This is a genomic window from Buttiauxella agrestis (assembly GCF_900446255.1).
Taxonomy (GTDB): Bacteria; Pseudomonadota; Gammaproteobacteria; order Enterobacterales; family Enterobacteriaceae; genus Buttiauxella; species Buttiauxella agrestis.
The window spans coordinates 2,067,487-2,295,983 of sequence record NZ_UIGI01000001.1; the positions used below are offsets into that span (position 1 = coordinate 2,067,487).

Annotated in this window: 224 protein-coding genes, 2 tRNA genes, 4 pseudogenes and 1 riboswitch (2 of these 231 only partly in view); of the genes and pseudogenes, 98 read left to right on the top strand and 132 right to left on the bottom strand. The window is 50.3% G+C overall.

Annotation, left to right across the window (positions count from 1 at the left end; translation table 11 throughout):
- The 5 genes from DY231_RS09980 to DY231_RS10000 form a co-directional block, all read right to left on the bottom strand.
- Positions 1–650 carry the 5' portion of a phage tail tape measure protein gene (locus DY231_RS09980; RefSeq protein ID WP_115628220.1) on the bottom strand. It extends 1,801 nt beyond the left edge of the window, so only the first 650 of its 2,451 coding nucleotides appear in the window; the start codon lies at positions 648–650; its stop codon lies off the left edge, out of view.
- Positions 640–762, bottom strand: a complete 123-nt coding sequence (locus DY231_RS09985) for a GpE family phage tail protein (RefSeq protein ID WP_115628221.1) — start codon at positions 760–762, stop codon at positions 640–642. The genes DY231_RS09980 and DY231_RS09985 overlap by 11 nt, the downstream gene beginning before the upstream one ends.
- 32 nt (positions 763–794) lie before the next feature.
- On the bottom strand, positions 795–1,100 hold the full coding sequence (locus tag DY231_RS09990; RefSeq protein WP_115628222.1) for a phage tail assembly protein: 306 nt from the start codon (positions 1,098–1,100) through the stop codon (positions 795–797).
- A gap of 62 nt (positions 1,101–1,162) precedes the next feature.
- The gene (locus tag DY231_RS09995) at positions 1,163–1,684 is read right to left on the bottom strand and encodes a phage major tail tube protein (protein WP_115628223.1); all 522 of its coding nucleotides are present in this window, start codon (positions 1,682–1,684) and stop codon (positions 1,163–1,165) included.
- 12 nt (positions 1,685–1,696) lie between these two features.
- Positions 1,697–2,884 (bottom strand): phage tail sheath protein, encoded by a 1,188-nt coding sequence (locus DY231_RS10000; protein ID WP_115628224.1) that lies wholly within the window; start codon positions 2,882–2,884, stop codon positions 1,697–1,699.
- A gap of 257 nt (positions 2,885–3,141) precedes the next feature.
- On the opposite strand from DY231_RS10000, the gene DY231_RS10005 reads away from it, so the two are divergent.
- Positions 3,142–4,365: an FRG domain-containing protein gene (locus tag DY231_RS10005; protein WP_115628225.1), complete on the top strand. Its 1,224-nt coding sequence runs from the start codon at positions 3,142–3,144 to the stop codon at positions 4,363–4,365.
- A 132-nt stretch (positions 4,366–4,497) separates the two neighbouring features.
- On the opposite strand, the gene DY231_RS10010 is transcribed toward DY231_RS10005, so the two are convergent.
- The 18 genes and pseudogenes from DY231_RS10010 to DY231_RS10090 all read right to left on the bottom strand — a co-directional run bounded on the left by DY231_RS10010 (position 4,498) and on the right by DY231_RS10090 (position 15,924).
- Positions 4,498–5,067 (bottom strand): tail fiber assembly protein, encoded by a 570-nt coding sequence (locus tag DY231_RS10010; protein ID WP_115628226.1) that lies wholly within the window; start codon positions 5,065–5,067, stop codon positions 4,498–4,500.
- Positions 5,067–7,004, bottom strand: a complete 1,938-nt coding sequence (locus DY231_RS10015) for a phage tail protein (RefSeq protein WP_115628227.1) — start codon at positions 7,002–7,004, stop codon at positions 5,067–5,069. The genes DY231_RS10010 and DY231_RS10015 overlap by 1 nt, the downstream gene beginning before the upstream one ends.
- 11 nt (positions 7,005–7,015) lie before the next feature.
- The gene (locus tag DY231_RS10020) at positions 7,016–7,546 is read right to left on the bottom strand and encodes a phage tail protein I (protein WP_115628228.1); all 531 of its coding nucleotides are present in this window, start codon (positions 7,544–7,546) and stop codon (positions 7,016–7,018) included.
- On the bottom strand, positions 7,539–8,447 hold the full coding sequence (locus DY231_RS10025; protein ID WP_115628229.1) for a baseplate assembly protein: 909 nt from the start codon (positions 8,445–8,447) through the stop codon (positions 7,539–7,541). The genes DY231_RS10020 and DY231_RS10025 overlap by 8 nt, the downstream gene beginning before the upstream one ends.
- A gap of 4 nt (positions 8,448–8,451) precedes the next feature.
- Positions 8,452–8,802, bottom strand: coding sequence for a GPW/gp25 family protein (locus tag DY231_RS10030; RefSeq protein WP_034496726.1), 351 nt, complete (start codon positions 8,800–8,802; stop codon positions 8,452–8,454).
- A complete protein-coding gene (locus DY231_RS10035) occupies positions 8,799–9,440 on the bottom strand; it encodes a phage baseplate assembly protein V (protein WP_115628230.1) in 642 nt (213 codons plus the stop codon). The genes DY231_RS10030 and DY231_RS10035 overlap by 4 nt, the downstream gene beginning before the upstream one ends.
- A gap of 74 nt (positions 9,441–9,514) precedes the next feature.
- The gene (locus DY231_RS10040) at positions 9,515–10,258 is read right to left on the bottom strand and encodes a hypothetical protein (protein ID WP_256682657.1); all 744 of its coding nucleotides are present in this window, start codon (positions 10,256–10,258) and stop codon (positions 9,515–9,517) included.
- A 10-nt stretch (positions 10,259–10,268) separates the two neighbouring features.
- The gene (locus tag DY231_RS10045) at positions 10,269–10,730 is read right to left on the bottom strand and encodes a phage virion morphogenesis protein (protein WP_115628232.1); all 462 of its coding nucleotides are present in this window, start codon (positions 10,728–10,730) and stop codon (positions 10,269–10,271) included.
- A complete protein-coding gene (locus DY231_RS10050; RefSeq protein WP_115628233.1) occupies positions 10,723–11,190 on the bottom strand; it encodes a phage tail protein in 468 nt (155 codons plus the stop codon). The genes DY231_RS10045 and DY231_RS10050 overlap by 8 nt, the downstream gene beginning before the upstream one ends.
- Positions 11,153–11,398: an Rz1-like lysis system protein LysC gene (gene lysC, locus DY231_RS25320; RefSeq protein ID WP_256682658.1), complete on the bottom strand. Its 246-nt coding sequence runs from the start codon at positions 11,396–11,398 to the stop codon at positions 11,153–11,155. Before lysC ends, DY231_RS10050 begins: the two co-directional genes overlap by 38 nt.
- Positions 11,286–11,711: an Rz-like lysis system protein LysB gene (gene lysB / locus DY231_RS10055; RefSeq protein WP_115628234.1), complete on the bottom strand. Its 426-nt coding sequence runs from the start codon at positions 11,709–11,711 to the stop codon at positions 11,286–11,288. Before lysB ends, lysC begins: the two co-directional genes overlap by 113 nt.
- Positions 11,708–12,216, bottom strand: a pseudogene (locus tag DY231_RS10060) (lysozyme). The gene lysB and the pseudogene DY231_RS10060 overlap by 4 nt, the downstream one beginning before the upstream one ends.
- Positions 12,200–12,421 (bottom strand): primosomal protein, encoded by a 222-nt coding sequence (locus tag DY231_RS10065; RefSeq protein ID WP_115628235.1) that lies wholly within the window; start codon positions 12,419–12,421, stop codon positions 12,200–12,202. The pseudogene DY231_RS10060 and the gene DY231_RS10065 overlap by 17 nt, the downstream one beginning before the upstream one ends.
- A complete protein-coding gene (locus tag DY231_RS10070; RefSeq protein WP_115628236.1) occupies positions 12,412–12,615 on the bottom strand; it encodes a tail protein X in 204 nt (67 codons plus the stop codon). The genes DY231_RS10065 and DY231_RS10070 overlap by 10 nt, the downstream gene beginning before the upstream one ends.
- On the bottom strand, positions 12,615–13,112 hold the full coding sequence (locus DY231_RS10075) for a head completion/stabilization protein (RefSeq protein WP_115628237.1): 498 nt from the start codon (positions 13,110–13,112) through the stop codon (positions 12,615–12,617). Before DY231_RS10075 ends, DY231_RS10070 begins: the two co-directional genes overlap by 1 nt.
- Before the next feature lie 91 nt (positions 13,113–13,203).
- On the bottom strand, positions 13,204–13,956 hold the full coding sequence (locus DY231_RS10080; protein ID WP_115628238.1) for a phage terminase small subunit: 753 nt from the start codon (positions 13,954–13,956) through the stop codon (positions 13,204–13,206).
- Positions 13,957–13,959: 3 nt separating this feature from the next.
- Positions 13,960–15,033, bottom strand: coding sequence for a phage major capsid protein, P2 family (locus DY231_RS10085; RefSeq protein WP_115628239.1), 1,074 nt, complete (start codon positions 15,031–15,033; stop codon positions 13,960–13,962).
- 36 nt (positions 15,034–15,069) lie between these two features.
- The gene (locus tag DY231_RS10090; protein WP_115628240.1) at positions 15,070–15,924 is read right to left on the bottom strand and encodes a GPO family capsid scaffolding protein; all 855 of its coding nucleotides are present in this window, start codon (positions 15,922–15,924) and stop codon (positions 15,070–15,072) included.
- A gap of 163 nt (positions 15,925–16,087) precedes the next feature.
- Here DY231_RS10090 and DY231_RS10095 point away from each other — a divergent pair, with 163 nt between their 5' ends.
- Positions 16,088–17,860 carry a terminase ATPase subunit family protein gene (locus tag DY231_RS10095; protein WP_115628241.1) on the top strand — a complete coding sequence of 591 codons (1,773 nt, stop codon included), beginning with the start codon at positions 16,088–16,090 and terminating at the stop codon, positions 17,858–17,860.
- Positions 17,860–18,894, top strand: coding sequence for a phage portal protein (locus DY231_RS10100; protein WP_115628242.1), 1,035 nt, complete (start codon positions 17,860–17,862; stop codon positions 18,892–18,894). The genes DY231_RS10095 and DY231_RS10100 overlap by 1 nt, the downstream gene beginning before the upstream one ends.
- A gap of 155 nt (positions 18,895–19,049) precedes the next feature.
- Here the strand turns inward: DY231_RS10100 and DY231_RS10105 are convergent, their stop codons facing one another.
- The 9 genes from DY231_RS10105 to DY231_RS10145 form a co-directional block, all read right to left on the bottom strand.
- Complete coding sequence (locus tag DY231_RS10105; protein WP_218568337.1) at positions 19,050–19,790, bottom strand: toll/interleukin-1 receptor domain-containing protein; 741 nt, start codon at positions 19,788–19,790, stop codon at positions 19,050–19,052.
- A gap of 496 nt (positions 19,791–20,286) precedes the next feature.
- Positions 20,287–20,472 (bottom strand): hypothetical protein, encoded by a 186-nt coding sequence (locus DY231_RS10110; RefSeq protein WP_115628244.1) that lies wholly within the window; start codon positions 20,470–20,472, stop codon positions 20,287–20,289.
- Between the two features lie 114 nt (positions 20,473–20,586).
- Positions 20,587–22,941: a replication endonuclease gene (locus tag DY231_RS10115; protein WP_115628245.1), complete on the bottom strand. Its 2,355-nt coding sequence runs from the start codon at positions 22,939–22,941 to the stop codon at positions 20,587–20,589.
- On the bottom strand, positions 22,938–23,165 hold the full coding sequence (locus DY231_RS10120) for a TraR/DksA family transcriptional regulator (RefSeq protein ID WP_115628246.1): 228 nt from the start codon (positions 23,163–23,165) through the stop codon (positions 22,938–22,940). The genes DY231_RS10115 and DY231_RS10120 overlap by 4 nt, the downstream gene beginning before the upstream one ends.
- Complete coding sequence (locus DY231_RS10125) at positions 23,165–23,395, bottom strand: DUF2732 family protein (protein ID WP_115628247.1); 231 nt, start codon at positions 23,393–23,395, stop codon at positions 23,165–23,167. Before DY231_RS10125 ends, DY231_RS10120 begins: the two co-directional genes overlap by 1 nt.
- Before the next feature lie 70 nt (positions 23,396–23,465).
- Positions 23,466–23,849 carry a hypothetical protein gene (locus tag DY231_RS10130; protein WP_115628248.1) on the bottom strand — a complete coding sequence of 128 codons (384 nt, stop codon included), beginning with the start codon at positions 23,847–23,849 and terminating at the stop codon, positions 23,466–23,468.
- Positions 23,846–24,034 carry a phage filamentation protein Fil family protein gene (locus DY231_RS10135; protein WP_115628249.1) on the bottom strand — a complete coding sequence of 63 codons (189 nt, stop codon included), beginning with the start codon at positions 24,032–24,034 and terminating at the stop codon, positions 23,846–23,848. Before DY231_RS10135 ends, DY231_RS10130 begins: the two co-directional genes overlap by 4 nt.
- Before the next feature lie 10 nt (positions 24,035–24,044).
- Positions 24,045–24,554 carry a phage regulatory CII family protein gene (locus DY231_RS10140; RefSeq protein WP_115628250.1) on the bottom strand — a complete coding sequence of 170 codons (510 nt, stop codon included), beginning with the start codon at positions 24,552–24,554 and terminating at the stop codon, positions 24,045–24,047.
- Between the two features lie 32 nt (positions 24,555–24,586).
- Positions 24,587–24,988, bottom strand: coding sequence for a hypothetical protein (locus DY231_RS10145; protein WP_115628251.1), 402 nt, complete (start codon positions 24,986–24,988; stop codon positions 24,587–24,589).
- A 113-nt stretch (positions 24,989–25,101) separates the two neighbouring features.
- Between DY231_RS10145 and DY231_RS10150 the strand changes: the two genes are divergently transcribed.
- From DY231_RS10150 to DY231_RS10160, 3 genes are read left to right on the top strand one after another with little or no spacing between them, the layout of a single operon-like run.
- Positions 25,102–25,944, top strand: a complete 843-nt coding sequence (locus tag DY231_RS10150) for a phage repressor protein CI (protein ID WP_115628252.1) — start codon at positions 25,102–25,104, stop codon at positions 25,942–25,944.
- A 15-nt stretch (positions 25,945–25,959) separates the two neighbouring features.
- Positions 25,960–26,544 (top strand): hypothetical protein, encoded by a 585-nt coding sequence (locus tag DY231_RS10155; protein WP_115628253.1) that lies wholly within the window; start codon positions 25,960–25,962, stop codon positions 26,542–26,544.
- 50 nt (positions 26,545–26,594) lie between these two features.
- Positions 26,595–27,368 carry a hypothetical protein gene (locus DY231_RS10160; protein ID WP_115628254.1) on the top strand — a complete coding sequence of 258 codons (774 nt, stop codon included), beginning with the start codon at positions 26,595–26,597 and terminating at the stop codon, positions 27,366–27,368.
- A 397-nt stretch (positions 27,369–27,765) separates the two neighbouring features.
- Here the strand turns inward: DY231_RS10160 and DY231_RS10165 are convergent, their stop codons facing one another.
- Positions 27,766–28,686: a transporter substrate-binding domain-containing protein gene (locus tag DY231_RS10165; protein ID WP_115628255.1), complete on the bottom strand. Its 921-nt coding sequence runs from the start codon at positions 28,684–28,686 to the stop codon at positions 27,766–27,768.
- A gap of 312 nt (positions 28,687–28,998) precedes the next feature.
- Here DY231_RS10165 and DY231_RS10170 point away from each other — a divergent pair, with 312 nt between their 5' ends.
- The 4 genes from DY231_RS10170 (at position 28,999) to DY231_RS10180 (ending at position 32,069) form a co-directional block, all read left to right on the top strand.
- The gene (locus tag DY231_RS10170; protein WP_115628256.1) at positions 28,999–30,489 is read left to right on the top strand and encodes a SulP family inorganic anion transporter; all 1,491 of its coding nucleotides are present in this window, start codon (positions 28,999–29,001) and stop codon (positions 30,487–30,489) included.
- 118 nt (positions 30,490–30,607) lie between these two features.
- Positions 30,608–30,736, top strand: coding sequence for a hypothetical protein (locus tag DY231_RS25395; RefSeq protein WP_256682659.1), 129 nt, complete (start codon positions 30,608–30,610; stop codon positions 30,734–30,736).
- Between the two features lie 105 nt (positions 30,737–30,841).
- Positions 30,842–31,369 (top strand): GNAT family N-acetyltransferase, encoded by a 528-nt coding sequence (locus DY231_RS10175; protein ID WP_115628257.1) that lies wholly within the window; start codon positions 30,842–30,844, stop codon positions 31,367–31,369.
- 55 nt (positions 31,370–31,424) lie between these two features.
- The gene (locus DY231_RS10180) at positions 31,425–32,069 is read left to right on the top strand and encodes a metallophosphoesterase (RefSeq protein WP_115628258.1); all 645 of its coding nucleotides are present in this window, start codon (positions 31,425–31,427) and stop codon (positions 32,067–32,069) included.
- A 35-nt stretch (positions 32,070–32,104) separates the two neighbouring features.
- Here the strand turns inward: DY231_RS10180 and DY231_RS10185 are convergent, their stop codons facing one another.
- The 5 genes from DY231_RS10185 to yebS all read right to left on the bottom strand — a co-directional run bounded on the left by DY231_RS10185 (position 32,105) and on the right by yebS (position 38,117).
- The gene (locus DY231_RS10185; RefSeq protein ID WP_115628259.1) at positions 32,105–32,293 is read right to left on the bottom strand and encodes a YdfD/YebW family protein; all 189 of its coding nucleotides are present in this window, start codon (positions 32,291–32,293) and stop codon (positions 32,105–32,107) included.
- 106 nt (positions 32,294–32,399) lie between these two features.
- Entirely contained in the window at positions 32,400–32,639 is a 240-nt protein-coding gene (locus DY231_RS10190; protein ID WP_034495973.1) for a YebV family protein, read from the bottom strand.
- 113 nt (positions 32,640–32,752) lie between these two features.
- Positions 32,753–34,195, bottom strand: a complete 1,443-nt coding sequence (gene rsmF / locus DY231_RS10195; protein WP_115628260.1) for a 16S rRNA (cytosine(1407)-C(5))-methyltransferase RsmF — start codon at positions 34,193–34,195, stop codon at positions 32,753–32,755.
- A gap of 72 nt (positions 34,196–34,267) precedes the next feature.
- Positions 34,268–36,904 carry a PqiB family protein gene (locus tag DY231_RS10200; RefSeq protein WP_115628261.1) on the bottom strand — a complete coding sequence of 879 codons (2,637 nt, stop codon included), beginning with the start codon at positions 36,902–36,904 and terminating at the stop codon, positions 34,268–34,270.
- Positions 36,873–38,117 (bottom strand): membrane integrity lipid transport subunit YebS, encoded by a 1,245-nt coding sequence (gene yebS, locus DY231_RS10205; RefSeq protein WP_115628262.1) that lies wholly within the window; start codon positions 38,115–38,117, stop codon positions 36,873–36,875. The genes DY231_RS10200 and yebS overlap by 32 nt, the downstream gene beginning before the upstream one ends.
- Positions 38,118–38,287: 170 nt before the next feature.
- Here yebS and msrC point away from each other — a divergent pair, with 170 nt between their 5' ends.
- From msrC to htpX, 4 genes are all read left to right on the top strand, one after another.
- Positions 38,288–38,776: a free L-methionine (R)-S-oxide reductase MsrC gene (gene msrC / locus DY231_RS10210; protein ID WP_115628263.1), complete on the top strand. Its 489-nt coding sequence runs from the start codon at positions 38,288–38,290 to the stop codon at positions 38,774–38,776.
- A gap of 104 nt (positions 38,777–38,880) precedes the next feature.
- Entirely contained in the window at positions 38,881–39,561 is a 681-nt protein-coding gene (gene proQ, locus DY231_RS10215) for an RNA chaperone ProQ (protein ID WP_034495962.1), read from the top strand.
- Between the two features lie 20 nt (positions 39,562–39,581).
- On the top strand, positions 39,582–41,630 hold the full coding sequence (gene prc / locus DY231_RS10220) for a carboxy terminal-processing peptidase (protein WP_115628264.1): 2,049 nt from the start codon (positions 39,582–39,584) through the stop codon (positions 41,628–41,630).
- Between the two features lie 192 nt (positions 41,631–41,822).
- Positions 41,823–42,704, top strand: a complete 882-nt coding sequence (gene htpX, locus DY231_RS10225) for a protease HtpX (protein ID WP_034496301.1) — start codon at positions 41,823–41,825, stop codon at positions 42,702–42,704.
- 46 nt (positions 42,705–42,750) lie between these two features.
- Here the strand turns inward: htpX and DY231_RS10230 are convergent, their stop codons facing one another.
- Positions 42,751–44,127 carry an MFS transporter gene (locus DY231_RS10230; protein ID WP_115628265.1) on the bottom strand — a complete coding sequence of 459 codons (1,377 nt, stop codon included), beginning with the start codon at positions 44,125–44,127 and terminating at the stop codon, positions 42,751–42,753.
- A 177-nt stretch (positions 44,128–44,304) separates the two neighbouring features.
- On the opposite strand from DY231_RS10230, the gene kdgR reads away from it, so the two are divergent.
- Positions 44,305–45,096: a DNA-binding transcriptional regulator KdgR gene (gene kdgR / locus DY231_RS10235; protein WP_034495954.1), complete on the top strand. Its 792-nt coding sequence runs from the start codon at positions 44,305–44,307 to the stop codon at positions 45,094–45,096.
- Positions 45,097–45,144: 48 nt separating this feature from the next.
- On the opposite strand, the gene DY231_RS10240 is transcribed toward kdgR, so the two are convergent.
- Positions 45,145–45,387, bottom strand: a complete 243-nt coding sequence (locus DY231_RS10240; protein WP_115628266.1) for a YobH family protein — start codon at positions 45,385–45,387, stop codon at positions 45,145–45,147.
- A 159-nt stretch (positions 45,388–45,546) separates the two neighbouring features.
- On the opposite strand from DY231_RS10240, the gene mgrB reads away from it, so the two are divergent.
- The 6 genes from mgrB to rlmA all read left to right on the top strand — a co-directional run bounded on the left by mgrB (position 45,547) and on the right by rlmA (position 50,028).
- Positions 45,547–45,690, top strand: coding sequence for a PhoP/PhoQ regulatory lipoprotein MgrB (mgrB, locus tag DY231_RS10245; protein WP_115628267.1), 144 nt, complete (start codon positions 45,547–45,549; stop codon positions 45,688–45,690).
- Positions 45,691–45,763: 73 nt separating this feature from the next.
- Entirely contained in the window at positions 45,764–46,051 is a 288-nt protein-coding gene (locus tag DY231_RS10250) for a YebO family protein (protein WP_115628268.1), read from the top strand.
- A 743-nt stretch (positions 46,052–46,794) separates the two neighbouring features.
- Positions 46,795–46,938 carry a DUF2627 domain-containing protein gene (locus tag DY231_RS10260; protein WP_072011169.1) on the top strand — a complete coding sequence of 48 codons (144 nt, stop codon included), beginning with the start codon at positions 46,795–46,797 and terminating at the stop codon, positions 46,936–46,938.
- A 13-nt stretch (positions 46,939–46,951) separates the two neighbouring features.
- On the top strand, positions 46,952–47,161 hold the full coding sequence (cspE, locus tag DY231_RS10265) for a transcription antiterminator/RNA stability regulator CspE (RefSeq protein ID WP_001062678.1): 210 nt from the start codon (positions 46,952–46,954) through the stop codon (positions 47,159–47,161).
- A 233-nt stretch (positions 47,162–47,394) separates the two neighbouring features.
- Entirely contained in the window at positions 47,395–49,140 is a 1,746-nt protein-coding gene (ftsI, locus tag DY231_RS10270) for a peptidoglycan DD-transpeptidase FtsI2/PBP3(PARA) (RefSeq protein WP_115628269.1), read from the top strand.
- A 63-nt stretch (positions 49,141–49,203) separates the two neighbouring features.
- Positions 49,204–50,028, top strand: coding sequence for a 23S rRNA (guanine(745)-N(1))-methyltransferase (gene rlmA, locus DY231_RS10275; RefSeq protein ID WP_115628270.1), 825 nt, complete (start codon positions 49,204–49,206; stop codon positions 50,026–50,028).
- Here the strand turns inward: rlmA and mntP are convergent.
- The 5 genes from mntP to manX form a co-directional block, all read right to left on the bottom strand.
- Positions 50,007–50,579, bottom strand: a complete 573-nt coding sequence (gene mntP, locus DY231_RS10280; RefSeq protein ID WP_115628271.1) for a manganese efflux pump MntP — start codon at positions 50,577–50,579, stop codon at positions 50,007–50,009. The two genes, rlmA and mntP, sit on opposite strands and share 22 nt — an antisense overlap.
- A 2-nt stretch (positions 50,580–50,581) precedes the next feature.
- A riboswitch (yybP-ykoY riboswitch) is annotated at positions 50,582–50,789 on the bottom strand.
- Between the two features lie 198 nt (positions 50,790–50,987).
- The gene (locus DY231_RS10285; RefSeq protein ID WP_115628272.1) at positions 50,988–51,446 is read right to left on the bottom strand and encodes a DUF986 family protein; all 459 of its coding nucleotides are present in this window, start codon (positions 51,444–51,446) and stop codon (positions 50,988–50,990) included.
- Positions 51,447–51,504: 58 nt separating this feature from the next.
- Positions 51,505–52,359, bottom strand: a complete 855-nt coding sequence (locus DY231_RS10290) for a PTS mannose transporter subunit IID (RefSeq protein ID WP_034495941.1) — start codon at positions 52,357–52,359, stop codon at positions 51,505–51,507.
- 12 nt (positions 52,360–52,371) lie between these two features.
- Positions 52,372–53,172 (bottom strand): PTS mannose/fructose/sorbose transporter subunit IIC, encoded by an 801-nt coding sequence (locus tag DY231_RS10295; protein ID WP_115628273.1) that lies wholly within the window; start codon positions 53,170–53,172, stop codon positions 52,372–52,374.
- Between the two features lie 74 nt (positions 53,173–53,246).
- Entirely contained in the window at positions 53,247–54,215 is a 969-nt protein-coding gene (manX, locus tag DY231_RS10300) for a PTS mannose transporter subunit IIAB (RefSeq protein ID WP_115628274.1), read from the bottom strand.
- A 476-nt stretch (positions 54,216–54,691) separates the two neighbouring features.
- Between manX and yoaE the strand changes: the two genes are divergently transcribed.
- On the top strand, positions 54,692–56,257 hold the full coding sequence (yoaE, locus tag DY231_RS10305; RefSeq protein WP_115628275.1) for a CNNM family cation transport protein YoaE: 1,566 nt from the start codon (positions 54,692–54,694) through the stop codon (positions 56,255–56,257).
- A 1-nt stretch (position 56,258) separates the two neighbouring features.
- On the opposite strand, the gene pdeD is transcribed toward yoaE, so the two are convergent.
- The 3 genes from pdeD to DY231_RS10320 form a co-directional block, all read right to left on the bottom strand.
- Complete coding sequence (gene pdeD / locus DY231_RS10310; RefSeq protein WP_115628276.1) at positions 56,259–57,857, bottom strand: cyclic di-3',5'-guanosine monophosphate phosphodiesterase PdeD; 1,599 nt, start codon at positions 57,855–57,857, stop codon at positions 56,259–56,261.
- A gap of 140 nt (positions 57,858–57,997) precedes the next feature.
- Positions 57,998–59,176: an amidohydrolase gene (locus tag DY231_RS10315; protein ID WP_115628277.1), complete on the bottom strand. Its 1,179-nt coding sequence runs from the start codon at positions 59,174–59,176 to the stop codon at positions 57,998–58,000.
- Between the two features lie 10 nt (positions 59,177–59,186).
- Positions 59,187–60,377 (bottom strand): MFS transporter, encoded by a 1,191-nt coding sequence (locus DY231_RS10320; protein ID WP_115628278.1) that lies wholly within the window; start codon positions 60,375–60,377, stop codon positions 59,187–59,189.
- Between the two features lie 149 nt (positions 60,378–60,526).
- Between DY231_RS10320 and DY231_RS10325 the strand changes: the two genes are divergently transcribed.
- Positions 60,527–61,435, top strand: coding sequence for a LysR substrate-binding domain-containing protein (locus DY231_RS10325; RefSeq protein WP_115628279.1), 909 nt, complete (start codon positions 60,527–60,529; stop codon positions 61,433–61,435).
- A 56-nt stretch (positions 61,436–61,491) separates the two neighbouring features.
- On the opposite strand, the gene sdaA is transcribed toward DY231_RS10325, so the two are convergent.
- The 3 genes from sdaA to pabB form a co-directional block, all read right to left on the bottom strand.
- Entirely contained in the window at positions 61,492–62,856 is a 1,365-nt protein-coding gene (gene sdaA / locus DY231_RS10330; RefSeq protein ID WP_115628280.1) for an L-serine ammonia-lyase, read from the bottom strand.
- A 275-nt stretch (positions 62,857–63,131) separates the two neighbouring features.
- Positions 63,132–63,710: a CoA pyrophosphatase gene (locus tag DY231_RS10335; protein ID WP_115628281.1), complete on the bottom strand. Its 579-nt coding sequence runs from the start codon at positions 63,708–63,710 to the stop codon at positions 63,132–63,134.
- Positions 63,711–63,714: 4 nt separating this feature from the next.
- Entirely contained in the window at positions 63,715–65,076 is a 1,362-nt protein-coding gene (pabB, locus tag DY231_RS10340; protein ID WP_115628282.1) for an aminodeoxychorismate synthase component 1, read from the bottom strand.
- Between the two features lie 109 nt (positions 65,077–65,185).
- Between pabB and DY231_RS10345 the strand changes: the two are divergent.
- Positions 65,186–65,359 (top strand): annotated as a pseudogene (locus DY231_RS10345) (YoaH family protein); the annotation flags it as partial.
- Between the two features lie 119 nt (positions 65,360–65,478).
- Here the strand turns inward: DY231_RS10345 and DY231_RS10350 are convergent.
- A complete protein-coding gene (locus tag DY231_RS10350; protein ID WP_115628284.1) occupies positions 65,479–65,823 on the bottom strand; it encodes a RidA family protein in 345 nt (114 codons plus the stop codon).
- 128 nt (positions 65,824–65,951) lie between these two features.
- On the opposite strand from DY231_RS10350, the gene yoaA reads away from it, so the two are divergent.
- The 5 genes from yoaA to rnd all read left to right on the top strand — a co-directional run bounded on the left by yoaA (position 65,952) and on the right by rnd (position 72,356).
- Positions 65,952–67,862, top strand: a complete 1,911-nt coding sequence (yoaA, locus tag DY231_RS10355) for a DNA repair helicase YoaA (RefSeq protein ID WP_115628285.1) — start codon at positions 65,952–65,954, stop codon at positions 67,860–67,862.
- A 70-nt stretch (positions 67,863–67,932) separates the two neighbouring features.
- Positions 67,933–68,628 (top strand): tRNA (adenosine(37)-N6)-threonylcarbamoyltransferase complex dimerization subunit type 1 TsaB, encoded by a 696-nt coding sequence (tsaB, locus tag DY231_RS10360; RefSeq protein ID WP_115628286.1) that lies wholly within the window; start codon positions 67,933–67,935, stop codon positions 68,626–68,628.
- Between the two features lie 80 nt (positions 68,629–68,708).
- Positions 68,709–69,275, top strand: a complete 567-nt coding sequence (locus tag DY231_RS10365; protein WP_115631818.1) for a Slp family lipoprotein — start codon at positions 68,709–68,711, stop codon at positions 69,273–69,275.
- 203 nt (positions 69,276–69,478) lie between these two features.
- Positions 69,479–71,164 (top strand): long-chain-fatty-acid--CoA ligase FadD, encoded by a 1,686-nt coding sequence (gene fadD, locus DY231_RS10370; RefSeq protein WP_147295639.1) that lies wholly within the window; start codon positions 69,479–69,481, stop codon positions 71,162–71,164.
- Positions 71,165–71,234: 70 nt separating this feature from the next.
- A complete protein-coding gene (rnd, locus tag DY231_RS10375) occupies positions 71,235–72,356 on the top strand; it encodes a ribonuclease D (RefSeq protein WP_172588675.1) in 1,122 nt (373 codons plus the stop codon).
- Positions 72,357–72,518: 162 nt separating this feature from the next.
- On the opposite strand, the gene minE is transcribed toward rnd, so the two are convergent.
- The 3 genes from minE to minC are packed head-to-tail and all read right to left on the bottom strand — an operon-like array spanning position 72,519 to position 74,345.
- Positions 72,519–72,797, bottom strand: coding sequence for a cell division topological specificity factor MinE (gene minE / locus DY231_RS10380; RefSeq protein ID WP_034455225.1), 279 nt, complete (start codon positions 72,795–72,797; stop codon positions 72,519–72,521).
- 3 nt (positions 72,798–72,800) lie between these two features.
- On the bottom strand, positions 72,801–73,613 hold the full coding sequence (minD, locus tag DY231_RS10385; RefSeq protein WP_034495914.1) for a septum site-determining protein MinD: 813 nt from the start codon (positions 73,611–73,613) through the stop codon (positions 72,801–72,803).
- 24 nt (positions 73,614–73,637) lie between these two features.
- Positions 73,638–74,345: a septum site-determining protein MinC gene (minC, locus tag DY231_RS10390; protein ID WP_115628289.1), complete on the bottom strand. Its 708-nt coding sequence runs from the start codon at positions 74,343–74,345 to the stop codon at positions 73,638–73,640.
- Positions 74,346–74,471: 126 nt separating this feature from the next.
- Here minC and DY231_RS10395 point away from each other — a divergent pair, with 126 nt between their 5' ends.
- The 7 genes from DY231_RS10395 to DY231_RS10420 all read left to right on the top strand — a co-directional run bounded on the left by DY231_RS10395 (position 74,472) and on the right by DY231_RS10420 (position 79,616).
- Positions 74,472–74,747 carry a YcgL domain-containing protein gene (locus DY231_RS10395; RefSeq protein ID WP_115628290.1) on the top strand — a complete coding sequence of 92 codons (276 nt, stop codon included), beginning with the start codon at positions 74,472–74,474 and terminating at the stop codon, positions 74,745–74,747.
- A gap of 74 nt (positions 74,748–74,821) precedes the next feature.
- The gene (locus tag DY231_RS10400) at positions 74,822–75,889 is read left to right on the top strand and encodes a lytic murein transglycosylase (RefSeq protein ID WP_370511294.1); all 1,068 of its coding nucleotides are present in this window, start codon (positions 74,822–74,824) and stop codon (positions 75,887–75,889) included.
- A gap of 78 nt (positions 75,890–75,967) precedes the next feature.
- Positions 75,968–76,627, top strand: coding sequence for a fumarylacetoacetate hydrolase family protein (locus tag DY231_RS10405; protein WP_034495908.1), 660 nt, complete (start codon positions 75,968–75,970; stop codon positions 76,625–76,627).
- Positions 76,628–76,717: 90 nt separating this feature from the next.
- On the top strand, positions 76,718–77,164 hold the full coding sequence (ycgN, locus tag DY231_RS10410) for a cysteine cluster protein YcgN (RefSeq protein ID WP_034495906.1): 447 nt from the start codon (positions 76,718–76,720) through the stop codon (positions 77,162–77,164).
- A gap of 485 nt (positions 77,165–77,649) precedes the next feature.
- Positions 77,650–78,987 carry a sensor domain-containing diguanylate cyclase gene (locus DY231_RS10415; RefSeq protein ID WP_172588676.1) on the top strand — a complete coding sequence of 446 codons (1,338 nt, stop codon included), beginning with the start codon at positions 77,650–77,652 and terminating at the stop codon, positions 78,985–78,987.
- Between the two features lie 144 nt (positions 78,988–79,131).
- Entirely contained in the window at positions 79,132–79,308 is a 177-nt protein-coding gene (gene ymcF / locus DY231_RS25400) for a cold shock small protein YmcF (RefSeq protein WP_370511351.1), read from the top strand.
- A gap of 71 nt (positions 79,309–79,379) precedes the next feature.
- The gene (locus DY231_RS10420) at positions 79,380–79,616 is read left to right on the top strand and encodes a putative hemolysin (RefSeq protein WP_115628293.1); all 237 of its coding nucleotides are present in this window, start codon (positions 79,380–79,382) and stop codon (positions 79,614–79,616) included.
- Positions 79,617–79,664: 48 nt separating this feature from the next.
- Here the strand turns inward: DY231_RS10420 and dsbB are convergent, their stop codons facing one another.
- Positions 79,665–80,195, bottom strand: coding sequence for a disulfide bond formation protein DsbB (gene dsbB, locus DY231_RS10425; protein WP_115628294.1), 531 nt, complete (start codon positions 80,193–80,195; stop codon positions 79,665–79,667).
- A 143-nt stretch (positions 80,196–80,338) separates the two neighbouring features.
- Positions 80,339–81,904, bottom strand: coding sequence for a Na(+)/H(+) antiporter NhaB (gene nhaB, locus DY231_RS10430; RefSeq protein ID WP_115631819.1), 1,566 nt, complete (start codon positions 81,902–81,904; stop codon positions 80,339–80,341).
- A gap of 298 nt (positions 81,905–82,202) precedes the next feature.
- Between nhaB and fadR the strand changes: the two genes are divergently transcribed.
- Positions 82,203–82,922, top strand: a complete 720-nt coding sequence (fadR, locus tag DY231_RS10435) for a fatty acid metabolism transcriptional regulator FadR (protein ID WP_034495902.1) — start codon at positions 82,203–82,205, stop codon at positions 82,920–82,922.
- Positions 82,923–82,986: 64 nt separating this feature from the next.
- On the opposite strand, the gene DY231_RS10440 is transcribed toward fadR, so the two are convergent.
- Positions 82,987–84,522, bottom strand: coding sequence for a SpoVR family protein (locus DY231_RS10440; protein ID WP_115628295.1), 1,536 nt, complete (start codon positions 84,520–84,522; stop codon positions 82,987–82,989).
- A 326-nt stretch (positions 84,523–84,848) separates the two neighbouring features.
- Here DY231_RS10440 and DY231_RS10445 point away from each other — a divergent pair, with 326 nt between their 5' ends.
- Genes DY231_RS10445 through DY231_RS25685 form a run of 3 tightly spaced genes read left to right on the top strand, consistent with a single transcriptional unit; the run spans position 84,849 to position 87,433 of the window.
- Positions 84,849–86,147 carry a D-amino acid dehydrogenase gene (locus tag DY231_RS10445; RefSeq protein ID WP_115628296.1) on the top strand — a complete coding sequence of 433 codons (1,299 nt, stop codon included), beginning with the start codon at positions 84,849–84,851 and terminating at the stop codon, positions 86,145–86,147.
- Positions 86,148–86,168: 21 nt separating this feature from the next.
- On the top strand, positions 86,169–87,242 hold the full coding sequence (gene dadX, locus DY231_RS10450) for a catabolic alanine racemase DadX (RefSeq protein ID WP_115628297.1): 1,074 nt from the start codon (positions 86,169–86,171) through the stop codon (positions 87,240–87,242).
- A 47-nt stretch (positions 87,243–87,289) separates the two neighbouring features.
- Positions 87,290–87,433 (top strand): hypothetical protein, encoded by a 144-nt coding sequence (locus tag DY231_RS25685; RefSeq protein ID WP_440898613.1) that lies wholly within the window; start codon positions 87,290–87,292, stop codon positions 87,431–87,433.
- On the opposite strand, the pseudogene DY231_RS10455 reads toward DY231_RS25685, so the two are convergent.
- Positions 87,374–89,038, bottom strand: a pseudogene (locus tag DY231_RS10455) (potassium/proton antiporter); the annotation flags it as partial. The gene DY231_RS25685 and the pseudogene DY231_RS10455 overlap by 60 nt on opposite strands.
- Positions 89,039–89,129: 91 nt before the next feature.
- Positions 89,130–90,050 (bottom strand): muramoyltetrapeptide carboxypeptidase, encoded by a 921-nt coding sequence (ldcA, locus tag DY231_RS10460; RefSeq protein WP_115628299.1) that lies wholly within the window; start codon positions 90,048–90,050, stop codon positions 89,130–89,132.
- A gap of 97 nt (positions 90,051–90,147) precedes the next feature.
- Between ldcA and emtA the strand changes: the two genes are divergently transcribed.
- A complete protein-coding gene (emtA, locus tag DY231_RS10465; protein ID WP_115628300.1) occupies positions 90,148–90,756 on the top strand; it encodes a membrane-bound lytic murein transglycosylase EmtA in 609 nt (202 codons plus the stop codon).
- On the opposite strand, the gene ycgR is transcribed toward emtA, so the two are convergent.
- A complete protein-coding gene (gene ycgR, locus DY231_RS10470; protein WP_115631820.1) occupies positions 90,757–91,488 on the bottom strand; it encodes a flagellar brake protein YcgR in 732 nt (243 codons plus the stop codon).
- 231 nt (positions 91,489–91,719) lie between these two features.
- Between ycgR and DY231_RS10475 the strand changes: the two genes are divergently transcribed.
- Complete coding sequence (locus DY231_RS10475; protein WP_034495894.1) at positions 91,720–91,971, top strand: GlsB/YeaQ/YmgE family stress response membrane protein; 252 nt, start codon at positions 91,720–91,722, stop codon at positions 91,969–91,971.
- A 174-nt stretch (positions 91,972–92,145) separates the two neighbouring features.
- Here DY231_RS10475 and ygjK read toward each other — a convergent pair whose 3' ends face one another.
- Both ygjK and ygjJ read right to left on the bottom strand, forming a co-directional pair.
- Positions 92,146–94,518 carry an alpha-glucosidase gene (gene ygjK, locus DY231_RS10480; protein ID WP_115628301.1) on the bottom strand — a complete coding sequence of 791 codons (2,373 nt, stop codon included), beginning with the start codon at positions 94,516–94,518 and terminating at the stop codon, positions 92,146–92,148.
- Between the two features lie 9 nt (positions 94,519–94,527).
- A complete protein-coding gene (ygjJ, locus tag DY231_RS10485; protein WP_115628302.1) occupies positions 94,528–95,595 on the bottom strand; it encodes a protein YgjJ in 1,068 nt (355 codons plus the stop codon).
- 333 nt (positions 95,596–95,928) lie between these two features.
- Between ygjJ and ebgR the strand changes: the two genes are divergently transcribed.
- From ebgR to DY231_RS10505, 4 genes are all read left to right on the top strand, one after another.
- The gene (gene ebgR, locus DY231_RS10490) at positions 95,929–96,915 is read left to right on the top strand and encodes a transcriptional regulator EbgR (RefSeq protein ID WP_115628303.1); all 987 of its coding nucleotides are present in this window, start codon (positions 95,929–95,931) and stop codon (positions 96,913–96,915) included.
- A gap of 150 nt (positions 96,916–97,065) precedes the next feature.
- Positions 97,066–100,095 (top strand): beta-galactosidase subunit alpha, encoded by a 3,030-nt coding sequence (ebgA, locus tag DY231_RS10495; protein WP_115628304.1) that lies wholly within the window; start codon positions 97,066–97,068, stop codon positions 100,093–100,095.
- Positions 100,096–100,108: 13 nt separating this feature from the next.
- Positions 100,109–100,561: a beta-galactosidase subunit beta gene (locus tag DY231_RS10500; protein WP_115628305.1), complete on the top strand. Its 453-nt coding sequence runs from the start codon at positions 100,109–100,111 to the stop codon at positions 100,559–100,561.
- A gap of 98 nt (positions 100,562–100,659) precedes the next feature.
- Positions 100,660–102,150 carry an amino acid permease gene (locus tag DY231_RS10505; protein WP_115628306.1) on the top strand — a complete coding sequence of 497 codons (1,491 nt, stop codon included), beginning with the start codon at positions 100,660–100,662 and terminating at the stop codon, positions 102,148–102,150.
- A gap of 99 nt (positions 102,151–102,249) precedes the next feature.
- Here the strand turns inward: DY231_RS10505 and DY231_RS10510 are convergent, their stop codons facing one another.
- The 5 genes from DY231_RS10510 to DY231_RS10530 form a co-directional block, all read right to left on the bottom strand.
- On the bottom strand, positions 102,250–104,427 hold the full coding sequence (locus DY231_RS10510; protein ID WP_115628307.1) for a TonB-dependent siderophore receptor: 2,178 nt from the start codon (positions 104,425–104,427) through the stop codon (positions 102,250–102,252).
- Positions 104,428–104,767: 340 nt separating this feature from the next.
- Positions 104,768–106,480: an alpha,alpha-trehalase gene (locus tag DY231_RS10515; protein WP_115628308.1), complete on the bottom strand. Its 1,713-nt coding sequence runs from the start codon at positions 106,478–106,480 to the stop codon at positions 104,768–104,770.
- 141 nt (positions 106,481–106,621) lie between these two features.
- Positions 106,622–108,010, bottom strand: coding sequence for a serine/threonine protein kinase (locus DY231_RS10520; protein WP_115628309.1), 1,389 nt, complete (start codon positions 108,008–108,010; stop codon positions 106,622–106,624).
- Positions 108,011–108,050: 40 nt separating this feature from the next.
- A complete protein-coding gene (locus tag DY231_RS10525) occupies positions 108,051–109,001 on the bottom strand; it encodes a hypothetical protein (protein WP_115628310.1) in 951 nt (316 codons plus the stop codon).
- Positions 109,002–109,059: 58 nt separating this feature from the next.
- Positions 109,060–109,554, bottom strand: a complete 495-nt coding sequence (locus DY231_RS10530) for an SH3 domain-containing protein (protein WP_115628311.1) — start codon at positions 109,552–109,554, stop codon at positions 109,060–109,062.
- A 287-nt stretch (positions 109,555–109,841) separates the two neighbouring features.
- Here DY231_RS10530 and DY231_RS10535 point away from each other — a divergent pair, with 287 nt between their 5' ends.
- Together DY231_RS10535 and DY231_RS10540 are read left to right on the top strand one after the other, a co-directional pair.
- Positions 109,842–111,713 (top strand): putative nucleotidyltransferase substrate binding domain-containing protein, encoded by a 1,872-nt coding sequence (locus tag DY231_RS10535; protein ID WP_115628312.1) that lies wholly within the window; start codon positions 109,842–109,844, stop codon positions 111,711–111,713.
- Positions 111,714–111,724: 11 nt separating this feature from the next.
- Positions 111,725–112,441, top strand: coding sequence for an exonuclease domain-containing protein (locus DY231_RS10540; RefSeq protein ID WP_172588677.1), 717 nt, complete (start codon positions 111,725–111,727; stop codon positions 112,439–112,441).
- Here the strand turns inward: DY231_RS10540 and DY231_RS10545 are convergent.
- Entirely contained in the window at positions 112,438–113,355 is a 918-nt protein-coding gene (locus tag DY231_RS10545; RefSeq protein ID WP_115628314.1) for a dihydrodipicolinate synthase family protein, read from the bottom strand. The genes DY231_RS10540 and DY231_RS10545 overlap by 4 nt on opposite strands.
- A 284-nt stretch (positions 113,356–113,639) precedes the next feature.
- Here DY231_RS10545 and DY231_RS10550 point away from each other — a divergent pair, with 284 nt between their 5' ends.
- Positions 113,640–114,959: an MFS transporter gene (locus DY231_RS10550; RefSeq protein WP_115628315.1), complete on the top strand. Its 1,320-nt coding sequence runs from the start codon at positions 113,640–113,642 to the stop codon at positions 114,957–114,959.
- Between the two features lie 153 nt (positions 114,960–115,112).
- On the opposite strand, the gene zinT is transcribed toward DY231_RS10550, so the two are convergent.
- Complete coding sequence (gene zinT / locus DY231_RS10555; RefSeq protein ID WP_115628316.1) at positions 115,113–115,760, bottom strand: metal-binding protein ZinT; 648 nt, start codon at positions 115,758–115,760, stop codon at positions 115,113–115,115.
- A gap of 101 nt (positions 115,761–115,861) precedes the next feature.
- Positions 115,862–117,334, bottom strand: coding sequence for a MocR-like pyridoxine biosynthesis transcription factor PdxR (pdxR, locus tag DY231_RS10560; protein ID WP_115628317.1), 1,473 nt, complete (start codon positions 117,332–117,334; stop codon positions 115,862–115,864).
- Positions 117,335–117,444: 110 nt separating this feature from the next.
- On the opposite strand from pdxR, the gene puuE reads away from it, so the two are divergent.
- The 3 genes from puuE (at position 117,445) to DY231_RS10575 (ending at position 121,872) form a co-directional block, all read left to right on the top strand.
- Positions 117,445–118,710 carry a 4-aminobutyrate transaminase gene (gene puuE, locus DY231_RS10565; RefSeq protein ID WP_115628318.1) on the top strand — a complete coding sequence of 422 codons (1,266 nt, stop codon included), beginning with the start codon at positions 117,445–117,447 and terminating at the stop codon, positions 118,708–118,710.
- Between the two features lie 11 nt (positions 118,711–118,721).
- A complete protein-coding gene (locus DY231_RS10570) occupies positions 118,722–120,170 on the top strand; it encodes an NAD-dependent succinate-semialdehyde dehydrogenase (RefSeq protein ID WP_115631821.1) in 1,449 nt (482 codons plus the stop codon).
- Between the two features lie 223 nt (positions 120,171–120,393).
- Positions 120,394–121,872, top strand: coding sequence for an APC family permease (locus DY231_RS10575; protein ID WP_115628319.1), 1,479 nt, complete (start codon positions 120,394–120,396; stop codon positions 121,870–121,872).
- A 28-nt stretch (positions 121,873–121,900) separates the two neighbouring features.
- On the opposite strand, the gene DY231_RS10580 is transcribed toward DY231_RS10575, so the two are convergent.
- Together DY231_RS10580 and DY231_RS10590 are read right to left on the bottom strand one after the other, a co-directional pair.
- Entirely contained in the window at positions 121,901–122,593 is a 693-nt protein-coding gene (locus DY231_RS10580; RefSeq protein WP_115628320.1) for a cache domain-containing protein, read from the bottom strand.
- Positions 122,594–122,735: 142 nt separating this feature from the next.
- On the bottom strand, positions 122,736–123,461 hold the full coding sequence (locus DY231_RS10590; RefSeq protein ID WP_115628322.1) for a FadR/GntR family transcriptional regulator: 726 nt from the start codon (positions 123,459–123,461) through the stop codon (positions 122,736–122,738).
- Between the two features lie 243 nt (positions 123,462–123,704).
- Here DY231_RS10590 and DY231_RS10595 point away from each other — a divergent pair, with 243 nt between their 5' ends.
- From DY231_RS10595 to DY231_RS10610, 4 genes are read left to right on the top strand one after another with little or no spacing between them, the layout of a single operon-like run.
- Complete coding sequence (locus DY231_RS10595) at positions 123,705–125,132, top strand: gamma-aminobutyraldehyde dehydrogenase (RefSeq protein WP_115628323.1); 1,428 nt, start codon at positions 123,705–123,707, stop codon at positions 125,130–125,132.
- Positions 125,133–125,144: 12 nt separating this feature from the next.
- Positions 125,145–125,621 (top strand): ester cyclase, encoded by a 477-nt coding sequence (locus DY231_RS10600; RefSeq protein WP_115628324.1) that lies wholly within the window; start codon positions 125,145–125,147, stop codon positions 125,619–125,621.
- Positions 125,622–125,629: 8 nt separating this feature from the next.
- A complete protein-coding gene (locus DY231_RS10605) occupies positions 125,630–127,522 on the top strand; it encodes an NAD(P)/FAD-dependent oxidoreductase (protein ID WP_115628325.1) in 1,893 nt (630 codons plus the stop codon).
- Between the two features lie 6 nt (positions 127,523–127,528).
- Entirely contained in the window at positions 127,529–128,707 is a 1,179-nt protein-coding gene (locus DY231_RS10610; RefSeq protein ID WP_115628326.1) for a cytochrome c, read from the top strand.
- Positions 128,708–128,852: 145 nt separating this feature from the next.
- On the opposite strand, the gene DY231_RS10615 is transcribed toward DY231_RS10610, so the two are convergent.
- The 8 genes from DY231_RS10615 to DY231_RS10650 form a co-directional block, all read right to left on the bottom strand.
- Complete coding sequence (locus tag DY231_RS10615) at positions 128,853–129,554, bottom strand: fimbria/pilus periplasmic chaperone (RefSeq protein ID WP_115628327.1); 702 nt, start codon at positions 129,552–129,554, stop codon at positions 128,853–128,855.
- Positions 129,547–130,068 (bottom strand): fimbrial protein, encoded by a 522-nt coding sequence (locus DY231_RS10620; protein WP_115628328.1) that lies wholly within the window; start codon positions 130,066–130,068, stop codon positions 129,547–129,549. Before DY231_RS10620 ends, DY231_RS10615 begins: the two co-directional genes overlap by 8 nt.
- 9 nt (positions 130,069–130,077) lie before the next feature.
- Positions 130,078–130,614, bottom strand: a complete 537-nt coding sequence (locus tag DY231_RS10625) for a fimbrial protein (RefSeq protein ID WP_115628329.1) — start codon at positions 130,612–130,614, stop codon at positions 130,078–130,080.
- 9 nt (positions 130,615–130,623) lie between these two features.
- The gene (locus tag DY231_RS10630) at positions 130,624–131,655 is read right to left on the bottom strand and encodes a fimbrial protein (RefSeq protein WP_115628330.1); all 1,032 of its coding nucleotides are present in this window, start codon (positions 131,653–131,655) and stop codon (positions 130,624–130,626) included.
- On the bottom strand, positions 131,652–134,237 hold the full coding sequence (locus DY231_RS10635; RefSeq protein ID WP_115628331.1) for a fimbrial biogenesis usher protein: 2,586 nt from the start codon (positions 134,235–134,237) through the stop codon (positions 131,652–131,654). The genes DY231_RS10630 and DY231_RS10635 overlap by 4 nt, the downstream gene beginning before the upstream one ends.
- 49 nt (positions 134,238–134,286) lie before the next feature.
- A complete protein-coding gene (locus DY231_RS10640; RefSeq protein WP_115628332.1) occupies positions 134,287–134,991 on the bottom strand; it encodes a fimbrial biogenesis chaperone in 705 nt (234 codons plus the stop codon).
- Between the two features lie 44 nt (positions 134,992–135,035).
- On the bottom strand, positions 135,036–135,572 hold the full coding sequence (locus tag DY231_RS10645; protein WP_115628333.1) for a fimbrial protein: 537 nt from the start codon (positions 135,570–135,572) through the stop codon (positions 135,036–135,038).
- Between the two features lie 449 nt (positions 135,573–136,021).
- Positions 136,022–136,915, bottom strand: coding sequence for a LysR family transcriptional regulator (locus DY231_RS10650; protein WP_172588678.1), 894 nt, complete (start codon positions 136,913–136,915; stop codon positions 136,022–136,024).
- A 454-nt stretch (positions 136,916–137,369) separates the two neighbouring features.
- Here DY231_RS10650 and DY231_RS10655 point away from each other — a divergent pair, with 454 nt between their 5' ends.
- Both DY231_RS10655 and DY231_RS10660 read left to right on the top strand, forming a co-directional pair.
- Positions 137,370–138,287, top strand: coding sequence for a LysR family transcriptional regulator (locus DY231_RS10655; RefSeq protein ID WP_115628335.1), 918 nt, complete (start codon positions 137,370–137,372; stop codon positions 138,285–138,287).
- 20 nt (positions 138,288–138,307) lie between these two features.
- Entirely contained in the window at positions 138,308–139,168 is an 861-nt protein-coding gene (locus tag DY231_RS10660; RefSeq protein ID WP_115628336.1) for a LysR family transcriptional regulator, read from the top strand.
- Between the two features lie 107 nt (positions 139,169–139,275).
- On the opposite strand, the gene DY231_RS10665 is transcribed toward DY231_RS10660, so the two are convergent.
- From DY231_RS10665 to paoA, 4 genes are all read right to left on the bottom strand, one after another.
- Positions 139,276–139,524 carry a DUF883 family protein gene (locus tag DY231_RS10665; protein WP_034495843.1) on the bottom strand — a complete coding sequence of 83 codons (249 nt, stop codon included), beginning with the start codon at positions 139,522–139,524 and terminating at the stop codon, positions 139,276–139,278.
- A 93-nt stretch (positions 139,525–139,617) separates the two neighbouring features.
- Positions 139,618–141,816 carry an aldehyde oxidoreductase molybdenum-binding subunit PaoC gene (gene paoC, locus DY231_RS10670; protein WP_115628337.1) on the bottom strand — a complete coding sequence of 733 codons (2,199 nt, stop codon included), beginning with the start codon at positions 141,814–141,816 and terminating at the stop codon, positions 139,618–139,620.
- A 4-nt stretch (positions 141,817–141,820) separates the two neighbouring features.
- The gene (locus tag DY231_RS10675; protein ID WP_115628338.1) at positions 141,821–142,771 is read right to left on the bottom strand and encodes an FAD binding domain-containing protein; all 951 of its coding nucleotides are present in this window, start codon (positions 142,769–142,771) and stop codon (positions 141,821–141,823) included.
- Positions 142,768–143,295 carry an aldehyde dehydrogenase iron-sulfur subunit PaoA gene (paoA, locus tag DY231_RS10680; protein ID WP_115628339.1) on the bottom strand — a complete coding sequence of 176 codons (528 nt, stop codon included), beginning with the start codon at positions 143,293–143,295 and terminating at the stop codon, positions 142,768–142,770. The genes DY231_RS10675 and paoA overlap by 4 nt, the downstream gene beginning before the upstream one ends.
- 217 nt (positions 143,296–143,512) lie before the next feature.
- Here paoA and DY231_RS10685 point away from each other — a divergent pair, with 217 nt between their 5' ends.
- The 3 genes from DY231_RS10685 to DY231_RS10695 all read left to right on the top strand — a co-directional run bounded on the left by DY231_RS10685 (position 143,513) and on the right by DY231_RS10695 (position 147,880).
- Positions 143,513–144,586: a YncE family protein gene (locus tag DY231_RS10685; RefSeq protein ID WP_115628340.1), complete on the top strand. Its 1,074-nt coding sequence runs from the start codon at positions 143,513–143,515 to the stop codon at positions 144,584–144,586.
- A 57-nt stretch (positions 144,587–144,643) separates the two neighbouring features.
- Positions 144,644–146,845: a TonB-dependent receptor gene (locus DY231_RS10690; RefSeq protein ID WP_115628341.1), complete on the top strand. Its 2,202-nt coding sequence runs from the start codon at positions 144,644–144,646 to the stop codon at positions 146,843–146,845.
- Between the two features lie 126 nt (positions 146,846–146,971).
- Positions 146,972–147,880: an SDR family oxidoreductase gene (locus tag DY231_RS10695; protein ID WP_115628342.1), complete on the top strand. Its 909-nt coding sequence runs from the start codon at positions 146,972–146,974 to the stop codon at positions 147,878–147,880.
- 69 nt (positions 147,881–147,949) lie between these two features.
- Here the strand turns inward: DY231_RS10695 and DY231_RS10700 are convergent, their stop codons facing one another.
- A complete protein-coding gene (locus DY231_RS10700) occupies positions 147,950–148,858 on the bottom strand; it encodes a DMT family transporter (RefSeq protein WP_115628343.1) in 909 nt (302 codons plus the stop codon).
- A gap of 71 nt (positions 148,859–148,929) precedes the next feature.
- The gene (locus DY231_RS10705) at positions 148,930–150,549 is read right to left on the bottom strand and encodes a phosphoethanolamine transferase (protein ID WP_115628344.1); all 1,620 of its coding nucleotides are present in this window, start codon (positions 150,547–150,549) and stop codon (positions 148,930–148,932) included.
- Positions 150,550–150,994: 445 nt separating this feature from the next.
- Here DY231_RS10705 and arnB point away from each other — a divergent pair, with 445 nt between their 5' ends.
- Genes arnB through arnF form a run of 7 tightly spaced genes read left to right on the top strand, consistent with a single transcriptional unit; the run spans position 150,995 to position 158,358 of the window.
- A complete protein-coding gene (gene arnB / locus DY231_RS10710; protein WP_115628345.1) occupies positions 150,995–152,134 on the top strand; it encodes a UDP-4-amino-4-deoxy-L-arabinose aminotransferase in 1,140 nt (379 codons plus the stop codon).
- A 1-nt stretch (position 152,135) separates the two neighbouring features.
- Complete coding sequence (arnC, locus tag DY231_RS10715; protein ID WP_115628346.1) at positions 152,136–153,119, top strand: undecaprenyl-phosphate 4-deoxy-4-formamido-L-arabinose transferase; 984 nt, start codon at positions 152,136–152,138, stop codon at positions 153,117–153,119.
- Positions 153,116–155,098: a bifunctional UDP-4-amino-4-deoxy-L-arabinose formyltransferase/UDP-glucuronic acid oxidase ArnA gene (gene arnA / locus DY231_RS10720; protein ID WP_115628347.1), complete on the top strand. Its 1,983-nt coding sequence runs from the start codon at positions 153,116–153,118 to the stop codon at positions 155,096–155,098. The genes arnC and arnA overlap by 4 nt, the downstream gene beginning before the upstream one ends.
- Positions 155,095–155,997: a 4-deoxy-4-formamido-L-arabinose-phosphoundecaprenol deformylase gene (gene arnD, locus DY231_RS10725; RefSeq protein ID WP_115628348.1), complete on the top strand. Its 903-nt coding sequence runs from the start codon at positions 155,095–155,097 to the stop codon at positions 155,995–155,997. The genes arnA and arnD overlap by 4 nt, the downstream gene beginning before the upstream one ends.
- Positions 155,997–157,658, top strand: a complete 1,662-nt coding sequence (gene arnT, locus DY231_RS10730; protein ID WP_115628349.1) for a lipid IV(A) 4-amino-4-deoxy-L-arabinosyltransferase — start codon at positions 155,997–155,999, stop codon at positions 157,656–157,658. Before arnD ends, arnT begins: the two co-directional genes overlap by 1 nt.
- On the top strand, positions 157,655–157,978 hold the full coding sequence (gene arnE / locus DY231_RS10735) for a 4-amino-4-deoxy-L-arabinose-phosphoundecaprenol flippase subunit ArnE (protein ID WP_115628350.1): 324 nt from the start codon (positions 157,655–157,657) through the stop codon (positions 157,976–157,978). Before arnT ends, arnE begins: the two co-directional genes overlap by 4 nt.
- Positions 157,978–158,358 (top strand): 4-amino-4-deoxy-L-arabinose-phosphoundecaprenol flippase subunit ArnF, encoded by a 381-nt coding sequence (arnF, locus tag DY231_RS10740; protein WP_172588679.1) that lies wholly within the window; start codon positions 157,978–157,980, stop codon positions 158,356–158,358. Before arnE ends, arnF begins: the two co-directional genes overlap by 1 nt.
- Before the next feature lie 123 nt (positions 158,359–158,481).
- Here arnF and DY231_RS10745 read toward each other — a convergent pair whose 3' ends face one another.
- From DY231_RS10745 to ycgZ, 8 genes and pseudogenes are all read right to left on the bottom strand, one after another.
- A complete protein-coding gene (locus tag DY231_RS10745) occupies positions 158,482–160,035 on the bottom strand; it encodes a peptide MFS transporter (RefSeq protein WP_115628352.1) in 1,554 nt (517 codons plus the stop codon).
- Between the two features lie 300 nt (positions 160,036–160,335).
- Positions 160,336–160,689 (bottom strand): annotated as a pseudogene (gene arsC / locus DY231_RS10750) (arsenate reductase (glutaredoxin)); the annotation flags it as partial.
- Positions 160,690–161,002: 313 nt separating this feature from the next.
- Positions 161,003–161,137: a hypothetical protein gene (locus DY231_RS25405; RefSeq protein ID WP_256682660.1), complete on the bottom strand. Its 135-nt coding sequence runs from the start codon at positions 161,135–161,137 to the stop codon at positions 161,003–161,005.
- A 448-nt stretch (positions 161,138–161,585) separates the two neighbouring features.
- Complete coding sequence (locus DY231_RS10755; protein ID WP_115628354.1) at positions 161,586–162,092, bottom strand: YciE/YciF ferroxidase family protein; 507 nt, start codon at positions 162,090–162,092, stop codon at positions 161,586–161,588.
- An 85-nt stretch (positions 162,093–162,177) separates the two neighbouring features.
- The gene (locus DY231_RS10760) at positions 162,178–163,173 is read right to left on the bottom strand and encodes a hypothetical protein (RefSeq protein WP_115628355.1); all 996 of its coding nucleotides are present in this window, start codon (positions 163,171–163,173) and stop codon (positions 162,178–162,180) included.
- Between the two features lie 310 nt (positions 163,174–163,483).
- Positions 163,484–163,762: a biofilm development regulator YmgB/AriR family protein gene (locus tag DY231_RS10765; RefSeq protein WP_034495815.1), complete on the bottom strand. Its 279-nt coding sequence runs from the start codon at positions 163,760–163,762 to the stop codon at positions 163,484–163,486.
- A gap of 39 nt (positions 163,763–163,801) precedes the next feature.
- Complete coding sequence (locus DY231_RS10770) at positions 163,802–164,125, bottom strand: hypothetical protein (protein ID WP_115628356.1); 324 nt, start codon at positions 164,123–164,125, stop codon at positions 163,802–163,804.
- A 171-nt stretch (positions 164,126–164,296) separates the two neighbouring features.
- Positions 164,297–164,536, bottom strand: coding sequence for a regulatory protein YcgZ (gene ycgZ / locus DY231_RS10775; RefSeq protein WP_115628357.1), 240 nt, complete (start codon positions 164,534–164,536; stop codon positions 164,297–164,299).
- Positions 164,537–164,882: 346 nt separating this feature from the next.
- Between ycgZ and DY231_RS10780 the strand changes: the two genes are divergently transcribed.
- The 4 genes from DY231_RS10780 to DY231_RS10795 all read left to right on the top strand — a co-directional run bounded on the left by DY231_RS10780 (position 164,883) and on the right by DY231_RS10795 (position 169,297).
- Positions 164,883–166,118, top strand: coding sequence for a diguanylate phosphodiesterase (locus DY231_RS10780; RefSeq protein ID WP_115628358.1), 1,236 nt, complete (start codon positions 164,883–164,885; stop codon positions 166,116–166,118).
- A gap of 92 nt (positions 166,119–166,210) precedes the next feature.
- Positions 166,211–166,948, top strand: a complete 738-nt coding sequence (locus DY231_RS10785; protein ID WP_115628359.1) for a MerR family transcriptional regulator — start codon at positions 166,211–166,213, stop codon at positions 166,946–166,948.
- Positions 166,949–167,253: 305 nt separating this feature from the next.
- Positions 167,254–168,165 (top strand): LysR family transcriptional regulator, encoded by a 912-nt coding sequence (locus DY231_RS10790; RefSeq protein ID WP_115628360.1) that lies wholly within the window; start codon positions 167,254–167,256, stop codon positions 168,163–168,165.
- 37 nt (positions 168,166–168,202) lie between these two features.
- Positions 168,203–169,297 (top strand): FUSC family protein, encoded by a 1,095-nt coding sequence (locus DY231_RS10795; protein WP_115628361.1) that lies wholly within the window; start codon positions 168,203–168,205, stop codon positions 169,295–169,297.
- Positions 169,298–169,311: 14 nt separating this feature from the next.
- On the opposite strand, the gene DY231_RS10800 is transcribed toward DY231_RS10795, so the two are convergent.
- Entirely contained in the window at positions 169,312–170,418 is a 1,107-nt protein-coding gene (locus DY231_RS10800; protein WP_115628362.1) for an alkene reductase, read from the bottom strand.
- Between the two features lie 102 nt (positions 170,419–170,520).
- Here DY231_RS10800 and DY231_RS10805 point away from each other — a divergent pair, with 102 nt between their 5' ends.
- Both DY231_RS10805 and DY231_RS10810 read left to right on the top strand, forming a co-directional pair.
- The gene (locus DY231_RS10805) at positions 170,521–171,432 is read left to right on the top strand and encodes a LysR family transcriptional regulator (protein ID WP_115628363.1); all 912 of its coding nucleotides are present in this window, start codon (positions 170,521–170,523) and stop codon (positions 171,430–171,432) included.
- A gap of 102 nt (positions 171,433–171,534) precedes the next feature.
- Positions 171,535–173,499, top strand: coding sequence for a PhoX family protein (locus tag DY231_RS10810; protein WP_115628364.1), 1,965 nt, complete (start codon positions 171,535–171,537; stop codon positions 173,497–173,499).
- Positions 173,500–173,767: 268 nt separating this feature from the next.
- On the opposite strand, the gene DY231_RS10815 is transcribed toward DY231_RS10810, so the two are convergent.
- Both DY231_RS10815 and DY231_RS10820 read right to left on the bottom strand, forming a co-directional pair.
- A complete protein-coding gene (locus tag DY231_RS10815; RefSeq protein WP_115628365.1) occupies positions 173,768–174,409 on the bottom strand; it encodes a helix-turn-helix domain-containing protein in 642 nt (213 codons plus the stop codon).
- Positions 174,410–174,518: 109 nt separating this feature from the next.
- On the bottom strand, positions 174,519–175,184 hold the full coding sequence (locus DY231_RS10820; RefSeq protein WP_115628366.1) for a helix-turn-helix domain-containing protein: 666 nt from the start codon (positions 175,182–175,184) through the stop codon (positions 174,519–174,521).
- 532 nt (positions 175,185–175,716) lie between these two features.
- On the opposite strand from DY231_RS10820, the gene DY231_RS10825 reads away from it, so the two are divergent.
- The 6 genes from DY231_RS10825 (at position 175,717) to DY231_RS10850 (ending at position 182,011) form a co-directional block, all read left to right on the top strand.
- Positions 175,717–176,247 carry a fimbrial protein gene (locus DY231_RS10825; RefSeq protein ID WP_115628367.1) on the top strand — a complete coding sequence of 177 codons (531 nt, stop codon included), beginning with the start codon at positions 175,717–175,719 and terminating at the stop codon, positions 176,245–176,247.
- A 57-nt stretch (positions 176,248–176,304) separates the two neighbouring features.
- Positions 176,305–176,982: a fimbrial biogenesis chaperone gene (locus DY231_RS10830; RefSeq protein ID WP_115628368.1), complete on the top strand. Its 678-nt coding sequence runs from the start codon at positions 176,305–176,307 to the stop codon at positions 176,980–176,982.
- 37 nt (positions 176,983–177,019) lie between these two features.
- Positions 177,020–179,542: a fimbria/pilus outer membrane usher protein gene (locus DY231_RS10835; protein ID WP_115628369.1), complete on the top strand. Its 2,523-nt coding sequence runs from the start codon at positions 177,020–177,022 to the stop codon at positions 179,540–179,542.
- Positions 179,543–179,680: 138 nt separating this feature from the next.
- Entirely contained in the window at positions 179,681–180,634 is a 954-nt protein-coding gene (locus tag DY231_RS10840) for a fimbrial protein (RefSeq protein WP_147295640.1), read from the top strand.
- Positions 180,635–180,652: 18 nt separating this feature from the next.
- Positions 180,653–181,156, top strand: coding sequence for a fimbrial protein (locus tag DY231_RS10845; RefSeq protein WP_115628370.1), 504 nt, complete (start codon positions 180,653–180,655; stop codon positions 181,154–181,156).
- Positions 181,157–181,360: 204 nt separating this feature from the next.
- Positions 181,361–182,011, top strand: coding sequence for a LuxR C-terminal-related transcriptional regulator (locus DY231_RS10850; RefSeq protein WP_172588680.1), 651 nt, complete (start codon positions 181,361–181,363; stop codon positions 182,009–182,011).
- 68 nt (positions 182,012–182,079) lie between these two features.
- On the opposite strand, the gene DY231_RS10855 is transcribed toward DY231_RS10850, so the two are convergent.
- From DY231_RS10855 to mdtK, 4 genes are all read right to left on the bottom strand, one after another.
- Entirely contained in the window at positions 182,080–182,706 is a 627-nt protein-coding gene (locus DY231_RS10855) for a helix-turn-helix domain-containing protein (RefSeq protein WP_115628372.1), read from the bottom strand.
- A 535-nt stretch (positions 182,707–183,241) separates the two neighbouring features.
- A tRNA-Val gene (locus DY231_RS10860) sits at positions 183,242–183,318 on the bottom strand.
- A 41-nt stretch (positions 183,319–183,359) separates the two neighbouring features.
- Positions 183,360–183,436, bottom strand: a tRNA-Val gene (locus DY231_RS10865).
- Between the two features lie 153 nt (positions 183,437–183,589).
- Positions 183,590–184,963 carry an MdtK family multidrug efflux MATE transporter gene (gene mdtK / locus DY231_RS10870; protein ID WP_115628373.1) on the bottom strand — a complete coding sequence of 458 codons (1,374 nt, stop codon included), beginning with the start codon at positions 184,961–184,963 and terminating at the stop codon, positions 183,590–183,592.
- Between the two features lie 227 nt (positions 184,964–185,190).
- Between mdtK and DY231_RS10875 the strand changes: the two genes are divergently transcribed.
- Complete coding sequence (locus DY231_RS10875; RefSeq protein WP_034495801.1) at positions 185,191–185,832, top strand: riboflavin synthase; 642 nt, start codon at positions 185,191–185,193, stop codon at positions 185,830–185,832.
- Positions 185,833–185,919: 87 nt separating this feature from the next.
- Here the strand turns inward: DY231_RS10875 and DY231_RS10880 are convergent, their stop codons facing one another.
- The 5 genes from DY231_RS10880 to punC form a co-directional block, all read right to left on the bottom strand.
- A complete protein-coding gene (locus DY231_RS10880; RefSeq protein ID WP_115628374.1) occupies positions 185,920–186,843 on the bottom strand; it encodes a LacI family DNA-binding transcriptional regulator in 924 nt (307 codons plus the stop codon).
- Positions 186,844–186,899: 56 nt separating this feature from the next.
- On the bottom strand, positions 186,900–188,291 hold the full coding sequence (gmuD, locus tag DY231_RS10885; RefSeq protein ID WP_115628375.1) for a glycoside hydrolase family 1 protein: 1,392 nt from the start codon (positions 188,289–188,291) through the stop codon (positions 186,900–186,902).
- A gap of 55 nt (positions 188,292–188,346) precedes the next feature.
- Complete coding sequence (locus DY231_RS10890) at positions 188,347–189,666, bottom strand: PTS sugar transporter subunit IIC (RefSeq protein ID WP_034495798.1); 1,320 nt, start codon at positions 189,664–189,666, stop codon at positions 188,347–188,349.
- 207 nt (positions 189,667–189,873) lie between these two features.
- On the bottom strand, positions 189,874–191,022 hold the full coding sequence (gene cfa, locus DY231_RS10895) for a cyclopropane fatty acyl phospholipid synthase (protein ID WP_115628376.1): 1,149 nt from the start codon (positions 191,020–191,022) through the stop codon (positions 189,874–189,876).
- A gap of 286 nt (positions 191,023–191,308) precedes the next feature.
- Positions 191,309–192,502 (bottom strand): purine nucleoside transporter PunC, encoded by a 1,194-nt coding sequence (gene punC / locus DY231_RS10900; protein WP_115628377.1) that lies wholly within the window; start codon positions 192,500–192,502, stop codon positions 191,309–191,311.
- A 115-nt stretch (positions 192,503–192,617) separates the two neighbouring features.
- Here punC and punR point away from each other — a divergent pair, with 115 nt between their 5' ends.
- Positions 192,618–193,529, top strand: coding sequence for a DNA-binding transcriptional activator PunR (gene punR / locus DY231_RS10905; protein ID WP_115628378.1), 912 nt, complete (start codon positions 192,618–192,620; stop codon positions 193,527–193,529).
- Positions 193,530–193,621: 92 nt separating this feature from the next.
- Here the strand turns inward: punR and purR are convergent, their stop codons facing one another.
- The gene (purR, locus tag DY231_RS10910) at positions 193,622–194,647 is read right to left on the bottom strand and encodes an HTH-type transcriptional repressor PurR (RefSeq protein ID WP_115628379.1); all 1,026 of its coding nucleotides are present in this window, start codon (positions 194,645–194,647) and stop codon (positions 193,622–193,624) included.
- Between the two features lie 296 nt (positions 194,648–194,943).
- Between purR and cydH the strand changes: the two genes are divergently transcribed.
- Complete coding sequence (cydH, locus tag DY231_RS10915) at positions 194,944–195,033, top strand: cytochrome bd-I oxidase subunit CydH (protein ID WP_115628380.1); 90 nt, start codon at positions 194,944–194,946, stop codon at positions 195,031–195,033.
- Positions 195,034–195,072: 39 nt separating this feature from the next.
- Here cydH and sodB read toward each other — a convergent pair whose 3' ends face one another.
- Together sodB and DY231_RS10925 are read right to left on the bottom strand one after the other, a co-directional pair.
- A complete protein-coding gene (sodB, locus tag DY231_RS10920) occupies positions 195,073–195,654 on the bottom strand; it encodes a superoxide dismutase [Fe] (protein WP_034495792.1) in 582 nt (193 codons plus the stop codon).
- A gap of 176 nt (positions 195,655–195,830) precedes the next feature.
- A complete protein-coding gene (locus DY231_RS10925; RefSeq protein ID WP_115628381.1) occupies positions 195,831–196,682 on the bottom strand; it encodes a C40 family peptidase in 852 nt (283 codons plus the stop codon).
- A 362-nt stretch (positions 196,683–197,044) separates the two neighbouring features.
- On the opposite strand from DY231_RS10925, the gene DY231_RS10930 reads away from it, so the two are divergent.
- The gene (locus DY231_RS10930) at positions 197,045–197,389 is read left to right on the top strand and encodes a Grx4 family monothiol glutaredoxin (protein WP_115628382.1); all 345 of its coding nucleotides are present in this window, start codon (positions 197,045–197,047) and stop codon (positions 197,387–197,389) included.
- 62 nt (positions 197,390–197,451) lie between these two features.
- Here the strand turns inward: DY231_RS10930 and rnt are convergent, their stop codons facing one another.
- The 5 genes from rnt to DY231_RS10955 form a co-directional block, all read right to left on the bottom strand.
- Positions 197,452–198,105 carry a ribonuclease T gene (gene rnt, locus DY231_RS10935; protein WP_034495788.1) on the bottom strand — a complete coding sequence of 218 codons (654 nt, stop codon included), beginning with the start codon at positions 198,103–198,105 and terminating at the stop codon, positions 197,452–197,454.
- Positions 198,106–198,200: 95 nt separating this feature from the next.
- Positions 198,201–198,608 (bottom strand): lactoylglutathione lyase, encoded by a 408-nt coding sequence (gene gloA, locus DY231_RS10940; RefSeq protein ID WP_115628383.1) that lies wholly within the window; start codon positions 198,606–198,608, stop codon positions 198,201–198,203.
- A gap of 87 nt (positions 198,609–198,695) precedes the next feature.
- A complete protein-coding gene (locus DY231_RS10945) occupies positions 198,696–199,793 on the bottom strand; it encodes an alkene reductase (RefSeq protein ID WP_115628384.1) in 1,098 nt (365 codons plus the stop codon).
- A 73-nt stretch (positions 199,794–199,866) separates the two neighbouring features.
- A complete protein-coding gene (locus DY231_RS10950) occupies positions 199,867–200,466 on the bottom strand; it encodes a TetR/AcrR family transcriptional regulator (RefSeq protein WP_115628385.1) in 600 nt (199 codons plus the stop codon).
- 41 nt (positions 200,467–200,507) lie between these two features.
- Positions 200,508–201,080, bottom strand: a complete 573-nt coding sequence (locus DY231_RS10955) for a phosphoethanolamine transferase domain-containing protein (RefSeq protein WP_115631823.1) — start codon at positions 201,078–201,080, stop codon at positions 200,508–200,510.
- Between the two features lie 136 nt (positions 201,081–201,216).
- On the opposite strand from DY231_RS10955, the gene DY231_RS10960 reads away from it, so the two are divergent.
- The 3 genes from DY231_RS10960 to sodC all read left to right on the top strand — a co-directional run bounded on the left by DY231_RS10960 (position 201,217) and on the right by sodC (position 203,014).
- Entirely contained in the window at positions 201,217–201,456 is a 240-nt protein-coding gene (locus DY231_RS10960) for a DUF1289 domain-containing protein (protein WP_034495784.1), read from the top strand.
- A 57-nt stretch (positions 201,457–201,513) separates the two neighbouring features.
- Positions 201,514–202,410 carry an aldo/keto reductase gene (locus tag DY231_RS10965; protein WP_115628386.1) on the top strand — a complete coding sequence of 299 codons (897 nt, stop codon included), beginning with the start codon at positions 201,514–201,516 and terminating at the stop codon, positions 202,408–202,410.
- Between the two features lie 82 nt (positions 202,411–202,492).
- Complete coding sequence (gene sodC, locus DY231_RS10970; RefSeq protein WP_115628387.1) at positions 202,493–203,014, top strand: superoxide dismutase [Cu-Zn] SodC; 522 nt, start codon at positions 202,493–202,495, stop codon at positions 203,012–203,014.
- Between the two features lie 2 nt (positions 203,015–203,016).
- Here the strand turns inward: sodC and DY231_RS10975 are convergent, their stop codons facing one another.
- Genes DY231_RS10975 through DY231_RS10985 form a run of 3 tightly spaced genes read right to left on the bottom strand, consistent with a single transcriptional unit; the run spans position 203,017 to position 206,144 of the window.
- Positions 203,017–205,038: an FUSC family protein gene (locus DY231_RS10975; RefSeq protein ID WP_115628388.1), complete on the bottom strand. Its 2,022-nt coding sequence runs from the start codon at positions 205,036–205,038 to the stop codon at positions 203,017–203,019.
- Positions 205,039–205,046: 8 nt separating this feature from the next.
- Positions 205,047–205,904: an efflux RND transporter periplasmic adaptor subunit gene (locus DY231_RS10980; RefSeq protein WP_115628389.1), complete on the bottom strand. Its 858-nt coding sequence runs from the start codon at positions 205,902–205,904 to the stop codon at positions 205,047–205,049.
- Between the two features lie 3 nt (positions 205,905–205,907).
- Positions 205,908–206,144, bottom strand: coding sequence for a DUF1656 domain-containing protein (locus tag DY231_RS10985; protein ID WP_034495778.1), 237 nt, complete (start codon positions 206,142–206,144; stop codon positions 205,908–205,910).
- Between the two features lie 181 nt (positions 206,145–206,325).
- Here DY231_RS10985 and slyA point away from each other — a divergent pair, with 181 nt between their 5' ends.
- On the top strand, positions 206,326–206,760 hold the full coding sequence (gene slyA / locus DY231_RS10990; RefSeq protein ID WP_115631824.1) for a transcriptional regulator SlyA: 435 nt from the start codon (positions 206,326–206,328) through the stop codon (positions 206,758–206,760).
- Positions 206,761–206,816: 56 nt separating this feature from the next.
- On the opposite strand, the gene slyB is transcribed toward slyA, so the two are convergent.
- Positions 206,817–207,284, bottom strand: coding sequence for an outer membrane lipoprotein SlyB (gene slyB, locus DY231_RS10995; protein WP_115628390.1), 468 nt, complete (start codon positions 207,282–207,284; stop codon positions 206,817–206,819).
- Between the two features lie 264 nt (positions 207,285–207,548).
- Between slyB and anmK the strand changes: the two genes are divergently transcribed.
- The 5 genes from anmK (at position 207,549) to pdxY (ending at position 212,175) form a co-directional block, all read left to right on the top strand.
- Positions 207,549–208,670 carry an anhydro-N-acetylmuramic acid kinase gene (anmK, locus tag DY231_RS11000; protein WP_115628391.1) on the top strand — a complete coding sequence of 374 codons (1,122 nt, stop codon included), beginning with the start codon at positions 207,549–207,551 and terminating at the stop codon, positions 208,668–208,670.
- A gap of 111 nt (positions 208,671–208,781) precedes the next feature.
- Complete coding sequence (mliC, locus tag DY231_RS11005; RefSeq protein WP_115628392.1) at positions 208,782–209,105, top strand: C-type lysozyme inhibitor; 324 nt, start codon at positions 208,782–208,784, stop codon at positions 209,103–209,105.
- Positions 209,106–209,162: 57 nt separating this feature from the next.
- A complete protein-coding gene (gene pdxH, locus DY231_RS11010; RefSeq protein ID WP_115628393.1) occupies positions 209,163–209,819 on the top strand; it encodes a pyridoxamine 5'-phosphate oxidase in 657 nt (218 codons plus the stop codon).
- Positions 209,820–209,961: 142 nt separating this feature from the next.
- Positions 209,962–211,236 carry a tyrosine--tRNA ligase gene (gene tyrS, locus DY231_RS11015; protein WP_115628394.1) on the top strand — a complete coding sequence of 425 codons (1,275 nt, stop codon included), beginning with the start codon at positions 209,962–209,964 and terminating at the stop codon, positions 211,234–211,236.
- Between the two features lie 78 nt (positions 211,237–211,314).
- The gene (pdxY, locus tag DY231_RS11020) at positions 211,315–212,175 is read left to right on the top strand and encodes a pyridoxal kinase PdxY (protein ID WP_034495768.1); all 861 of its coding nucleotides are present in this window, start codon (positions 211,315–211,317) and stop codon (positions 212,173–212,175) included.
- Between the two features lie 44 nt (positions 212,176–212,219).
- Here the strand turns inward: pdxY and gstA are convergent, their stop codons facing one another.
- The 11 genes from gstA to ydgT all read right to left on the bottom strand — a co-directional run bounded on the left by gstA (position 212,220) and on the right by ydgT (position 222,024).
- A complete protein-coding gene (gene gstA, locus DY231_RS11025; protein ID WP_034495767.1) occupies positions 212,220–212,822 on the bottom strand; it encodes a glutathione transferase GstA in 603 nt (200 codons plus the stop codon).
- 109 nt (positions 212,823–212,931) lie between these two features.
- Positions 212,932–214,437, bottom strand: coding sequence for a dipeptide/tripeptide permease DtpA (dtpA, locus tag DY231_RS11030; protein ID WP_115628395.1), 1,506 nt, complete (start codon positions 214,435–214,437; stop codon positions 212,932–212,934).
- A gap of 616 nt (positions 214,438–215,053) precedes the next feature.
- Positions 215,054–215,689 carry an endonuclease III gene (gene nth, locus DY231_RS11035; RefSeq protein ID WP_115628396.1) on the bottom strand — a complete coding sequence of 212 codons (636 nt, stop codon included), beginning with the start codon at positions 215,687–215,689 and terminating at the stop codon, positions 215,054–215,056.
- Positions 215,689–216,375 (bottom strand): electron transport complex subunit E, encoded by a 687-nt coding sequence (locus DY231_RS11040; protein WP_115628397.1) that lies wholly within the window; start codon positions 216,373–216,375, stop codon positions 215,689–215,691. The genes nth and DY231_RS11040 overlap by 1 nt, the downstream gene beginning before the upstream one ends.
- Entirely contained in the window at positions 216,372–216,998 is a 627-nt protein-coding gene (rsxG, locus tag DY231_RS11045) for an electron transport complex subunit RsxG (RefSeq protein ID WP_115628398.1), read from the bottom strand. Before rsxG ends, DY231_RS11040 begins: the two co-directional genes overlap by 4 nt.
- A gap of 9 nt (positions 216,999–217,007) precedes the next feature.
- Positions 217,008–218,057, bottom strand: a complete 1,050-nt coding sequence (gene rsxD / locus DY231_RS11050) for an electron transport complex subunit RsxD (protein ID WP_115628399.1) — start codon at positions 218,055–218,057, stop codon at positions 217,008–217,010.
- On the bottom strand, positions 218,058–220,019 hold the full coding sequence (gene rsxC / locus DY231_RS11055; RefSeq protein WP_115628400.1) for an electron transport complex subunit RsxC: 1,962 nt from the start codon (positions 220,017–220,019) through the stop codon (positions 218,058–218,060).
- Positions 220,012–220,590 (bottom strand): electron transport complex subunit RsxB, encoded by a 579-nt coding sequence (gene rsxB / locus DY231_RS11060; RefSeq protein WP_115628401.1) that lies wholly within the window; start codon positions 220,588–220,590, stop codon positions 220,012–220,014. The genes rsxC and rsxB overlap by 8 nt, the downstream gene beginning before the upstream one ends.
- A complete protein-coding gene (rsxA, locus tag DY231_RS11065; RefSeq protein WP_034455395.1) occupies positions 220,590–221,171 on the bottom strand; it encodes an electron transport complex subunit RsxA in 582 nt (193 codons plus the stop codon). Before rsxA ends, rsxB begins: the two co-directional genes overlap by 1 nt.
- Before the next feature lie 90 nt (positions 221,172–221,261).
- Positions 221,262–221,714, bottom strand: a complete 453-nt coding sequence (locus DY231_RS11070; RefSeq protein ID WP_115628402.1) for a DUF2569 domain-containing protein — start codon at positions 221,712–221,714, stop codon at positions 221,262–221,264.
- Positions 221,715–221,808: 94 nt separating this feature from the next.
- Entirely contained in the window at positions 221,809–222,024 is a 216-nt protein-coding gene (ydgT, locus tag DY231_RS11075; RefSeq protein ID WP_115628403.1) for a transcription modulator YdgT, read from the bottom strand.
- Between the two features lie 279 nt (positions 222,025–222,303).
- Here ydgT and DY231_RS11080 point away from each other — a divergent pair, with 279 nt between their 5' ends.
- Positions 222,304–223,344: an oxidoreductase gene (locus DY231_RS11080; RefSeq protein ID WP_115628404.1), complete on the top strand. Its 1,041-nt coding sequence runs from the start codon at positions 222,304–222,306 to the stop codon at positions 223,342–223,344.
- Positions 223,345–223,394: 50 nt separating this feature from the next.
- Here the strand turns inward: DY231_RS11080 and speG are convergent, their stop codons facing one another.
- Both speG and DY231_RS11090 read right to left on the bottom strand, forming a co-directional pair.
- The gene (speG, locus tag DY231_RS11085; protein WP_115628405.1) at positions 223,395–223,952 is read right to left on the bottom strand and encodes a spermidine N1-acetyltransferase; all 558 of its coding nucleotides are present in this window, start codon (positions 223,950–223,952) and stop codon (positions 223,395–223,397) included.
- Positions 223,953–224,014: 62 nt separating this feature from the next.
- The gene (locus DY231_RS11090; protein WP_115628406.1) at positions 224,015–224,362 is read right to left on the bottom strand and encodes a DUF1283 family protein; all 348 of its coding nucleotides are present in this window, start codon (positions 224,360–224,362) and stop codon (positions 224,015–224,017) included.
- A 103-nt stretch (positions 224,363–224,465) separates the two neighbouring features.
- Here DY231_RS11090 and DY231_RS11095 point away from each other — a divergent pair, with 103 nt between their 5' ends.
- The 4 genes from DY231_RS11095 to DY231_RS11110 form a co-directional block, all read left to right on the top strand.
- A complete protein-coding gene (locus DY231_RS11095; protein ID WP_115631825.1) occupies positions 224,466–224,792 on the top strand; it encodes a YnfA family protein in 327 nt (108 codons plus the stop codon).
- Positions 224,793–224,980: 188 nt separating this feature from the next.
- Positions 224,981–226,195, top strand: a complete 1,215-nt coding sequence (gene rspA / locus DY231_RS11100) for a starvation-sensing protein RspA (RefSeq protein ID WP_115628407.1) — start codon at positions 224,981–224,983, stop codon at positions 226,193–226,195.
- 11 nt (positions 226,196–226,206) lie between these two features.
- Complete coding sequence (locus DY231_RS11105; RefSeq protein ID WP_115628408.1) at positions 226,207–227,220, top strand: Zn-dependent oxidoreductase; 1,014 nt, start codon at positions 226,207–226,209, stop codon at positions 227,218–227,220.
- A 48-nt stretch (positions 227,221–227,268) separates the two neighbouring features.
- Positions 227,269–228,497, top strand: partial view of an MFS transporter gene (locus DY231_RS11110; protein WP_115628409.1) — the 5' portion only. It continues 67 nt past the right edge of the window; 1,229 of the gene's 1,296 nt are visible here — the first part of the coding sequence; it begins with the start codon at positions 227,269–227,271; its stop codon lies off the right edge, out of view.

Here is a 228,497-nt window from a genome sequence, read left to right on the forward strand (position 1 = left end):
TGCGCGAAGTCATAGCCGGGTTTGAGGATACCGACGCCCGCCGCCACGCCCGCCGTTGCCATGCCGACACCGGCGGCACCCACCGCGCCAGCCGTTCCGGCCAGCTCCTTACCCGCCTGATAACGGTTTTTGACCGCGTTGAGTTTGGCCTGTTTCGCGCTGACCTGCTCGAGCGCCAGCTTCTGCCGGTTAAGCTGGTTGGTGGTTTCGCTGATGCGTCCCTTTAAACGCAGCTCGTCAGCAGTAAGGTTGCGGGTGTTAATCCCGGCCAGGCCGAGTTCACGCTGCTGGCGCTTAACCGACTCGGTCAGGCTGTTAAATTTCGTCTGCAACCCATCTGCGGCCGATTTTGCCGCGGCCAGCGCTTTTGACTGCTCGCGCGTCGGGCGCTCGGTGTTATGAAACTGCATCGCCAGCGCTTCGGCATCATTCTTCGCTTTATTCAGTGACTGACCCGTGACCGCAAGCTGCGCGCTGGTTTTGCGAAAACCCTCAATACGCGATGCCTGGCCGTTTAACTCTTTGAGGGATTTCTGCGTGTTGCGGATATCCCCCGACAGCGTTTTGCTCGCCGTCTGGATGTGTTTAAACGGGCGCGTCGCCTGGTCAACGGCTTTTAACAGCACTTCGATTCTGACGTTATTGCTCATGAGAATTTCCGCTCCGTTTCAGCGCCATCTCGCGCCAGCTGATGAGGTCGCTCAGGCTCAGGGCGTAGAGTTCTGACGGCGGCCAGTGGAAAATCACCGCGATATCCGCCATCAGGTCGTCAACCGATAAACCTGGCGGGAAACTTAGACCGCCGAAGCCGGAGCCAAAAAACCGATCACCTTCGCAGCCAGCGTCATCATGTCCGGCAGCTCCATGGCGACGACATCCGACTCGGTCAGGCCCGGATAGGTCATGCGCGGCAGCACTTTAATCAGCGCGTTCACATCCGAGCTGGCAACATCAGCCAGGCTCACCCCGCGCAGGGTACCCGCCGTCGGCTTAATCAGCGTGATGGTTTCAATCACCATTTCGCCGCGTTTAATCGGCTTCACCAGGGTCACAATGTTCGGGTTATCAGAGGTGTTTTTGTATTTTTTTGCGTTGCTCATGAGGTTTTTCTCCGGGAATTAATCAAGGGTTAACCGGCCAGCCAGCCTGACCGGGAAGTGCATTAAGACAGGCCGATATTGCGGCGGCGCTGCTCAAGACGATCGACGCCGTTCACCTTCTCAATCATGTTGATGGTGTCGATTTCAATCAGCTCTTTGCCGTTCATCGTCAGCTTGTAGTAGGTGCAAACGGTGGTGATTTTGGTCTCGGTGTCTTCACCCTGTTTGCTGTCGCCGCCGTCAAATTCTTTATGACGGCCACGCACCACCACCTCGACAGCGGTTTCATCTTCCGTGTCGTCGCGCTGGTAGGAGCCTGCAAAACGCAGCGGCACACTGGAGGCACCCGGCAGCGCGTACTGCGCCCAGAGTGCCTCGTCCGGGAAGCCGCCGAGCGTCCATTCAAGGGTGAGCGCATCATCGTCGAGACCAAAATCCACATGCGCGGCACCGTTCATCCCGGCACCGCGCCACGCTTCCAGTTTGCGGGTGAGTTTGGGCAGCGTGACGGAGGACGCCACACCCATGTAACTGAGGCCGTCGTTAAACAGGTTTAATGACTTGAGCTTGCGGGGCATTGCCATGTTTCTGGCTCCTTATCCGTTAACCGAGGCAATCAGGTTCACCAGATATTTATCGGTGATGCGCTGACGCAGGGTGAGGTTTTCCAGTGGCGGCACCGGCGTGTAGTCGTAATCGAGATAGAGCTTCCCGGCTTTCAGCGATTCTTTATCGTTGGCGGTTTCATCAAACCAGCAGTCCGCATCCACGATATAACCGGCGGTTTTCAGCTCGCGGAATTTGGCCTTGATACCGTCAACAATGTCGCGGATAAGCACCGGGGTAATCGGCTTATCCACCGCCCACATATGCCCCTCGGCCATGGTGTCGGCAATCACCTGCGCGGTGCGGGTGTAGTTTTCAAACAGGAATAACGGATCATCAGAACAGGTGCGGTTACCCCAGAAACGGAAACCATCCTTGCGAATAAGCGTCGTGACACCTGCCTCATTGAGCAGGTCAGCATCGGTGCCGGGTGCCTGTAAATCCCAGAACACGGATGCGCTGATGCCGGTGACACCCTGCACGCCGACGTTGGACAAAGTTTTATGCCAGCCGACGGTCTGGTCGATATACGCACGCAGGCCGAGGGCGCGCGCCGTGGCATACGCCGGAGCACTGGCATTTTCCACCGCATCCCAGGCAATAAAGTCCGGCCAGATAACCATCAGCTCACGCTGGCTGAAATTGTCGCGGTACTTGATGGCATCGGAAATCGTTTTACAGCCCCACGCGCTCACATAACCAAAGGCACGCAGGCTGACACACACCGAGGCGAGTGCGACCGCCACTTCCTGCGAATCCAGCCCCGGCACGCCGAGAATGCGTGGTTTCACACCCGTCACCGCTTCGGCGGTGAGCAGCGCTTTAATGCCGGTGTATTTACCGGTCGCATCGGTGCCGCCGATGATGTTGGAGACCGTCAGCGCGTGCGCCACTTCCTCATCGTCGTCGACACCTTCGGCCACGCGCACCACAACGGTGACGGGTTTGCACTGGTCGGCAATGGCCTGCAAGGAGGCGGCCAGGGTGCCACTCTTTCCGGCCTTGCCGATGGCGGCCTGCACGTTAGTAATTAAAACGGGTTCATTCAGGGGAAAGGTCGCCGCATCGGCATCGCTGGCGGTACACACCATGCCGATAATTGCGGTGGAGACCGTGGAAATAACACGCGTGCCGTCGTTGATTTCAACAACCTGCACGCCGTGGTGGTAATCACTCATCCGGTTAACTCCGTGGGTTATGGGTGAGTGTATTGTCTATGGTGGTAAAGGATTCCACTATTTAATAAAGTTGGCTGTGGCTTGATACAACATGCACTAAATTTGAATCTAATCGCATAGCCAATATTTTAACGCCTTACCTTTGACAAAAATTTAGACCTCCCCCCCTTTTTCTAGTAGGCTACCTTACCTAAACTATTGACATAACTTACTGGTATTTTAATATATAATAATACATTCAATTGGATAAGAAGATCATGGCAGAAGTAGGTTACGGCATCACCCTTACCGGGAAATATTACTTCGAGGTTAAGTTTACAGATCGCAGGTTGCTTAGAAGTTTTCAACACGAATCATTGGAGTCCTTACTTAAGGTGCTACCTGTACTTTATGATATTGCCAGTGACACGAACAATATCAAAAAACATAAAGCGCGAGGGAAGGAACGGCTGTGTATTTATAACTCAAAGAATAAAATTGTTGCTTTTACCACAACCATTCCAAATGACAAAATACACAATGAATTCATGGCTGATATAAATTCATTTTTCAAAAATGGATCTAAAGACGCACCAAAAAAATTAAATTGTTTTATTGATGACTCTAAGAAAGTCGTACAGATTAATAGCGTCACAGAATTTCTAAGTGAAATAGAAAAAATAAATCTTAAAAGTGGTAATATTTTCTACTTTAGAGGTCACTCTAGCTATTTATATGAAATGCAACCTAGCATATACAGAAAGCGAGAGTTGATAAACAATGAAGATGTAATACATAAGGAGCTTTTAATTAGATGCCCTACCGATTTCGAAAAGTTATCAACCACTTTTGAAATATTGGTCAAGATGCAACACTACTCATTACCTACTCGACTTTTAGATTTAACCAGCAATCCTCTTATTGCACTATATTTTGCATGTGAAAATTTTGTAACTGACAAGAATGTTGGTGAGGTGAAAATCCTTTCAATTCCTAAAAATGAAATAAAATATTACGATAGTGATACCGTAACCGTATTATCCAATCTCTCAAAGCAATCAAAAGAATTCAGTAAGGAATGCATCAAAAATAAAAACCTACCTGCATTCACCAGGCTTATGGATGATATAAAAAAAGAAAAATCGTACTTTGAAGATAAAATGTCACTTGACTCCATCGATTGCGTTGTTTGTGTAAAGCCAAAGCTTAATAATGCAAGAATAATAAAACAGGATGGCGCATTTCTGTTATTTGGCATGTCTAACGATAAGCATACCCCTTCAAAAATACCGACAAAATATTTGCCTTCGGGAACTGAGAAGCGAGTTTTCATAGCGAACGAATTCAAAGGAAAAATAATTGAACAACTTGAAAAGATAGGCATTTCGGCTGCTACTATTTATCCTGAAATAGATAAGGTTTCTAACTACATTAGTATTAAGTACGGCAAGCCTGAAGAAATTGAAGAGGAGAGAGGAATGCTCGCAAACCAGGAGCCATAAACCAAGTAAATATTTAAGATATATTTTATGGAATGGTTGCTTAATATGATTATTGGTTATCATTTTAAGCAACTAGGACGTCTATCACTATCCGAAATAATAGCCCAATTAGAATGGGCTATTCCGTATGTATCAGATCGCAACGGCTGCCTCCGGCCAGACGATATCCGGTGCCATTTCCGGATCGACCCGGCTCAGTAACACCCGGTATTTTTTCAAGGCCATCAGCGAGGCGGTTTCTTCTTCGGTCGCCATTTCAAAATCCACCGCATCCTGCAAGGTGGCAATCACATCCCCGGCCTGTTTCATCTGGCCGTTTTTCCTGCCCTGCGCGGCGTGTTCGGCCTGTGCATCCACCACCCACTGACTGCCGTCCCATTTCTGCCAGGCCGTATCCGGCGCAACAGGGGTGGTTTCCGGTGGATACGCACCCGGCTCGGTGATGTACTGCTGCCTGCCGGTGGTGGTGCTGTAAACGACTTCGCCCCGGTGATCTTCGGTGAGTTGCCAGCTTTGTGTGTCACTGTCGAAGACCGGGATGAAACCTGCCGCCGCTTCCGGCGGTTTTACCGTCGTGCAGTGGGCGGGCAATCCGGTAAAGGCCGGGATCAGTGCATCCCCCTGACCAATAAATTCACGGGTATCGGCACGCAGGTTATAGACGGTTATCGTTCTGTTTTTACTGGTCATAATGAATGTCATCAGGCAAGTCTCACAATGTAATTAATCGCGGTATTCTTGACGGTATTCTCGGCATTTCCCGTCGCATTCACGGTGATGGCGTGTCCGTGCGCCCCCATCACGACCGTGTGGTTGTGCGCACCAATCGCCACCCAGTGATCGTGCGCGCCAATGCCGACCGAGTGCGCATGATTGCCGCTGCCGTCAATACGATCCCCGGCGGCCCACGAAATATTGGAGGCGTGCATCCCAAGCCCGGTGCCGGGGGTGTCCCGGTAGGCTGAGGTGCTGCAATAACGGAAGTTATGCGCATGCCATCCCCCTTCGGTGGTGGATTTGGTGCCATAGTCAAAACTGGTGGCCTGCTTAGAGCCGTAGTCAAACTGACTCACCGCTTTGGTGCCTAAATCGGTCTCAGCAGCACTGGCTGTGTGGGCGTGTGACTTAATGCCGTCTTCTTCGTAAGACAGGACGCCGCGACCTTCGGGCTTTCCTTTGAGGGTCATGCCGCGCAAATCAGGCAGCACGCCTGACGGGTAAACCTGCGCAAGCTGCGGATACGCCGCTTTATCAAAACCCTGACCGTGCAGGAAGGCATAACCCGCCGGGGGCGTATCCGACGGCCACGGAATGGGTGCGCCGACCGGGAAAGTCATGTCGGGTTTATTGGTGGTGTTGTAATCGCGCCGCCAGCCTGGCGAATAGTCATCACCGTGGTGAATATAGGTAAACTGCGCGCTGGCGACCCCTCCACCGGTGGTGGTGGTCGGTGTGGTGATACGCAGCGTCAGCGACCCCTTTGACCCCATGACTTCGACGACCGCCCCGGCAAGACAGATATGGCCGCAGCCGGTGTCCGTGATGATTTTATTCCCGGCGTAACTCCATGAGCCTTTGACCATCCAGTAAGGGTGAGCAAATGCGCCTTTGTCCTCCAGCCACGCAAGAAACTCTGCGGTAGTCCACGGATTGCTGTCACCGCCAATATTCATGCTGCCCGCACTTCGCGCGGCACCAATGTTTTTGACAAATAAATCCCGGTCAGGAATGTCCCCGCCGTTCTGGTCTTTTTGCAGACGCGACTGCGCATTATCATTCGCCGCTTTGACGGCTTTCGGGGTGGCCGCCAGCACCTCACTGACGCTGTCCGTTGCACTGCTTAACTGCACAATCCCTTTGCGCCCGGTGGTTGCCTCCTGCGCGGTGTATTTTCCGTTAGCCAGGTCATACGCGGCTTTCACCGCTTTCGGGGTGGCAGCCAGCACCTCACTGGTGCTGTCGGTCGCGCTGTTTAACTGCACAATCCCTTTGCGCCCGGTGGTCGCATCCTGCGCGGTGTATTTGGCGTTAGCCAGGTCATACGCGACTTTCACTGCTTTCGGCGTGGCGGAAAGCACCTCGCTGTCGCTGTCAGTGGCGCTGCTCAGTTGCGTCAGACCTTTGGCGGTCAGTGTCGCATCCGGGTGTCTGCGCGAACGTTCATGCTCCGCGAGTTTATCGTCGACATAATCCTGGGTTGCCATCACCGTAGTGGTGTCGATAACCAGCTCCACGGACTCCAGCGCACTGACAATAATCACCATCCGCAGCGTCTGCGCACGTCCCGAGCCTTCGGCCAGCTCCGGTTTGTAGCTCTCGGCCATATTCGCCACGGCAACCAGCGTACCGTCGGTGTCATACAGTCCCATTTCGCGCAGCCAGAATCCGCCCACCTCCGGCGGGATAACCAGCTCGGCCACCACATAATTTTTATTCTTCGCATCAACACTGATTTTATTGAGTGCGGCACGCCATTTCTCAGCAATAAGTTTTGTCTGGCCGACATCCGGCACCGGCAGTGTGCCGCCACCGTCACCGACGGCCATGTGCGTGAGAGTGATTTTTGTGCCGCTGGCAGTGGCGGCGGCCAGTTTTGCCGCCCCGGCGGTGGTAATGAGTGTTTTATATTTCACGGTCATGATGGCCTCTTTTATCCGGGGTAAACGGTGATAATGTCGCCGTCATAGCTGACGCCGCCGGTGTACAGATTGCCGGGGATATCCTGAATAATGTTCAGGCCGGTCAGGTGACGACTCGCCGCTTTTGCATCGGCAATCAGGCGCTCCATCTCGTAATACATCTCCTCTGTGATGCCGCTTTCCAGCACGCCAATGTCGAGGCGAAAGGTGCCGGGTGCATCATTGGTCTGCCACCATTCGGTGACGTTTATCAGGTAGCCGAGCGGCTCCACCACGCGCCGGATGGCACCAATTGTCCCTTTATGCTTGTGCAGGTATTTGGCGGCCTTAATCACGCCGCGCTTGATGTCCACCGGCCACGTTTCATCCCAGCGGTCGACGGAAAGCGCCCAGGCCAGATACGGCAGCAGCGGCGCAGGACAGGTCTCCGGGTTCCAGAGCTGACGCAGTGGCACCGGTACACGGGTGAGTTCCGCGCAGGCTTTCGCGGCCGCCAGCTCAAGCGGTGATGAACCCACCGGCAACAGGCGGACGCTATTCATCGGAGCCACCGATAACGAGGCGATAATCGGTGCAGTACGAGGCCTGCGTGTCATCAAGCACGATATCGGCCAGCGGTTTTGCCAGTTCGACGCGCTGCACGCCTTCCACATGCAGGGCGGCATAAATGGCAGACTTGCGAATATCGCGCCCGAGGCGGTGCTGCGCACTGATGTAAGCCTTGAGTTTCGCTTCGGCAGCCTGCCTGACCGGCTCCATTTCCGGGCCGGGATAAAGGTAAAGCGTGGCGTCGATTTCATAGTCGACAATGACCGCTGACTGCACCGTCACTCGGTCAGCCACCGGGCGCACGTTCTCATCATTCAGGGCAAGACTGACGATATTCACCAGTTCGCTACTGGCAGTGCCGTTGCCCTCACGCGACAACACGGAAATGGTGACGCAGGCGGGTGACGGGCTGATTACCGACACATCCGCGACACGCCCGTCGGCACTGCGGCCATGAAACTGATACGCGCCGACCGGACCGGCGACACTCAGCCCTTCAAAGGACTGCTGAATGCGCAGACGGAAATCACTGTCGGATTCCATCACGGCCAGCACCGGCGGGATAGCGGTGTCATCGGCAGGCGTAATGACCAGGCGGGTGACGTTATTATTTGCGCCAAGCACATCGAGGTCATTTTCCCTGGAAAATGCCAGCATCACCGCCAGCGCCGACTCGTTGATGCGCTGGCGCAGCAGCAGCTCACGATAGGCGTTTTCCTCCAGTAGTTTCACAATCGGCTCGGACTCCAGCGACAGCGTGCGGGCGATCGCTTCCTGCTCCTCTTCGGGATAGAGGGAAATCAGCGTCGCTTTGCGCTCGGCGAGTAAGGTTTCATAGTCCAGCACCTCGACCACATCCGGGGCGGGTAACTGGCTCAGGTCAATGGTTGCCATAGTGTCAGCTCAGGGGGATGGTTAAGGAAAATGACGCGCCACCGGTGCCGGTGCGCACGCCGGTGATGTCGACAAATAATGTGCCTGCGGTGGTGCTCTCAAAGGTGATGGCCGTCAGCCGGATGCGTGGCTCCCATTTCAGGATTGCCATGTAGCAGGCGGACATAATTTGCAGGCGCAGTGCCGGGTTATCGGGCTGGTCAATCAGTGCCGACAGCAGCGAACCGTAATCGCGGCGCATCACGCGTGAGCCAATGGGGGTGATAAGAATGTCGCGCACGCTCTGACTGATATGTCCGGAATCGGACACACTCAGACCAGTGGCACGATTCATGCCGAGATAACGCACCGTCATTGCGTCCCCTCCGTCCGGCTTCCGCCACGCTCGACGCCACCGTGCTTATGGTCATCAACCTGCACACCGTTGGATTTAAAGGTGCCGCCGCTGTGCTCGATATTGCCGCTCATCCTGCCGCCTTGCTTAACTTCCAGCGTGCCGGTGGTGAGCTTACTGGTGCAGACCACTTCCGGCGTATCGAGGGTAATTTTCTGGCTGGCCTTAACCGTCACCACCGGCACAGTGACGACAACAGATTCAGACGCCGTGACCGAGGCGGTTTTAATGCCTGATACGGTGAGTGCGCCGGTTTCCGGTTCGTACTCCATCACGGCACCATCAGGGAAAGAAATATGCAGCGCGTCAGCAGAGGCTGATGGCGCGGGGTGGTCATCGGAATAGATGCCCGGCAGGACAAAAGCGGTGTCCAGCTCGCCGCCCACCGCCAGCACTAATATCTGCTCGCCGACAGACGGTGCCCACCATGTACGCGAGCGACCGGCGCGGGGCGTTAGCCAGTGAAGCCAGTCGGTCGTAATCCCGCCGGTTTCAACACGACATAACGCCCGCGCGGTATCGACATCGGTCACGATGCCGGTGCGGATAAGATTGCGCATCTGGCGCGCAACTTCCTGGAGTGATGAGAGAGTATTCATAGGGGAAAGGATGCCGCCCGGAGCACCAGGCAGCAATGCATAAGCGTATTGTCAGAAGTGACACAACATGGAGGTCAGTCGTTATATACTTTTTTGATTATTTCCATACATTCAGCGTGCGCTAAATTATGGTCATCAAACTCTTTATTAAAAAAGAAGAAAAATGCTTTTTTCACTTGCGGTATTTCGATAAAAATAAATTCATCAACTTTATGAAAAAAGTGAAAGCTTTCATTGCTTGTTTCAAATATCAAAAGAGAGTTTGATTTCTTAGCCTTCCTTTTCTTTATTAGCTCTCTCCTGCTTTTTCTGATGGTATTAAAAACTTTATGTGGAGTAGTGTCTATCTCACCCCAGAACATGGCGACAGGGATATCAGAAAGGAAAGGTATATATTCCTTCCCCTTATAACGAAGAAATTTCGACCTAAGATCCATTAGTTGCAATTTAAACCCAAGATATTGCAACCACCAAATAATGCAATCGACTTCAAATTGATTGAGGTCTCCGCCATTTTTTTCTAATAATATTCTTTTGAGATTATCCTCAAAAGCACCAAGCAATTCTGAATTACAAACCCTACAAGCTGGAATTGTGGTTTTGATGTAACTAGAAGATTGATTGTTTTTGGTGTTAACGAGGGATTTATTTTGGTTAGCTTCGAAAGCCCATTGAGGTATGACATGCTCTCGAGTAATTTCATTTTCACTTCCACACAGCACACAGATATCCGTCCCGTGTTCTGAAATAACCTTATTCATTACTAATCTTTGCGAAGCCTTTATTTTAGCTCTCAGCAAACTAAATTTCTCATCCATTGTTAGGCCATTAATTCTTAAAAGATTCCGACAGCGTAATTAATAACTCCTTTTCAATCAGCTGTATAGATGTTTTGTCGATGCCCAATAATGGTCTAGCCTCGTACTGCACACTCTCACTGTAGCGGTTAGGCTTATCTTTTAACCCTTCCTGATGCACCCGCGCCATACGCTGCACCCGCCCGGTAAACTCCACCACAGCAGCCTCATTGGTGCCTTTCGCTTTCATATACCGGTTGGTGCGCAGCTTCGTGAACATCTGACGTTTCACCCGACCTTTTTTGCCTTTCACTGGCTGGCGTTTCCGGGCGGCATACGGTGTGCCGTCCGGTGCCTGCTGGCGCTTGATGCGTTGCTGCTGCGAGGTTCTGAGTTGTTTCGCAATCTCTGCCGTCATTCTGCGGCGCGCAGCCGGTGACAGGCTGGCAATCAGCCCGGCGAGTTTATCCTCGAAAGGCTTGAACTCATTCATACCACTGACTCACCAGCTCGCCATGCGCATAAAGCTCCATTGGCCGCGTGACGTTCTCCGGCAATGGTGGCTCGGCTGCATGTTTCACGTGCAGCGCTTCACCTTCCTGCCTGACCAGCGTGCGCTCAGTCAGCATCAGGCTGATACTGACATCAACGCTTTCGTCATCGTTGATATCGGCGATATACGTGAAGCCTCTTTTCTTACCCTCGTCAGTGGTCATGATGTCGGGCTGGTTTTCCCGCAGCCAGGCATTGACCGGCACGATGAGATAATCCAGATCGCCGTGATAATCCGTGACCACGATGTTGAGCGTGTACTGATTTTCAAACGACAACGAGGTCGCAAGGGTTGCAGCAATTTTCCCGCTGTCGATAAAAATGCGCAGCATGTCCGGGTTATTACGCAGCACCGGCGCTGCATCACAAAGGGCTTTGCGTAAATTGGCGGGCTTGAGCATCGAGTTCGTCCTGGCAATGTTTTGTGGTTTCAGTCTGGGCTGCACAACTCACCAGTGCCGCCTCAAGCTGGCGAATGTCCGCGCTTAAATCGCCGTTAGTGCGCGGGCGGCTTGCCGGTATCTGGCACAGCGCCACTTTCGGACAGCCACTGTAAATAATCGGCGGTGGTGGTGAAGGCGGGGCGGGTGTGCAGCCGGATAATGTCATCAGGCAAATCAGACTCATACCACTCACGCAGCGCTTTATTTTCATTGAGTAACCTCGTCACGGTGTTGCCACGGTTCGCCGCCAGGGTATTCGCGGTGGCGAGTTTATTGCGTAAATCAACCTGAGCCTGCTCGTTACGCTGCCGGAGTCTGGCGGCAACATCGAGCTGATTGCGCAGCATGGTTATCTGGGTTTTCTGCTCTCCGGCAACACGGTTGGCCTTTTCAAACGAGCGGGTGAGCGTGCTGTTTTCGCGCTTCATCCACACCAGACCGGCGACGGCCAGTAACAGCAAAATCATCAGCGTTTTCATTGCACCCCCTTCAGGCAGTAAGCACGCTCACGTGCGCGGCGGTTTTCCAACCCGGTATTTCTGACGCCATTCACAAACACCCAGCGCGGCAACTGATCACAAACCTGCCACCACTGATGACGCTTGATGTAACTCACCATCGTTGAGCGACAGGCCGCCCCGGTGCCGACGTTAAACGCAAAACTGACCACCGCGTCATACACCGGCTGCGGCATATCGACCGGCACGCAGACAGCAAGGCGGCGCTCAACATTCAGCACGTCGCTGACCAGGTTCTGCGCGGCCTGCTGCTCGGTGATATTGCCTTTCGGGGTGACGCCTGCGGTGTGACCGATGCCCGATGTCCAGACACCGGCGCTGCACTGGTACGGTTTCAGGCGGCACCCTTCGAGGTCAGCAATCAGCGCCAGCCCGTGGGTGAGGTTTTCAGTAAGCGGAAATCCGGCACCAGGACGGCGAGCGCCAGCACCACGGCCACGCTGCAACGTTTAACGATTGATGCCACGTATCACCCCCTCATCCAGCCCCATTGCGCGCAGATAGCGGAAGGTCTGACGGCGATACCAGAAATTCACCAGCGCGGTGAAAATCGCACAGCCTCCGCCGACATACAGCGCCATTTTTTCCGGCGTCTGCGTCCCGAAATACGCCAGCGCCACCGACAGCCAGTAGGTGACAAACGTCGTGATTTTTTCCATTGTCAGTCCCATAAGTTCAGCGTCTCCGCAACAGGGGAAGAATCGATATCCGGCAGCTCAACAGCGGTGCCGTGGGGCATTTCTTCGCCCATATCGGCGAGACCGGGATTTGCCAGCAGCACCGCTTCGACCACGCCCCCGGTGCGCCCGTAATGGCGCGCACAGAGTGCATCCAGCGTGTCGCCCTGGAGGGCAATCACCCTCATCAGATTTGCCCGATGATGCAGCGTGATTTCCCCTGCAACCGGGACACCGCCCAGCGCATATCGCGCCACAGCTCATCAATGGTGGTTTCCACGTCGTCGGCTTTTTTGTCGCCTCTGGCGCTCGCATCCACGCCGCGATAACGCTCGTAAAGGGTTGCGGTGGTCATCGCCACCACAGCGCGCAGGTAGTAAAAACAGCGCACGCTTTCGCCGTCGAGTATTTCGGCAGGTACATCGGCCAGGCACTCAAAACCGAGTGCCATCTGCGCGCTGCGGTACTCGAATAACTCGGCGTTGGTCTCGGCGATACCGTCCTTAATCGCCACCCGCAACCGCTCCGGGGTGACGGTGTGCTCAAGGCGCATCAGCTCCCGGACGCGCACCGGGTCGACTGCCGGGAAAAAGAAGGTGTTGCTGATAACCGGCTCGCGCACCGGCGGCGGGGGAATAACCACACCCGGCGAAACATCGGGCTTGCTGATAATCACTGTCGTCATGACAACCTCAAAATAGGTGGACGGTGGACGCCGGTATCGATGAAGGACGAACCTGTCTCAACCGGCGTGCCGTCCGGCGCGGGGCGCATTCTTAACCGGTGGTTTTATCCACTTTGCGGGGGCGACCGCGTTTGCCTGGTGTGGTCGCAGGTTTACGCGCTCTGGGTTTTGTCTTTAGCTTTTTAACCGGTGCGGGTTTCGGCTTAAGCGCACTTTCGAGACGCTCAATGTCCTTTTTCACCCCCGCCTGTGCATCGAGCTGCATCGCACGCTTGAGGTGCTCCAGCGCATCCGCCAGCAGCCCGGCGTCACGCAGTACCAGCCCGGTAATTTTGTGCAGGCGTCCGCGCACTTTGTCGGGCATATCGGCGGCACTGGTCAGCGTCTGGGTTGCCAGCAGCAGCGTAATATCAACCGGCTCACCGGCGGCGTGAGCACGCATGGCCGCCAGTGCCACATCCTCTGCCAGCACATACGGCGTGGTGCGCTTGTGCAGGGCGGGCATGGTGAGACCGTACTGCATCGCGTAGCGGGCAATTTCCAGCGCACCGGCAATGTCACCGGCATCGAGCTTCCACAGCATGACGGTCATCACGATGTCATCCTGCGCGCCTTTGCCCTCACTCAGCACCCCGGCAACCCACGGCGCATAGGACGGCAACAGCGCGCGCTTTTTGTCCGCCTTGCGCTCAATGGAATGAATGGTTTTTAACGTGCGTTGGTCGGCAGCCAGTTTGACCAGCATCTGCTCGTAAGCACTTGCATGGCGCAGCGGGTTATCGTCCCGCTGCGCGGTCACAATGGCCGAGACCCGCATCATGTGACGTGCGGCGGGACTCGTCATGGCTTACGCCTCCTGCGCCGGTTCATCTTTCGGCGGCTCAGGGAACTCACCGAGCGTGATGTTTTCCACCAGGCAACCGGCGGCGTAGTCTTCAATCACGTAATCAATGTTCATTGATTCGTAGTTTTCGATGCGGTCGAGCTTGCCGTTCTCATCAATGATGCGGCGGTGACTGTCGTCCATGTAGTAAATGGACAGGTTTTCCAGCGTGGTGACCATCAGGCCATTGGCCGGGAAGTACGGTACGCGCACCGCGGGCAGATTACCGATGCGTTTCTGGCTGACAATCACATCCGCCGCCATCGCTTCGGTGTTGGCCTGGTCCTGGTTCACAATCGGGAAATATTTGTCCGCCAGCAGCTGACGACCGCAGATGACAACTAAATCCGGATCTTCCTGATACCACGGCGCAATCAGGTTGTTGGTCGCATCCATCACCAGCGCGTCGAGGTTGGCAAAATCGCCGTGTTTACCCACGCGGATCACATCAGAAATAATGCTGCCATCATCGGCGGTGACTTTATCCATCACGCGCGCTTTCGCTTCGTTGCGGTACTTCTGCAACCAGCCGACGGCTACATCCTGCAACAGTGGATTTTTGCTGCGGTCAGAGGTGGCCGCACGCTTGATACCGTTGAAACCGGCCATCATTAAATCGAGCGACTGACGCTTGATAATGGCGTTGCGAATACGGAGCTGAAAGTCCTGGAAACGCGCCCATAAATCCAGCGTGCGGAAACGAATATGGAAATCGAAGTTAATCTGGTCACATTCGTATTTGTTGGACTCCAGCGCGGTGAAATCTTCGGTTTTGCGTTCGTCACCGCTGGCGGTATCGGCGGTGCTGGCAATCGAGCCGGAGACACCGACACCGATTTTTTCACCCTTCATTTCCGCGACCGGCACCATGTTGATGCGGGTCAGAAAGTCGGATGACTCCTGCATGGTGTTCATCAGGGTCTGTGTGACGGACGGGTCGACGCTGAATTTTTTGGTCATATCACCGGCGTCGACGTTGTTGAGCTTCGCCACCTGGGTGAGATAGGCATTAAATTTAAATCGGGTCTGTGGCTTCATTGTTATTCCTGAATGAGTGTTGGTTTTGTTCCGGGCTTAGCAGTTGGTCAGCATCGAGTCGCCATTGCCGCCGCTCGACGGTTCACGGCGGCGCTGCGCAAAGCTTTCGGTTTTATCGAGGGAGGTTTCCAGCGCTGACAGCTTTTGCTGGCTTTCTTCAAGCTGAGTGATGAGTTCGCCCTTGAGGGTGCTGAAGGATTGCTCCATCGCATTCAGGCGCTGCTCGGTGGCGTCGTGGTTGGCCTGCACCTGCTCGGTGACCACCGTTACCGCCTCATGCACGTCGTTAAAACGTGCATCGTCATCCGCCTGTTTACGACTGAAAATACCTTTCACGGTGTCGGTCAGTTTGGTCAGCAGGGTGTCGGGCTGGTCTTCAAATTCCAGTTCGGCCAGGGTGGCGACAGAGAACAAATCTTCCGGGCGTTCTTTGCGGCCAGAAAGCGGATTGGTTTTCGCTCGGGAGCAAAATTCCAGATATTCCGTGCCGAGGCTTGCCGGGTCGTCAGTGACCGCGAGGCCAATCAGATAGCACTTGCCGGAGTTGGAGAAATTCGGGCGAATTTCCATGGAGGTATAGACCTTCTGGCCTTTACCGACCATTTCGACCAGGTTCGCCAGCGGAGTGATGCGGGCGAACAGCGCGAGCTTGCCGTTCAGCGCTGAATCATCATCAATGGTTTCAGCTTTCAGCTCGGTGACATCGCCGTATCGGCAGAAAGGACTGTCGGGTAACACACTGGTGATGTGTTCGAGGTTGATGCGTGCGCCGTAAACACGTGGGTCGAATGAATCGGCCATTTCCTGAATGTCGGTGCCGCTGATGACGCGACCGTCACAGGTGTCACCTTCGACGCCGATGCGGAACCATTTAGAAACTTTTTTTGCCATGGTCAGGAGTCCTGAGTGTGGGTGATTGGGTCAGGCTTAGTTTCCAGACTCCACACCCGGCCTGCCATTCATCCCGGATGGCTTACCCCTGACACAACAGCACCTTAGCGCGCATCCATCCTCGCTTCAGTAGCCTTGCATCATCGAATAACGCGAGGCAATCATGACCATCACCACAGACACCTCCCTGACACTTGACCCACGTCGACAGGCGTCACTGCTTTACTGGCAGGGATTTTCCGTGCCGCAGATTGCTGAAATGCTCGGCCAGAAACGCCCGACGGTGCAGAGCTGGAAACAGCGCGACGGATGGGACGGCATTGCGCCGATCACCCGCGTGGAAAACAGTCTTGAAGCGCGCCTGATTCAGCTCATCACCAAGACCAAAAAAGACGGTGGCGACTTCAAGGAAATCGACCTGTTAGGCCGACAGATTGAGCGGCTGGCGAGGGTGAATCGCTATAGCCAGACCGGCAGTGAAGCGGATTTAAATCCCAACGTGGCGAACCGCAATAAAGGCGAGCGTAAGAAGCCGAAAAAGAACTATTTCAGCGATGAAGCTATCGAAAAACTGGAGGAGATTTTCTTTGCCGAATCCTTTGAATATCAGCTCGGCTGGCACCAGGCGGGACTGCAACACCGTATCCGCAATATCCTCAAATCCCGCCAGATTGGCGCGACGTTTTATTTCTCGCGTGAGTCGCTGTTACGTGCGCTGAAAACCGGCCATAACCAGATTTTCCTCTCGGCCAGTAAAACGCAGGCGTATGTGTTCCGTGAGTACATCATCCAGTTTGCGCGCCTGGTCGATGTTGACCTGACCGGCGACCCGATTGTCATTGGCAATAACGGCGCAAAACTGATTTTCCTTGGCACCAACTCCAACACCGCGCAGAGCCATAACGGCGACCTGCTGGTTGATGAGATTTTCTGGATACCCAACTTCCAGAAGCTGCGCAAAGTCGCCAGCGGCATGGCCTCGCAACAGCACCTGCGTTCTACCTATTTCTCGACACCGTCCACGCTGGCGCATGGTGCGTACCCGTTCTGGTCAGGCGAGCTGTTTAACAAAGGTCGGTCGGATAAAAGCGAGTGTGTGGATCTGGATATCAGTCACGCGGCGTTAAAAAACGGCGTGGCCTGCGCCGACGGTCAGTGGCGGCAGATTGTCACCATTGAGGATGCGCTCGCCGGGGGTTGTGACCTGTTTAATCTCGACACCCTGAAACGCGAAAACAGCGCCGATGATTTCCGCAATTTATTTATGTGTGAGTTTGTCGATGACAAAGCCTCGGTGTTTCCGTTCGAGGAGCTGCAACGCTGCATGGTCGACAGCATGGAAGCCTGGGCGGATGACTGGCAGCCGTTCGCGACGCGCCCGTTTGGTTATCGCCCGGTGTGGATTGGTTACGACCCGTCACACACCGGCGACAGTGCCGGTTGTGTGGTGCTGGCACCGCCAGTGGTGGCCGGAGGTAAATTCCGCATTCTGGAGCGCCACCAGTGGAAGGGGATGGACTTTGCCACACAGGCTGAATCCATCAAAAAGCTCACCGAAAAATACCACGTCGAGTACATCGGTATCGATGCGACCGGCATCGGGCAGGGTGTTTACCAGCTCGTCAGAGCGTTCTACCCGGCAGTGCGGGAAATCCGCTACAGCCCCGAGGTGAAAACCGCGATGGTGCTCAAAGCCAAAGACACCATTGGCCGGGGATGCCTGGAATACGACGTGAGTTACACCGACATCACCGCCTCGTTTATGGCAATCCGCAAAACCATGACCGGGAGCGGTCGCAGTGCCACCTATGAAGCCAGCCGCAGTGAAGAAGCCAGCCACGCTGATGTCGCATGGGCGACCATGCACGCGCTGTTAAATGAGCCATTAACCGCCGGAAGCGGTCAGGCATCCACCTCAATTCTGGAGTTCAACTGATGGCGAAGAAACGCAAACATCACGCAGCAAAAAACACAATCACAACACCGGCTGCGGCACCGCAAAAAATGGAAGCCTTCACCTTTGGCGAACCGTCGCCGGTGCTCGACCGTCGTGACATTCTCGATTACACCGAGTGCGTCGGTAACGGCAAATGGTTTGAGCCGCCGGTGAGTTTTACGGGACTCGCCAAAACACTGCGTGCCGCCGTTCACCACAGCTCGCCGATTTATGTGAAGCGCAATATTCTTGCCTCAACATTCATTCCGCACCCGCTCTTATCGCAGCAGGATTTCAGCCGTTTTGCGCTGGATTTTCTGGTGTTCGGTAATGCCTTTTTAGAAAAGCGCATGAGCGTCACCGGCAAGCTGTTAAGGCTGGAAACTTCACCGGCCAAATACACCCGCAAAGGCACCGCCGAGGACGCGTACTGGTTCGTACAGTCGTTTGTCACCCCGCATGAGTTTGCGCCAGGTTCGGTGTTCCATTTACTGGAGCCAGACATTAATCAGGAGCTGTACGGTCTGCCGGAATATCTCAGCGCGCTTAACTCGGCCTGGCTGAATGAATCGGCCACGCTGTTTCGCCGTAAGTATTACCAGAACGGCGCGCATGCCGGTTACATCATGTATGTGACTGATGCCGCGCAGAGCAGCACCGACGTGGAGGCGCTACGCGAGGCGATGCGCAGTTCAAAGGGATTAGGGAATTTTAAGAACCTGTTTTTCTATGCCCCAAACGGCAAACCGGACGGGATTAAAATCGTGCCGCTCAGTGAAGTGGCGACTAAGGACGATTTCTTTAACATCAAGAAAGCCAGTGCAGAGGATTTAATGAGCGCGCACCGTGTACCACCGCAAATGATGGGGGTCATCCCCAACAATACCGGCGGGTTTGGTGACGTGGTGAAAGCCGCACAGGTGTTTGTGCGTAATGAGCTGACGCCTTTACAGGAGCGAATTAAAGAGGTGAATGAGTGGATTGGTGCAGAGGTGATCCGCTTTAAACCTTACGAACTGGCACCCGCCGAATAACTCTGATATCAGCCGCTCATGTAGCGGCTTTTTTGCGCCCGCGATTCACTTCCCCTGATTCAACAACATGCCGCCCACAGATGATACTTCCCTCTAAACTCAGCGGCATGTCTTAAAACATCAGTACAATACAATAAGGTGATCAATAATATATCTTATTTAATAATATTGTGTTGAATCGCATAGTGTTTGCCTGTCGTTGTAAGCCACACATCCTTCTCAGTATCTTGAGTAATTAAACCTAATGACTTCGCTTCTTCGATATATATATCGAACATAATTCTGGACATAGGCGCATGTTTAACCAGTTCACCATAATAGACATAATCTCTGGTTTGGCGCTCAAAAAGCGCGGTAACTATCTTCATGACTACTAGAACACCATCCCCCGTGCGGTTGGGAGGGGTTTGAGAAATAGGAGTAAAGGGATTATTTGCAACTAATGGTTTTTCATAAAGAGGAGCATTGTGCAAGGCTCTTATCAGTTCATCAAAAGAAAATTCATATTGATCTGGGCGCGAGAAATCTAAAAAAAGTTTCGAGCGGAGGAAGTTTGGAACATCCTGACTCCCGCTTTGACGAATTAATGGGATTACCTTATTTGAGTCGATCGTCTTTAGCATATCAGCTGTAACAATCATTTTTTCGTATCCTACTCCGCCAGCACCTGAGTTCGCTTTTTCAACGTACTTGTCCGTGCAAACCATGAGTACACGGTCTGCGGTGCTTAATCCTTGCTCCATAAAGTGAGGAAGATCATCTCCTGGCTTCAAATCCCATTGGTCAAGAAGGGCATCAACACCGTTGTTACGAAGGCGAGTAGCAAACTCAAGAACCCATTTTTTATGTTCTTGAGAATCATGTGAGTATGAAATGAAGGCTTTTGGAATAGACATTACTTCCCCTGTAAGAAGTTTTAACAACATTTTTAACTAACTGATTCAATAGGACACACCATTATTCAGAGCATCTGCATTCAGCTATGTTGGTTTGATAAGTTAATAACTAAGTAATAGTAAAGCTCCGATGTTTATTGGTGCAACTTAAACTCTTGGAAGTTTGCGACATTCAATTAGCGCTTAAAAGCACGAAGCGGGCATTCAGCACTTCCTTCCAATAAAGGGGAGAACATCAGACGAAGTTTGAAGCAGTACAAATAATAAAATGGAAAGCGGCTCAGCGCGCAATGCTATCCCCGCCACGCCTGCCCGCTTCATGGGTCGGTTTTAATGCAGGTGCAACAGATACAACAAAGCCCGCCAGAACTGGCAGGCTTCGTTATAAACGATCCATTTACGATCATGCGATTCCATGCACTATATGCATGCACGCGTTTTAGCGCGTGAAATGGGGTTTTCTGCAAAAATGGATGTAAGATTTTCTGCAGAAAAATCACTTCGCTTCGTAGTAAACATCATCACTTTCCTGATTCTCATTTTCACTGTTTGCCAGGTCTGCAATCAGCGAAAGCGCCAGCTTTAAATCTGATGGTTTGCAATTCGCAATCAGTGATACCTCAGCGATAAATTGCACACATGCCCACTTATGTTGGGCGCGGCTGGTCTCTTCCATCAGCATGAGTTCCTCTCGATAAATTCACTGTATGAATATACAGTATCATGTGCGGTTAACATTTGTGAAGGAAATTATCATCCCGTGACTGGAATTATAGTCATGAAAACAATAGATAATTTATTCTTGCCTGAAAGTTGCGCAAATTCGCTGCCTCGTTTTATCGTTTCCGAAAAGGCGCTCCCACGCAGCACGGTCAGCCTTCTTGAGCATCTCCGCATACTGGCCGAATGGGTCATTAACAACCTTGTTTGTATCAACGTTGTGCATTCTTTCCATACCTTTCCAAAGCTTTTTAACTCTCGATGCCGTGGTGTCTGGTTTCGTAGCGATTAAATCGCCATTAGCTGTGCCTCTATACCAATTGCCATCGATAGACATTTTACTGCCAGCGATAAGATGCAGAGCTGTACCACGGTTTATGGTTTCACCAGTTTGTTCCTTAGCGTTCTCAATGAGCAAGTTCACCGCCTTATCGTTAGAAATATCGGGGTAGGGTGATGAATGCAGCCGTTTTGGCTTCTTCACTGTTATTCGTTCCGCTAATTTTCGTCTGGCCGACCGGCTCAGAGGTTTACTTAGGTCAATCTCTGACGGGGAAGGGGGCGCTGCGAAAGTCTCCCCCGTACAGTTATTGACAGAACTCCGAGAGGGCGAAGGATCGCCCTGAAGGTCAACGTCCAAATCAAGGGCAAGTTTCGGGACAATCTTCCACTGAATGAGTCGGGTTAAAATCGGTGTATCACTGCCGACGGTGGTATCAAAAACACCTTTAATACGCGTGCTTTCCTCGCCGTACTCGTTGAGAGTTTCGGATGATTCATACCAGGTACGCACCTGCAATTCGTCACGGCGCACAAACGGGCCGCCCTGCGCGTTGACGTAATCAGCCCATTGACCAGCATCAGCAGCATCATGTACAGCGGCAAACTCAACACTGAGCGCGTGAGCGGTTTCGGTATCAGCCATTTTTCGCAGCTCACGATAAACCGTCACAGGAGCACCGCCGACAAACTGAAACTGACGGATACGCCAACGAGCCGCCCAGGCAGCAACCGCCGGAGCCATTTCTTTTAGTAGCTCACCGTTTTCGTTATCGCGTTCATCATCAAGGGCAAAACCATCAATGTTTTTACTGATGTATTTCGCCACATAGCCGGTGGCGCTGCCTTTTTCCGGGGCGATAGCTTCGGCATGAAAGCGAGCCTTACGGGCTTTATCACTCACCAGCTCGGCAGCATCTTCCTGATGCGCATATTTCAGCATGACGGCGCGCACGCGAGAGACATCCTCGGGACGCATGAATATCAGCATGTGCCAGTGTGGTGTGCCGTCGTGATGAGGTTCTGCAACCCGGATACCAAAAATGCGCAATTCAGCGCGGTGAAGTTTGGCGCGAATACGCGACCAGACTGAGGTTAAATAGCTTTGCGTATCTGAGGGGCTGGCACCGTTCCACTTGCTGTTGCGGTAGCCTGCTTTGGTTGTGGCATGGTATTTCGACGGCGCGGTCAGGGTGTAAAATTCGCCCACATAACCCAGCTCGTTTGAGATCTTTTCAAACCCGCTGATGCGCGTCATTAATTCCCCGCGACGGATGGCAGGATTAGCCACACTGCCATCGTATTTATCAATCAGACTGATGCGGTTTCCTTCCTCGTCCTCGAGATCCATTCCTTTGAGAAACTCACGGGTACGGCGTCTTTGTTCACGCCATTCAGCAACGCATGATTTGCTGGCGTAGGGAGTGTGTTTTTTACTGACATTTCCCAGGGCGATTTGCAGATGTTCACGCCATTCAGAAGCGACACGGCGTAAACGCCCACGCCACCATTTTTCATTGACCATGCGCAACACCGCAGGGCCAATATCATCAAGGGAAACTAATTTAGTGGTGACGCGTTCCCACAATGGCGGCTGACACCTGAAATGACGGGCAATCTGTGCCGCACGCATATAAATCGCATACAGCACTTTTAACCTGCCGACATCGCCCTCGATAGTCCCGATCTCACCGTTAATGTAATTCGCAATATCAGCGGCCAGCAGTTCAATGTCGGCTTTGGACATATCCTGCAGGCGGTTATATCGGGCGGTCAGGTTCACCAGTTTTGAGGCAAGAAAACGGATGTCCGGCGCATCAAAACGACCGCCAAATAATTGCTGTGAAAGGTGGCTGTCGATGCCGGAGATTTGATAAATACCGGCGACCAGCTCAAGCCGTGGCAATGCTCGCCTGACAAACGTCACGAGGTGAGCATTGGCTCGTTGAGCACCGAAGTTACGCTCTAAATAATCGACCCGACGATTAATATCGTAGCGCACACATTCTGGCTGTTTAGCCAGTGCATCACGCGCACGCAGCAACGCCGCAATTTCTCGATCACGGCGATGCTGTTCTTTGTAGGTCAGATAGGGGCTGGCAATCGCCTGCCGTGCTGCGTTCCACGGCCAGGCGAAGTTAATGCGGTTCATATCGCATTCTTGTAGTGCTGGTTTTTCAGCTCGGCGATTTCCTGACAGGTAATGCAGTGCGTGACACCGGGTACCACAGCGCGACGTGCTTCGGGAATAGCAGCGTCACATTCTTCGCAAAAGAACGCACTGGCGGCACGCTGAGGCTGAGGGCGAGCGTGTTTAATATTGCGTGCCAGTTCTTCATCTACACGCTGCTGTACTAAATCCATTGAGTCGGCCATTAGTGCAGCTCCATTGCTTGATGGCGATATGTCTCGCTTTCCTGAAAAAGTAAATCCAGCACTTCATTTATCTCAAGCTTATTGGCTCTAATGTGGTTCGCTAAATTCAGAAGTCGAGAGGCCATTACCTCTGCTCTGGCGCGTCGCTCCTCACTTTTTGCTTCTGCGAGTAGCTGTTTAAGCTTGGATACTTCATTATTCCTTGCATTACTGCTTTCGGTATTACGCATATATCGCTCTCCTAAATTGGGGCAAAAGAATGCCTGGCGGGTTTACGCCTGATTTTCTGGAATGGATTAATTACTCAGCTAAATAGCAATCGTGTTTTGAAAATCTTGTCGGGAGTAAACTTCCCCAACGGGTAATTTCATTCATTGAACGGATAATCAGTAAACGTCGCTCCTGGTCGAAAAATTCAAAGGGCTTACCGATTTCATCAGGTTTAAATGATGATGGTTCCAGACGGTTAGCCAGTGTCAGGACAACGAATTTAAAGTTATTGTCGAGCTTATTAAAATTGCGCAGCGCAGTGTTGTTGGTCGCTTTTAATTGCTGGCGGAAACGCGCGAGACATTCGTCACCGGTCATTTTTAACGGGGCATCAATCCGAGCATGTATCAGATACACATTGTTAAACGCCGTTTGTGGTGCCTTTATGGATTCAGCCAGAGCAGCACTTTTCATTTAGTCCTCCAGCGCTTAATCAGCCTGGTAACGAGTGATGGCTTGCGAGTACGCAGCCCATTTAACAATGCAGACTGGTCGCGGCTCGGGTGCCAGCGATGTTTGTTCTCACCCATAATCCAGCCGTGTCCATAACTCATGGAAGGGCTTTGGCGTTTCAGTAATGAAGCGAATGACGGTTGCATATGCATCACCTCAAATCAGACCGAATGAAGCGCTTAAACCACTGACAGTATCAACCACGCTATTCATGGCAGGATTGGTCTGTAAGCGTGCGTGCATCGTCATTGCAGCAAGAGACAAATAGCGAATACCCGAATTGACACTCTCAACCATCGAATGCTTGCGGCACGCTGTAAGCTTTTCATCAGATACTGCACCTGCCGCAATCAGGCCTACTTCGGCAGTTGCTTTAAGAGCGTATAACTGGAGTTTGTCATCGGCTAATTCGTTAACCGGCACGCATGGCAGGCAATGCAATTGAGCCAGAAATCCATCAACTAACGATGGATCTTCAGTGACGTCAGTGATAGCCATCAGCTCAGGAATATTCAACTGATGCGGCTGCTCTGGATTTAACTTGTTGCGTAGCACCTGAGGGCGCATACCGAGTTTTTCCGCTAGTTCAGCCAGGTTGTGCTTTGTAGCGAAATTGCGACAGGCATCTTCATAGTGGGGCTGTTTAGAAACTTGATAATCAAACATGGTTGCTCATCCTTAAACTTGCATAATCAAGTTTATCGTTTGATGTAGCGACAATTGACTGCATGCTGGCGATTCTTTTCACGCCATGCGGCAACGTTAATCAATGCGTTACCATGTTTTTCCATCACATCTTTACGTGATTTACCGGTCTCTTTGCAGGTGATTGTGCGAGTGACCTTTGTGGTGGGAGTTGGGGCAAGAAGTACAACGCCATTTGCAATCCACTTTTCAAGCAGAGAACTACTGATGCCATTGGCAGCGCAAAAGTTTTCTTTGGACATGGTAGGGGAATTAGCTAGTGCTGCGGCTTTTTCCAGAGCCTGATCAAGAGCAGTATTGATGGCAGGAACTAACTGGGCTGCGATGCTTGCAATGAAGTCAGGGGAGGCCAGCATCTGAGATGTGAGCTGAGAGTTTGCATTTTCAGTATGCATAACGCAGTATCTCCGTATTAATGGTTGTGTTCTATGGTGTTACATGTGGTGTGTATTCACTTTAGATCCCTTTTTTGTTTGTGTAAACATAAAAAAGAGATTTGATAAAACTTATGCGAATTGAAAATGCGATCGCACCTGAGGTTCTTGAAAGGATTTTGTCTGCATATGGTTTTAAAATGCAGAAGGAGCTTGCAGAAAAACTAGGTATTGCAAGTAGCAATGTAGGCAGCTGGATACAAAGAGGGCACGTTCCGGGAAATGTAATTGTCCAATGCGCTTTGGATACAGGCGCAGATGTGAATTGGATTGTGACCGGTGAGCTTGCAAAAGCAAGTTTAAGTCCGAGGGTTCAGGTAGGGCAAGGCAAAGCCTTATATGAAGAGATCATGTCAAATGGTGGTAAACCAGTATTGCGTCGCATAATGGATGCATATGGATTTACCATGCAAAAGCAACTTTGTGATTTACTTGAAATATCCTCGGGTACTGTAAGCACATGGGTAAGACGTGATTATTTCCCTGGTGATGTTGTTGTGGCTTGTGCTCTAGATACTGGAGTGTCACTGCAATGGTTAGCCACCGGGAAAGGTACGCAATACATTGAGAGTGCCGCTATACCTTGTGGCTCGTTAATTCCACGCAAGAACCTGGCAGCAGGTGTTCTGCATGATGCAGGGCAATGGAATATAGATTTAGGTTTTATATCTCACTCCATAGATGAGCCACTATTCTTATATAGCAGTGCTTCTACGTGGATAGTTGATTTAGGTGTGGTGGAAATTAGTAATGGTCGCTGGTTACTGGGAATTGATAATAAATATGATGTCTATGATGTCACACTTTTGCCTGGTAGGAAAATTACAGTTTCAAATAAAACCTCAAACTTTACCTGTGGTGCTGAAGAAGTAACAACTACCGGTAAAGTGGTTCTAACTATGGAATATAATTTTTAGAAAAAGGAGAATTTAATGATATATACGTTTGCTCTTATTGGATTGATCAGTACTGTATGGGCTATACGCAGTATTTATTTGAAAGGAAATTGCAGCTATATTAATTTAGCAAAATCGTTATTCGCTATAATATATTTTACTGCTGCGGTTGTAATGGTGAAGGTTGACCCGCTTGTAACTATTGTTATGCTGTTGTTGGGATCTGCCATTGTTAGTCGTTCTAACCAAATCTATAAGTCTCAAAACAGTGCAGGTAAAGATCTCTCCAATGAGCATAAATCTATATTAGTAGACATTGGTGCACCAAAAAGAATGACTTCTTTTAGCTCCTTACCTTCTAAAAATTTCACTTTGGGTATGGATGCAGGCGGTTTAAAAAATATTGCATTCAATTACGTCAATGCTAATGGTGAAAGTAGTTTTAGGGATGTCGATGTGAAGAAGTGTGATGGTAATTATATTGAAGGTTACTGTCATCTATCTCATAAATTTAAAACTTTCCGGATTGATCGTGTTGAGGGAGATGTCATCCTGCGTGATACTGGTGAAATGATGAATGCCTACGATTGGGCCGATGAGTTAACATCACACAAGTTATAATGTGATTACTAGTGTAACCATTAAAGTTCAACTTTTAAAAGCGCATAACAATGTTAAACCAACACGTTTTAGAGTACTGCTCATCAATTTATGATTTCCTAAAAGGATTGCCTCTTTCACTCTTTGCTGCAACCTTTGCAATCTATTTTGCTTATATGAAAATTTCTAATAAAGTAGCATTTTCATATTCGGTAAGCTTTAGGGAAAGTGGCGATAAACTGACGGATTTTATATTAAAAAATCAGAGAGATAAAACATATAGTATTAAAAAAATACTTTGTAAGTTAAATGATGGTAACTTAATTATATTAAAAGATTTCCAGCCTCCGCTGTTACTTAAGCCCTTTGAAACAGCATTGGTAGAATTTGATGATGTAAGCATGTGGCTAGATAAGGAGGGTGTGAAATACCATCCCGACTATTCAGAGTTGTTTGAGATTACACTCCTTCTACATAGTGGAGGAAGTGTGAAATGCATTAATAAATATCACTCAGATTATAAAGAAGCTACAATATCACCATACGTCTCAAGATTTGATGGATTAATCTTAACGCAAAATATGAAATTTGTTATGAAAGTGGTAACTGATAACAAAACTAAAGATTTAATAATTTATTCACATGGTTGGATTGAAGGTGATGCTTATTTTGGTGGTTATAATTGTTTGAATAAAGAGGATGTTTCTTTATATAGAATAGTTGAAATTATATCAGAAAAAAAATTTAATTTAAGCTGGGATTACTATGTTGTATTTGAGATAAATGATTTCCGCGTAAAAAAAGTTTACGATAGCAGATGCCAGGTCGAACTTAGTAATACCTAAATTAGAGTGCAGTTGTTGATAAATAGTTGTGAGCTACTGGTTGTAAATGCCATCTGCTGGTTGTAGTCACTTTGTCGCCATCCATTCATGTAACTGACTGATAAAAAAGACCAAAATTAGTATTCGGTCTTTTTTTATCTGTCATTTAAAACAACACCTTAGCGGTGCTTGCCCAAGAAAGGCCAGAAATCCACTTTCAGTCTCCGGGGTTTTTCGTAACAGACCCATAACAACATAAACTGCTTTTCCCGCGAATCCAAACACTTTTCGGTCATTTTTTTGGGTGATAACCGGAGATTTTCAGATGAAAACCTTCTCGATATTTTCCAAATATCTAATTTTCTAGCTAATATCATTCATTAACATATGGAGCTGGCCTGGAAAGTTTACTACGGCATCAGCGTTGCTGTTGAGCTGAGTTATCCTGTGTACTCAGTAAGCGATTTTCTTGCTCGAGGAGTTTTTCAGACATGGGTTGCTGGACACTTCCGCCAGAAGGCGAGACTGGAGACATAAACCACTTGTTATATAATTTATCGAATCGCCCGGAGGTAAACATCGCTTTTATATCTTCATTAATAATATCTTTCATATTATATGCATCTTTTGCGACAACCAGTCCGTAGGATAATGTTTCACCAAAACCTTCGGGACTCATTTGATACTTTTCTCTGTCAGGAATATCAACCAGTTTTCCACGAATGATAATATCATCAGTAACAAATGCCGTAATATGGTCATCGGCAAGTAAACTAAATCCTTCGTTAAAGTCTCTGACTAATTTAACGGAAATAGAGTAATTAAATTGTTGATTCATTTTCGCCAGCACGATGGCTGATGTCCCACCACTAATGACGCCCACAGTATGTCCGGCCAGCATCTCTTTATTACTGATATTATCTGCTTTCTTAGTCAGGTAATTCATTTTGGTATAAAGCCAGGGAGTAGAAAAAGCCACTAATTTGTCACGTTGCCCGGTGTTAGCTGCAACGGCACAAAGGATTTCCGCCCGGTTGTTCGCTATAACCTGAAAACGGGCGGCAGTAGTGACTTTCACCCATGTGACATTAATATTCGTTTTGTAACGGTGCTTGAGATTTTCGACTACATCCAGGCAGATATCTATCGCCATGCCAGCGGGTTTTCCATTTGACAGCCATGAAATAGGTTTGGTGTTATCAACCCATGCGAGCCTGATATTATGAGTGTTAAGTATTTTATCCAGCACTGAGTCGGCAATAGCATTTTCACTAAATAGCACCATGCCTGCCAACAGAAAAGCACCAATCGATTTACAATAAGTCAAATGACTAAACAAAAGAAAACCCCCATTAATTAAAATGGCTAAAAATGAATAATTTTATAGAGAATTAGAAATGGTCGTCGATACTATAATGTCTTTGATGAGTGATTCCTAATAATAGTCGTACAGGTATTATCCATTTTTGCTATTTGCCGTGTACTTTTCTGGACTGTCATCAACGCTTTTAATCCATAGCAACTCTGTGCGCAGCAGTAGGGCTCGCAAAGAGATAGAGATCACATTAATTAGCATCCTTACTATCCTCTCTGTACAATCACGCCGGTTCAAAATGAACCCTATTAAAAATAAACCTGCAAAGACGAAACTATGACCACAACTCAAACAGAAGTACATCGTCGGGAAAACTCTCTCGCCTATGTATTGCGCAGTCCACGGCTCCTGGCGCGTGAATCCCTCGCGGGGATAGTCACCGCGCTGGCGCTGGTGCCGGAGATCATTTCATTTTCGGTGATTGCCGGTGTTGACCCAAAAGTTAGCCTCGTTGCTTCCATCGTATTGTGTATTTCGATGTCATTCCTCGGCGGCCGCCCTGCGATGGTCACCGCTGCTGCGGGTTCAGTCGCGTTAGTGATTGGGCCAATGGTGCATCAGCATGGGGTCGAATATATTTTCCCCGCGGTGCTGATGGCCGGGCTAATACAGATTTTGTTTGGTGTCACCGGCCTTGCGCGCATGATGCGTTATATCCCGCATTCAGTGATGACGGGCTTTGTGAATGCCCTCGGTATTCTGATTTTCTTCGCTCAGGTGCCGCATATTTGGGGGGATAATCCATTGGTCTGGGGGCTGTTTGCGCTCACATTGATCATCGTGCTGTTTCTCCCGCGCGTGTTTAAAATGGTTCCTTCTCCGCTGGTGGCGATTCTGGTCATTACCGCATTGTGTATCGGGATGGGATTCTCCGTGCCAACGGTGGGGGAATCCGGGCCGATGGCTGCGGGCTTGCCTGGTTTAACCGAGCTTTTAGTGCCGCTCAATCTCGATACTTTGCGGATTATCTGGCCGTGCGCCTTGAGCATCGCTTTTGTCGGATTAATGGAGTCTTTGCTGACGGCCAAACTGGTCGATGAACTGACCGATACCCCTTCGAGCAAGCGTCGTGAATGCTGGGGATTAGGCGTGTCGAATATTTTTGCAGGCTTCTATGGTGGCATTGCGGGTTGCGCGATGATTGGCCAGACCATGGTTAACGTGGAACTGGGGAAAGGGCGCACACGAGTTTCAACCCTGGCAGCCGGACTGGTCTTGCTGTTGTTGGTCACAGGGCTAAGTGAGCTGATGGCGAAGATCCCGATGGTGGTTTTGGCCGGCATCATGGTGATTGTGGCCGCCAAAACACTTAACTGGCACAGCGTTAAACCTGCCACATTAAAACGGATACCGCTCCCGGAAACGCTGGTGATGGTCACGACGGTTGCAGTGACAGTTGCGACTGGAAACCTGGCTTTGGGTGTGGTGGGTGGTGTAATTTTTGCCATGATTCTGTTTGCTCGCCGTATCGCTCATGTGGTGCGTGCAGATAGAACGTTGTCAGATGACGGACAGTCCGTCCGTTATACAGTGACCGGCCCGCTGTTTTTTGCCAGCAGCAACGATTTGTTTGAACATTTTCGTTATGCCGACGACCCGCAAAAAGTGATTATTGATTTATCTCAGGCGCAAATTTGGGATGTGTCCACCGTCGCGGTATTGGATGCTATCGAAACGCGCTATCAACGCTATGAAAGCAAAGTGGATATTGTTGGTCTGGACCTACGCAGTAGCGATTTCCACGCACGACTGAGCGGAAAAATCTGACCTAATCTTTAGATCTGAATATGCTGCTATGAGTATTAGATGACAAAAGTGTGAATCTGCCGTTACTTTTATCATCACGGGACTGCTAGATTAGTCTTAGTCCCAGAGTGAAACGGAGGTGCCAGAAAGTTTGAAACTGATCCTCAATAGTAAACTGGTGGGGTACATCGTGGGTTTGATTACCACCGTACTCTTAGGTGTAAGCCATATTGAAACGCTTGAAGAAGCGGAAAAATTTGCCAGATAACTCGTATCACATCCTATAAAGGCTGCATTGATTGCAGCCTTTTTTTATTTTATGTTGGCAGAATAATGAAAAGGTTTAATCAATTATAAAGTTAAGGTCGTGAGCATGGTTATCGCAGCACCTCGTTTGGAAACTGAGCGCTTGGTTTTACGGCATTTTACGTTGGATGATTTCCCTGATTTAGCCGCCTGCTGGGCTGACCCGGAAATGGTTAAATTTATCGGAGGCGGCCAGCCGCAAGGGCCGGAAATGACGTGGGGCCGGTTGTTACGCTATATCGGCCACTGGCAGGCTCTCGGTTATGGTTATTGGGGGGTATTTGAAAAAGAGAGCGGGCGCTATGTCGGTTCGTTTGGTTTTCAGGATGCGCAACGCGAACTGACTCCGGCGCTTGAGTTCCCGGAAGCAGGCTGGACTTTAATTCCGTCAGTACACGGGAAAGGCTATGCAAAAGAAGCCTTAGCGGCGATTTTACACTGGGCGGACCGTGAACTAACCGCGCCAGTTTGCTGCATTGTGGATAACGATAATCTGCGTTCCATCCATCTTGCAGAACGATTTGGCTTCCAGTTTCAACACAATGTCGATTACCACGGCAAGCAAATCAAAATGTTCATTCGCCCGACACGCTAACCATCGCCGCGCACTGGTTTATAATTGAGTAATAAATAACCAGTGCGGAGGCGGCATGTATCAGAGAATTGACGGTGAGAACTGGCGGCATGTATTTATTGTCGGTGATTTGCACGGCTGTCTTTCCGAGTTCATAAGCCAACTTAAGCACAAACATTTTGATTACCACCAGGATCTGGTCATCTCGGTGGGGGATCTTATCGACAGGGGAACTAACAGCCCTGGCTGTCTGGCATTGCTTGATAGCAAATGGTTCAGAGCGGTGAAAGGCAATCACGAAGCAATGGCCCTTGAAGCACTCGACGAAGGTGAAGGGATGCTCTGGCAAATAAATGGCGGGAACTGGTATCAGGAATTGCCTGAACAGGTTCAGCAAAAGGTGCAGCAAGCCTTATTACATTGTCGCGAACTACCACTGGTGATTGAACTCCATACCCAGGGGAAGTTGTTGGTTATTGCTCACGCAGATTATCCCGCTTCGCAGTACCGCTGGAACCAACCGGTAGACGAGCATTTACTGGTCTGGAGCCGCTCACGGCTAAATGAAAATTTACGTGGGGGAGGGGCAGATATTGACGGGGCAGATGAATTCTACTTTGGACATACGCCGCTGAAAGAAGTCAGTCATTTCCACAATCAATTTTATATTGATACCGGCGCTGTCTTTGGTAACAAACTGACGATGGTGCAGGTTCAGTAAACAGTCATTCATTTCACGATAAACCCAGTGCGCTACTACGTACTAAACTCGTGAGCCGGTCGCCAGAAGCCATCAATAAAGTCTTCGACCGGGAAACATCCGCCGTAGCGGATCCGTTGCTCATCCATAGCGAACAGACATTGATGTTCCGTGTTAAAAACGTCCACCACAATATCTTCACAGCCACCGTCCAGGTAGCAAACAAACAAAACCAACGCAAACATTCGTGCCTCTGAGTTGCACCGTTTGGCTTAATTGTAGGAGAAGTCACGGGAAGAGGGGTAATCAGACCACTTAATTAACCCGCCTGAGCGACGGGTTCATTTTGGATCAGGCAAGGCGCATGATCCAGGCATCAGATTTCTGGTCGTAATGTTGACGGTAAAGCACGGAATGTTCGCCATCTAAGACGGCGGGTATGCTGGTTTCATCATCCCAGGCATCTAGTTGCATGCACAGGTCCGGGTCTGATTTACAAGGGATGCTTAACGTTCGATCCCCCTGTTGCTCGCCATGTAATTCAGCATCATCAATTTCGAAGATGCCTATTCGTACGTTTGTTTTCGTCATCTCGCTCTCCTTGGGTCCGGATACATGTGGTATGACCAGTCAGATCACCCAATCTAGAGCGTAGACAACCGTGCGAAAACTGCAAATGACATGGCGATTATTTTTTATTGCGCTCAGCCTTTATGAGCGAACAATTTCCCATCACGAACCAGGTCACGCGGATAGCTGTTTTTCAGGCGCGAGCCGACTTTTCTTGCCAGTCCAAGAGGTTGCCCTTGATAAGTGACAATCACTTCATTGAGAGAGGGGGCCTCATCAGGGTAAATATCGCGCCCGTGATACCATTCATCGGCTTCAAATTCAGTGAGCGCAAATGCGAGTGGCGAGTCTCCCGTCACCAGCGCAATCACGGCTTCGTGCTGCCAGCGGTAGCCTTTGTTGTATTGCTCGGCAAGGCGTAAACCAATGCGGGAAAAGCGCACCTGGCCGAATAGCGGGATAATTTCTTTTGGGAATAACCAAATTTCTTTATCGCGCAGCCAAAGCTGTTGATCATCTTGCCAGGCAATCCCTGATTGTTTTGCGGCAGCTTTCACTTCTGCTGCCTGTTTGCCATGCAGCGGGATGAAGGGGAATTTACCCACTTTGTAACCCGGTGCCGGGAGCGCTTCGACTGATGCCGTTTTGCGCAGGCGTGCTACAAAAAAACCTTCGCAATCATAAATTTGTGGGAACACATGCAGATAACCTTCCGCCGTAATCGCTTTATTGGCTTCAGGGAATAAATCATTGAGCGGCGCGATTTCAACTGCATCGGGCCACTCGTCGAGTAACCACTGGCAAATATGCTGATTCTCTTCACGGTTTAATGTGCAGGTCGAATAAATTAATGTGCCGCCTGGGCGCAGGGCGTGAAACGCGCTGGCGATAAGCTCTCGTTGGGTATCGGCAATACTGGTGGTGCTTTCTGGGGTCCAGTTGCGTAGAGCGTCGGGATCTTTACGCACCACCCCTTCACCGGAGCAGGGGGCATCAAGCAAAATCGCATCGAAGCATTCAGGTAACGCTGCGCCAAATACTCGTCCATCAAAATGCGTGAGCGCCACGTTGCTAATACCACAGCGGCTGATGTTGGCATGCAGCACTTTCACCCGACTGGCGGAGTATTCATTCGCAAGAATGGCGCCATGGTTGCCCATCCGTGCGGCAATTTGAGTGGTTTTTGACCCCGGTGCGGCGGCGACATCCATAATGCGGTCGGGTTGATTACCGTCAGCGAATAGCGCCGCAACCGGCAGCATGGAACTGGCTTCCTGAATATAAAACAGACCGCTTAGATGTTCTGCAGTGCTACCCAATGGCAGGCTATCTTCGTCTTCTCGCTCAATCCAGAAACCTTCCGCACACCACGGAACCGGGGTCAGATGCCAGTCGTAAGGCGCAACAAGCGTAAGAAAGTCGCTGACTGAAATCTTGAGGGTATTCACGCGCAAGCTTCGGCGCAGTGGACGTTGGCAGTATTCAATAAAACTATCGAGAGTTTGTCCTGCCGGGAGCGCGTCACGAATAACATCAAGAAAGGCTTGCGGGAGAAAGGCGGTATGAGAGTGAGCCACGAAGGAAGTCCAGGAAAAAATGAAGGCGCAAGTGTAGCACAAGCGCCCCGGTGAAGCACCGGGGCGTGGGCATTAACGCGGCAGGGCTGTGCCCCATTGGCGCCATTCTTTCGGCTCACTTTCTTCTAACAAGAAGTGCTTACCGGTTTCGGCTTTCGGTGCCAGCGGAGTACCAGGTGGTGTTGCAAAGGCAATACCACCCCGAATGAACTGGCTAAAGGTGCCGGTTTTCACCACTCCACCCGTCAGACCGAAATCAAGACTGTAGCCAGACGCCAGCCAGAACACCGAGCTATCGCGTACCAGGTGCTGGAAGCGTTTGCTAATACGCAAACCAATCATCACGCGGTCTGAGAGATTGCCCAACGTTAAGCCCGTTACCGTACCCACTTCTACGCCACGGAACAGAACTGGAGTACCAATGCTTAATGAGCCGGCTTCCGGAACTTCGAGTACGATGCTCAGGCCATCTGAATAACGAGAGTCGGTGATGGACGTTTCCTGCAATTCAAAATCACGGCGGGCTGGGCCGCGTCCCGGTTCCACGTTGATGTATGGCTGGAGAATGGTATCGAGATTATCTACACCGGAGGCTGAGATTTTCGGTGTTACCACCGAGAAGCGCGTGCCACCACGAGCAAATGTCTGAACAAATTCAGGGTAAAGCACCGCTTTGGCTTCGACCTCGCTACGAGAAGCCGTGAGATTGAGTGATTCCAGCTGCCCAATATCGATTCCCAGATAGCGAATTGGCATGCCTGCTGAGAGTTTGCCAGCATCAAAGGTGTGCAGGGTAATCTGGCTACCCACGGCGCGAGCAGCGGTTTCAGAAGCGTATAACATCCGTTTGTCGCCTTTTTTAAGGCCGACGCTGGCACCGGATAAGTTATCAAAACTGATAGCACCTTTTAGGGCACGTGAAAGCGGGGAGGCTTGAACGGTCAGCCCGCTGCCATTGAGTTGCACACGCGCCCCGCCTTCAGCCCAGAACACGCTGTTGGAGGTCAGCAGGTTGCGATATTCCGGCTTGATATTCACATCGATATCGAAACTATTGGCACGAGGACGGACGCTGATAATCTCCCCGACCTGGAATTTACGATACAGCACCACGGAACCCGTCTGAATGTCTGGAAGGGTGGACGCCGTTAACGTCAACGTCGTCGTTGGCAGGTCACTCAGGCTGTTTTCAACCGCTTTTTCCAGGTTGGCGTACAGCGGATAACTTTCATTCATCGCCCCTTTTTTGCTGCCTGGAATAATACGCACACCACCGTTGATCCACTCACTGGCACTGGCACCTAAAAGCTCGATACCATCGATACCCATTTTCACGTCAATACGGCTATTCACGACGAATTTGCTGTCGCCCTGAATCAAATGCCGATATTCAGGATCGATGGCGGCAGAGAAGGTGACGCCTTTGGCAGACAATGTGCGTTCCAGAATTTGGCCCACCTGAACGCCGTGCAAAATGATCGGCTGACCAGCATCAATACCGTAACTTTCCGGCGCCGTCAGTTTGAGGGTCATAACATCAGGTTGTTGCAGCAGCGTTTTATCGCTTGGGAAAACCACAAAGTGATTCTGTGGTTCGCCTTCGCCAGGGACGAGTTCAAAGGTGCTGCCGGTGAGCAGGCTGCTGAGATTCGGGTTACTGAGAGAAATTTTCGGATCACGAAGCTCAATACGCGTGCCGCTGCGCATCAAATTGACAACACTTGGGTCGACGGTCATTTGCCCGGTCACTGTGCTGCCTGGATTGAGATTAAGCTTGGTCAACGTACCCACTTCGAGGCCCTGGTACATTAACGCCGTGGAGCCAGCGGTTAAACCTTTGCCGCTTGGCAGATCGAGATCGATGATCACGCCGCGCTGGCTGTGCGCCAGGTCTTCATACAGGCCGAACTCGTCTTCAGCTTTGGCTTCAGCGGAGTTTTCCGGCGAGTCAAAGGCAATGGCTCCGTTAACTAACGCTGCGAGGCTTTCCAGTTGCACCTGCGCGCCGGAAAGGCTGACGTTGGCTTTCACGCCAGAGACATTCCAGAATCGACTGCCTTTTTTCACCAGCCTGGCGAAGCGGCGATCGACAAGCACATCTATAGTGACACCCTGTTTGTTGTTATTGATGGTGTAGTCATACACGCGGCCGACCGGAATTTTACGGTAATAGACCAGCGACCCGCTATTGAGAGAGCCTAAATCTGGCGCGTGGAGGTGAATCATCAGCTCGCCGTTATTCAGGCGATATTTGGGCTGTGTATCGAGTGCGCTAAAGTGCTCTTGCGGTTCACCTTTACCGGGCATCATGCCGATATAGTTCCCGCCAACCAACGCATCCAGCCCGGAAACCCCGGCCAGTGAGGCTTTCGGCGTGACCAGCCAGAATTGGGTGTCCTCGCGCAGCGCGTCTTTCATATCGCTTTTGATGCTGACTTTCACTTCGATTTTGCGCAGGTCTTTGCTCAGGCTGACGCTCTGTACGGTGCCGACTTCGACACCCTGATAACGGACAGGCGTGCGCCCGGCAACAATGCCGTCTGCGGAAATGAAATCAATGGTCGCTGTGGTGCCGCGTTCTTCCCAGGTTGTCCACATCAGCCAACTGGCAATCATCAAGGCGATAATTGGCAGCAACCAAAAGGGCGAAATACGGCGTTTTGTTTTAATTCGCGCTTCAGTCGGTGAAGCGGGCATTTCCTGACTCATGTGCGTCCCAAAGTAGTCGGCTATCCAGCCATTCGACAGCAAGAATAGTTAAAATAACCGCCGCGCCAAAATAAAACGCAGCCGGTCCCATAGTAAATGCCAATAACTGATCGCGATTAACCAGCGACATCGTAAGCGAAATAACAAAGAGGTCGAGAATGGACCAACGGCCAATCCAGGTAATAAAGCGTAGCAGTAAAATGCGTGTTCTAAGCCCTCTTTCACATTTGAAATGAATGCTTACCAGCAATGAAATCAAAACGATAACTTTGGTAAAAGGCACCAGAATACTGGCAATGAATACCACCGCGGCAACCGCGATATTACTGTTGGCAAGGGAAATAATACCGGAAAGAATCGTGTCTTCCTGGCGCGAGCCATTAACGTAAAGTATTGATATTGGAAGCAGGTTCGCGGGAAGTAAGAACACTAAAGAGCCGATCAAAGCCGCCCAGGATTTTTGTAGGCTGTGGCGGCGCCGCGCTCGTAAAGGCACGTGGCAACGTGGGCAACGGCCACGATCATCCGGCACGCCAGTGAAATGGCAGCCCAGACACACGCGAAGTTGTGGGTTCCATGCCCGGGGTGGTCGTTGCGGGTAGAAACGTGACCACAGCTGTTCCATGTTGAGATGAATCAGGGTCAACAGGCTCAGTATCACCAGCGCGATAAATGCCACCAGGCCGACACCCGGCTGGATAAACGCAAACTCGCGTACCTTTATACAGGCCACGCCGATGGCGACCAGATAAATATCCAGCATCACCCATTCTTTGAGCTTCTCAAGCATCAACAATACCGGGCGAAGGTTCATGCCCAGAATATGACCGAAATAGAGATAGGCGATACCGGCAACCAGTGTTGCAGGTGCTCCCACCGCGCAGAACATGACCATTGCCGCGGTGAGCGGATCGCCCTGGCTGGTCATCTGCCAGATGCCCTGGAAAAGGTTAGCGTCAATGCGCGTGCCTAGTAGATAGATGCGCACCAAAGGCTCGGAAAAAGCAACGGGCATGAGTAGCAGCATAGCCACTGCCATGGCCGCCAGGCGAGTTAATGACCAGTCGCGTCCATGGTAAACTTTGGCGTCACAGCGCGGGCAATAAGCGCTCTGCGATGATTTAACCAACGGTAACGAGAAAAGTGTATCGCATTGGGGGCAACGCTGATAACGTGCCTGCGGTACAGCATGGCTAATGGCGTGTATTTTCATGTGTCATCGTAAGCTGGGAATACCGTTGGCGCATGGGTATCTCAATGGATTATGAAATATTCGTTAAGCGTATAGTAATTCACGGAATGATACACCTTGTGGCATAACGCATTTAATGCTTATTTTACTATGCTATGCAGTTGAGTAAGACAACATACTATGGTTAATCAATGAACAAAGAACAATTTTACGCGGACTTAAACCGCGATTTCAGTGCGTTAATGGCAGGTGAAACAAGTTTTCTGGCGACGCTGGCAAATACCAGTGCATTGCTATTTGAACGTCTTGAAGGAGTAAACTGGGCGGGCTTCTATCTATTAGAAGGCGACACTCTGGTACTCGGTCCATTCCAGGGGAAAATCGCCTGTGTGCGTATTCCTGTTGGAAAAGGTGTTTGCGGTACAGCGGTATCCACCAATAGCATTCAACGTGTTGAAGACGTGCATGCCTTTGATGGTCACATCGCCTGTGACGCTGCCAGCAACTCCGAAATTGTACTTCCATTGACGGTAAATGGTGAGGTGATTGGGGTTCTGGATATTGATAGCACTGAGTTTGGGCGCTTCACACCTGAAGACCAAATCGGCTTATCTCAACTGGTAACGCAGCTTTCGCTGATGCTTACCGACACGGATTTTAAAAAATTCTTCACTCGATAGCATGATAAACAACGGATAACGTGGCATTTGCTGATAGCGTCATTATAATGTCGCCTGTTCATGCCTGCGGATTGTTGGCAACTCCGTTGTAATCAGGAAATTTCATGGAAAATCAACCCAAGTTGAATAGTAGCAAAGAAGTCATCGCCTTTTTGGCAGAGCGTTTCCCACAGTGCTTTAGCGCTGAAGGTGAAGCCCGCCCCCTGAAGATTGGTATCTTCCAGGATTTAGTCGCGCGCGTTGAAGGGGAGATGAGCCTCAGTAAAACTCAACTTCGTTCCGCGTTACGTCTTTACACTTCAAGCTGGCGTTACCTGTACGGTATCAAAGTCGGCGCAACCCGTGTTGATCTAGACGGAAACCCTTGCGGTGAACTCGATGAGCAGCATGTTGAGCATGCTCGCAAGCAGCTTGAAGAAGCAAAAGCTCGTGTTCAAGCACAGCGCGCAGAACAGGCAGCGAAAAAACGCGAAGCGGCTATTGCTAACGGTGAAACCGTTGCTGATAAGCCTCGCCGTGAGCGCAAACCGCGTCCTGCACCGCGTCGCCCTGAAGCTGCAGAACGTAAACCACGTGCAGAAAAACCGGCGCCACAGGCTCCGGTCGAAGAAAAACGCACTCCGGTTACGGACATTTCTGCTTTGCAGGTGGGCCAGGCAATCAAAGTCAAAGCGGGTAATAACGCGATGGATGCCACCGTACTGGAAATTACCAAAGATGGCGTCCGTGTACAGCTGACTTCTGGTATGGCAATGATCGTACGCGCAGAACACTTGCAGTTCTGAAACGGAGGCCAGACCCTGGCATGAACAAACTCTTTAAGCGTACGGCGGTCGCTAGTCTGTTGTTTCTTGCAGGTAGCGCACTGGCCGTCGAAAACATCACGCGTGCCGATCAAATCCCGCAGTTAAAGGAAGAGACTCAGCACGCTACAGTGAGTGAGCGTGTCACATCACGCTTTACTCGCTCGCATTACCGTCAGTTTGATCTGGATGAAAATTTTTCCGCAAAAATTTTCGATCGCTATCTAAACCTTCTCGACTATAGCCACAACGTACTGCTCGCCAGCGACGTTGAGCAGTTTGTGTCGCGCAAGAAACTGATAGGCGATGAATTGCGCACCGGCAAACTGGACGTCTTTTACGATCTCTACAATCTGGCCCAAAAACGTCGTTTTGAACGTTATCAATACGCGTTGAAGGTGCTGGAAAAACCGATGGATTTCACAGGGAATGACACTTTCAATGTTGATCGCAGCAAATCGCCGTGGCCGACCAGCGTTGCAGAGTTAAACACCCTGTGGGATAGCAAAGTTAAGTTCGATGAACTGAGCCTGAAGCTGACCGGTAAAACCGATCAGGAAATTCGTGAAACGCTGACCAAGCGTTATCAGTTCGCGATTCGCCGTTTGGCTCAATCCAACAGCGAAGATGTTTTCTCGCTGGCGATGACCGCCTTTGCCCACGAAATCGACCCGCACACCAACTATTTGTCGCCGCGTAATACGGAACAATTCAATACCGAAATGAGTTTATCTCTGGAAGGTATTGGTGCCGTGTTGCAGATGGACGATGACTACACGGTGATTAACTCGATGGTTGCGGGTGGCCCGGCTGCGAAAAGCAAAGCGATTACCGTCGGTGATCGCATTGTCGGTGTAGGCCAAACCGGTAAAGCGATGATCGATGTCATTGGCTGGCGCCTGGATGACGTTGTTGCGTTGATCAAAGGGCCGAAAGGCAGCAAAGTTCGCCTGGAAATCTTGCCTGCTGGCAAGGGCACCAAAACGCGCATCGTAACATTAACGCGTGAACGTATCCGTCTTGAAGACCGCGCAGTTAAACTGACAATTAAAACGGTCGGCAAAGACAAAGTGGGCGTGCTGGATATTCCTGGTTTCTACGTTGGCCTGACGGATGACGTCAAAGTCCAACTGCAGAAAATGGAAAAACAGAACGTGAAGAGCGTGATTATCGATTTACGTTCTAACGGCGGCGGGGCATTAACCGAAGCTGTTTCACTTTCTGGTTTGTTCATTCCAGGCGGCCCTGTTGTTCAGGTTCGTGATAACAACGGCAAAGTGCGTGAAGACAGCGATACTGACGGCGTTGTGTATTACAAAGGCCCGCTGGTGGTAATGGTTGACCGTTTCAGTGCTTCTGCCTCTGAGATCTTCGCAGCAGCGATGCAAGATTATGGCCGCGCGCTGATTGTCGGCGAACCTACCTTTGGTAAAGGCACTGTTCAGCAATACCGTTCATTGAATCGTATCTACGATCAGATGTTGCGCCCGGAATGGCCAGCATTAGGCTCTGTGCAATACACCATCCAGAAGTTCTACCGCATTAATGGCGGCAGTACTCAGCGTAAAGGTGTCACTCCAGACGTCATGATGCCAACGGGTACTGAAGAGACAGAAACCGGTGAGAAGTTTGAAGACAATGCGCTCCCATGGGACAGCATTAACGCAGCGACTTACGTTAAGTCCGGCGACCTGTCTTCGTTTGAGCCGCAGTTGCTGAAACTCCATCAGGACAGAATTGCAGCCGATCCAGAGTTCCAGTACATCATGAAGGACATTGCTCGCTTCAATGCCCTGAAAGAGAAGCGCAATATTGTCTCTCTGAATCTTGCTCAACGTGAGAAAGAAAACCAGGAAGATGATGCCACGCGACTGGCACGTATTAACGATCGCTACAAGCGAGAAGGCAAAGCGCCGTTGAAGAAACTGGACGATTTGCCGAAGGATTATCAAGAACCCGATCCGTATCTTGATGAAACGGTGCACATTGCGCTGGACCTTGCGAAAATGCAGCAAGATAAACCAGCCGAGCAACCGGCTCCTGCTAAGTAACCCCCAACGGGCACAAAATTTTGTGCCCGTTTTTTTTACCTCTATCAAGCCGCGTAAACCAACCTCTTCTTGAATGTAAAGTTATGTATTATTAACCACTTGGATACGATGAATGCTTGAAAATGGCAGGCTTGCCCCTACGATGTGGGGTAACGCAGAATGCGTATTTTTAACCGAGGTAAAAAGAAAATTATGATGCGTATCGGGCTTTTCCTGTTGACCAACCTTGCGGTCATGGTCGTTTTCGGGCTAGTGCTAAGCCTGACGGGGATCCAGTCGAGCAGCGTACAGGGTCTGATGATCATGGCGGTGTTGTTTGGCTTTGGCGGTTCAATCATCTCATTGCTGATGTCCAAATGGATGGCGCTTCGTTCAGTCGGTGGGGAAGTGATTGAGCAACCACGTAACGAAACTGAGCGCTGGCTGATGGAAACGGTTCGCCAGCAGTCACAGCAGGCGGGTATCGCCATGCCACAGGTGGCTGTTTACCATGCGCCAGACATCAACGCGTTCGCGACCGGCGCACGTCGTAATGCATCACTGGTTGCGGTTAGTACAGGCCTGTTGCAGAACATGAGCCGTGATGAAGCGGAAGCGGTTATCGCTCACGAAATTAGCCATATCGCGAACGGTGACATGGTCACGATGACCCTGATTCAGGGCGTGGTGAACACCTTCGTCATCTTCATTTCTCGTATCATTGCGCAGGTCGCCTCTGGCTTCTTGTCCGGAAACCGGGATGAAGGTGAAAGTAACAACGGCAACCCGTTCGTTTATTTTGCGATTGCGACAGTGCTGGAGCTGGTATTCGGTATCCTGGCGAGCATTATCACCATGTGGTTCTCACGCCACCGTGAATTCCACGCTGATGCCGGTTCTGCAAAACTGGTCGGTCGTGAAAAAATGATTGCCGCTTTGCAGCGTCTGAAAACCAGCTATGAACCGCAAGAAGCCAGCAGCATGATGGCGTTTTGCATCAATGGTAAGGCTAAGTCAATGAGCGAATTGTTCATGACTCACCCGCCATTGGATAAACGTATTGAAGCGCTGCGTAATGGTGAATACCTGAAGTAGGATTAAATTGAGTTAAAAAGGCGTGCCATCGTTGGCACGCCTTTTTTTATGCCTGTGGCAGTCGAGACTGAGACATCCGTAAGCTACTGACAATGGCGGCGACAGTGGCAAAACTGCCAGCCAACAATAACGAGGCGTGCGTACCGTGAGTGGTGAACAGGTTGAACATCAGAGCTACCAAGGCAGCGCCACAACTCTGACCGAGTAACCGGGCGGTGCCTAACATGCCGCTGGCACCACCGCTGCGGTGACGTGGAGCAGAGGAGATAATGGTATGATTGTTTGGTGACTGGAACAATCCAAAACCGGCTCCACACAAAACCATGCGCCAGATGATATCGATATCCGACGGGTTATGAGGCAACAGTGCCAGTGCAAACAAACCGCAGGCCATCACGGCTAAACCAATCCCACCAAGCAGCCCCGCATGAACTCGTTCAATTAAATGTCCCGCAATGGGAGCCATGATCATCGTCGCAATCGGCCAGGGAGTGAGCAGCAGGCCGGTTTCTACTTCACTGCGTCCCAGCGTCGATTGCAGGAAGAAAGGCAGCGAAACCATGGCGAGCATTTGCGCCGCAAAGGAACAGACTGACGTCCCAATAGACAGCGAAAATATCGGAATACGCAGTAAATCGACTGGCAATAAAGGGAAGGGAAGAGTCAGTTGTCGGCGGACAAAGAAGAACCCAATCACGGCTAGCGCAGCCAGCTCTCCGATAATCAGCCAACCAGATTGTCCCTGAGCAAAACCGCTTATCGCGGAGATGAGCAAACCAAACGTTAGAGCATTCATGATAGCGCTGGGTATGTCGAAGCGCTGGCCCTGTGATTTTTGTTGGTTTGGTGGCAGAAAACGCAAAGCCAGGATGAGAGCAACGATGCCAATCGGAACGTTAATCAAAAACAACCATTTCCATGATGCAACGGACAAAATAGCGGCGGCAATAGTTGGCCCGGCAGCAGATGAAACGGCAACAATAAACGAGTTAATTCCCATACCGCGGCCAAGGTATTTTTGCGGATAAATAAGCCGAATGAGTGCGGTATTAACGCTCATTAATGCCGCACCGCCAAACCCCTGGAGTACACGTGCAAATGTGAGCATGGGTAACGAATTTGATAACGCACAAAAAAGGGAGGTCATGCAGAACAGAATTAATCCGCACTGATATACCCGGCGATAACCAAATATATCCCCCAGGAACGACATAGAAAGTAACGAAACAATTATCGCAATTTGGTAACTGTTCACAATCCAGATGGATTCTGCCGGGCTGGCATTAAGTTCTCGGGCAATGGTGGGAAGGGCGACGTTTGCGATTACGCCATCAAGTACGGCCATGGTTATACCTAACGCAATGGCTAAAATAGCACCATAGCGCTGCGGCAATGGCAGCCCATCAGCAAGGGTTTTATCCATAGGAATGTTTGACTTCACGAGGCGATATTCGAAGAGAAATAATAATAGCACTAAATTTACGGGATATGTCGCAGATTTGTAACGAAATAGAATAGATTCATTGCGATGACATGGTAGTCAACTTATACTAAAAACCGGTTCTGATTTTTATAAAACAAATGCGATCGAGGTGATTTAATGGCAATCGCAGATCTGGATAAACAACCTGATTCTGTCTCTTCTGTCCTGAAAGTTTTTGGCATCTTACAGGCTCTTGGCGAAGAACGCGAAATTGGTATCACTGAATTATCGCAACGCGTAATGATGTCAAAAAGCACCGTCTATCGCTTTTTGCAGACAATGAAATCCCTGGGTTATGTGGCGCAGGAAGGCGAATCCGAAAAGTACTCGCTGACGCTGAAGCTATTTGAGTTGGGCGCACGCGCGTTGCAAAACGTTGATTTGATTCGTAGTGCGGACATTCAGATGCGCGAGTTGTCGCGTCTGACAAAAGAAACCATCCACCTGGGTGCGTTGGATGAAGACAGTATTGTCTATATCCACAAAATTGATTCCATGTACAACCTGCGCATGTATTCGCGCATTGGTCGTCGTAATCCGCTCTACAGTACAGCGATTGGTAAAGTCCTGCTGGCCTGGCGTGACCGCGAAGAAGTGCGTGAAATTCTTGCTGATGTGGAATACACACGTAGTACTGAACGCACAATTACCAGCACTGATGAATTGCTGAAAGTGCTGGATACCGTTCGCGAGCAGGGCTATGGCGAAGATAATCAGGAACAAGAAGAAGGTTTGCGCTGTATCGGCGTGCCGGTATTCGATCGTTTCGGTGTTGTGATTGCAGGTTTGAGTATTTCATTCCCGACGTTACGTTTCTCTGAAGACAGACTTCATGAATATGTGGCGATGCTTCATGATGCCGCTCGTACTATTTCTGAGCAAATGGGTTATCACGAATATCCATTCTGATGAAATAATCAACGCCGCGTAATAGCGGCGTTTTTTCATTCAGTCTCTTTACTGACCATTGTCGATAACTTTGGCATTTTTGCGCAATATCGGGCAATCAGTAAGCCCTATAATTCCGCTATTGCTATGTATAAACTGGGCTGTGGTTATATTTCGCGCAGTAAGATATTTGCACTGCAAACCCAGACCCGCAGCATTTTCCTGGCTTCCAATCAGAACGCCGTATCCTGAGAGCAGCAAGCCTATCCACAGAAGCGCTATTATGATTATCGCGCGAATCATCCTACGCATATATGCCTCTTATTAATAGGTTAATAGACTGCTAAGCGTAACGGATGAGGTTGCTGTAGCAATATGATGATTCTTAAATAATATATGCGCTGATGTTACGCAATGTTTAAGATGCCTATGCCAAACTTATCCTTACATTGTTACGAGGTGGAGAGAGTAGTGAGAAAGTACCGATGGTTCATTTTGGTTGCGGTTTTGTTCATCTGCCTGCTGCTATGGACCCAAATGGTCAATGTGATGTGCGATCAAGATGTACAATTCTTCAGCGGCATTTGCACGATTAATAAATTTATCCCCTGGTAGTGTCTTTTTATCAGCAGGAGGCTTACCTTGTGCCGTGGCAAGTGTAGAATACGGGTTTTGCTGAGGTGGTAAGATGAACGAATTAAGTGTTGGCGCGTTAAATATCGCGTCTTTAACAGTGTCTCTGGTTGTTCTGATCGTCGGTCTCGTGATTTGGTTTTTTGTTAACCGAGCGAGCAGCCGTACTAATGAGCAGATTGAGCTGCTGGAAGAGTTGTTGGATCAACAAAAGCGTCAGAATGCACTGTTACGCCGTTTGTGCGAAGCGAACGAGCCGGAAGTTGTGAAGGAAGAAGCTGAAGCTGTTAAGAAAGAAGACGAAGAAGAAGATGATTTTATTCGTCTGGTCGCTGAGCGCTAATCCTGGTACTCGCATCTCTGCTTTGATCCCTTAAAATCTCATCACCAATTCGACGGTTTTCGTCATCTGGAACCCCATTTCGCGAAAACCGGGTGATGTGAGCTTGGGCAAAAAGAACGCTAAGATTAGTTTTCCCTCCCCAGACACAATTCATGCAGCTAACGCTGCAGGATGTTGTTTAATTTTTATACTTATCGGAATCAATGTTTAAAACACACTTAGAATCCTAAAATGATATTTAGCGCAACGCTAAGGCGAGTATATTAGCTGATGAATATAGCGAAACGTTTTTATTGCTTCATTGTGAAGCAGCGTGTCATTAAACTTTCATTATTTTGGTGCAATATAAACAATTAATCGCTCAAGCTTTATTCACCCAGTCATTTCGCCTATTTAACTTTCCAGACTTGTTCATTTTTTGGTACGACAACATTGCTCATTTTTTGAATAGCTATGCTAAAAAAATCATAAAGATAATGCGGACATCATCGAATTTTTGACACTTCGCCTGGACGAATAGATCTCTTTGGGCTATGGTAAAAACGTTGTTTACGTTCTTCAAACTAATGTCCGGAATCATCATTGCTCAATGTTAATTCTATGCATTTATTGTGCATTTCATTTTCATTAACAATAAGGGTTTCGGAATTTGTGCGACAGATCGATACATACCGAAAAATGGCTTGCCATTGATTGCGTAGTATGTGATAACACTTTAGGTTAAACGAGGTACAGTTCTGTTTATGTGTGGCATTTTCAGTAAAGAAGACCTGAGTAAACACGTTGTCGTTGAATACCGCTTCTCTGCCGAGCCTTATATTAGTGCCTCATGCAGTAATGTCTCTGTTTTAGCTAAGTTATGCCTGCGGGCGAAGAAAACAATCTAAGGAATTTTGCAAAATGGCAAAGATTAAAGGTCAAGTTAAGTGGTTCAACGAGTCTAAAGGTTTTGGCTTCATTACTCCTGCTGACGGCAGCAAAGACGTGTTCGTACACTTCTCTGCAATCCAGGGTAACGGCTTCAAAACTCTGGCTGAAGGCCAGAACGTTGAGTTCGAAATCCAGGACGGCCAGAAAGGCCCTGCAGCGGTTAACGTAACTGCTATCTAATTCCGTTGAATTAGACCTGGCGCGAATAACGCCAAATTCTGATAAAAGCCCCGCTCTTGTAGCGGGGCTTTTTCATGTTTGATACTTAATCATTGTTTTTCTAAGTGTTTCTGAATTATCTCGCCAGTTATGTCTTGTAGCAAAGCAGCGCATCTTGTAGCACTGTTCCTGTCTGGTTACTTTCCTCATTATGTTTAAATTTTCAATCGCTTAGTTGTCGTTAAGGATTGGATGTGAGAAAAATCGCTCCTGGAATCGTGGGAAATTTTATTCAGTGGCGTTTTGCTCTGCTTTGCATCGCTATCTTCATGTGTCTGGTGTTTTTGCTTGGAAGAGTCGCGTGGTTACAAATCATCTCGCCAGACAATCTGGTCAGGCAAGAAGACATGCGTTCCCTGCGCGAAGAAGCCGTGGTTGTACCCCGAGGGATGATTGAAGATCGTAGCGGGCGTCCATTAGCAGTAAGCGTTCCGGTAAAAGCTATCTGGGCTGACCCGAAAACGGTGATGGAAAAAGGGGGAGTGCAGATAAGCAGTCGCTGGCAAGCGCTGGCGACAACGCTAAACATGCCACTTAATGACATCGCTGCTCGCATTCGTCGTAATCCCGCCGATCGATTTATCTATCTCGCACGCCAACTCGATCCGCAGCAAGCGCAATATATAGAGAGTTTGAAACTGCCTGGAATTTTCCTGCGTGATGAATCACGACGTTTTTATCCAGCAGGTCATGTCGCTGCGAATTTGCTCGGATTTACTAACATCGACGACCAGGGAATTGAAGGGGTTGAGAAGAGTTTTAATCGTCAGTTGACCGGTAAGGCGGGTGAAAGATTAGTCCGCAAAGACAGACATGGCCATGTTATTGAAAATATTACGGAAACTGCGGCGACTCCTGCCCATAACCTGATGCTCAGTATTGATGAGCGTTTGCAAACTGTTACCGAAGATGCGCTTAGCAATGCCGTTTCATGGAACAAAGCTGAATCTGCCGCCGCCGTTATTCTGGATGTTAATACCGGCGAAGTACTGGCAATGGCGAGCTGCCCCACCTTTAACCCGAACAATCGCGAAGGCGCCACGCTTAACGAATTTCGCAATCGCGCCATTAGTGACACTTTTGAACCGGGTTCAACGGTTAAACCGATGGTGGTTATGACGGCTTTGCAGCAGGGAATCGTTCAACCTGACAGCGTAATAGATACCCACCCTTATATTATTGATGGCCATCGTATTCGCGACGTGGGTTACTACCCACAACTGACGCTAACCGGTATTTTGCAAAAATCGAGTGACACGGGTGTGTCACGCCTTTCTCTGGCGATGCCTATTCAGAAACTGCTGGATACTTACAAAAACTTCGGCTTTGGCATGCCGACGGGATTGGGCCTGACCGGGGAAAGTAGCGGCCTGCTGCCGCATCGCAGATTTTGGGGTGAACTGGATCGCGCCACATTTTCTTTCGGCTACGGTTTAATGGTAACACCACTGCAACTGGCCCATGTTTACGCCACTATCGGCAGCTACGGTATTTCGCGGCCGCTATCAATCACGCGTGTTGATCCGCCAGTTGTCGGGCAACGAGTGATGTCGGAAGCTATTGCTCACCAGGTTGAACATATGATGGAAAGCGTTGCTCTGCCGGGCGGCGGCGGGGTAAAAGCAGCCGTGCGCGGCTATCGTGTGGCGATTAAAACAGGGACGGCGAAGAAAATTGGCGACGACGGAAAATATATCAATAAATACATTGCCTACACCGCAGGCGTTGCGCCAGCAAGTAACCCACGCTTTGCGCTGGTGGTGGTGATTAACGATCCTGAAAACGGCGCGTATTATGGTGGGGCGGTATCAGCCCCCGTATTCAGCCAGATAATGAGCGATGTTCTGCGACTGGAAAATATCGAGCCTGATGGTTTACCCGCCGGGAATGAAAATGTCACAGTGTTAAACAAGTCCTCCGGAAATAACTCCGCAGGTTAGTGGCTTTTCGAAACGGGGCGTTTAGCGTTACACTTGCGCCCTTTACGATTGCCCGGAGTTTCTATGTCTTATCTTTGCCCGCTATGTCACGCGCCCCTTGCTCCTCATGGGCGGAGCTTTGTTTGCCCGCAAGGTCATCAATTCGATAAGGCAAAAGAGGGATATGTGAATTTGCTGCCCGTTCAGCATAAGCGTTCTAAAGATCCGGGTGATAGCAGTGAAATGATGCAGGCGCGCAGGGCTTTCCTTGATGCCGGGCACTATCAGCCACTGCGCGACGCCATTTGCCAGATTTTAGAACAGGCCGCGCCAGCAACATTGCTGGATATCGGTTGTGGGGAAGGGTACTACACCGCCGGATTTGCGGAGATCGTCGCAAAACAAAAAGGGACAACCTGGGGATTAGACGTCGCAAAAGTAGCAATTCGCTATGCGGCAAAACGCTATCCGCAGGTACATTTTTGCGTGGCTTCAAGCCACCGTTTGCCTTTCGACGATAATAGCCTTGATGCCGTAGTGCGTATTTTCGCCCCGTGCAAAGCTGAAGAGTTAGCGCGAGTGGTTAAACCTGGCGGCGTTGTGATTACGGCAACTCCAGGGCCGCGGCACCTGATGCAGCTTAAAGGCTTAATCTATGACAACGTGATGTTACACAGCGCGGAGTCCGAGTCTTTACCGGGGTTCATTGCCGAGCAAACGCAACAAATTGGTTGGCCGATGACGTTAAAGGGAGATGAGGCGGTGGCTTTGTTGCAGATGACACCGTTTGCCTGGCGTGCTCGCCCTGAAGTCTGGCAAGCACTCGCGGCTGAAACGGCATTCAATTGTGAGACAGATTTTGTGATTCGTGTCTGGCGTCGCGAAGATCAGCTCAACGCGCTGAAATGACCGTAAAGAATCTGGCAGCCAATTCCGATTAACACGACGCCGCCGAGGATCTCGGCGCGTTTGCCCAGCAGCGGGCCGATAAAACGGCCCAGCATCATACCCAGCGTGGACATGATCATGGTCGCGCAGCCAATTGCCAGCGCAGTTTCAATAATGTTGACTTGTAGAAAAGCCAGACCCACGCCTACTGCCATGGCATCCAGACTGGTGGCGATTGCCGTGGTGACTAATAACCAGAATCCATGACGTTGCAGCTTAGGTGCTTCTTCATCGTCGTTGCCGCGCACCCCTTCATAAATCATTCGAATGCCAAGAAACACCAGCAAGATGAAAGCAACCCAATGATTCCACTCCAGCACCACCTGGCTTGCCAAAAGCCCCAGACACCAGCCAATAAGTGGGGTGATTGTTTCGATGACGCCAAAGATAAGACCAGTGCGTAATGCTTCTGAAAACTTAGGTTTATGGAGTGAGGCACCTTTCCCGATTGATGCAGCAAACGCATCCATCGACATGCCGAAAGCGAGAATAATTGTTGCGGAGAGATTCATTAAAACGCCTCAGTTGGGAATATCCATATACACGCAATCCATCCCCAACTAAAACGATGGCTACGTGCCTATGGTCTCGCCTACTCAGCATCTGAGTCGTACATGCCACGTTATATGTCTGATTAAAAAATCTATTTCAACCAGTAACGAGTATGTTGACATGTACATTTTCGCAATCGCGAAAATCGGCTACTCCCCAACGACGGGCGCAACCTTAACATAATTTTCAAAGATAAAACAATTATTGAAAGCTATTATTATTGACTTTTAAATGATAACGATTTTCATTTGCTTCAATAGGTAATCAAAGCGTTAAAATAAAAGCACACTAACTGTGCGAAATAGCATCGGCTATATTTATGTACTGTACAAAAAATATAGGAATATAGTCTTTGCTATTTCTTTAATCTATTGATTATTAACCATTAATTTATAAATTCTTTCCAGGTCATCAATATCTTTGACCCGAATAAGCAAACGGCGTTGTTCCAATTGCATCACCAGTACACCATCTTCAGATAAATTCATTTCTTTAATTCGGGAGTATAAAATCCACACGTTTGCAAAGAAGAAACCTTCAGATTTGAATAGCAGCTTAGGCTGGCGAATCCATGAAATATAAATAGCTAATAAAGCCAGAGCAGATAATAACCAGGTGGTGAGCGCAGTGCCATTGGTGGTGACGTTGTTGTAGATGAGGATAACGACCAGGCCAACGAAGATGGTGCTGTCGATACGATTACGGCGTAGTAGGGTGATTTTTAACAGGGTTTTGCCCTTGAGCTTATCCATAATGAATTCATCATAAATGGCCCAGCCAAGCAACAGCACGATAAATACCAGTAGAACGACATCTGTTAACGTCATGACACCTCCCAAAATAAAAAACCGGGGGCAGGCCCCCGGTTGCACTCAAATACTCAAATTACAGACCCAACAGGCCGATGGCGTAACCGACGATACCGATAACGAAGAAGCCCATGATGATCCACAGCGCGTTGACTTTCTTACGCAGCAGCCACATACAAGCAAACGTTAACAGCAGCGGCACAAGGCCCGGCATCAACTGATCAAGAATGGTTTGAACAGTGGTCACTTTAACGGCGCCAGTCTGGTCGGTTATCTTCGACACGACCAGCGGTATATTAACGTGCGTCCACTTGTTAACCAGCGCCCCCATGACAAAGAGGCCGAGAATTGACGCCCCCTCAGTCAGTTTTTGCAGGAAGCCGCCGCCCATATCTTTAACGATATCAATACCCTTACGGTAGCCGTAAGCCACACCGTAATAACGGGTCAGCAAACGGACGGCGTTAAACAGGATGAAGAACAGCAGTGGCCCAAGCAGGCTGCCGCTCATTGCGATACCGGCACCCAGCGCTGCGAATACTGGACGTACAGTACCCCAGAAGATAGGGTCACCGACACCGGCCAGTGGCCCCATCAAACCAACTTTGATACCGTTGATGGCACCATCGTCAATTTCTGCACCATTTGCACGTTGCTCTTCCATCGCAAGGGTAACGCCCAAAACGGGAGCCGCTACATATGGATGGGTGTTAAAGAATTCCAGGTGGCGTTTAATCGCTTGTTTACGCGCATCGTTATTCTCAGGATACAGGCGTTTGATGGCCGGAATCATTGAGAAGCAGAAGCCCAGTGCCTGCATACGTTCGAAGTTCCATGAACCCTGGAACAGGTTCGAACGCAGGAATACGCCACGAATATCACCTGGGGTGAGTTTTTTCTCGGTAGTCGTTGTTTTGGTGGTATCAACCATTTCGCTCACCTATTAATCTAATTCGTTATCGAGATCGTTAGCACCGGCTGCTGGCGCTGTCGCACCGGCGGAACGGTTGTATTTCGGGCTTAGCTGGATGTACAGAATTGCCATCACAGCACCAATCACACCCAATGCAACCAGGTTGAAGTTGGTGAAGGCCGCGGTAACGAAGCCCAGATAGAAGAATGGCATCAGGTAGCCTGCGCGCATCATGTTGATGACCATCGCATAACCCACAACAACAATCATACCGCCAGCGATGTTCAGACCACTTGTCACCACTTCAGGAATGGCGTTCAACAGGTTCTGTACTTCGCTAGTACCGACGGAAACCGCGACGATAACAGCAGGGATTGCGATACGCATTGCTTGCAAGAACAGGGAGGAAACGTGAATCCAGGACAGGGCTGATAAGTTGCCACTTTCGGCGGCCTTATCTGCTGCGTGCTGGAAGCCCACGGTGATGGTACGAACGATAATGGTCAGAACCTGGCCTGCTGCTGCCAGCGGGATTGCCAGAGCGATACCAGAACCGATGCCCTGATGTCCGGCTATAACCAGAATGGTTGAGATAATCGACGCCAGGGCCGCATCGGGAGCAACCGCCGCACCGATGTTCATCCAACCCAGAGCAATCATTTCTAACGTACCACCGATAATAATACCGGTTTTCATATCACCCAGTACCAGACCAATTAAGGTACAGGCGACCAGCGGACGGTGAAACTGAAATTCATCAAGCACTGACTCCATACCGGCAATACAGGCTACGACAAACACCAGCACAATCTGAAGAGTGGTAATCTCCATTGTACTTCTCCTTAAACGTGTGACTTATGTGTGAAAACTGAGCAAAACGTAGATTGAGCAAATTACCTGCGTAATTAGCTTTTCACCTTCGCGATCAGATCCATCATTTTCAATTTTTGATCGGTGGAAACTTTACGCGCTTCCAGCTCAATACCGCGCTCGTTCAGTTTCTTAAAGGCTTCGATATCTTTTTCATCGACAGAAATCGCGTTGTTCACCTGGGTTTTCCCCTGACGGAACGCCATACCACCGATGTTCACTGACTTAATATTCACACCACCTTCTACGACGCGTTCGACGTCGGTTGGGTTGGTGAACAGCAGCATCACACGGTCGCCTGCATATTTCGGGTTATTCCACACGCGGATCATTTTAGCGACGTCAACGACGTGAGCCGTGACACCCGGAGGAGCCACTTGCGTCAACAGTGTTTTACGCACGGTATCGGCTGCGACTTCATCACTGACGACAATAATGCGTGTTACGTTGGTTTCTTTGGTCCAGCGGGTTGCGACCTGGCCATGAATTAAACGGTCATCGATACGCGCCAGACCGATATTCATATAGTCATTTGGACCCATTGGCTTGAGCGGAGCTGCGGCTTTAGGTGCAGCAACTGGCGCAACGGGTACAGCTTTTTCAACAGGTTGCGCTTTCAGGGCTTTAACCCCTTCACGGCCTGTTTCAACAGCGAGTGCCACTAACTCATCAAACGAAGGGTTATCATCACGGGCCATCAAGGTTTCAACTAGCATCGGAATATTGACCCCGGCGACGACCTCGTAATGCTCTTTATCGACGACAATACGGCTCGCCGCATTGAACGGGCTTCCGCCCCAGGTATCGACGAGAAACAGCACACCTTTGTCGGTGTTCAGGTTTGCCAGTTGAGCGTTGTACTTCTCGATTAGAGTTTCGGCGTTTTCACCGGGAACGAAATCTATCCAGCCAACGTTTTCTTGTTCGCCCAATAGCATTTCTGCGGTTTTCAGCAATTGTTCTGCTGCCCAGCCATGCGTGCCTATGACAATAGCAATAGTCACTTGCTACCTCCTGTGTTGGTATAGCCACACCCTTAATAGGTGTTTTGTAGATTATCCGTTTCTTAAGCGAATCGATTCAGATAACGGTATGAGTAAAGATGTGTAACTTAAGACGGATTTATTTTAGTCAGTGAAAAAAATATTTTATGTGATGAAGATCCGTAATTTAGCTTTGCTAACAACTTAATGATTCACCGGATAAATAATGAACGAGGTCAATGACAGAAAAATTGCAAAATCAGGTAAATCTTTGCAAAAGGGTATTTTGCTCTGATATTGTTTGCTTCTCGTTTAATGACTAAGGAGTAAGGGGCAGTAGCCCACCGTATGGACCGTCACCGACGTCTTTTCAATCTCAGGTCTGAATGTTCAGCCCATCACAATGGCGTTTCACGCCTTATAAATATCTCAACACTACTCTCTGCGTCCGCGTTAAGCGTGATGCCGCTTAGTTATTCCCAAAGCAGGAGCTTGTCATGGAACTCTTAATGGATCCCCAGATTTGGGTGGGTTTACTGACGCTGATTGTGCTGGAAATCGTGCTGGGTATTGATAACCTGGTATTCATTGCCATCCTCGCGGATAAACTGCCGCCAAAACAACGTGATAAAGCCAGACTTATTGGTTTATCCCTTGCTTTGATAATGCGACTTGGTTTGCTGTCATTAATCTCATGGATGGTGACGCTCACGCAGCCGCTGTTTACCGTTGCAAATCTGACCTTCTCCGGTCGCGACCTCATCATGCTCTTTGGTGGCCTGTTCTTGCTGTTTAAAGCGACAACAGAGCTGCACGAACGGCTGGAAAATCGCCAGCACGATGACGGGCACGGTAAGGGCTACGCCAGTTTCTGGGTCGTGGTATTGCAGATTGTGGTATTGGATGCGGTGTTCTCACTGGATGCGGTCATTACCGCGGTGGGGATGGTCAACCATCTGCCAGTGATGATGGCGGCGGTGGTTATCGCAATGGGTGTGATGCTGTTGGCATCGAAACCGTTAACGAACTTTGTTAACCAACACCCGACGGTAGTGGTGCTGTGCCTGAGCTTCTTGTTGATGATTGGTCTGAGTCTGGTAGCAGAAGGCTTCGGCTTCCATATTCCTAAGGGCTATTTGTACGCTGCGATTGGTTTCTCGATAATCATCGAGTTCTTTAACCAGATTGCGCGTCGCAACTTTATCCGCCATCAGTCGAATGTGCCGCTGCGCGCCCGTACGGCTGATGCGATTTTGCGCCTGATGAACGGCAAACGCCAGGCTCGTCCGCAAAATCAACATGAAGACCACAAGACGATAACGCCAATTGAAGCAGAATCTTTTGCTGAAGAAGAACGGTATATGATTAACGGCGTGCTGACGCTGGCCTCTCGTTCGCTGCGCAGCATCATGACGCCACGCGGCGAGATTTCCTGGGTTGATGCCGATAAATCGAAAGCTGAAATCCGTGAGCAATTACTGGAATCACCACACAGTTTGTTCCCGGTTTGCCGGGGCGAACTTGATGAAATCATCGGTATCGTGCGTGCTAAAGAGTTGCTGGTGGCGTTGGAAAATAACGGTGATGTGGCCGCCATTGCGGCACAATCACCAGCGATTGTGGTGCCTGAAACGCTTGACCCTATCAACCTGTTAGGTGTGTTGCGTCGTGCTCGCGGCAGCTTCGTGATTGTGAACAACGAGTTTGGTGTGGTGCAGGGACTGGTCACGCCGCTGGATGTTCTTGAAGCGATTGCCGGTGAGTTCCCTGATGCTGACGAAACGCCAGAAATCGTTCGCGATGGCGACGGTTGGCTGGTGAAAGGTTCAACTGACCTGCATTCGATTCAGCAGCACCTGGATATCAATACCCTGGTTGACGATGACGAAAATATCGCATCGATTGCGGGTCTTGTTATTGCGGTAAATGGTCAAATCCCGAAAGTGGGCGACATCATTGAAATTGCTCCGCTTCGCATCCAGATTGTTGAAGCCAATGATTACCGTGTGGACCTGGTCCGCGTGGAAAAAGAACGCTCTGAACATGAAGACGAAGAAGAGTGATTTAGCGTAGCGGGATAATCGGCACCGGGTGTCCCTTACGTCGCGGAGGGGGAGTATTATTCCCCCTCAGCCAACGCGGAAACTCGCTCAATGGCATTGGCCGCGCAAACAAATAACCCTGTAAAACGTTCACGCCGCGGCGGCGCAGATATTCTGCCTGCTGCTGCGTTTCTACTCCCTCCGCCACCAAATCAATGCCCAGTCGTTGTGCCAGCGCGATGATGATGTCAGTAACCGTTGAGTTAACCGCATCTGTACCAATCGCCGCCGTAAACGACTTATCAATTTTCAGCACATTAGGATTTAGCGTTTCCAGATACGCCAGGGAACTCTGCCCGGTGCCGAAATCATCAATGGCTAAATCTACCCCCATTCGGTGCAAGTCACGGACTACGCGGTGATCGACATCTGGTAAAGCGTCGCGCTCGGTTAACTCTAATGTCAGCTTTTGAATGGGTTGAGACGGAAACCAATGGCGGCGAAGATCGGTGATAATCTCACCTTCATGAAAATGGCTGGCGGCGACGTTAATACCAATGTGGAAGTCACGTGATTTGGGGAAAATATCGATTTGACGAATCGTTTCCTCAAGGACAAAACGGGTCAACGGGGCGATTAAATTTTGTTGTTCAGCAAGGGGAATAAAGACATCTGGCGAGATCCATCCCTGACGCGGATTATGCCATCGCAGCAGCAACTCTACCCCGACACACTGCAAATTACGTGCGCTCATTAGTGGCTGACAAAAAACCTCAAATTCATGTGAGGCCAGTCCAACATTAATTTCCCACGAAAAACTCATGCGATTGGCTGTCGCAAGCCAGGCGATGTAACCGATTAGCATGCTGAGGATCAGCGCCAGTGGGAGTTGTGTCGGCAAGTTGCCTAATGCCATAGCGCCTGCTGCGGGGCCAATAGTGGTGACGGAAAACGCGAATTTTTCAGAAGCCATTTCATGGCTTACCTGTCCTTCATCCACGCTAATTCTCTGCAATAATCCCTTGCCATATTCAAGATGCGAATCCGAAACATTCAGTATTGCGCGTGATACCCACGGGCGCTCAGGCTCAAGAATTAATCCGGTCAGCAACTCAATATTGATTATTTGCATCACACCATCGTGGCGACTGTTTGCCAGCGGGATCCAGGATAATAAAATTGGCGTTCCTTTCAACAATGAATGGTCGATTGTAAGAAATAACAGCGGCTGCGCGGAGGGGAGTCGGGGTTGCAGCAGGTTAATCGGCACGGCCCGCGTACCAAAAATGCTTGAGCAATAAAGAATGTCGTCCTTAATCAGTCCGATAGATCGCACCGTTTGCAAGCGCGCGGCATGTTCGCGCATTTTTAACTGTGCGACCTGGCAGGACATTCCCACTAACGGCATGACATCTTTATTGGCCTGCTCGAGTGGGACAAGAATACTTTCCAGCGTGCTAATGACACGTTGATTAAACGCCTGCATCCGCTGTTCATTAACGTTGCGTTCGGAAACGTAGCGGGCGCTGAGAGTCAGGAAAAGTGCCAGAACAGCTAACGCAACACAGACAATTAAACGCCTGCGGCGATAACCTCTTAAAATGCGTTGAGCCGTCTGCATTCTGTTTGCACCTTGTATGTAACCGCGACCGAAATCGGCACGCAGAACATACAAAGTGTAGTGGGGGATTAGACTTACGTTGTGAAAATCATGCTTTATCGTGACCGGTCAGCACCGATTAATACGTGTTGCCCGGTACACTAACCCACGATAAGCGGGCTAATCAGGCTGAGATGCGTTTTAACGCCCACTTTCATCGCATCTTCATCTAACAGGAAATGAGGATTATGGACATTCCACACGGCACCTTTTTCCGGGTTTCGGCATCCTACAAAAATAAAACAGCCGGGAACATGTTGCTGATAAGACGAGAAATCTTCGCTGCCAAATAGCGGCGTTGTCACCGTTTGCAGTGTCTGTTCCGGGAAATGTTGTTGAATAACGTTGCGCGCAATTTCACATGCCTGGGGATGGTTATTACCGACCGCATAACCCGGTTGCCACTCAATTTCAAAGCTGGCGCCATGAGCGGCAACGATTCCGGCAATCACTTGCTGCATCAGCTGAGGAACTAACTCACGAACCTGCTGATTGTGCGTACGCAACGTGCCTGCAAGGCGGGCGCTATTGGGGATGACGTTGTAACTTTCGCCCGACTGGAAGGTGGCGATGGTTAACACTGGCGCATGCAGTGGATCAAGTTTGCGTGCGACGATTTGCTGCAAAGCGCTGACGATTTCGGCCCCGATAACAATCGGGTCAACGCACAAATGGGGCATTGATCCGTGCCCACCTTTCCCGGTGATAACAATATCGAAATTATCACTCGATGCGCTGAATACGCCTTCTTTTAATGACAGGGTTTGCGTGGGTTTATCGGGCATGACATGCAGACCGAAAATGTATTCCACATTTTCTAATACGCCCAGATTCACCAGTTCCTGCGCGCCACCCGGCGGCACTTCTTCGGCATGCTGAAAAATAAAGCGCACCGATCCTTTGAGCTGGTCCTGGAAATGGCAAAGCACTTTTGCCGCTCCCATTAACATGGCGCTATGCGCGTCATGTCCACAGGCGTGCATCACGCCAGGCTTGCACGAGGAGAAGGTTTCCCCGCTCTCTTCCTGAAGAGGAAGCGCGTCAATATCGGCCCGTAGCGCCCACACCGGGCCAGGATGTTTTCCGCGTAATTCGGCGACCACGCTGTTAGGGGTTAAGCGGTGTAATTCAAGAGGACCAAAGCTTGCAAGCTCAGCGGCAATATAATCTGCGGTGGCCTTTTCCTGGAAGGACAGATCAGGATTCGCATGAATATGCTGACGCCAGCGAGACACATCATGGGCAACTTCTTCGGTCAGAATATCAATATTGAAAGTCATAATGGCTCCGTTATTCGGTCACTGTGTTTAGCGCGGTTTTCTTTGCCATCAGCGGTATGACGGCAAGTGCGGCACAAATCATCGACAAAGATAAGAAGATAAAAGTGGTGTAGTAGTCCTGGCTGATGCCAATCAGATAACCCATCACAATCGGTGAGACGAATCCGCCCAGCGTACCGCCCGTGTTAATCAGGCCAATCGCCGCTCCCATGGTTTCGACCGGCAACCGTTTCATTGGCAGGGTGAAGGCGGTAACAAAGCTGCCCATTAAAAAGACCTGACCTAAAAACAGGAACACGCTGGCCGCTATCGGGGAAGCCATGTGGTAAATCGTGAAGATGCACAGTGCGCTGGCAATGGCGCAGGCGACAATCACCAACGGTTCACGGCCCTGGAAATACTTGCCGACCAACCAACCGGTTCCCAGCGAGGAAATCCAAATCCCTAAACCGCCTGCCGCAATAACCAGACCCGAGGTTTCAAGTGGCATATGGCGTTGCTGGACTAAAAACTTAGGCAGCCACGCCATCAGGCCGTAGCTTGGAATATTGATGCAGAAAATAGAGACAAACAGCAGAACCACGGTCGGGTTTTTCAGCAGCGTGCGGTAACTGACGGTAGATGCTGTTTTGGCTGCAACAGGGGGTTTTTGTACCAGCATAAAAATAACAATCGCGACGGCGCATGCCAGTAAACCTAAACCCGCGAACGAACCTCGCCAGCCGATGTGCGTCAAGGCACTGACTGCCACCATGGGGCCGATTGTCATCGCAAGTCCTGCCGATGACAGCAGAATTGACTGCGCAAAAGTCCTTTTCTCAATGCTGAAATTAGTCACGACGGCTTTGGCGCAGGAGCACGGATAGCCTGAATGCCCAATCCCGGAGAGAAAGCGGAACACGATCAACATGCCAAAACTTAATCCCAACACACCAAAGCACAAGGCAAACCCGCCGAGCAGGCAAAGTGAAGCAACCAGCATGGTACGAAAACCGATGCGGTCATTCAGCCAGCCTGCGGGAATTTGAAACAGCGAATAAGACAGAAAGAAAATGCCGGTGATGTAACCCAGTTGTTGAGTTGAAACACCAAACTCTTTTTCGATGGGCAATAATGCGAAGCCCATCACCGTTTTATCTATATAGACAATGACATAGCCCAGAAATAACAGGAAAATCATCAAGGAGTGATTCTTTTTCATTATGCGGACCCTTATGCGGAATTCCGTCCCTGTGGGCGAGTTGCCCCGGTTCAGACAACAAACGTTGATATCTATATAAGCAGTGTGGGTAATCCGGCAAAAGATGTAATTTTGTTTGGGGTGATGCTTTTTGTTGATAGGGGGTGCGAATGAAATACTTACCGAAAATGCAGCAGCTACATGTCTTCAGGCAGGTAGTACGCAGCCGCAGCATTCGCGGAGCAGCGAGGGTCATGGGGCAGTCTCAGCCTGCCGTCAGCCGCACGTTACGAGAGCTGGAGCAAGTTTTATCTGCACAACTTTTTTTACGCGGTAACGAAGGCATCACCTTAACGGAAGCGGGAGAGGCATTTGCCCGTCGTGCTGAGTGGATTCTGGAGGAGTTGCAACGTGCCGCCGAAGAAGTGGAGCAGATTAACCACTTTTCTCAGGGCAAGCTGAATATCGGTTTTTCTTCGCTGATTGCGCTTAGTGTGTTTCCTGCGGTGGCCGACAGCTTCAAATCGCGCTTGCCGCAGGCCAGTTTGCATATCAAAGAAGGGCAACTGGCGACCTTACTTCCTCTGCTGCAACAGGGGGAACTGGATTTGGCGATAGGCACCATTAATCCGGCTAAAGTGCCGGAAGATGTGATGGTGGAACCGCTTTTTAGCGCGCCATTTTGTGTGATTGCAAGGCGGGATCATCCGTTGGCAGACGCCACTTCACTTGCACAATTGAGAAGGGCGAAATGGTTATTGCCTGAGGCGAATATTGGCTATTACCAACAGCTTCAGGATGAACTGAACGAATTTTATGGTCAGATGCATGAAGCGCCGATTCGCACAGATTCTGTGATTTGCGGACTGAATATGGTGTTGCATTCGGATTATCTGACGATTGTCGCCAGAGCGATGAGCACGCCGCTATTTTTGCAGGACCGGCTAACCGTGTTGCCCATCACCACGCTTCCGTCGGCGCAATATTGTGTCATCTGGTCACAGAAGTCGGATTTGACGGCAACAGCGCGCCAGTTTTTATTAGCGCTTCGTCAGCAGTGCCAGAATTACCCGTGGTAGATATAAAAACGGCCCTCTTTGCTGAGGGCCGGAAGGGGATGAGTCACACTGAACGGTTAGTCACACTGAACTTTGATGGCCAGGCCGCCACGTGAGGTTTCACGGTATTTGGAGTTCATGTCTTTGCCTGTTTCGTACATGGTTTCAATCACTTTATCGAGAGAAACACGCGGCTCGCTGGTGCGGCGCATCGCCATACGGGTGGCGTTAATCGCTTTAACGGACGCAATGGCGTTACGTTCGATACATGGCACCTGAACCTGGCCTGCAACCGGATCACAGGTCAAGCCAAGGTTGTGTTCCATGCCGATTTCCGCTGCAACACAAACTTGCTCCGGACTCGCGCCGAGAATCTCAGCAAGCCCTGCGGCAGCCATAGAACAGGCCACGCCGACTTCACCCTGGCAGCCCACTTCAGCACCCGAAATTGACGCATTCATTTTATACAACGCGCCAATCGCGCCTGAGGCGAGGAAGTAACGAATATAGGTATCCGGGCTTACCGACTCGATAAAGTGGTCATAGTAAGCCAGAACAGCCGGAACAATTCCGCACGCGCCGTTAGTCGGGGCGGTGACAACACGTCCGCCCGCAGCGTTTTCTTCGTTAACCGCCAGAGCAAACATGTTTACCCAATCGATCACGTTCATCGGGTCGTGGGACAGTTTATCGCTGGAAACCAGCATACGACGCAGCGCGGATGCACGGCGAGGCACGCGCAATGGGCCAGGTAGCACGCCTTCGGTATTCACACCGCGATCGATACAGGCACGCATGGTTTGCCAGACATTGGCAAAATACTCTTCGATTTCTTTACGGCTGTGCAGAGCCAGTTCGTTCTGCATAATTACGCCAGAAAGGGACATGCCTGTCTCTTTACAATGGTTGAGCATCTCTTCGGCGGAATTGAACGAGTACGGCACCACAATTTCGTTAGCGGCATCTTTGCCGAAGTTTTCTTCATCAACGATAAAACCGCCGCCGATGGAATAATAGGTTTTGGTGTAGATCTCTTGCTCGCCATTAAAGGCGTGGATGGTCATGCCGTTTTCATGCAGCGACAGGTTGTCATTGCGGAAACACATGCCGGAGTCTTTCGGGAAATCGACTTCATGACGACCCTGGGCAAGCCACAAGCGGCTACGGGTTTCAACATCGCGAATAAACGCCGGGATAGAGTCGATATCAACGGTAGCAGGTTCGTTACCTGCAAGACCCATGATAATAGCAATATCGGTGTGGTGCCCTTTACCTGTCAGAGAGAGAGAACCGTAAACATCAACACTGATTCGCGTCGTCATTTCCAGTAATTCTTTTTCGACCAGGTCATCGACAAACAACTTACCGGCCTTCATCGGACCGACGGTATGGGAACTGGATGGCCCAATGCCTACCTTGAACATGTCGAATATGCTAATCACGCTAAAACTCCTTTCAGGACACCGGCTAAATAAAATTTGCTGCTGCAAAATCGCAGCTGGCTAGTTTAAAAATTTATTGGTCACCGTGGTAAACTATTCACATGAATTAAACTAATGGTTAACCGTAACTTGACTAATCCGGCCCGTGAATGCGGGTCCAGAGAGATCGGCGGTAGCGTTATTCATCAATTTATTACCCATTTCGTCTGTATGGGAATGAAACCACAGCGAGACACTCTGCTAAATATAGCTGTTTTCGCAGGATTAAAGAGTGATCAGGGTTCCACACCTATCTGTAAAGCTAACTCACGGATAATTCCGGCCGTCATCCCCCAGACAAAGTAGTGTTGATACCAGGAAAGCCAGACTCGGTGGGCATTGCCACGGCGGTGAATATCCAGCGGATGGTAGCGCCCAAGAGTTAATGCTTCCATTAACGGCATTTCAAACACGGCGGCCACTTCGTCTTCACTGGCTTGATAAGGCAAATTGGGAGGGATGATGCCCACGACGGGCGTGACCTGAAATCCCGTGACGCTATCCACGGGCGGGAGGGTGCCAATCACTTCGACGCTGTCCGGAGAGATAGCGACTTCTTCCCAGGCTTCGCGCAGTGCCGCAGCAATTAAAGATTCGTCGGTATCGTCCACCGCGCCGCCAGGGAAAGCAACTTGCCCGGCATGTTTGCGCATCAACGCCGAGCGCTGCGTCAGCAGAAGTCCGGGCTGCGGACGACGCACGATAGGGATCAACACGGCTGCCTGGCGTTTATTACCGCTCATGCGCGTGACAGGCGGTTGCAGCAGCTGAAAACGGGATAAAAAATCATTCATGCTCAGGGAGGAACCAGACATCACTTCAACTCTCTAGTTGCGGCAAGATACGATTAACTTTATCAAAAGTTTCCTGATATTCCGCAGATTCAACACTATCGGCCACAATGCCGCCACCTGCGGAGCAATATAATTTCCCACCTTCTGCGGTGAGCGTTCGGATAGTAATACTGGTGTCCATATTGCCGCAGAAGCTCAGATAGCCAATGCTTCCACACCATGCGTTGCGGCGTTGAGGCTCCAGTTCTTCAATCACTTCCATCGCTCGTACTTTCGGTGCGCCGGTAATCGAACCGCCAGGGAAACACGCTCTCAGCAGGTCTGTCGCCTGTAAATGTGCAGGCAGTTGTGCGGTGATCGTGCTGACCAGATGATGCACCGCCGGGAAGGGTTCGACGACAAACAGTTCCGGGACTTTTACGCTGCCGGGCACGGCAACGCGACCAATATCATTGCGCAGTAAATCCACAATCATCAGGTTTTCAGCGCGGTCTTTCGGTGAATTTGCCAGTTTCTCAGCCTGCTGCGCATCGGCAACGGGGTCTTCAAGACGCGGCAGCGTGCCTTTTATCGGGCGCGTCTGGATCATCTTGTCTTCAAGCAGAATAAATCGCTCTGGCGACAGACTCAAAACGGCGCTTTCCGGTAAACGAATAAAGGCACTGAACGGTGCGCGGTTTGCCGCGTTCAGGCGCTCGAATGCTTGCCACTCATCGCCTTCATAACTGGCATGAAAACGTTGCGCGAGGTTGACCTGATAGCAGTCGCCGCTTTTGAGATATTCCTGTACCTGACGGAATTTAAGTCCATACTGCTCGCGGGTCATATTGGACTGCCATGCGCTGGTCAGATGGAATGGCTGGTGTGCGACGGGAACCTGGGACTTAAGCCAGTTGAGTCGGGCTGAATTGTCTCCCCAGCAAACCAGCGTCAGCATTTTTAAATGATGGTCAGCAATAAGTGCCCAGTCATAAATGCCCACCGCCATATCCGGCGTGGTGAGTTCAGCCTGCGCATATTCAGGCAATTTCTCAAAATGACGTCCGAGGTCGTAACCAAACAAACCCAGCGCTCCCCCTAAAAAGGGCAAGTCCGCGTGCGTTGCGGGCTGATAACCGAAACTGTCCAGCGTGTGCTGTAACAATTTTAGCGGACAACCATGATGCGCTGACTGCGCACCTGCCTGGCAAATTGTGGTTTCCGCCCCGCGTGTGACCAACGTTGCGACAGGATCCGCTGCCAGAATATCAAAACGATTATGTGGATGGTCAGCGAAGCCGGAATGCAGCAGCATGGCCCAGGGTTGGTGCGCCAACGCTTTGAAAGTCTGTTGAACAGCATCCGGATGCCACGGCAAAGTTTGATAAGTTAGAGTTTGCAACGTCATAAACCACAACTAAAAAATAGACAGATAACCCTGCCAGTCCAGGAAACCCTCTGGAAACCCCGACAGCAGCGTGAAATAATTAACCCAGGCAATGTAACAGGAGTCGAAAATGTTTGCAGGATTACCCTCATTATCCCATGAGCAGCAGCAGAAAGCAGTCGAGAGAATTCAGGAACTGATGGCCAACGGAATGAGCAGTGGGGAAGCCATTACGCTTGTCGCGGCCGAAATTCGTGCCACTCATACCGGTGAAATGGTCGCCGTTCGCTTTGAAGACGACGATGTCGGTGACGCTGAAAGCGATGATGAAGAAAACGAAAGTGACGACGATGAAGAAAGATACGTCGATCATTATGAAGAGAATGACGACGATAAGTGACGTGGGCAGTAGCCCACGCCAATTTAAACTGCTGCGATAATCTTTATTTCTACTTTGTAACGCGGGTTCATCAATTTTGCCTGAACGGTACAACGTACCGGCGCATGACCCGCGACGACCCACTCATCCCATGCTTTATTCATGGCTGCAAAATCACTGCCTTCTGGCAGGAAAATAGTGGCATCAAGGATTTTGCTTTTGTCGCTGCCTTGTTCAATAAGCACCGTGTCGATTTGTGCCAGGGTATTGGCGGTTTGCTCATAAGCATCCGCATCGAGGTTTTCTGGCACGCCGGTGTAGTAAAGGGTGTGGTTATGGATGACCGCATCAGACCAACGCGCTTCCGGTTTTATACGCACAATACTCATCACTGTTTCCTTTTCAGCTCATTCATAATGCGCAACAGACTGCCACAATCTGCCGGGCGCTTCCACCGGCTTGCTGGATTAACACCGCTCAGGCTGACATAATACTGTCAATAAACCCAGGGGGTATTGTGACAGACGATTTTGCAGCAGACGGCCAACTCGCCACGGCGATAACTGGTTTTAAACCGCGTGAACCGCAGCGCCAGATGGCAGAAGCCGTCACCAAAGCTATCGCTTCCGGGCGTGAGCTGGTGGTGGAAGCGGGAACCGGGACCGGTAAAACCTATGCGTATTTAGCTCCCGCTCTGCGCTCAGGCAAAAAAGTCATTATTTCAACGGGTTCAAAGGCTTTGCAGGATCAGCTTTTTTCGCGTGATTTACCCACCGTTGCCAAAGCACTGGATTTCAAAGGGCGGTTGGCTCTGCTCAAAGGGCGTTCCAACTATTTGTGCCTCGAGCGTCTCGAGCAAAATGCGCTGGCAGGCGGCGACCTCCAGGTCCAGACGCTAAGTGAGATCGTTAAGTTGCGCGGTTGGGCGATTGAAACCGTGGATGGCGATATCAGCACCTGCACCAGCGTGGCGGAAGATTCTAACGTCTGGCCATTAGTCACCAGCACCAACGATAACTGCCTGGGGCAAGACTGCCCGCTTTATAAAGACTGCTTTGTAGTAAAAGCGCGTAAAAAAGCCATGGACTCTGACGTCATCGTGGTCAATCACCATCTCTTTTTGGCTGATATGGTGGTGAAAGAGGGCGGTTTCGGTGAACTCATTCCCGAAGCGGAAGTGATGATTTTCGATGAAGCGCATCAAATCCCGGATATCGCCAGCCAGTATTTTGGGCAGTCGGTATCGAGCCGACAACTGCTCGACATCGCCAAAGATATTTCAATTGCTTATCGCACCGAAGTCCGTGACGCCCAGCAATTACAAAAAAGTGCCGACCGTCTGTCACAAAGTACTCAGGATTTCAGGCTGAAACTCGGCGACCCGGGTTATCGCGGCAATCTGCGCGAACTGTTAGCCGAACCGTCTATCCAACGAGCACTGTTATTGCTCGATGATGCGCTTGAACTTTGTTATGACGTGGCGAAAATGTCACTAGGTCGTTCCGCTTTGCTTGATGCAGCTTTCGAACGGACGGTGATTTTACGCGGGCGAATTAAACGCCTGAAAGAAGTCGATACGCCGGGCTACAGCTACTGGTATGAATGCAATTCGCGCAATTTCACGCTGGCGTTAACGCCGTTATCCGTCGCGGATAAATTCAAAGAAGTGATTAACGAAAAAGCAGGCACCTGGATTTTCACCTCCGCAACACTTTCGGTTAACGACAAACTCAGCCACTTTACCGACCGTCTCGGTATTGATAATGCAGAAACTCTGCTGTTAGCCAGCCCGTTTGATTACGCCACTCAGGCGTTGCTGTGTGTGCCGCGCGGCTTACCGACACCCAACCAACCTGCCGCAGGTAAGCACCTGGCAAAATTGCTTAAGCCGTTGATTGAAGCCAACAATGGCCGCTGCTTTATGCTGTGTACATCCCACGCCATGATGCGCGATTTAGCCGAGCAATTTCGCGCCACGATGACCTTACCGGTTTTACTGCAAGGTGAAACCAGCAAAGGCCAGTTGTTGCAGCAGTTTGTCGATGCGGGAAATGCTCTGTTGGTGGCGACCAGTAGTTTCTGGGAAGGGGTGGACGTACGTGGTGATGCACTTTCATTAGTGATAATCGATAAACTGCCGTTTACCTCGCCGGAGGATCCCTTACTCAAAGCGCGTATGGAAGATTGTCGTTTGCGTGGCGGGGAACCGTTTGATGATGTGCAACTTCCGGATGCCGTTATCACCCTGAAACAGGGCGTGGGGCGCTTAATCCGCGATGTCGATGACCGGGGCGTGCTGGTGATTTGCGATAACCGCCTGGTGATGCGTCCGTACGGCGCCGTGTTCCTTAACAGCCTGCCAGCGACGCCGCGCACACGCGATATTAATCGGGCAGTAGAGTTCCTTAAGTTCCGACCGGAGCAGTAATTTGTGCCAGACTATGGTATGATGCGCGCCGATTTTTGACCCTATTTTCCCGCCAGAGGTTGGCAATACCATGCGAATTTTAGCCATCGACACTGCGACAGAAGCTTGTTCAGTTGCCCTGTATAACGAAGGGAAGTCTAGCGCCCATTTTGAACTCTGCCCACGCGAACACACGCAACGTATTCTTCCGCTGGTGCGTGACATCCTCAATGAAGGTGGAGTTGGTCTGACCGCATTGAATGCGCTTGCTTATGGCCGTGGCCCAGGTAGTTTTACCGGTGTGCGCATTGGCATTGGCATTGCTCAAGGGCTGGCTCTGGGTGCTGAATTACCGATGATTGGTATTTCGACTCTGGCTACCATGGCGCAAGGTGCCTGGCGAGTGACGGGGGCAACCCGTGTACTGGCCGCAATCGATGCGCGAATGGGTGAAGTCTACTGGGCTGAATACCAGCGCGATGAAAATGGCGTGTGGCACGGCGAAGAAACAGAAGCGGTCCTAAAACCTGAAGCGGTTGCCGAGCGATTGAAACAACTTCAGGGGGAATGGGCTACAGTCGGTACAGGTTGGCAAGCCTGGCCGGATATGGCGCAGGGAAGTGAGCTGGTCATCCGTGATGGCGAAGTGACTCTTCCTGCGGCTGAAGATATGTTGCCTCTGGCAATTCAGGCATTAAATGATGGTTGTACGGTGGCGGTAGAACATGCCGAACCGGTATATCTGCGTAACGAAGTGACATGGAAGAAACTTCCAGGCAGAGAATAGTTCACAACGCTCGTGAGGCCGATACGGCGTTAAGGAGAAAGGATATGTCTGGTTTACCTGTCAGGATTGTTACCCGTTTAATGGCAGTGGCTGCCGTCGTGATGCTCAGCGGTTGTGTCACAGTCCCCGATGCCATTAAAGGCACGAGTGCGACACCGCAACAAGATTTAGTGCGGGTGATGAATGCGCCTCAGCTTTACGTCGGGCAGGAAGCGCGTTTCGGCGGGCGAGTGGTCAACATCGATAACAGAAAAGGAATAACGCGTCTGGAAATTGCGACCGTGAACCTCGACGAAGGTGCACGTCCACAATTGGGTGAGCCATCGAAAGGGCGCATTTATGCAGATGTGAATGGTTTCCTGGATCCGGTCGATTTCCGTGGGCAGCTGGTCACAGTGGTCGGCCCAATTACCGGCACGGTTGAAGGCAAAGTAGGCGAAACACCGTATAAATTTATGGTGATGCAGGTGAACGGCTATAAACGCTGGCGTGTCACGCAGCAAGTGGTGATGCCGCCTCAACCGATTGACCCGTGGTTCTGGGGCGGGCCATATCCCTATCGTGGCCGCTATGGTTACGGCGGCATGTGGGGCGGCGGATGGTATAATCCAGGCCCTGCGCAGGTGCAGACTATCGTAACTGAGTAATAACGTGTTTTACCGAAATGAAGAGGCAGCGGCATGTCCGCTGCCTCTTCATTTTGTCATGGAATAAAAATAATTAGTGATGTGCTTCGCAACCTTAAATCAGTCTAATTAATAAACTGGTACGCTGAGTTAATATTATGTTAACGGCGTGTTTCTATATTGGGGTTGTGATGACGACGAATAATAAATTCAGAGGTGGATCCTTGAAGAAGGTTTGGCTTAACCGCTACCCAGCCGATGTTGCGGCTGAGATAAATCCTGACCGTTATCAGTCCCTGGTAGATATGTTTGAGCAAGCGACGGCGCGTTACGCCGATCAGCCTGCGTTCGTGAGCATGGGCGAAGTGATGACGTTCCGCAAACTGGAAGAGCGGAGCCGTGCGTTTGCTGCTTATTTGCAACAGGGTTTGGGCCTGCAAAAAGGCGACCGTGTTGCATTAATGATGCCTAATTTATTGCAATATCCGGTCGCGTTGTTTGGCATTTTACGTGCGGGAATGGTGGTGGTGAATGTTAACCCACTGTATACACCACGCGAGCTTGAGCATCAGCTCAACGACAGCGGTGCTAGCGCGATTGTGATTGTTTCGAACTTCGCGCATACCCTGGAAAAAGTCGTTGATAAAACCCAGGTGAAGCACGTTATTTTGACGCGCATGGGCGATCAGCTTTCTGCGGCGAAAGGGACGTTGGTCAACTTCGTTGTTAAGTACATCAAACGTCTGGTGCCAAAATACCATCTGCCGGATGCCATCTCGTTTCGCAGCGCGCTGCAACACGGCTATCGCCTGCAGTACATCAAGCCGGAGATTATTAATACCGATCTCGCGTTCTTGCAATATACCGGCGGTACGACTGGCGTGGCGAAAGGGGCGATGCTGACGCATCGCAATATGCTGGCGAACCTCGAACAAGTCAGAGCGGCCTATAGCCCGCTGCTGTATGAACGCAAAGAGCTGGTGGTCACTGCATTACCGCTCTATCACATCTTCGCGCTGACCATGAACTGCCTGCTGTTTATTGAGCTTGGCGGCCAGAACCTGCTGATCACTAACCCGCGTGATATCCCGGGCCTGGTGAAAGAGTTAGCGAAATATCCGTTTACCGCGATGACGGGCGTAAACACGCTCTTCAATGCGCTGCTCAATAACAAAGAATTCCAGCAGCTCGATTTCTCGAGCCTGCATCTTTCGGCGGGTGGCGGGATGCCAGTGCAGCATGCTGTTGCGGAACGCTGGGAAAAACTCACCGGACGCTTCCTGCTTGAAGGTTACGGTCTGACTGAATGCGCACCGTTAGTCAGTGCCAATCCACATGATATGGATTACCACAGCGGGAGCATTGGCTTGCCGGTGCCATCCACGGAAGTGAAACTGATTGATGACGAAGGCGAAGAGGTTCCAGCAGGTGAACCGGGTGAGCTGTGCGTGAAAGGGCCGCAGGTGATGCTGGGTTACTGGCAGCGCCCGGATGCGACCGATGAAATTCTGCAAGATGGCTGGCTGCGCACCGGAGATATCGCGGTGATGGACGAAGAGGGCTTTATGCGCATTGTCGACCGCAAGAAAGATATGATTCTGGTCTCCGGCTTTAACGTCTATCCGAACGAAATCGAAGATGTGGTTATGCAACACAGCGGTGTATTAGAAGTCGCGGCTGTTGGCGTGCCGAGCGGCGCATCCGGTGAAGCAGTAAAAATCTTCGTCGTGAAGAAAGATGCGTCGTTGACCGAAGAAGCGCTGGTGGTATTTTGTCGCCGCCACCTCACCGGTTACAAAGTGCCTAAGCTGGTTGAGTTCCGCGAGGAACTACCAAAATCGAACGTAGGGAAAATATTACGACGAGAACTACGTGACGAATCGGTCAGTAAAGGCAACAATAACGCCTGAGCTCCGAGTCAGTCGCCCTAACGCCGGTTCGCCGGCGTTTTTTATGGGCGCAAACCTATGAGAACTGAATTTGACTTACCAAATGATTACTACCGATGAAGCCCTTGTCCGCGTTTGCGAAGCGGCTCGTCAATTTTCAGCCGTCGCGCTGGATACCGAATTTGTTCGCACTCGCACCTATTACCCGCAACTGGGCTTGATTCAGCTTTACGATAGCGAAACCGCTTCGCTTATCGACCCGCTGACAATCACCGACTGGTCGCCGTTCAAAGCGCTGTTGCAAGACACCGCGGTGATTAAATTTCTGCATGCTGGCAGCGAAGATCTGGAAGTGTTCCTTAATGCTTTTGGTATGTTGCCCGATCCGTTTATTGATACGCAGATTCTGGCTGCTTTCAGTGGGCGTCCGCTTTCGTGCGGTTTTGCGACCATCGTCGAATCGTTTACCGGTATTGCGCTGGATAAAAGCGAATCTCGTACCGACTGGATTGCGCGCCCGCTGACTGAACGCCAGTGTGAATACGCAGCCGCGGACGTGCTCTATTTGCTGCCTATCGCGCATAAACTGATGGAAGAGACAAAAGCGGCGGGTTGGATGGATGCCGCGCTGGACGAGTGCAATTTGATGGCTGCGCGTCGTCAGGATGTTCTGGACCCAGAAGAAGCCTGGCGTGAAATCGGCAATGCCTGGCAGCTTAGAACGCGTCAGTTGTCGTGCCTGAAGAAACTGGCATCCTGGCGTCTGCGTAAAGCGCGTGAGCGCGATATGGCGGTTAATTTCGTGGTGCGCGAAGAACATCTTTGGCAGGTCGCACGTTATATGCCGGGTTCCTTGGGTGAGCTTGAACACCTTGGCCTGAGCGGCAGTGAAATTCGTTTCCACGGCAAAGCTCTACTGGCAATGGTGGTGGAAGCGCAGGCTCTGTCGGACGATGAATTACCTGAGCCGCTAAGCAATCTTGTTGATATGCCGGGTTATCGTCGTGTCTTCAAAGCGATTAAAGCTCTGGTGCAACAGGTGAGTGAAACCAGCGGTTTAAGTGCTGAATTACTGGCGTCGCGGAGACAAATTAATCAGTTGCTGAACTGGCACTGGAAATTAAAAACGCAATCAACGCAACCAGAATTAATCGTTGGCTGGCGTGGACGTCTTATGGGCGAATCGCTAAAAACGTTATTGGCTGATTTTTAATATTGGCTAAAAGGTTACTGGGAATAATTACAGTATTCGCTTCTGTAATAATGGAATAGAGAAATTAACCTTTAAGAATAGTCTGTATTAAGAAGTGTGTTAGCGCTAAAAATAAATAATCCCCCTCGATAATTCCAGGGGGGGTTATTACACGAATGACCACTACGCAGATTTTGTTGTGGCTTCCTGCGTCTCTGGTAACGTCACGTTAAGTTCCAGAACAGAAATATCATCATCTTTTTGATCGAGAACGACGGTTAACATCTCCGGATCGATTTTGACATATTTGCAAATCACTTCCAGAATATCGCGTTTTAATTGCGGCAAATAGTGCGGTTCACTATCACCACGGCGGCGTTCTGCAACAATGATTTGCAGGCGTTCTTTTGCGATGTTGGCGGTGTTCTTTTTCCGTGAGAGAAAAAAGTCTAGTAATGCCATAACTTATCCTCCGAACAGGCGTTTGAGGAAGCCTTTCTTCTCTTCTTCAATGAAGCGGAAAGGGCGATCTTCGCCAAGCAGGCGCTCAACAGTATCTGCATATGCTTTACCAGCGTCAGCTTCCTGGTCAAGAATGACCGGCTCACCCTGGTTTGAAGCACGCAGCACAGATTGATCTTCAGGAATCACGCCAACCAGCGGAATGCGCAGGATTTCCAGCACATCTTCCATGCTAAGCATGTCACCGCGGTTTACACGGCCTGGGTTGTAGCGAGTTAACAACAGGTGTTCTTTAATCGGTGCTTCACCATTTTCGGCGCGGCGCGATTTAGAAGAAAGAATCCCAAGAATACGGTCAGAGTCGCGTACTGAGGAAACTTCAGGGTTAGTGGTGATAACCGCTTCATCAGCAAAGTAGAGTGCCATCAATGCGCCAGTTTCGATGCCCGCAGGGGAATCACAAACGATAAATTCGAAGTCCATATTTTTCAGGTCTTCAAGCACCTTTGCCACGCCTTCGCGGGTAAGGGCGTCTTTATCGCGTGTCTGAGAAGCTGGCAAAATATAAAGCTGCTCAGTGCGTTTATCTCTGATTAATGCCTGGTTTAATGTGGCATCGCCTTGAATAACGTTCACGAAGTCATAAACCACGCGACGCTCGCAGCCCATAATTAAATCCAGGTTACGCAGGCCAATATCAAAATCGATAACGACGGTTTTTCTTCCCTTCTGGGCCAAACCCGTAGCGATGGCCGCGCTGGACGTGGTCTTACCGACGCCCCCTTTACCCGATGTAACAACAATAATGCGTGCCATAAAGGAATTCCTTGTTAAAAGGGCTTAATTCAAAGGTTGAACGGAGAGAGCACCACTCGCCAGACTCAGGCGCGCCGCTTTCCCATAATAATCGGCTGGTATTTGCTCACTCAGCCAGTATTCACCCGCTATTGAGACCAACTCAGCAGCAAGATTTGTACAGAATATTTGTGCACCACGATCGCCACTGGCACCTGCCAGAGCACGGCCACGCATCATGCCGTAAACATGAATATTACCATCAGCGATAAGTTCTGCACCGGCACTGACATGATTGGTGATAATCAAATCACAGTTTGGTGCATAAATGCGCTGACCGGAACGAACCGGGGTATCAATCAAACGCGTTTTTGTGACAGGGTTAACAACTGGCTCGACGGAAGGCGCAATCTCAACAGGCGCGGCCTTCGTACGTGAATTTTTTTCTTTCCCTTCAGTCAGAAGCGGTAAGCCGGCGCGTTCAATTTCTTTCTTCAACGCTTCGTCTTTACAGCCACTAATCCCTACGACGCGTAAACCCGAAGAAACCACGGCTTGCTGAATTTTCTTCCAGTTTACTGAACCATCAAGGCCGGCAACATTCACCACCACCGGTGCATTTTTCAGAAAGGCGGGTGCCTGAGAAACTTTGTCCTGAAGGGCCTGGAGAATCACCTCGGGTTGCGCGTCATGTAAATGAAGCACTGATAAGGTAAAACTGCTGCCTTTTAACTCGATCGGCGTGTTTGACATCCTGCCCTTACTCAATTCAGTTTTAATCCCCACCCGTGTGGGACGATATTCCGAAGTACATCTGGCATGTTATAGTCACAGGTATATTCAGGCAAGCCACCATCTGGCGAAAATAGAGTAAAAAAAATGTTTTGTGTGATCTACAGAAGTAGTAAACGTGACCAGACATATCTTTATGTCGAAAAAAAAGACGATTTCTCTCGCGTGCCGGAAGAATTGATGAAAGGTTTTGGTTTACCTCAATTGGCGATGATATTACCGCTTGATGGGAGTAAAAAACTGGCCAATGCTGATTTTGAAAAAGTGAAACAAGCACTCAAAGACGATGGCTATTATTTACAATTACCGCCGCCGCCAGAAAGTCTGTTAAAAATTCATCTGGAAAATAGTCCGAAAAAATAACTTTAGGACTAGCGCCAAATCTTCTCTATACATAAAGGTGGATGATATTTACAACAAATAACCCGGGGAAAATGATGAATACTCCAGCAATTTGTTTAACAGTCATCACCTTTATGCTCACCACTTGCAGCGCGACTTTAGTCAGTGCGCAGACGCAATCACTTGTAATCGCACCGGTTGCTGGGCAATCCGAGGCCAAACCTGTGCCCCAGACTCTTGCACAAGAAGGGCGTAACCCCGATGAGTTTCCCGCCTATCTCGAAACACTCAAAGCCCAGGCGAGAGTTCAGGAAATCAGCGAAAACACCATCAACAGCGCATTCGCGAATGCACATTTTGTTGATCGGGTCATAAAATCAGACCAGAACCAGCTCGAAAAGAAAATCATGCTTGATGAATACCTGGCACGAGTGATCACGCCGGAAAAAATTCAACAGGCGCGCGAGCAATTCAAGCAACATCAAAATGAATTAAACGCGATAAGCAACCGTACCGGCGTACAAAGCCAGTACATCGTTGCTCTGTGGGCAATGGAAAGTCATTTCGGTGAAATCCAGGGCAAAGAGGACATCGTTTCTGCGCTGGCCACACTGGCATTTGAGGGGCGGCGTGAGGCGTTCTTCACTAAAGAATTAATGTCATCATTAAAAATTCTCGACCAGGGACATATTACGGTTGATGAACTAAAAGGGTCCTGGGCGGGCGCGATGGGGCAGAACCAGTTTATGCCAAGTTCGTATCTTCGTTATGGCGCAGACGGAGACGGCGATGGGAAAATAGATATCTGGACAAACACCAGCGATGTCTTTGCCTCAACCGCCAACTACCTGGAAACCGAAGGCTGGAAAGCGGGCGGCAATTGGGGGAATGAGGTCACTTTACCCGATGGCTTTGATAATGCACTGGCCGGAACCAAAACCGGACTGAGCAAAACGGTGGGGCAGTGGCAAAAATTGGGGGTGACTTTTAAACCGGGAACCACGGCTCCAGCCAGTTCACGAAAAGCCTGGATAATCACACCCGATGATAATCTGGGGCGCTCATTCCTTGTCTACAACAACTTCCGCACGATTATGCACTGGAACCGCTCTTACTACTTTGCGATAAGCATCGCGACTATGGCCGATGCAATCGCACAATAACTGATACTCATCAGTATTCAGTCGGGATTTTTTTCTCTAGTATCAAATGTAGTTAACACAACGACGCAGAGGAAAGGCATGTATCAGCATCATAACTGGCAGGGCGCGCTGCTGGATTTTCCGGTCAGCAAAGTAGTGTGCGTAGGCAGTAACTACGCAAAACATATCAAAGAGATGGGCAGTGCAACGCCCGATGAACCCGTATTGTTTATTAAACCTGAAAGTGCGCTGTGTGATATTCGCCAGCCGCTGGTTCTACCACAAGATTTTGGTTCAGTGCATCACGAAGTTGAACTGGCGATTCTGATTGGTTCTACCCTGCGACAGGCCACCGAAGATCACGTCACTAAGGCCATTGCGGGATATGGAGTAGCGTTGGACCTGACGTTGCGTGACTTGCAAGGCAAACTGAAAAAAGCAGGGCAGCCGTGGGAAAAGGCCAAAGGTTTCGATAACTCTTGCCCCATTTCAGGTTTTATTCCAGCCAGTGAATTTAAAGGTGACCCGCAAAACTCTCCGATAGCCTTAAAGATCAATGGTGAAGTGCGCCAGCAAGGTTCTACATCTGACATGATCCACAAGATCGTGCCGCTCATTGCCTACATGAGTCGATTCTTCACTTTGCGAGCGGGCGATGTGATCCTGACCGGCACCCCGGAAGGCGTTGGGCCGCTCAATAGCGGCGATGAACTGGAAGTCAGTTTTGCCGATCGTAGTTTGACCACCCGCGTTCTATAATGAATTTGCCGCCTGTGGGCGGCAAAACTTGCATCTGTAGCCCAGACTGTTTATAAGGTGCGCTTGTTTTTTTATTACCGGATAAACATTATGACTACAGTACCGTTCTGGCAGTGCAAAACTCTGGACGAAATGAGTGACTCAGAATGGGAGTCTCTCTGCGACGGCTGTGGTCAATGCTGTCTCAATAAATTGATGGATGAAGACACAGACGAAATCTATTTCACCAACGTCGCCTGTAAGCAACTCAACATCAAAACCTGCCAGTGCAAAAACTACGAGCGTCGTTTTGAGTTCGAACCCGATTGCATCAAACTCACCCGTGAAAATTTGCCGACATTCGAATGGCTTCCGCACACATGCGCTTATCGCTTGTTAGCTGAAGGCAAAGACTTACCGGCATGGCATCCGCTGTTGACTGGCTCAAAAGCGGCCATGCATGGGGAACGTATTTCTGTGCGGCATATCGCTGTGAAAGAGTCGGAAGTGCGCGACTGGCAAGACCACATTTTAAACAAACCTGAGTGGGCTGATTGACCCTAAGGTGGAATAGCGCTATAACAGTGGGGTATAGCGCTAAAATGTATTGTAGACCGCGTATTTCACAATATTTAATTCTTTAAAATCCCTTCAGATTTCCTTTTATTAATATATATAAATATTAACGACACGCATTATTTTTGTATTTGATTTGATAAATTCTTGTAAAACAAAATGTATTCTAATAAATAATGTATCTTTCTCGAATTTGTATATAATTAGCGCCCGTTTTAACAATGTAGAACTATTTCTCAATTGAGAATGTGATTTTATTAGTGTTCATGGCGATTTTAGAAATGAAGAAACTATCGACAAACAAAGCCATAATAATCCACATGTCTGTCATGTTGATTCCTTTTATCTTTCTTTGCACTTGTGCATTTTTCTACATTAAATACGAGAAAGAAAACGATTTTAGAGACACAATGAGAAGGTTTACCGATAACTCTGCCAAATCCTGCGTGGAGCGCCCGGTGGACGAGATGAAATTATTATTGCTTTCACTATCAGATAATATGAAAGGGAATGCAATTGAAAAGTATTTATCTTCAGAATACATCGATCTCAATATGGTTATCCCTTCAATTGTTGACTCGACGATGTTTTTTAGTTCTGCGTTGGTTTCTGATGTGTTTGAAAATTACAAAATTTACCCAGAAATTAAAATAAGTCCATTTGCTCCAAGTGCGAGGCCATGGTATCCACACGCAGGAATAAAAGATGAAATAATATTTTCTGACCCCTATGAAACATTGAAGCTGGATAGGTCTAAAGAACAGTCCAAACTTTCTGTCACTGTCAGTATGAATATATTCGACGCGCATTCGCAACAAGTAGGAAACGTTGCGTTCGATCTCGATATGAAGAACATGAGCAGAATGCTTCAGGAGGTCTCGATACCTTATGATGGCAGGTTTGAAATCGCCTCACGAAGCGGTGTTGTTGTCATGTACTCAAATACCGATGATGTGTTTAAGCGGACAATACCGAAGTCATGGCTACTTAAAACCACCGAACGCTATGGCTCTTTTGTTGATGAGGAAACTGGGAAGATTGTTTATTACCGTGCATATAACAATCCTGGCTGGATAGCCTATACATCAGTAAATATAGCAACCTATACCAATACTTTTGAATCTGAATACAAACTACTGGCTTTGGTTATTTTTATATCATCAATTTTTTATTTTGTCGTGATTGCACTGTTTAGAATCTATTTCAAGCGTTTGATTAGCCTGTTATACATGAGTAGTAATGGTCTTGAGGTTAATAGCCAGGTTGAAAACTTTGAAAGTCTCTATGAAGGGATGGTGCAAAAACATAAGCATCTTAAAGAAGTTGAAACGCTTTCTGTAACCGATACCTTAACTCAGGCAGGAACGCGTCGTAAATTTGAGCAAGATGCCGCCGATTTGCACAACAAGAATATCAACTTCCATCTCGCCATCATCGACCTGGATAACTTTAAGCAAATTAATGACACATTTGGACACCCTGTCGGTGACACAGTGCTTAAAAATGTCTGCCGCATTGGGACCAGAATAATGGGGGACGATTATTCAATTTACCGTTTTGGCGGCGAAGAATTGGTAGTCATTTTCCCAGGCATCACCTTTAAACAATCTTACGAATTGATGGACGAATGGCGAAATGAAGTTGCTCAACGTATCTGGCGTGAAGAATCGCTCAAAGTGACGTTCAGTTGTGGAATGGTAGAAACTGATTCTAAGCACGGCCTGGATAAAATGTTAGAGCAAGCGGATAAACTTCTTTATGAGGCGAAAAAGAACGGCAAGAATTGCATCGTAGCCGACATATAAACTCTAAATTTATTCGCTAGCCCCAGTGAAATGGGGCGATACAGACTAAACTGCTAAGGTTTGTCCGACTTGTGAAAATAAATCGTACAAACCTGTTTTTCCCTGATACAGTATCCTTTCAATAACAAATAAAAGTAGGTTTTTATCCAATATTTATCATTTAAGTGTCCGTCATGTGGCGGTTCACAGTATCGCACTTCCCCCTACGATGTCCGAGAAACAAATCCCTATGGCGCTGTTTGTATCTTCTGTAAATCAGGGATGCACCTCCTTCATCGTCCGATGAGTGCGATTCATCAACATAATGCAGTGGCTCGCTAAGAGCTGATTCCGCTGGTTTTGCTTTTCCCACTCCTGCACTGTTACCATTCGGCCTCCATAACGGAGGAATAATGAAAAAAATAACAATACTGCTTGGGGCTATCATTCTCAGCGGTTGTTCATCACCTGAACCCACAGCACCCAAACCACCACAGGTTATCGGCATGCCGAACCCAGCGTCTGTTTACTGCCAGGCTAAAGGCGGGGAATTACGGACGGTGAAAACCGATTTGGGTGAGCGTGGCGATTGTTTGCTGCCGAGTGGAGAACGGATGGACCAGTGGGAGTTATATCGACGCGACCACTAATAATAAAAAACCCGCCAAGGCGGGTTTTTGTATTTCTGGAAGATGAAATTAGCGCCCGAACAGATCACGACGCTTAGGTTTGAAAGGCTGAGCAATCAAGACCAGTACCGCAATCAGCAGGAAGATAGCAAAAATACCCACTAACCACTGCACCATATCCAGCGTCAGGAACTCCCACTGGCGCACGGAACAATCACCTGTTGCCACAAACACTGACGGCAGCCACTTATCGAGTGGGAGCCAGCTTGGGAAACGTGCGGCAAAATCGCAAGTTACGAATGGAGAAGGGTGAAGCTGAAGCATAGTGTGTTCCCATGCTAATTGCAGACCTTTCCCAGCGCTGTAAATCCACAGTGCAATCCCGGCATAGCGCAGCGGTGTTTTTGGCGCAATCGCGCCGACAATCCCTGCACCCATAATGCCAAACAGCGCACAACGCTCATAAATACACATCACACAAGGTTTCAGCATCATCACGTGCTGGAACCACAATGCCACCATTTCCAGAGCGAAGGCTGTGAAGGCCAGAAGAAGCCAGGCACCGCGCCCGCGGGAGCATTGGTTTAAATATCGCAACATAATCAGTATCCCTGCAACATGCGTTGAGTCGGCAGTGTAAACGAATTCGATTTCTGTGCCAGTAGGCACATCAAAATAACACGCTAATTGAATGTTTATCAGACAAAAAACTAAACGGGCTGTAGACAACCCGTTAGTTTTATTTAGTGCGTTACGGCACCCATCACTGGCGACGAAATCCAACCGGCATGTGTCATCCACTCGGTTGCCGGGACCAAAGTAAATTCAACGCACAACAGACCGACAAGCGTCAGTACCAGCGTATACGGCAATGCCATCAACACCATACGCCCGTACGAAAGACGAATGAGCGGAGCCAGCGCTGACGTTAGCAGGAATAAGAATGCGGCCTGGCCGTTTGGCGTGGCGACTGAAGGTAAATTCGTGCCGGTGTTAATCGCCACCGCCAGTAACTCAAACTGTTTGAGATCGATAATACCGTGGGTAAGAGCGGCTTTCGCTTCGTTGATGTAAACGGTGCCGACGAACACGTTATCGGATATTGACGACAAAATGCCGTTGAACAGATAGAACAACGCCAACTGCGAATGCGGTTCAGCCTGCAATACAAAGTGGATAACGGGCGTAAACAAATGCTGGTCGATTATCACGGCGACAACAGCGAAAAACACCGTAAGCAGAGCGGTGAAGGGTAGCGCCTCGGTAAATGCCTTTCCTATCTGATGTTCATCAGTCACGCCGCATAGCGCGGTAGCAAAGATAATCACCGACAACCCGATCAGCCCAACCTCGGCTAAATGCAGTGCCAGCGCAATCACCAGCCAGACGCCAATTAATGCCTGAACCACCAGTTTCACTTTGTCCTGACGGGTACGTTTTTGCGCACTTTGGGTATCGTAGTCCTGCAAAATACCGCGAACTTTTTCCGGCAGCTTTTCGCCATACCCGAGGATCTTAGTTATCTCCAGTAGTACGCAGGTCGCTAAACCACAGATCAGAACAGGAATTGTCACTGGTGCCATACGCAGAAGGAAATCGCCAAAATGCCAACCTGCACTTTTCGCGATAATCAGGTTCTGCGGCTCGCCGACCATCGTCATCACGCCACCCAGTGCGGTGCCGACACCGGCATGCATCATCAGGCTGCGTAAAAATGCGCGGAATTGTTCGAGAGTGGAGCGGTTATCGGAATCAAGGAGAGAGTCATCCTGGATATCATCGTCGAGACACCCGGTAGAGGCGACACGGTGGTAGATATCATAAAAACCAACCGCGACGCTGATGACGACCGCGACCACGGTGAGAGCATCCAGAAATGCGGATAAAAATGCCGCAGCGATACAAAAAGAGAGTGAAAGCAGAATTTTCGAACGGATACCCAGCAGCAACTTGGTAAAGACCAGAAGCAAAAGCTGCTTCATAAAGTAGATGCCCGCCACCATAAATATCAGCAGCAGCAACACTTCAAGATTTGAGGCAATTTCTTCCCGCACATGATCGGCGCTGGTCATCCCAACGAACACGGCTTCAATGGCCAGCAGGCCACCAGGCAGAAGTGGGTAGCATTTCAATGCCATTGCGAGGGTGAAAATAAACTCTGCAACCAACAGCCAGCCTGCAATAAATGGGCTGACAAACCAAAAGACCAACGGGTTAATGACTAAAAAAGTCAGTAAAGTCAGTTTGTACCAGTTCGGTGATTGACCTAAGAAGTTGCGAAATAGCGCGCGCCCGGTAGACATTTCCATCGTAGAATTTTCATGCTCCATTTATCCGTATTACCTCGAAGCCGGGTGAGGTGAAGCCATCTCCCCGATCTTAAAAGCGAAATAGTGCGGATAAATATAAAGTTGCGTTCAGTTGTGTCGTTTCAGGGTACTCGCGCACAAGATATCAATCAAGGCATAGGAATATTCTTTAGTTGTGTGATTGACCCACAAAATTAAACCATGATTCCAGAATTGGCGGTTGTCACCGCTACCTGCGCCGCAAGGCATCTGGTATGATGAGTCTCTTTAGCAAAACCTGTGTAATGGAAAGCATACTATGGTCATTAAGGCGCAGAGCCCAGCGGGTTTCGCGGAAGAATACATCATCGAAAGTATCTGGAATAACCGCTTCGCGCCGGGAACTATTCTTCCGGCTGAACGCGAGTTATCCGAACTGATTGGTGTGACCCGTACCACATTGCGCGAGGTGCTTCAGCGTCTGGCGCGTGATGGCTGGTTAACGATTCAGCATGGTAAGCCGACCAAAGTGAACAACTTCTGGGAAACTTCCGGTTTAAACATTCTGGAAACTCTGGCGCGTCTCGATCACGACAGCGTGCCGCAGTTGATCGATAACCTGCTGTCAGTGCGAACAAATATCGCGACTATTTTTATTCGTACCGCTGTTCGTCAGCATCCGGATAAAGCGCAAGAAGTCCTGGCGACCGCGAACAGTGTTGAAGACCATGCTGATGCATTTGCAAAGCTTGATTACAACATTTTCCGTGGCCTGGCATTTGCTTCGGGAAACCCGATCTACGGTCTAATCCTCAATGGAATGAAAGGGTTATACACCCGTATTGGGCGTCATTACTTCTCAAGTCCGGAAGCACGCAGCCTGGCGTTAGGTTTCTACCATCGTCTGGCTGAAATTTGCCAACAAGGTTTGCACGATCAAGTGTTTGATACCGTGCGTACCTATGGGCGTGAAAGCGGTGATATCTGGCATCGAATGCAGAAAAATTTACCGGGCGATTTGGCGATGCACAGCCGATAGGCGAACATTACCCATGCCGACAGCAAAACGAAAAACGCTTCCCGAAGGAAGCGTTTTTTTATGCTTACAGACTATTGATCCTTGGAGGGCAGCGTTCAAGTAACTCAACACTGCCATCTTCATTTTGCTGCTCGAGAGTGACATCAAAGCCCCAAAGGCGATGAACATGCTTCAGAACTTCACGACGACCTTTATCCAGCGGGGCGCGGTTATGTGGGATGTATCGCAAAGTCAGCGAGCGGTCGCCACGTAAGTCAACGTTCCAGACCTGAATATTAGGCTCAAGGTTACTCAGATTGTACTGAGCAGAAAGCTCGGCTCGAATCTTACGATAGCCCTCTTCATTATGAATGGCGGCAATTTCAAGATAATTATTGCGGTCATCGTCCAGCACCGTAAACAGGCGGAAATCACGCATCAGTTTTGGGGACAAAAACTGGCTGATAAAACTTTCATCTTTGAAATCGCGCATCGCGAAATGCAGCGTTTCCAGCCAATCTTTACCCGCAATATCCGGGAACCAATAACGGTCTTCTTCAGTAGGCGACTGACAAATCCGCTTGATGTCCTGGAACATCGCAAAGCCGAGTGCATACGGGTTAATTCCGTTGTACCACGGGCTGTTATACGGCGGTTGGAACACTACATTGGTGTGGCTATGCAAGAACTCCAGCATAAACCTGTCGGTCACTTTTCCTTCATCATACAGATGGTTAAGAATGGTGTAGTGCCAGAACGTCGCCCAGCCTTCGTTCATCACCTGAGTCTGTTTCTGAGGGTAAAAATACTGGCTGACTTTACGCACGATACGCAAAATCTCACGCTGCCAGGACTCCAGCAACGGCGCATTTTTCTCCATAAAATAGAGTAAGTTTTCCTGCGGCTCAGAAGGATAACGGCGCGCTTCGGCCACCGTCTTTTCTTCTTCACGACGTGGTAGCGTGCGCCACAGCGTATTCACCTGGCTTTGCAGATACTCCTCGCGGCTTTTTTGTCGGGCGGTCTCTTCTTGCAGGGATATTTTTTGCGGACGTTTGTAACGGTCAACGCCGTAGTTCATCAACGCATGGCAAGAGTCGAGCAGACGTTCAACTTCGTCCACGCCGTAGCGTTCTTCACACTCGGTAATATATTTACGCGCGAAGATCAGGTAATCGATAATCGAGCTGGCATCCGTCCAGCTACGGAATAAGTAGTTATTCTTGAAGAACGAGTTATGCCCGTAGCACGCATGAGCAATCACCAGCGCCTGCATCGTGATGGTATTTTCTTCCATCAGATAGGCGATACACGGATTGGAGTTGATGACAATTTCGTACGCCAGACCCTGTTGCCCGTGCTTATACAACCGTTCCGTTTCAATGAACTTTTTACCAAACGACCAATGAGGATAGTTAATCGGCATCCCGACACTCGAATACGCATCCATCATTTGTTCGGAGGTAATCACTTCAATTTGATGAGGATAGGTCTCCAGGCGATAGAGTTTGGCAACACGGTCTATCTCAGCGAGGTAGACATCAAGCAGCTCGAACGTCCAGTCAGGTCCATCACTTAGACGTTTAGAATCCTTTGTGGCGGAATCAGTAACAATAGCCATCAGCGCGCCCTCATTGTTGGCGGCTCTCTCTGAATGGAAAGCCTCACTTTCAAGAATAGACAACTCCTGAAACTTAGCTGCTGTAAGCAAAATTTTTTCCACGCGATTTACGTATTCCAATGACCCGTCATTAATCCAATAAGTAGCATAATATTTTGTTGATAATATTGTACCAAGCAGGAGATTCTAATAATCATGAAGCTGCTATATCAGGCCGGGATGTGAGGAAAGTCACTATAACAAAGCCATATGTTGAATAACATTTTCATCTGAGTTATCAATTTGTAATCAGAAGATTATTCTTTTAGCTAAATGGTGGAATGGTTATGCGTGTTGTGGTGCTTGGAAGTGGCGTAGTCGGTGTCAGCAGTGCCTGGTATTTGCGCCAGGCTGGGCATGATGTCACGGTTATCGACAGGGAAGCGGGGCCGGCAATGGAAACCAGCGCGGCGAATGCCGGGCAAATTTCACCGGGTTATGCCGCGCCATGGGCAGCACCTGGCGTTCCGCTCAAAGCCATTAAATGGATGTTCCAACGCCATGCGCCGCTGGCTATCAGCCTGGATGGCACACAATTCCAGCTCAAATGGATGCTGCAAATGTTGCGTAACTGCGACATGCGCCATTACATGGAAAACAAAGGTCGGATGGTGCGTCTCGCAGAATATAGTCGCGACTGCCTGAAAGAATTGCGCCACACCACCAATATTCAGTACGAAGGACGGCAGGGCGGCACGCTCCAGTTGTTCCGCACCGCGCAGCAGTACGAAAATGCTGCCAAAGATATCGCTGTTCTCAAAGATGCAGGCGTGCCTTACCAGCTACTTGAAGCCAGTCGCTTAGCCGAGGTCGAACCTGCCCTGGCTGATGTCGCCCATAAACTGACCGGCGGCTTGCGTTTACCCAATGATGAAACGGGTGATTGCCAACTGTTTACCCAAAATCTGGCGCGTATGGCGGCAGAGGCGGGCGTTGAGTTTCGTTTCAACACGCCGGTCGATCGTTTGCTGTATGAAGGGCAAAGTATTTATGGCGTGCAGTGTGGTAAAGAGGTCGTCAAAGCGGATGCTTATGTCGTCGCTTTCGGCTCTTATTCCACTGGTTTACTGAAAAATATCGTTGATATTCCTGTCTATCCACTCAAAGGCTATTCGCTGACCATCCCGATTGCCGACGAGCAAGGCGCACCGGTTTCGACTATTCTCGATGAAACATACAAAATTGCTATCACGCATTTTGACCAGCGCATCCGCGTGGGCGGGATGGCAGAAATTGTTGGCTTTAACACTGAGTTGCTGCAACCGCGTCGTGAGACGCTGGAAATGGTCGTGCGCGATCTTTATCCGCGTGGCGGGCATGTGGAGCAGGCAACATTCTGGACCGGTTTACGTCCGATGACGCCAGATGGCACACCGATTGTTGGACGCACTCCGTTCAAGAATCTGTGGCTCAATACCGGCCATGGCACGCTGGGTTGGACGATGGCCTGTGGCTCAGGCCAGATGCTCAGTGACTTAATTTCTGGAAGAACGCCCGCCATTCCCTTTGATGATCTTGCGGTGGCGCGTTACTCACCGGGTTTCAGGCCGACAGGCTCGCAGCGTCTGCACAACGCTCATAACTAAATTAAAACAAGGAGAGGACACATGTCCCGTCCGGTTGTTGCGACGCTGAACCTCAGCGCGCTGCGTAACAATTTAAACATTGTCCGCCAGGCTGCTCCCCATTCGCGTGTCTGGTCCGTCGTTAAAGCGAATGCTTATGGTCATGGTATTGAGCGCGTCTGGTCTGCATTAAGTGAAACCGACGGCTTTGCAATGTTAAATATTGAAGAGGCAATTTTACTGCGTGAGCGCGGGTGGAAAGGGCCGATTCTCATGCTCGAAGGTTTCTTTCACGCCGATGAATTGCCGCTGTTTGATGAGTATCGGTTAACCACCAGTTTGCACAGCAACTGGCAGGTCAAAGCCTTAGCCAAGGCCAAACTGAATGCGCCATTAGATGTGTACCTGAAGATAAACAGTGGGATGAACCGTCTGGGGTTCAGCCCTGACCGTGTTCACTCCATCTGGCAACAGCTACGCGTTATAGCCAACGTTGGGCAACTCACGCTGATGGCGCATTTTGCCGATGCAGAGCAACCCGACGGCATAGTCGAGCCGATGAAACGCATTGAACAAGCAGCAGAAGGGCTGGACTGTCCGCGTTCTGTTTCTAACTCGGCGGCCACGTTGTGGCATCCGGAAGCGCATTATGACTGGGTTCGTCCGGGGATCATCCTGTATGGCGCATCGCCAAGCGGCCAGTGGTGTGATGTTGCCACCAGCGGCCTGCAACCGGTCATGAGTCTGCAAAGTGAAATTATCGGTGTCCAGAACCTGAAAGCGGGCGATACGGTTGGTTATGGCAGTCGTTATCGGGCAGACGCCGAACAGCGGATTGGTATCGTCGCCTGTGGTTATGCTGACGGCTATCCGCGCATTGCGCCAACAGGCACGCCGGTGCGTGTTGACGGTGTGCTCACTCGTATCGTTGGTGCCATCTCCATGGATATGTTAACCGTAGACCTGACCCCTTGCCCGAATGCAGGAATTGGCAGTCCGGTTGAATTGTGGGGAAATGCGGTGAAAATTGATGATGTGGCGCAGGCGGCAGGTACGGTAGGGTATGAATTAATGTGCGCTTTGGCACCACGCGTGCCCGTAGTTACAACATCCTAATCTTTTAACCTGGTCCCGCATTTGTAGGCCGGATAAGCGTAAGCGTCATCCGGCATAAACCTAATTTACTCCGTTTCTTCGCTTTCTACGCGCACACCGATTTTACGCACCTGGTTATCTTCTTTTTCGGCGACCGTCCAAATCATCCCGGCAAACTCCACCTGGTCACCGACAACCGGCGCGCCACCTAACATGCCGACCACAAATTCGCCCAGCGTTTGCTGGGTATTGACGTTGTCATCCAGTTCCAGCCCGTAAATCGTTGCCACATCGGCAAACTGCGCACTGGCTTCGAGAATAAAGTCACCAAAGAAGCGCTGATCGAGCGCCACGGGCGGCGACTGGCTAAACATTTTACCCAGGGCGGGTAAATCACGCTCGCGGCCAATCACACACAGCACATCGCCGACTTGCAAACGGGTGCGGTCATTCGGGTGCAGCAGCGTATTGTCCCGGAACAGCGCGGCAATTCGCGTGTCTTTCGGCATTTTCAGGTCGCGCAATGAAGCGCCAATACACCATTTGTCTTCACTAAGCTGATAAACAAACTGCTCCCACGGGTTTTCCGGGTGGATATCCAGGCCGACGCGAGAAACGGGCCAGCCGACGGGCGGCACCACAACTTTGGCTTTTTTAGCCGCCCAACCGAGCGATGTGCCCTGCAATAACAGCGACACCAGCACTACGAAAAACGCCACATTAAAGAATAACCGCGCGTTCTCAAGCCCTGCCATCATCGGGAACACCGCGAGGATAATCGGCACCGCGCCGCGTAACCCAACCCAACTGATAAACACCCGCTCGCGCAGATTAAAGCCACGGAACGGAAGCAGGCCGAGGAACACAGAAAGAGGGCGCGCAAAGAAAATCATCCAGATGGACAATAACAGCGCCGGAATGGCAATCGGCAACAGATCGGTGGGATTAACCAGTAGCCCCAACACCAGGAACATGCCGATTTGTGCAAACCACGCCAGGCCGTCAAAGTTTTGCAGAATGCCAAAGCGGCTGCGAATAGGGCGGTTGCCGAGCAAGAATCCGCACAGATAAACCGCCAGAATCCCGCTACCGTCTAAAGCGGTGGTGATGCCAAACACCATAATCCCGCCGCTTAATGCAAGCAGGGGATACAAACCCTGAGGCAGCGTAATACGGTTGATCATTTGCAACAGCAAGTAACCGCCGCCAAGGCCAAGCACAATCCCCAGACCAAACTGTTGAATGATATCCATGAGGAACATCCAGCTCAGGCCAGTTTGCCCATGCTGAATCATCTCGATGAGCGTGATGGTTAAAAACACCGCCATCGGATCGTTACTACCGGACTCAATTTCGAGCGTCGCGCCAACACGTTCGTTCAGCCCTTTACCGCCCAGCAAGGAGAACACCGCTGCCGCATCGGTCGAGCCGACGATGGCACCGATCAGCAGGCCTTCAATCAGGTTGAGGTTAAACAACCATGCCGCAGCCATGCCCGTTAACCCCGACGTGATCAGCACGCCAACGGTGGCAAGCGAAAGTGCGGGACCGAGGGCGACGCGAAACGAACTGGCCTGGGTGCGCATTCCGCCATCAAGCAGAATCACCGCCAGCGCCAGGTTACTGATTAAATACGCGAAAGGATAATTATCAAACGGAATACCGCCAATTCCGTCAATCCCTGCCAACATGCCGATGGCGAGGAAGATAACCAGAATGGGGATACCAAGACGCGAGGAAAAAGAACTCAATAAGATGCTACAAGTTACCAGAACGGAACCTAAAATAAACAGACTAACTATCGCCCCTGCGTCCAAAATTATCTTTCTCCTTTGCGTGTGACTCTATTCGTGAGGCAAATTTTAACACGGAAAGCATTGATTCATTGTGCTTTCTGAGGGGCATATTCTACTTATTTTGTCTCATCACTGGATGACCGCTGATGGTGAGGCTCGCAGTCTGCCCGTCGTGTTGCAGTTCTCCATAAGCGCCTAATGGCAGGGTAACGGTTTCTGGTTCATGCCCAAACGGTAAACCGCGCAGCACAGGAATAGACAACCGCTGCTGCAACATTCGACACATCTCATCGAAATTATAGTCGCCGTCATAATCGCTTAACGTTGCGCCATTGAAGCTACCTAAAATCAGCGCTTTCTGGCGCGCTAAAATTCCGGCGTGATGAAGTTGCAACAACAATCGTTCCACCCGGAATGGATGTTCGTTGATATCTTCGACCACCAAAATACCGCCATCAATCACGCTCAGCCACGGCGAGCCAATCAGCGAAACCAGCATCGCCAGGTTGCCGCCCCAAAGGGTACCGCTCGCGGAGCACGCAGGCGTCGGACTTTGCCAGTTCAGCGTGAATTTCGGTTCAGTGATCGCCTGCCAGAAATGCTGCCAGGTAAAACTATTGAGCTCATCTGCACCAAAATTACCGGCCAGCATGGGGCCACTAAACGTGATGGCTCCGGTCTGCGACAGCAGCGCGAGTTGAATAGCCGTGAAATCGCTATGCCCGCAGATAATCGGCGTGCGTTGGCGGAAGACCAGTCCGAGTCGGGAATAGTCGATACGTTCGAGCAGGCGTGTGGCACCGTAGCCTCCACGCACAGCCAGAACGATGTCGCATTCTTCAGGAAGTGCAGATAAATCCTGAATATCTGCCAGTCGTTGTTCGTCTGTTCCGGCAAAACGCTGAAAACGCCGTGGTACCACAGATTGGTTTTCTACCTGATGGCCCGAGGCTTTCAGACGCTCGATACCGCGAGCCGCGGCGGCCTGATTAACACAGAAACCTGAAGGGGCAATTAAACGAATCGTCGACATGGCATTTCCTTGCTGAAAGTGAATTGGTTATCATGCCGCTTGAAACGGGCGTTGTCACCCGCCTGACGGCGATGAATATTAGTAAAGGATAATACGTGTGAATATAAGATGGCTGATTGTGTTGGTTCTGTTTATAGCTGGCTGTTCCAGCCACTCCACAAAACAACCCGAGTGGGATCCGACAAAACCGGTACAACGCGCATTAACATGGATGCCGATCACCGATCAGGCTGCAAAAGAGTGGGGCGTTAGCCCGCGAGTCGTTACCGCGATTATTGCGGTGGAGTCAGGTGGCAACCCTACGCTGGTCAGTAAGTCCAATGCGGTTGGCCTGATGCAGATTAAAGCCTCAACGGCAGGCAAAGATGTGTATCGTCATTTAGGTTGGGGCGGGCAGCCGTCAACCAGCGAGCTAAAAGACCCGGCACGTAATATCTCGATTGGGACGGCTTACTTAAGCATTCTTGAGCACGGTATTCTGGCTGGCATTGAAGATCCGCAAACGATGCAATACGCATTGCTGGCATCTTATGCCAATGGTGCAGGCGCGTTGCTGAGAACATTTTCCTCCGATCGTAAAGAGGCCATTGACGAAATCAATGACCTCAGCCCGGACGAATTTTACGAATACATAGCGAAGAACCACCCGGCACCACAGGCGCCGCGTTATTTGTATAAGGTCTCTAAGGCGTTAAACGCCATGTAATTATTTAACCCGGCCCGCTTTCTCACGAGCAGAACGCTCCAGCGCGAAAATAATGCGCTGTAATTCACGTTCCACGGCCGGGTTAACATTCAGAAAGCGGAAGCTCAGGCGCGGCGTGCTGACCGTCTGATTTTTGCTGTCGATCACTTTTCGTTCTGAAAGCGTTATCAACTGCATATCAAAGTGGAATTTTCCCCATTGCACTAAATCCATTTCCACCTGCGAGAAGCGCATTCCCGCGCTCAATCCGTCGGGTAATGGCCCGTCAAGCAGCGCCCCCATTCCGCCTAATGACAAATCACAAAGCCTGAACTGGAAGGGAGAGCCATCCGCAAGTGTGGTGCTGCAGTGGTAATACGGTTGCAGCGGGGCAGTGATGCGGAAATATTCCCTGCGCTGTACAAACCACAGCGCAGGCGGAAGCGGGGCGTGGAAGGCGGGCAAATTCAGGTAATTTACCGCCTGCATTTTAGGCAAAATAAATTCCACCTTTGCACCTTCGGTTTCGGCGATGAACTGAATATTCGTTGCCTTTTGCGCCGCCTGGTTTTCCTGCGTCTGGCTACCAAAATCCACAATTAAGCCTGAAGCTGTGACCTCAAGAATCTTGCTAATAAACTGCCCGGATGACCAACTCAACCGTATTGGCACCTGGTTTTTATGAAGATCACGTAACACGCCTAATACTGCCAGAGGACTTTGTTTCAGAAACTGCTCGTTATAGTTACTCAAGGCCAGGTCCATGTTGTGTTTTTGATAGTTGTGCAAGCAGTTATCGGCATAAAGCAAAAAAACTTAAGATAAATCTCAGAGAGTTAATGGGATAAATTCAATAACTTAGTGAGGTCAGTCACATTTTTCTAACACTTGATTATACTTAGCGTACCGACAAACAGAACCCGTTGCCAAACCAATGTGGATTCTGGCTTGTTACCACACACAATAATGAAGAGGACGTTCAATATGGGTATTCTGGCCTGGATTATTTTCGGTTTGATTGCTGGTGTAATTGCAAAACTGATTATGCCTGGTAAAGATGGCGGCGGTTTCATCGTGACCTGTATTTTGGGGATCATCGGTGCGGTTGTTGGTGGTTGGATTGCCACATTCCTGCATATCGGCGGCAGTGTGACGGGCTTTAATTTTCCAAGCTTCCTGGTCGCAGTGGCGGGGGCGATTATTGTGTTGATTATTTATCGCATGGTACGACGCTAACTATCCTCGTCATACTTGAAGTCGCCTCGGCGTTGGCTGCACTCACTCACCCCAGTCACTTACTCGAGTAAGCTCCTGGGGATTCCTGAGTTTGCCGCCTTGAAGCAGCTCCAATTATTTAGAGGATAGGTCTTAACCTATTTTGTAACGGCCCCTGTTGGGGCCGTTTTACGTTTACTGTTTCTCGGTAAAGAAATCGTTGTACAACATATAAAGGTGCGCAGCACTCCATGAGAAATTCGGTGCGCCTTGTTGTTCGCCGTTTAGCGGGTTGTAGTTTTCGCGAATAGGACCGTCGCTCGTCAGGCCATTGGCATGAGCAAAGAATCGGTTCGCCATCTCCACCGCGTCCGCACGATATCCGTAACGCTCCATCCCTTTCAGACCAAAGTAGAACTGATCCACCCACACGCGCCCACGCCAGTAAATATCTGCCCCAAAGGCCGGGTTGGTGAGTGCCGCCGTCCCCAGTGGCACGAAGGTATTAAACTCCCTCGGGTCTTTCATGACTTTTACCACGGCATTGGCATGTGCCTGAGTTGCCGCACCGTTAAACAGCGGCGACCAGCCCTCCGGCCCTTTGCCGCGAGCGACTAGCGGTTTGCCCGCGCAGCCATTTGCCAGCGGTTTATCTTCGATACGAATGTCGTAATAGAACCCGGTGGTATCGTCAAACATGCAGGTGTTGATGTAATCAGCCAGTTTTTTTGCGTGCTGGCTAAAGCGTTGTTCATCTTCAGACTTGCCGAGGATCTTCGCCATTTCTGCCAGATAACTGCTGTCGCTATACATGTAGCTTGCCTGGTCGACCGACTCTTGCAGTAGTGAATAGCCGAGCAGAGTGCCATCGGGGGCGTGGTTTTCAGCAAACAGAACCTGCCAGTCTTCGCGTTTGCCGCCTTTATCCACGTAACGTTGCAGCTGATCCGGGTCGATAAAACCGAACACGGCGGCGTCATCGCGTCCGGACTCCCACGACGCGGCAACCTGCGCAGGAATATCAATGCTGTCATATCTCCCGCTGCGCAAGACGCGGTTGTAATTATCCAACCCCACCATTTTTTGTTCTTTATTGCCGCGTTTGACGGTAAAGATCATCTCGCCATTGGCGGTGTTATGGGCTTTGTCGCGCGTTGCACCATATTCAGGAATACCATTCCCGTTATGGTCACGGTTGCGCAGCCACCAGTCGTGATAGGCCACTAAATGTGGGTACATTTCTTCAAGCCAGCCTTTGTCGCCGGTGGTTTTGTACACCTCCATCACTGACCACGCGGCAAGGCTTGGCTTGGTGTTGCGCTCGTTCCAGTTGCCGCCGTCACCGCCGCGCTCCGGGCTGGTGTTATAGGCAATTAAATCCGGTACAAAGCCTGCATCCCACGGGCGAATCGGGTCATCCTTCGGGATTTGCCATGCGAACACCGCGCGAATATTATCTTTGGCGACGTCCGGGTTAAAATGCGCCATCGCATACGCCTGTTTCCAGGTATCCCACGGCCAGGTCTGGTTGCCTGAGAACCAGCGCCCGGTAACTGACGGCGTCACCGAATCAAATTTCATCGCCCCCGCCACGCCACGCCAGTTTCCGTTGAGCGTTTCGAAAGCTTTCACCGCCACGCGAGTTTGCGCCGTCGTTGCATCCGGGTTATTCAAACCGGTTTTCAAATAGCTTTCCCAGCGTTGTTCCGATGCGGTCAGATACGTTTGCGGATTATTGAGAATATCGTGAATCTTGCCCTGTTCTTTCTGGACTTCTGCCGCCGTTAACAGGTGAGAGTAGGTGGTGTAAACGGTGGTTGAGCCTTCAATATTGGCTTTGGCCACGAATCGATGTCCGTCGATTTGTGTGCGCATCGGCAAGGTTTTATGAATTTGATATTGCGAGTCGCCGGAGGTCATCAGGTTGGATGGCGCTCTTACTTTGCCAAATGTCACATTCAGGCCATCCGGCGTGGCATGCAGTACACGGTTATAGTCCGGGAAGGCCTGGGTAATGGTTTCAGTGGACTTTGGCTTTTGTTCCTGAAGATGATATTTCTCGAGCAATTCCCCATCCCACACCAGCTCAAGTGGTGCGTCGGTGGTGATTTCTGTTGCCAGCAATGACGTGCGGGATGTGACAAACCGCAGCGTCATTTTTACCGTGACGCCAGGGGCGGTCAGCGTCTGAATCAGAGCGCCCGGAATGCTGTAGGCCTGCATGGTAAACGCCACTTTTTGGCCGTTTTTATACACGCTCAGCCGGTCAAAATTATTTGCCATAAAGTTGATATATTCTTCGGTCAGCAGCGCCGGGCCGGGGAATCCCCCCATGCCTTCACTGTTGGCGGGCAGCAAATGCCCGTGCCAGGCACCGTCATCAAAGAGCGGATTAAAGCGCTGATGTTCATCAAAATCGTAATCGAGCATCGCCTGCGGTGCGCCGGTGCGATCGATAACATTGCGGAACTGACTGGCTTGTAACGCCTGGGTATCGTGATGTGGAGCTTTGCACCCGGCAAGAACCAGCAGGGCGGCAATCGGAGCGAGACGGAAGAGGGGGTTCATGTCGTATCCTTACCAGTAAAAATATTGCATGACGAAGACCGAATTGCTGGCCTCGGTGGTGTCGTTATCAAGATAAAAACGGCTATCCAGCGCGGTGGCGAGTTTCCCGCCAAAATACTCGTACCAGATACCAAACTGCGCGTAGGAGGTCGTTTGGTCATCGGCGTTATCCAGTTCGTGTTTGGCGTAACTGTATGCGGTAGAAAGATATAAGCCTTTAGCGGGTTCAATCATGCCGCTCATCATCATGCCGGTTTCGCTCCCCGGGTTGTAACCATCACCTTTACCGGTGTGATGCCAGGCGCGTCCTGCAAGATGTTTGCCCTGCAAGCCAATCAGGTAAAGTTGCCCGGTGCCATCGGTGACTTCCAGCCCGTTGAGCAGGGTTAAACCTTCCTGAATATCATATTGAAGATAGCCGTTGATCATCGCCCGATACGTGTATTTATCTGAATAACGGTCATATTTCCCAAAGTGCAGCCAGGCTTTGCTTTCATCTACGCGACTTTCCGGCGCGGCAGTGATGCTGTAGCGTAAATCTCCCGTCAGATTTTGCACTTTGGCGGCATAGGTTAAATCGCGGGTATTAGGGATGACGTAGCCGTACTCCGGGGTGAAATCGCCCCACCATTGCAAATCATCCAGCGACGAATCGTTACGCCCGCTTAAAATCCATTCGGTGCCTTTGTCGGTGCGATAGCCGCCATAAAAACGGTTGATACCGCCTTCAAAACCGCCCCAGCTATGGTCGGGAACCCAGGCGTTGCCTTGATGGTCGGCTTGCACCGTCCAGCCTTCGCCATACAATAACCCGAACCAGTTGCCGTGTTTGACTTCAAGGCCGCCTTCGATGTAGGTGCCGTCACTGTATTTGTGTTTGTCGTCGCCATTGAGATAAACGCTGCCCCCTAAACCCATTTCACCGTAAAAGCGAAATGTCGTTTTAGCGTTGTCGTCCGCAAATGCAGGGGGGGCTGGAGTTTGCCGTTCAGCCGGAACAACGGCTTCAGCGGCGTGTAAACTCCCTAACGGGGCCAGCAGTAACACCAGCGGTATTCCGGATAAAATCCTTGCCATGAAATCCATTCCTTGTCGTTTTTGCTGTTATCAGTCAGCGGAATGGTCGTCATGTTAGTTAATATTTTACTAAAAAATACACTTAGATTGATAAACCGATAACTGCGTCACAACTTCAAATTGCGACTACTCGGGTTAAACGCAGGGGTATACAGGGGCTCGCGATGCCATTAATCTATACCCGTCATACTTCAAGCTGCATCATTGTTGGCTACGCTCGCTCACCCAGGCCACTTAGTTTACTAAGCTCCCAGGGACTCGCTCTCTTGCCGCCGCGATGCAACTCGAATTATTTTGGGTATATTATTTTCATCGCATGATTATTAGGATGTTATGGCTACTTTGAAGGAAATCGCGCAAGCGGCTCAGGTGTCTGTCGCCACGGTTTCACGCGTGCTCAATGACGATCCCACGTTGAGTGTGAAAAGCCAGACTCGTCAGAAAATCCTCGAAGCCGCAGAACGGCTGGAATATAAAGTTCCGAGCGCAAAACGCCAGGCCAGTCAGCGCCTGACGTTTTGCGCCCTTTATACGCATGGGCAAGAGTTGGAAATTAACGATCCCTATTATCTGGCGATGCGCTATGGCATTGAAACTCAATGTGAAAAATTGGGTATCACCCTGGTATCTTGCTATGACTTTAAAGGCGACCGTGCATTGGCGTCCGCCGATGGTTTACTGATAATTGGTAAACCTCAGCCAGCCGCTCAGGCATTGCTCGAGCAGCAGGAGCTGCCGCTGGTTTATCTTGATGGCATCACCAGCGATCCGCGCTTTGACTGCGTCAGTGTGGATTTAGCCAAAATCAGCCAGAAAGTCATCGACTACTTTATTTCCCGGGGCTATCAACGCATCGGTTTTATTGGTGGGCGCGATGACCTTGACTATGCCGATCAACGTGAGCTGGCGTTTGTAGAATATGGCCGCCGCAAGAAAGTGGTAAAGGCAGAAGATGTCTATTTTGGTGATTTTAGTAGCCAGGCCGGTTATCAGTGCGCAATAAAAATGCTTTCCACTTCAGGTGATTACCCACCGGCGCTGTTTGTGGCGACCGATTCCATCGCGATTGGTGTCCTGCGTGCGCTACATGAGCACGGCGTGAAAGTACCCGAGCAAATGGCGCTGATTAGCGTCAACGATATTCCTACCGCGCGTTTTGTTTATCCGGCGCTTTCTACCGTGCGAATTCATTCTGAAACCATCGGAGCCCAGGCGGTTAACCTGCTGATGGAGCGCATTCGTGATGAACGAACCATTCCGCTAACGGTATTTGTCCCAAGTTCTTTGCAGTTGCGCGATACCACCACCCCATCTGAATAAAATCAATAACTAACAGAAAATCGTCCTGCTATCGTTGAAAACGACCAGGGCGATTTATTGTGATCCCATCATCATTTAGTAAACTTTTATTTTTAGCTTTAGTAAATATTTACTATTGTTTGCCCAGACACACGTAAAGAGGATGTAAGCGTGAAGAACTGGGAAAACATAGATAAACAATCTGAGAACCGACTGCCAGCTCGCGCCTGGTTCCATAGCTACAAAAGCGTTGAACAGGACAAAGAACTTAACCGCGATTCAAGCCAGGGGTTTATGTTGCTCAGTGGCAAGTGGGCATTTAACTACTTCGATCACCCTGAAAAAGTCCCCGCCGAATTTTACCGTGAGCCGATGAACACCTGGGGTGAAATCACCGTTCCGGGGATGTGGCAAATGGAAGGCCACGGCAACCTGCAATATACCGACGAAGGATATCCATTCCCGATTGATGTCCCGCACGTCCCGACCAACAACCCTACCGGGGCATATCAGCGCGAATTCACGCTGCCAGCCGATTGGTTGCAGCGTCAAATCATCATCAAATTCGACGGTGTAGAAACCTATTTTGAAGTTTATCTGAATGGTCAGTATGTCGGGTTCAGCAAAGGTAGCCGCCTGAGTGCCGAGTTTGACCTCAGCCCTTATGCACACGCGGGCGCAAATTTACTGAGCGTGCGGGTGATGCAATGGGCCGATTCCACCTATATCGAAGATCAGGATATGTGGTGGATGGCGGGAATCTTCCGCGACGTTTATCTGATAGGTCAGCCACTCGTTCACTTGCAAGACTTCACCGTGGTCACTGAGTTTGATGAAAACTACTGTGATGCCGAACTTCAGATCTCTTGCGTGCTACATAACAACACCGCAACGGCGGCGGCAGGCTATCAGCTTCACGCGCAACTTTTTGACGGCGAGAAATGCGTGGCGCAGCAAAACCACGCTGCGCTGACCGTACAACGTGAAGCGTCATGCCAGTTTGTCATGCCAGTCCAACAGCCAAAGCAGTGGAACGCCGAGCAGCCCAATCTCTATCTGCTGCTGTTAACCCTGCGCGATTCCCAGGGCGACATTGTCGAAGTGGTGCCGCAGCAGGTTGGGTTCCGCGATATTAAAGTCCGCGATGGCCTGTTTTATGTAAACGGTCGCTATCTGAAATTACATGGCGTAAACCGCCACGATCATCATCATCAGAAAGGGCGTGCCGTGGATATGGCGCGTGTTGAGCGCGACATCATTCTGATGAAGCAGCACAACATCAACTCCGTTCGCACCGCCCATTATCCAAACGACCCGCGTTTTTATGCGTTATGCGACCAGTACGGCCTGTTTGTGATGGCGGAAACTGACCTCGAAAGCCATGGTTTTGCCAACGTCGGCAACATCAGCCGGATTACCGACGACCCTGCGTGGGAACACGCTTATGTTGAACGTATTGAGCGCCACGTTCAGGCGCAGAAAAACCATCCGTCGATCATAATCTGGTCGTTGGGTAACGAGTCGGGTTACGGCTGTAATATTCGTGCCATGGCGGCGCGCTGCAAGCAACTCGACCCCACGCGTCTGGTGCATTACGAAGAAGATCGCGATGCCGAAGTGGTGGACGTCATCAGCACCATGTATTCCCGCGTTTCTATGATGAACGCCTTCGGTGAATACCCGCATCCAAAACCGCGCATTATCTGCGAATACGCCCATGCGATGGGCAACGGCCCGGGCGGGCTGGCGCAGTATCAGGCGGTGTTTAACCAACATAAATCTTTGCAAGGGCATTACATCTGGGAGTGGTGCGACCACGGTTTACTGGTGCATGACGAACAAGGGCGCGAGCGTTACCAGTACGGTGGCGATTATGGCGATTACCCGAACAACTATAACTTCTGCATGGATGGCCTGATTTACCCCGATCAGCGTCCAGGGCCAGGTTTGCGCGAATACAAACAAGTGCTTTGCCCGGTGAACATTCTTGAGACTGCGCAGGCCGACGTTTTGCTGGTGGAAAACCGCTACTGGTACAGCACGCTGGGTGATATTGAATTCCGTGTGGCTTATCAGGTTGACGGTAAAATCCTCGCGCACCAAACGTTGGCACTGCCGCATTTGCTGCCGGGCGAGTCTGAAGCGTTACCGCTCACGCCCCCAGAATTGCCGGCGGGTGAAGTGTTCATCAACGTTGAAATCATTAAACGCAGCGCTACTCCTTACAGCGAAGCGATGCACCCGCTCGGTCATTTCCAGGTTTTACGTCAGCCAGCGGCAGAACGTGAACCGCTGCCGGTGGAGAAATCTGCCGCACTTCAAAGTGAAACCCTGCAACATCAGCAGGTGATTCGCGGGCAGGGCTTTGCTCTGACCTTCTGCCGCCTGAGCGGCGAGCTGACATCATGGTTAGTCGATGGCGAGGAAATTGTTGGGCGCGCGCCACATCTGACTTTCTTTAAGCCGACGATTGATAACCACAAGCAGGAATTTGAAGGGTTGTGGCAGCCGTATCACGTCCATCTGATGCAGCATAACTTCCGTGAAATGCGCCACTTCTCGCAGGGTGATGATGTGGTGATTGAAATTGACAGCACCATTGCGCCGCCTGTGTTTGATTTCGGTATGCGCTGCACTTATCAGTGGCGAATTACACCAGCAGGCCACGTCACACTGAATCTATCCGGCCAGCCGTATGGCAACTATCAGGCCATTATTCCCAAAGTCGGTCTCGATTTTGGCATCAGCAAGCGCTTTAAGCAGGTGGAATATTACGGACGCGGACCGGGCGAAAACTATGGCGATAGCTGCCAGAGCAACCTGATTGGCCATTATTGCCAGCCAGTTGAAAGCCTGTTTGAAAACTACCCGTTCCCGCAAGACAACGGTAATCGACAGGACGTGCGCTGGCTGAGCGTGGAAGATGAAAAGGGCAACGGAATTTTCATTCAACCGCGCAGGCCGATTAACTTCAGCCTCTGGCCGTATAGCGCAGAAATGATGCAACAGGCGCAACACATCAACGAACTGGAAGCGAGTGATTACCTGACGCTCAATCTTGACGACCAAATCCTCGGCCTGGGTTCCAACTCCTGGGGTTCCGAAGTGCTGGACTCGTTCCGGGTGTATCTCAAAACGTTCGAATACGGTTTCACCATGGTGCCATTCCGTAAATCACAAACCGATTGCGCACATTCCTGATGAGGCAAGCAACATGATTATTTTAAATACCTTAGAAGAATTTAAAAGTGTTTATCGGGCAGGTAAAAAATGGCAACGCTGCATTGAGGCTATAAATAACCTTAATAATATTGAGCCAAATGTTTTTTATTCGATTGGTGACTCGCTGGTTTATCGCCTTGCCGAAGGAAACGCGCATCACACTGAATTATTTGAAGGCAACCGCCGCTATTTCGATGTGCATTATTACCTTAGCGGACATGAATCCATTGAGGTCGCGGATAAAAGCACCCTGACGCCTGAGATGGCTTATCGCGATGAAAGTGACCGCGAGTTTTTCAGCGGGCAGGGCGTGCGGCATGAACTGAAAGCAGGCAACGTCATCATTTGTGAAAACCATCAGGCATACCGGTTCTCGCAGGGTAAAGACGTCAAGAAAGTGATTTTAAAAGTTACGGTGGAAGAAACGTATTTCTTAAACAAATAAGGTGCGGACGTAACACAAATGTCGGATGGCGCTTGCGCTAATCCGACCTACGAAAAGCACTAATTAAAGTATCCTACACAATGTGGAGTGGAGTTCTCATGGCTTCAACAAACAGAAACACGATTGGCAAGTTTGGATTATTAGCCATGACGTTTGCGGCGGTATTTAGCTTCAACAACGTCATTAATAATAATATCCAACTCGGCATTGCCTCAGCCCCGGTTTTCCTGGTGGCAACGCTGATTTACTTTATTCCATTCTGTTTAATTATTGCGGAATTTGTCTCACTCAACCGTAATTCAGAAGCAGGCGTTTATGCATGGGTAAAAAGTGCACTCGGTGGTCGCTGGGCATTTATCACCGCTTACACTTACTGGTTTGTGAACCTGTTTTTCTTCACGGCATTATTGCCAAGAGTTATTGCTTACGCGTCCTATGCGTTCCTCGGTTATGACTATATTTTCACGCCATTAACCACGGCCATAATTTCTATCTGCCTGTTTGCTTTCTCGACCTGGATTTCTAACCATGGCGCGAAATTGCTTGGGCCGATGACATCAGTCACTTCCACATTGATGTTATTGCTGACTTTCTCTTACATCATTCTGGCCGGAGCGGCAGTTATCGGCGGAGTGGAACCGGCTGACCCTATCAGCGTTGAAGCGATTACGCCGCAGTTTAGTTGGGCATTCTTAGGGATTATCGCGTGGATATTCCAGGCCGCGGGTGGCGCGGAATCCGTAGCGGTTTACGTTAACGACGTCAAAGGCGGTAGCAAGGCATTTGTTAAAGTCATTATCCTGTCGGGCTTGTTTATCGGCGGCCTGTATACCATTTCCTCCTTGCTGATTAACGTCTTTGTGCATAAAGCTGATCTGCACTACACCGGCGGTACGGTGCAGGTGTTTGAGGGGCTGGCGCGTCATTTCGGCTTGCCAACCACGGTGATGAATCGCTTCGTCGGGATTGTTTCCTTTACTGCGATGTTTGGCTCGTTGCTGATGTGGACGGCGGCACCGGTGAAAATCTTCTTTACCGAAATCCCTAAAGGTATTTTTGGTGAGAAAACCGTGCGCCTGAACCAGCATGGCGTGCCAACACGCGCAGCCTGGATTCAGTTCTTAATCGTCATTCCGTTGATGCTTATCCCAACCGTAGGCTCCGGTAGCGTGCAGGAATTGATGAACACGCTGATTAACATGACCGCTGCGGCTTCCATGTTGCCACCGCTGTTTATCATGCTGGCGTACCTGAACTTGCGCCTGAAGTACGACGAAGTGAATCGTGACTTCCGCATGGGGTCGCGGATGCAAGGTATTGCCATTGTCAGCGTGCTGATTGTCATTTTCACCGTCGGGTTTATCGCTTCGACATTCCCAACTGGGGCGAGCATCATAACCATCGTGTTTTATAACGTGGGTGGGCTGGTGATCTTCCTCGGCTACGCGTGGTGGAAATACAATAAATACGAGAAGACGCTGGATAAAGCCGGGCGTTATGAAGCGGATACACCGCTGGCGAAGATTGCGCTGGAGCAGCAGGGCGGCGCAAAGACGGAAGTGAATATTGCCAGAAGTGTGAATTTGTAGAAGGTCAAATAAATGGCGGATGACGCTGCGCTTATCCGCCCTACAACACCGTGCCGTAGGTCGGATAAGCGCAGCGTCATCCGACACCCGATTTACCGATTAAAAATCATATCCCACGGTCGCAATCACAGAACGCTCGGCGCCCCAGTAGCAGTAACCCGTTCCATAACAGCCCGCAACGTAATCACGGCCCGTCAGATTGGTGGCATTCACCTGCACGAAAGCGCCTTTCAGCGACGGAGTCCACGCGCCCATATCGGCACGAACCATCGCATCCATCAGGGTGGCAGAAGGCACGCGCAGGGTGTTTTCGTTATCCGCCCATTGCTTGCCGATGTAACGTACGCCCGCGCCGAAGCTAATACCCAAATCAGCCTTGAACATACCCCACAGGCTGGCCATCTGGTCTGGCGTCACGTATGGCGTGTTGCCGTCGTTACCGTCAATCGCATCTTTGAAGCGCACTTTATTGTAAGTGTACCCGGCGATGGTTGAGAAACGCTGCGTCCACTGGGAATGCGCTTCCAGTTCAACACCTTGCGAGTGAACTTTGCCCGCAGGTTCGTAGTAGCTACCCTGCACGATACGGTTGCCGACATCCTTCTGCGTCAGATCATACAGCGCCACGGTATACATATCCGCGGTGCCCACTGGCTGATATTTCACCCCCGCTTCATACTGCTCGGCAGTGGTAGGTTTCAGCAATTTGCCATCGGCACCCGGCAGAACCTGCGGGGTAATGGCCTGGCTGTAGCTGATGTACGGCGAAACACCGTTGGTGAAGGCGTAGAGTAATGATGCCCGACCACTGAAATGGTCATCGGTACGGTTATCCGTTACGTCGCTATCAATGGCTTCTGCCACAATATGGCTCTTCGTCACGATATGGTCGTAACGCCCAGACAGCGTCATATGCCACTGATTCCACTTCATATCATCCTGCAAATAAACGCCGGTCTGTTCGTACTGGCGCTTGCCTGCTTTGGTCAGCAAACCCTGGTTGATGGTGGAGTAAGTCGGGTCACGCGGGTCGTAATAGTAGAAACCGCCAGGGCCGCCGGACTCGCCGGTCCATGGGTTGATATTGGTGGTATAAGCGGAATCATCAGACAGATTATTGGTGTATTTATGGAACTCGCCGCCGAGCACCACTTTATGATCAAGCTCGCCGGTGGCGAAATCTGCTTCCAGCTGGTTATCAATGGCATAAGCATCAAGAGAGGAGGTTTCGCCGCTGTAGTAACGCATCAGTTCATTATGCTGCGCATCCGCCCAGCCAATCTGATAAGCCTGTTTCAGCCCGACGTTGGAATGGGTGTAACTGGCGTTTGAGCGGAATGCCCACACCTCATCGAATTTATGCGCAAACTCATAGCTGTAAATCTGCTGGTGGCGTTTGAACTCGTCATTACCCGGCTCGACGTCAGAGAATCCGGTGCTGATTTTGCGGCCTGTCGAAGAATAAATACTGCCGTCTGCCGGAACCGAACCGTGGAAACCGCCTGAAGGATCTTTTTCCAGATACGCACGCATCACCAGCGAAGTATTTTCGTCCGGTTGCCAGAGCAGGGACGGGGAGATGGCGTAGCGTTCATCACGGGTATTTTCATATTGGGTATCGGTATTTTTGGTCATCCCGATAATGCGATACGCCCATTCGTCGTTAATCGCATTGGTGTAATCAAACGCCGTGCCGTTGGTGCTGTTATTGCCGTACATCGCGCGAACATGGCCTTCCTCGATGAACTGCGGGCGCTTAGAGGTTTCCATCACCAGGCCGCCAGGAATAGTCTGCCCGTAAAGTGCGGAAGAAGGCCCTTTGATAACATCGATGCGTTCGAGGAACCACGGGTCAACCTGAACCACGTTGTAGCTGCCGCCGTCACTCATCAGACGCAGGCCATCAAGGAAAATGTTATTGACATCACCGCCGTGGAAACCGCGCAGGGCAACGGTGTCATAACGTGTTGCGCCACCCGCAAAGCCGGTGAACACGCCAGGCGTGTAATTCAGTGCGCTGTTAACCGATAACGCGCCCTGGTCGTCCATTTGTTGACGTGTAATCACTGAAACCGACTGAGCGGTGGTGATGATGGGCTCGTCAGTTTTGGTCGCACCTTTGCTCACCGGCGAGGTGTAGCCTTCCGTCGCGCTAGTGGAAGTGGGTGCAGGTGCCGCGGTCACGACGACGGTATCTTCCGCCATTACATAACTCGGCGCAGACAAAGCAAGCGCGCAGAGTAAAGCGGAGCGCTTTACGGTAAATACCAGTTTCATGAAGTGTAATCCCTGAAGCCAAAATGTAATTGCTTGTAATAATGGAATGCGAATTATTATCGTTATTGTTTGCGGTTTCAAGTACAGATATTGGCAGGGAGGAAATGAAAGACCATGAAAAGAAAGGGGATTGGGGAGGGAGGAGTCCCCACTCCTTTGACCTATCTCTTATACGTAACGTTGAGGGAAGGTTCCTGCCAATACGGAGAAGACTCCGTTCACTAAACGTTCACCGTTAACAACGGATGCAGAGATAACCAGACGTTCGGGTGAACGGAAAAACACCACAACTTCCAGATCTCACCCTGACAAAATTGCCAGGGTGAGGGCAGGAGGAAAACTACTGCGCGGTTGCCGGAGCGGGCTTCGTCGCCTCCGTCACCGGACCAGGCGTTGCCGAAGGCAATTTGTCTGGCGTTGAATCACAAGGTTTCTCGCTACCACACAATAAATCGAGCATTTTTAGCGTCACCCCGTTAGTCCAGCCGAAGCCATCCTGTAACGGATATTCGCCGCCACCGCCACCCGTACCGGTCGAAGAAACATCATATTTCTCCACCAGTTTTTTCTCCCGGTTGTAGGTGTGCTGCACGTTAGTCAGGAATCGCCAGCTCACTTCCATGGCTAAATCCTGATGCCCGTAGTTTTGCAAACCTTCTGTTGCCACCCATTGCAACGGCGCCCAGCCATTTGGCGCATCCCATTGCTGGCCAGTTTTCAGGTTGGTGGTGGCAAGGCCGCCAGCTTTCAGCAACTGCGCCCGGGTAATGGTTGCCATTTTATCGGCGTGTTCTTTCGATGCAGAATGGACATACAGCGGGAACAGCGACGCGGCAGTCAGCTGCGAACGAACCGCGTTAGTTTTCAGATCGTAATCCGCGTACCAGCCTTGTTTCGCATTCCACAGATGCGTTTCCATGGCTTTCTGGCGAGCATCAGCCAGTTGCTGATATTGTGCTGCGGCATTGCTGTCTTTCGCCACGCTGCTGGCGTGAGCGAGCGTTTTTTCCATCTGGAACAACAGCGCGTTCAAATCGACCGGCACAATCGAGGTGGTGCGAATCGAACCCAGTTGTTCCGGGTTATCCATCCAGCGCGAGCTGAAATCCCAACCGGACGCGGCGGCGGCACGCAAATCACGGTAGATTTCCGTCGCCGGGCGATTCGGGTTGTTTTTCGCCGTCGTCACATCGTCGAGATACGATTCAGTACGCGGTGTATCGCGGTCATCCCAGTAACGGTTCAGAATGGAACCATCTTTGAGTTTTACCACTCGCAGATTCTGCGCCCCCGGTTCCAGTGCATCGCTGCCCTGCATCCAGTAGGCGTACTCTTTTTTCAGCTGCGGCAGGTAAGTGGTGTACGTATCATCGCCCTTGTGGCTGGCGAGCAGTTTGACCATAAAGGCGAAGAACGGCGGTTGCGAGCGGCTCAGATAATAGCTGCGGTTGCCGTTGGGAATATGTCCCCAGGCGTCAATCTCATGGGCGAAGTTATCGACCATATCCTGCACTTTGTCCCAGTGGCCGCTTTCCGCAAGCCCCAGCATCGTAAAGTAGCTGTCCCAATAATAGACTTCACGAAAACGCCCACCCGGAACCACATACGGCTTCGGCAGCGGCAGCAAAGAATCCCATTTGCTCGCGCTATCTGTGGTGCGCGTCAGCACCGGCCACAGGCTGTCGATATGTTCACGCAACGACTGGCCTTCTGGCGGAACATATTTTTCACCTTCTTTGGGCAGCACAAAATTCATATTCACAAAGTGGCGCAAATCGAAGCCCGACTGGTTTCTCTGCATCCGGTAATCGGCGAGGATCATCAGCGGATCGTTTTTCGGCACCGCATCGGCAAAGGTCTTTTGGTCAGGGAACAACTTTGCCGTCTGAACATCGGTAAACAACGGGCCAAGCAGAATATCAGGCGGTTGCGGCAGGGGTTGTAAACTCTCATCGGCTGTTGCTGGCAGGGTAAAACTCACGAAGGCACAACCGATAGCTATTTGAATCGCAATAAATAAAGTGCGAGGACGGCGCAAAACAGGAATCGTCATTTATTTTTCTCCTTGTCAGGTTCGCGTGAAAATTTTCGCGATCAACCCTATGAAAACCTTAGACGATTTTCCGGGCTGTGGAAGGAGAGAAGTCGCATCTTGCAACAAAGCAGATAATTTACCTGTACACGCCGTCGGGCCTTATCCCTGCGGATTGATCAGCCAGGTTCCCGCTTTTTCGACCGATAACGTCATGTTTCGCGTTTGATGGCTATCACTTAACGTAATGGTGTAGTTCCCCACCGGTAATTGCAGGAAGCCATAACCGTTCGCGCCCGGTGTCACTTTTTGTATTTTCCCGTTCACAGCCAGCGTTTCGCCATCGTTCATGCGCACATAAACTCGCGCCATCATCCCCTCGGCGGCAGGAACTGCGCTTTTTGCCGTGGCAGGTTCGGCTTTGTCCTGGGAGGCAGTCTGTTCCACTTTCGCGGTTTCAGGATGCGAACCCGCAGAAAAATGGCCGCCAAAAATCACGGCGCCAATGGCAATGCCGGCCAGCAAACTCGCGCCCGTCAGCAGAGGTAATTTATAGCGCTTTTTAAACGGCGAAAGCGGCGTTATCTCCGCGTCTTCGACGGCGACCAACATGGTACCCGGCTGTTTGAGCGGCGCGAGGCCATGAATATTCGTCAAGGGGATTTCAGCCAGGGCGGCAAACTCCGCAATCGACTGCGGGCGGTCTTCCGGTTTCAACGCCAGGGCGCAGTCAACGGCGTGCAACAGGCTGTGGGAATAACCTTCCGGGCGGTTTTTCGCAAGCTTAACGCACGGGTCCTGAATGGTGCGCGTCACGCTGGCGGGAGGGCAGGTGCCGGTAATCAGGGTATACAGAATGGCACCGAGTGCATAAATATCGGTCCAGGGGCCGAGCTGGTTTTCGAGGTCGTCGGCATATTGCTCAAGCGGCGCAAAACCAGGGTTCAGCGGCGTTTTTATCTCTTCACCGCTCTCAGGATGAGTCCGGCGTGGCGCTCCCGCATTGAGCAACAGCGGCGCTCCGTTGTCCTGAATTTGAATGCTGCGCAGCGACAAATCGCGGTGAACAAACCCTTCGTCATGTAACGTTGCCAGCGCGCTGCACAACATCGGTAACATGCGGCGGATCCACGCATCGTTAATGACTTCGGGTTGCTGCTGATGCAACTCGGCAAGCGTGATGCCGCTGGAGTAGGTCGTTGCCGCATACGCGGTTTCGTTTTGCGTCCAGAAACTCAACACCTGCAACAGATTCGGGTGGTTAAACTGTGCAAGCAGGCGCGCGGATTGCACAAAACGACTCATGCCGTTGTTGAACGCCTGGCTATCTTGCTTGCTGCGCAGCACCAGTTGCATGTTATCGCTGCGCACGGTCAGCGCTCGCGGCATAAACTCGTGGATCGTCACCGGGCGCTCGAGCTGGTGATCCCACGCTTTATACACCACGTGAGTGTGGGTGGACTCGGTGACTTGCTGAATCTCAAATTCGTCGAAGCGGAAACCAGGCGGCAGAGCGTCGGGAAGTTCTGGGTCGTATTCTTTATCAGTCATGATGGCCTTTCTCTGCACGAAATCGACGAAAAATCACAAATTACTTCTGGGCGCGCCATGCGCCAACAGCCGGGTCACGCAATTGCGGACGCAGGGAGTCAATCAACAGCAGCGTGATAGGGGTATCCGGGGCAAGCCATGCCGACCAGACTTTGCGCACTTCATTCAAACGCGCCTGAATGCTTGATTCGTCAATCGTCATTTCACGAGAGACTTCCACCGCTACGGTGCCGGTCGCTTGCCAGCCATTTAACTCAGCGTTATAAGGCAAAATCATCCAGCTTTGCGGCGCATGTTCATTGCTCACGACCATGCGTTCGTTATTCAGGCTGGTGATAAGCAGGCTGTCTGAACTTGCGTCATTGCTTAATCCGCTCACCGGGAAACCGTGTACAAACGTCATTTCATGGCGTTTTTCACCATGCACGCCGCTTTGAATGATTTCGCTGCGACCGTTGAGCCAGCCGCCTTTTTCGCATTTCCCGTTGGGGATAAACATTGCCGACGCGTTAGCATCACCTTGCCAGAAGGTGCGCAAATGGCAGCCATCTTGCAGCGTAAACTCCTGCCATGGGGTGCGGTCTGCCAGCGGTGAGTTTTCATCGGTTCGCGGCGTGGTGTTCGGTTCGCTCGAAATATCAGGGGCGACAATCACCGCCCAGTCGCTGCTTTTGGTCGCGGTGCCGACGGCCAGCGTGTCACCCTGCGGGCTTTCCAGCTTCCAGCTCACCAGTTGAACGGTGCTGCACTGGCTTTCAAGAAGCGTGCCGAGGCGCGGCATAAAAGTATTGAGTACCGTAGGTTTTTTATCGCCATTGGCCACAATTCGCAGCGGTAGCTCGGCGGCACACCAGCTTTGCGGGGTGTTATCAGCAACATTATCAATCCAGACATCCAGCTTTTGCGAGGGGGATTGGACGATACGATAATTCCCCGCCCACGCCGTAGAGGAAGCCAGCAGCAGCGCCAGACCCGAAAGCCAGAGTTTCATAAAAATCCTTGTTAGCCGAACAACTTTAAACAAAAGTCATGACGTTAAACGTCAACGATTAATCAATAATCCACGTGCCGCTATTGGCGTTCTGGCAGGCTTTGCTGGCATCATCGACCGCAACACATGTGGTTTTCTTGGCCGCTTTGCGTGGACGCGGGCGATCTTTTTTCAGCGTTTGCGCATACAGCTCGCTTTTCACCAGCGCACGCATCGGCACATAACCCAGCAATTCGGTTTTATCCTGCTCGGCAATCGCCAGCCAGTTATGTTCAACCTGGCCCAGCACGGTATAACTTTGTCCGTTCTCAAGGGTGCTGATGACTTTCCCGCCAAAGTCCGGTTTGCTCATAATCGAGCCTGGATACAGCGCCCGATAGCTGGCGTTTACAGGGGTAAATTCAGTGGGAGCCGCCACCGCGTATCGGTGAGTCAGCGTAACGCCATTGATTTCACTGGTCACGATTGTATCGTCCGTCATTTTTGGCGGTGGCGCTTTACAACCCACGACTGTGGCCACAACAGCAAGGATCAACAGGCTTCGCAATTTCATCGTAACTTTCCCTGAAAAAATGGTTCAAACCTGGTCGCCGGCGGGGATGAAAAGGGCGAAAGTGAAAGCCAGGTATTTGAAGAAGTATTCACAACAGTTATACATGGTAACGTTAATTTTACATCGCCTGATTAACAATTCAATGGTGATGTAACTGATTGACATTATTAAATGTTAAGCCGGTCAAGAACAGCGTGTACCAGGTTAATTGATATGCTGAATAGTATGGCTATTTGGTCACCTGCCAGCCTATATTATGAAACAGGATTTCAACTTTAGGATAAATAATGACGATGGAACCGTTATTGCCCAATATCTGCGATTTTATCGCGCATGTTTCGCCACTCAACACCCTCCCTGCGGACGCGCAAAACGATATCGCACGCTCTATTAGCATCAGTTATCTGGCGGTAGGCGAAACACTGGCTTTTGATATTGCGGCGCGTGAACGTTACCTCTACATCGTCCGTACCGGTTCGCTTGAACAGCGCTGGAGCGATGGCGTGCTGCGCGCCCGTCTGGGACCGGAAGATTTATTTGGCTTCACTTTTCTTGAAGGCATTCCGGGTAATCCTGAAGATTGTTACAACGTCACGGCGATTGAAAACACGCTGCTGTACCAAATTCCCCACAGCGTTCTGAAACAGGTGCTGCACGCACACCCGCAATACGCCACGCATTTTTCGATCAACGCCCATGACCGCCTGAATTCCGCGATGGACGTCGTCTGGAGCGACGAAGACAAAGGCATGTTTGTGCGCAAAGTATCGGACCTCGCGAGCGGAACGGTGTCGGTCGTGGAAGCGTCCACCTCGATTCAGGAAACGGCGAAACAAATGCGCTGTGTCGATCGCTGTTCCACGGCGGTGATAATGGAAAATGATCACATCATCGGCATCATCAGCGATCGTGACATGACCCGGCGCGTGGTGGCTGAAGGGTTTGATATTACGCGCGCGGTCAAAGAGGTGATGACGGCCTCCCCGGTGACGGTTTCTTCAGGCGACCTGGTGATGCACGCCGTGTCGCTGATGATGAGCCATGGCGTGAGCAGTTTGCCGGTGGTCGATAATCATCAACCCGTCGGCCTGCTGACCGCCTCACATCTGGTACAGCATCACCGCGTGCAGGCCATTTTCCTGATTGAGCGCATTAGCCATTGCCAGTCGGTTGCAGAATTAGCGGCCCTGCAAGTGGAGCGCCAGGCCATATTTGAAGCGCTGGTGCAGGGCAACTTGCGCAGCGGCGTGGTCGAAATGGTGATGTCGATGCTGATGGACGCCTTCACGCGTCGGCTCATTGAACTCGCGCTCGTGGAATTTGGCGAGCCACCGTGTGAATTCTCCTGGGTCATCGCCGGGTCGCACGCCCGCAACGAAGTGCACGTTCATTCTGACCAGGATAGCGCAATTATTTTGCCGGACGGCACCGGCCTTGAAGAGCAAATGTGGTTTTTGCGCTTTGCGAGAAGCGTCTGCCTGGGGCTTGATCAATGCGGTTATCCGCTCTGTAGCGGGCATTTTATGGCGTCAGAAAGACGCTGGTGCCAGCCGTTGTCGGTATGGCTGGCGTGCATTCGCAAATGGGTGACGAACCCGGAATATACCCAATTATTAAATGCCACGGTGTTTCTGGAAACGCGTGCTTTCTACGGCAACACCTGGCTACATGACGCATTCCAGCAGGCTTTGTTAACCGAGATTGCCGCGCATCCAGGCTTTTTGCGCTCGCTCACGCGCGACGCCACCAGTACTTCGCCACCGTTGGGCATCTTCAATAATCTGGTGCTGGAAAAAAGCGGCAACGACAGCAAAACCCTGAACATCAAACGCTACGCCTTAACGCTGATTATTGACCTTTCGCGCATTTATGCGCTGGCAGCCGGATGCAGTGAAACCCATACCGAAGCGCGTTTTCACGCTGCAAGAGACAAAGGACTTATGTCGGCAGAAGGCTGCACCGACATCATCGACGCCTTCCGTTTTTTAACCCGTCAGCGTTTTAACCATCAGCTTTCGCAATTGCGTAAAGGTCTGGCACCGGACAACCACATCGACCCGCGCGAGTTCGGCAGCTTCGAGCGTAAACATTTAAAAGACGCGTTTCGCATTATTGCCCGCCAGCAAGAACTGGCCCGCATGCTGTTTGTGAAGGGATAACGATGGGCCTTTTGTCACGAATTTTTCCGCCATCACTCACTCAGCAAGTTGAGTCGCAACGCAAGAGATGGCGCAACATCCCAGGGCTGAGTCCGGCACTGCAACAGCTATTGGCGACACCTCTGCCGAACTTCACCGCAGACGTTTTTAGCGTCCCGTGGCTGGCTTTTGACTTTGAAACCAGCGGCCTTGATGCGAATCAGGACAGGATCTTGTCGATAGGCAGCGTGATGGTGCAAAGCGGCCAAATCCTGCTGGCGAGTGCGCAGCACCAGTACATTTCCAGTGATCCGCAGGTCAATGCGCACAGCGCGGTCATCAACCACATCACGCCGGAAATGCTGCGTGATGGTGAAGCGCTTGACGAGGCGATGGAAACGTTATTCCTGCGCCTCGCCGGTCGCGTGGCTGTGGTGCATGGGAAAATGGTGGAAAGGGCGTTTATCAATGCCTGGCTGCAAACCCGTTATGGTGCAGAAGACCTGCCGATTCTGTGGATAGACACGCTAGAGATTGAGCGGCGATATCAGCAGGCGAGGAGACAAATGCACAATGATTTGCGGCTTTCCAGTCTTCGCCGCGAATACCAGCTTCCTGATTACCCGGCGCACCATGCGCTGTGTGACGCGGTGGCGACCGCCGAGCTTGCGCTGGTGCAACTCCAGCCGCAGCGACAGGCTCGCGCTCAGGGGAAATGTTTGCCGCTGAACGCGTGTCTGTCTGATTAAGAGGCTGAATCAATCACGCCTGCACGACGCAGAATATGGCCAATCTCAACTTTCATCTCTTCGGTTAACGGCGTCGCGGGCGCCAGCGAATGCACCGGAATATTCACCCCGGTTAATTTAATGGCATATTTCACCGCGTTGTAAAACGGTAAATCCGTACTGTAAAGCGACGGGATCCATGAAAGCGATTGCTGTAATTCAATGGCGCGGGAGAGGTCTTGTTTACGCCAGGCGTCTAAAATCCCGCACGTCAGCTGCGGCGCAAAGTTGGCACTGGCGGGAATGCAGCCATCGCCGCCGAGAATCAACGTCCCGAGCAGATACTCATCATAACCGGCAAAAACAGCGAAGTCGGGGCGCTCGGGCTTCACCGCGTGCAGGGTTTCACGAATGTGCGACAGGGTATCTACGGTATCTTTCAGGCCGACAATATTCGGGCAGCTTAATGCCAGTTCGCGGATGACATTCACCGGAATAGACTGCCCGGTAAGCGCCGGGAAGTTATACAGAAGAATCGGCAACTCGAGTGCGCTGGCAATGGTTTTATAATGGCGCAACAGATTCGCTTCACTCAGCGGGTTGTACCACGGGTTAACCACCACGACGCCACTGGCACCAACCTTTTGCGCATGCAGCCCGGCATCAATGGTTTGCTGCGTGCCGCAGTGGGCGATGCCAATCAAAACCGGCTTTCTGCCCGCGACTTTCTTCACGCAAAATTCTGCTACCTGAGCGCGTTGCGCTTCAGACATATGTGCAAATTCCCCGGCGCTGCCTAAAAAAAACAGGCCGTTAATCGGGGAGGCGACCAGGTGCTCAATAAGTAACGCCTGCGCAGTGCCATCAAATTCACCGTGCTCATCAAATAAGGTAGGAACGGGGGGAATAACACCACTAAAACGAGGCTGATTCATTCACTTCTCCTCAGGGGTAAATTAATTGTTCGTTGATTTAATTAGCGAATACCTTCAATTGTAGCGGAACAAAAAATTCTGTACGCCATCGATGTCTCATTATCGGACTGTCGTTTCAGTTTGCGGTTTTTCCGCGCCAACTTTTCCGCGCCAACAAAGCAAATTATCTGGATTGAATACAGATCACAGAACAGTTCCTGAATTAGCCTCTATATTCTTATCATACAAGAAAATAAATCTGACAATACAAGATGAGATATTCACCTGTGAAATGAGGGGTTATAATGCAAGACGATCTCCAGAATTCGATAATCAAGCGCGTTAATAAACGCATCATTCCCTTTCTGATGTTGCTGTATCTGATTGCCTATATCGACCGCTCGAATATTTCTGTCGCCGCGCTGCAAATGAATGCTGACCTGGCGCTGACGGCTGAAATGTATGGCATTGCGGCGGGTATTTTTTATATCGCCTATATCATTTTCGAAGTGCCGAGCAATATCATATTAACGCGCGTGGGGGCGAAGCTGTGGATTGCCCGCATTATGGTGACCTGGGGAATCATTGCCGCGGGGATGAGCCTGGTACAAACGCCGACGCAGCTCTATGTGATGCGCTTTTTGCTCGGTGTTGCCGAAGCCGGATTCACGCCAGGCATTATCTATTACCTTTCTTGTTGGTATCCGCGCAGCGACCGTGCGCGAGCGATGTCGATGTTTTATATCGGCGCGGCGCTGGCCTCCGTCATTGGCTTGCCTATTTCCGGCAGCATCCTGAATATGCACGGCTTTTTTGATATCGCCGGTTGGCGTTGGTTATTCTTGCTTGAGGGGATCCCGGCCATCGCGCTCGGGGTGGTGGTGTGGTTTTATCTTGATGACTCCCCGGCGAAAGCCCGCTGGCTGAGTGAGTCTGAACGAGAGTGGCTCCAGCAGAAATTAGCCAGTGAATCATCGGCCCTTGAAAACAACGGTAGCCACCAATGGCATAAAGCGCTCACCGATAAAAAAGTCTGGTTATTGAGTGCGATTTGGCTATTACAGGCATTTGGCACCATCGGTATCACGTTATTTTTACCGTTAATCGTCAAAGGTGTTGTCTCTGAGCAAAGTAATTTTATCGTCAGCGTATTGTCTGCGGTGCCATTTTTATTTGCTTGTATATTTATGTTTGCCAATGGCCGACACTCCGATATCACGCGCGAACGTCGCTATCATTTAGGGCTGCCACTTATTGCCGCGGGCATTTTGCTGATGCTGGCAATCTCAAGCGATAACTTATTGTTGGCATATATTCTTTTAGTGATTACGGTAGCCTTAAACTGGGCGGTTACGCCTATATTCTGGGCGGCAACAACGGAGTCATTAACAGGTGTGGTGGCGGCTGCGGCAATTGCGTTGATTAACGCGGTGGCGAATATTGCCGGATTAATATTCCCACCGTTAATGGGGAGAATTAAAGATGTCACCGGCAGCTATGATATTTCGCTGATGATTGTCGCCGCTGCGTTGATATTGGGCGGCCTGTTAGGTTGTTATGTTCTGAGCACGCCGAAAGAAAGCCGTGGAACATCGGTAAAAGCGAAGGGCTCTCGATTGTCATGATCGCTATTATCCATTATCAGCCCAATGGGCTGACATGTGCGGTGATTGCGCAGCGGCTAAATGTCCCGGTCAGTTCTGCGAAAATTTATAGGGCAGGTTGAAAGGCGCGCCGGAAGCCGTGATGATTCCGGCGCTTTTTTAAAGGTCTGGTTATTAGTGTTCAAGCATCTCGTGGACAACCTGATTTTTGCTTAACGAGTACTCGTAAAAAGTCGGCCAGTTGTCCATCTCTTTCAACAACGACTCTTGTGAGTCATTGCCCATGAAAATATGGAAGTGTTCAGATTTGCGCGGGCCAATAATATGATCGCTAAACTGCACGTATTTCGGCGCTTTTGACTGGCTGTCCATACACTCAAACAAATAACGCACGCCTTTTTTCCCAGAGGTGTAAGTCAGGATTTTAAAGCCAGAATAATCGTACTTGCAGGAATTCACCGTTTTACCCACATGGAATTCAATCACATTGTTTTCGATACCAATGGTATCAACATCCGTCGCATAACCTTTCTTGTAATACTCTTTGTATTGCGCCGCTGTTTTGCTGCCGTCTTTCTGCGCTTTTTTCTCCATCACCGGATCTAAATCGCCGTTTAACAGGTACGGATTCACCGACTGCCACATGCCGTCCCAGTCCGTCAGGGCGCGATCTTTGACCTGTTTATTCTCAAAAACTCCTTCGCTGGCTTTCTTTTCTGCGTCTGTAAGAGGCGTTCCGTGCGAATGACCGTGTGCCAGAGCGCTGACGCTACTGAGCAAAATGCCTGCGCCGAGCAGCAAACCAGGTATGCGTGATGTCATGTGTGTCTCCATTATGGTGTTTGAAATTACGAGAAATGTTATAACGTAACATTATCGAATTTCAACAACTTTGGAAACATGCGAAGCGACGGCGCGGGCTTTCAGGGATGGTGCTTAATCATTTTCACCAGGCGCAAAAAAGAGGGCAGCATGTCGTCGTCCTGAACACTGGCAAATCCAACTAATAACCCTTTTGATTTTTGCGCATTAAAATAGTAGCGCGACAGCGGCCTGACCAGAATACCTTCGGCATTCGCGAGTTTTGCAATGTGGATATCATCTACTTCGGCGGGAAGCTGAATGATTAAATGTAACCCGGCATTACTATTGTAATAACCGAGATATTCCTCCCCTAAATGCCGCTTAATTAACTCGACCAGTTGGTTGCGTCGTTTGCTATATAACTGGCGCATTTTGCGGATATGCGCGGCGTAATAACCTTCGCGAATAAACTCCGCAAGTGCCGCCTGAATCACCTGATGGCCGCTGCGATATAATTCGTTGTGAACTTTTTTAAGCGGAGCGGCGAGCACTTTGGGCAAAACCACGTAACCCAGACGCAGCGCGGGGTAGAGCGTTTTGCTGAACGTGCCGATGTAAATGACCGGGCTGTTTTCCTCAAGCCCCTGAAGCGATGGAATCGGCTGGCCCGAAAAACGAAATTCGCTGTCGTAATCATCTTCCACAATCCAGCTCTGGCATTCCCTGGCCTGCGAAAGTAATAACTGGCGGCGCGGCAGGCTCATCACAGAACCCAGCGGATACTGATGCGAGGGCGTAACAAAGATTAATTTTGGCTTTTCATCGGCATTGGCCTGCGGCATTAATCCCTGATCATCGACCTCCAGCGCCGAAATATTCACCGCATTCATGCGCAGAATATTTTTAATTCCCCAGTAACCGGGTTCTTCAATCCACGCATTGTCGCCGGGATTACATAACGTGCGGGTGACTAAATCCAGCGCCTGGTGAATCCCTTCGGTAATGAGAATCTGGTCGGTGGTGCATTTTACGCCGCGTGCGGTGCGCAGATAATCCGAGAGCGCAGACTTTAACTCCTCCAGCCCGGATGCGGCGTCGTAGGTCAGATATTCAGGATTCGGGCGTCTGGCGACACGGTCGTAGATTTTCTTAAACGTGCGATGCGGAAAGCTTTCGACATCCGGCACGCCGGGAATGAAGTCGCCCCATTGCGCCGGGCTGGCGCTGGCGTTTTCCAGCAATTCCAGGCAGCGCAGGGAAAGGCTGGCGCGGTCTTCTGGCGCAGTAGCGGGCACCGTGCGTGCGGCCAGCGTATTCAGGTTATCGAGCACGCTTTCGGTGACAAACGTGCCGCTGCTGGTGCGCGTTGAAATATACCCTTCGGCCTGCAATTGCTCATACACCCGCAGTACGGTGTTACGCGAAAGCGATAACTCATTGGCCAAATCGCGGGTCGGCGGCATACGCGCCGCAGGGCGCAAACTTCCCTCAAGAATACAATTACATATCGCGGCATAAAGTTTCTTATGCAGTTTCTCGGCAGGGGTCTGGAGAAATGCCTGCTTGATCACATCTACGGTAAGTGAACGCATTTGGATCCTATGAATAAAACGATTTGGCTCTCGATTCAGGTACCAGATACTGTCTAAATGAAATTCGACAATCAACCTGTAAATCTTAATTTCGTGTGAGGGATAAAAAAATGAGCAATAACGAACTCCACCAACGTCGTCTGGCCGCTACACCGCGTGGCGTGGGCGTGATGTGTAATTTCTTTGCACAAACCGCTGAAAACAGCACCATTACCGATGTGGAAGGGAAGCAATATATCGATTTTGCTGCGGGCATTGCGGTGCTCAATACCGGCCATCGCCACCCGCGCCTGGTTCAGGCCATCGAACAGCAGCTTCATGCGTTTACCCACACCGCTTATCAGATTGTCCCTTACGAAAGCTATGTCGCGCTGGCGGAAAAAATTAACGCCGCAGCCCCGATTGTTGGCCCTAAGAAAACGGCGTTTTTCACTACCGGCGCTGAAGCCGTTGAGAACGCGGTGAAAATCGCTCGTGCTTATACCGGTCGCCCGGGCGTGATTGCTTTTAGCGGCGGATTCCATGGCCGCACCTATATGACGATGGCGCTGACGGGCAAAGTGGCTCCGTACAAAATTGGTTTTGGCCCATTCCCCGGCTCCGTATTCCATGCGCCATATCCGTCTGAGCTCAGTGGTATTTCCACCGAAGATGCGGTGAAAGCCATCGAGCGCCTGTTCAAATCAGACATTGAAGCGACGCAAGTTGCCGCGATTATCTTCGAGCCGGTCCAGGGCGAAGGCGGTTTTAACGTGGCTCCGCCAGAATTTGTGGCGGCTATTCGCCAGATTTGTAACACCCACGGCATCGTGATGATTGCCGACGAAGTACAAAGCGGTTTTGCCCGTACCGGCAAAATGTTTGCCATGAACCACTATTCCCATCAGCCCGATTTGATGACGATGGCGAAAAGCCTGGCGGGTGGAATGCCGTTATCCGGCGTGGTCGGCAAAGCAGAAATTATGGATGCGCCAGCGCCGGGCGGACTAGGGGGAACCTACGCCGGGAACCCGCTTGCCGTTGCTTCGGCTCACGCGGTGCTGGATGTCATTGCGGACGAAAAGCTCTGTTTACGAGCGCAAACACTGGGCGAACGCCTGACTTCACGGCTGCGTGAAATCACCGCCACATGCCCTGCGCTGGTTGAAATCCGTGGCCTGGGTTCCATGGTCGCGGCTGAGTTTTACGACCCGGCAACCGGAGAACCGTCTGCGGCCATCGCGCAACAGGTGCAAAAACGCGCGCTGGAGCAAGGCTTGCTGCTGCTAACCTGCGGGCAAAATGGCAACGTGATTCGCTTCTTGTACCCGCTGACGATTCCTGACGCGCAGTTCGATCAGGCGCTGGATATCATTAAAACCGCGACGCAGATGTGAGACTCAAAATGATCAATCTGAAAAATAACGATTTGCTGCGCGATGCCTGCCTGATTGCAGGGGAATGGAGCCATGCGCAGTCGGGCAAAACCATGACGGTAGTAAATGCTGCCACCGGGGAAAAAATAGCGGATGTGCCTTCAATGGCGCTGGCCGAAACGCAGCGCGCCATTGAGGCCGCTGAAGTCGCGCAAAAAGAGTGGAAGACGCAAACGGCGGCCAGTCGCGCCAAAATTCTCCACAGTTGGGTGAACCTGATTCAGGAAAACAGTGAAGATCTGGCGCGACTGATAACTCTCGAAGGCGGCAAACCGCTGGCTGAGGCGCGAGGTGAAATCAACTACGCCGCCTCGTTTATTACCTGGTTTGCGGAAGAGGCCAAAAGGGTAGACGGCGTTTTGTTGCAGCCAACCGCGGCGGATCAACGTTTTATCGTCTCCAGGCAACCGGTCGGCGTTTGCGCGGCAATTACACCGTGGAATTTCCCGGCGGCGATGATCACCCGCAAAGTCGCGCCTGCACTTGCCGCAGGCTGCGCGATTATCGTAAAACCCGCGGAGCAAACCCCGCTGACCGCGCTGGCGCTGGCAAAACTGGCCGAGCTGGCGGGCTTGCCGCAAGGACTGTTGCAGGTAATCACTGGGGACGCCAAAGAAATTGGCGGTGAGCTTTGCCGCAACGCGACGGTTCGTAAACTGAGTTTTACCGGCTCCACGGACACCGGACGTCTGTTAATGGCGCAATGCGCGCCGACCATCAAAAAATTGTCGCTGGAGTTAGGGGGCAATGCGCCCGTTATCGTCTTCGATGATGCGGATCTTGAGCTGGCCGTGAAAGGCATTATGGCGTCGAAATTCCGCAATAGCGGGCAGACGTGCGTGTGTGCGAACCGAATTTATGTGCAAAGCGGGATTTATCAGGCGCTCAGCGCGGAACTGGTCAAAGCGGTGGAAGCGCTGAAGGTCGGCAACGGCATGGATGACGGCATTACTCAAGGGCCGCTAATCAATGCCAAAGCGATTGAGAAGGTGGAGCTTCATATTCACGACGCGGTAGAAAAGGGCGCAACGGTATTAATCGGCGGCCACAAACACGGGTTGGGTGGAAACTTTTTCGCGCCGACGGTGGTGGCAAATGTCACACAGAATATGCGCTTTGCGAAAGAAGAAACCTTCGGGCCAGTTGCTCCGCTATTTAAATTTGAAACCGATGCCGAAGCGGTTAATTACGCCAACGACACCGAATTTGGTTTAGCCGCTTATATCTTCACTCAGGATGCAAAACGCCAGTGGCTAATCCCGGAGGCGCTGGAATATGGCATGGTTGGCGTCAATACCGGGCTGATTTCTAATGAAGTTGCGCCGTTTGGCGGGATTAAACAGTCAGGCCTGGGGCGAGAAGGTTCTAAGTTCGGAATAGATGAGTATCTGGAGATGAAGTATGTCTGCGTAAAACTCTGACTTTGTAAAATGGTGGATAACGCTTCGCTTATCCACCCTACAATTCATCGCGCCATAGCCTTTCGTAGGTCGGATAAGCGAAGCGTCATCCGACAAAATCCCACCTGTTAAAATCTCGTCAAAATCTTTAACAATTATGTGACATTGAGCGTATACATATAACATATTATGTTTTATAAAATACACACACTGCCTGCCCTTATGCCACATAAAGAGAAAAGATATGGAACAGACGACAGACAAAGAAAATCTTCAACATCAGCCAGTTAAAGGCGAGCAATTCAACCGCTCGATAGGGCTGATGTCTAACTTCGCATTGGGATTCACTTATCTTTCGCCGCTTACTGCGGTGTATTCGCTGTTCGCCCTCGCGGTGACGCTGGCAGGGCCTCCGGCAATCTGGTGGATTTTAATTGTTGCCTGCGGTCAATTGCTGGTGGCATTAGTCTTTGGCGAAGTGGCTTCGCAATATCCGATTACTGGCGGTTTATATCCGTGGGCGAGAAGATTGTGGGGTAAAAAATATGCCTGGATTGCCGCGTGGATTTATCTCTGGGCATTAGTCGTGACAATCACTTCCATTGCCGAATATACCGCCACCTTTGTTGCGTCATTGTTTCACTACGCGACCAGCGCGGGCAACATGATGCTGACTTCCGTCGTCCTGCTGTTGATTATGATGGGGGTCAATATGTCCGGGACCAAAAACTTAGCCCGCGTCGCTAAAATTGGTTTTTGGTGCGAAATTGTCAGCGTGATTGCGCTGGGTATTTACCTGTTAATTTTCCACCGCGCCCAGCCGTTCTCTGTGGTATTTGACTCCATGGGCGTGCTCTCCGCAGACGGTAATTACACCACCGCGTTTATGTCCGCCTCGTTAATGGGCTTGTTTATGTTCTTTGGCTTTGAAGCCTGCGGCAATGTGGCGGAAGAGGTTAAAAACCCAGGCAAGAAGATTCCAGTGGCGATGATTTTAAGTATCGTGTTTGGGGCTATTTCAGCGGTTATCTCAATCATGGGGTATTTACTCTCTTCCCCCGACTTGCAGGATATTGTTAACGGCAAAATCTCAGACCCGATCCCGACCATTCTTAACCAGGCGCTGGGTGAAACCGGGGCGACGATATTTATCGTGGTCGCTGTTATCGCCATGCTGTCGTGTATTCTTTCTTTGCAAGCCGCATTGAGCCGCCTGATCTTCTCTTTCTCCCGCGATAACATGCTGCCGGGCAGCGAGTGGATGTCGAAGATTTCCAAACACAGCGTGCCGGATAACGCGATGATGGTGAGCTGCTTATTGCCGGTGATTATTTGTGTCTGGGTTTACTTCCAGCCGGATAGCCTGGCGCGAATCACAGCCTTTGCGGTTATCGGTATCTATATTTCTTTCCAGATGGTGGTGCTTGCGGCATTGCGTCAGCGCCTGAAAGGCTGGAAACCAGCAGGGGAATGGACGGTCGGCTCATGGGGAATTATCGTCAACGTGCTGGCGCTGGCTTATGGTTTGTGCGGGATTTGGTTACTGGCACAACCGGCGGCAGGCGAGAGTTTTGTGGATCGCTGGACGGTATTAGTCGGGCTGGCGATTGTGATCATTTCCGGTCTGCTTTACATGTTTATCACTAAACCGTTTGGCCGTTCGAATGCACCAGAAAACGATGCGATTGAATATGCTCGCAAGTTGAATGCGGAACAGTCATAAACATAAGGGCGGGTTTTACCCGCCCGTTTTACTTTGCCTGATATAAATTAAAGTAATCATTTTCATAAACCACAGATGCCAGTCTGACATCCAGCAAGTCACCCACGCGGAATTTTGGATGGCTCGAAAATACAATTCTGCGCTCTTTATTGGTAAGAAAAACTTTATCATTCGTCGCGAAAGGTAATAACTCATCCTCAACACGACTCACCAATAAATCAATCGCCGCCACGCCTAAGAATTGCTGGTTGAAATAAACCGGAACGGCGGAGGTAATGGTGTACGAAGTATTGCAGATATAATCAACGTAGGGACCATGAATAAACGCGTTACCCACAGCTGGCGCTTGTTTGAACCACTCAAAGGTTCTGAAATCCAGGCGCTGTTGGGTAGCCTGGTCTAAGTCAAGATTCACCTGTTTTACGCCGTCGGCCTTCTTATACCACCACTCCAGTAGCCAGAATTCCTTATTGTTTCCCGTGGCTTCGATATGGCTGGCAAACCCCGCGCCCGAACAATAAATATTGCTGTTTAATGTCTTTTTAATATGTTCCTGAATGGTCTTTCTGACGGAAGGTTCAAGCAGATGTTCAAGATTAACCCCTTCAATTTCAGCAAGTGTTGATTGAATATCTTTCGCCAGCATTCCGGTGGAATCAATCATCGAATTGATGATGCTGTCTATTTTTTCGCTTAGGTTACAGAGTGATGTTGTTAGCATATTTATGCCTGTTGTTATATACCCGTCATACTTCAAGTTGCCTCTTTGTTGGCTGCGTTCTCGCACCCGAATCACTTACTTATGTAAGCTCATCGGGACTTGTTCTCTTGCCGTCGCGATGCAACTCGAATTATTTTGGGTATTATTTTATATTGTTTATCAATTTATTTTCTATCAGATAGAAAGTAAACGTGTCGATTAACTTTTTGGCAAGGTTAACGGACTCCGCTTCATTGTGTGAAGCCAGAGTGTCAATTAACGTGGTATACAGCTCAACAATTTCGCGATGGATATTGTCTGAACGGAACAAAATCGCCACAAGCGATGACCATTCTGATTGCAAAATCAATTCCTGGTTCGCCAGGCGGGCTGATTGAGAACACGCCGCAATCGCTAACAAACAGCGCATATCCGCCTGAGTGCGTGCTTCAGGAGATTGGGCTGAGTCGAGAACCGAAACAAAATCACGCAGGCGGGTAATATCTGCCTGGGTCATTCTTCGCGAGGCTAATCTTGCACTGTGACTAATAATGGCGCAGTGCATTTCACCGAGATCGGAAAGGTAATCGGTGCTTAATGATTTAAAAGGATTAAGCGTTTGACTTAATTCCCAGGCTTGTTCGCAAACAAAACTTCCACCATTACGCCCACGTACCGTATGGATTAAATTATTGGCACGCAGAGTATTTAACGCTTCGCGGATAGTGATGTGAGAAACCCCCATCATTTTCGCCAGATCCGCTTCATTAGGAAGTTGCTCATTGGCCTCAAGCAGGCCGGTAATAATGGCGTTGGAAAGTCGCTGAACGATTTGATCGGAACGGCTGGCCTGACCGATTGGCGCAAATATCACCGCATGAGTAATCATAATATTCCCTGGAGAGATAATCCCTGAAAAGAGCCTTTGAACATAGCATACAACCCCTTGTTAATGAAGGAAGCCTTAAGTATTCGTGTTCAGGCACTTCACTTTGATGAGCTGCGCAATTGCAGCGCAAAAAATCGTTTTGGAATGAGATGCATATCAAATTGTTAGTAAATTGTTATTGAATTTATCTCGCTCAAAACATATTACATAATAGTGTTTATGTTTTAACGAGCGGAGAGCGGGATGAAAGTACTGAAGCACTTTATCAATGGGCAATACCTGGCCGGTTCGCAGGATAATCTTTTTGACCTGGTCAGCCCGGTCAATGGCGAAACTTACGCGCTGTCGCCGAGTGCAGGGCGAGAAGAAGTCGAGCAGGCATACCGCGCGGCGAAAAGCGCGTTTGCGGTCTGGAAACTTTCCGCGCCTGCGCAACGCCAGTTAGCGCTTCTGAAGCTGGCCGATGAAATCGAACGCAATGTTGACCGACTGGTGAGCGCCCAAAGTGAAGAGACCGGGCAGTTGCGCCACTTCATTGAGAAAGAAGAGATTGCGGCTTCTTGCGATGCGCTGCGGTTCTTTGCGGGTGCCGCCCGTTGCCTTGAAGGGAAAGCATCATACGAATATGCCGCCGGTTTAACCTCCACTATTCGCCGCGAACCGCTGGGTATCGTAGGCCAGGTCACGCCGTGGAATTACCCGTTCATGATGGCGGTATGGAAAATTGCCCCGGCGCTGGCTGCGGGCAACACGGTGGTACTCAAACCGAGTGACACCACACCAGTCAGCACCTTAATTCTGGCAGAACTGGCCGCACCGCTATTCCCGCAGGGCGCCTTTAACGTGGTGCTCGGTAAAGCGGAAACCGGATCGCTGGTGGTTTCCAGCCCGGAAGCCTCGCTGGTGTCGATTACCGGATCGGTCCGCGCGGGTCTGCAAGTTGCGGCCTCGGCGGCAGCAAACCTCACCAAAGCGCATCTCGAACTGGGCGGCAAAGCGCCGGTGATTGTTTTTGCCGACGCCGACATTAATAAAGCCGTCGATACCATCACCACCGCCGGGTTCTTCAACGCCGGGCAAGATTGCACTTCTGCCACCCGCATCCTGATTGAAGAGTCGATTTACGCATCGTTTGTCGAAAAACTGGTGAGCAAAACCCGCGAAATTACCTTCGGCACGCCAGAAGACAAAAATGCGTTATACGGCGCGTTGAACAGCCGCAGCCAGCTTGAACAGGTGAAAGGGTTCATCAGCCGCCTCCCGGCTCATGCCAAAATTGAAACCGGCGGCAAGCCTGGCGCAGGCCCTGGTTTTTACTTTGAACCGACGATTATTTCCGGCCTTGAGCAGCGCGACGAAGCTATTCAGCACGAAGTTTTTGGCCCGGTCATGACGGTGCAAAAATTCTCCTCAGAAGCCGAAGCGCTCGAAAAAGCCAACGACGTGGAATACGGGCTGGCGTCCAGCGTCTGGACCACTAACCACGGTCGCGCCCAGCGCTTTAGTATCCGCCTGGATTTCGGCACCGTGTGGATTAACAACCACATTCCTCTGTGCGCTGAAATGCCCCACGGCGGCTTTAAAAAATCCGGCTACGGCAAGGATTTGTCCTCGTACGCGCTGGATGAATACACCCGCGTAAAACACATCATGTGCGACGTTTCCGAATAATAAGGTGATGAAATGAAAGCAATAAAAGCCGCTGCGTTATCTTTTGTACTATTCTCAAATTTAGCGTTGGCCGACGTTTCTCCGTTAACCGTGGTTAAAGATTATATGTCCGCGTGGAACGCGCATGATGCTGCTAAAGCCGCGCAATATTTAGCGCCGGACGTGGTTTATTACGACGCCGCAAGCGGTACGCCAGTGAATGGCAAAAGCAATGCTGAAAAAGAGGTGATTGGGGCCTTTATTAAAGCCGTGCCAGATTTAACCTGGAAAATGACCAGTAAACCGGTTTATGACCACGACACCATCGCCTTTCGCTGGGAATTCAGCGGCAAAAATAGCGGCGAATGGGCGGGAAGCCCGGCGACCAATAACCCGATTAAATTTGAAGGGGTGAGTTACATCACCGTCAATAACGGGAAAATTACCTGGCAGGGCGATTATTACGACTCCAAAAAGCTCGATGAAGAATTAAAGCCAAAAAATAAATAAGGTCTTATATGTCGATTACCAGACGTGATTTTCTCAATGGGGTGGCAATTACTATTGCCGCAGGGATGACGCCGCTCGATCTTGCTAAAGCCGCTGGAAAAGCCACCACGATAATGGGCGATGATTATTACCCGCCGCAGTTAACAGGCCTGCGTGGGAATCATCCCGGTTCATTTGAAATGGCCCACGCCGTGGGGCGCGACCATGAAAAATTCAGTGCCGACCATCTTCCCATCAAAGAAGAATACGATCTGGTCATTGTCGGGGGCGGGCTGAGTGGTTTAGCCGCCGCCAGCTTCTGGCACGATGTGATGGGTAAAGAGAGCAAAGTGCTGGTTCTCGACAACCACGATGATTTTGGCGGACACGCCAAACGCAATGAGTTTAATGCCGGCGGCAAAAAAATCATCGGTTACGGTGGCAGCGAAGCCTTTCAGTCGCCGACACGAAATTTTAGCGAGGTCGTCAACGGGCTGATGTCCACGGTCGGCGTCAGCGTCACGCGCATGAAGCAAAGTTTTGATGTGAATTTCTACCCCGACTTACACCTCAGCCGGGGCGTATTCTTTGATAAAAAGAACTTCGGTGAAACGAAAATTGTGGGTGGCGACCCAGGGCGTGCGGTGGCTGATGACATTCCTCCGGACAGGCTCAATGGCCGCCCGCTGGCTGAGTTTATCAACGATTTCCCGTTAAGCGAAAGTGACCGCAAAGCCATTCTGGACCTGTACGTGAACCCGGTTGATTACCTGAAAGGGATGACGCAGGACGAAAAAAACGCCTGGATGGACACCCACAGTTATCACGATTTCCTGACTGAGAAAGTGGGCCTGAGCAAAATGGCGATGATGTATTTCCAGCAGCGCACCAACGACTTTTTCGCCATCGGTATAGAAGGCGTGAGTTGTTCCGACGCCCGAACCTGCGCGCTGCCGGGGATGGATGCCATGGAGCTACCGCCGCTGGATGAAGAAGCTCTCGCCGACCTCGAAGAGCCGTATGTTTATCATTTGCCGGATGGCAATGCGGGTCTGGCGCGTCTGATCGTTCGCCATCTGGTACCTGAAGCGTTACCCGGAAATACCATGGAGGATTCTGTCACCTCGCGGCTCAATTACGAAAAGCTCGATCAGCCGGAAAACACCACCCGAATCCGTCTTAACAGTATTGTGATTAATTCCAAAAACAGCGAGGGCGGCGTGGTTGTGACCTACGTTAACGATGGCAAAGCGTACCGTGTGAAAGGGCGCAACGCGATCATGGCCGGTTACAACATGATGATCCCATACCTGGTGCCAGAAACGCCGGAAGAGCAAAAAGACGATCTGCGCCTGAACGTCAAAGCGCCGCTGGTTTACACCAATGTGGTGGTCAAAAACTGGCAGGCGTTCACGCAACTGGGTATTCACGAGTTCTATTCTCCGGCGGCCCCGTACAGCCGCGTGAAGCTCGATTACCCGGTCAGCCTCGGCAGTTACCAGCATCCGCATAACCCGGATGAACCGATGTGCCTGCATATGGTTTATGTCCCAACCTATCCGGGCAGCAAATTGAGCGCGCGCGAGCAGTTCCGCCAGGGGCGAGCGTATTTATTGGGCACGACGTTTGATACTCACGAGCAAATGATTCGCTCGCAACTTCAGGAAATGCTCGGGCATACCGGCTTTGACCATCAACGCGATATCACGGCAATTACCGTTAACCGCTGGGCGCACGGCTATGCGTATTACGCCAGCGCATTGTTCGATGATATGGACAAAATACCGCAAATTGTCGAGCGGGCGCGCAAACCGATTGGGCGCATTGCAATTGCCAACTCTGACTCAGACTGGGATGCCTACGCGCACACGGCGATTGACCAGGCCTGGCGTGCGGTCAACGAACTTAAGGCAATGGGGTGATTTAAGATGAAACAAACTCTATTGGCTATCGGATGTTTGATGGTTGCCGGAAATGCTGCGGCTGATTCTTCACCCGGTAATTCTTCACCCGGTAAATACATAGCGCGGGCGTCAGATTGCGTGGCCTGCCATACCGCCGAAGGCGGGCAACCGATGGCGGGCGGCAAGAAATTTTCAACGCCGGTTGGGGATATTTACGCCACCAATATCACGCCGGATAAAACCGCCGGGATCGGCAATTACTCTTACGAAGATTTCGAAAAAGCCGTGAGGCAGGGGATTGCGAAAGACGGGCACGCGCTCTATCCGGCGATGCCATATCCTTCCTACGCCAGAATGACCGACAAAGATATTCATGATTTGTACGATTACTTTATGAATGAAGTCCCGCCGTCGGCGCAAAAGAATAAAGATAATGATATCCCGTGGCTATTATCCGCCCGCTGGCCGCTGCATATCTGGAATTGGCTTAATGTCGATGACACTCAATCGGTTAATCACGCCAATAAGCCCGATGAACAGCACAATGTATTATTGAGCCGGGGCGAATATTTAGTCGAAGGGCCGGGGCATTGTGGCGCCTGTCATACTCCTCGCGGCGTCACGATGCAGGAAAAAGCCTATGACGCCTCCAGCGATGTTTATTTGAGCGGTGCGATGATTGACGGCTGGAATGCCCCGTCGCTCAGAAACATCTCGATGTCGCGGGAGGAATTAAAAGGCTTGCTGCGAACGGGCAAAAGCCAGCATGACGCGCTCTCCGGGCCGATGAGCGAAGTGGTGATGCAGAGTACGCAATATATGACCGACGGCGATCTGGAGGCGATTTCATATTATTTGCTCAATTTTAACCATCCCGATGCGGGTGCGGTGTCTACAAGCGGGGCAATAACCTATTCGCCGAAAGACGGTAAAACGCTTTATTCCATGTATTGCTCGACCTGCCACGGCGATGACGGCAAAGGCAAAGATTTTACCGTGCCAACGCTTGTGAATAACTCCATCGTCATGGCGAAAGATCCGGCGTCACTGCTTTCAGTCATTAATGACGGAACCCAGACACCGCAGACGCAAGGGAATATTTCTTTCAAAATGCCAGCTTACAAACAGGTTATGTCTGAGGAAGAGCGAAATAACGTGGTGAATTACGTGCGCGGAACCTGGGGTAAACAAGCCGATAAATAAAGGATTCAGGGTTGAAGAGGCCATCAAAACGCACCTGGCTTATAACGAGCGCGTCCAGGAAGAGAGGGATCTGAAAAAATACTCTGACGCCGCTTCCGGCCAATGAAGCTCATATCTTGAGGTTTATTGGCCCTTTTTTAAATACTTATTTCCTGGAAATATCCCGTTCGGTTTTCTCAAGAATACGCCCGTAATCGTTAATACTTTGCCAGCTTAAATGGCAGGTGTTTACCGTCGCACATCCGTTGATACTTCGCGTGCTAAACGGGGCCACCATCCCTGGGTTATCAATTTTTTTACCGTTAACCACCAGATTCACTAGCGTCACATAAAACGGCGTCGGGTTACTGACGCGGGCCTGCCCACGGCTTTTCTCCCATCTGAGCTGTTTATAAGCCTCCTGCGGGTTTCCTTTTAAATTGGCCGGGCGGTAAAAAAGCTTCATTCTGGAACGCACCGCAATTTGCACGCTATTGGCTTGAGCCTGGCCCGAAGGGATTGCAGCGATACTCAAGGTAAACAAACTTTCGCGGTCAGGGGGCATGTTGGCGTGAGTTTTGAGTAAGCGAACGCTGTTTTCTCGCCCTGGTTTGAGGGAGAAAAGCGGCGGTGTAGCGATAAACGGGGCAGGTTGTGTTGAAGGTGTCACCCCTTTCCATGTACCGCCAGAACTCACGGTGGTATTGATAAGCCAGGCGCTCTGGCTGGTATTGCGAAGCTCAACTTTCACCCCTTTTGCCTGCTCGTGATAGATAAATCGAGTGCCGCCAATGCTGACTCCCGCCATGCTTTGTGTGACGTGCCCAAAGAACACAATAGTGGCTGCTGCAATAAAAGTTTTATTCATAAGTCAGTGTAAAAGTGATGGTGGCATTGGCCGCGCCAGCGCTGACATTACTGCCGTCAGCCACATAGCGGGCAAAAAAAGGCAGCGTTACATTTGCCTGGCGCGATGTCAGTGCGGTTCCGCCGCTTAGGTTATTAACCGGAACCAGCGTTTTATCGCTATCGTATAGCCCAATTCCTACGCCCTGAGCGCTTTGCGCTTGCGTTGTTACGGCGAGTAGCTGCGAATTTACGGAGTTCGGTGTGCCAATAAACGTGATGCTGACGCGACTGGCGGCGGCATCGCAACGTTCCAGATGAATGGTAAACGGTTCATAACGCGTGGCGGCACCCGCCCGGTAAAACTGCTTGCTGCTGACGTTTCCCATCTCCACCGTCAGGTTTTGTGAATCGGCGGAAACCACGCAGGTGTTGTCGGTTATCGTGCCGGTGATATTCATGGTTCCGTCATGGGCAAGCGCTGCGAATATACCGCCTGCCGATAGCGCCACCGTGAGCAAAAAATGGAGTTTCATGCGGCCACCTTATTGATACTGCAAATCAAAATACATGACGGAGGAGGCATCCCCGGCCGTCACCACATTTTGCGTGGCTTTATAGCGCAGATAAAACGGCAGAGAATTGCTCCCCGGCGAGAGTTCGTAAACGGCGGATGACAGGGTGTTAATCGCCAGCGGCTGTTGGTTGCTATCGAGGATTTCTATCCCAACACCGGTTGCCATAGCCCCCGTGCTTCCCGTGTCTGAAAGCGCGAGTAATGCCGGGTTGTCGCTGTCGTTCGTGCCAGAAAATGTCAGCTTAGTGCCGGTCGCGGCGGAGCCACAATTGACCAAATCAATGGTGAACCGTTTGGCGGCCGTCGTGTCGCCTGCGGCGGCAAAGTGACTTACGGAAAACTGGCCGATGTTCACCGTCTGGCTTTGGCTACTGCTGACATCACAGGTGCGCGACAAAATCGTGCCGGTCATTTGCAAGTTGTAGGCATCCGCGGCGGCATACGGGGCAACCAGCAGGAAGAGTGCGGTGGATAATTCCTTCAGAGGGGGCTGTTTTATTTTCATCATAACTCCTCAGGAAAAATCCACGCGCAAGACGGCGAGGGCGGTAAAAGTGCCCTCGGCAGGAGCGTTGCCAGTGGTACTGACCGGATAAGCGCTAAGCATCACATTGGTCGAAAAGGTTTCGGTATTTATCTGATCGAGTGCCAGAGGAATGGAACTGGAGTCGTCATTAGGGCGCAGCAGGGCGCTATTCTGGTCGGTTATCGCCACGCCAACGTCCGGATTATCAGACTGGATGGCATCGCCGTTGGCGGTAGCAGTGCCTTTCAACGAAAGTGAGAGGTTTGCCAGAGACGCGCCGTAGTTGCACTCAACCGGCACGCTGAAAGTTTGCGGGGTAACGTTGTCTGCTTTCTGCCCCGCGGCGGTAAAATCGGTGTTGTACATCGTACCAAAATCAACATGTATGACCGCACCGGCATTCACGCTGCAATTTTGCGGGACGGAAATAACGCCATTGAGGAACACCTGCGCGATGGGTTCCGGGCTATACACGCCACTTTGCTTAGACAGGAAAATATCGGCCACATGGATGTTGTCAAATGAGGTGGTGCCGACGAAGGGTTTAATGATTTTTAAGTCCAGAAAGCCGGTGGTCCCTGCTGGCATGCTCGTCTGGCCTGCTGAGTCGTTGGCACCGCCTCCTCGTATATTTTTGAAAGGGACATAGCGGTTGCCCTGAACCGCAACGTTAATCGTTGTATCGAGGTATTCGTTCACATTGAACCATTGTGTGGTGCCTTCCAGAGTGGTCGGAACCAGGGGGGAAGTTGCAGTGAAGCGCCGGGAACGAGTCCCGGAAGGTTCATCGCAGCGTACTTGAATTCGCCCACCGGTGTTCCACGATGCCGCATGATCAAAGACTTGCCCGACCACATTCAAGGTGGTGTCAGAAATCGTCACCGTCCCGAAGCTTCCGGAGATATTGGTTGGATGTCCACTTTTCCCTTTGCAGGTATAGGTGTACGCGTGTGCGGTACTCAGTGACGCACACAACACCACCATGACCTGGAGTAATGTTTTTTCTAACGTGATTTTCATGACTTACATTCTCTTGTCAGGGTGTTAATCGGTTTTGTTTCGGCATCGTCCGGCAGGGTGTAATCGACGGTACAGGTACGCGTGGCACCGTCTCCCCATTTCACCGTCAGCGAGCCTTCGGGTTTGAGACCGGAAAGATAAACTTGCCCGTCATCACCCACGATACTGCTGTTATCAGCACTTGAAACCATGGCGCCAAAGGGAACGGGTTTCCCCTGGTGGGTCAGGTTTATCAGCACCCTGGCACCGATCTGAGTATCGAAACTTGCGCGTACCAGCGCGCCACGGGTGGGCACCACGCTTACCACGCTGTCGACCATGTCGACGTTATCGGGCATGGAGGTGGTATCCAGTGCCATTTTGTTGCGGCGATAAGTGGTGGCATACGGCACCACGGCGTAACCGCGCCAGTCAGTTTTTAACCCTGATACATCTTCAACTTTCACATTTCGCGCACCGGGTGCGGCAATCAATACATTGGTCTGGCCGAGCGGCTGACTGAGGGTAATGCCCTGGTCATGTATCACTACGCCGCCACTTAGCCCGTAATTCACCTGCTGATAATTGCCGTTGTCGCTGTAGTTGTACCCACCGTTAACATTGCCCCATGAACTGGCATAATCCGCAGAAACGGAACCGTTGGCACTGCTGTTTTGGTTTTGATAACCCTGCTGGACGCTGTAATTAAGGTTATTGTCTTCAAGCAACGTGCCATTAATCCCGGCACTTTGCGTGGTGTGCCCGTGCATATCGTTGCTGGCGCTGTAGCTTGCGTAGGTCGAGTTGTTTCGTTGCAAGGCATCATTGCCCTGAGAAAACCACAGACTGAGTGGGACAGAAACACTCATCGCGATGCGGTTATCAGCGTGCGCAAGACCTGGCATCTTGTTGTAGCTGTAGTTCAGGTTCCACGACACGCCGAGAACATTTCCGCTGTAACCGGTCTGTAAAAGCATGCTGGCTTTATTGGTGTTCCAATAGCTCTGGCGGCTGCCGCTGAGGTAAAGCGAGCCGATAGCCCCCAGTTGTTGAGATATGTTGACCTGGAATTTGTCGCGCTTGTTGTTGTAAAGGTTATAAGCACTGATGTAGTCAGGTTTTGCCGTGCCATCGTTAATCGTTTCGTCGCTAACGTAACCGGACATGTTGTTCCAGGTGGTCTCTTCCAGGGTGTAGAAGCCCTGTGTGGAGTAGCGATAGCCCAGCAGCTGGAAGTTGGTGCCGAGTGCGCCGAGGGATTTTGCATACAGGAAGCGTAGAGATGAACCAACGTGCTTTGTGCCATCAACCAGTTCGCTATCAGCGCCGGTGACATCCATCGAAACGGCACCAAACCGGCCGATATTTAGCCCTAAACCGAGCACCGCCGCTTTGTAGCGGTTGGCAAATTGCCCGCCGCCGTAGGCCGTGAAACCCTTTGGTAAACCCCAGATAACCGTAGATTGCGCGAATCCAGGATTATCTTGCTGATCATTGTTACTGCGAAAAGTCCCGGCGGTGGCAGAGTATTTAATGCGACCTTCGCGCTGTAAAATAGGCACCGTGGAATACGGCTCGCGGTAAATATTCACGCTGCCATCGGACTCTTTAACTTCAACAACCAGGTCGCCACTCGAAGAAGTAGGGAACAGATCTTTAATTTCAAACGCACCCGGGGAAACGTAGGTCTGATAGATGATGTAACCGTTTTGTCTGACCGTGACCTGCGCGTGGCTTTTGGCAATGCCGCGCACCGTAGGGGCAAAACCGCGCAGGCTGTCCGGCAGCATATTGTCATCAGAAGCAATCTGAATACCGCGAAAACTAATGCTGTCGAACACTTCGGAAGGTGTGCTGCTGTCGCCAATGGTCAGCTCGCTTTTCAGCGGAATAATGGCCCGCTCAAGATAGGTATTGATGTGGTTCCACTGGCTGTTTTGACGGCGCTGCCCGCTGCTATAGCTCCAGGTCGAATAATCACGCAAGCGCCATGGCCCAAGGTTAAAACCGCTGTTAAGGCCTAAAAAGTAGGTATTACTGGCACTGTCATTTTCGCGGTCACTGCTGTTAGCACCGGAAAAATTATAATTAAATAACAAGGCATTAATGCCTTCATCCCATTGTGCTGGAGGGATATAGCCACGTGCAGTGGTACTCATCATGGCCTGTGGCACGCTGAGATCCAGGCGTTGCTGGTCGAAATCAAACTGCGTCATCGCCCCTTCAATGGCGGAAGCGAGATGGACACAGGTGTCGGGTGCGGTTGCAGCAAGATCGGGCTTCGCGGTGGTATTCACGCCAAAAACACCTAACGTTTTGACGGTCAGGCAAGGTTCAAGTCCCGTGTCATCATTGCTTTGCGCATCGCTCTTTGCGCTAATAAACTGAATGTCTTTTGTGGTGATGAATTCTTCATTCACCCAGACATCGACACGATAAATGCCTGGAGCCTGGCCTCCCTCATCAAAATGGGATAGATCGGCTACAGCAGAAGGATCGTCAGATAAAAATGCAGGGTTAAAGACATTTTCCGCGTAGCAATGTATTGACCCCATAGCGATATATATCGCCAGCGGGGCTAATTTGTATTTTAAACGAGGCATTGTCTTATTGTTCCTTTACCGACCCAAAAATCCTTAATAAACGTGTCGGCTAACCCGTACAGTGTTGCTCAGCGCTATTCGCGCCAAAATCATTTATTGACTGGAAATAGACACTGCCCGAAGCATGGCCCGGAATAGTTGCGGTTAAGGTCGACTTTGGTGCCACCATGTTATTTTTTAGCTTCTGGTTTCCTACGCGAAATTGCACCAGTGTGACGTAATAGGGCGACGGGTTTTTAACCATAACCTGGCCGTTTGCAACATGGCAGGTCAGAGATTTAGGAGCATCAGCAGGGTTCGATTCCAACCCTTGTGGGCGCATAAATAGTTTGATGACGCTCTGGGTCGCAATTTGTAAGGTATTGCCTTTCAATGACTCTTTGGGCACTGAAGGAATCGCTTTGCTATTGATATAAAATACGCTTTCGCGATCTTGTGGCAGCATTGGGCCGTTATAAATAATACGCAGCCGGTTCTCTTTTTTGGGGCCAAGAGCAAATAAAGGCGGAGTAATGATAAAGTTATCGACTTTATTATTACTGCCATCAGACACCCAAGACTGAATTAAAAAACGGGTGGTTTCTGATGTGTTCAGAATCGGTAAAACCGTGTTTTTTTCGTTGGTATGATAAATAACCCGTGTGGCCCCCAAAGCAATTCCTCCGGCGTAAGCCGCGGTTGCAGATGTCAGTATCAGAGAACTGGCAAGAAGAGATTTTTGGAGAATATGCATAGATGTTTTGCGCTCTGACATAAATTTAAAAAGTCCCCCGCAATGAAGCGGGGGAAGACAGCAAATCAGGAGAAGGTCGTGCTAAATGTTGCAACGGCGGAGACATTACCCGCGGTTGCCGCAGCGCCTGTTGCGATGTAATCAACACTGAATGGCAGAATATTTTCGCCATCAATCAGCGTGGTTGTGGATGACGTTGTGCCCAGTGGCAGCACGGCACCGTCTGCGCCATACAGTTGCAGGGCAACGTTAGTTGCCGCACCCGCACCGGCGGTATTCGCCAGAGCGCCCGAAGTAACGGCATCGGATTGGCCGATAAAGGTTACCGATGCATTCTGGCTTGCTGTGGTGTCGCAGTCTTCGAGTTTGATATTGAATGACTTCTGCTGGCCTGCTGCTGTACCCGCGGTCGCAAGTTTAGAAGCGGTCACCTGATCGAGCGTTACGGTTTGATCCATGGAATCAGCAAATACAGAACAAGCCGCATCAACAACCTGACCTTCGAATTTAATTGTGCCGCCTGCAACCGTCGTATCTGCGTGCGCAGCAACAGAGAAAAGGCCAGCAGCCACTAAGGAAAGAACAGCGGAATTGAATTTCATCGAAATACCCTTTAATCAATATATTGGATTAGAAATGAAGCCGGAAAACTTCACTTTCTTAATTATTAAAATCCTACTCAAAGGGAAAACAGAACCTTAATGTGTTCCATTATCTTTAACAGGAAAACAAGCCATTAATTCTCTGTGCTCCCCTTTGGTTAATAACGATACTGAATGTGAGGAATTTAAATCAATTGATTTGGTGAATTGCTGACCATCAAGCGCAGGAGGATTGAAAAAAGTGAGAGCGCGGTGATATATCTCTTGTGATAAGTGATTTTAAAGCATTAAGTACTGCTATTACGTAATTAATTATGAAATATAAGAATATTTATCTATCAAAAAACATACGATTCAACCCGCTAGTACAAGCGAGCGCGCCAGTAACTCGTTGAACTTATTTAATAAAATCGATGATTTCAAATCATTAAAAAACCAAATTCGAAATGCTAACTTTGTAGGAATGTTTGCAATCTGATTAAAAGCTGCTGGAAATAATGATCGCTGGAAAATGAATGGTGATAATGAAGATAACCTTCATAGCGCATTTGCAGTTCTGGTGGGGCGTCGAGTAACTGAACGGGAAGAATATTGAGCGTCTTTTTCCCAATAGTGGTGGGGACTAATATAACCAAATTGCTGAAGGCGCAAAGTGTAATCAGATTTAGTGAGCTGCTTGCCACAAAGGCAATATCCTGCTTTTCAAACAATGCCCGGAAATGCTGGGTTTGTGCAATATCATCACTAATAAAGTGCATCCCGCGAGACCATATGGCATGGCGATTTTGATGCCAGTCATCAAGAGTGAAGGGGGGGGTAATCGTGGTATGCCCCTTTCTGACCAGAATGCCAACGTCACAGGAGAAGAGTTTGAGTTGAATAATCGAGTTGTCTACGGGCAGACGTGAGCCAATATCAATATCAATTTCTTTATTGCGCAGGCGGGCCAGGCGTTCTGAATCGGTATCTGACGGTCTGCAAAAGGCCAGTTGGGTCTGTTCATTTTCGTTATTCAGCAGCGTAATCGTCAGCAAAAGCTCCAGTATTGAAGGGGTGCTTAACACAATTGCGCGGCCGCCAGGCGAAAAAGCTGAACCATCCACATTGTAGTCCTGGTTGATGCTTTGATAGCGCTGACTGAGTTCGAGTGCCAGTGTATTGGGCTTCATCCCGCTACGGGTTCGGAAAAACAGGGCAGAACCGGTGCTTTTTCTGGCCTTATTAATCAAATAACTCACGGCGCCGGGCGTGACTTGCAGGATTTCAGCCGCTTTAGTCACACTTCCCGAGGTGCTAAGGATATGAATGGCTCTAAGAACTTTCATATCGAGTTGATTATCCATGGTCAACATCACTCCTTTTATTGCGCCAGGAACAGTCCAGCATCCCGTTCCCCATCTGACTCGTTTGTTGAAATATCCCAAACTCACTGGAGTATAGACCAGCGCAGTGGTTCCGATACGATAATATTTCGCGGGGTAAATCCAACCCCGAGGGTTAAATATAATTGCGCTTATAAACCGCGCTTTAAATATTTATATTTAACTTTTTAATGAATTTAAAAGTAAACTAAAAAAACAATAAATACAAGGTGTTGGATCTGGATAAATTCAACGTGTAGGGCGAGAATCGTTTTGTTGCTGACTATGTTTATTGTTATGTACTGCAATTGATATTATATTTTCAGTAGCCAACACCAGCTTCATTCATAAGAAATTCAGTTTATCTGATGTTAATTTTAAACTGTTATAAATAAGTCAAGGGAATTGACATAATAATATATTCCGGAATTTTTTTATGCAGAGCAAAATCGACCTAAAATTATTAAAGATAATTAATGTGCTAGTGGTGAGTGGGAGCGTGACTAAAGCTGCACAGTTGCTCAATTTAAGCCCTGGAGCCGTCAGCTACTCACTAAAAAAACTCAGAAGCCTCACCGGGGAACATCTGTTTATCAGAACCAAAGCGGGCATGAAACCTGATGCCACCGCTCTTGAACTCAGCCAGCGCTACCAAAAATTTTGCTCATTAGCGCATGAGAATAACGCTGACACTATTGAGGTAAGCCGAGAAAAACTGACCGTGATGACATTTTCTCCGATGGAAATGTTACTGGCAGAGTCCATATTTAATTTACCCACGGATTCATCGTTGTATCGCTATGTGTTTTTACCCTACACCGCGAGTATTGATGAAAGAGCGGACAAGCTAAAAAACGGTATTGTCGATGTGGATATTGGCGGGAAACTCCCGGCCGATAAGCTTATTAGCAAAGTTAAGATCTTATCGTGTGATGTAGTGGCGCTATCAGGGGTGCAAAATAAAGCTTTGCCAACACAATTGTCGGTGGATGATCTATACCGCGCCAGACATGCGATATGGAATGTGATGATTGACTATTATTGTCACAGCATACGAAACGCGCAAAAGGTCGGTAAATACATTCAGAGTAGAGATGTCGGGCTGATTTCCAGCAGCATTATTAATATGGTGACATTCTGTGCGCACAGTGACTCAATTATGCTTATCCCCGAAATGTTTGTGCCAATGCTCGCCAAAAAATTCCCGGTGCAATGTCATAAACTACCCGCTGAATTCGATATGAAATATGACTGCTACATGCATTTTAATACTCAAATCACTGAAGATGAGCAGGCGATGAAATTTGTCGATAACGTCATAAGCAACGTAAGAGATCTGTGTTTGAGTCCGTGATATTTTATCCAGGAATAGCAATGAAAGAGATTAGCTTAAAAAAATTAAAAGTTGTTAATACTCTGATTGAGTGTGGTAGTGCGGCGAAAGCGGCAAAAGTGCTGGGGATATCGCCTTCAGCGATCAGTTACACCTTAAAGCAGCTTACGGCTCATCTTGGTGTGAGTCCATTTATCAGAAAAAACAATGGATTAAAACCTAATGAACATGCTCTTGCTTTGCAGGAAAAATATCACGAGATAGGGGCGTTAAATACCACACGCAAAAAATTTATTATTTCCACTTATTCGTTAATTGAGTTTTATCTTGCTGACTATATCAATTCAATGATTGATGGCACCTTGCTGCACTTTATCACCATGGATACCAGCGAAAATGAACGATTGCGCAAGCTACAACACAGAGAAGTGGACATTGATATCGGCGGAAGATTACCAAAAGATGTATCGATAGTCTCAAAGCGATATCTGTATTCTAAAATGTGTATTATGGCCAGCGATAACCATCCAACCATAAATGAGACGTTCACGCTGGATGACTGGCAAAAGAACAAACACCTGCGTTGGCAGCGAGATTCAGGCAGCATCTCCAGCATGGTCAACAACATGAATTTCCACACGCCTTTATTCCGCGAGCGGGAAATTTCATGGGAAAGCCCGAACCTGCTCACACTGGCTTATTTATGCTCCAGTAGCGATAACATTATTATGATCCCTGAAGTGTTTGTTGAATCGCTCAAAGGGATGTTTCCGTTGAAATCATTCCGATCGCCGGAAGCGTTAGACATGAAATTTGAGTGTTATATTCATTATCATCGTGCTTTAGAAAGCAAAGTTAATTCACTAGACCTGCATAATATTTTTGATCCGAAGCCAAGATAATATTCACACCGCTATTCATAACAACATTAAAAACAGAGAGCTTAAAGTCTGTGATTAAGGGCTGTTAAACAGCCCAATATCTTATTTATTAATTCAATTTGCAGGCTTTATTTCCGGCCCAACAGGAAACCAAACACCACGCCCACAGCGGCGGCAATGGCTAAACCGGCGATAGGGTTGGTTGAAACCTGGTCACGTACGTTATCGGTCGCATCTCTTACCGCGTAACTGGCCTGAGAAGCATATTTACGTGCCGCGCCTTTAAACTGGTCATCCGGGTTATGCGCATGCTTACCGTACAATTCTCGCGCTGTGCCTGCTGCTTCGTTGATTTTGTCTGTGGCTTTATCAAACATACCGAACTCCTTAAAGGACAATGAATGGTTAAGTATAGTTGGCCTGAGCGCAACGCCGGGGAATTAGGATAATGTGAAGTCGCGCAGCCTGAATCAACTCGGTTCGGGCAAGTGTTTGAGCAATTTATCCAGCGTAATGGGGTAGTTGCGCACCCGCACGCCCGTGGCGTTATAGACCGCATTGGCGATAGCCGCACTCACCCCGCATAGCCCCAATTCCCCCACGCCTTTGGCTTTCATCGGGGATGAAACCGGGTCGGTGTCATCGAGGAAAATCACCTCCTGGGCGGGGATATCGGCGTGAACCGGGACTTCGTATGCCGCAAGGTCGTGATTAACGAAATACCCCAGGCGCGTATCGACGGCTAACTCTTCCATTAACGCGGCCCCCACGCCCATGGTCATCGCGCCGATCACCTGGCTGCGTGCCGTTTTAGGGTTGAGGATCCGGCCCGCCGCGCAGACAGCCAGCATACGGCGCACACGGGTTTCGCCCGTGGCAACGTCGACGCCGACTTCGACAAAATGCCCCGCGAAGGTGGATTGCTGGAATGTCTTTTCCAGGTCGCCAAATTCAATACTGTCTTCGACACTCAGTTTTCCCCCGCAGGCCGCATCGCTAAGTTGAGCGGTACGGGCGCCGAATGTGATTTGCCCGTCGGCAAACACCGCCGTGTTCGCGTCAAACCCAAGCGTGTTGGCGATGGCCTCACGTAATTTCACGCAGGCGGCATAGACCCCCGCCGTCGAACTGTTCGCTCCCCATTGCCCGCCTGAACCCGCAGACACCGGGAAATCAGAATCCCCCAGGCGCACCATGACGCTTTCCAGCGGCACGCCCAGCATTTCTGCTGCCGTCTGGGCGATGATGGTGTAACTGCCCGTCCCGATATCCGTCATATCCGTTTCAACGGTGATGATGCCTTGCGCATCAAGGTGAATCCGTGCACCGGATTTCATCACCATGTTATTGCGAAAACCTGCCGCCACACCGATACCGACCAGCCAGCGCCCGTCACGCACTTGCGCCGGTTTGGGGTTGCGGTGCTGCCAGCCAAAATGTTCAGCCCCGGTCCGCAGACATTCCACTAACTGGCGGCGCGAGAAAAAGCGCTCAGGATTTGCAGGGTCCACCTGGGTGTCGTTGATCACACGAAATTCGATGGGGTCCACGCCAGCTTTTTCGGCCATTTCGTCGATAGCGATTTCCAGCGCCATTAATCCAGGCGCTTCTCCGGGCGCGCGCATGGCGTTGCCTTCGGGTAAATCGAGTTCCGCCAGCCGTAATCCGGTGTGGCGATGGGCTCCCGCATAAAGCAATTCGCTTTGCTGGACGGCGGTTTCCGGCGGGCCACCCGCAACATTACCTGACCAGCTTTCGTGCGAGATGGCGCTAATGCGCCCGGTGTTATCGGTGCCGATTTGAATATGCTGGATGGTGGCCGGGCGGTGCGTGGTGTTGTTAGGGATAAGCGACCTTTGCAGCGCGATTTTAACCGGACGTTTAGCCGCGCGAGCGCCGAGTGCCGCCAGCAGCGCATCGCTACGCACGAATAGCTTGCCGCCAAAGCCACCGCCGATATATGGCGATATCACCCGGACATTTTCCTTCGGCAGTTTCAGCGTCAGGCTCAAATCGCTGCGACACCAGTCAACCATCTGATTAGAGGTCCAGACCGTGAGTTTATCGCCATTCCACGCAGCCATTGAGGCATGAGGTTCCATCGCCATATGGCTTTGATCCGGCGTGGTGTAGGTGGCATCGAGCTGTACGGCGGCAGCGGCAAAGGCACTGGCAAAATCACCGACGGATTTGTCCGGTTCATCTTCGGGTGGCGTGGAAACAGACGGCTTTTCACAGGCTAAATCGTAACGACCGCGCTCGCGATGGTAATCCACGCTAATAAGTTCGGCTGCCGCACGCGCCTGCTCGAAAGTTTGTGCGACTACGACGGCAATGGCCTGATGGTAATGGTCAATTTCCGGGCCACCGAGCAGTTTGGCCGGGTTTTTCTCGCCTTTACCCAAAGGCCCGGCGTTTGCGGCGGTGACAATCGTAATGACGCCTGGGGCTTTTTCGGCGGCAGAAAGATCAATCGATTGAATGTGGCCTTTGGCAATCGCCGCGCCAACTACATAGCCATACGCCGCATCGGGCTGTTCGTCATGCCACTCGTAGGCATAATGCGCGGTGCCGGTGGTTTTCAACGGGCCGTCGATACGGTCGAGCGGCTTACCGACCACGTTAAGCTGGTCGATAGGGTTCTCTTTGGCAGGATTTTCAAATTTCATCGGCTTATCCCCTCGCTTCCGTCAGTACCGAGGCGAGCGTGCGCTTCGCCAGCAGCAACTTGAATTCGTTTTCGGGCGTCGGATGGGCGCTTGCGAATAACCGCTCGTAGACGCTTTGGCTGCCGTTGGGCAGTTGCGCGTCCGCTTCTTCAAGCCGCCAGGGTTTGTGTGCCACTCCACCCAGCGCCACGCGGCCCGAACCATCTTTTTGCACAACCGCGGCGACGGAAACCAGGGCAAAAGCGTATGACGCGCGGTCACGGACTTTACGATAAATATGGGTGCCGCCGAGCGGTGCCGGGAGGGTGACGGCGGTGATTAGTTCTCCCGCATTTAACACGGTTTCTTGATGGGGCGTGTTGCCCGGCGCGCGCCAGAAATCCGCAACCGGGATTTTGCGCTCGCAGCCATCGGGATTCACGGTTTCAATAACGGCATCCAGTAGGCGCATTGCCACCGCCATATCGCTCGGATGGGTGGCGATGCAGCTTTGACTGCCGCCCACCACGGCATGCTGACGGCTGAAACCGTTAAGTGCCGCGCAACCGCTGCCGGGAAGCCGCTTGTTGCAGGGTTGATGGGTATCATAAAAGTAGGGGCAGCGCGTGCGCTGAAGCAAATTCCCGGCGGTGGTCGCCTGGTTGCGAAGCTGGCCCGATGCGCCTGCAAGTAGCGCTCTGGAAAGCACCGCGTAATCCCGCCGCACCCGCACGTCTGCGGCAAGATCGGTGTTACGCACCAGGGCGCCAATCCGCAGCCCACCCTCGGGCGTCGGCTCAATTTTATCCAGCGCGAGGCCGTTGACATCAATCAGATGCGTGGGCGTTTCAATCTCAAGCTTCATTAAATCCAGTAGGTTGGTGCCGCCAGCAATAAATTTAGCACCGGGTTTTTTCTCAGCGCGGGTGGCGGCCTCAGCGGGGGTTTTCACGCGTTCATAAGTAAAAGCCTTCATGATTTCTGCCCTCCGGCCACATCTTCGATGGCGGCAAGAATGTTGGCATAAGCGCCGCAGCGGCAGATATTCCCGCTCATCCGTTCGCGTATTTCGTCGCTGGTGGCCTGCGGCGCTGAGACTAAATCGAGGGTCACGTGGCTGGGAATTCCCTGCTCGATTTCGCTGAGAACCGCCAGCGAGGAGCAAATTTGCCCTGGCGTGCAGTAACCGCACTGGTAGCCATCATGTTTGATGAACGCGGCCTGCATCGGGTGCAGATTATCCGGCGTGCCTAATCCTTCGATGGTGGTGATGTCTGCACCTTCCTGCATCACCGCAAGGGTCAGGCAAGCGTTTATCCGACGCCCGTCCGCCAGTACCGTACATGCGCCGCACTGGCCGTGGTCACAGCCTTTTTTGGTGCCGGTAAGATGCAGGTTTTCGCGCAGTGCATCCAGCAAAGTGGTGCGCGTATCAACCTCCAGCCGCCGGGTTTCGCCGTTGATTTTTAGGGTTACGTTTGCCATTTCAGGGTTGCTCATGCCGCCTCCTGTATTCTGAACTATTAAGCATAGTCGGCACTGGCGGTGGGATTATTCCTGAAAGCGCATCAGGCTGTTGAGCCACTCCAGACAAACTCAAAGCACCATCTGACCCCGCGTTTTTCATCCATTCAATCATTTACACTTGATTACAAAACGCTAATGCGTATAGTTCTCATTCTCTTTTTTATTGACAGATCTGACAGGGATTTTCCTGATGAAAATAAAATTCTCCGCCGTTGCACTGTTTTTGACAGTGGCACTGAGCGGTTGCGCAACTCAGCAAACCTCGCAAACCACGCCTCCCGCCACGCAAAAAGCCGTCGTCACCGATACCACTCAGCGCGATTTAGCCGCCGGACTTTACGAAATGGCGCTCGGCCCGAAGGGCGACGTGCTGTATGTCGCCAGCGCGGAAGGATTTAAAGATGTGCAGGGTGGGGTGATTTACAAGCTGGATGCCACTACGCTGAAAACCGTTGGTTCGAGCCACACTGACCTGAAAAACTTCGGGATGGCTCTCTCCCCGGATGGGCAGATTGTGTATGTGACTAACTCTCTGGATGGCGGCCTGAGTGCGGTGAGCACCGTAGATGGCAAAGTGAAATCACGTATTTTATTTAGCGAGCGCAACAAAGAGGGCTTCCCTTACGGTGCTCGTGAAGTGTTGCTGCATAACGGCTTGCTTTACATCGGTGCGGTTGCTGACCCGGCGCAAATCTGGGTGGTGGATGCCGAAACTCTGAAGCTTAAAACGCGCATCAAAAATACCGGCAAATGGATGACCGGCCTGCATTATTCCCAAACCACCGATCGCATTTACGCCGCCAATGGCAGCGGTGAGATTCTGGTCATTAACCCGAAAACAAACCGCGTCGAAAAACGCTGGAAACCGCTGGGCGATAAACCGGCGTTGCTGCTCAATATGGCAGAAGACAGCGCGACGGGGCGTCTGTTTGTCACGGATAACTCGAAAGCGAAAACCACGCTGGTGCTGAATATCCGTACCAGAGAGGTGATTAAGCAGCTGGCGGTGGGCGATTCGCTGGCGGTGAAATTCAACGCCAAACGCAATGAGATTTACATCACTCAGCGCGAGTCCGGCAAGCTACTGAGCCTCGATGGAACCACTTATGCGGTGAAGAAATCGTGGGATTTAAAGCCCAACCCAAACAGCCTGCTGCTCTCTGACGACGGGCAAATTTTGTATGTCACCGTCAAGCAAGCCTTTAACAAAGATCATTCCACGAATGGCCCGGACAGCATCGTGAGAATCGACCTCAAAAAATAAGCACCAGGCCCGGTTGCGGGCCATTTTGTTTTATTTGGATTTTTTGGCGAGAAAATTATGCACAACACCCTGGGTAAAACCCGTTTATTACGTAAGTCTCTGATTGCGATGGCAATGGGAGCGATCACTCAAACCACTCACGCAGCCAGCAACGACGCGTCCACACAGCAGAATCAAGAGGAGTCGATTGTCGTGCAGGGCAATGCCGATAGCGCATTTAAACCCGGCGGCAACGAACTGGTTCCAGCATACATGGACGGGCAAATCGCACACGGCGGGCGTTTGGGCATGTTAGGCGAACAAAAAGCGATGGACGTCCCGTTCAACGTGATCGGCTATACCGCCAAACTGGTTCAGGACCAGCAGGCTAAAACCATTGGCGATGTTGTCAGCAATGATGCGGGCGTGCAGGCGGTGCAGGGTTACGGCAACTTCTCCGAAACCTATCGTATTCGTGGCTTCAAACTCGATGGCGACGATATGACGATGGGTGGCCTGTCGGGCGTGGTACCGCGCCAGGTGATGGACACGCAAATGCTCGAACGTGTCGAAGTTTTTAAAGGCGCGAATGCTTTACTCAATGGCGCGGCGGGCAGCGGCGTTGGCGGCATGATTAACCTCGAGCCAAAACGTGCCGAGGCGTTACCGACCACCCAGATTGGCGTCGATTACACATCAGATTCCCAGGTAGGCGGTTCGCTGGATGTCGGACGCCGTTTCGGCGATAACGAACAGTTTGGTGCGCGAGTGAATCTGGTGCACCGCGAAGGGGAAGCGGCGGTCGATGATGACAAACGCCGCACCACGCTTGCCTCTATTGGCCTGGACTACAAAACCGATCGCTCGCGTTCATCCCTGGATTTTGGCTATCAGAAGAAAACGTTCCATGGCGGCACCATGGGCATCAATATCAGCGGCGTTGATTTCATTCCTGACGTGCCGGGCAGCACCAAAAACTACAGCCAGAAATGGGGCTACAGCGATATCGAAAACGAATTCGGCATGGCAAAAACCGAGTTTGATTTGACCGATAGCTGGACGACCTACGCGGCATTAGGCGCACAACACGCTCACGAAACCGGCACTTATAGCGCCCCTAAACTGCTCAATGAAAACGGCGATGCTACCGTCGGCCGTCTGGATACCAATCGTATTATTGACGCCTTCAGCGGGATGGCGGGGATGCGCGGTGATTTCGATACCGGCGCGATTTCTCATAAAGTGAACGTGGGCTATTCCGCGCAAATCAAACGCGACGCTACCGCGTGGCGCATGTCTGCCAAAAATCCAACCACGAATATTTATGATAATCATGCCGTGCCAGAACCGACGAATGCGTACTTTGGCGGCGACTATTTTGACCCGCTGACCACGGCGCGTAACCGCACGCAGGGCTGGCTGCTGAGTGACACGTTTGGCTTCCTGGATGACAGCGTGCTGTTTACCGCCGCCGCCCGTCATCAAAAAGTGGTGGTGCGTAACTACAGCAACAAAACTGGCCTCGAAGACACTTCCGCGCGGTATACGCAAAGCCGCTGGATGCCAACCTTCGGGCTGGTGTACAAGCCGTGGAATGAAATCTCTCTCTATGCGAACCATACCGAAGCCTTGCAGCCGGGAAGCAATGCGCCAAAAGGGGCGGCCAACTACGGGCAAAGCACCGGCATCGCGCACTCTAAGCAAGATGAAGCCGGGGTGAAAATTGATTACGAGCGTGTTGGCGGTTCGCTTGCGCTTTTCGAGATCAAAAAACCTTCTGCCGTTCTGAATGCCAGTAATTATTACGCGCTTGATGGCGAGCAGCGCAACCGGGGAGTGGAGCTGAACGTGTTTGGCGAGCCAATGCTGGGCTTGCGCTTAAACGGTAGCACGATGTGGCTGGATCCGGAGCAGACCCACACCGCAGGCGGCAAAACTGACGGCAAAGACGCCATTGGTGTCTCCCGTTTCTACATGGTGGTGGGCGCGGAATACGACATCAAGCCGGTTGACGGACTGACGGCGACGGCGAAAGTGAACCACACCGGTTCGCAATATGCCGATGCGGCGAATACCAAAAAACTCGACAGTTACACCACGCTTGATCTCGGTGTTCGCTATCGGATGAACCTGAATGCCGATCGCAATGAAATGGTGGTGCGGGCGGGCGTTGATAACGTCACCAACGAGAAATACTGGTCTGGCGTAGAAGATTTAGGCACCTATATCTTCCAGGGCGAGCCGCGCACGCTGAAAGTGTCGATGACCTATGATTTCTGATTAGCGTGTTGTCGGATGATGCTGCTGTACGACCTGGGAAGAATCTTGTTCTCAGCTTTAAGGCCACCTCGGTGGCCTTTTGTTCTATGCTTTCTGTTCTGCGAATGAAAATCACAGGAGCTGAATATGCAAAGCAAGAATGGGATCCCCGATTCACGTAATAAAACCCACTCCGATGCTTATCCATCGCCACCATTTGAACATCAGAAGCAGCCATTTCCGGGGCTTGCCAAAAACATGATCCCCGTCCCCGATCACGGTGAAACATCCTATAAAGGCAGCGACAGACTTATTGGGCGCAAGGCGTTAATCACCGGCGGAGATTCGGGTATCGGGCGGGCCGTAGCCATTGCCTTTGCTCGTGAAGGGGCCGATGTAGCGATTAATTATCTGCCTGAGGAAGAGGAAGATGCCGTTGAAGTGATTGCGCTGATTCGCGCCGAGGGATGTAAGGCCGTCGCCATTCCGGGCGATATCCGCAACGAAGCGTTTTGCCAGCAACTGGTGACGCAGGCCGCGCAGGAACTGGGCGGATTAGATTTGCTGATTAACAACGCAGGTCGTCAACAGTTCTGTGAATCCATCAAAGACCTCACGACTGAAGCGTTTGATGCCACCTTCAAAACCAATGTGTACGCCATGTTCTGGATAACCAAAGCGGCGCTGAGCTATCTGCCACGCGGTGCGGCAATCATTAATACCGCGTCCGTGCAGGCTTATCTACCCAGTGATAATTTGCTTGATTACTCTCAGACCAAGGCCGCGATTGTGGCATTCACCAAATCCCTCGCGAAGCAGCTCGCACCCGAGGGGATTCGGGTCAATGCTGTTGCACCAGGCCCGTACTGGACGGTTTTACAGTGCAGTGGCGGACAGCCGCAGGAAAAAATTGAAAAGTTTGGCGCTTCCGCACCGCTTGGGCGCCCAGGCCAACCGGCGGAAATTGCGTCACTTTATGTGACGTTTGCTTCGCCGGAATCCAGCTTTACCTCAGGGCAGGTCTGGTGTTCAGATGGTGGGACTGGCACGCTGTAATGCGTGAATGAGCAAAGCGTTAAATGTTTCGAGGCACCCCATGGGGTGCCTCTTTTATATGTGTGTTTTTTACGCCTGATGGGTGATGACGCGACGGCGTGAGTCGAGGGAAATCAGAATAACTGAAGATAAAATCATCAGGGTGCCCAGCCAGTCGGAAACCGTAAAAGTAATGCCCAGCAATAATAGCGAAAGGAACGTGCTGCTTAACGGTTCGGTGCAACTCAAAATGCTGGCCTTCGGCCCGCCAATAAGCTGAGCACCTTTTAAATAGAGGCTGAAAGTGAGTGACGTTCCGATAACCACCAGATAGAAAAAGGCCAACAGCACATTTCCGGTTATCACAAAGTCGCCGCCCTGGCCGGCATAAAATGGCAGGAGCATCGCGCCGCCGATTAACATACTCCAGCCGACAATCGGCAGGGTGCCGTACCGGGCGATTAAACGCGAAGGCCAGGTGGTGTAAAACGCGGCGGCGAAAGCTGAGGCAATCCCCCAGAATAATGCGCCACCGGAAATCGTGAGCGACGTCGGGTCGCCATGGGTCACTAATAAAAAGGTGCCCAGCAATGAGGTGCCAATTGCCGCAAAAACCAATATGCCGGGGCGAGATTTTCGCACCAGCGAGAACCAGGCCACGATAATGGTAGGGGATAAAAACTGGAGTACAGTGGCGGTAGCCGCGTTGGATTTTTCAATGGTCATCAGGAAGGTGAGTTGCACGGCCAGCGCACCCACCAGGGAGAACACCAGCAGGCTGATGGCATCCTGGCGGTTTTTGAAAATGCGGAAAATCGTCTCGCCCTGAATAAAGGACAGCGTCAGCAAAATTAACCCGGCAAACAACAGGCGCGTCATCGTTAAAAACTGCGATGACATCTGGCTCTGCTCCATAATGTATTGCGCGCAAACCCCAGAACTTCCCCACAAAATCGCTGCCGTTAAGACGTTCAGCGCACCTCTTTTACTCGAACCCACTTGATTTACCCATGCTATTTTTTGCCGAAATCATAGCATGAGTCATAAAAAAGCTTTTCAGTGATTGTGCATTAACTCCGGCATCCGCGGAATATATCCTGGTCGGGTTTATAAACGCTGGTGCTAATATCCCAAAGCCCCAGTACCGACGAGAACAAATTGTCGTGGGAATAAGCATTCTTGAGCGCGTTATTTTGCAGGCACGTCATATTGATGTGCTTCTGGGCAATAAAGCCGGGGGACATCCACACTTGCATTGGAATATGCGTTTGTTCCTCAGGCGCAATTTTGTACGGGGTGCCGTGCAGGTATAAACCTTTTTCGCCTAATGATTCGCCGTGGTCGGAAACGTAAATCAGCACGGTGTTGTAGCGGTCGCTGTATTGTTTGAGCTTTTCAATCATTTGGGCCATCACACGGTCGGTATTACGGATGGTGTTGTCGTAGGAATTGACGAGCTGTTCCTGGGTGCAGTTTTCAATATCGCTGCGTGCACATTCCGGCATGTAATGGCGTTGATCCGCAGGATAACGCTGGAAATAGGTTGGGCCGTGACTGCCAATTAAGTGGAATGTCAGCATTTTATCGCCTGCCATTTTAGAAATATCCTGATCGATATTGTCCAGCAGCACTTCGTCATAGCAGGTTTGCCCATCACAAAGTTTTGGGTCGGCAGTCGGCTTAATCTCGATAGTCGGGATGCGCGTGCACGCCCCTTTACAGCCACCGTCATTATCCTTCCAGAGCATTGAAACGCCCGTTTTGCGCACCACATCGAGAAGACCTTCGCTGTTGGCGGCTCTTTTGTGGGAGTACTCGGTGCGATTCATATCTGAGAACATGCACGGCACAGAGACTGCGGTGGCGGTGCCACAAGAATGTACATTGGCAAAGGAAATAACGCCGCCAATCTGGCTTGTGAAGGCGTTGGTATCACGTGAATAGCCATTCATGGAGAAGTTTTTGCTGCGCGCCGTTTCCCCAATCACCAGGAACATCAGCGTCGGTTTATCTGCACTGGCTACACGTTTGGCGTCATCACCCAGCGTCTGGAACGGTTCTTTGGTCGTAAAGTACGTGTCTTTCACATAGCCAAAGGTGCTGTAAACGTAGTTGGTCGGGATAATTTCTTTGTTTAACGTGGAGTTATTGCGGCCCACGGAAGCGTAATCCTGGTAATAGAGCGCGGCCACACCGGCGATAAGCGCCAGTGACGCCACCATCGACAGGGCGCGCCAGGCCACACCTTTATACCATTTCGATGGGTACTCAATTTTTATCAAAAACAGCAAGACAGCCGGAAGAACCCCAGTCAGTAACAACCACAAAATGATCGAGCCGTTCAGGTAGGAATGGGCTTCTTGCGGGTTGGTTTCAACGATGTTCTGGATCATCGATTGATCAAACATCACTTTATACTTAAGCGTCGAATAACTGACCATCGACCCGGTAATCAGCAGCACCGCAAAGAACGGTTTGAGCAGATAACGGATAGAGAAGGGCATAAAGACGAAGTTGAGCGCGGCTACCAGGACAAACGGGATGGAGATAACAAAACCCGCTTTATCATGCTCAAGATGCGACAAAATATCGTAAAAATGCAGCAGCACGGGCCAGTTGAGTAAGAAGGCAAAAACCATCGCCAATAGTAAAACCAGTGGGATAACTTTCATCCTGAAAAGTACAGGCATTTACATCTCCAACGATATTGTTTTTTAGCTAAAAAAAGGAATTAACAAATTTGCAAACAAGTTTTTTGACGTGACTATTTGCGCCTGCAAATTACGAAAGGAATTATTTACCCCGAACCTTAATTTAACCTTAATGTTGCCCTTCTAAATTTTCACTGTGATTCCGTCCATCTTAATATTGAGCTAAGGAATCTCTGCCATGATGGTTTTGTTTTAATCCGGTTTAATTTGGCGCGCAGTAACGCAATCGTGTTGCGCTTTCATTTAATTAACCTGGCTCATGATTAAAAAAACCATATATACCCGTCATACTTCAAGTTGCATGTGCGTTGGCTTTCCTCGCTCACCCCAGTCACTTACTTAAGTAAGCTCCCGGGGATTCACTGCGTCGCCGCCTTCCTGCAACTCGAATTATTTTGGGTATAGATAATTACAGGGATATCCAATGAGTGAATTTCTGCCTTTCTCACGTCCTGCGATGGGACCAGAAGAAATCAACGCAGTGAGTGAAGTTTTGCAGTCTGGTTGGATAACAACTGGCCCTAAAAATCAGGCACTTGAACAGGCATTTTGCGAGTTAACCGGCAATAAGCATGCGATTGCGGTGAGCTCTGCAACGGCGGGTATGCATGTCGCATTGATGGCGCTGGGCATTGGGGCGGGCGATGAAGTGATCACGCCGTCGCTGACCTGGGTTTCCACCCTGAATATGATTGTATTGCTTGGTGGCGAACCGGTGATGATTGATGTTGACCGCGATACGTTGATGGTCACGGCGCAGGCGATTGAAGCCGCGATTACTCCCCGCACCCGCGCCATTATCCCGGTTCATTACGCCGGGGCGCCGGTGGATATCGACGCCATCCGTGCGGTGGGCGAACGCCACGGGATCCCTGTGATTGAAGATGCTGCGCACGCTGCGGGAACTCACTACAAAGGCAAACATGTTGGCGACAAGGGAACGGCGATTTTCTCCTTCCACGCCATCAAAAACATAACCTGCGCAGAAGGCGGGTTGATTGTTACCGATGATGAGCAACTGGCGAATAAAATGCGCAGCCTGAAGTTCCACGGCCTGGGCGTTGATGCGTTCGACCGCCAGACGCTGGGGCGTGCACCGCAGGCGGAAGTTATCTCGCCGGGCTACAAATACAACCTCGCGGATATTAATGCGGCCATTGCGTTGGTGCAGTTAAAAAAACTCGAACAAAACAACGCGCGCCGTACTGAAATAGCTGAACGTTATTTAAGTGAATTAGTGAATATGCCTTATTTACCGCTTATTCACCCGAGTTGGGCACATAAACATGCCTGGCATCTTTTTATTCTGCGCATAGATGAAACTCGCTGTGGAATTTCCCGTAATGAATTCATGGATGCTTTAAAAGCAAAAGGGATGGGGACAGGACTGCATTTCAGAGCCGCGCACACACAAAAATATTACCGCGAGCGTTATTCCACTCTTTCGTTGCCCGATACCGAATGGAATAGCGAACGTATTTGTTCCATTCCGTTATTCCCAACGATGACCGATGACGATGTGACTCGCGTAATTACCGCCTTACGTGAAGTAGCAGGAAAATAATATGACCAAACCAGAAGTAATCCGCAAAGTTTCTGTCGTGATCCCGGTTTATAACGAGCAGGAAAGTTTGCCCGAGCTTATCAGACGAACCACGGCTGCCTGCGAAACCCTGGGTAAAGATTACGAAATTCTGCTGGTGGATGACGGCAGCACGGATAACTCGGCAGAGATGTTGAGCGATGCTGCTGAAGCACCCGGCAGCCATGTTGTCGCGGTTTTACTCAACCGAAATTACGGCCAGCACAACGCCATTATGGCCGGTTTTAGCCATGTCACCGGGGATTTAATTGTCACCCTTGATGCGGATCTGCAAAACCCGCCGGAAGAGATCCCGCGCCTGGTCGCCAAAGCCGATGAAGGGTACGACGTGGTCGGCACCGTGCGCCAGAACCGCCAGGACACCTGGTTTCGCAAGCGCGCATCGCGTGTGATTAACCGTCTGATTCAAAGCACCACCGGTAAAGCGATGGGCGATTATGGCTGCATGTTGCGTGCTTATCGCCGCCACATTATCGACGCCATGCTGCATTGCCACGAACGCAGCACTTTTATTCCCATTCTCGCCAATACCTTCGCGCGTAAAGCGGTTGAGATCCCTGTGCATCACGCCGAGCGTGAGTTTGGTGAATCGAAATACAGCTTTATGCGCCTGATTAATTTGATGTACGACCTGGTCACCTGCCTGACGACCACGCCGCTGCGCATGCTCAGCGTGTTCGGCAGCATCATTGCGGTGCTGGGTTTTGCGCTTTCGGTATTGCTGGTGGTGTTACGTCTTGCCTTCGGGCCGCAATGGGCGGCGGAAGGGGTCTTCATGCTGTTTGCGGTGCTGTTTATGTTTATCGGTGCGCAGTTTGTCGGCATGGGCCTGTTAGGGGAATACATCGGCCGAATATATACCGATGTCCGTGCTCGCCCCCGTTACTTTATTCAGCGCGTCGTTAGCCGCGACTGTGTTTCAACTTCAGAGGAAAATCAGCAATGAAAGCTGTCGTATTTGCTTATCACGATATGGGGTGCGCCGGTGTTAATGCCCTGGTTGCTGCCGGTTATGACATCACGGCGATTTATACCCATCCAGACTCACCTGCTGAAAATCATTTCTTTGGCTCAGTGGCGCGAACGGCAGCGGAGCACGGTATTCCGGTTTACGCACCTGACGATGTGAATCACCCGCTGTGGGTGGATCGTATCAAGTCGGCGCAACCGGATGTGATTTTCTCTTTCTATTACCGCAACTTGCTAAACGATGAAATTTTAAATAGCGCCTCCGTTGGCGCATTTAACCTGCATGGCTCATTGTTACCTGCGTACCGTGGCCGCGCGCCGCTGAACTGGGCGCTAGTCAATGGTGAAACTGAAACAGGCGTCACGCTGCATCGTATGGTCAGCCGTGCTGATGCCGGAGCGATTGTGGCGCAGCATCCCGTAGCGATTGCGGCGACGGATACGGCGTTAACGCTGCACCATAAATTGACGGAAGCGGCGTCTGACCTGTTGGACGATATGCTGCCGGTTATCAAAACCGGGCATTTCCCGCAGGTTGAACAAGACCACAGCAAAGCGACGGTTTTTGGCCGCCGCACGCCACAGGACGGTTGCATTAACTGGCAATCGACCGCTCGCGAAATCAATAACCTGGTACGTGCGGTGACCGATCCATGGCCGGGTGCTTTTGGCTACGTGGGTGGCAGCAAGTTTATTGTCTGGAAATCGCGTGTGCTGGAAGGTTTGCAGGCAGCGAAAGCGGGAACCGTGTTATCAACCAGCCCATTGGTGATTGCGACCGGCGGCGGGGCGCTGGAAATCGTGACCGGGCAAACTGAAAACGGCGTCTACATGCAGGGCTCGCAACTGGCTCAAAGTCTCGGTTTAGTCGCCGGGGCATTGCTGTGCAGCAAGCCGGTGTCGGCTATTAAACGCCGCACGCGCGTGTTGATTCTTGGGGTGAACGGTTTTATCGGCAACCACCTGACCGAGCGTCTGTTGCAGGACGATAACTTCGAAGTGTATGGCCTGGATATCGGCTCTGATGCTATTAGCCGTTTCCTCGGTAATGAGCGTTTCCACTTTGTGGAAGGTGACATCAGTATTCATTCCGAGTGGATTGAATATCATATTAAAAAATGTGATGTGGTTCTGCCGCTGGTGGCGATTGCCACGCCGATTGAATACACCCGTAACCCTTTGCGCGTATTTGAGCTGGATTTTGAAGAGAACCTGAAAATTATTCGTGACTGTGTGAAATACCAGAAGCGCATTATTTTCCCGTCCACTTCAGAAGTGTATGGCATGTGCAGCGACAAAATGTTCGATGAAGATAACTCGAACCTGATCGTTGGCCCGATTAACAAACAGCGCTGGATTTACTCGGTATCCAAGCAATTGCTCGACCGTGTGATCTGGGCTTATGGCGAGAAAGAAGGTTTACGTTTCACGCTGTTCCGTCCGTTTAACTGGATGGGACCGCGCCTGGATAACCTGAATGCCGCCCGTATCGGCAGCTCGCGCGCGATTACTCAACTGATCCTTAACCTGGTGGAAGGTTCGCCGATTAAGCTGATTGATGGTGGGCGTCAAAAGCGTTGTTTCACCGATATTAGCGACGGTATCGAAGCGTTGTTCCGCATTATTGAGAACAAAGACGCTAACTGCGACGGGCAAATCATCAATATTGGCAACCCGGATAACGAAGCGAGCATTAAAGAATTGGCTGAAATGCTGCTGGTGAGTTTTGAAAAACATCCGCTGCGTAACCATTTCCCTCCGTTTGCCGGTTTCCGCGAAGTGGAAAGCAGCACCTATTATGGTAAAGGTTATCAGGACGTGGAGCACCGCAAGCCGAGCATTCGTAATGCGCATCGCTTACTGAACTGGACGCCAACGGTGGAGATGGAAAAAACCGTTGACGAGACCCTGGATTTCTTCCTTAAAACTGTTGAACTGACGGAACCTCAGGCATGAGAAAAGTTGGCCTGCGCATTGATGTAGATACATGGCGGGGCACCCAACAAGGGGTTCCTCATCTTCTCGAAATCTTAAGTTTGCACGGTATTCAGGCCACATTTTTCTTCAGTGTTGGGCCGGATAACATGGGCCGCCATTTGTGGCGGCTGGTGAAACCGCAATTCCTGTGGAAGATGCTGCGCTCCAAAGCGGCATCGCTCTATGGTTGGGATATTTTATTGGCGGGAACCGCATGGCCGGGCCGGAAAATCGGCGAAGGCAATGCGGAGATCATTTCCGCTGCGGCGGATCATCATGAAGTCGGCCTGCACGCGTGGGATCACTTCGCCTGGCAAACCTGGGCAGGTGTCTGGGACCACAACCATCTCGATAAGCAAATTCGGCTTGGGATGGAGGCGTTGAGCCAGATTATCGAACAACCGGTGGCTTGCTCTGCGGTTGCGGGCTGGCGTGCTGACCAGCGTGTGGTACGGGCAAAAGAGTCTTTCGGTTTTAGCTATAACAGTGACTGCCGTGGCACCACGCCGTTTCGTCCGCTGTTACCCGATGGCAGCAGCGGGACGGTACAAATTCCGGTGACGCTCCCCACCTGGGATGAAGTGATTGGGAAAGGCGTCAGTCGCGAAGGGTATAACCGTTTTATTCTTGACCGCATCAAACAAGACGCCGGGACGCCGGTGTACACCATCCACGCTGAGGTGGAAGGGATCGTGATGCAAAACGATTTTAACGAATTGCTGGCCATGGCGGCGCTTGAAGGGATTGAATTTTGCCCATTGAGCGAGCTGTTACCGCAGGATTTAACCACGCTGCCGTTGGGTAAAATCGTACGTGGTGTTATCCCCGGGCGGGAGGGGTGGTTGGGGTGCCAGCAAATTATTTTGGGTATGAACTGATGAAGTCAGCAAAACCTGTATTTATCCTGGCGGTGTTTTTTGCTCTGTTTTACCTGTTACCCATCGAGTTCCGTGCCCTCTGGCAACCGGATGAAACGCGTTATGCGGAAATCAGTCGCGAAATGCTGGCGGCGGGTAACTGGATAATCCCGCATTTTCTGGATGTGCGTTATTTCGAAAAACCGGTCGCCGGGTACTGGATCAATAACCTCAGCCAGTTGATCTTCGGCCATACCAACTTTGCGGTGCGGTTTGGTTCGGTGTTTTCGGTAACGCTCAGTGCGTTGTTGGTTTCCTGGCTGGCGTTTCGCTTGTGGCTTGATACACGTGTCGCGGTGCTCTCAGGTGTGATTTTTCTGACCTGCCTGCTGGTTTACGGCGTCGGCACTTACGCCGTTCTCGACCCGATGATCACCCTGTGGCTGGTGGCGGCCATGTGCAGCTTCTGGCTGGCGGCCAATGCACAAACCACGGCGGGTAAGGTGGGCGGTTATCTGCTGCTGGGTGTTGCTTGCGGCATGGGCGTCATGACCAAAGGTTTTCTGGCGCTAGCGGTGCCGGTGCTGGGCGTGTTGCCGTGGGTGATTGCGCAAAAACGCTGGAAAGAAGTGTTGTTGTTTGGGCCGCTGGCCATCATCAGCGCCACGCTGATAACGTTGCCGTGGGCGCTGGCTATCGCTAAAGCGGAGCCGACTTTCTGGCACTACTTCTTTTGGGTTGAGCACATTCAGCGTTTCGCTGAAAAAGACGCCCAGCATAAAGCCCCATTCTGGTATTACATTCCCTTCCTGATTGCCGGATGTTTGCCGTGGGTGGCGTTATTACCGGGCGCTTTAAAACGCAGTTGGCAGGTGCGCAAACGTGAAAGCGGCTCGATCTATTTGCTGGGCTGGGTCGTGATGCCTTTACTGTTTTTCAGTATCGCAAAAGGCAAATTACCGACCTACATTCTGCCGTGTTTTGCCCCGCTGGCGATTCTTTTGGCCCGTCATGCTACGCAATTACTGGCGACATCTCGCACGCTGAAAATTAACGGTTGGATTAACGTCATTTTTGGCACCCTATGTAGCCTCGTCGTGCTGGTGGTGTTGGCTCCGTGGGGGGGGGCAAAACATCCCGTGTATGCCAGCCAGGAAGTGTTGAAAGTGGTTCAGGCTACGGTGGCATTTGCGGTGTGGGCGTTGGTGGGGTTCATCACCACACGCAATAACGCCCGGCACTGGCAGTGGGCGGCAATTTGCCCGCTGGGTATTGCGTTGTTAGTCGGCGGTGTTATTCCCGCTAAGGTTATCGACTCCAAGCACCCGCAGGCATTTATCAATGTGGTTCGCCCGCAGCTGGAGAGCAGCCGTTATATTCTTGCCGACAGCGTAGGCGTTGGTGCAGGTGTTGCCTGGGAGTTAAAACGTGATGATATTACGCTTTATGCCAAACCCGGCGAGCTGGATTATGGCCTGAAGAATTTTGCTGATGCGAAAGATAACTTTGTCTCGCGTGAAGATTTTGCGCACTGGCTCGCGGTTCATCGTAAAGAAGGGAATGTGTCGCTGGTGATGCTGATGTCCAAAGACACATTGCCTGAAGACCATGACGTCCCCACGCCGGATAACCTTTATCGCAAAGGGCGCTTTGTGCTCTTCTTCTACGAAAAAACGCCATGAGTTATCTGCTAATCGTATTGGCCAGTTTATTGAGTTGTGGTGGTCAGCTTTGCCAGAAACAGGCCACCTGGCGGCCTGGTCGTCGCCACTTGCTCTGCTGGCTGGCATTGAGCGTTTTACTGCTCGGCTGCGCGATGTTGCTGTGGTTGTTAGTGTTACAACGCATTCCGGTCAGCGTGGCTTACCCGATGTTGAGCCTGAATTTTATCTTTATTACCTTTGCCGCACGTTTCATCTGGCATGAGCCTGTTTCAGTGCGCCACTGGCTCGGTGTAGTGCTGATTATTGCAGGTATTTCTATTCTCGGGGGTGCCACCTGATGGGCTACTTCTGGGCAATGATGAGCGTGCTGTTAGTCAGTTGTGCGCAGCTGATCATGAAATGGGCGATGGTGGAACTGCCTCTGGTTAACCAGCCGCATGAGCTAGTCACAGCCGTTTTGTCGCTCACCCCTGGGGCTGTGGCGCTGTTAACAGGATTGTGCGCTTACGCCTGTTCGATGGGATGCTGGTTTTTGGCGCTGCGCAAAATTGCGCTGAGTAAAGCCTATCCGCTGCTGAGTTTAAGCTATGTGCTGGTGTGGGCTGCCGCTATCTGGCTGCCGTGGCTGCATGAAGGTTTTAGCGTCGGGAAATTGGCCGGGGTGGGGGTGATTTTTATTGGCTTGTTGTTGGTGTGTATTCCCGACAGGAAACGTTAAATTTACTGCTATCCCCCACACTCCCGTCATTAAGAACAGCAGGGTTAAAGATAAACGCAGAGGCCGGTCGAAAGACCGGCCTCTGCGTATGGGCAAAATTAATCACCCAGCCTGCGAGTTTAATCAGGCACTGGTGGCGGGTTTCTGCTCTGTTTTAACCTGAGCGTTTGCCAGCATTCTGCGCACCGGAATAATCAAAATGAACAGCACCGCGGCGCAAATCAGAAGCGCAATGGAACAACGTGCGAACAGGTTCGGCAGCATATCCAACTGGTCGGCTTTAACGTGCCCGCCAATCAGACCCGCAGCCAGGTTGCCCAGCGCACTGGCGCAGAACCAAAGTCCCATCATTTGGCCACGCATTCTTTCCGGTGCCAGCAGCGTCATGGTTGCCAGACCAATCGGGCTGAGGCACAACTCGCCCAGTGTCAGCATCAGGATGCTTCCCACCAGCCACAAAGGTGATACGCCCGCGCCGCCGTTATTGAGCACATCTTGCGCGGCCAACATCATGATGCCGAAGCCTGCCGCCGCACACAGAATACCGATAACAAATTTGGTGATGCTACCCGGACGCACATTGTTGCGTGCCAGCGCGGGCCATGCCCAGCTAAACACCGGTGCCAGTATAATGATAAACAACGCGTTGATTGACTGGAACCACACGGCGGGGATCTCAAAGTCGCCAATCATGCGGTTGGTATAGTCATTTGCGAAGAGGTTAAACGAAGTCGGTTTTTGCTCAAACGCTGACCAGAAGAAGGCGGCGGAAACCAGCAAAATAAAGCAAACCAGCAGTCGGGCACGCTCTTTTCTGTTCAGGCCAGCAAAGACGAAAAGATAGATAAAGTAGAGCGCAACCGAGGCGGCAATCACATACACCAGCATGCTGGCAACGGCGACAGGATTAATCACGATAACACCCTGTGCAATCAGCGTAACGAGAATCGCCACACCCACCGCCAGCACCAGCAACCAGGCTCCGACACCGTTTTTCTTCGCCACCGGATTGTTCCAGGTTGAGTCCAGGCCCACTTCGCTGTCGTGACGTTTCATCGCCGGAACGGCATACAGGCGGAAAATAATCAGCGCCACCAACATACCGATACCGCCAATACCAAAGCCCCAATGCCAGCCGTGCGTTTTTATCAGCCAGCCGGAAATCAGCGGGGCGATAAACGAACCCATGTTAATGCCCATGTAAAACAGTGAAAAACCACCGTCACGACGCGCATCGCCTTTCTTATAAAGCGTACCCACCATCACCGAGATACAGGTCTTAAACAGGCCAGAACCCAGCACGATAAACATCAGGCCGATGAAGAACAGGTTGTTGCCCATAAATGCAGACAAGGCAATCGACAAATGTCCGAGGGCGATGAGAATCGAGCCATACCAGACGGCTCTTTGTTGCCCAAGCCAGTTATCCGCAAGCCACCCACCCGGCAATGCGGCGAGGTACATGCAACCGGCAAAGATGCCGACGATGGCCGAGGCGTTTTCGCGTGCCAGCCCCATGCCACCGTCATAAACCGTTGCCGCCATAAACAAAATCAGTAACGGGCGGATGCCGTAAAACGAAAAGCGTTCCCACATTTCTGTGAAGAATAATGAGCCTAGCGGATAAGGATGGCCGAAAAACGTTCGGCTCTCGTTTTGGTTTGCAGAGGAATGCATAAAATCTCCAGAAAAGGTCTGTAATACATACTTGTGAAGACCGAAATGGCGACGGCTATCTGGCAGGCCGCTCTTTAACATTTCATCAACAATATTGGGTCACCGGATACTAGTGTTGTCTGGTGCGAAGTGCAGGACTTTAAGATGAAAAGTCGACAATTGTCTACTTTTACAGATTTTCTGGCGTTACGAAGCGCACAACAATTGACATTAATGCGACGAGATCATCTTAGTGCGGAGGATGTCTCTGTATTCACCAGAAATAAAAAAGATCGCCTGAAGAGGCGATCTTTTTTGCTAATTGGGCAAAATGTCCAGGACTGTTTCTGAGGGGCGACATAGCCGGGTTGCTATGGGAGTGACAACAATCGGGCGGTTAATCAGAATCGGATGCTGCAACATGAAGTCAATGATCTGATCGTCGGTGAATGATCCTTCCGCCAGTTTTAATTGCTCATAAGGCTCTACATTTTTGCGTAACAGCGCCTGCACTGTGATGCCCATATCCGCGATCAATTTGACCAGTTCCTCGCGTGAAGGGGGTGTTTCCAGATACAAAATAACGTTGGGTTCAGTGCCCGTGTTGCGAATGAACTCCAGCACGTTGCGCGAGGTTCCACATGCCGGGTTGTGATAGATAGTGATATTGCTCATTGTAGATTCTCATTAGAGGGTGAAAGTCAGGCGCAGTGCCAGGGCGAATACCTAATCCTCTGGGTTGCCAGACTCTCAGAAAGAGAGTGAGCAAGAAAAAAGCGCCAGCCAGTAACATCATAAACTCCATTCATATTTGTTCAGCTGAATGTGTTCTGTTGTTTTTAAACATGATGTTACTGACGCGCGGCGCAGTTTGCTATGGGTAATGTCAGGTCAGTCGAACACGCCATTGATAATGGATGTCACGATGGCGGGAAAAGCGTAATAAGCAACAAACCGCCCTTAGGCGGTTTGGATTGTACTCCTGCAATTACCTTACTGGATCTATGACCTCTGGGTCTTCAGGGTCAAGAGGATCGATAACATCCGGGATATCGGGAATGGTGTCTCCAGGCAGGGGTTCATCAACCGGAACGGGATCGACCAAATCAGGACGTTCAGACATATGACCTCCAACGACGAAATAAGAAGCTAACAAATCAAACCAGAATTATTTTTGGTTTTGTTTAGGCTTTTTCTCGTCATTTTTAGGAGCTTTATCTGGGTTTTTTGGCTGATCTTTAGAGACGTTCATTATTAAAAATTTCATTAGTCACTCCGGTTCTGGTAAACAGCGTATTGCTGTTATTACAGTATAGTTTTGTTTAATGTTAATGCGAGCGAGGCGGTATTTATATTCAATGTGTTTTCCTTGATTTTACTTTCATTTCAACAAACTAAAAACTTTAAAAAAATCAATTTATTTTTTATTGAGAATATTCCATTCTTGAATTTTAAGGTATGACATTTTATGTCGATTGCACAAAGAGAAAATAGTAGAGGTGGATATTATTTGGTCATAGAAATAGTTTGACTCAAATAACAAATTATTTATCCTTGTGTTTTGTCATAAATTAGCGTCCTGAATTATTATCTGCATCTGGATTAACGGTGGACTCGGCGATAGTGCTTAATTTACTGTCTGCGGCTTTCTCTTCTTCAAGCGTTTCGCCCAATAATTGTTTTGCTGCGCTATAACCCAATTGGTGAGCAAGAGTACACAACGTGCCGTAAGCTGCGATTTCATAATGTTCAACTTTTTGAGCCGCAGCAATCAGTCCTGCATCCCGGACCGGCCCTTCATTTATGCTTTCTATGATCTCAGCGCCTTCCTCAACGAGTCCTTCCATAGCCACGCATTTGATCCGTGCAAGCTTAAGACCTTCAATACTTTCCACGACTGCATCGATGCGTTCTATCTGGCCGCGCGTCTCCTCAAGATGGCTGCGGAATGCCTCTTCAAGAGAGGGATCGTGTGCCGCTCGGGCAAGTTTCGGTAATGCACGAATGAGTTGCTTTTCAGCACTATAAGTATCTGACAGCAAATGTTTAAATAATTCTTCAAGCGTTTTGATTTGCATAGCTATTGTTCCGTAGTCGACTTGAGTGGGGCCTGTCAGACCGTTATTGCGGCGACAGGCCAGGAAGGTAAGTAGGGACTGGTTCTTAAAGTGGTCGTTCATCGGCCAGAACTTTGCGCGGTTGATGCCTGTAACCCAGCATCCCCATAGCACCCGCAAGTACAGCCTCGACAATCAACATGAAAAAGCTAAACCAGCTGGCTTTAGCAGTGGCGGCTGCGGCTTTTTCGCCAGCCTCACGGGCTTTTTGTTCAGCCTGTTTTTTCAGCTCTTCATATTTAGCACGTGCAGCCTGATAATTTTTCTCTGCCTGAGCGACGATTTGCTCGGCTTCTGCGTCACTTTTACCGGTTCGCGCGACGATAATATTTTTCAGCGCATCACGGTCGGCGGCTTCAAACGTTGCGCTGTTTCTCTCTGCAAGTCCTTTCAGGAATTGGGTGATGTCACCGCCCTGAGCCATCTGACTCTGCGCATTATTGCCCTCGGTTGCTGCCTGTTGTTGTAACGCGCCAGGCTGTAACTCGGGTTTGTTGGTCTGGCGTAGGGTTGTTTCCAGTTGGTTCTGTAAATCACCAAGCTTGAGACCACTGTCGCTGAGTTTCTCTTTCGCCACCTGCGTGATTGAAGGGGCGACGGCGGAAACTCCGCTCCCCAGTGCTTGCAAGCCAGTACCGGCCGCACTCATAGCTCCCGTCACCGCACTGTTTGCGATCATCATTAAAAAAGCAGTGCAGATCAGCGTGTTAACACCAAACATTAATACGCCATGCACGGCTCCATCACGAAAAGCGTAACGACCGCTCGCATAACCGCCAGCAGCAATCGCGATAAGCATGCTCAGGCCGGTCCAGATTGCGGCACCGGTTGCAATACCCTCCAGAGGGTCTTGTTCTTTAAGGGGATCGATAGTGCTGGCACCAATGGCGGTACCAAGAATGGCCAGTAATAAATAAACCACCATTGAAATAACCACACCGGCAAAAATAGCACTCCAGGAAATACGTTTTAAAGGTAAGTCATTAACTTTTCTGTAGGTTGAGTCGTAATGCCGTTCTTCAGGAACGTGGTAATTTGTCATTTTAACTCTCCAACGTTTTCAGAGAAATAAAGGATACTCAAGGTTAAATAATGGTTTTCACAACCTAAACGTAAGTCTTAAGAATAGTCTGCGAATGAAGTGAGGTGTTTAAATATTTCCAGTTATGACTTTAAAATATCTAAAAAAGAGAGGGGGGAGATGATGCTAAGTGTCGCTTTTAAATAATTATGGCTATGAATCAACACTTCACTGATTAAGCGAAGCGTTAATTCATAGCCTGAGAAAATAAAAAACAGGCTAAATGGAAACGAGGTTGTGAGAAAGAAGAATGCGAAATTATAACCCCCTGTTAAATATCGTCCGTTGTATGGTCAACAACGATTTCCAGGGTCTTACGTACGATATCAATGGTCACGACATCATCCGTGGATTCAATGGCCTCAATTAACCGTTGAATAATGGCTTTATTAGTAAGATGTCCATCAGTAGCAAGAATACTGCGTATTACCGCTCCGAGTAATACAGCCTCATCAGCCAGCATGTCGCCAGCATTACGGAAATATGCAGTCAGTGCAGTGTTTGGCAGCGTGGCATAAATTTCTGATTTATGAAGCGTTATCTGGGTCATTTACTTCACCATTATTAGGTTATGAGTTAATAAAGGCAGTCAGTGTTTTTTACTGCTACCAGGTACCGGACTTTTGTCAAACAACGAATAGATATTGTTACTTTGCTCAATCTGGCCGTCCCTGTCCCCATCGTTTTGCGCAGGAATCAAAGCACGTCGCGAGAGACCCAGGCGGTGGTTGCTGATATCTGCAATCACATCGGCTATGACATCACGTCGTTGATCATCTCTTTCTGTCGCTTCCATTATTTGCAGCCTTTCTACTAACGATCGGGTGCTTATGGCTCCGTTATCGTAAAGGATTGATAAAACTGCTTCTCCGATCAGCTGATCGGTTAATTTCTCTCTTTTACTTCTATTCATAACTGCGTCTCTGCTTGCCAGCGTGGTTCGTTTCCGAAACGTGGCATGAAATCAGCTATCTCATGCAGGAGGTGAGCTGAAGGTTGCCAGGCTTTCCGATATAGCCTGAAATAATACTCCCGAAAATGTTTACTTATAAACCCGTAATTTGTGCTTGTTTACCGTTTGAACCTAACGATCAAAAAGCAGGCCAATTAACGTGTGGTAGTGGCTCTCTTCTTCCGGACCTGACGCGTGTTCAACTCGACGCAACAATTTTGTACAGATTGATTTGCGATTCAAACTGCGCCCGTCACTGAGGATTTCAACGACTATTTGCCCCAGAGTTTCTTGTTGGGAAGGCAAAGCTGCCTTTGAGAAATAGCGTGTGATGGCGTTAGCCGCATCGGGAACGGTGTTGTTCTGTTGCATTAGTCACTCCTGTAAACATGCAGTCATCAGTAAATGTACAAATAAAGTTATACAAATATTAAAAATCTGTACATAGAAAAACGTAAAGAATTGTCTTAAATTCTTAAACATTAAATGCTATATGTTTAATTTCAGTTGCTTAGGCTGCTAATTTTTTTATGGAGTTAGAAAATTATGTACAGATATAGTGTTTTTTGCACATAGTCACGATGCGAAATCGGTTTGCATGGCTGTACGAGTGTTTGTTTTTTGTTAATAAGTTATTAATATTAATGTATTTTTAGTGTGGGATTTGGTTATTCATCTGCTACTGTAAACACTTAAATCGCCTCCAATTGGACACTGAATGCTCACTACCATCATTTACCGCAGTCATATCTGTAAGAACGTACCCTTTACCTCGGTCATGGATATGGTTGCCGTCGCCAATGTTAAAAATGCACAGGCCGATGTGACAGGCATACTGCTGTTTAACGGCACACACTTCTTTCAGCTGATTGAAGGCCCGGAAGCGAGTGTTTTGAACATCTACCAGCATATTTGTCAGGACGAGCGCCACCACAACATCGTGGAGCTGCTGTGTGACTACGCCCCAGCGCGACGGTTTGGCAAAACCGGTATGGAACTCTTTGATTTAAGAGAATATGAAGGGCATGAAGTCCTGCAAGCGGTACTCGATAAAGGGACAACCAAGTATCAGCTTATTTATAACGATCGGGCGCTTAAATTTTTGCGTACATTCGTTGAGGCGACTGAAAAAGAAAACTATTTTGAAATTCCGCCAGCGGACTCCTGGGTCTTTGTTACGGATGACAAAAAACTCAGCCACACGAGCGTTCATTCAGGGGCTGTGGTTCCTGAAAACGCCGCAGATTGTCGCTTCGCATTCCAGCCAATGGTTGACCCTTTTGCCCAGAAAATTTTGTCTACTGAAGCTTTGCTACGCACTCCCGGCGGCGATTCTCCAGCCAGCTATTTTGCCGGGCTTACCGGTAACGCGCTGTACGAAGCCGACCTGAATAGCAAAAAAGTGGCCTTTGCGATGGCGAGTGCGCTCAAGCTTGGCGAGCACTCTGTTTCGGTTAACCTGTTCCCCATGACACTGGTGATGGTCCCCGATGCAGTAGATTTTTTGCTCAGGGAAATTCAGCTAAATGGACTGGTCCCGGAACAGGTAACGGTAGAGTTCACTGAGAGCGAGGTGATTTCGCGCATTGATGAATTTACCGGTGCCATCAGGCAACTGAAAGCTGCGGGAATTAGCGTCGCAATAGACCATTTTGGGGCCGGTTTTGGCGGCCTTTTGTTACTGGCTCAGTTTCAGCCAGACAGAATTAAAATTAACCGCGAACTGATTAAGAATGTTCATAAAAGTGGCCCGCGTCAGGCCATCATTCAGGCGATTATTAAGTGCTGTGCCTCGCTGGAAATCTCCATTTCAGCGGTGGGAGTGGAGAAGGCCGAGGAGTGGATGTGGCTGGAATCAGCCGGAATCACGCAGTTCCAGGGGAACTTATTTGCCAGCGCTTGTCTGAACGGAATATCCGCTGTGGCCTGGCCTGAAAGGAAAGCAGATCTCTGAATCAGGTTGTACAATGAAAAAAATAAGTTGTACAAGCCGCACGGAGTCGTTAGTTTCGACATGGAAGTGTTAAGTTTACAACGAGGGAATGAATGACCTTATACAGTATCGGTGAAGTCGCCGAACGATGTGCAATCAACCCCGTCACGCTGCGCGCGTGGCAGCGCCGCTACGGTCTCTTTAAACCGCAGAGGAGCGAGGGCGGGCATCGGCAGTTTGATGACGAAGATATCCTGCGTATCGAAGAGATTAAACGCCTGATTAAGAGCGGTGTGTCCGTAGGCAAGGTTAAAGCTTTACTTGAAGCAAACCAGATTACGGCTCACGACCATGATGCCTGGCGGTTACAGCAAGAAGAGGTGATGACCGTTTTGCGTTTTGTCCAACCGGCGAAACTGCGTGCAAAAATCGCGTCCATGGGGCGTGAAATCCCGGTTGATACCCTGATTGACCATGTTTTTATCCCGGTTCGTCAATGCCTTAGCCTCGATAAATATACCTCCAGAGCAATGATAAGCCTGCTTGATGGGTTGCTGATTGACTATGTTGTCCAGCGCCTTGCTGAATCACGCAACACTGAAGGTCAAGACACATTAATGATTGGCTGGGAAAGTGATGACCGTACCCGCCTGTGGCTCGAGGCCTGGCGTCTGTCACAACATGGCTGGCGTCCTGATGTGCTGGCCGATCCGCTAGACTCTCCCCGTCCGGAATTATTCCCAGGCCAACATGTTTTTGTCTGGACAGGAAAGGCATTAACTCTGCGCCAACAAGAACAACTGGAACACTGGCAAAAACAAGGGTTTGCCATCAAATTTCACGCGGGTTAAGGATGACCTGGCTGACTCCTCATCGTATTGATACTGCCGTTTTAATTTTGTACGAATCGTACAGAACGGACCGCGCCACTCCGTACTAAAATTACACAACCCATATAAAAAACATATAACAAAGCCCTGTGTCATATCATTGCTCGTGCTTTTGGGGAGATATATAGTCTGCGTCACAGTTTGACGATGTAATAAAATTACGAATTCAGTTTTATTACCCAGATTTCTCTCTATCAGGTTGCAGTGAAAATTTCAGGCATCCTGATACGCTTTAATGAATCGCTATCAGACAGGCACGTAAGCAAATGGAGTTAAGACACATCCGTTATTTTTTGGCCGTTGCCGATGCCAAAAGCTTTACCTATGCAGCAGAAAAATTGGGTATTGGTCAACCTCCACTGAGCATACAGATCCGTGATCTGGAGAACGAAGTTGGCACCAAACTTTTCCATCGAATTGCCCGGGGTATCGAATTAACTGCTGCGGGCATTGCATTTTATAATGCGGTAAAAGTGCTACCGGGTTTGGTTGAAGAGGCAAAGTTATCAGCACTTTTAGCTTCGCGTGGCGAATTGGGTGTCCTGCAAGTCGGTTTCACCTCGTCGTCGGCATTTAATTCAGTCGTAACCCGCAGTATTAAAAAATTCAATAACGACTACAAAAACGTCAGTCTGCAATTAGACGAAGCGCATACCGACAATCTGATTAAAGCGGTAGAAAACGGCACCATTGATGTCGCTTTTGTGCGCACCGATCATCTTTATAGCGATTCGCTGGAGCTGAAATTACTGTTGCAGGAGCCTTTGACCATCGTGCTCCCGGAGCATCATGCCTATATCGCGCAAAGCCATATCACACTGAATCAACTGGCAAATGAAGAGATGATTTTGTGTCCGCGTAATTACAGTGTCCAGTTACATGACACGATTTACGCTCTCTTTGAACGAGCAGGATGCACGCCAACCGTGAAGCAAACTGCGCCACAATTATCCTCGATAATTAATCTGGTTTCGGCGGGTATAGGTGTTTCGATTGTGCCGTCATCCATGAAGACAATGAGCCATTCTTCATCCGGTGTTGCATTTTATGACATCGTGGAAGAGGGGGCTTATATTCCATTGTCGGTAGTCAGCCGAATTCATGATTCATCACCTATTGTGAAAAACTTTATTAATAACGTGCTGGCGACGCACGCGGAAATGTTATCAGACCAATAGTTGCCCCGAAATATTCTTGATTCATTGTGACGAGTAAATGAAAAAATCTATTTTTGCGGTTCGTCGTGACAAAGCCTTAACGCCTGTGGAGTTATATGCTCATCAGCGCTACCGCATTATTCATGGCATTCGCATCGCCGTGGCATTTGTCCTGACATTTCTGATTATCAGAATGGCTAATTTACCCGATCATTCCTGGCCGCTGATTACCTTAGTGGTGGTGATGGGACCCATCAGTTTTTGGGGCAATGTCATTCCGCGCGCCTTTGAGCGTATGGCGGGGACGGTCACGGGGGCGATTTTAGGCATCATCGCCTTACATATCGAAATGTATTCTCTGCCATTAATGCTGGTGTGGTGCGGCTGTGCGGCCTTTCTTTGCGGTTATTTGACCATGAGTAAGCGCCCGTATGCCGCACTGCTAATTGGGATCACACTGGCGGTGGTGAGCAGTGCCCCTGCGGGGGATATTCAGACCGCATTATGGCGTAGTACAAATATCATTCTGGGCTGTATTCTGGCGATGTTTTTCACCAGTATATATCCGCAGCGGGCTTTTATTCACTGGCGCATTCAGCTGGCTACATTCCTGAATGATTTTGCAAAAGTCAGCGCCAGCGGATTTTCGTGGAATATTTTGAGCCGTCCGAATCTCACCAAACTTAATTCACGTATTCTGGGGAATGTCGTGAAAATGCGTAGCCTGATTATGCCGGTCAGTAAAGAAACGGGGATTTCAAAAAATTATCTGGATGAGATTCAGTCTATTTCCAGGGATATGATTGCCACGCAGCAATTACAAGTTGAGGCGCATTGGGCATCTCGCGGGAGTCGTTTTCTGATTCTGAATTCGCGCTCACTCGCCGAAGTGCAAAAAATGACGCAACAAACATTACAGGTGTTAGCTCACGCCTTATATGAAGGCAACCCTTCTCCAGCGGCGGCGAATAGCGAACGACTCAATGACATCACTACTGAATTACATGAATTGTTATTGGCGCATTCGGGGGATGAAGTGGTGGAGAGCGCCGTCCATGGCTACGTCTGGTTGAGTATTCAACTGGCTATCAAACTTGAACGATTATCGACGATCATCACCGAGGCTCTGACGGAGCAAAAATGCGCCGCCTGAGCTTCAGCATCGCCTCAGGCCTCAGCCGTCAGCAAGGGATAATCGGTATAACCGACTTCGGTGCCACCAAATAGGGTTGCCGGATTGCCAATATCTGCCAAAGGAAGATTGCCTTTCAGACGACGCGGGAAATCCGGGTTGGCGATAAACGGGCGACCAAAAGCCACCAGGTCCACCACTCCTGCTGCCAGCAGTTTATCGGCTTTTTCACGCGTGTAATTTCCCGCGACGATGATCGCCCCGCTGAACGTCGCCCGCAGAGTTTCTCTGAACTCATATGGTATCTGCGGCGCATCATCCCAGTCTGCTTCGGCCAGGTGAATAAAGGCAATGCCTTTGGTTTCACACCAGGCGGCCAGGGCCAGAATGGCTTCACTGGTCTGCGAGTCGTCCATCCCGCGCTGGGTAATAAACGGTGCAAGGCGAATGCCGGTGCGGTCAGCGCCAATGGCATTGCTGATGGCTTCCAGCACTTCCTGCGCAAAACGCACCCGGTTTGCCAGACTGCCGCCATATTCATCGGTACGTTTATTCGAGGTGCGTCGCAAAAATTGGTCAATCAGATAACCGTTTCCACCGTGGATTTCCACGCCGTCAAACCCGGCAGCCATGGCATTAATGGCCGCCTGGCGGTAATCCGCAATCACCTGTTGAATATCATCATGAGTCAGTTCACGTGGCACCGGGCAGGCGACCATTTCCCCGACGCCATGGCTGTTCACTACCCACACCTGCGCGTCTGGCGACAACGCGGAAGGGGCAACAGGCTTGCCGTCGGGATGAAAACTTTCGTGAGACATACGGCCCACGTGCCATAGCTGAGAGAATATTTTGCCATCGACTTTATGGACTGCGTCCGTCACCAACCGCCAACCCGCGACCTGTTCCGCAGAATGAATACCCGGCGTCCAGGAATATCCCTGACCCTGGGGAGAAATTTGCGTGGCTTCGGTGATGATAAGCCCGGCCCCGGCTCGCTGCTGGTAATACTCTGCCATCAACGCCGTGGGGATATTGCCCGGTTGTGCGGCGCGGGCGCGGGTCATCGGGGCCATCACGATTCGGCTTTTCAGTTCGACAGCGCCAACTTGCGTGTTCTCAAACAGGGTACGTTGCTTCATGTTTTATTCTCCTGGGAGGTCAGTTATGGCTTGACTTTACGCCCTGCGAATCGCTTTGATAATGGCAGCGAAAACTGATTCTCTATTCAGGAAAACCAAATAATGGGCAAACTCGAAGATATTACGTTGCTGGTGGAAGTGGTTGAGGCGGGTGGGCTGGCTGCCGCCGGACGCCGGATGAACCTTTCTCCCGCCACCATGACGGCCAGGTTGAAAGCGCTGGAGGAGCGTTATCAGACCCGATTTTTTAACCGCTCCACGCGCGCCATCGCCCTGACTCGAGCCGGGGAGGAGTTTTATCACGCCGCGCTGCGCGTGCTGGAAGAAATGGCGCAGGCCGAATCGAAACTGACGCAAAAAGAGGGTGTGCTGAGTGGCAGCCTGAGGATCTCTGCATCGTCAGATTTTGGCCGCCAGTATCTGTCGCCTGCGTTGCTCGATTTTTCCCGCCTTCATCCTGAGGTCAGAAGCTCGGTGTATCTTAGCGAGAATGTGGTGGATTTGATTGCCAACCGTCTGGACATGAGCGTGCGCTTCGGTAACCTTCCGGACAGCAATCTGGTGACTAAATTTATTCGCCCCAACCACCGTGTGCTCGTGGCGGCGAAAAGTTACCTTGAAACACACGGCATTCCTCAGCATCCCGATGAGTTGCACGGGCATCGCTGCCTGGTGATGGAGCAACGCGGCACGCTGATGAACGAGTGGCGCTTTGAAGAAAAGGGCGAATCATCGTTGGTTCGGGTCACGCCAGCGATGGTGTGTGATGACGGCGCACTACTGCGCCAGTGGGTGCTGGCCGGAGCGGGTATCGCCAGTAAATCCTGGTGGGACGTTAAGCGCGATGTGGAGCAGGGGCGGCTGGCGGTTCTGTTTGCGGAGTGTTTTATCGGTTTCAGCCGCCATGACAAAAAACAGGTCGGCCTCCAGTTTGTCTACCCGCAACGGCGTTTCCAGCCTTTGCAGGTGACCGCTTTCAGCGAGTTTTTCATTCACTGGCTGGATAATGAATAATTCAGCCTTGATGGATTTACTCCAGGTGCCTGTTGTTATAAATCTGTAACAAATCCTTCTTACACTGCTCACTTCTGATAACAATATCGAAAGGAAGCCATGATGAGCAGACCTCTTAAGCCGCTGTTTAAACAAGAACACAGCAACGAAATCAGCAATTGCAGCGCTAACCCCGTTTTCTCAGATGTTGCCAGTGCTTTTGTCAGCCGCCGCCGTTTCCTGCAACTGGGTATGCTCGCCGGCACGGCGGTGACATTCCCGGCACTGCTGAAATCGCCTGCTGCATGGGCGGTCGAGACTGCCATGGTGCGGCCTTCTTCACTCGGTTTTAACAGCATCGCCGTTTCGACCGACGACACCGTCCGCGTGCCAGAAGGTTACGTGGCGCGACCGTTTTACCGCTGGGGCGACGCGGTGGGTTTAAAAGGCAATCTGCCAGAGTTTAAGAAAGATGGCAGCAACACGACCGATGAGCAGGCGGCTCAGGCGGGAATGCACCATGACGGGATGGCGTGGTTTGGTCTGCCGCAGGGCAGTGATGACTCGCATCACGGATTGCTGGCGATGAACCATGAGTACATCGACAATGGTTTGCTGTTTAAAGATGGTGTGGCGAACTGGAGTCTGGACAAAGTCCGCAAGGGACAGAATGCGATGGGGGTTTCGGTTATCGAGGTGAAAAAAGAGGGGGAAAACTGGGCAGTGGTTCGCCCCTCTGAGTTTGCACGTCGCATCACCGTGAACACTCCAATGACTTTAACCGGGCCTGCGAAACATCATGCCCTGATGAAAACCGCAGCCGACCCGCAGGGTGAAACAGTGCTGGGCACCATGCAAAATTGCGCCAACGGGCATACGCCATGGGGAACTTATCTGACGTGTGAAGAGAACTGGTCGGATATTTTCGTTAAGAAAGCCGCGCCGAATGCACTCGAAAAACGCTATGGCATCAGCGACAGCGATGACTCCTACCGCTGGAGTGAAGTTGACCCGCGCTTTAGCGTGGACGCCACACCGAATGAACCCAATCGCTTCGGCTGGGTGGTGGAAATTGACCCGTATAATCCGACATCAACCCCGCGTAAACATACCGCGCTCGGGCGTTTTAAACATGAAGGGGCGGCGGTGACGCTGGCTGCGGATAACCGCGTTGTTGCCTATATGGGCGATGACCAGAAATTCGAGTACATCTATAAATTTGTTTCGGCGGGCATTTACGATGCCAGCAATCGCGAATCGGCGATGAACCTGCTTTCTGAAGGCACGCTGTATGTGGCGAAATTTAATGACGATGGTAGCGGCCAATGGTTGCCGCTGGTTTATGGGCAATCAGGACTTGATCACAGTAACGGTTTTGCAAGCCAGGGCGAGTTGCTGATCAAAACCCGTCTTGCCGCCGATGTGGTTGGCGCAACGAAAATGGACCGACCGGAGTGGATTGCGGTCGATACCCATACCGCGGGGAGCGTGTATTGCACGTTGACCAATAACAGCGATCGCGGCAAAGAAGGCAAAGCCCCGGTAGATGCCGCTAACCCGCGTGCTAACAATGTTTACGGGCACATCATGCACTGGAGCGAGGAGAACAGCGACCCGGCATCAACCACCTTTAAGTGGGATATTCTGGTGTTGGGCGGCAAGCCCGATAGCGTGGATGAAAAAACCAAAGGCTCAATGACCGGGGCTGAATTTGGTAGTGCGGATGGTTTGTCGTTTGACCCTCGCGGCGTGCTATGGATTCAGACGGATGTTTCGTCCAGCACCATCAACAAAAAAGCCTACGAGGGCATGGGCAATAACCAGATGCTCGCCACCGTCCCTGGCTCCAACGAATATCGCCGTTTCCTCACCGGCCCACGCGGCTGTGAGATAACCGGCATCGCCTTTACCCCGGACAACCGTACACTGTTTATTAATATCCAGCACCCCGGCGAACCTGGCGATGATATCAGCGACCCGGCGAATCCTACTGCCGTTTCCACCTGGCCAGATGGCGATAAAACTAGTCGCCCGCGTTCTTCCACGGTGGTGATCGTGAAAGCAGATGGCGGAGTCATCGGCAGCTAATCAGTAACGGCCTCTGTGAAGAGGCCGTATTTCCACAGACAATGAGGTGATACTGGAATCATTTCCTTTAACGGCCCGTTATTATCAGACCAAAACTTCGGTTACACCGGGCACGGCGATGCCTCAGCAACGCTGGTTTTGACATATCAATAATTCGACTGAGCTGAAGAGGCAATAAAATTAAATTTATTGCCCTTTTCGTGAAGGCCATACTATCTGTAACGGAAGGTAGAGGATTAATCAGGCAGCCCTGGCTCGAAAGTTCGGGTCAGTATTTTTTTGGCAAGGAATTTATCTTTAACAATTTCCCTCTATCCAACTCTATATGGCCACCGGTTCGCAGCGACAAAAGAATCTTCATAATCCCGCTACGTGAAAGATTGGACTTGCTGCGGATATAGCTTTCAATCGTTGTGTTGTTTCTGAGATCCTCATCCTCGCAAATGTACTCTAATATTTGCGCTCGAATAATATCGTAGGTGCGGGGCGCCGAAATTTGTTGCCCAAAGGTATAAAGTTTCGTCGTGACGACTAATAGATGTTGAGCCAGTGTTTTCCATAAATCGTGTTTTTCAATCTGCTCAAGCGCATCGCTGGTCGTCATAATCCCAATCTCACAAGCCGAAACGGTTTTAAGATAGGTACCGAAATTCATACTGGTGAAGTTTCCTAAGCCAAAAACGGAAGGCGTTTTTCCGTAAACCATTACGATGTCGTCTTCTTTTCTGTGTAACTCAAACTTGCCTTTAGCAATCAGATAGCACAAAGGAGCATCCTGGCTGGCAATACTTATTTTTCGGCGTGGGGGGTAGGTTTTGACGACGGCGAAGGGCAAAAGGGCATTGACCAGTTCGGCTGAATAGGGAGATGGAACGGAAAGTAGCGTGGGAAGTTCATTTTCAACGCTCATTGCAGTGCCCTTAATCAAAACTATTCCGAGGTTTTAATATCAATTATAGGGGCACTTACAATGTTAAGAGCAAAAATTTATTGGCGCAAAAGTGGCTAACTTGCTCAATTCAAGAGCATTTTACGGGTAGGTTACTTACGCCAAGCAGCACTCCACGCTGTAATTCAATATGCCCATCTTCACGCAGCCGGGAAAGAATACGCATAATGCCACTACGTGAGAGATAGGTTCTGTCTTGAATGTAATTGGCTGCGGTCACATTCATACGAAAACGCTCCGACTCCTGCATTAACTCCAGCAACTGGATTCTGATTATCTCGTAGGAAGAGAGTTGCGATATGACAGTGCAATGCTCATAAATTCTTGAAGCTGTGTAAATAATCAGATGGCATAGGCTTTCCCATAGCTGCTCCTTTTCAATAACCAGGCTGATTCGCTCAGCTGAAATACGGCTTATCTTCACATTTTCAGATGCACGCACATATAGATGAGGGTGTTGCGTCTGTAAATTACTCACCCCAAGCAAGAATGGCCCTTTCTCCGAGTTAAGAATCATCCCGTCCCCACGACGATGTAACGTGACGTTTCCTTCATGTAATAAGTAGCACACCCTCTTATTATTGTAGATGTAGCGCAGGGCCTCACCTCTGGATGGGGTAAATATCTCTGCGTATGGGCTGATGCAATCCATCAATTTTTGAATATGCACGAGAGGCTTTGCTGTCGAAACAGGTACAGATTGAGTAATATTTTCGACAAAGATTTTCGACTTCATGTATCAGAGTCCATAAGTTTTCACCTACGAGTGCGTTATTGGGTTTCAATTATCATTGCGATGATGTCTTTATTAAATGAATATATGATCTAAAAATAGACTGAGAATATAACAATTATTTAATAACTACAGTTTAAAAGAATTTAAGAGGTGATCATTTTTAGGTTTTTTACAATTAATGTTGTTTGGTTTGTATCGCATAATTCATTGATATGTATGGTTGCTGCGCTTGCGGGTAATGTGTTTTTAATAAATTGTTAATAAATCAGTCTACATTTAGATAAGAATAAAATTGTCACAATAAAATAGTTGGATTAAATTTATCTCCAGCAAGACAACATCACCTGTAAGAACAGTTTGCTATTTGGTTTATAGATTTAAATCAAGGGCGAAAATTGGATATTGGTATTTTAGTACATATGTACAAAAAAGATGGATGTCTGCGCTTCTGAATAAGAAGTATAGAAACCTGCTATCGCAACATATAAATGTTATGCGATTTGCTGGCACAACACTCTCAAGGAAAATTTAAATGAAAAAGAATCTGATCGCTGTTGCTTTTGCTGCTGTTGCCGCTGTTTCTGCATCTAATGCATTTGCACTTTCTGGCACCGTTAACTTCACCGGTGAAATTCTGGACGCCGCTTGTACTGTTGATGTCGCTTCTCAGAACCAGACTGTTGCACTGGGTGCATATAACAAGTCTGAATTCCCCAATTTTGGTGATGTTACAGCAGCTAAACGATTCTCTATAGTTCTGAAAGACTGCCCGGCAACAGTAACTGCTGCGCACGTACGTTTTGATGGTACACCAGAAGCATCTAACCCAGACCTATTAGCAATTAACAGTACTGTTGCGGGTGCAGCAACTGGCGTGGCAATTAACCTGATGTCTGCTGATATGGCTCAATTGCCACTGCACGGTGAGAATACATACCGTTACAATCTGAGCAGCACTGAAGACAACACTTTGAATTTCTACGCTCAGTATAAAGCAACAGCTATTCCAGTTACTGCTGGTCCAGCAAACTCTGTAGCTAACTTCTCTGTTATCTATAACTAATCTGCACCAGTAATAACAGGGGCCGGATAACCCGGCCCTTTTTTATAGAGGTATAAAATGAACTTTTTTAGCAAAACTTTAATTGCCCTGGCAATCGCCAGCACGGGTATTTCTGCGGCCAATGCGGGTGTTATTATTGGCGGCACTCGTGTCATTTATGACGGTAATAAAAAGGAAGCATCTATTAGTGTTAACAACCCGGATGGAACGCCTTATTTGATTCAGTCCTGGATTGAGACGCAAAATGGTGGCGCCGAGAAAGCTCCTTTTGTTATCACACCTCCTTTATATCGTCTGGATAGCAATCAGCAAAACGTTGAACGAATTATTCTGGCCGGTTCTGTTGCACAAGATAAAGAAAGTTTGTACTGGCTGAATATTAAAGCAATTCCAGCAGCACCTAAAAAAGATAATACATTACAAATCGCGGTGAAAACACGCTTCAAACTAATTTACCGCCCGGCAGATCTAAAAGGTACGACCCCTGAAGAGAAGGCTGAATCCCTGACCTGGTCTGTTGCCGGTAATCAACTACAGGTCACCAACCCAAGTTCGTATGTTATTAATTTTAATGAAATCAAAGTTGGCGGAAAAAAACTTGACGACGTGTCTTATGTGCTGCCAGGCGCAACTGCACGCTTCACTCTGCCAAAGGGTGTGAGCGGTGGGAATATGACCTTTACCGTAATTAATGATTACGGTGGTCCAGGTCCTGTACACAGCAAAAGCCTTTAACACTCCGACCGCGAAATAAAACGGGACAAAATTAATTATGCAAAAAGAAACTAATCTTTTTAAACCGGCCAGGCTGGCAATATATATCGCGGTCGCGTTGAGTGCATTAAGCCATACAGCAAGTGCTCGGGACGTATTCAACCCAGAATTACTCGAGTTAGGTAACCCAGGGGCAAGTAAAACCGACCTTTCATCTTTTGAGTCTGGTTCGCAGGCCCCGGGTACTTATCATGTCGATATTGTTCTCGATGATCAGACGATTGACACACGTGATATTGAATTTAAAGCCGTGACAGATAAAAACGGTGATAGCGACTTACAGCCATGTATCAGCGTTGAAACCCTGAAAAGCTGGGGAGTAAAAACAGAGTTATTCCCTGAACTGTCAAAAGATGGAACATGTGCCAATTTTGGCGCTATTCCACAGGCATCGGCAACGCTTCAATTTAGCACCCAGCGACTGTTAATTAGTATTCCGCAGGCGGCTTTGTCTCCGCAAGCTCGCGGCTATGTGCCACCCGAGCAGTGGGACGAAGGTATTACTGCGGCAATGCTTAACTACAGCATGAGCGGGGCGAATAACTGGTCACGAAATAAGAATGGGTCTGACGGTAATTCCCAGTATGCCAACCTGCGTCCAGGTTTCAATATCGGCCCATGGCGTTTGCGTAACTACACCACATGGAACCGTGACAGCAACGGGCAGGATAGGTGGGATACGGTTTATACCTACGCCCAGCGCGACATCATTCCGTTAAAAGCGCAGTTAACGGCGGGTGACAGCACTGCACCTTCAGAAATTTTCGACAGTATGCCGTTCCGTGGGGCGCAACTGGCCTCGGATGACGATATGTTGCCCGATTCAATGAAGGGCTATGCGCCGGTGGTGCGTGGTATTGCCAGAAGCAACGCGCAAATTATGATTCGCCAGAATGGTTACGTGATTTACCAGAGTTACGTCGCACCGGGTGCATTTGAAATTACGGATATGTACCCAACCGGCGGCGCGGGTGATTTAGATGTCACGGTTAAGGAAGCGGATGGCAGTGAACAGCATTTCACTGTGCCATTTGCTTCTTTACCGTTGTTGCAACGTGAAGGGCGACTGAAGTATGCCGTCACGGGTGGCCAGTACCGTTCTTATGACAACAGTGTTGAGAAAACCCCGTTTGCCCAGATGACGGCCATCTACGGTTTGCCTAAAGGTTTTACCATTTATGGCGGTATGCAGGAATCAAGTAAGTATCAGTCACTGGCGTCCGGTATTGGCAAAAACATGGGGGACTTCGGGGCTGTTTCTGCAGACGTGACTCAGGCCTGGTCCCAACCTAAGAACGAAGTGAAAAGTAACGGCCAGTCATGGCGCGCACGCTACAGTAAAAACTTCGTCGAAACGGGAACCAACTTTGCTATTGCGGGTTATCGCTATTCAACCAGTGGTTACTACGGCATGCAGGACGTGCTCGATTCCTACAGCAATAACAATATTATTGCCGAGCGCCGCCGCAACCGTATGGAAGTGACCATGAACCAGTCGCTGGGTGCCGATTTGGGTTCTGTGATGCTGGGCGCGGTACGGGAAGATTACTGGAGTAACGGTAAAACGATGCAGTCTATCACCGCGGGGTATAACAACTCCTGGCGCGCGATTAACTACGGCATTACCTATACCTATAGCAAAAATGGTACTTCAGACGGATACAGCCAGGCCGCCCGCTACGACAAAGACCAGCAGATTGCACTGAATATCAGCATTCCGCTTGACCGATTCCTGCCGAGCACATGGGCTAACTACTCCATGAATGCCAGCCAAAAAACCGGCACTACGCATACGGTGGGTCTTAACGGTGTCGCAATGGAAAACAATTCCCTCAACTGGAACGTGCAGGAAGGGTATGGCACCAATGACGTCGGTAATACGGGTACCGCGAATGCTGATTACCGAGGGACTTACGGTGAAGTGACGGCGGGTTATAGCTATGACCAGAACAGCGATCGCCTGAATTATGGTCTGCAGGGTGGGGTCATTGCTCACGCAGATGGTATTACGCTTTCACAACCGCTGGGCGAAACCAACGTCCTGATAAAAGCGCCAGGCGCTAAGGGCGTGAGCGTACAAAACCAGACCGGGGTTAAAACAGACTTCCGTGGTTATACGGTGGCAAGTAGCGTAACACCATTCCGTAAAAATGATATTACGCTCGACCCGCAAACCCTGGCGAACAATGCTGAGCTTGACTTAACCACCAGTACGGTCATTCCAACTCGTGGAGCTGTAGTCCGGGCTGAATATATTGCCAACCTGGGGATGCGCGTATTAATGACGTTAACCCAGAAGAATGGGAAATCTGTTCCATTCGGCGCAATGGTGAGCATCCCTGGACAGCAAGGGCGCAGCTTTATTGTCGGGGATGCAGGCCAGGTCTATTTAACTGGTGTTAATCCTGAGGGGACATTGACGGTGCAATGGGGGCAGGGATCTGATGAGAAATGCCAGGTGACCTATAAATTACCTGAGACTGAAAAAGGGATTGTTAACTTGTCCAGGCAGTGTCAATAAATAACGTCTCAGATAATGGTGTAAACCTCCGTTTAACAGTGCGCTGCGCACTATGATTTGCTAAACACCACAGAAGTGGGCGTTCAGAAAATATATGTGCAGTGTCATTAACTTAGTCACGAATTTCTGGTAATTAATATGAACAAATTAATATTAAATTATATTTTATTAATGACCGCATTGCTCTCGAGTGGATCGGTTTTGGCAGGGTGTGCTACAAATAGGTCAGGAGCGAATCAACAAACCCTAACAATCACAGTACCTGATTTTAGTGTACAAAGAGATGTGCCTAATGGGACCATAATTGCTACAGCTAACAGTGTTGCGTCTGATGTTGTGTTTAGTTGTACCGCAGGAGGCGGCGGATGGTATTCAATAATGAGTTTATTTACCACCCCTAGTGGCATTGCTCATTTTTATAAAACGAATATAGATGGTGTCGGCGTCTCAATAGGGGGGGCGACAACCAATTTTGAAAATCCTCCAATTTATGCTTCTACTAATATTAATGAAGCAATATGGATTTCCGCAAAAACGGTAAAATTTATCAAAACCGGTCCAATAACTTCAGGTACGATAACATCTGGCGTGTTGGGATATATGTGGGGAAATGATGACGGACCTTCTGTCCCGGCCTTACAATATTTTGTGAATGGACCAAAGATAACAGTATTAGCCTGTCAAATTAAAACGCAAAATCTGATGTTTCCTATTGGGGATATACCGGCGTCAGCTTTTGGCTCGTCGGTGGGCGCTACACCAGCAGTGGCGCAAAATACACAAAACTTAGGTTTAGACTGTGATCCTCAGGCTAATATAAACGTTTCGCTTTCAGGTACGCAAAACCCGGATGTTGGCACAACAAGCGTATTAGCGTTATCCGGCCAGGGGAGTGCGGGTGTTGCAAAAGGTGTGGGTGTACAGATTGTCTATAACGGATCGCCGCTAATTTTAAATAACAATATAGTTTTAAAACGCTCAATGGGTGGTATAGAAACATTCCCATTGGTTGCCCGTTATTACCAAACCAAAACAGTAGTAGCAACAGGCACGGCCAATGCAAACGCCACGCTTAATTTAACCTATCAATAAAATGGGGAGATACACGAAATGAAAAAATTAATTGGAATGAGTTTTTTAGTAGCGAGTGCATCATTATTTGCAGCAGACCCGGTGACTCTTAATATTACCGGTAATATCGTGGCAACGCCGTGCCAGGTAAGCAGTGATAGCGTTACGATAGGGGTGGATTTGGGCCAGAATATTCAGGCTTCAGATATGCAGACAGCTGGCGCTGCCGCAGGATGGAAACCGATTAATATCAAACTGGTTTCTTGCCCGGCAGGGACATCTTCCGTAATAATGACCATGCATGGTACAGCAGACCCAGTACAGCCAGCCGATTTGTATTTGAACAACGGTGCAGCACAGAACGTTTCTGTTCAGTTGCAAAGTACAGGTGGAACGGTATTAGGTGATGGTAAAACAATTACCGGAAACATTAGCAGTGGTGCATATACCTTCCCGTTACAGGCTCGCGCATATACCAAAGATGGCGGTGCTACACCGGGTACAATTGCTGCAACGGTAACCGCGTCTTTTGTTTATAATTAATTATTAGAAATTTAATAAATGAGTTCCCTATCTGATGCTGCATATTCTTAGATTATGCAGCATCGGATTCTCTCACAAGTAATAACATACAAAACCATTGTAGCTTGTTAGGGCATTGCGTCCGTCCCACCAGTTTGTTTAAACCATCAGATAATTTCACATTACGTGCACCCATTAAATAGCATTGTAATGGGAGGGTGTATATTGAAAGTTGTTATTGAAGAATCAGATGCTTTGTATCGTCATGGCATGGAACAATTGTTAAAGAAAATTTTTGCTAGTCAGGGGAATGAAACTGTTGAAATTGAAAAGCTAACCCCAACCAATTTATTGAGTGCGGATATCATTGTGAAGCGTTACGATGCCGGCATTAAGTATATTTGCCAGCCGCTAATACGTAAAAGAAAAGCTTACAGTTTGATTATTGGCGTTTATGAAGGGAATAGGGATGATATTAATTCAGGCCTTCCGCTTTGTATCTCTAATATTGTTTTTATAAATAGAAGAGAGTCAGTCGTTAAGGCGAAAGACATCATCATGCAGGGGTGGGAAGAATGTCACTCCAGACCTCGCAGCTATAATCACTTGATGTGTGTTTCATGCAAACACCGAACGTTGACTTCACAACAAGTGTTGGTGGCCGCGCATTTTTATCGTGGCTATAGTCCGCAAAAAACAGCTGAAATATTAAATATCAACTATAAAACAGTTGGGGCGCATAAGCGCATGATAATGACTAAATTCGATCTCGAGACTGATTATGACTTGTTGAATTTTATTAATATTCTTTTAAAGAATAATTATGCGTCAGAGCGATTTAAAAATATTTTAAATTCGCGGCTAGAGCATCTTTAAGAGCGAGCATGGGGGAGAGATAAGAACTTTATGATAATTTCATCAGCTGATGATTTTTAATTTTTTTTCTATTCTTTCAGCAAATAGGCAGGCTGATTTTTATCTTTTAAAGTTCTTAAAAAATGCAATAGCTCGCAATCATTTTTGAGATTAAATTTGGACATCAGGTGTCGTTTATGGGCACTAACCGTTTTTACATTGATGCCTAGCTGCTGAGAGATTTTAAGAATGTCATTGCCGTGCAGTAATGATTTCGCAATCATAATCTGTTGAGGTGTGAGAGTGCGGTACTTACACTGCAAACATTTGTTGCAATGAGAACCCATGGGGTGAGCAATGGTATCGCGCCATGCAAGGCTCACTTTATTGCGCGCACTGTGTACTGGCTCAGTGCGTGCAATAAAGATAATATTCTTAATGCAAAGCGGTAGCTCATCATGATGGAGATTTTCACCCCCTTCATAAATACCAATAATTAGCCCCGGTTTACTGCGGAACTTGAGAATGGGCTGGCAGATAAACTGCGAACCGGCAATGAAATCTTTTACGATAATATCAGCGTGGATCGCATTTATTTTTGTCAGATCGTGAAAATGCACCGACTCGTTATGAACGTTTTGTAAAACCTCCTCAAGAAATAATTCCAGCCCTTTCCTGAAGAGTGTATTTGATTCATCAATGGCAATATTTAACATGGTAGACCTTAAAATATGGGCAATAAAATATTAACATTTAAATAAAGAAGGGGAGTCTCCGCAATGATATTAAAAAGAAAGTTGCCAGATTAAATATTAAGGGTGAAAGTAATCTTATACACTATGAATGCAGCGCTTTAATGGCTGATTTGTTGGTGCATATTAAGATGAGCACCATATAATTGGATTTTAACCGGTAGGGGTGATTTTCTACAAATTATGTAATTAGTTCAAGATATATTTAGTCTACAATTAGACTGACATAATTAACCTGCTGAATTTCAAGTTCTTCAGGTGTAATAGGGTTCAATACCTACATATATTTTCTTAGTGCTATATCGCTAGCCTGGAACATTCATCCCTTCATGTTGACTGTTTAACATTTACAGGATTGAGAAGTGCCAAAGTTACCGATACGTATAGGGACGGGTATGAGGAAAGTACAGGTACGAAACGGTTTGCGGGCATAAAGCCAGAGTTACTATTGGTTTTCTTAAAGAAATTGAGGAGTTAATGCAGGAGAGATTTCTTAGAATGGTGCGTCCGAGTGGACTCGAACCACCGACCCCCACCATGTCAAGGTGGTGCTCTAACCAACTGAGCTACGGACGCACTGTTTGTTGCGGTACTGCTGATTGCGGTAAAACGTTAAATGGTGCGTCCGAGTGGACTCGAACCACCGACCCCTACCATGTCAAGGTAGTGCTCTAACCAACTGAGCTACGGACGCACTGTGTTGTCTGTGACAACGGGGACGAATATTAGCGGCAGCACCCGAGCCTTGCAAGCGCTAAACAGCAAATTTCTTCCATATTTCACTCGTTTGCTGCGCATCTGCGCAACTCGGTGTAAAAATAGCCGCCAAAAAGGCGGCTATGAACATTTACCGTGCAGCGCGTTGCAAAATCGTGATTGAAGGTTGGCGCTGTAACCAACGCATCCGCAGCATCATCATGATGGCCGCAGACGTCAGGCCGATGATAAATCCAATCCAGAAACCAGCCGGGCCCATCGGTTCAACCACCCAATTGGTCAGCGCCAGAATGTAACCGCTTGGCAATCCCAACACCCAGTAGGCGATAAACGTGATAAAGAAAATCGAGCGCGTATCTTTATAGCCACGCAGCACACCGCTGCCGATCACCTGCACAGAATCAGAAAGCTGATATACCGCCGCCAACAGCATTAAGTGCGCCGCCAGCGCGACAACTTCAGGATTGCTGTTATAGAGCAGGGCGATGTGTTCGCGCATCACTACCGTGAAAATCGCAGTCAGCATCGCCATGCACATTCCCACGCCGATACCGGTCCAGGCCGCCGTTTGCGCATCGAGCGTTGAACCCTGGCCCAGACGGAACCCTACGCGGATCGTGACCGCAGCAGAAAGGGACATCGGCAGGACAAACATCAGCGAGCTGAAGTTAAGGGCAATCTGGTGCCCAGCCACGTCGATAATCCCCAGCGGCGCAACCAGTAGCGCGACCACGGCGAACAGCGTCACTTCAAAGAACAGCGCCAGTGCAATCGGCAGCCCGAGTTGGGTTAAGCGATACATCACTTTCCAGTCGGGTTTGATGAAGCCTTTTGGCAGCTTCAAATCGCGCATCGAGCGGGCTTTCTTCACATAGGAAATCATGCTGAAGAACATCACCCAATATACGGCAGCCGTTGCGACACCGCAGCCTACGCCACCGAGTTCGGGCATGCCAAAGTGACCATAAATAAAGATGTAGTTAACCGGAATGTTGACCAGCAAACCGATAAAACCCATCACCATGCCGGGTTTGGTTTTCGCCAGGCCTTCACACTGGTTACGCGCCACCTGGAAGAATAAATATCCCGGGACGCCCCACAGCAATGCGCGCAAGTAGCCGACGGCTTTATCGGCCAGTTGTGGGTCGATATTTTTCATCGCATAGATGATATAACCCGCGTTCCACAGCACTATCATGATGAGCGCCGAGACAATGCCCGCCAGCCAGAAACCCTGGCGAATCTGGTGCGCGATACGCTCACGGCGACCAGACCCGTTGAGTTGTGCCACGGTGGGCGTCAGCGCCATTAACAAACCATGGCCGAACAGAATGGCGGGTAGCCAGATAGAGGTACCGATTGCCACAGCGGCCATATCGGTTGCGCTGTAGCCACCGGCCATCACGGTATCGACAAAGCCCATTGAGGTTTGTGCGATTTGCGCGAGGATGACAGGTATCGCCAGCGCAAGGAGCTGGCGGGCTTCAACTATGTACTTCTGCATTTTTAACACCTGATTATTATTAGTTATTAGAAAGACAACAAGACCGCCAGAAATGGCAGAAAAATAGGAATTGCAGGGGAATTAGCCTGACTATTGTAGCGGCAGAAAACGAATACGCCAGCCAAATAATGGTGGGGTAGTGCGGATAGCTGGCAAGCTGTTTTTCCAACTGTTAAAGTGCTGCATTACGAATTATCAGCAGCCGAATAATTACCAGGAGTTTGACGATGTTTACAGGTATTGTGCAGGGTACTGCGACCCTGGTCTCCATTGATGAGAAACCCAATTTCCGTACCCACGTAATTGAAATGCCAGATGAGATGTTACCTGGCCTTGAAACAGGCGCGTCGGTGGCACACAACGGCTGTTGCCTGACCGTCACTGAAATCAATGGCAACCACGTCAGCTTTGATTTAATGAAAGAGACGCTGCGTATTACCAATCTCGGCGAGTTAGTTGTGGGTGATAGTGTTAACGTCGAACGCGCGGCTAAATTTAATGATGAAATCGGCGGGCATCTTATGTCCGGTCATATTATGACGACCGCTGAAGTCGCAAAGATTCTGACCTCAGAAAATAACCGCCAGATCTGGTTTAAAATGCGCGATAAAACCTTGATGAAATATATTCTGCATAAAGGATATATCGGCATTGATGGTATTAGCCTGACGGTCGGTGAAGTCACGGCTTCGCGTTTCTGCGTACATTTAATTCCGGAAACGCTTGAGCGCACCACGCTCGGCAGTAAGAAACTGGGGAATCGTATTAATATCGAAATCGACCCGCAAACCCAGGCGATAGTAGACACCGTTGAACGTGTGCTGGCACAGCGCGAAGCGACATTGGATGCGTTGCTACCGAAGGCGTGATGTTGAAACGGTGGATGATGCCTACGGCTTATCCACCCTGTAGTTTCGAGCGTTAGGTCGGATTAGCGTAAGCGACATCCGACTGTATTAAGCAATCAACAAACTTCCGCGCACCAAATCACTGGTATGCCGATCCCCAAGCAGTAATTCCACCGCCCGACGCGCAATACTTTCCAGCGGATATTTAATCGCCGGAATGGCGTTTGCTCCCGGCATTCGGGTTGAACCATCCAGACTGAAAACCATCACTTGTTCAGGCACTTGTAACTGGTACTGATTGAGCATCATCACGGCTTCCTGCGCCTGCGTGTCGTCCGTCACTAACAAGGCAGAAAACTTCACACCGCGATTGATCAGCCGTTGCAGCGCGATGCGCACCGAGGATTCATCTTCAATCACCAACTGGCGGTTAAAAGGCACCACGTGGTTGTGCAGCGCCTGGTGATAACCTTCAAGAGTTTGGGCTGCCGCTTCACCGCTGGCAAAGTTTATCAGGGCGATTTGCCGCCGTTTCTGGTTACACAAATAGTGCACGGCGGTTTCTGCCGCGAAAACGTGATCGCATTGAATACTCAGCGCATTCGAACCGCTCAGGCAATCAATCAGCATAATATCGTCGTCGAGCGGAGGGAGTGAGAAACGCGCCCCCACAACCAGCAACGCATCACATAAGCCGTTTGAAAGTTCCTGAGCAGCCTGCGCCACGCTGTCGTGGTCATTGGCGAAGCGTAACAGCAGGTGTTTATGATGCTGGTTAAGCTGTTTCTCAAGCGCTTGCAGGTAGCCTGTGGACTGCTGAATATGTTCGGTGGCACAGATTACGCCAATGCAATGGGTTGATTGGGAACTCAAAGATTGAGCAATTGCATTGGGTTTGTAGTTAAGTATTTCTGCCGCGCGCAAAACGGCCTGGCGACTCTCTTCTTTCACGCCGCGACTGCCGCTTAAAACACGCGAAACGGTGGCTTTAGAAACCTGTGCAAGGCGTGCTACATCATTAATATTCGACATGGTGTGAGTTTCCCGCGTCTCAGCCAGAAACGGGCCTTGCGGCCCGAATGCTGAGATTACGTACGATCGTTAAAGCCATTTTCTGCGGAAGTCGTTTTGTACCACTCGCCGCTTTTCTTAATGGTGCGTTGCTGAGTTTCCAGATTTAACGAGACAAAACCGTAACGGTTTTTGTATGCATTGCACCAGGACCAGTTATCAATAAACGTCCACATGTGATAACCCAGGCAATTGCTGCCTTCGCTAATGCCTTTATGCAGCCATTTCAGGTGGTCGCGCACGAAATCAATGCGGTAGTCATCCTGAATCTGGCCGTTTTCATCGAAACGATGTTCGTTTTCAACGCCCATGCCGTTCTCAGAAATATAGCAATTTGGGTTGCCATAATTTTCACGCAGGTTGGTGAGAATATCGTAAATCCCTTGCTCGTAAATTTCCCAGCCGCGATACGGGTTCATTTTGCGGCCCGGCATTTCGTAGGCTTCGAAGAACCATTCCGGCATAAACGGGCTGTCCGGGTTAACCAGTGAGTCGCGGCATTTGATGCGGCGCGGCTGGTAGTAGTTGATACCCAGTAAATCGACGACACCCGCTGCAAGCAGCTCTTTGTCACCCGCCTGGCACTCAGGCAGTTGACCATGTTCTTTCAGCAGCGCAACCAGTTCTTGCGGATATTCACCACGCAATGCTGGGTCGAGGAAGCTGCGGTTGAACATCAGGTCAGCGATGTTTGCCGCTTTGACATCCGCAGGGTTTTGCGAACGCGGATAAGAAGGGGTGAGGTTGAGAATAATACCAATTTCGCCGCCGTCGTTACGCTCGTGGTAAGCCTTTACCGCCATGGAGTGGGCAATCATGGTGTGGTAGGCAACGGTTGCCGCACGTTTGAAATCCACCACGTTCGGGTAGTGGAAATCATACAGATAGCCGCCTTCGACAGGCACTACCGGCTCGTTGAAAGTGAACCAATGCTTCACGCGGTCGCCGAACAGCTCGAAACAAACGTTCGCAAATTCCGCGTAGGCCGTGACAACGTCACGATTTTCCCAGCCGCCTTGCTGCTGCATAACCATCGGCATATCAAAGTGGAACAGGTTGATAAACGGTTTAATGCCCTGCGCTACCAGTTCGTCGATAACCTGATTGTAGAAGGTGACGGCTTCCTGGTTAACCGCGCCACGGCCTTCAGGAATCAGACGCGCCCAGGAAATTGAGGTGCGGAAGGTGTTGTGATTCAGCTCTTTGAGCAGGGCGATATCTTGCTTCCAGTTTTTGTAGAACGTGGAAGTCTCTGCCGGGCCTACGCCGTTGTGGAAGCGGGTGGGTTGTTCCTTATACCATTGATCCCAGATAGTGGCGGACTTACCAAAAGAGAGGGTTTCGCCTTCGGTTTGCGGCGCTGAACTTGCGCTGCCCCACCAGAAATTTTCAGGAAATACGTATTTCATTACAGTTCCTCTTGTGACGGACGAGCCTGCCAGACCGGCAGGCAAAAGTAGTTGTTTAGTTCACGGTAATCGGGTTTTCACTTTCCTGCGCGCTACGTTCTTCATCCTGTTTGATGAGAGTGCGTTCGTATGCTTTCAGGAATGGGTAATACATCACAGCCGACATGACCATACAAATTAGACACATAATTACGGGACTTACCGCCCAGTTTGCGGCCCAGGAGGCCCCAATCGGCGCAGGTGTTGTCCACGGAGTGAGCGATACCACTTGAGCGACCCAACCTAATTTGGTCGCGATATAGGCAAGTGTTGCGTTAATCATCGGCACGAGCGTAAACGGCAGGAAGAACAGCGGGTTCATGATGATTGGCGTACCGAACAGAATCGGTTCGTTGATGTTAAAGAAGCTCGGAACCACGCCCATTTTACCGATGGTGCGCAGGTGAATGGCACGACTGCGCAGCAATAAGAAGGCCAGCGGGAGCGTTGAACCTACGCCCCCAATCAGTAGGTAGTGATCCCAGAAACCTTGCAGATAGATATGCGGCAGAACATTGCCTGCGGCGAGCGCGGTCTGGTTAGCGGAAAGGTTCGCCATCCAGAACGGGTTCATAATCCCGGTGACGATTAACGCGCCGTGAATACCGGCAAACCACAGGATTTGGCAGATAAACACGGAAATCAGAATCGCAGGCAAGGAGTCTGATGCTGAAACCAGTGGCGCCAACAGGTGCATAATCGCTTCAGGAATAATCATGCCGGTGGTGGACTCGATGAACAGGTTCAGCGGGTGCAGCGTGGCGACAATTACGACCACCGGGATCAGGATTTCAAAGGAACGCGCCACGCCGGTGGGCACTTCTTTTGGCAGGCGAATGGTGATGTTGTGGCGCTTTAAGAACGCATACATTTCACTGGCGTAAATCGCCGTAATCAGCGCGGTAAAGATGCCCTGGCCCGAGAAATACTGCGTCGAAATTTGCCCGTCTTTATAGGGCGCGGCAACCAGCAAAAAGGCCATAAATGCTAACAGACCCGTCATGATAGGGTCGAGCTTGTAATGCTTGCCAAGACTTGCGCCGATACCGACGGAGATAAAGAACGTCATCACGCCCATGCTGAGGTTAAACGGCAGCATGAGTTGTTCACGATAAGTGAGCGAGAAATTCAGCCACGAGCGGGCAAAACTCCAGGTGCTATCAGGCGAGAACGGCGGGAAAATAAACACTAACAAGAACGAACCGATAATCATGAACGGCAGAGCTGAGATAAAACCATCGCGGATAGCGATGACATGGCGCTGAGAACCCATTGCTCCAGCCATGGGGGTGACTTTGTGCTCAATCACATTGACCATTTTTTGGTAGATGCTCATGGCGGTATCCTTGTTATTGTTTCGGGAAGTGCAGTTATTGTGAAACAAAACGGAAACCGGTTTCCAACTGAGAAGCGAATAAATGTTAACGGGATCAAACTCGGGAAGAAAGGAGATATGGAAACGTGAGGAGGGTCACGCTTTGTTAAGAAAATGCTACGGAATTGCAGCGAATAGTGACCCCGGAGATACCGGGGCCATTATTCATTAATGTGGAACACGTAAGCCGTCTTCAATGCCGCGACTAAAGACAATTTGCCATAGCTGAATATCACGGGCGCGGAAGGCTCCGGCACAGGCATTCAGATAATAACTAAACATGCGTTGAAAACGTTCGGAATAGTTATCGGCGATTTCAGGCCAGTGGTGCAGGAAACGCTCATTCCAGGCCATCAATGTTTTATCGTAATCGGCACCAAAGTTATGCCAGTCTTCCATCACGAAATGCCCTTCGCTGGCTTGTGCAATCTGGCGCACCGATGGCAGACACCCATTCGGGAAGATATATTTATCAATCCACGGATCCACGTTGTTATTGGTTTTATTAGAACCAATGGTGTGCAGGAGGAAAATCCCTTCCGGTTTCAGATTACGGTCGGCGACACTAAAATAGGTGGCATAGTTTTTTGGCCCGACATGTTCAAACATACCGACGGAAACAATGCGGTCAAATTGCATATCCAGTTCGCGATAGTCTTGCAGCAAAATAGTCACATCAAGACCCGCACACCGTTCCTGCGCCATTTTTTGTTGTTCGGCAGAGATTGTGACACCGTGCACCGCGACGCCGTAATGTCGGGCCGCATATTGTGCAAGACCGCCCCAGCCGCAACCAATATCCAGCAGCGTCATTCCCGGTTCCAGTTGGAGTTTATCGCAGATCATTTTTAGTTTGGCATTCTGCGCGTCGCCGAGCGTGGTGGCTTCTTTCCAGTAACCACAGGAATATTGCATATGCTCATCAAGCATGCGGCTAAATAAATCATTGCCAAGATCGTAATGTTCTTTGCCAACAATCCAGGCGCGTTTTTTAGATTGCAGATTCATTATCCGGGCCGCGGCAATACGCAGTGTGTCTTTTAAATGGCGGGGAAGTTGATTCTCCAGTCCGGCACGAATGGTGTTATTGAAAAATATATCCAGACGCTCGCAGTCCCACCAACCGTCCATATAGCTTTCACCCAGCCCGAGTGTACCCTCTTGCAGGACGCGTTTAAAAAAATCGGGATGCTTAACCTGTATATCGAAAGGGCGCGGGCCGTTGATTTCCACACCGGCTTTAGCGAGCATTTCGTTAACAATTCGATACCACGGGTTATTTCTTATGCTGACTTCTTCTATACACGATGAACTCATAGCTTCTCCATCACCATTGTGTGAGGAACCTTCAAACAGCGTAGACGCTATTTTGGGCATGTGAGAAATGTCACGGAAAAAACCGTGAGCCTGATATCCGACGTAGAACAGAGAAAGGGGCGAGTGCCCACAAAAAAAGCTCTCAAAACAACAAACGGGAGCACAAAGGCTCCCGTCACGATTTCATTATAATTGTGCTGACAACCGAGCCGCTAATGAGTATAGGCTCGCCTGTTTAGTGATTCAATGAAATATTGTTAGCACGCTAAGTTATTCACTCATATCACTAATGCGCGTCGGATTCAGCAGCTTGCCAGACCTCGACATTTTTACGGCGCTGCATCAGATAACCTAACATTGCCAGCGCAATGGTCACCAGCATCACGCTGGTGGTCGTCAGCAGCGGCGTTGCCACAAGCCAGGACACCATCAAACTTGCCAGGAAGCACAGGCCCAATTGCAGCGTGTTTTGCAGCGCAGCGGCTTTACCCGTGGCCTGCGGGAATGGCAGCAGTGCTGAAGCGACAACGATGGGGTAAATTGCACCGTTGGCGATTGCCATGATACAGAATGGGATCAGCAGCAGCGTCAGGGTCGCGTGACCGCTTATCGAAACCGCCCAGGTGCCGAAAATACTCAGCGTATATAAAGCCAGCAGCCAGGGCAGCATTTGCTTACCGTTCCATTTTTGCAGCGCGCTGCGACAACCGTAACCGCCAATCAGGAAGGCAATGGTTTGTGGCACGTAGCTCAGGCCGATTGCCGCCGGGCTGTAACCCATATCGTTCAGGATGAATGGGGAACCGGTCAACCAGGCAAAGAAGCTTGCGGAACAAGCGGCATAAATCAATACGTTGCCGCTATATACGCGATTGCGCAGCAACGACATAAAGCTGACTTTATTGTCTTCCGTTTGCGGGTGATGCTGAGTGCGTGGCTTCAGGCGCAGCGTTGGGATCATCAGCACCAGGGTGATTCCAAACAGGGTGGCGAAGATCGCCTGCCAGTCGAAGTGCACCAAAATCCAGCTACCGAGCAGCGGTGCCAGTGCCGGAGACAAGCCAACCAGCGGCATAATCGTGGCGAAAATACGATTTGCGCGATTCGCCGGGTAATAATCCGTCACCAGTGCCTGCCAGCTCACCGCCGCAGAACACACACCCACGGCCTGTACAAAGCGCAGGACCAACAGCGCGGTGGCGCTTTCGACCCACAACATGCCGATACAACCGACGGCAAACAGGCTCAACCCGGCCAGTAACACAGGTTTGCGGCCGAAATGGTCAGACAGCGGCCCCCACATTAACTGGGCGAACGCAAATCCGGCGAGGAACAAACTCAGGCTTGCGCTCACCGCGGAAGCATCGGTCTGTAAATCTTGCTGAATAGCCGCGAAAGCTGGCAGATACATGTCTGTGGCGAGGAACCCCAGCACACTTAATCCGGCCAGCCAGATAAGAAATCCTTTTGATGGTTGCATGTTTTTCTCTTGATTTATCTTGCAGGTTGATTGCCGCGAGAGTGTACGGAGTGCAATTACGCTTGTGAAACGCTAATATTTGTCTATTGCGTTCAAAAAATTTGTGAGCAGAAAAATGTGGTCAGAATATTCGCTGGAAGTGATAGATGCGGTGGCGCGCAATGGCAGCTTCAGTGGTGCTGCACAGGAGTTGCACCGCGTTCCGTCTGCCATCAGCTATACGGTACGGCAACTGGAAGAGTGGTTAGCTGTGCCGCTGTTTGAACGCCGTCACCGTGACGTGGAATTAACCCCCGCAGGCGTCTTTTTTTTGAAGGAAGGGCGCTCTGTTATCAAAAAAATGATGACGACACGGCAACAGTGCCAGCAGATCGCAAATGGATGGCGCGGACACCTGGCGATTGCGGTCGATAATATTGTAAAACCGGAGCGCACGCGCCAGCTGGTGTTGGATTTCTACCGTCATTTCCCGGATATCGAGCTGCATATTTTTCAGGAAGTTTTTAACGGCGTGTGGGACGCACTGGCGGATGGGCGCGTTGAAGTTGCGATTGGCGCCACTCAGGCTATTCCTGTCGGTGGGCGTTTTGCCTTCCGGGACATGGGGACACTGAGCTGGCGTTGCGTGGTGGCAGCGAATCATCCCCTGGCGATACAAGGCGGCACATTGAGTGATGACGACTTGCGAGCCTGGCCGTCGCTGGTTCTGGAAGATACTTCGCGTTCTTTACCCAAACGTATTACCTGGCTGCTGGATAACCAGCGGCGCGTAGTGGTACCGGATTGGGAATCGGGTTCCGATTGCCTGAGTGCAGGTTTGTGTATCGGTATGGTGCCATTGCATATCGCCAGACCGTGGGTAGATTCTGGTAAATGGTGCGAGCTGACGTTGGATAACCCATTCCCGGATGCCGCGTGTTGCCTGACGTGGAAGCAAAATGATGCGTCACCCGCGCTAGCCTGGTTACTAGATTATCTGGGAGATAGCGAAACGATGAATCAGGAGTGGTTGCAGGAGCCATTATAAATCGGGCAGTTCGTAGGGTGGATAAGCCGTAGGCGTCATCCACCATTTACGTCAGAACTGTCGGATGACGCTGCTGTACGGCCTACGATATTTTAGCGGCGATAATCGCGGAACGGACCGTCGGCTACGGAGCGGCGTTCAATCAGGCGCGGATGCACTTCAATTGATTGCGACTCTTCGCGTTTGTTGACGATACGGTCCAGCAGCATGTTAAACGCCGTTTCACCCAGCGAATCTTTCGGCTGGTGAATGGTGGTCAGGGCAGGCGAGAAGAAACGCGCATTGCGCACATTGTCGTAACCAATAACGGAGACATCCTGCGGCACACGCAGACCCATCTCATCAGCGGCACAAATCGCGCCCATCGCCATAATATCGCCGCCACAGAATACTGCCGTTGGACGATGAGACTGGCCGAGGATCTGCTGCATCGCGCGGTAGCCAGACTCTGGCTCAAAGTCACCCTGAACAATCCAGTTTTCTGGAATGGCGATACCGGCTTCTTCCAGCGCTTTCATAAAGCCTGCGTGACGACCACCGCCGGTATTACGTTCCATTTGGCCAGGAATGGCACCAATTTCACGGTGGCCGCGTTCAATCAAATAACGCCCGGCCAGATAACCGCCGTGGAACGCGTTATCGACCACTGAGTCGGTGAAGTCTGCGCGAGCTTCGCCCCAGTCCATCACCACCATTGGGATATGGCGGTATTCTTCGAGCATGGTCAGCAGATATTCCGGATACTCAGAACACATCACCAGCAGGCCATCGACGCGCTTTTGCGCCATCATTGATAAATAAGCGCGCTGTTTTTCAAAGTTGTTGTGCGCATTACCCAGAATCAGAGTGTAGCCTTTTTCAAAGCAGCTATTTTCCACGGCTTCGATGATCTCGGCGAAATAGGGGGCTTCGCTGGAAGTGGCAAGCAGACCAATCGTTTTGGTGTGATTAACTTTAAGGCTGCGTGCGACGGCACTGGGTGAATAGTGCAATTCTTTGATTGCCGCCCAGACCGCATTGCGTGTCTCTTCCGCCACAAAACGAGTTTTGTTAATCACATGTGATACGGTTGTAGTGGAAACGTTTGCGCGCTTCGCCACGTCCTTGATTGTCGCCATTAAATTTCACTCCAGGCCATATCGTAAACTCCTGATAACTAATATGTTAAACGTTTGCGTACACTGACTCCTGAGGCAACGTTTGGGTTGCGGGTATGCCGGGATTGCGACATAAAACGGAAGGAGGGCATAGAATTGATGGTACGCAATAAATTAGCGAGGGATTTTGGCCTATCCGGAAGAAAAGTGGAAGAGGGAAAAGCGATATCAGGTTAAAACCAGGAGGATTTTTATCTCTGGTTGTGGGAAAATCAATCTGACACACCGATTGTAAGGTAATTAAAAGGAGTTTAGCGATGAGCACAGATTTGAAATTTTCAATCACCACAACGGTTATTGTTCTGGCACTGATCGTATTTGGCGCGTTAACCGCCGTACTGCACTGATTAAAATGGGCCGCAATCGCGGCCCATATCTTTTAGGTTTTACGCTGCCAGATTCTTCGCAACAAATTCCCAGTTCACCAGCGCCCAGAAATGCTCAAGGTAGCCTGCACGAGCATTACGGTAGTCGATGTAGTAAGCATGTTCCCAAACGTCTACCGTCAACAGCGGTTTTGCCGCAGTGGTCAGCGGGGTGCCCGCGTTAGACGTTGAAACGATAGCTAATGCGCCATCTTCTTGCTTAACCAGCCAGGTCCAACCCGCGCCGAAGTTTTTGATAGCCGCGTCGGTAAACTGCTGTTTGAATTCAGCAAAGCTACCAAAAGATTTATTGATGGCTTCCAGCAGTGCGCCTGTTGGTTCGCCACCTGCGTTTGGCGCCAGACAGTTCCAGTAGAAAGTGTGGTTCCACACCTGTGCTGCGTTGTTGAATACGCCGCCTTCTGAAGTACGAACGATCTCTTCCAGAGTTTTACCTTCAAACGCGGTGCCCTTAACCAGATTGTTCAGGTTAGTGACGTAGGTTTGATGGTGTTTACCGTAATGGTATTCCAGCGTTTCAGCAGAGATGTGCGGGGCTAATGCATCTTTCGCATATGGTAGTGCAGGTAATTCGAACGACATTGCAAACTCCTTATTACCCGTCATTCTTCGGGCCGCATAGTAGGCTCAAATTATTTAGGGTATCTATTGTTAAACAAACACTTTTAGTGCGGGTTTAGGTTAACAAATTGAAAGGAAAAGCAAAAGAGAAACGCACTTGCCCTTTTAAGGGCAAGTGCGAGTTTTACGAAGAGGGATTAGCGAATGGTTTTTGAGGTCATAACGCGTTTGGCACCCACATAGTGGCGCTGCCAGTAATCTTCACTTAACGACGTGATTTGAATATCGCGACCCGTGCGAGGGGACTGGATGAATTTGCCATTTCCGACATACACGCCGACGTGGTCAGCGGTGCCGCGACCACGGGTGCGGAAGAAGACCAGGTCGCCTGTTTCCAGTTCGCCACGGTCTACTGAAGAAGCATCACGCAGGTGGTACATTTCGTTCGCGGTGCGCGGAATGCGGAATTTCACCAGGTCTTTGTAAGCGTAGTAAACCAGACCGCTGCAATCGAAGCCGGTATTTGGCGACGTGCCTCCCCAGCGATACGGTTTGCCAATCTGGCCCATCAATTTATTCATTGCCGTTTTTTGTGCTTTTTGCACGCGGACTTTATGCGCCTGAGCAATAGTCGTTGGATGCTCTGCTTTAACTTTCACACAACGCGTTTTGTAACCTTTGCGAGGTTTACTGCATTTTTCGGTGAAAGTAACAGGCTGGACTTTTGCAAGCTGAGAGGATTTTTTGCGGTCGGTTTTGGCAAGAGTCTTGGTTTTTGTACTGCTGGCGTTTTTAGCGGTTTTACTTTTCGCAGCAGCGGTTTCTTTTTTCTTGCTTGCGGTCTTGGTGGTGGTGCTTTTCTTGCTGGCGGTAGTGGTTTTCTCTTTACTCTTACTGCTCTTTTCTGTGCTCTTCGTTGTGGATTTCACAACGTGCGCCTTTTGCGCGACCACGGGACGAGCGTGTTCAGACGCCTGCGTCAATGGTATATACGGCAAGGTAAATAGCAGAGCACAGAGCGTGATAGATGTTTTTGTTATCCGCGCCACTCGACATTCCCCTGGTTAAAATAAATGCATGATAAATACCATCATGCCCGTGTATGATTTTGCGAAACCCGCCGATTCTAATCCATAAGACGCAATAAAGTTAATAACCTTTTTCGATTCCTCTTCTTGTTTCGTTACCGAACGCAAAAAAAATGACCAAACTAATGGTTGTGAGGCTATTTATTGATCGTGCTTATAGTTATTTCCTGATTTCCCGCTGCGGGAAAAGTGTTATTCTTGATGCATGTTGTCCCTCCATCGCGCAGCACAGAGAAACCCTGTAAAAAATGGTGTTTTCTGGAGAGGGTGTCAATCGCTACAATGGCAGGCTAATGCCAGTACTTGGTTTGAGGAAGCAAGCAATGAGCACTATTGAAAAAATCCAACAACAGATCACCGAGAACCCCATTCTTCTGTATATGAAAGGTTCTCCGAAACTGCCTAGCTGTGGTTTCTCTGCCCAGGCTGTGCAGGCGCTGTCTGCCTGTGGCGAGCGTTTCGCATACGTTGATATTTTACAGAATCCAGACATCCGTGCTGAGCTGCCAAAATACGCAAACTGGCCGACTTTCCCGCAACTGTGGGTTGATGGCGAGCTGGTTGGCGGCTGTGACATCATCATCGAAATGTATCAGCGTGGTGAGTTGCAATCTCTGATTAAAGAGACCGCAGCGAAACACAAATCTGAAGAGCCAGACGCAGAGTAATTATTTGCTCATGTGGTTTGTGCTAATAAAAAAGCGACCGGTTTGGGTCGCTTTTTTTATGCTTAAGATTCAGGTTCGGCCGGGAGTGGAAGAGGCCAGCCACCTAAGCGTTTCCAGCGGTTGACGATTTCGCAAAACAGGTGCGCAGTTTGCTCGGTGTCATACAGAGCAGAGTGCGCCTGGCTGCTGTCAAACGGCATGCCCGCGGCGATGCACGCTTTCGCCAACACCGTTTGACCTAACGCCAGTCCGCTTAGCGCGGCGGTATCAAAGGTGACAAACGGATGGAACGGGTTACGTTTGAGCGACGCGCGTTCTGCCGCCGCCATCATAAAGCTGTGATCGAATGTGGCGTTATGGGCGACCATAATCGCACGGTTGCATCCGCTGTCTTTGATGCCTTTACGCACCATTTTGAAAATCGCATGCAGCGCATCATATTCGCTGACGGCACCACGCAACGGGTTGTGCGGGTCGATACCATTAAAGGCCAGCGCTTCAGGCTGAAGGATTGCACCCTCAAACGGATCGACATGGAAATGCAGGGTTTCATCCGGCGATAACCAGCCGTCTTGATCCATCTTTAAAGTGATGGCTGCGACTTCCAGTAAAGCATCGGTTTTCGCGTTAAAGCCGGCTGTTTCTACATCAATGACTACCGGATAAAAACCACGAAAACGGTCGCACAGGCTATGCAGTTGCGTGTTGTCAGACATCAGGATCTCTTAATACGGGGAAAAAGCAGCGCGCATTATGGCAAATTTTAGGAAGGGTTGCAGTAGCGGGCGCAAAAATGCCCGCTACTCGGGTATTAGTGACCCAGACCTTTGCCAGCGTCTTTACTTTCGATCAGCTCAATTTTGTAGCCGTCGGGATCTTCAACGAAAGCGATAACGGTGGAGCCACCTTTGACCGGACCAGCTTCACGCGTCACATTGCCACCGTTTTGGCGAATACGTTCGCAAGCTTCGGCTGCATTATCAACGCTCAGCGCGATGTGACCGTAAGCATTGCCCAAATCATAGCTTTCGGTGCCCCAGTTATAAGTCAGCTCAATAACCGCTTCTTCAGTTTCCGGACCGTAACCCACGAAGGCCAGAGAGTATTTGTATTCAGGGTTTTCGCTGGTACGCAGCAGGGTCATGCCCAGTACGTTAGTGTAAAACTCGATGGAGCGTTGCAGGTTGCCGACACGCAGCATGGTATGAAGTAAGCGCATAAATTCCTCGAAGAATTAGAAGGTTAATTTCTAAATGTGAGGTAAGTATAGCGGCGAATAAACGCCGCTATCAACGGAAGACTCTGATTATAATGTCGGATAATCGGTATAACCCTCAGCGCCACCGCCGTAGAAGGTTTCAGGGCGCTGGGCGTTGAGTTCTGCATTGCGATGCAGGCGCTCAACCAAATCAGGGTTCGCGATGTAATCACGGCCAAACGCGACGGCGTCAATCAAACCTTTCTCGATTAATGCTTCGGCTTTTTCCGGGGTATAAGCGCCTGCACCAATGATCACACCGTTGAAACAGTCGCGTACTTTCTGACGGAATGCTTCGGTGTATGGCTTGCCGCCCGCCCAGTCAGGCTCGGACATGTGCAGATAGGCGATGCCACGTTTGTTCAATTCTTCAATGAGATACAACGCATCGGCTTCTTCATCCGGGCCGTTGTCCACATTCTGGAATGAACCGACAGGAGAGACACGAATACCAATACGATCGGCGCTCCATTCTTTGCTCACGGCATCAACCACTTCCAGCACCAGACGCGCACGGTTTTCACGGCTACCGCCGTACTCATCGGTGCGATGGTTAGAAGATGGCGAGAGGAACTGGTGCAACAAATAACCGTGCGCAGAGTGCAGTTCAACCATATCAAAACCAGCGTCGCGTGCGTTTCCTACCGCCTGGCGGAAGTCATTCACGATGCCTGGAATTTCATTCAGCTCAAGTGCACGCGGCATGGAAGTATCGACGCGAATGGCATGGCCGTTTTCATCACGAAGCGAAGTGCGGGTACCGGCAGACAGCGCAGACGGAGCAACCGGTGCTTGCTGGCCTGGCTGAATGCTGGTGTGCGAAATGCGACCGGTATGCCACAGTTGCACAGCAATACGGCCATCTGCGGCGTGAACGCCCGCGGTAATTTTCTTCCAGGCAGCAATTTGCTCATCGCTATGCAAACCTGGCGCGCCTTCATAACCTTTCGCTTGCGCAGAAATCTGTGTCGCTTCGCTGATGATAAGCCCTGAGCTGGCACGCTGGCGGTAATATTCACCCATCAAAGGCGTAGGGATATCACCCGGTACAATGCTGCGCAGTCGGGTCAGTGGCGCCATAAAAATGCGGTTTGGAACGGTAATGGCACCCACTTTCAATGGAGTAAATAATTTATCTGCTGACATATAAAACGCCTCTAATAGACCGGTCGTCTATTGTTTGATTAAATAAAAAGTCGTGAAGTAAATTAAGAACCTGTCAGGAGACAGGTTCCGCTAACAATTGAGTAACGTGGGCGAGGGCGCATTCCAGCGGTATCGCGCTACGTGAAATCTTCGCCTGCAGGCTCGCTCCTAGCCAAAGGGCATAAATCACCTGAGCCTGGCTTAACGCGGAATCGGTCAATTTCAGGCTTTTCTCTGCGTGACCTTTTTCCAGGGCATCTGCAAGCTGGGAAACAATTTGTGCCGAGCCTTGATTCAGCGCCGCACGCATATCTTCCGAAAGGTCGCAAACCTCAGCCGAAAGCTTGACCGTCAAACAGCTTATCAGGCTACCGTGCTGAGAGAACCAGTTAACAGTTTCCTGATACCAGGCCAGCAATCTTTCGCGGTACGTTCCCGCGCCACATGAAAAATGCTGCTGCAAGCGCAGGTTATAAGCCGTGTAATAGCGCTCCAGCATCGCCACGCCAAACGCTTCTTTAGAGCGAAAGTAATGGTAGAAAGAGCCTTTCGGGACTTCGGCAGTGCTTAACAACTCGCTCAACCCCATGCCAGTAAAACCGCGTTGCAGGCAAAGCTGCTCGCCAGTCGCAAGGAGGTGTTCGCGTGTGTCATGGTCAGGATGTCTGTTCATGGGGAAAGACTGTAATAGACCAGTCGGTCTAACGCAAGTGTTTAGGGTAAAATTTTTACCATGTTTTTGTAACTAAGGAATAGCGATGCGTAGTCTCTATAAAAGACTGAAGCCACCAGAATAATGATCAACAGACCCGCCAGAACGCCGACCAGGCGGATGAGTAGGGTGTACCACCCGCGCGAAGGCAGGATTTTAATCGCTGACAGAAACAATGCGGGTACAAGTCCAGCCAGCCCGATCCAGAGCAGCAATTGAGGGGTAATTAACCTGGATGCGTTATGGGAGTCGGTTTCAAAGACGTTACTCACAATATGAGTGTCAATGACCGCGCCACAGGTAAACATAAAGTAATTGTTGACCGCACAACCCATCACCAATATCACTAGCAGCGGCTTACGTAGCCAAGGAAAATTAATCAGATTGAAGAGGGATAACCAGGCGCTGAACAAAACCACGGGCACCGAAATGGCGAAGATCCAGCTGTGAATTGAGTCCGGGGCAATGATATCCCATGCGCGCTTAATGAACAGTGAATTAATCAAAGTAAAGAAAAAGGCACAGCACAGGTTAAATCTGGAATCGTTACACTGTAACTTTTTAATGATTTCCATAACGCCCATAATGACTCGTAGACAATGGACGTAGACTAATTTAAGAAGATTAGGCGAACCTTAATTTCACCGCATCGCTTGCAACAATCTGCATGTCAGGCTTCAATTGAAGCACTGTGCGTGAAGAGGTTGGCGAGTGTCTGAACAGTTAGAGTTTTTCCCGATACAAAGCCCGTGTCGCGGGATCTGCCAGTCAGATGAGCGCGGCTTTTGCCGTGGGTGTATGCGCAGCCGTGACGAGCGTTTTCAGTGGCAGCAACTGAGCGACGGGCAAAAACAAGAAGTGCTGCGCTTATGCCGCCAGCGTTTAATGCGTAAATTACGTGCAAACAAGAGCGCATCCCCCGAAGAACCGCAACAACCTTCACTTTTTTAATTCCCTGATCCCTCTATACTCAGTCGCAGAATTCATTTAACACTGAGGACAGGCTTTATGGTACAGCGCATTACGATTTCCCCGCAGGGACCAGAATTTTCCCGTCTGGTGATGGGGTATTGGCGTTTGATGGAGTGGAATATGTCCGCTCCTCAACTGGCCAGCTTTATCGAAGAGCATGTCGACCTGGGTATTACCACTGCTGATCACGCTGATATCTACGGTGGTTATCAATGTGAAGCCGCGTTTGGTGAGGCAATGCGCCTGGCCCCGCATCTGCGTCAAAAAATGGAAATCGTCACGAAGTGTGGGATTGCTACTACGGCAAAACCCGATCACGCTTTGGGGCACTACATCACCGACAAATCTCACATCATCAGTAGCGCGGAGAAGTCACTTCAGAACCTGGCCACTGACTATCTGGACCTGCTGTTAATTCATCGCCCTGATCCTTTGATGGACGCTGACGAAGTGGCGGAAGCGTTCACTATGCTGCATCAGAGCGGCAAAGTGCGTCACTTTGGCGTATCAAACTTTACCCCGGCTCAGTTTGCATTGTTGCAATCGCGTCTGCCGTTTACGCTTGCGACCAATCAGGTGGAAATTTCCCCGGTACATCAGCCGACTATCCTTGATGGCACGCTGGATCAATGCCAGCAGTTGCGCGTTCATCCGATGGCGTGGTCATGTCTGGGCGGTGGTAGCCTGTTTAATGACGAAGCCTTCCAGCCGCTGCGTGATGAGTTGCAAGCGGTAGCAAATGAGATTGGTGCTGAAACTATTGAGCAAGTGGTTTATGCATGGATTATGCGCTTGCCGTCCAAACCGTTGCCAATTATCGGCTCCGGCAAAATTGAACGTGTGCGTTCAGCCATTCATTCTCTGAGCCTGGATATGAGCCGTCAACAATGGTTCCGTATCCGTAAAGCTGCGTTAGGTTACGACGTGCCGTAACCCGCAAAAATAGTTATCTCCCGGAGGATTTCACCTGTCTGGCCTATGCTTAACAGGGTAAATATGAATCCGGGAGATAAATATGAAGCGAATGAGTCTGGCATTACTGGTCTTATTGAGTTGTGGAGCCGCTCAGGCTGCAAGCACCGACGTTCAAATGAATCTCGTCACGGCTGAGGGGATTGGTCACTCTCTTGGCAATGTCAAAATCACCGAGACCGATAAAGGACTGGTTTTTGCACCGGACCTGAGAACACTTCCCCCAGGCGAACATGGGTTCCATGTCCACGCCAAAGGTAGCTGCGAAGCTGCAATGAAAGATGGCAAACCTTCAGCGGCTGAAGCCGCTGGTGGGCATCTTGATCCTGAACATACTGGCAAACATATGGGTCCAATGGGCGTTGGTCATCTGGGCGATTTACCGGTGCTGGTGGTCGACAACGACGGCAGCGCGACCCAGCCCGTTACCGCACCGCGTCTGAAAAAACTCGATGATGTAAAAGGCAAAGCGCTAATGGTGCATGTTGACGGCGATAATATGTCCGATCAACCGAAACCCCTTGGTGGTGGTGGGGCGCGCTACGCTTGCGGCGTTATCCAGTAAAACTAGTGGCTGCCTGTCAACGTTCCGGCAGGCGGCGCTTGTTCCAGTTGGGAAAGCGAACAATAGAGTCGCCAGATGATTCCGGCGAGCTCTCGGGCATCCGCATTATGGTGATGCGCAAGCGTGTCCGACATTTTCTGTAACTCCTGCAAAGTTGCTGCCAGCGATCGTTGCTGAACCCCACGTTCACTCATCACGTCCCGCAAGGTATGAATACACACATCGCGCACCTGTGACAACGGGTCGGACCGTGTTTCCCAACTACGCAATTGCCAGACTACATGCGAGCAGTTCAGTAACACCACCCCCCAGCGCAACAGCCAGCGACGCGCTGTCTCATCTTTGCTACTACTCAACTGGCTAATGTGGTGATAGGCCAGCGATTCAAATTGGTTTTCCGTGTGGACGGGTTTGCGGCTTAATTGATCGACAAAACCACGTCGCAAGGCCCGAATATGGCGGCGACTCTTACGTGTGTCAGAACCCGGTCGCAGAATGGAAAACGCCACCCACGAAAGACCCACGCCTATGACTTTTGCCAGATTATCATTCAGGAAATCCGCAAAGTCATAAACCGGCGGGTTAGTCACTGCGATAAACGAACCCATGAAAACAATCAGTTGCCCCCATAATCCGGCCAGCTTAGGTTGTTGTAGCTTGAGTAGCTGCATGGTCGCCAGCAGCGGCAATAAGAAAATCAGGAACTGCCAGAGGTCGGTGATCTGCACCATCAGACCGAATTTCACCAGGAAGCTAAATAGCGATAGCCACAGTAAGGTGCGCATCAGCAGGGTGAGCGAATTAAGCGGCGAGGCGACAGACGAATAGAGTACGCAACTGATTGCCGCCAGCGATAGCGCACCGCTCCCGCCATCCCACTGGGTGCTGATACACCAGGCCCCGGTCACGGTAATCACGCAGAAGGTGCGAATTGCGCTCCACAATGCTTCGGTGTTGTCGGTATGCCTTGCCAGTGGCGGAGTTTTCGGCGGCTCGATCTCTGATACAGGCGTCGCATTTTCCAGTTCGCGCAACCACCGTGAACTGTTCAGGTACAACCAGCAAAAATAACGCAGACGATGCCAGAATGCCTGGTAGCGATAGTCATCATCGACGCCGGGGGCAATCTGCTGTAACAGGCGAGCGATGTGATATTTATGGGTATCTTCCCGCGCCAGTTCCTTAATTAAGGCTTCCAGCACGGGCCATAAATTTTCTGGCGGGTCAGGCCAGTTCATCAGCATGCGGCGCAGGCCAGAGATAACGCTGGTGAGGCGGAGTTGCTGATGAATAAGATAATTGAGCAAATTATTCTGGCGGCGAAAACGATAATGGCTCCAGAACGCCTGAATCCTTAAAAGATTCATGGTCAGAATCTGCCCGATAACCCCTTCGTGCGCCATGCGAATCGCATCGGTGGTTTCTGGTTTCCACAGCATCGAAGCGTGTTCCAGCAAACGGGCATGCATATTTCGCAGCGCGCTCAGTAGCGTGGTGCCATCAGAGGTGCTGGGCAGCACCATCATCATAAAACCACCGCATAAAATCCCGACGATAACTTCGCAAACACGCGCCTGAGTAATATCCCACAGCTGCGTAGTTTCGACCGTATTCACCATCGGGAATGCGATAATCGCGGCGGTGTAGCCCGCCAGCATAAAGGCATACGCGACGTTGTTCTGGAAATGGCTTGAGCTCCAGGTGCACAGCGCCAACCATGCAGCCATAGCAAAAGTAAATAGCCACGGGTCGTTTAGCGTATTCCCGGCAATAATCAGCGAGGCCGTTGCGCCAATTAAACTGCCTGCCACGCGCCCCAGACTTTTGCTGACCACGCCGCCGACGGTAGGGAAGCTCACGACCGCCGCTGAAGTCATTGCCCAGTAGGGTTCATCTAAATTCAGGTAATAAGCAATGGTCAATGCCAGACACATCGCAATCGCATTGCGCAGGGCGTAGCGCCATTGCCCGGCGTTTGCTTTGCCCCAGGGAGTATTTCGCCATGCCAACGCTGAGAGTTTCATCAGTGCTGTCAGTGCTTAATGGATACAGTGCAGGTGGTGCCAGAAACCAGCGTGACTCCTGGCGGAATCTCATCGAGCTTAATGCGCACCGGAACACGTTGGGCCAGGCGCACCCACGGCACGTTAGGTTTGATATCCGGCACTAAATCGCTGTCACTTTCAACACTTTGATCGTAGATGGCGCGGCCAATGCTTTGCACTTTGCCGTTTAAAGGGACGTGGCCGCTATACAATACGATTTGCGCGGCATTGCCGGGTTGGATATGGCGAAGTTTGGTCTCTTCAAAATAACCGACTACATAAAAAGAGTGACTATCGACCAGCGCAAATACCGGCTGCCCGGCGGTGGCGTAATTGCCGGTTCGCGTTGACAGATTCGTCACCCAGCCATCAACGGGGGCGGTCACGGTTGTTTGCGTAATCTGCCATCTTGCCTGTTCAAGCGTGGCTTCAGCCGCTTTCACAGAGGCTTGCGCGGCTTTGACATTGATATTGGCGGTGTCCATATCTTCGGCAGAAATATAGTTGCGCGGTAAGTTACGACGGCGATTGGCTTCATTGCTGGCTTTGCCCAGCTCGGACTGCGCCTGAGCTAACTGCGCCTGCGCGTTGAGTTCGGCAATGTGGTATGGCGTGACGTCAATGGTGAATAAAATCGAACCCGCTTTGACGAATTGATTATCTTCAATATTAAGCTTTGTAATGGTCCCTGAAACCTGCGGCGTAATGCTGACTTGCTCAGCGCGAACTTTCCCGTCTCGCGTCCACGGTGATTGCATGTAATAATTCCATAACATCCAGCCAACAACGATGGCTACGGCAAAAACCAGCAGCGTGGAAAAATACTTAATTGTTTTCATATTCATGCTTTACCACACCACCAGAATGACAAGGCCCGCACTGACTGAGAGTGAGAATAACGACAAATCCATTAATGTCGGATGCCATATTTCGCCGGAATACATCCAGTCACGTAACAAATGATGCAGGATGAGCCAGATAAAAAAACCAACGAGAACCGCTTTAAAAAGAGGGGGGAAGTAGATAGAGGCACCCAAAATCAGGTCCTGAATGGGTAAGCCTGAGGTCAGTAAATTAAAGCTCACGTCAGATAATCCTTTAAAATTCCGGGGACGACTGCCGTTTCCCCTGACTTAGATGTAAACTAAAAGTATAGCTGGTTGCATAACGTCAGCAAAAATAAGGATTTTGTTTTTTCAATTAAAGCCTGCACAGTAGTTTAAAATCAGTATAATATGTTAGCAAGCTAATTATAAGGAGATGAAATTGGAATCGCCATTAGGATCAGATCTGGCACGATTGGTGCGCATTTGGCGTGCTCTGATTGACCATCGCCTGAAACCACTTGAATTGACACAAACGCATTGGGTTACGTTGCACAATATCCATCAGTTGCCGCCCGAGCAGTCACAGATTCAGTTGGCCAAAGCGATCGGCATTGAGCAACCATCATTGGTCAGAACACTTGATCAACTTGAGGAGAAAGGTCTTATTTCTCGTCAGACTTGTGCGAACGACCGTCGCGCGAAGCGTATTAAACTCACTGAGCGGGCAGATCCCATCATCACTGAGATGGAAACGGTTATCAAAAAGACGCGCGATGAAATTCTGTTGGGTATCAGCCCCGAAGAGCAGACACTGTTGCTTAACCTGATAAACCGGCTGGAAAAAAACATCGTTGATTTACAGACGAAAGAATAATTTTTTATCGAAAGCCTCGCTGCAAAGCGAGGCTTTCTGCTTTATAGAAGCACGAATTAGTTCGGTGAAACAGTGGTCTGGCTGCCGTTGCTGGCGATTCTCACACGTTGGCCCGCAGAGAATTTAGTGTCGCCTTGTTTTTGCACGACCAGAATGGTGTTGCCGTCATCTTTACGGATTTCCAGCTCAACACCCTGAGTTTTGTTCAGCGCACCCTGAACACTCTGACCGGCCACGCCACCTGCTACAGCACCCGCAGCTGTTGCCAGTGAACGACCGGTACCGCCGCCGACGGTGTTACCCAGGAAGCCACCCAGAACAGCCCCGCCAATCGCACCCATCACGTTTGAATCATTTCCTGCCTGAATCTGAACAGGACGAGCAGAAACCAACGTACCGTACGTGACGCTCTGGACTTGCTTGGCATCAGAGGCACTGTAAACGTCGCCGGAAAGTGAACTGGTGTTGCTGCAACCAGCCAAAGTTAACCCAACTAATGTTACTGCCAGTACACGTGAAATCATTTTTTGACTCTCCTGAACACCTGAAACGCCCAACTGAGCATCCTTCATGGCTAAATTATATGGTATTTAGGTGCTGAATTTAAAATTAGTTCCGATGCATTATGGCATTGATACTAAAAAACCTTAACTTAACCGTGCCTAAACCAGCGCAATATTCTTTATGACAAACGCGTTGTTGTTAAAAAGTATTAATGAATCATCGAATTGAGTGCTAATTTATGATGGAGTTAACCCCCTAAAATGGCGAGTCTACAGGAGTAACCGATGAAATCAGGGCGTTATATCGGTGTGATGTCCGGCACCAGTCTGGACGGTATTGATGTCGTTCTGGCAGCGATTGATGAACATCTTGTTGCGCAGCAGGCGAGTTACAGCCACCCGATTCCTTTAGATATCAAAAATGCCATTCTGGCGATCTGCCAGGGGCAGCAGTTAACGCTTTCTCAGCTTGGGCAGCTCGATAATCGTCTGGGGAAATTGTTCGCCGAAGCGGTGCAAACGTTGATGGATGAACAGGGGCTGACTTACGCCGACATCACCGCTATCGGGTGTCACGGACAAACCGTCTGGCATGAACCGCAAGGTGATGCGCCGCACACGATGCAAATTGGTGATAACAACCAAATTGTTGCGCGCACCGGTGTGACAGTCGTAGGGGATTTTCGCCGCCGCGATATGGCGCTTGGTGGGCAAGGCGCGCCCCTGGTTCCGGCATTCCATCATGCTTTATTAGCCCATCCGACCGAACACCGCATGGTGCTCAACATCGGCGGGATTGCCAACCTTTCTTTGCTTATTCCGGAACAGCCAATACGTGGGTTTGATACCGGCCCCGGAAATATGCTGATTGATGCTTGGATCTGGCGTCAGCGCGGCAAGGCATACGATAAAGACGCCGAATGGGCGAGCAGCGGAAAAGTTATCATTCCTCTATTGCAGCAAATGCTTAGTGACCCGTATTTTTCCATGCCTGCGCCTAAAAGCACCGGTCGCGAATATTTCAACTATGGTTGGCTCGAACGCCAGTTGGCTGCATTCCCAGGGCTTGCCGGGGAAGATGTTCAGGCCACACTCACGGAACTCACCGCGGTGACAATTTCCGAGCAGGTTTTATTGAGCGGTGGTTGTGAGCGCTTGATGGTGTGCGGTGGTGGGAGTCGCAATCCGTTGCTGATGGCGCGTTTAGGTGGTTTGCTGCCTGGAATCGAAGTGACAACCACGGATGATGCAGGCATTAGCGGCGATGACATGGAAGCACTGGCATTCGCCTGGCTTGCGTACCGCACTATGTCGGGCCTGCCGGGAAATCTGCCGTCCGTGACCGGGGCAACAGCCGCCAGCGTGATTGGTGCCATATTTCCCGCAAACCCGCTCCATCTTCCCTGAAGAATCGGAGTTAACTGAAATTCACGACAGCACTAAAACTCTAAACTGAAGTGATGGGGGACGCTAAGCTCCCCCTTTTATAAGAAATTATAAGAACTTCAGGACATGCAGATGAAAAAACTACTTATTGCCACTATTCCTTTCATGCTCGCCGGATGCAGCTACTACAACACCTTTGTTGAGCGTATGCAGACCGATACCCTGCAATATCAGTGCGACGAAAAACCGCTTACCGTCAAACTTAATAATCAGAAACAGATGGTCAACTTTGTCTACGACAACGAATACCTGTCGCTGACTCAGGGTCTGTCTGCCTCGGGCACGCGTTATACCGACGGGGTGTACGTGTTCTGGTCGAAAGGCGATACCGCCACGGTTTATCGTAAAGACACTGTCGTTCTGGATAATTGCCAGCTTCAAAATCCGAAACATTGAGATTTTTGAGGGTGGAGCGCACAATAGCTCCACCTGACAATTGCCTGACGTAAAGCCATGTCTGATAACGACTCTTTGCAACAAATTGCGCATTTGCGCCGCGAATACACCAAAGGTGGGTTGCGCCGCACTGATCTTACCGAACAACCTCTGCCTTTGTTTGAGCGCTGGTTAGCTCAGGCATGTGATGCAAAACTTGCCGATCCTACCGCGATGGTAGTGGCGACCGTTGATGAAAACGGCCAGCCGTATCAGCGCATTGTTTTGCTCAAACATTTCGATGAACGAGGACTCGTGTTTTACACCAACCTCGGCTCCCGCAAAGCACATCACCTGGAAACGAATCCGCGAATCAGTCTGCACTTCCCGTGGCATATGCTCGACCGTCAGGTCATGGTGCAGGGAACGGCGGAACGCTTATCCACCATTGAAGTGCTGAAATATTTCCACAGCCGTCCGCGTGATAGCCAAATTGGCGCCTGGGTTTCAAAACAATCCAGCCGTATTTCCGCGCGCGGTATTCTGGAAAGTAAATTCCTCGAACTAAAACAAAAATTCCAGCAGGGCGAAGTTCCACTCCCGAGTTTCTGGGGCGGATATCGCGTAACGATTGACCAAATGGAATTCTGGCAGGGCGGTGAACATCGCCTGCACGATCGTTTTTTATACCAGCGTGACGGCAGTGCCTGGAAAATAGACCGCCTGGCTCCGTAGCATCGGGAATTTGTTGTGTTAAGCGCTGGTACTCCACGTGCCAGCTCTCTATTATATGTCCCCTAAGAAATTAACTCCTTTCGCCACCAGGCGAAAAACCGTGTACCGGTAAAGGTGCAGTCGTATATAGATGGAGAATTTGATGGCGAGCATCAATTTGATAAAACAATTGCAAGAGCGGGGCTTAGTCGCCCAGGTAACGGATGAAGAAGCGTTAGCACAGCGACTGGCGCAAGGGCCAATTGCTCTGTATTGCGGCTTTGATCCTACCGCTGACAGCTTGCATTTGGGCCATCTGGTTCCACTGCTGTGCCTGAAACGCTTCCAGGAAGCAGGTCACAAACCGGTTGCGCTGGTGGGTGGTGCAACAGGCCTGATTGGCGATCCAAGTTTTAAAGCCTCCGAGCGCAAACTGAATACCGAAGATACCGTGCAAGAGTGGGTTGAAAAAATCCGCCGTCAGGTTGCCCCATTCCTCGATTTTGACTGTGGAGAAAACTCAGCGATTGCGGCGAATAACTACGACTGGTTTGGCGGAATGAACGTTCTGACCTTCCTGCGTGATATTGGTAAGCACTTCTCCGTCAACCAGATGATCAACAAAGAAGCGGTGAAGCAGCGTCTGAACCGTGATGATGTGGGTATCTCCTTTACAGAGTTCTCCTACAACCTGCTGCAAGGTTACGACTTCGCCTGCCTGAACAAACTGCACGGCGTGGTTCTGCAAATTGGCGGTTCCGATCAGTGGGGTAACATCACCTCTGGTATCGACCTGACCCGCCGCCTGCACCAGCAACAAGCATTTGGTCTGACTGTTCCACTGATCACCAAATCTGATGGCACCAAATTCGGTAAAACCGAAGGCGGCGCAGTCTGGCTTGATCCGAAGAAAACCAGCCCGTACAAATTCTACCAATTCTGGATTAACACTGCGGATTCCGACGTTTATCGCTTCCTTAAGTTCTTCACCTTCATGAGCCTGGAAGAAATCGACGCGCTGGAAGCAGAAGACAAAAACAGTGGCGCGGCTCCGCGTGCGCAATACGTACTGGCAGAGCAAGTCACCCGTCTGGTTCACGGTGAAGAAGGTCTGGAAGCGGCGAAACGTATTACCCGCAGCCTGTTTAACGGCAACCTGAGCGATTTGACCGAAGCTGACCTTGAGCAACTGGCTCAGGACGGCGTGCCAATGGTTGAAATGGAACGCGGCGCTGATTTACAACAAGCATTGGTCGATTCTGAACTGCAACCGTCTCGTGGTCAGGCGCGTAAAACGATCGCGCAAAATGCTATCACCATTAACGGTGAGAAGCAGTCCGACCCGGAATATACCTTTGCTGATAGCGATATTCTGTTCAATCGCTACACCTTGCTGCGCCGGGGTAAGAAAAATTACTGCCTCGTTTGCTGGAAGTAATTAAGAAAGGCCAGAAGGGCGTGGGAAACCACGCCCTTTATTTTTGCGATATATCCCCAGAGTAGCCCGAGTAGAGAAATGAAAAATATTCTTGCCATCCAGTCCCATGTGGTTTTTGGTCATGCAGGTAATAGTGCTGCCGAATTCCCGATGCGCCGCCTGGGCGCTAATGTGTGGTCGCTGAACACCGTTCAGTTCTCTAATCACACCCAATACGGAAAATGGACAGGCGACGTCATGCCTGCCAGCCATCTCAGTGAGATTGTGCAGGGAATTGCAGATATCGGTCAGTTGCAGCGTTGTGACGCGGTACTGAGTGGTTATCTTGGCTCTGCGGAGCAGGGTGAGCACATTCTTTCTATCGTGCGCAAAGTGAAAGAAGCGAATCCGCAGGCGAAGTATTTCTGTGATCCGGTTATGGGGCACCCTGAAAAGGGTTGTATCGTCGCACCTGGTGTAGCCGAATTCCATACACGCTATGCATTGCCTGCCAGCGACATTATTGCGCCAAACCTGATTGAGCTTGAAATTCTCAGCGGTCATGCAGTGAATACCGTTGAAGAAGCGGTTGCCACGGCGCGTGAACTTATCGCCAAAGGCCCGCAAATTGTACTGGTGAAACACCTGGCACGTGCCGCTTATCAGCAAGATCGCTTTGAGATGTTGTTGGTGACAGCCGATGAGGCCTGGCATATTCACCGTCCGCTGGTGGACTTTGGCGAGCGCCAGCCAGTTGGCGTCGGTGATGTGACCAGCGGCCTGTTGCTGGTGAAGTTGTTGCAGGGCGCCACTCTTCGCGAAGCACTTGAGCACGTTACTGCTGCGGTTTATGACGTGATGGTCGTGACGAAGAAAATGGAAGAGTACGAACTGCAACTGGTTGCCGCCCAGGAAGGCATTGCTAAACCTGAGCATTATTTCACTGCGGTGAAACTCTGATATATAAACGCCCCTGTTAGCAGGGGCGTTTCACTTCCAGCAGATTAAATCCCTTCAGCTGTTAACGCCGCCGCCACTGCCGGACGCGCTTTCATACGTTCCATAAACGCGTCGATGTTGCTCAACCCTTCCAGATTGAGTTTCAGCGCCTGCGCCCAGCGCAATACGGTAAACAGATACGCATCCGCCACGCTAAAACGCAGACCCATCAGCCACTGTTTGTCATTCAACTCTTCGTTGACGTATTTGAATTTTTTCTCAAGTGCGGCACGCGTAAGTGTTTTGAAATCGTCAGGTGTTGCTGGATTAAATAATGGCGAGAAACCTTTGTGAAGCTCTGTCGCAATGTAGTTAAGCCACTCGAGCGTATGGTAGCGCGTCATGCTGCCCGCGGGAGCGAGCAGCTGGCGGTCAGGCACTTTATCTGCGAGGAACTGCACAATCGCAACCCCTTCAGTCAGCAGCGAACCGTCATCAAGTACCAGTGCCGGAACCTGGCCTTTGGCATTCACTTCAAGATAGTCGTCACCCGTTTCGGTTTTCTTTGCCGCTAAGTCGACTTTGACGAGGGAGAAATCTACACCGGTTTCGCGCAGGATGATGTGGGGGGAGAGGGAACAGGCACCAGCTTTATAATACAGTTTCATTACTGAACTCCTATGGGGCGCTAAGATACCCTATGTTAGTGCGCAAACGGGCAAAAAAAAAGCCGTTAGCGAAAAGCTAACGGCTGAAAAAATCATGTTTCCCGCTACATTACGCGGTGGCTGTTTCCGTGTTGGTTTCAGCTTTTTCGTCGCTCTGTGCCATACGGCTCAGTTTCGGCGCCGTAATCATCATCAGAACCGCGATAACAGCGGTAGCAATACCGATTTGCATGAATACGTGACCGTAAACTGCAAGTGACTGCAATGGATCTGTCACGTTTTCCGGCACAGCCATCAGGTTGGCAACTTTACCTGCAATGATTGCTGCACCAGCAGTCGTCAGGAACCAGCTACCCATGATGAAGCCCATCAGACGCTGTGGCACCAATTGTGCAACCATCGCCAGACCCAGACCAGAAATCATCAGTTCGCCGATACTTTGCAGCGCATAGCTCAGGATCAACCAGCTTACTGAAACGATACCCGCATCGGATGCAAACTTAGCACCGACTGGCAGCACCAGGAACGCAAGGGAGCACAGAACCATACCGAATGCGAACTTGTGCGGCATTGGGATGCGGTCGCCCATTTTGTTATAGATTGCAGCCAGAATCGGGCTACCAATCATGATCCAGAATGGGTTCAGTGCCTGGAACTGCTCTGGCTCAAACGCGATACCCAGAATGGAGTGTTCAACGTTACGGATAGCAAAGAAGTTCAGAGAGGTCGGCATTTGGCTATACAGCACAAAGAACACGATCGCTTCAACCATCAGGATGAATGCAACAATCATCTTACGACGCGCTGTGCCTTTCATGGCGAAGGTTTCTTTAGCAAAGATAAACACGATGCCCAGAGCAACTACGCCCAGAACCATACGTGCGATACCCTGGTTGTGCAGCAGCCAGGTTGCCGCAGTAACCAGCACCAGAACGCCGACAATAGTCGTGGCCAGTTTACCGAAGTGAACAGGCTGGAAGTCAGGTTTGGAACCGTGATTTTTCACCCACTTCTTACAGAACATGAAGTTCACGAGGGTGATCAGCATACCCACGAAGCTCAGAGAGAACGCAACGCTCCAGCCATACTTCGCTGCCAGCCATGGTGTGGCCAACATAGAGAAGAATGAACCGATGTTGATGGACATGTAGTACATAGTAAATGCACCGTCCAGACGTGGGTCATCCTTTTCATAGCAAGTAGAAAGCAGGGAAGACGGGTTAGCCTTGAACAGACCGTTACCCACAGCGATTGTCGCCATACCCATATACACGACAGCAACATCGTGGCCGGAATAAGCTACCAGCGCGTAACCGATAGCCAGGACGATAGTACCGAGGACAATGACACGTTTGGTGCCGAGAACTTTATCGCCCAACCAACCACCAATAGCGACCATTCCGTAGACCAGCGCGCTGAAGGAAGAGAACAGGGTGATGGAGTCAGCTTCGGACATACCCAGCATTTTGACCAGGTAAACGGCCATGATGCCTTGCAGGCCGTAGTAGCCAAAACGCTCCCACAACTCGATAGAGAAAATCAGGTAGAACGATTTAGGTTGTTTGAAAGCGTTCAGACTTACGCTTTCTGTTGGTTTTTGGTTTGCAGTCGACACATATACCTCTTTTTTTACATCCCACTTTAACAGGAGTTTTCTAAGCGTCATGCCGGGTGGGCATTCGCTTTTTTAGTTATAAGGAAGGGGAAACGGCGGGTAATGTTCACTATCCTGCGCAATCAGGCAAGAGGTTTGTAATACTCTGTTACATATATCCGAGGCGGAATAAAGCTCCGAAAAGCAATTTGTTATTCAGCGTTAAATTTTATCAAAATGCGCTTTACCAATTTATTCTCTTCTGGAATGTCAAAATTAAATCAATTTAGTTATATATTCTGCTCTAAAGGCGAATGTGTAGTGATATGGGCGGGGTGTAAAGATATGTGCAGGCTATTGTACTGCTTTAGTTGAGTATTCACTGGTGAATAAGAGGTTATTTGTTTCATTTTGATGACTTAAATTTAACATCAGGTTATCAGTGTGATCTGCGTCACATAGTTATGGAAAATTCTTATCGTAAAAAAACGATTAACCTGTTCGGGTAATTATTCACCGCAGGATGTAAACGAAGCGGCCATGATTTGCAGAACAAAGCAGCAGAATACGACGAATCTAAAGAGAGGAGGAATTGAGCATTGAAGCGGCCTGCCACGCATGCAGCAGGCGGAAGAAATCAGATATCGACTTTATCTTTGTATTCGCAAAGATCTTCGATGATACACGAGCCACAGCGCGGCTTGCGGGCAATACAGGTATAGCGACCGTGAAGGATAAGCCAGTGATGGCAATCGACTTTAAATTCTGCCGGAACCACTTTCAGCAGTTTTTCCTCTACCTGCTCAACATTTTTACCCGGCGCAAAGTGGGTACGGTTACAGACGCGGAAGATATGGGTATCTACCGCGATGGTCGGCCAGCCAAAGGCGGTGTTAAGCACCACGTTTGCTGTTTTACGTCCTACACCGGGTAACGCTTCCAGCGCGGCACGGTCTTCCGGCACCTCGCCATTATGCAATTCAATCAGCATCCGGCAGGTCTTAATCACGTTCTCAGCCTTGCTGTTAAACAGGCCGATGGTTTTGATGTAGGATTTGATACCGTCCACGCCCAACTCCAGCATCGCTTGCGGTGTATTCGCCACCGGATAAAGCTTCGCCGTAGCTTTGTTGACGCTGACATCTGTCGCCTGCGCAGACAACAACACGGCTATCAGCAGCTCAAACGGCGTGCTGAATTGCAGCTCTGTCGTAGGATGAGGATTGTTGTCACGCAGGCGCGTGAGGATCTCTAACCTTTTACTCTTATTCATTACGCTTTCTCTGGATGTCCTTCCGTGGCGACAGCTTTCGCTGCGCGGCGCGTTTTCATTTTTTCATCAATAAGATATTTAACGGCAAGCATCAAACCCAAACCAATAAATGCCCCTGGAGGCAGCATGGCCAGCAGGAAAGGAGTATCAGTATGGAACACTTCAATACGCAGCACTTTTGCCCAGTTACCTAACAGCGCATCAGCCCCATCAAACAGCGTCCCGTTGCCAATAATTTCACGCAGCGAGCCGAGAACGAACATCGCGCTGGTAGCCCCCATGCCGATGGCAAACCCATCGAGAGCGGCAAGCGGTACGCTACTTTTAGCGGCAAAAGCTTCGGCGCGACCAATCACAATGCAGTTGGTCACAATCAAAGGAATAAAAATCCCCAGCGACTGATACAAACCGTAGGCGTAAGCATTAATCAGCATCTGTACGGTACTGACCACCGACGCGATAATCATCACGTAAATCGGGATACGAATTTCAGCAGGAACCCAGCGCCGCAGCGCTGAAACCGCGCTGTTGGTTAGCACTAATACCAACGTAGTGGCGAGGCCAAGTCCCAGGGCGTTTGTGGCTGTGGACGTTACCGCCAGCAGCGGGCACAGGCCCAGTAACTGCACCAGCGCGGAGTTATTTTTCCATAGCCCCTGAACGACAATATCTTTTACTTCGCTCATGGTTGTGCTCCACAAACAGGTAAGTTATCTACTTGAGTGGGTAATGTTTTTGCGAACAATCCCGCACGTTTTACCGCATTGACAACCGCGCGCGGGGTAATCGTCGCGCCGGTAAACTGATCAAACTGACCGCCGTCTTTCTTCACCGCCCAGATCGGGTCATTATTACCCTGAATGGTTTTACCCGCAAAATGGGTAATCCAGTCGCTCAGACGCGTTTCGATTTTATCACCCAGGCCGGGTGTTTCGTGATGTTCCGTCACTCGTGAACCTAATACTTTGCCGTTAAAATCCGCCGCGACCAGCAACTGAATAGCACCAGAATAGCCATCGGGTGCAGTCGCTTCCATGACCACGGCTATCGGCTGCGAACCTTTACGCGCAACATAGATTTCGCGATCGCCTTTGCCTAACGGTGAATTGTTCACCACCACGCAGCTAGCCTGAATATTGTTGTCGTAACTATCGGATGAAATCACCTGATCGAACAGCACCTTCTGTTGAGCAACGGCTTGCTGTTCGATGGTGCCTTTGGTCAGCGCGTTAACGACTGCGGTAAGTCCTGTTGCCAGCGCGGCAAACAGCGCCAGAGTCACGCCATGTTTTTGCATTGTTTTCAGCATGACGAATCCTTAGCGATGCCCGTAAGCACGAGGGCGGGTGTAGTAATCAATCAACGGCACGGTAATGTTAGCCAGCAGAACGGCAAACGCGACACCATCAGGATAACCGCCGTAGGTGCGAATCAGCCAGACCAGCAAACCGGCCAGTGCGCCGAAAATCAGACGCCCACGATTGGTTGTCGAGGCGGTAACGGGGTCGGTGAGAATAAAGAATGCACCCAGCATCGTTGCGCCAGAGAACAGATGGATCAGCGGTGATGCACATTTTTCCGGAGCAAACATCCAGCCCAGGGTGGAACACACCGCCAGCACCAGCAGAAAACTGACCGGAATATGCCAGCGAATGGCACCTTTCACCAGTAAGAACAGCCCGCCTGCAAGGAATGCGAGATTCACCCATTGCCAACCAATTCCCGCCAGCACGCCGGTATAAATCGGCTCTTGCAACAGGTCCGCGGCGGAATGCCCGGCGCGTAATCCGGTTTTAAACGTGTCGAGCGGAGTGGCCTGACTTATACCATCTATACCCATCCGCAATTGCGACATGGTGTCGCCAGCCGCCGTCGTGCCAGAAAATATCACGTGCAGGGAGTCGGCAAAACCGGGCACCGTTGCGGCAAGCGACTGCGGTGGCAACCAGGATGTCATTTGCACCGGGAAGGCAATCAACAACACCACGTAACCGACCATTGCCGGGTTAAACGGGTTGTGCCCCAGGCCGCCATATAATTGTTTCGCGATAATCACGGCGAACACGGTACCCAGGATCACTATCCACCATGGAGCGAACGGTGGAATACTGATGCCAAGCAACAGGCCGGTGAGCGCGGCAGAATTATCGCCCAGGATCCGTAGCGGCTGTTTGCGCAGTTTGAGCACCAGCAGTTCAGCGGCGACAGCCGTCAAAATACCTAATGCGATTTGCACCAGACTGCCCCAGCCAAACCAGTACCACAGCATTGCCATTCCTGGCAATGTGGCATAAGTCACCAGCAGCATAATTCGCGATGTGCTGCGTTGGTTATGGGTATAAGGGGAGCTTGCTATCTTAAAAACCATTTATTCCTCTGATGCCATTTGTTGCGCTGCTTTTCGTGCCTGGACACGAGCAATTGCCGCGGCAACGGCGGCTTTACGCGGATCTTGTTCTTCGGCAGGTGTTTCTTCAGATTGTTGTTCGGCCTTCGCGGCTTTACGGGCTTTCGCTCGGGCAATGGCGGCTTCGACCGCCGCTTTGCGCGGATCAACCGTTTCGGTTTTAGCCACTTCGACAGGGGCTGTTGCTGCTTCGTTTGCCTGAGCCGCTTTGCGTGCTTTCGCTCGGGCAATCGCTGCTTCGACCGCGGCTTTACGCGGATCAACAACACCGGTTTCTGCAGGAGTTTCTTGCGCTTCTTTCTCAACCTGACGAGCGCGCGCCTGCGCTTTACGCGCTTCGCGGGCGGCAATCACTTGCTGGTTGTCCGGCAAGGTTCCCGCTTTGATAACAATCGGCTCATTACCTTGCGCATTCTTGCTTTTCACCCGGGCGAGGGCGGCCTGAATGGCATCATTATCTTTAGCTGTAGGTTGAACGGCTGCTTGTTTATGGCGCTCAAGGCGAGCGGCTTTTTCGCGTTCGAGCCGCGCCTGGCGCGCTTCAAAGCGCTCTTTGGCTTCAGCGGTGCGTTTGGCTTCCAGCTCGATTTCACGGATCTCGGCTTTTTCCTGGCGGAAATATTGCACCAGCGGAATATTGCTTGGGCAAACGTACGCGCAAGCGCCGCATTCGATGCAATCTTTGAGATTATGGGCCTGCGCTTTATCGTGCTGTTGCCCACGGCTAAACCAGTAGAGTTGCTGTGGCAAAAGATCTGCCGGGCAGGAATCAGCGCAGGCACTGCAACGAATGCAGCTCTGTTCTTCTTGTTGCTCTCCCATTTCGAGAGTGGAAGGTGCCAGCAAACAGTTGGTGATTTTGACGACAGGAACATCCAGCCACGGCAGGCTAAAGCCCATTAACGGCCCGCCCATAATCACTTGCTGATCATGACCCGGACGGAATACGGCAAAATCCAACAGATGGCGGACTGGCGTTCCCAGACGCGCCCAGACATTCCCCGGTTGCTGAACGGCACCGCCGGTTAACGTCACCACTCGCTCGGTTAACGGTTCTCCATCCATAACGGCGCGTTTCACGGCAAAAGCGGTGCCGACGTTTTGCATCAGCACCCCAATATCTGACGAACGGCCACCTTGTGGGACTTGTTTCCCGGTCAGGATTTGAGTCAGTTGCTTTGCGCCACCAGACGGATATTTGGTTGGGATCACCCGCAACTCGATACCGTGCGTATTGCAAAGTACCGCACGCATCATCGAAATGGCCTGCGGCTTGTTATCTTCAATGCCAATTAACACGCGCTTTGGCTGCAAAATATGCGCAAGAATACGCACGCCGTCGATGATTTGCGCCGCGCAATCCTGCATCAGACGGTCATCGGCGGTAATGTAAGGCTCACACTCCGCGGCGTTGATGATCAGCGTGTCGATTTTATCGCCGCCACCGAGCAATTTATTCCCGGTCGGGAAGCCTGCGCCGCCCAGACCGGCAACACCAAATTGATGAATACGCGCAATTAATTCTTCACGGCTATGCGACGTATAATCATGCCAACCGTCACGTTCAATCCAGGTATCTTCGCCATCGGCTTCAATAATCACACTCAGCTCAGCCAATGCAGAAGGATGGGCGGTCGAGTGGGGCGCAATGGCGGTGATGGTTCCGGAAGTTGGAGCATGAACAGGCAACATGCGACCACGCCCACGTGTCAAAGGTTGACCACGCAGCACATAATCGCCTGCTTTCACGCACAGCTCACCTTCAGCACCAATGTGCTGCTTCAATGGAATAACCAGCTTTTGTGGCAAAGGAACCTGGCGTAGTGGCGTGCCATTTGACTGAGTTTTCATTTCTGGCGGATGAATGCCACCATCGAAATCCCAGATTTTGTCTTTTTTGAAACGGGTAAATAACTTAAGCATTTTGCTCCACCGGAATGAGTCTAACCGGGATGGTCTGCAGATCCCACTTCCAGCTTTCTGTGGTGGTTTCGACCGGGCGCAGCTCAATACAACGCGTAGGGCACGGGTCGACACATAAATTGCATCCGGTGCAAAGGTCACTAATTACGGTATGCATGGCGCGAGTCGCACCGACAATGGCATCCACCGGGCAGGCCTGAATGCACTTGGTGCAGCCAATACAATTTGGTTCGTCGATAACGGCTAACATGCGAACGGGTTCCAATGCCTGAGCATCGCCTTCAATGGGCTGGGGATCCACGTTAAGTAAGGTTGCGATTTTGTGCATCACGGCTTCACCGCCAGGTGCGCATAAGTTGATTTTTGCACCCTGATTACCCACGGCTTCCGCATATGGACGGCAACCAGGATAGCCGCATTGCCCGCATTGACTCTGGGGTAACAGTTCGTCCAGTTTATCGACAATTGGGTCTTCTTCGACGCGAAAACGACGCGAGGCATAACCGAGGATCAGCCCGAAGACCAGACCCAACAGGCCCAGCGCAATAACAGCAATCCAAATCGTACTCATCAGAACTTCACCAACCCGCTAAAGCCCATAAAGGCCAGAGACATCAAACCGGCGGTAATAAGCGCGATGGCATTGCCACGAAATGGCGCGGGCACGTCGGCAACCGCTAAACGTTCGCGAATAGCCGCAAACAACACCATCACCAGCGAGAAACCCACGGCGGCAGAAAAACCATAAAGGGCTGATTGCAGGAAGTTATGGCCGAGATTGATGTTCAACAACGCGACGCCCAGCACCGCACAGTTAGTGGTGATTAGCGGTAAAAAGATACCCAGCAGGCGATAGAGCGCCGGGCTGGTTTTGCGCACCACCATTTCGGTAAATTGCACGACGACGGCAATAACCAGAATAAACGCCAGCGTGCGCAAATAGACGAGGTCAAGAGGGATAAGGATCAACTCGTTGACCAGCCACGCACAAATAGACGCCAGGGTGAGTACAAAAGTGGTCGCCAGCCCCATGCCGATGGCCGTTTCCAATTTTTTGGAAACTCCCATAAACGGACACAGGCCAAGAAACTTCACTAATACGAAGTTATTAACCAGTACCGTACCAACAAAGAGCAGCAAATAATCTGTCATGAATGAGACCTGAAACAAAAAAAAGCCGCCTATTATCGTCTAACCGACCGATGACGACAACTGGGCGTTTATAAGGTTATTACGGCGAAACTACGGATTGATAAATGTCTGCTTCACGCGTTGCGAACGCTTGAGGTACGGAACCAACAAAGCCGCAGCTAACAGCGGGAACATCAACTGGCGCAATGCCAGATCGTCACTCACTGGGGAAAACGCGAAGGCTTTAACCGCTAACAACACCGACAGCAATAACCAAAGAATATAATGACGGACCACATTCTTACGACGTTTAAAGAAGGCGATAGTCAACCACACGGTATAACCCCACATGGCAATTGCGCAGGCAATCGAGGTGTACCAAAACATCACCATTTTGGGGCCTTGCGCGCTCATAAGTCGATGGCTTTCTGGGGAGATAAGCATCATAAGATAAATGGCGAGGGCAATACTGCTGCTGAGTAAGGTCATCAGAAGCCAGGCGAGAGGGGCAAGAAGCCAGCCTGCAATGCGGGGTGCTCGCCCAGGTACTTGCGTTGTCGTCATGTTACCTCCCGAAAAAGAATAAGACTTTCCTTATGAGATTCATAAGGCGGGAGGATTATAAGGTTTTTTTAACGCTTTGCTACCGCAAGCTGCGCTACAGCACATATCGCCAGACGGCTTTTGGCACACAACCTAAATCAAACAGGCGTCCACCGGAAACCAATTCAGCCCGACGATGATCGGCAGCACGATACATATTCATCAATTCATTATTATCGGTGAGGGTGTAATTAAGATGGTCGAAGAGTTTTTCAAGGCTTTCGGACGAGCTGATTTTTCGAAATTTCATTAAATAATCTAGAGCGGTCATGAGAGGCAGTTATCCATACAAAAGAGAAAATAGGAGCACGCGGCATGTCTGATTTGCATGAATAATAAACGGAAATGCAGGTTGTTATTGCAAGAAAAAGCGTGATATTGACTTTTTAGGAGTTTTCATCGTCACATAGAACATCACCTGACCCTCCTGACACCCGCGTATTGCCTGGTGTTTGGTAAGTGTGCAACTCAATCGCAACAATATAATTACCTGTTGTTACAATTACAGGGATGGTGTCAAATAGGGCGTCCAAAATTATGAGGAAAGCAAATGAGTGATAGCATTCGTGTCGGATTAATCGGTTACGGTTACGCCAGTAAGACTTTTCATGCGCCATTAATTGTCGGTACACCAGGCATGGTTCTGGCCGGTGTTTCCAGCAGCGATGCCGCGAAAGTTCATGCTGACTGGCCAAACATGCCGGTAGTCTCTGATCCTCATCATCTGTTTAATGACCCAAATATCGATTTAATCGTCATTCCCACCCCAAACGATACCCACTTCCCACTGGCAAAAGCGGCGCTGGAAGCCGGTAAACATGTGGTTGTCGATAAACCCTTTACCGTGACGTTGTCACAAGCGCGTGAACTGGATGCGCTGGCGAAAAGCTGCGGCTTATTGCTTTCTGTATTCCACAACCGCCGTTGGGACAGCGATTTCTTAACCGTGAAAGCGCTGCTGGCAGACGGTACGTTGGGTGAAGTGGCCTATTTTGAATCCCATTTTGACCGCTATCGTCCGCAGGTGCGTAACCGCTGGCGCGAGCAGGCGGGCGTTGGGAGCGGGATTTGGTATGACTTAGGCCCTCATCTTATTGACCAGGCATTGAATCTTTTTGGACTGCCTGTCAGCCTGACAGTGGATTTAGGCCAACTGCGCCCAGGCGCTCAGGCCACGGATTACTTCCATGCGGTGCTGGCGTACCCACAGCGTCGCGTTGTGCTCCACGGTACTTTGCTGGCGGCAGCAGAAACAGCGCGCTACATCGTGCATGGCGCGCGTGGCAGCTACATTAAATATGGCCTCGACCCGCAGGAAGATCGCCTGAAAGCGGGCGAGCGTTTACCGCAGGAAGACTGGGGTTACGATATGCGCGACGGCGTGTTAACGCTGGCGCAGGGTGAGGTGATGGCAGAGCAAACGTTGCTGACCGTGCCGGGTAATTATCCGGCTTACTACGCGGGGATTCGTGATGCACTCACGGGCCACGGTGAGAACCCGGTTCCGGCCGCGCAGGCCATTCAGGTCATGGAAATGATTGAGCTGGGCATGGAATCCGCGAAACATCGCGCGACACTGAACCTGGCGTAACCGCTACCAAACCCTGGCACCACGCTCACTTTCAGGGGCCAGGGTTTCGGTTACTGCGCAGTCGGTTTTAAAATAGTGCCCACAGTTTTGTGCCCCGCCAGATACTGATGCTGGAAAATGCACATCCGAATCGTGTTGCGATACTCTCCATTGATAAAGAACTCGTGGATTAACTCACCTTCCACCATAAAGCCGAGCTTCTTATAGATGTGGACGGCTTTTTCATTCTCTTTATCAACAATCAAATACAGTTTGTACAGATTGAGCACCATAAATCCGTAATCCATCGCAAGCCTGGCGGCACGTGATGCCAGGCCTTTACCCTGATAATCAGGCGAGATGATTATCTGGAATTCGGCACGGCGAGGAACATGGTTGATTTCGACCAGTTCGACCAGACCTGCTTTTTCGCCATTGCATTCGATAACAAAACGACGCTCGCTCTGATCGTGAATATGCTTGTCATACAGATCCGACAGCTCGACAAATGCCTCGTAAGGCTCTTCAAACCAGTAGCGCATCACGCTGGCATTGTTATCAAGCTGGTGAACGAAACGCAGATCTTCGCGCTCAAGCGGGCGAAGCTTAATGGGGAGTTCCTGGCTCATTTGAATTCCTTTCAAAGAGATAAGGCTTCCCTTAAGAAGCCTTATTGATTAACGTCGTGCAGTTACGGAGCGACAACACGGCCAGAGCGGCGGTCAAGGCAACGTAGGGTGTTGGGTTCCCAATAAGCGTTGACGTTGGCGCTTTTCTGGCAATTGTCCTGGGCATCAAAAGCGACGTCGGTTTTGTCCCATTCTTTTTCGGCACGTTTGTTAACTTTCTGGCGCAGAGAGCGGGTGTCATTCCATTGCTCTTTGTCCATCGCCGCATCCTGGCGAGTTTGCGCATTGTCACCCGACTCGATAATCAGTTTATTGGTCTGAGCATTCGCGGGCTGAACAAACGCAAACGCACTCAGCAACAATGCCAGCGGCATAGCCACCGACAGATGTTTGCGAAGGGTTGTGTTCATTGCGGTTTCCTTTAGAGTATTTTGCAGCTTATAAATATACCACGGTGCGCGATGCGTACCAGATGGTGCACTTTTGACCTCATTATCCCAGACAATGTTCAATATGATCAAAACAACCTTATTATTTTTTGCCACGGCGCTTGCCGAAATCATCGGCTGCTTTTTACCCTGGCTGTGGTTAAAGCGCGAAGGCTCTGCATTCCTGCTGATCCCGGCAGCATTATCGCTGGCGATGTTCGTCTGGCTATTGACGCTCCATCCGGCGGCCAGTGGACGCGTATATGCTGCTTACGGTGGCGTTTATGTCGTAACGGCACTGCTGTGGCTACGCGTAGTCGATGGCATTAAATTAAGTGCTTATGACTGGATAGGCGCATCTGTTGCCTTCTGCGGCATGTTGATTATCGTCGCTGGCTGGGGCCGGGCCTGATTTTAGTTTTTACTTCGCCACACGCTTGCAAAAAACCTCGCATTACTGCTGCAACTCGCGCAAGAGTCACAAAAATTTTGTGACTCAGTCCGTCAATATCTCATTAATATACTTGTATGGTAGTCTTGTCAGAGGTAATTTCACGCTCATTAAAGACCATCGACCTGATGTGCTGTAAGGGGAGCGGAATGAAGATTGTAAAAGCAGAAGTGTTTGTGACTTGCCCGGGGCGGAATTTTGTCACGCTGAAAATTACCACAGACGACGGGATCACTGGACTGGGCGATGCCACGTTAAATGGCCGCGAATTGTCGGTTGCGTCCTATCTTAAAGATCACGTTTGCCCGCAACTGGTAGGGCGTGATGCGCACCGTATCGAAGATATCTGGCAGTTCTTCTACAAAGGTGCTTACTGGCGTCGCGGGCCGGTAACGATGTCGGCAATTTCTGCGGTCGACGTCGCGCTGTGGGACATTAAAGCGAAAGCCGCCAACATGCCGCTGTATCAATTGTTAGGCGGAGCCTCCCGCGAAGGCGTGATGGTTTACTGTCACACCACAGGCCATTCCATTGATGACGTGCTGGAGGATTACGCCCGTCATAAAGAGCAGGGCTTTAAAGCGATACGTGTGCAGTGCGGCGTGCCAGGCATGAAAACCACTTACGGTATGGCAAAAGGCAAAGGGCTGGCGTACGAACCCGCAACCAAAGGCGACTGGCCGGAAGAGCAGTTGTGGTCAACGGAAAAATATCTCGATTTCACCCCCAAATTGTTCGAGGCCGTTCGCAATAAGTTTGGCTTCGACGAACATTTGCTACACGACATGCACCATCGTCTGACGCCAATCGAAGCCGCGCGCTTTGGTAAAAGCATCGAAGATCACCGTCTGTTCTGGATGGAAGACCCGACACCTGCTGAAAACCAGGAATGCTTCCGTCTGATTCGCCAGCATACCGTAACCCCGATTGCCGTCGGCGAAGTCTTTAACAGCATCTGGGATTGCAAACAGCTTATCGAAGAGCAGCTTATCGACTATATCCGCACCACGATTACTCACGCGGGTGGCATCACCGGCATGCGCCGCATTGCGGATTTTGCCTCGTTATACCAGGTGCGAACCGGCTCACACGGCCCGTCCGACCTGTCTCCAGTTTGTATGGCCGCCGCGCTGCATTTTGACCTCTGGGTGCCAAACTTTGGGGTACAGGAATACATGGGCTATTCCGAGCAAATGCTCGAAGTCTTCCCGCATAACTGGACGTTTGATAACGGATTCATGCACCCTGGCAATAAGCCCGGTATTGGCATCGAGTTCGACGAAAAACTGGCCGCGAAATACCCCTACGAACCTGCGTATCTGCCGGTTGCCCGCCTTGAAGATGGCACGTTGTGGAATTGGTAAAGGAAGAAAATATGAAAAGCGTAACCATACAGCAGCCCGAAAAATTGGTAATTGAAGAACGTTCAGCGCCACAACCGCTACCGGGGGAAGTCAGAATACGGGTGACATGCGCGGGCATTTGCGGCTCAGATGTACACATTTATCGCGGTCATAATCCTTTTGCCAAATATCCTCGCGTTATTGGGCATGAATTTTTCGGTCACATAGATGCGGTCGGTGAAGGCATTGCAAAATCACGCATCGGTGAGCGTGTGGTGGGTGATCCTGTCGTCAGTTGCGGTCATTGTTATCCGTGCGCGGTAGGGCGGCCCAATGTGTGTGCGGAACTTCAGGTCATTGGGGTGCATCGCGATGGCGGATTTAGTGAATACGTCACGCTGCCGGCGAAAAACGCGCACGTCGTGCCGGATTCCATTCCCGATAACGAAGCGACGATGGTTGAACCATTTACCATTGCGGCAAATATTTGCTCCCAGATGAAACCCACTCCGTTGGATACCGCACTCATCTATGGCGCAGGGCCGATGGGACTGACATCTATTCAGGCGTTGCGCGGCGTATACGGCGTAAAGGAAATTATCGTCGCCGACCGCATTGATGAACGCCTCGCCATGGCGAAAGCCAACGGTGCCGACCGCGTGATTAACAACGCGAACAGTGATTTAAAAACCGAACTGGATGCGCTTGGAATTCGCCCGACGCTGATTATTGATGCCGCCTGTCATCCATCAATTTTACCGGAAGCCATTAGCCTTGCATCACCGGCCGCGCGTATCGGCATTATGGGGTTTTCATCAGATGCTTGCGTCATTAGCCAGCAGGCGATAACCAGCAAAGAGTTAACTATTTTCAGCTCTCGTCTGAATAGCAACCGGTTCCCGCTGGTGATTAGCTGGATGACGGAACGCAAAATTCAACCGGAAAAACTGATCACTCATCAATTCCCTTATTTACAAGTTCGGGAAGCGATGGAGCTATTTGAGAAAGATCAGAAGCAGTGCTGCAAAGTATTACTGAAGTTTTAATGAGTCGTACCCTACATCAATATACTTATTATAAAGAACGGAGTTTTTATGGTTAAGAATCTACGTTGGGTAATTGTATTCCTGTTATTCATGGTCTACATGATCAATTATCTGGATAGAGTGGCATTATCTATTACACTGCCGCTGATTGAAAAAGACCTCACGATTAATCCTGAAGAGTTCGGCATGATATTCGGCAGTTTCTTCTTTGGATATGCGTTGTTTAATTTTATTGGCGGGCTTGCCGTCGATAAATTCGGCCCGATGATTGTTCTGGGTTGCGCCGTGGGGATGTGGTCCATTTTCTGTGGTATGACCGCACTGGCCACCGGTTTTTGGTCGATGCTGGTGTTACGCGTGCTATTTGGCATGGCAGAAGGGCCAATATGCGCGTCAGCTAATAAGATGATTAACGGTTGGTTTCCTCGAAAACAGGCCGCGACAGCATTGGGTTTGTTAAGTGCAGGCTCGCCACTGGGTGGCGCAGTAGCTGGCCCGATTGTCGGATATCTGGCTCTGGGATTTGGCTGGCGTCCGGCGTTTATGATTATCTGTGGCATCGGTATTATCTGGATGCTGGTGTGGTTCTTCTTCGTGGCTGATACCCCTGAAAAAAGTAGCCGTGTCAGCGCACAAGAGCGTGAATTAATTGCGCTGATGAAAGCACAGAACGGTGGTGACACTCAGGATTTAGATGGCGATGTTTCCGGGCATACACTCGGCTATTATCTTAAAAAACCTATCATCCTGGTCACTGCATTTGCTTTCTTCTGTTACAACTATATTTTATTCTTCTTCCTGAGTTGGTTCCCCTCTTATTTAGTTCAGGCTCACGGTCTGAATATTAAAGAGATGAGTATTACTACCGTTATTCCATGGATTGTCGGTTTCGTCGGCCTGGCATTAGGTGGCGTTATTTCCGATACCATTCTGCGTATGACCGGTAAATTATTATTATCGCGCAAAATTGTATTAGTGGTTTGTTTATTAGCCGCAGCAATATGTGTCGCGCTGGCGGGGACAGTCAGTCAGGTTGTACCGGCAGTGATCCTGATGTCAGTGTCCATCTTCTTCCTTTATGTCACCGGGGCGATCTACTGGGCGATTATTCAGGACGTGGTCACCAAGACGCGTATTGGGAGCGTGAGTGGTTTTATTCATTTGATTGGCAGTGTGTCCGGGATTATTGGTCCAATCGTCACCGGTTTCATCGTGCAGAACACCGGCAAATTTGACAGTGCGTTTATTCTCGCGGGTGGCGTAGCAGCACTTGGCGC

What these genes read in the sequence shown, in the direction of transcription:
- DY231_RS10050 (WP_115628233.1), bottom strand. Translation starts at nt 11,190, where the DNA reads ATGCTCAAGCCCGCCAATTTACGCAAAGCCCTTTGTGATGCAGCGCCG.
- DY231_RS25405 (WP_256682660.1), bottom strand. Translation starts at nt 161,137, where the DNA reads ATGTCTGAACGTCCTGATTTGGTCGATCCCGTTCCGGTTGATGAACCC.
- DY231_RS10155 (WP_115628253.1), top strand. Translation starts at nt 25,960, where the DNA reads ATGATATATACGTTTGCTCTTATTGGATTGATCAGTACTGTATGGGCT.
- gmuD (WP_115628375.1), bottom strand. Translation starts at nt 188,291, where the DNA reads ATGAAATACGTATTTCCTGAAAATTTCTGGTGGGGCAGCGCAAGTTCA.
- DY231_RS10105 (WP_218568337.1), bottom strand. Translation starts at nt 19,790, where the DNA reads ATGTCTATTCCAAAAGCCTTCATTTCATACTCACATGATTCTCAAGAA.
- DY231_RS10980 (WP_115628389.1), bottom strand. Translation starts at nt 205,904, where the DNA reads ATGAATATGAAAACAATTAAGTATTTTTCCACGCTGCTGGTTTTTGCC.
- DY231_RS10115 (WP_115628245.1), bottom strand. Translation starts at nt 22,941, where the DNA reads ATGAACCGCATTAACTTCGCCTGGCCGTGGAACGCAGCACGGCAGGCG.
- DY231_RS10130 (WP_115628248.1), bottom strand. Translation starts at nt 23,849, where the DNA reads ATGAAAAGTGCTGCTCTGGCTGAATCCATAAAGGCACCACAAACGGCG.
- DY231_RS10145 (WP_115628251.1), bottom strand. Translation starts at nt 24,988, where the DNA reads ATGCATACTGAAAATGCAAACTCTCAGCTCACATCTCAGATGCTGGCC.
- paoC (WP_115628337.1), bottom strand. Translation starts at nt 141,816, where the DNA reads ATGAAATTTGAAAATCCTGCCAAAGAGAACCCTATCGACCAGCTTAAC.
- punC (WP_115628377.1), bottom strand. Translation starts at nt 192,502, where the DNA reads ATGCAACCATCAAAAGGATTTCTTATCTGGCTGGCCGGATTAAGTGTG.
- DY231_RS10150 (WP_115628252.1), top strand. Translation starts at nt 25,102, where the DNA reads ATGCGAATTGAAAATGCGATCGCACCTGAGGTTCTTGAAAGGATTTTG.
- DY231_RS10110 (WP_115628244.1), bottom strand. Translation starts at nt 20,472, where the DNA reads ATGCTGATGGAAGAGACCAGCCGCGCCCAACATAAGTGGGCATGTGTG.
- paoA (WP_115628339.1), bottom strand. Translation starts at nt 143,295, where the DNA reads ATGAGCAACCCTGAAATGGCAAACGTAACCCTAAAAATCAACGGCGAA.
- DY231_RS10510 (WP_115628307.1), bottom strand. Translation starts at nt 104,427, where the DNA reads ATGAAACTGGTATTTACCGTAAAGCGCTCCGCTTTACTCTGCGCGCTT.
- DY231_RS10365 (WP_115631818.1), top strand. Translation starts at nt 68,709, where the DNA reads ATGGCAGTGGCTGCCGTCGTGATGCTCAGCGGTTGTGTCACAGTCCCC.
- nhaB (WP_115631819.1), bottom strand. Translation starts at nt 81,904, where the DNA reads ATGGAAATGTCTACCGGGCGCGCGCTATTTCGCAACTTCTTAGGTCAA.
- DY231_RS10780 (WP_115628358.1), top strand. Translation starts at nt 164,883, where the DNA reads ATGCTCACTACCATCATTTACCGCAGTCATATCTGTAAGAACGTACCC.
- DY231_RS10200 (WP_115628261.1), bottom strand. Translation starts at nt 36,904, where the DNA reads ATGAGTCAGGAAATGCCCGCTTCACCGACTGAAGCGCGAATTAAAACA.
- DY231_RS10840 (WP_147295640.1), top strand. Translation starts at nt 179,681, where the DNA reads ATGAACAAATTAATATTAAATTATATTTTATTAATGACCGCATTGCTC.
- ygjK (WP_115628301.1), bottom strand. Translation starts at nt 94,518, where the DNA reads ATGAACCCCCTCTTCCGTCTCGCTCCGATTGCCGCCCTGCTGGTTCTT.
- DY231_RS10185 (WP_115628259.1), bottom strand. Translation starts at nt 32,293, where the DNA reads ATGTTTGCGTTGGTTTTGTTTGTTTGCTACCTGGACGGTGGCTGTGAA.
- nth (WP_115628396.1), bottom strand. Translation starts at nt 215,689, where the DNA reads ATGAATAAGAGTAAAAGGTTAGAGATCCTCACGCGCCTGCGTGACAAC.
- rnt (WP_034495788.1), bottom strand. Translation starts at nt 198,105, where the DNA reads ATGTCTGACAACACGCAACTGCATAGCCTGTGCGACCGTTTTCGTGGT.
- DY231_RS10810 (WP_115628364.1), top strand. Translation starts at nt 171,535, where the DNA reads ATGAGCAGACCTCTTAAGCCGCTGTTTAAACAAGAACACAGCAACGAA.
- DY231_RS10160 (WP_115628254.1), top strand. Translation starts at nt 26,595, where the DNA reads ATGTTAAACCAACACGTTTTAGAGTACTGCTCATCAATTTATGATTTC.
- zinT (WP_115628316.1), bottom strand. Translation starts at nt 115,760, where the DNA reads ATGACATCACGCATACCTGGTTTGCTGCTCGGCGCAGGCATTTTGCTC.
- DY231_RS10755 (WP_115628354.1), bottom strand. Translation starts at nt 162,092, where the DNA reads ATGCAAATCAAAACGCTTGAAGAATTATTTAAACATTTGCTGTCAGAT.
- arnC (WP_115628346.1), top strand. Translation starts at nt 152,136, where the DNA reads ATGACCAAACCAGAAGTAATCCGCAAAGTTTCTGTCGTGATCCCGGTT.
- msrC (WP_115628263.1), top strand. Translation starts at nt 38,288, where the DNA reads ATGAACAAAGAACAATTTTACGCGGACTTAAACCGCGATTTCAGTGCG.
- DY231_RS10705 (WP_115628344.1), bottom strand. Translation starts at nt 150,549, where the DNA reads ATGCCTGTACTTTTCAGGATGAAAGTTATCCCACTGGTTTTACTATTG.
- DY231_RS10600 (WP_115628324.1), top strand. Translation starts at nt 125,145, where the DNA reads ATGAAAGCAATAAAAGCCGCTGCGTTATCTTTTGTACTATTCTCAAAT.
- DY231_RS10820 (WP_115628366.1), bottom strand. Translation starts at nt 175,184, where the DNA reads ATGAAGTCGAAAATCTTTGTCGAAAATATTACTCAATCTGTACCTGTT.
- DY231_RS10625 (WP_115628329.1), bottom strand. Translation starts at nt 130,614, where the DNA reads ATGAAAATAAAACAGCCCCCTCTGAAGGAATTATCCACCGCACTCTTC.
- DY231_RS10530 (WP_115628311.1), bottom strand. Translation starts at nt 109,554, where the DNA reads ATGAAATTGCGAAGCCTGTTGATCCTTGCTGTTGTGGCCACAGTCGTG.
- DY231_RS10950 (WP_115628385.1), bottom strand. Translation starts at nt 200,466, where the DNA reads ATGAACAGACATCCTGACCATGACACACGCGAACACCTCCTTGCGACT.
- DY231_RS10655 (WP_115628335.1), top strand. Translation starts at nt 137,370, where the DNA reads ATGCAGAGCAAAATCGACCTAAAATTATTAAAGATAATTAATGTGCTA.
- tyrS (WP_115628394.1), top strand. Translation starts at nt 209,962, where the DNA reads ATGGCGAGCATCAATTTGATAAAACAATTGCAAGAGCGGGGCTTAGTC.
- DY231_RS10805 (WP_115628363.1), top strand. Translation starts at nt 170,521, where the DNA reads ATGGGCAAACTCGAAGATATTACGTTGCTGGTGGAAGTGGTTGAGGCG.
- DY231_RS10845 (WP_115628370.1), top strand. Translation starts at nt 180,653, where the DNA reads ATGAAAAAATTAATTGGAATGAGTTTTTTAGTAGCGAGTGCATCATTA.
- speG (WP_115628405.1), bottom strand. Translation starts at nt 223,952, where the DNA reads ATGAGCCAGGAACTCCCCATTAAGCTTCGCCCGCTTGAGCGCGAAGAT.
- kdgR (WP_034495954.1), top strand. Translation starts at nt 44,305, where the DNA reads ATGGCAATCGCAGATCTGGATAAACAACCTGATTCTGTCTCTTCTGTC.
- rlmA (WP_115628270.1), top strand. Translation starts at nt 49,204, where the DNA reads ATGTCTTATCTTTGCCCGCTATGTCACGCGCCCCTTGCTCCTCATGGG.
- DY231_RS10770 (WP_115628356.1), bottom strand. Translation starts at nt 164,125, where the DNA reads ATGAATAGAAGTAAAAGAGAGAAATTAACCGATCAGCTGATCGGAGAA.
- htpX (WP_034496301.1), top strand. Translation starts at nt 41,823, where the DNA reads ATGATGCGTATCGGGCTTTTCCTGTTGACCAACCTTGCGGTCATGGTC.
- DY231_RS10515 (WP_115628308.1), bottom strand. Translation starts at nt 106,480, where the DNA reads ATGACGATTCCTGTTTTGCGCCGTCCTCGCACTTTATTTATTGCGATT.
- DY231_RS10175 (WP_115628257.1), top strand. Translation starts at nt 30,842, where the DNA reads ATGGTTATCGCAGCACCTCGTTTGGAAACTGAGCGCTTGGTTTTACGG.
- DY231_RS10000 (WP_115628224.1), bottom strand. Translation starts at nt 2,884, where the DNA reads ATGAGTGATTACCACCACGGCGTGCAGGTTGTTGAAATCAACGACGGC.
- DY231_RS10250 (WP_115628268.1), top strand. Translation starts at nt 45,764, where the DNA reads ATGAACGAATTAAGTGTTGGCGCGTTAAATATCGCGTCTTTAACAGTG.
- DY231_RS10685 (WP_115628340.1), top strand. Translation starts at nt 143,513, where the DNA reads ATGAAAATAAAATTCTCCGCCGTTGCACTGTTTTTGACAGTGGCACTG.
- DY231_RS11070 (WP_115628402.1), bottom strand. Translation starts at nt 221,714, where the DNA reads ATGACGACAACGCAAGTACCTGGGCGAGCACCCCGCATTGCAGGCTGG.
- DY231_RS10015 (WP_115628227.1), bottom strand. Translation starts at nt 7,004, where the DNA reads ATGACCGTGAAATATAAAACACTCATTACCACCGCCGGGGCGGCAAAA.
- DY231_RS10590 (WP_115628322.1), bottom strand. Translation starts at nt 123,461, where the DNA reads ATGATTACTCATGCGGTGATATTTGCGCCAATCGGTCAGGCCAGCCGT.
- DY231_RS10610 (WP_115628326.1), top strand. Translation starts at nt 127,529, where the DNA reads ATGAAACAAACTCTATTGGCTATCGGATGTTTGATGGTTGCCGGAAAT.
- DY231_RS10605 (WP_115628325.1), top strand. Translation starts at nt 125,630, where the DNA reads ATGTCGATTACCAGACGTGATTTTCTCAATGGGGTGGCAATTACTATT.
- DY231_RS10080 (WP_115628238.1), bottom strand. Translation starts at nt 13,956, where the DNA reads ATGACGAGTCCCGCCGCACGTCACATGATGCGGGTCTCGGCCATTGTG.
- DY231_RS10315 (WP_115628277.1), bottom strand. Translation starts at nt 59,176, where the DNA reads ATGACTTTCAATATTGATATTCTGACCGAAGAAGTTGCCCATGATGTG.
- DY231_RS10785 (WP_115628359.1), top strand. Translation starts at nt 166,211, where the DNA reads ATGACCTTATACAGTATCGGTGAAGTCGCCGAACGATGTGCAATCAAC.
- DY231_RS10635 (WP_115628331.1), bottom strand. Translation starts at nt 134,237, where the DNA reads ATGCCTCGTTTAAAATACAAATTAGCCCCGCTGGCGATATATATCGCT.
- DY231_RS10020 (WP_115628228.1), bottom strand. Translation starts at nt 7,546, where the DNA reads ATGAATAGCGTCCGCCTGTTGCCGGTGGGTTCATCACCGCTTGAGCTG.
- DY231_RS10520 (WP_115628309.1), bottom strand. Translation starts at nt 108,010, where the DNA reads ATGACTGATAAAGAATACGACCCAGAACTTCCCGACGCTCTGCCGCCT.
- lysB (WP_115628234.1), bottom strand. Translation starts at nt 11,711, where the DNA reads ATGAAAACGCTGATGATTTTGCTGTTACTGGCCGTCGCCGGTCTGGTG.
- DY231_RS10190 (WP_034495973.1), bottom strand. Translation starts at nt 32,639, where the DNA reads ATGACGAAAACAAACGTACGAATAGGCATCTTCGAAATTGATGATGCT.
- pabB (WP_115628282.1), bottom strand. Translation starts at nt 65,076, where the DNA reads ATGACGTTGCAAACTCTAACTTATCAAACTTTGCCGTGGCATCCGGAT.
- pdxH (WP_115628393.1), top strand. Translation starts at nt 209,163, where the DNA reads ATGTCTGATAACGACTCTTTGCAACAAATTGCGCATTTGCGCCGCGAA.
- DY231_RS10335 (WP_115628281.1), bottom strand. Translation starts at nt 63,710, where the DNA reads ATGTCTGGTTCCTCCCTGAGCATGAATGATTTTTTATCCCGTTTTCAG.
- DY231_RS10180 (WP_115628258.1), top strand. Translation starts at nt 31,425, where the DNA reads ATGTATCAGAGAATTGACGGTGAGAACTGGCGGCATGTATTTATTGTC.
- DY231_RS10395 (WP_115628290.1), top strand. Translation starts at nt 74,472, where the DNA reads ATGTTTTGTGTGATCTACAGAAGTAGTAAACGTGACCAGACATATCTT.
- DY231_RS10120 (WP_115628246.1), bottom strand. Translation starts at nt 23,165, where the DNA reads ATGGCCGACTCAATGGATTTAGTACAGCAGCGTGTAGATGAAGAACTG.
- DY231_RS10035 (WP_115628230.1), bottom strand. Translation starts at nt 9,440, where the DNA reads ATGAATACTCTCTCATCACTCCAGGAAGTTGCGCGCCAGATGCGCAAT.
- ebgR (WP_115628303.1), top strand. Translation starts at nt 95,929, where the DNA reads ATGGCTACTTTGAAGGAAATCGCGCAAGCGGCTCAGGTGTCTGTCGCC.
- minC (WP_115628289.1), bottom strand. Translation starts at nt 74,345, where the DNA reads ATGTCAAACACGCCGATCGAGTTAAAAGGCAGCAGTTTTACCTTATCA.
- DY231_RS10975 (WP_115628388.1), bottom strand. Translation starts at nt 205,038, where the DNA reads ATGAAACTCTCAGCGTTGGCATGGCGAAATACTCCCTGGGGCAAAGCA.
- mliC (WP_115628392.1), top strand. Translation starts at nt 208,782, where the DNA reads ATGAAAAAACTACTTATTGCCACTATTCCTTTCATGCTCGCCGGATGC.
- DY231_RS10420 (WP_115628293.1), top strand. Translation starts at nt 79,380, where the DNA reads ATGAAAAAAATAACAATACTGCTTGGGGCTATCATTCTCAGCGGTTGT.
- DY231_RS10765 (WP_034495815.1), bottom strand. Translation starts at nt 163,762, where the DNA reads ATGACCCAGATAACGCTTCATAAATCAGAAATTTATGCCACGCTGCCA.
- arnT (WP_115628349.1), top strand. Translation starts at nt 155,997, where the DNA reads ATGAAGTCAGCAAAACCTGTATTTATCCTGGCGGTGTTTTTTGCTCTG.
- DY231_RS10505 (WP_115628306.1), top strand. Translation starts at nt 100,660, where the DNA reads ATGGCTTCAACAAACAGAAACACGATTGGCAAGTTTGGATTATTAGCC.
- DY231_RS10030 (WP_034496726.1), bottom strand. Translation starts at nt 8,802, where the DNA reads ATGACGGTGCGTTATCTCGGCATGAATCGTGCCACTGGTCTGAGTGTG.
- DY231_RS10100 (WP_115628242.1), top strand. Translation starts at nt 17,860, where the DNA reads ATGGCGAAGAAACGCAAACATCACGCAGCAAAAAACACAATCACAACA.
- DY231_RS10135 (WP_115628249.1), bottom strand. Translation starts at nt 24,034, where the DNA reads ATGCAACCGTCATTCGCTTCATTACTGAAACGCCAAAGCCCTTCCATG.
- yebS (WP_115628262.1), bottom strand. Translation starts at nt 38,117, where the DNA reads ATGAAAATACACGCCATTAGCCATGCTGTACCGCAGGCACGTTATCAG.
- DY231_RS10320 (WP_115628278.1), bottom strand. Translation starts at nt 60,377, where the DNA reads ATGAAAAAGAATCACTCCTTGATGATTTTCCTGTTATTTCTGGGCTAT.
- DY231_RS10445 (WP_115628296.1), top strand. Translation starts at nt 84,849, where the DNA reads ATGCGTGTTGTGGTGCTTGGAAGTGGCGTAGTCGGTGTCAGCAGTGCC.
- DY231_RS10955 (WP_115631823.1), bottom strand. Translation starts at nt 201,080, where the DNA reads ATGGAAATCATTAAAAAGTTACAGTGTAACGATTCCAGATTTAACCTG.
- DY231_RS11105 (WP_115628408.1), top strand. Translation starts at nt 226,207, where the DNA reads ATGAAAAGCGTAACCATACAGCAGCCCGAAAAATTGGTAATTGAAGAA.
- mntP (WP_115628271.1), bottom strand. Translation starts at nt 50,579, where the DNA reads ATGAATCTCTCCGCAACAATTATTCTCGCTTTCGGCATGTCGATGGAT.
- DY231_RS10545 (WP_115628314.1), bottom strand. Translation starts at nt 113,355, where the DNA reads ATGAATCAGCCTCGTTTTAGTGGTGTTATTCCCCCCGTTCCTACCTTA.
- puuE (WP_115628318.1), top strand. Translation starts at nt 117,445, where the DNA reads ATGAGCAATAACGAACTCCACCAACGTCGTCTGGCCGCTACACCGCGT.
- fadR (WP_034495902.1), top strand. Translation starts at nt 82,203, where the DNA reads ATGGTCATTAAGGCGCAGAGCCCAGCGGGTTTCGCGGAAGAATACATC.
- cydH (WP_115628380.1), top strand. Translation starts at nt 194,944, where the DNA reads ATGAGCACAGATTTGAAATTTTCAATCACCACAACGGTTATTGTTCTG.
- DY231_RS10085 (WP_115628239.1), bottom strand. Translation starts at nt 15,033, where the DNA reads ATGAAGCCACAGACCCGATTTAAATTTAATGCCTATCTCACCCAGGTG.
- rspA (WP_115628407.1), top strand. Translation starts at nt 224,981, where the DNA reads ATGAAGATTGTAAAAGCAGAAGTGTTTGTGACTTGCCCGGGGCGGAAT.
- sodC (WP_115628387.1), top strand. Translation starts at nt 202,493, where the DNA reads ATGAAGCGAATGAGTCTGGCATTACTGGTCTTATTGAGTTGTGGAGCC.
- arnA (WP_115628347.1), top strand. Translation starts at nt 153,116, where the DNA reads ATGAAAGCTGTCGTATTTGCTTATCACGATATGGGGTGCGCCGGTGTT.
- DY231_RS10065 (WP_115628235.1), bottom strand. Translation starts at nt 12,421, where the DNA reads ATGGGACTGACAATGGAAAAAATCACGACGTTTGTCACCTACTGGCTG.
- cspE (WP_001062678.1), top strand. Translation starts at nt 46,952, where the DNA reads ATGGCAAAGATTAAAGGTCAAGTTAAGTGGTTCAACGAGTCTAAAGGT.
- pdeD (WP_115628276.1), bottom strand. Translation starts at nt 57,857, where the DNA reads ATGCAGACGGCTCAACGCATTTTAAGAGGTTATCGCCGCAGGCGTTTA.
- DY231_RS10295 (WP_115628273.1), bottom strand. Translation starts at nt 53,172, where the DNA reads ATGGAGATTACCACTCTTCAGATTGTGCTGGTGTTTGTCGTAGCCTGT.
- DY231_RS10415 (WP_172588676.1), top strand. Translation starts at nt 77,650, where the DNA reads ATGAAATTATTATTGCTTTCACTATCAGATAATATGAAAGGGAATGCA.
- DY231_RS10660 (WP_115628336.1), top strand. Translation starts at nt 138,308, where the DNA reads ATGAAAGAGATTAGCTTAAAAAAATTAAAAGTTGTTAATACTCTGATT.
- DY231_RS10645 (WP_115628333.1), bottom strand. Translation starts at nt 135,572, where the DNA reads ATGAAATTCAATTCCGCTGTTCTTTCCTTAGTGGCTGCTGGCCTTTTC.
- DY231_RS09985 (WP_115628221.1), bottom strand. Translation starts at nt 762, where the DNA reads ATGGCGGATATCGCGGTGATTTTCCACTGGCCGCCGTCAGAACTCTAC.
- rsxG (WP_115628398.1), bottom strand. Translation starts at nt 216,998, where the DNA reads ATGCTGAAAACAATGCAAAAACATGGCGTGACTCTGGCGCTGTTTGCC.
- DY231_RS11040 (WP_115628397.1), bottom strand. Translation starts at nt 216,375, where the DNA reads ATGAGCGAAGTAAAAGATATTGTCGTTCAGGGGCTATGGAAAAATAAC.
- slyB (WP_115628390.1), bottom strand. Translation starts at nt 207,284, where the DNA reads ATGATTTCACGTGTACTGGCAGTAACATTAGTTGGGTTAACTTTGGCT.
- sodB (WP_034495792.1), bottom strand. Translation starts at nt 195,654, where the DNA reads ATGTCGTTCGAATTACCTGCACTACCATATGCGAAAGATGCATTAGCC.
- DY231_RS10010 (WP_115628226.1), bottom strand. Translation starts at nt 5,067, where the DNA reads ATGACATTCATTATGACCAGTAAAAACAGAACGATAACCGTCTATAAC.
- DY231_RS10125 (WP_115628247.1), bottom strand. Translation starts at nt 23,395, where the DNA reads ATGCGTAATACCGAAAGCAGTAATGCAAGGAATAATGAAGTATCCAAG.
- DY231_RS10075 (WP_115628237.1), bottom strand. Translation starts at nt 13,112, where the DNA reads ATGACGACAGTGATTATCAGCAAGCCCGATGTTTCGCCGGGTGTGGTT.
- DY231_RS10070 (WP_115628236.1), bottom strand. Translation starts at nt 12,615, where the DNA reads ATGAGGGTGATTGCCCTCCAGGGCGACACGCTGGATGCACTCTGTGCG.
- dsbB (WP_115628294.1), bottom strand. Translation starts at nt 80,195, where the DNA reads ATGTTGCGATATTTAAACCAATGCTCCCGCGGGCGCGGTGCCTGGCTT.
- DY231_RS10695 (WP_115628342.1), top strand. Translation starts at nt 146,972, where the DNA reads ATGCAAAGCAAGAATGGGATCCCCGATTCACGTAATAAAACCCACTCC.
- dadX (WP_115628297.1), top strand. Translation starts at nt 86,169, where the DNA reads ATGTCCCGTCCGGTTGTTGCGACGCTGAACCTCAGCGCGCTGCGTAAC.
- DY231_RS10400 (WP_370511294.1), top strand. Translation starts at nt 74,822, where the DNA reads ATGAATACTCCAGCAATTTGTTTAACAGTCATCACCTTTATGCTCACC.
- DY231_RS10930 (WP_115628382.1), top strand. Translation starts at nt 197,045, where the DNA reads ATGAGCACTATTGAAAAAATCCAACAACAGATCACCGAGAACCCCATT.
- DY231_RS10575 (WP_115628319.1), top strand. Translation starts at nt 120,394, where the DNA reads ATGGAACAGACGACAGACAAAGAAAATCTTCAACATCAGCCAGTTAAA.
- tsaB (WP_115628286.1), top strand. Translation starts at nt 67,933, where the DNA reads ATGCGAATTTTAGCCATCGACACTGCGACAGAAGCTTGTTCAGTTGCC.
- DY231_RS10580 (WP_115628320.1), bottom strand. Translation starts at nt 122,593, where the DNA reads ATGCTAACAACATCACTCTGTAACCTAAGCGAAAAAATAGACAGCATC.
- punR (WP_115628378.1), top strand. Translation starts at nt 192,618, where the DNA reads ATGTGGTCAGAATATTCGCTGGAAGTGATAGATGCGGTGGCGCGCAAT.
- DY231_RS10045 (WP_115628232.1), bottom strand. Translation starts at nt 10,730, where the DNA reads ATGAATGAGTTCAAGCCTTTCGAGGATAAACTCGCCGGGCTGATTGCC.
- DY231_RS10835 (WP_115628369.1), top strand. Translation starts at nt 177,020, where the DNA reads ATGCAAAAAGAAACTAATCTTTTTAAACCGGCCAGGCTGGCAATATAT.
- DY231_RS10595 (WP_115628323.1), top strand. Translation starts at nt 123,705, where the DNA reads ATGAAAGTACTGAAGCACTTTATCAATGGGCAATACCTGGCCGGTTCG.
- ycgN (WP_034495906.1), top strand. Translation starts at nt 76,718, where the DNA reads ATGACTACAGTACCGTTCTGGCAGTGCAAAACTCTGGACGAAATGAGT.
- DY231_RS11080 (WP_115628404.1), top strand. Translation starts at nt 222,304, where the DNA reads ATGAGTGATAGCATTCGTGTCGGATTAATCGGTTACGGTTACGCCAGT.
- DY231_RS10690 (WP_115628341.1), top strand. Translation starts at nt 144,644, where the DNA reads ATGCACAACACCCTGGGTAAAACCCGTTTATTACGTAAGTCTCTGATT.
- DY231_RS10090 (WP_115628240.1), bottom strand. Translation starts at nt 15,924, where the DNA reads ATGGCAAAAAAAGTTTCTAAATGGTTCCGCATCGGCGTCGAAGGTGAC.
- DY231_RS10815 (WP_115628365.1), bottom strand. Translation starts at nt 174,409, where the DNA reads ATGAGCGTTGAAAATGAACTTCCCACGCTACTTTCCGTTCCATCTCCC.
- pdxR (WP_115628317.1), bottom strand. Translation starts at nt 117,334, where the DNA reads ATGCGTTCACTTACCGTAGATGTGATCAAGCAGGCATTTCTCCAGACC.
- DY231_RS10825 (WP_115628367.1), top strand. Translation starts at nt 175,717, where the DNA reads ATGAAAAAGAATCTGATCGCTGTTGCTTTTGCTGCTGTTGCCGCTGTT.
- DY231_RS09995 (WP_115628223.1), bottom strand. Translation starts at nt 1,684, where the DNA reads ATGGCAATGCCCCGCAAGCTCAAGTCATTAAACCTGTTTAACGACGGC.
- minD (WP_034495914.1), bottom strand. Translation starts at nt 73,613, where the DNA reads ATGGCACGCATTATTGTTGTTACATCGGGTAAAGGGGGCGTCGGTAAG.
- DY231_RS10405 (WP_034495908.1), top strand. Translation starts at nt 75,968, where the DNA reads ATGTATCAGCATCATAACTGGCAGGGCGCGCTGCTGGATTTTCCGGTC.
- arnD (WP_115628348.1), top strand. Translation starts at nt 155,095, where the DNA reads ATGAGAAAAGTTGGCCTGCGCATTGATGTAGATACATGGCGGGGCACC.
- anmK (WP_115628391.1), top strand. Translation starts at nt 207,549, where the DNA reads ATGAAATCAGGGCGTTATATCGGTGTGATGTCCGGCACCAGTCTGGAC.
- DY231_RS10630 (WP_115628330.1), bottom strand. Translation starts at nt 131,655, where the DNA reads ATGAAAATCACGTTAGAAAAAACATTACTCCAGGTCATGGTGGTGTTG.
- DY231_RS10965 (WP_115628386.1), top strand. Translation starts at nt 201,514, where the DNA reads ATGGTACAGCGCATTACGATTTCCCCGCAGGGACCAGAATTTTCCCGT.
- DY231_RS10830 (WP_115628368.1), top strand. Translation starts at nt 176,305, where the DNA reads ATGAACTTTTTTAGCAAAACTTTAATTGCCCTGGCAATCGCCAGCACG.
- arnE (WP_115628350.1), top strand. Translation starts at nt 157,655, where the DNA reads ATGAGTTATCTGCTAATCGTATTGGCCAGTTTATTGAGTTGTGGTGGT.
- DY231_RS10475 (WP_034495894.1), top strand. Translation starts at nt 91,720, where the DNA reads ATGGGTATTCTGGCCTGGATTATTTTCGGTTTGATTGCTGGTGTAATT.
- DY231_RS10650 (WP_172588678.1), bottom strand. Translation starts at nt 136,915, where the DNA reads ATGGATAATCAACTCGATATGAAAGTTCTTAGAGCCATTCATATCCTT.
- DY231_RS10325 (WP_115628279.1), top strand. Translation starts at nt 60,527, where the DNA reads ATGAAATACTTACCGAAAATGCAGCAGCTACATGTCTTCAGGCAGGTA.
- gloA (WP_115628383.1), bottom strand. Translation starts at nt 198,608, where the DNA reads ATGCGCTTACTTCATACCATGCTGCGTGTCGGCAACCTGCAACGCTCC.
- arnB (WP_115628345.1), top strand. Translation starts at nt 150,995, where the DNA reads ATGAGTGAATTTCTGCCTTTCTCACGTCCTGCGATGGGACCAGAAGAA.
- DY231_RS10440 (WP_115628295.1), bottom strand. Translation starts at nt 84,522, where the DNA reads ATGGCTATTGTTACTGATTCCGCCACAAAGGATTCTAAACGTCTAAGT.
- DY231_RS10005 (WP_115628225.1), top strand. Translation starts at nt 3,142, where the DNA reads ATGGCAGAAGTAGGTTACGGCATCACCCTTACCGGGAAATATTACTTC.
- DY231_RS10745 (WP_115628352.1), bottom strand. Translation starts at nt 160,035, where the DNA reads ATGCATTCCTCTGCAAACCAAAACGAGAGCCGAACGTTTTTCGGCCAT.
- DY231_RS10945 (WP_115628384.1), bottom strand. Translation starts at nt 199,793, where the DNA reads ATGTCAGCAGATAAATTATTTACTCCATTGAAAGTGGGTGCCATTACC.
- DY231_RS10170 (WP_115628256.1), top strand. Translation starts at nt 28,999, where the DNA reads ATGACCACAACTCAAACAGAAGTACATCGTCGGGAAAACTCTCTCGCC.
- prc (WP_115628264.1), top strand. Translation starts at nt 39,582, where the DNA reads ATGAACAAACTCTTTAAGCGTACGGCGGTCGCTAGTCTGTTGTTTCTT.
- cfa (WP_115628376.1), bottom strand. Translation starts at nt 191,022, where the DNA reads ATGAGTTCATCGTGTATAGAAGAAGTCAGCATAAGAAATAACCCGTGG.
- DY231_RS10620 (WP_115628328.1), bottom strand. Translation starts at nt 130,068, where the DNA reads ATGAAACTCCATTTTTTGCTCACGGTGGCGCTATCGGCAGGCGGTATA.
- DY231_RS10525 (WP_115628310.1), bottom strand. Translation starts at nt 109,001, where the DNA reads ATGAAACTCTGGCTTTCGGGTCTGGCGCTGCTGCTGGCTTCCTCTACG.
- rsxD (WP_115628399.1), bottom strand. Translation starts at nt 218,057, where the DNA reads ATGGTTTTTAAGATAGCAAGCTCCCCTTATACCCATAACCAACGCAGC.
- rsxA (WP_034455395.1), bottom strand. Translation starts at nt 221,171, where the DNA reads ATGACAGATTATTTGCTGCTCTTTGTTGGTACGGTACTGGTTAATAAC.
- DY231_RS10795 (WP_115628361.1), top strand. Translation starts at nt 168,203, where the DNA reads ATGAAAAAATCTATTTTTGCGGTTCGTCGTGACAAAGCCTTAACGCCT.
- DY231_RS10260 (WP_072011169.1), top strand. Translation starts at nt 46,795, where the DNA reads ATGTGTGGCATTTTCAGTAAAGAAGACCTGAGTAAACACGTTGTCGTT.
- arnF (WP_172588679.1), top strand. Translation starts at nt 157,978, where the DNA reads ATGGGCTACTTCTGGGCAATGATGAGCGTGCTGTTAGTCAGTTGTGCG.
- yoaE (WP_115628275.1), top strand. Translation starts at nt 54,692, where the DNA reads ATGGAACTCTTAATGGATCCCCAGATTTGGGTGGGTTTACTGACGCTG.
- DY231_RS10615 (WP_115628327.1), bottom strand. Translation starts at nt 129,554, where the DNA reads ATGAATAAAACTTTTATTGCAGCAGCCACTATTGTGTTCTTTGGGCAC.
- pdxY (WP_034495768.1), top strand. Translation starts at nt 211,315, where the DNA reads ATGAAAAATATTCTTGCCATCCAGTCCCATGTGGTTTTTGGTCATGCA.
- DY231_RS11095 (WP_115631825.1), top strand. Translation starts at nt 224,466, where the DNA reads ATGATCAAAACAACCTTATTATTTTTTGCCACGGCGCTTGCCGAAATC.
- DY231_RS10665 (WP_034495843.1), bottom strand. Translation starts at nt 139,524, where the DNA reads ATGTTTGATAAAGCCACAGACAAAATCAACGAAGCAGCAGGCACAGCG.
- DY231_RS10800 (WP_115628362.1), bottom strand. Translation starts at nt 170,418, where the DNA reads ATGAAGCAACGTACCCTGTTTGAGAACACGCAAGTTGGCGCTGTCGAA.
- DY231_RS10095 (WP_115628241.1), top strand. Translation starts at nt 16,088, where the DNA reads ATGACCATCACCACAGACACCTCCCTGACACTTGACCCACGTCGACAG.
- ldcA (WP_115628299.1), bottom strand. Translation starts at nt 90,050, where the DNA reads ATGTCGACGATTCGTTTAATTGCCCCTTCAGGTTTCTGTGTTAATCAG.
- DY231_RS10875 (WP_034495801.1), top strand. Translation starts at nt 185,191, where the DNA reads ATGTTTACAGGTATTGTGCAGGGTACTGCGACCCTGGTCTCCATTGAT.
- ygjJ (WP_115628302.1), bottom strand. Translation starts at nt 95,595, where the DNA reads ATGGCAAGGATTTTATCCGGAATACCGCTGGTGTTACTGCTGGCCCCG.
- DY231_RS10230 (WP_115628265.1), bottom strand. Translation starts at nt 44,127, where the DNA reads ATGGATAAAACCCTTGCTGATGGGCTGCCATTGCCGCAGCGCTATGGT.
- DY231_RS10025 (WP_115628229.1), bottom strand. Translation starts at nt 8,447, where the DNA reads ATGGCAACCATTGACCTGAGCCAGTTACCCGCCCCGGATGTGGTCGAG.
- DY231_RS10760 (WP_115628355.1), bottom strand. Translation starts at nt 163,173, where the DNA reads ATGACAAATTACCACGTTCCTGAAGAACGGCATTACGACTCAACCTAC.
- DY231_RS10040 (WP_256682657.1), bottom strand. Translation starts at nt 10,258, where the DNA reads ATGGATGAGAAATTTAGTTTGCTGAGAGCTAAAATAAAGGCTTCGCAA.
- DY231_RS10550 (WP_115628315.1), top strand. Translation starts at nt 113,640, where the DNA reads ATGCAAGACGATCTCCAGAATTCGATAATCAAGCGCGTTAATAAACGC.
- DY231_RS11090 (WP_115628406.1), bottom strand. Translation starts at nt 224,362, where the DNA reads ATGAACACAACCCTTCGCAAACATCTGTCGGTGGCTATGCCGCTGGCA.
- rsxB (WP_115628401.1), bottom strand. Translation starts at nt 220,590, where the DNA reads ATGAGTACGATTTGGATTGCTGTTATTGCGCTGGGCCTGTTGGGTCTG.
- DY231_RS10500 (WP_115628305.1), top strand. Translation starts at nt 100,109, where the DNA reads ATGATTATTTTAAATACCTTAGAAGAATTTAAAAGTGTTTATCGGGCA.
- mdtK (WP_115628373.1), bottom strand. Translation starts at nt 184,963, where the DNA reads ATGCAGAAGTACATAGTTGAAGCCCGCCAGCTCCTTGCGCTGGCGATA.
- DY231_RS10855 (WP_115628372.1), bottom strand. Translation starts at nt 182,706, where the DNA reads ATGTTAAATATTGCCATTGATGAATCAAATACACTCTTCAGGAAAGGG.
- DY231_RS10890 (WP_034495798.1), bottom strand. Translation starts at nt 189,666, where the DNA reads ATGAGCATCTACCAAAAAATGGTCAATGTGATTGAGCACAAAGTCACC.
- lysC (WP_256682658.1), bottom strand. Translation starts at nt 11,398, where the DNA reads ATGACATTATCCGGCTGCACACCCGCCCCGCCTTCACCACCACCGCCG.
- DY231_RS10240 (WP_115628266.1), bottom strand. Translation starts at nt 45,387, where the DNA reads ATGCGTAGGATGATTCGCGCGATAATCATAATAGCGCTTCTGTGGATA.
- minE (WP_034455225.1), bottom strand. Translation starts at nt 72,797, where the DNA reads ATGGCATTACTAGACTTTTTTCTCTCACGGAAAAAGAACACCGCCAAC.
- rsxC (WP_115628400.1), bottom strand. Translation starts at nt 220,019, where the DNA reads ATGCTTAAGTTATTTACCCGTTTCAAAAAAGACAAAATCTGGGATTTC.
- purR (WP_115628379.1), bottom strand. Translation starts at nt 194,647, where the DNA reads ATGGCGACAATCAAGGACGTGGCGAAGCGCGCAAACGTTTCCACTACA.
- DY231_RS10140 (WP_115628250.1), bottom strand. Translation starts at nt 24,554, where the DNA reads ATGTTTGATTATCAAGTTTCTAAACAGCCCCACTATGAAGATGCCTGT.
- DY231_RS09990 (WP_115628222.1), bottom strand. Translation starts at nt 1,100, where the DNA reads ATGAGCAACGCAAAAAAATACAAAAACACCTCTGATAACCCGAACATT.
- DY231_RS10285 (WP_115628272.1), bottom strand. Translation starts at nt 51,446, where the DNA reads ATGACGTTAACAGATGTCGTTCTACTGGTATTTATCGTGCTGTTGCTT.
- DY231_RS10640 (WP_115628332.1), bottom strand. Translation starts at nt 134,991, where the DNA reads ATGTCAGAGCGCAAAACATCTATGCATATTCTCCAAAAATCTCTTCTT.
- DY231_RS10675 (WP_115628338.1), bottom strand. Translation starts at nt 142,771, where the DNA reads ATGAAGGCTTTTACTTATGAACGCGTGAAAACCCCCGCTGAGGCCGCC.
- ycgZ (WP_115628357.1), bottom strand. Translation starts at nt 164,536, where the DNA reads ATGCAACAGAACAACACCGTTCCCGATGCGGCTAACGCCATCACACGC.
- DY231_RS10535 (WP_115628312.1), top strand. Translation starts at nt 109,842, where the DNA reads ATGACGATGGAACCGTTATTGCCCAATATCTGCGATTTTATCGCGCAT.
- DY231_RS10350 (WP_115628284.1), bottom strand. Translation starts at nt 65,823, where the DNA reads ATGAGTATTGTGCGTATAAAACCGGAAGCGCGTTGGTCTGATGCGGTC.
- DY231_RS10790 (WP_115628360.1), top strand. Translation starts at nt 167,254, where the DNA reads ATGGAGTTAAGACACATCCGTTATTTTTTGGCCGTTGCCGATGCCAAA.
- DY231_RS10290 (WP_034495941.1), bottom strand. Translation starts at nt 52,359, where the DNA reads ATGGTTGATACCACCAAAACAACGACTACCGAGAAAAAACTCACCCCA.
- ydgT (WP_115628403.1), bottom strand. Translation starts at nt 222,024, where the DNA reads ATGACCGCTCTAGATTATTTAATGAAATTTCGAAAAATCAGCTCGTCC.
- DY231_RS10880 (WP_115628374.1), bottom strand. Translation starts at nt 186,843, where the DNA reads ATGTCGAATATTAATGATGTAGCACGCCTTGCACAGGTTTCTAAAGCC.
- gstA (WP_034495767.1), bottom strand. Translation starts at nt 212,822, where the DNA reads ATGAAACTGTATTATAAAGCTGGTGCCTGTTCCCTCTCCCCCCACATC.
- proQ (WP_034495962.1), top strand. Translation starts at nt 38,881, where the DNA reads ATGGAAAATCAACCCAAGTTGAATAGTAGCAAAGAAGTCATCGCCTTT.